The sequence below is a fragment of the Microbacterium foliorum genome, assembly GCF_003367705.1.
GTDB classification, from domain to species: Bacteria; Actinomycetota; Actinomycetes; order Actinomycetales; family Microbacteriaceae; genus Microbacterium; species Microbacterium foliorum.
This window is the reverse complement of sequence record NZ_CP031425.1, coordinates 1-227365: the sequence shown is the minus strand read 5'-3', so window position 1 is coordinate 227365 and position 227365 is coordinate 1. Positions and strand designations below refer to the sequence as shown.

At 67.4% G+C, this 227365-nt stretch carries 218 protein-coding genes, 3 tRNA genes and 3 pseudogenes (1 of these 224 cut by a window edge); 109 read left to right on the top strand and 115 right to left on the bottom strand.

The annotated features are described in order from the left end of the window. Positions 1-483, bottom strand: the 5' portion of a protein-coding gene (locus DXT68_RS01115) for a DUF2510 domain-containing protein (RefSeq protein WP_052677585.1). Its footprint begins 444 nt before the window's first position; 483 of the gene's 927 nt are visible here — the first part of the coding sequence; it begins with the start codon at positions 481-483; its stop codon lies beyond the left edge, outside the window. Positions 484-619: 136 nt separating this feature from the next. Between DXT68_RS01115 and DXT68_RS17125 the strand changes: the two genes are divergently transcribed. Further along, complete coding sequence (locus DXT68_RS17125; protein WP_208856502.1) at positions 620-973, top strand: HNH endonuclease; 354 nt, start codon at positions 620-622, stop codon at positions 971-973. A gap of 327 nt (positions 974-1300) precedes the next feature. Here the strand turns inward: DXT68_RS17125 and DXT68_RS01105 are convergent, their stop codons facing one another. Next, positions 1301-2143 (bottom strand): NADP-dependent oxidoreductase, encoded by an 843-nt coding sequence (locus tag DXT68_RS01105; protein WP_341853346.1) that lies wholly within the window; start codon positions 2141-2143, stop codon positions 1301-1303. A gap of 177 nt (positions 2144-2320) precedes the next feature. On the opposite strand from DXT68_RS01105, the gene DXT68_RS01100 reads away from it, so the two are divergent. Next, positions 2321-2821, top strand: coding sequence for a MarR family winged helix-turn-helix transcriptional regulator (locus DXT68_RS01100; protein ID WP_045252777.1), 501 nt, complete (start codon positions 2321-2323; stop codon positions 2819-2821). A gap of 105 nt (positions 2822-2926) precedes the next feature. Here the strand turns inward: DXT68_RS01100 and DXT68_RS01095 are convergent, their stop codons facing one another. The 3 genes from DXT68_RS01095 to DXT68_RS01085 are packed head-to-tail and all read right to left on the bottom strand — an operon-like array spanning position 2927 to position 8865. Continuing rightward, on the bottom strand, positions 2927-4693 hold the full coding sequence (locus tag DXT68_RS01095) for an ATP-dependent nuclease (protein WP_342353186.1): 1767 nt from the start codon (positions 4691-4693) through the stop codon (positions 2927-2929). Positions 4694-4698: 5 nt separating this feature from the next. After that, positions 4699-5778: a DNA cytosine methyltransferase gene (locus DXT68_RS01090; protein ID WP_045252779.1), complete on the bottom strand. Its 1080-nt coding sequence runs from the start codon at positions 5776-5778 to the stop codon at positions 4699-4701. Between the two features lie 24 nt (positions 5779-5802). Next, positions 5803-8865, bottom strand: a complete 3063-nt coding sequence (locus tag DXT68_RS01085; RefSeq protein WP_052677586.1) for a sigma-70 family RNA polymerase sigma factor — start codon at positions 8863-8865, stop codon at positions 5803-5805. A gap of 148 nt (positions 8866-9013) precedes the next feature. Between DXT68_RS01085 and DXT68_RS01080 the strand changes: the two genes are divergently transcribed. The 8 genes from DXT68_RS01080 to DXT68_RS01050 all read left to right on the top strand — a co-directional run bounded on the left by DXT68_RS01080 (position 9014) and on the right by DXT68_RS01050 (position 17599). Further along, positions 9014-9259 (top strand): hypothetical protein, encoded by a 246-nt coding sequence (locus tag DXT68_RS01080; RefSeq protein ID WP_156149233.1) that lies wholly within the window; start codon positions 9014-9016, stop codon positions 9257-9259. Next, a complete protein-coding gene (locus DXT68_RS16870) occupies positions 9259-9411 on the top strand; it encodes a hypothetical protein (protein WP_156149234.1) in 153 nt (50 codons plus the stop codon). The genes DXT68_RS01080 and DXT68_RS16870 overlap by 1 nt, the downstream gene beginning before the upstream one ends. Beyond that, entirely contained in the window at positions 9395-10375 is a 981-nt protein-coding gene (locus DXT68_RS01075; protein ID WP_045252781.1) for a PD-(D/E)XK motif protein, read from the top strand. The genes DXT68_RS16870 and DXT68_RS01075 overlap by 17 nt, the downstream gene beginning before the upstream one ends. After that, positions 10372-13428, top strand: coding sequence for a Z1 domain-containing protein (locus tag DXT68_RS01070; RefSeq protein WP_052677587.1), 3057 nt, complete (start codon positions 10372-10374; stop codon positions 13426-13428). Before DXT68_RS01075 ends, DXT68_RS01070 begins: the two co-directional genes overlap by 4 nt. Positions 13429-13439: 11 nt before the next feature. Beyond that, complete coding sequence (locus tag DXT68_RS01065) at positions 13440-13940, top strand: very short patch repair endonuclease (protein WP_342353185.1); 501 nt, start codon at positions 13440-13442, stop codon at positions 13938-13940. A gap of 520 nt (positions 13941-14460) precedes the next feature. Then, positions 14461-14778 (top strand): nucleotide pyrophosphohydrolase, encoded by a 318-nt coding sequence (locus tag DXT68_RS17165; protein WP_045252797.1) that lies wholly within the window; start codon positions 14461-14463, stop codon positions 14776-14778. Continuing rightward, positions 14775-16499: a DUF2075 domain-containing protein gene (locus DXT68_RS01055; protein WP_045252782.1), complete on the top strand. Its 1725-nt coding sequence runs from the start codon at positions 14775-14777 to the stop codon at positions 16497-16499. The genes DXT68_RS17165 and DXT68_RS01055 overlap by 4 nt, the downstream gene beginning before the upstream one ends. Positions 16500-16597: 98 nt before the next feature. After that, a complete protein-coding gene (locus tag DXT68_RS01050) occupies positions 16598-17599 on the top strand; it encodes an SDR family NAD(P)-dependent oxidoreductase (protein WP_045252783.1) in 1002 nt (333 codons plus the stop codon). A 111-nt stretch (positions 17600-17710) separates the two neighbouring features. Here the strand turns inward: DXT68_RS01050 and DXT68_RS16865 are convergent, their stop codons facing one another. Both DXT68_RS16865 and DXT68_RS01045 read right to left on the bottom strand, forming a co-directional pair. Then, entirely contained in the window at positions 17711-17878 is a 168-nt protein-coding gene (locus DXT68_RS16865) for a hypothetical protein (RefSeq protein ID WP_156149235.1), read from the bottom strand. 81 nt (positions 17879-17959) lie between these two features. Continuing rightward, positions 17960-18289: pseudogene (locus tag DXT68_RS01045) on the bottom strand (transposase); the annotation flags it as partial. A 382-nt stretch (positions 18290-18671) separates the two neighbouring features. On the opposite strand from DXT68_RS01045, the gene DXT68_RS01040 reads away from it, so the two are divergent. From DXT68_RS01040 to DXT68_RS01025, 4 genes are all read left to right on the top strand, one after another. Continuing rightward, positions 18672-20648 carry an ATP-binding protein gene (locus tag DXT68_RS01040; protein WP_045252784.1) on the top strand — a complete coding sequence of 659 codons (1977 nt, stop codon included), beginning with the start codon at positions 18672-18674 and terminating at the stop codon, positions 20646-20648. After that, positions 20645-21571, top strand: a complete 927-nt coding sequence (locus DXT68_RS01035) for a hypothetical protein (RefSeq protein WP_156149236.1) — start codon at positions 20645-20647, stop codon at positions 21569-21571. The genes DXT68_RS01040 and DXT68_RS01035 overlap by 4 nt, the downstream gene beginning before the upstream one ends. 298 nt (positions 21572-21869) lie before the next feature. Beyond that, positions 21870-22181 (top strand): hypothetical protein, encoded by a 312-nt coding sequence (locus DXT68_RS01030; RefSeq protein ID WP_045252786.1) that lies wholly within the window; start codon positions 21870-21872, stop codon positions 22179-22181. A 32-nt stretch (positions 22182-22213) separates the two neighbouring features. Then, positions 22214-22594, top strand: coding sequence for a hypothetical protein (locus DXT68_RS01025; RefSeq protein WP_045252787.1), 381 nt, complete (start codon positions 22214-22216; stop codon positions 22592-22594). 10 nt (positions 22595-22604) lie between these two features. On the opposite strand, the gene DXT68_RS01020 is transcribed toward DXT68_RS01025, so the two are convergent. The 9 genes from DXT68_RS01020 to DXT68_RS00980 all read right to left on the bottom strand — a co-directional run bounded on the left by DXT68_RS01020 (position 22605) and on the right by DXT68_RS00980 (position 29294). Further along, positions 22605-23174: a TetR/AcrR family transcriptional regulator gene (locus tag DXT68_RS01020; protein WP_244268082.1), complete on the bottom strand. Its 570-nt coding sequence runs from the start codon at positions 23172-23174 to the stop codon at positions 22605-22607. Positions 23175-23183: 9 nt separating this feature from the next. Further along, positions 23184-24296, bottom strand: coding sequence for a sporulation-delaying protein SdpB family protein (locus DXT68_RS01015; RefSeq protein ID WP_052677589.1), 1113 nt, complete (start codon positions 24294-24296; stop codon positions 23184-23186). Continuing rightward, positions 24293-24844 (bottom strand): SdpA family antimicrobial peptide system protein, encoded by a 552-nt coding sequence (locus DXT68_RS01010; protein ID WP_082068788.1) that lies wholly within the window; start codon positions 24842-24844, stop codon positions 24293-24295. The genes DXT68_RS01015 and DXT68_RS01010 overlap by 4 nt, the downstream gene beginning before the upstream one ends. A gap of 65 nt (positions 24845-24909) precedes the next feature. Continuing rightward, positions 24910-25575, bottom strand: a complete 666-nt coding sequence (locus DXT68_RS01005; protein WP_149421798.1) for a sporulation delaying protein family toxin — start codon at positions 25573-25575, stop codon at positions 24910-24912. A 139-nt stretch (positions 25576-25714) separates the two neighbouring features. Beyond that, positions 25715-26683 carry a hypothetical protein gene (locus DXT68_RS01000; RefSeq protein ID WP_045252789.1) on the bottom strand — a complete coding sequence of 323 codons (969 nt, stop codon included), beginning with the start codon at positions 26681-26683 and terminating at the stop codon, positions 25715-25717. Continuing rightward, positions 26680-27660 carry a CPBP family intramembrane glutamic endopeptidase gene (locus tag DXT68_RS00995; RefSeq protein ID WP_052677591.1) on the bottom strand — a complete coding sequence of 327 codons (981 nt, stop codon included), beginning with the start codon at positions 27658-27660 and terminating at the stop codon, positions 26680-26682. Before DXT68_RS00995 ends, DXT68_RS01000 begins: the two co-directional genes overlap by 4 nt. Next, positions 27660-28295: a DUF3887 domain-containing protein gene (locus tag DXT68_RS00990; RefSeq protein WP_052677592.1), complete on the bottom strand. Its 636-nt coding sequence runs from the start codon at positions 28293-28295 to the stop codon at positions 27660-27662. The genes DXT68_RS00995 and DXT68_RS00990 overlap by 1 nt, the downstream gene beginning before the upstream one ends. Before the next feature lie 138 nt (positions 28296-28433). Then, positions 28434-28991: a dihydrofolate reductase family protein gene (locus tag DXT68_RS00985; protein ID WP_045252804.1), complete on the bottom strand. Its 558-nt coding sequence runs from the start codon at positions 28989-28991 to the stop codon at positions 28434-28436. Positions 28992-29087: 96 nt separating this feature from the next. Further along, entirely contained in the window at positions 29088-29294 is a 207-nt protein-coding gene (locus DXT68_RS00980; protein WP_045252790.1) for a hypothetical protein, read from the bottom strand. 175 nt (positions 29295-29469) lie between these two features. Between DXT68_RS00980 and DXT68_RS00975 the strand changes: the two genes are divergently transcribed. Then, complete coding sequence (locus DXT68_RS00975) at positions 29470-30420, top strand: G5 domain-containing protein (RefSeq protein ID WP_082068789.1); 951 nt, start codon at positions 29470-29472, stop codon at positions 30418-30420. Positions 30421-30583: 163 nt separating this feature from the next. Here DXT68_RS00975 and DXT68_RS00970 read toward each other — a convergent pair whose 3' ends face one another. The 4 genes from DXT68_RS00970 to gnd all read right to left on the bottom strand — a co-directional run bounded on the left by DXT68_RS00970 (position 30584) and on the right by gnd (position 34140). Further along, complete coding sequence (locus DXT68_RS00970; protein ID WP_045252791.1) at positions 30584-31942, bottom strand: MFS transporter; 1359 nt, start codon at positions 31940-31942, stop codon at positions 30584-30586. Next, positions 31939-32502 carry a TetR/AcrR family transcriptional regulator gene (locus tag DXT68_RS00965; RefSeq protein ID WP_045252792.1) on the bottom strand — a complete coding sequence of 188 codons (564 nt, stop codon included), beginning with the start codon at positions 32500-32502 and terminating at the stop codon, positions 31939-31941. The genes DXT68_RS00970 and DXT68_RS00965 overlap by 4 nt, the downstream gene beginning before the upstream one ends. 90 nt (positions 32503-32592) lie before the next feature. Continuing rightward, positions 32593-32925 carry a hypothetical protein gene (locus DXT68_RS00960; protein ID WP_045252793.1) on the bottom strand — a complete coding sequence of 111 codons (333 nt, stop codon included), beginning with the start codon at positions 32923-32925 and terminating at the stop codon, positions 32593-32595. 159 nt (positions 32926-33084) lie between these two features. Further along, positions 33085-34140, bottom strand: a complete 1056-nt coding sequence (gnd, locus tag DXT68_RS00955; protein ID WP_045252471.1) for a phosphogluconate dehydrogenase (NAD(+)-dependent, decarboxylating) — start codon at positions 34138-34140, stop codon at positions 33085-33087. 156 nt (positions 34141-34296) lie between these two features. Between gnd and DXT68_RS00950 the strand changes: the two genes are divergently transcribed. Then, a complete protein-coding gene (locus tag DXT68_RS00950; RefSeq protein WP_045252472.1) occupies positions 34297-35475 on the top strand; it encodes a MalY/PatB family protein in 1179 nt (392 codons plus the stop codon). Positions 35476-36145: 670 nt separating this feature from the next. Here the strand turns inward: DXT68_RS00950 and DXT68_RS00945 are convergent. Together DXT68_RS00945 and DXT68_RS00940 are read right to left on the bottom strand one after the other, a co-directional pair. Continuing rightward, positions 36146-37342 (bottom strand): MalY/PatB family protein, encoded by a 1197-nt coding sequence (locus tag DXT68_RS00945; protein WP_052677564.1) that lies wholly within the window; start codon positions 37340-37342, stop codon positions 36146-36148. A 215-nt stretch (positions 37343-37557) separates the two neighbouring features. Next, positions 37558-37785, bottom strand: coding sequence for a DUF2188 domain-containing protein (locus DXT68_RS00940; protein WP_045252544.1), 228 nt, complete (start codon positions 37783-37785; stop codon positions 37558-37560). Between the two features lie 204 nt (positions 37786-37989). Here DXT68_RS00940 and DXT68_RS00935 point away from each other — a divergent pair, with 204 nt between their 5' ends. From DXT68_RS00935 to DXT68_RS00920, 4 genes are all read left to right on the top strand, one after another. Further along, entirely contained in the window at positions 37990-39549 is a 1560-nt protein-coding gene (locus DXT68_RS00935; protein WP_052677565.1) for a serine/threonine-protein kinase, read from the top strand. Between the two features lie 232 nt (positions 39550-39781). Then, positions 39782-42115 (top strand): phosphoribosylformylglycinamidine synthase subunit PurL, encoded by a 2334-nt coding sequence (purL, locus tag DXT68_RS00930; protein WP_045252545.1) that lies wholly within the window; start codon positions 39782-39784, stop codon positions 42113-42115. Beyond that, a complete protein-coding gene (locus tag DXT68_RS00925; RefSeq protein ID WP_045252546.1) occupies positions 42112-42318 on the top strand; it encodes a hypothetical protein in 207 nt (68 codons plus the stop codon). Before purL ends, DXT68_RS00925 begins: the two co-directional genes overlap by 4 nt. A gap of 125 nt (positions 42319-42443) precedes the next feature. Beyond that, positions 42444-45533 carry an HD domain-containing protein gene (locus tag DXT68_RS00920; protein ID WP_045252547.1) on the top strand — a complete coding sequence of 1030 codons (3090 nt, stop codon included), beginning with the start codon at positions 42444-42446 and terminating at the stop codon, positions 45531-45533. A gap of 214 nt (positions 45534-45747) precedes the next feature. Here the strand turns inward: DXT68_RS00920 and DXT68_RS00915 are convergent, their stop codons facing one another. Then, positions 45748-46293, bottom strand: a complete 546-nt coding sequence (locus DXT68_RS00915) for a TetR/AcrR family transcriptional regulator (protein WP_244918552.1) — start codon at positions 46291-46293, stop codon at positions 45748-45750. A gap of 97 nt (positions 46294-46390) precedes the next feature. Between DXT68_RS00915 and DXT68_RS00910 the strand changes: the two genes are divergently transcribed. Continuing rightward, on the top strand, positions 46391-48949 hold the full coding sequence (locus DXT68_RS00910) for an MMPL family transporter (RefSeq protein ID WP_082068754.1): 2559 nt from the start codon (positions 46391-46393) through the stop codon (positions 48947-48949). 462 nt (positions 48950-49411) lie between these two features. Next, the gene (locus DXT68_RS00905; protein ID WP_045252549.1) at positions 49412-49762 is read left to right on the top strand and encodes a TraR/DksA family transcriptional regulator; all 351 of its coding nucleotides are present in this window, start codon (positions 49412-49414) and stop codon (positions 49760-49762) included. A 332-nt stretch (positions 49763-50094) separates the two neighbouring features. Here the strand turns inward: DXT68_RS00905 and DXT68_RS00900 are convergent, their stop codons facing one another. From DXT68_RS00900 to DXT68_RS00885, 4 genes are all read right to left on the bottom strand, one after another. After that, positions 50095-51636 (bottom strand): serine hydrolase domain-containing protein, encoded by a 1542-nt coding sequence (locus DXT68_RS00900; RefSeq protein ID WP_052677561.1) that lies wholly within the window; start codon positions 51634-51636, stop codon positions 50095-50097. Between the two features lie 10 nt (positions 51637-51646). After that, positions 51647-52240 (bottom strand): ArsR/SmtB family transcription factor, encoded by a 594-nt coding sequence (locus DXT68_RS00895; protein ID WP_052677562.1) that lies wholly within the window; start codon positions 52238-52240, stop codon positions 51647-51649. Positions 52241-52351: 111 nt separating this feature from the next. Further along, positions 52352-52945, bottom strand: a complete 594-nt coding sequence (locus DXT68_RS00890) for a TetR/AcrR family transcriptional regulator (RefSeq protein WP_045252521.1) — start codon at positions 52943-52945, stop codon at positions 52352-52354. A 96-nt stretch (positions 52946-53041) separates the two neighbouring features. Next, positions 53042-54376, bottom strand: a complete 1335-nt coding sequence (locus tag DXT68_RS00885; RefSeq protein ID WP_045252522.1) for an MFS transporter — start codon at positions 54374-54376, stop codon at positions 53042-53044. Between the two features lie 233 nt (positions 54377-54609). On the opposite strand from DXT68_RS00885, the gene DXT68_RS00880 reads away from it, so the two are divergent. From DXT68_RS00880 to DXT68_RS00860, 4 genes are all read left to right on the top strand, one after another. Further along, a complete protein-coding gene (locus DXT68_RS00880) occupies positions 54610-56832 on the top strand; it encodes a glycoside hydrolase family 3 C-terminal domain-containing protein (protein ID WP_045252523.1) in 2223 nt (740 codons plus the stop codon). Between the two features lie 368 nt (positions 56833-57200). After that, entirely contained in the window at positions 57201-58778 is a 1578-nt protein-coding gene (locus DXT68_RS17360) for a polyamine aminopropyltransferase (protein ID WP_342353184.1), read from the top strand. Continuing rightward, positions 58775-59614 carry an SDR family NAD(P)-dependent oxidoreductase gene (locus DXT68_RS00865; protein ID WP_045252526.1) on the top strand — a complete coding sequence of 280 codons (840 nt, stop codon included), beginning with the start codon at positions 58775-58777 and terminating at the stop codon, positions 59612-59614. The genes DXT68_RS17360 and DXT68_RS00865 overlap by 4 nt, the downstream gene beginning before the upstream one ends. 277 nt (positions 59615-59891) lie before the next feature. Further along, positions 59892-60893 carry a magnesium and cobalt transport protein CorA gene (locus tag DXT68_RS00860; RefSeq protein ID WP_045252527.1) on the top strand — a complete coding sequence of 334 codons (1002 nt, stop codon included), beginning with the start codon at positions 59892-59894 and terminating at the stop codon, positions 60891-60893. Positions 60894-60904: 11 nt separating this feature from the next. On the opposite strand, the gene DXT68_RS00855 is transcribed toward DXT68_RS00860, so the two are convergent. Further along, positions 60905-61363, bottom strand: a complete 459-nt coding sequence (locus DXT68_RS00855) for a hypothetical protein (RefSeq protein WP_045252531.1) — start codon at positions 61361-61363, stop codon at positions 60905-60907. 41 nt (positions 61364-61404) lie between these two features. Here DXT68_RS00855 and DXT68_RS00850 point away from each other — a divergent pair, with 41 nt between their 5' ends. The 5 genes and pseudogenes from DXT68_RS00850 (at position 61405) to DXT68_RS00830 (ending at position 64965) form a co-directional block, all read left to right on the top strand. Then, the gene (locus DXT68_RS00850; RefSeq protein ID WP_045252528.1) at positions 61405-62127 is read left to right on the top strand and encodes an SGNH/GDSL hydrolase family protein; all 723 of its coding nucleotides are present in this window, start codon (positions 61405-61407) and stop codon (positions 62125-62127) included. Between the two features lie 442 nt (positions 62128-62569). Continuing rightward, positions 62570-62893: pseudogene (locus tag DXT68_RS00845) on the top strand (PadR family transcriptional regulator); the annotation flags it as partial. Between the two features lie 139 nt (positions 62894-63032). After that, entirely contained in the window at positions 63033-63404 is a 372-nt protein-coding gene (locus tag DXT68_RS00840) for a DUF1048 domain-containing protein (RefSeq protein WP_045252509.1), read from the top strand. Beyond that, the gene (locus DXT68_RS00835; RefSeq protein ID WP_045252510.1) at positions 63401-64201 is read left to right on the top strand and encodes an ABC transporter ATP-binding protein; all 801 of its coding nucleotides are present in this window, start codon (positions 63401-63403) and stop codon (positions 64199-64201) included. The genes DXT68_RS00840 and DXT68_RS00835 overlap by 4 nt, the downstream gene beginning before the upstream one ends. After that, entirely contained in the window at positions 64198-64965 is a 768-nt protein-coding gene (locus DXT68_RS00830; RefSeq protein ID WP_045252511.1) for an ABC transporter permease, read from the top strand. The genes DXT68_RS00835 and DXT68_RS00830 overlap by 4 nt, the downstream gene beginning before the upstream one ends. A gap of 46 nt (positions 64966-65011) precedes the next feature. On the opposite strand, the gene DXT68_RS00825 is transcribed toward DXT68_RS00830, so the two are convergent. The 5 genes from DXT68_RS00825 to DXT68_RS00805 all read right to left on the bottom strand — a co-directional run bounded on the left by DXT68_RS00825 (position 65012) and on the right by DXT68_RS00805 (position 71543). Then, entirely contained in the window at positions 65012-66472 is a 1461-nt protein-coding gene (locus DXT68_RS00825) for a lipase maturation factor family protein (protein ID WP_045252518.1), read from the bottom strand. A 166-nt stretch (positions 66473-66638) separates the two neighbouring features. Continuing rightward, positions 66639-67556: a glycine betaine ABC transporter substrate-binding protein gene (locus DXT68_RS00820; protein ID WP_045252512.1), complete on the bottom strand. Its 918-nt coding sequence runs from the start codon at positions 67554-67556 to the stop codon at positions 66639-66641. Between the two features lie 84 nt (positions 67557-67640). Continuing rightward, positions 67641-68663, bottom strand: coding sequence for an ABC transporter permease (locus tag DXT68_RS00815; protein WP_045252519.1), 1023 nt, complete (start codon positions 68661-68663; stop codon positions 67641-67643). Then, a complete protein-coding gene (locus DXT68_RS00810; RefSeq protein WP_045252513.1) occupies positions 68663-69967 on the bottom strand; it encodes a quaternary amine ABC transporter ATP-binding protein in 1305 nt (434 codons plus the stop codon). The genes DXT68_RS00815 and DXT68_RS00810 overlap by 1 nt, the downstream gene beginning before the upstream one ends. 355 nt (positions 69968-70322) lie before the next feature. After that, on the bottom strand, positions 70323-71543 hold the full coding sequence (locus tag DXT68_RS00805; RefSeq protein WP_045252514.1) for a class I SAM-dependent methyltransferase: 1221 nt from the start codon (positions 71541-71543) through the stop codon (positions 70323-70325). A gap of 61 nt (positions 71544-71604) precedes the next feature. On the opposite strand from DXT68_RS00805, the gene DXT68_RS00800 reads away from it, so the two are divergent. The 7 genes from DXT68_RS00800 (at position 71605) to DXT68_RS00770 (ending at position 78207) form a co-directional block, all read left to right on the top strand. Further along, positions 71605-72261 (top strand): TetR/AcrR family transcriptional regulator, encoded by a 657-nt coding sequence (locus DXT68_RS00800; protein WP_045252515.1) that lies wholly within the window; start codon positions 71605-71607, stop codon positions 72259-72261. Beyond that, positions 72258-73385 (top strand): ABC transporter ATP-binding protein, encoded by a 1128-nt coding sequence (locus tag DXT68_RS00795; protein WP_082068753.1) that lies wholly within the window; start codon positions 72258-72260, stop codon positions 73383-73385. The genes DXT68_RS00800 and DXT68_RS00795 overlap by 4 nt, the downstream gene beginning before the upstream one ends. Then, entirely contained in the window at positions 73382-74182 is an 801-nt protein-coding gene (locus DXT68_RS00790) for an ABC transporter permease subunit (RefSeq protein WP_045252516.1), read from the top strand. The genes DXT68_RS00795 and DXT68_RS00790 overlap by 4 nt, the downstream gene beginning before the upstream one ends. A 647-nt stretch (positions 74183-74829) precedes the next feature. Then, positions 74830-75237, top strand: coding sequence for a GntR family transcriptional regulator (locus tag DXT68_RS00785; RefSeq protein ID WP_045252492.1), 408 nt, complete (start codon positions 74830-74832; stop codon positions 75235-75237). Then, positions 75234-76145, top strand: coding sequence for an ABC transporter ATP-binding protein (locus DXT68_RS00780; protein WP_045252491.1), 912 nt, complete (start codon positions 75234-75236; stop codon positions 76143-76145). The genes DXT68_RS00785 and DXT68_RS00780 overlap by 4 nt, the downstream gene beginning before the upstream one ends. Further along, positions 76145-76831 (top strand): hypothetical protein, encoded by a 687-nt coding sequence (locus DXT68_RS00775; protein ID WP_045252490.1) that lies wholly within the window; start codon positions 76145-76147, stop codon positions 76829-76831. The genes DXT68_RS00780 and DXT68_RS00775 overlap by 1 nt, the downstream gene beginning before the upstream one ends. A gap of 158 nt (positions 76832-76989) precedes the next feature. Then, on the top strand, positions 76990-78207 hold the full coding sequence (locus DXT68_RS00770) for an FUSC family protein (protein WP_082068749.1): 1218 nt from the start codon (positions 76990-76992) through the stop codon (positions 78205-78207). A 3-nt stretch (positions 78208-78210) separates the two neighbouring features. On the opposite strand, the gene DXT68_RS00765 is transcribed toward DXT68_RS00770, so the two are convergent. Next, on the bottom strand, positions 78211-78792 hold the full coding sequence (locus DXT68_RS00765) for a helix-turn-helix domain-containing protein (RefSeq protein WP_052677558.1): 582 nt from the start codon (positions 78790-78792) through the stop codon (positions 78211-78213). A 75-nt stretch (positions 78793-78867) separates the two neighbouring features. Here DXT68_RS00765 and DXT68_RS00760 point away from each other — a divergent pair, with 75 nt between their 5' ends. Further along, positions 78868-80277, top strand: a complete 1410-nt coding sequence (locus tag DXT68_RS00760; RefSeq protein ID WP_045252489.1) for an MFS transporter — start codon at positions 78868-78870, stop codon at positions 80275-80277. 125 nt (positions 80278-80402) lie between these two features. After that, positions 80403-80861 carry a GyrI-like domain-containing protein gene (locus tag DXT68_RS00755; RefSeq protein ID WP_045252488.1) on the top strand — a complete coding sequence of 153 codons (459 nt, stop codon included), beginning with the start codon at positions 80403-80405 and terminating at the stop codon, positions 80859-80861. A 67-nt stretch (positions 80862-80928) separates the two neighbouring features. On the opposite strand, the gene DXT68_RS00750 is transcribed toward DXT68_RS00755, so the two are convergent. Then, a complete protein-coding gene (locus tag DXT68_RS00750) occupies positions 80929-81147 on the bottom strand; it encodes an SCO4848 family membrane protein (protein ID WP_045252487.1) in 219 nt (72 codons plus the stop codon). A gap of 446 nt (positions 81148-81593) precedes the next feature. Between DXT68_RS00750 and DXT68_RS00745 the strand changes: the two genes are divergently transcribed. The 5 genes from DXT68_RS00745 to DXT68_RS16860 all read left to right on the top strand — a co-directional run bounded on the left by DXT68_RS00745 (position 81594) and on the right by DXT68_RS16860 (position 87626). After that, positions 81594-82217, top strand: a complete 624-nt coding sequence (locus DXT68_RS00745) for an RNA polymerase sigma factor (RefSeq protein WP_244268073.1) — start codon at positions 81594-81596, stop codon at positions 82215-82217. Continuing rightward, positions 82214-82696 carry a hypothetical protein gene (locus tag DXT68_RS00740; RefSeq protein WP_045252633.1) on the top strand — a complete coding sequence of 161 codons (483 nt, stop codon included), beginning with the start codon at positions 82214-82216 and terminating at the stop codon, positions 82694-82696. Before DXT68_RS00745 ends, DXT68_RS00740 begins: the two co-directional genes overlap by 4 nt. Positions 82697-82886: 190 nt before the next feature. Further along, positions 82887-84455, top strand: coding sequence for a S8 family peptidase (locus tag DXT68_RS00735; protein ID WP_045252634.1), 1569 nt, complete (start codon positions 82887-82889; stop codon positions 84453-84455). Positions 84456-84599: 144 nt separating this feature from the next. Then, positions 84600-87035 carry a CHAT domain-containing protein gene (locus DXT68_RS00730; RefSeq protein WP_045252635.1) on the top strand — a complete coding sequence of 812 codons (2436 nt, stop codon included), beginning with the start codon at positions 84600-84602 and terminating at the stop codon, positions 87033-87035. A gap of 282 nt (positions 87036-87317) precedes the next feature. Next, the gene (locus DXT68_RS16860) at positions 87318-87626 is read left to right on the top strand and encodes an immunity protein CdiI family protein (RefSeq protein WP_156149226.1); all 309 of its coding nucleotides are present in this window, start codon (positions 87318-87320) and stop codon (positions 87624-87626) included. A gap of 13 nt (positions 87627-87639) precedes the next feature. Here the strand turns inward: DXT68_RS16860 and DXT68_RS00725 are convergent, their stop codons facing one another. From DXT68_RS00725 to DXT68_RS00705, 5 genes are read right to left on the bottom strand one after another with little or no spacing between them, the layout of a single operon-like run. Beyond that, positions 87640-88416 carry a DeoR/GlpR family DNA-binding transcription regulator gene (locus tag DXT68_RS00725; RefSeq protein WP_045252636.1) on the bottom strand — a complete coding sequence of 259 codons (777 nt, stop codon included), beginning with the start codon at positions 88414-88416 and terminating at the stop codon, positions 87640-87642. Between the two features lie 27 nt (positions 88417-88443). Beyond that, positions 88444-89298: a class II fructose-bisphosphate aldolase gene (locus DXT68_RS00720; protein WP_045252637.1), complete on the bottom strand. Its 855-nt coding sequence runs from the start codon at positions 89296-89298 to the stop codon at positions 88444-88446. Then, positions 89295-90236: a 1-phosphofructokinase family hexose kinase gene (locus DXT68_RS00715; protein ID WP_045252638.1), complete on the bottom strand. Its 942-nt coding sequence runs from the start codon at positions 90234-90236 to the stop codon at positions 89295-89297. The genes DXT68_RS00720 and DXT68_RS00715 overlap by 4 nt, the downstream gene beginning before the upstream one ends. After that, on the bottom strand, positions 90233-91225 hold the full coding sequence (locus tag DXT68_RS00710; protein ID WP_082068763.1) for an ROK family protein: 993 nt from the start codon (positions 91223-91225) through the stop codon (positions 90233-90235). Before DXT68_RS00710 ends, DXT68_RS00715 begins: the two co-directional genes overlap by 4 nt. Positions 91226-91249: 24 nt before the next feature. Continuing rightward, positions 91250-92146, bottom strand: a complete 897-nt coding sequence (locus DXT68_RS00705) for an SIS domain-containing protein (protein ID WP_045252639.1) — start codon at positions 92144-92146, stop codon at positions 91250-91252. A gap of 283 nt (positions 92147-92429) precedes the next feature. Between DXT68_RS00705 and DXT68_RS00700 the strand changes: the two genes are divergently transcribed. The 4 genes from DXT68_RS00700 to DXT68_RS00685 all read left to right on the top strand — a co-directional run bounded on the left by DXT68_RS00700 (position 92430) and on the right by DXT68_RS00685 (position 96329). Beyond that, positions 92430-93674, top strand: coding sequence for an extracellular solute-binding protein (locus DXT68_RS00700; RefSeq protein WP_045252640.1), 1245 nt, complete (start codon positions 92430-92432; stop codon positions 93672-93674). Between the two features lie 51 nt (positions 93675-93725). Continuing rightward, a complete protein-coding gene (locus tag DXT68_RS00695) occupies positions 93726-94706 on the top strand; it encodes a carbohydrate ABC transporter permease (protein WP_082068764.1) in 981 nt (326 codons plus the stop codon). A gap of 2 nt (positions 94707-94708) precedes the next feature. Beyond that, positions 94709-95629, top strand: coding sequence for a carbohydrate ABC transporter permease (locus DXT68_RS00690; protein ID WP_174233181.1), 921 nt, complete (start codon positions 94709-94711; stop codon positions 95627-95629). Between the two features lie 223 nt (positions 95630-95852). After that, positions 95853-96329 (top strand): hypothetical protein, encoded by a 477-nt coding sequence (locus tag DXT68_RS00685; RefSeq protein WP_045252641.1) that lies wholly within the window; start codon positions 95853-95855, stop codon positions 96327-96329. A 56-nt stretch (positions 96330-96385) separates the two neighbouring features. On the opposite strand, the gene DXT68_RS00680 is transcribed toward DXT68_RS00685, so the two are convergent. Both DXT68_RS00680 and DXT68_RS00675 read right to left on the bottom strand, forming a co-directional pair. Then, complete coding sequence (locus tag DXT68_RS00680) at positions 96386-97585, bottom strand: ROK family protein (protein ID WP_244918551.1); 1200 nt, start codon at positions 97583-97585, stop codon at positions 96386-96388. A 105-nt stretch (positions 97586-97690) separates the two neighbouring features. Continuing rightward, on the bottom strand, positions 97691-97990 hold the full coding sequence (locus tag DXT68_RS00675) for a chorismate mutase (protein WP_045252643.1): 300 nt from the start codon (positions 97988-97990) through the stop codon (positions 97691-97693). Positions 97991-98092: 102 nt separating this feature from the next. Between DXT68_RS00675 and DXT68_RS00670 the strand changes: the two genes are divergently transcribed. Continuing rightward, positions 98093-99394, top strand: coding sequence for an AI-2E family transporter (locus DXT68_RS00670; RefSeq protein WP_244268074.1), 1302 nt, complete (start codon positions 98093-98095; stop codon positions 99392-99394). 79 nt (positions 99395-99473) lie between these two features. Here the strand turns inward: DXT68_RS00670 and DXT68_RS00665 are convergent, their stop codons facing one another. From DXT68_RS00665 to DXT68_RS00625, 9 genes are all read right to left on the bottom strand, one after another. Then, on the bottom strand, positions 99474-100409 hold the full coding sequence (locus DXT68_RS00665) for an ABC transporter substrate-binding protein (protein ID WP_045252644.1): 936 nt from the start codon (positions 100407-100409) through the stop codon (positions 99474-99476). 52 nt (positions 100410-100461) lie between these two features. Then, on the bottom strand, positions 100462-101196 hold the full coding sequence (locus DXT68_RS00660) for an ABC transporter permease (protein WP_045252645.1): 735 nt from the start codon (positions 101194-101196) through the stop codon (positions 100462-100464). After that, positions 101193-101873 carry an ABC transporter permease gene (locus tag DXT68_RS00655; protein WP_045252646.1) on the bottom strand — a complete coding sequence of 227 codons (681 nt, stop codon included), beginning with the start codon at positions 101871-101873 and terminating at the stop codon, positions 101193-101195. Before DXT68_RS00655 ends, DXT68_RS00660 begins: the two co-directional genes overlap by 4 nt. Beyond that, entirely contained in the window at positions 101870-102757 is an 888-nt protein-coding gene (locus DXT68_RS00650; RefSeq protein ID WP_082068765.1) for an ABC transporter ATP-binding protein, read from the bottom strand. The genes DXT68_RS00655 and DXT68_RS00650 overlap by 4 nt, the downstream gene beginning before the upstream one ends. A 64-nt stretch (positions 102758-102821) precedes the next feature. Next, positions 102822-103124 carry a DUF427 domain-containing protein gene (locus tag DXT68_RS00645; protein ID WP_045252647.1) on the bottom strand — a complete coding sequence of 101 codons (303 nt, stop codon included), beginning with the start codon at positions 103122-103124 and terminating at the stop codon, positions 102822-102824. A gap of 208 nt (positions 103125-103332) precedes the next feature. Continuing rightward, positions 103333-104766 carry a dihydrolipoyl dehydrogenase family protein gene (locus tag DXT68_RS00640; protein ID WP_045252648.1) on the bottom strand — a complete coding sequence of 478 codons (1434 nt, stop codon included), beginning with the start codon at positions 104764-104766 and terminating at the stop codon, positions 103333-103335. A gap of 252 nt (positions 104767-105018) precedes the next feature. Further along, complete coding sequence (locus DXT68_RS00635) at positions 105019-106407, bottom strand: MFS transporter (RefSeq protein WP_045252473.1); 1389 nt, start codon at positions 106405-106407, stop codon at positions 105019-105021. Positions 106408-106458: 51 nt separating this feature from the next. After that, positions 106459-107586, bottom strand: coding sequence for a lactonase family protein (locus tag DXT68_RS00630; protein WP_052677557.1), 1128 nt, complete (start codon positions 107584-107586; stop codon positions 106459-106461). A 7-nt stretch (positions 107587-107593) separates the two neighbouring features. After that, entirely contained in the window at positions 107594-108880 is a 1287-nt protein-coding gene (locus DXT68_RS00625; RefSeq protein WP_045252474.1) for an adenylosuccinate synthase, read from the bottom strand. Between the two features lie 349 nt (positions 108881-109229). Between DXT68_RS00625 and DXT68_RS00620 the strand changes: the two genes are divergently transcribed. The 9 genes from DXT68_RS00620 to DXT68_RS00580 all read left to right on the top strand — a co-directional run bounded on the left by DXT68_RS00620 (position 109230) and on the right by DXT68_RS00580 (position 117620). Further along, positions 109230-110162, top strand: coding sequence for a DMT family transporter (locus tag DXT68_RS00620; protein WP_052677556.1), 933 nt, complete (start codon positions 109230-109232; stop codon positions 110160-110162). Between the two features lie 81 nt (positions 110163-110243). Continuing rightward, positions 110244-110948, top strand: a complete 705-nt coding sequence (locus DXT68_RS00615; RefSeq protein WP_045252469.1) for a Pr6Pr family membrane protein — start codon at positions 110244-110246, stop codon at positions 110946-110948. Between the two features lie 151 nt (positions 110949-111099). After that, positions 111100-112245: an AAA family ATPase gene (locus tag DXT68_RS00610; RefSeq protein WP_244918550.1), complete on the top strand. Its 1146-nt coding sequence runs from the start codon at positions 111100-111102 to the stop codon at positions 112243-112245. A gap of 8 nt (positions 112246-112253) precedes the next feature. After that, complete coding sequence (locus DXT68_RS00605) at positions 112254-113141, top strand: DUF58 domain-containing protein (RefSeq protein WP_045252654.1); 888 nt, start codon at positions 112254-112256, stop codon at positions 113139-113141. Beyond that, positions 113128-113619 carry a hypothetical protein gene (locus DXT68_RS00600; RefSeq protein ID WP_045252655.1) on the top strand — a complete coding sequence of 164 codons (492 nt, stop codon included), beginning with the start codon at positions 113128-113130 and terminating at the stop codon, positions 113617-113619. Before DXT68_RS00605 ends, DXT68_RS00600 begins: the two co-directional genes overlap by 14 nt. Continuing rightward, on the top strand, positions 113610-114596 hold the full coding sequence (locus tag DXT68_RS00595) for a vWA domain-containing protein (protein WP_045252656.1): 987 nt from the start codon (positions 113610-113612) through the stop codon (positions 114594-114596). Before DXT68_RS00600 ends, DXT68_RS00595 begins: the two co-directional genes overlap by 10 nt. Then, positions 114593-115696: a vWA domain-containing protein gene (locus DXT68_RS00590; RefSeq protein ID WP_082068766.1), complete on the top strand. Its 1104-nt coding sequence runs from the start codon at positions 114593-114595 to the stop codon at positions 115694-115696. The genes DXT68_RS00595 and DXT68_RS00590 overlap by 4 nt, the downstream gene beginning before the upstream one ends. After that, positions 115693-116472 (top strand): hypothetical protein, encoded by a 780-nt coding sequence (locus DXT68_RS00585; RefSeq protein WP_045252657.1) that lies wholly within the window; start codon positions 115693-115695, stop codon positions 116470-116472. Before DXT68_RS00590 ends, DXT68_RS00585 begins: the two co-directional genes overlap by 4 nt. Beyond that, positions 116472-117620, top strand: coding sequence for a hypothetical protein (locus DXT68_RS00580; RefSeq protein ID WP_244268075.1), 1149 nt, complete (start codon positions 116472-116474; stop codon positions 117618-117620). The genes DXT68_RS00585 and DXT68_RS00580 overlap by 1 nt, the downstream gene beginning before the upstream one ends. Positions 117621-117651: 31 nt before the next feature. Here the strand turns inward: DXT68_RS00580 and DXT68_RS00575 are convergent, their stop codons facing one another. From DXT68_RS00575 to DXT68_RS00560, 4 genes are all read right to left on the bottom strand, one after another. Continuing rightward, positions 117652-118224 carry a hypothetical protein gene (locus DXT68_RS00575; RefSeq protein WP_244268077.1) on the bottom strand — a complete coding sequence of 191 codons (573 nt, stop codon included), beginning with the start codon at positions 118222-118224 and terminating at the stop codon, positions 117652-117654. 269 nt (positions 118225-118493) lie between these two features. Further along, positions 118494-119201: a ZIP family metal transporter gene (locus DXT68_RS00570; RefSeq protein WP_045252659.1), complete on the bottom strand. Its 708-nt coding sequence runs from the start codon at positions 119199-119201 to the stop codon at positions 118494-118496. Between the two features lie 895 nt (positions 119202-120096). Then, positions 120097-120888: an NAD(P)H-dependent oxidoreductase gene (locus DXT68_RS00565; RefSeq protein WP_045252660.1), complete on the bottom strand. Its 792-nt coding sequence runs from the start codon at positions 120886-120888 to the stop codon at positions 120097-120099. Positions 120889-120938: 50 nt separating this feature from the next. Continuing rightward, complete coding sequence (locus tag DXT68_RS00560; RefSeq protein WP_244268078.1) at positions 120939-122327, bottom strand: MFS transporter; 1389 nt, start codon at positions 122325-122327, stop codon at positions 120939-120941. A 99-nt stretch (positions 122328-122426) separates the two neighbouring features. Here DXT68_RS00560 and DXT68_RS00555 point away from each other — a divergent pair, with 99 nt between their 5' ends. From DXT68_RS00555 to DXT68_RS00515, 8 genes are all read left to right on the top strand, one after another. After that, on the top strand, positions 122427-122810 hold the full coding sequence (locus DXT68_RS00555) for a winged helix-turn-helix transcriptional regulator (protein ID WP_045252662.1): 384 nt from the start codon (positions 122427-122429) through the stop codon (positions 122808-122810). Positions 122811-122925: 115 nt separating this feature from the next. After that, positions 122926-124359, top strand: coding sequence for an argininosuccinate synthase (gene argG, locus DXT68_RS00550; protein WP_045252663.1), 1434 nt, complete (start codon positions 122926-122928; stop codon positions 124357-124359). A gap of 298 nt (positions 124360-124657) precedes the next feature. After that, entirely contained in the window at positions 124658-125281 is a 624-nt protein-coding gene (locus tag DXT68_RS00545; protein ID WP_045252664.1) for a TetR/AcrR family transcriptional regulator, read from the top strand. Next, on the top strand, positions 125278-126201 hold the full coding sequence (locus tag DXT68_RS17120) for a hypothetical protein (RefSeq protein ID WP_208856499.1): 924 nt from the start codon (positions 125278-125280) through the stop codon (positions 126199-126201). The genes DXT68_RS00545 and DXT68_RS17120 overlap by 4 nt, the downstream gene beginning before the upstream one ends. After that, positions 126198-128117, top strand: a complete 1920-nt coding sequence (locus DXT68_RS00530; RefSeq protein ID WP_045252665.1) for a YhgE/Pip domain-containing protein — start codon at positions 126198-126200, stop codon at positions 128115-128117. Before DXT68_RS17120 ends, DXT68_RS00530 begins: the two co-directional genes overlap by 4 nt. Positions 128118-128186: 69 nt before the next feature. Then, positions 128187-130898 (top strand): penicillin acylase family protein, encoded by a 2712-nt coding sequence (locus tag DXT68_RS00525; RefSeq protein ID WP_373372451.1) that lies wholly within the window; start codon positions 128187-128189, stop codon positions 130896-130898. A gap of 192 nt (positions 130899-131090) precedes the next feature. Further along, the gene (locus DXT68_RS00520; RefSeq protein WP_115760432.1) at positions 131091-131681 is read left to right on the top strand and encodes a hypothetical protein; all 591 of its coding nucleotides are present in this window, start codon (positions 131091-131093) and stop codon (positions 131679-131681) included. Then, positions 131678-132274, top strand: a complete 597-nt coding sequence (locus DXT68_RS00515) for an RNA polymerase sigma factor (protein WP_052677572.1) — start codon at positions 131678-131680, stop codon at positions 132272-132274. Before DXT68_RS00520 ends, DXT68_RS00515 begins: the two co-directional genes overlap by 4 nt. Positions 132275-132338: 64 nt before the next feature. Here the strand turns inward: DXT68_RS00515 and DXT68_RS00510 are convergent, their stop codons facing one another. Further along, positions 132339-133715, bottom strand: coding sequence for an MFS transporter (locus DXT68_RS00510; protein WP_162829097.1), 1377 nt, complete (start codon positions 133713-133715; stop codon positions 132339-132341). A gap of 121 nt (positions 133716-133836) precedes the next feature. Here DXT68_RS00510 and DXT68_RS00505 point away from each other — a divergent pair, with 121 nt between their 5' ends. After that, a complete protein-coding gene (locus tag DXT68_RS00505; protein WP_045252667.1) occupies positions 133837-134598 on the top strand; it encodes an alpha/beta fold hydrolase in 762 nt (253 codons plus the stop codon). Between the two features lie 224 nt (positions 134599-134822). On the opposite strand, the gene DXT68_RS00495 is transcribed toward DXT68_RS00505, so the two are convergent. From DXT68_RS00495 to DXT68_RS00465, 7 genes and pseudogenes are all read right to left on the bottom strand, one after another. Then, positions 134823-135746: a type IV toxin-antitoxin system AbiEi family antitoxin domain-containing protein gene (locus tag DXT68_RS00495; RefSeq protein WP_156149228.1), complete on the bottom strand. Its 924-nt coding sequence runs from the start codon at positions 135744-135746 to the stop codon at positions 134823-134825. 377 nt (positions 135747-136123) lie between these two features. Continuing rightward, positions 136124-136513, bottom strand: a complete 390-nt coding sequence (gene mnhG, locus DXT68_RS00490) for a monovalent cation/H(+) antiporter subunit G (RefSeq protein WP_045252603.1) — start codon at positions 136511-136513, stop codon at positions 136124-136126. Beyond that, the gene (locus tag DXT68_RS00485) at positions 136510-136779 is read right to left on the bottom strand and encodes an MrpF/PhaF family protein (protein WP_045252602.1); all 270 of its coding nucleotides are present in this window, start codon (positions 136777-136779) and stop codon (positions 136510-136512) included. Before DXT68_RS00485 ends, mnhG begins: the two co-directional genes overlap by 4 nt. After that, complete coding sequence (locus tag DXT68_RS00480) at positions 136776-137375, bottom strand: Na+/H+ antiporter subunit E (protein ID WP_045252601.1); 600 nt, start codon at positions 137373-137375, stop codon at positions 136776-136778. Before DXT68_RS00480 ends, DXT68_RS00485 begins: the two co-directional genes overlap by 4 nt. Then, positions 137372-138925 carry a Na+/H+ antiporter subunit D gene (locus DXT68_RS00475; RefSeq protein WP_045252600.1) on the bottom strand — a complete coding sequence of 518 codons (1554 nt, stop codon included), beginning with the start codon at positions 138923-138925 and terminating at the stop codon, positions 137372-137374. Before DXT68_RS00475 ends, DXT68_RS00480 begins: the two co-directional genes overlap by 4 nt. A 275-nt stretch (positions 138926-139200) precedes the next feature. Next, positions 139201-139710 (bottom strand): annotated as a pseudogene (locus tag DXT68_RS00470) (Na(+)/H(+) antiporter subunit C); the annotation flags it as partial. Further along, positions 139710-142652: a Na+/H+ antiporter subunit A gene (locus DXT68_RS00465; RefSeq protein ID WP_045252599.1), complete on the bottom strand. Its 2943-nt coding sequence runs from the start codon at positions 142650-142652 to the stop codon at positions 139710-139712. The pseudogene DXT68_RS00470 and the gene DXT68_RS00465, both read right to left, overlap by 1 nt. 264 nt (positions 142653-142916) lie before the next feature. On the opposite strand from DXT68_RS00465, the gene DXT68_RS00460 reads away from it, so the two are divergent. After that, positions 142917-143243: an L-rhamnose mutarotase gene (locus tag DXT68_RS00460; RefSeq protein WP_045252598.1), complete on the top strand. Its 327-nt coding sequence runs from the start codon at positions 142917-142919 to the stop codon at positions 143241-143243. 51 nt (positions 143244-143294) lie between these two features. Then, a complete protein-coding gene (locus DXT68_RS00455; RefSeq protein WP_052677568.1) occupies positions 143295-144794 on the top strand; it encodes a hypothetical protein in 1500 nt (499 codons plus the stop codon). A 5-nt stretch (positions 144795-144799) separates the two neighbouring features. Here DXT68_RS00455 and DXT68_RS00450 read toward each other — a convergent pair whose 3' ends face one another. Next, a complete protein-coding gene (locus DXT68_RS00450) occupies positions 144800-145861 on the bottom strand; it encodes a LacI family DNA-binding transcriptional regulator (RefSeq protein WP_045252596.1) in 1062 nt (353 codons plus the stop codon). A gap of 59 nt (positions 145862-145920) precedes the next feature. Between DXT68_RS00450 and DXT68_RS00445 the strand changes: the two genes are divergently transcribed. Continuing rightward, positions 145921-147168 (top strand): MFS transporter, encoded by a 1248-nt coding sequence (locus tag DXT68_RS00445; protein WP_045252595.1) that lies wholly within the window; start codon positions 145921-145923, stop codon positions 147166-147168. 3 nt (positions 147169-147171) lie between these two features. Here DXT68_RS00445 and DXT68_RS00440 read toward each other — a convergent pair whose 3' ends face one another. Then, positions 147172-147531 (bottom strand): hypothetical protein, encoded by a 360-nt coding sequence (locus DXT68_RS00440; protein ID WP_045252594.1) that lies wholly within the window; start codon positions 147529-147531, stop codon positions 147172-147174. A gap of 147 nt (positions 147532-147678) precedes the next feature. Here DXT68_RS00440 and nucS point away from each other — a divergent pair, with 147 nt between their 5' ends. Next, entirely contained in the window at positions 147679-148374 is a 696-nt protein-coding gene (gene nucS / locus DXT68_RS00435) for an endonuclease NucS (protein WP_045252593.1), read from the top strand. 63 nt (positions 148375-148437) lie between these two features. Further along, on the top strand, positions 148438-149103 hold the full coding sequence (locus DXT68_RS00430; protein WP_045252592.1) for an HAD hydrolase-like protein: 666 nt from the start codon (positions 148438-148440) through the stop codon (positions 149101-149103). 218 nt (positions 149104-149321) lie between these two features. On the opposite strand, the gene DXT68_RS00425 is transcribed toward DXT68_RS00430, so the two are convergent. Continuing rightward, positions 149322-149528 carry a cold-shock protein gene (locus DXT68_RS00425; RefSeq protein WP_042540947.1) on the bottom strand — a complete coding sequence of 69 codons (207 nt, stop codon included), beginning with the start codon at positions 149526-149528 and terminating at the stop codon, positions 149322-149324. Between the two features lie 527 nt (positions 149529-150055). Here DXT68_RS00425 and DXT68_RS00420 point away from each other — a divergent pair. Beyond that, positions 150056-150868, top strand: coding sequence for a shikimate 5-dehydrogenase (locus DXT68_RS00420; RefSeq protein WP_082068759.1), 813 nt, complete (start codon positions 150056-150058; stop codon positions 150866-150868). A gap of 76 nt (positions 150869-150944) precedes the next feature. Here the strand turns inward: DXT68_RS00420 and DXT68_RS00415 are convergent, their stop codons facing one another. Next, on the bottom strand, positions 150945-151640 hold the full coding sequence (locus DXT68_RS00415; RefSeq protein WP_045252591.1) for an ABC transporter ATP-binding protein: 696 nt from the start codon (positions 151638-151640) through the stop codon (positions 150945-150947). After that, entirely contained in the window at positions 151637-152707 is a 1071-nt protein-coding gene (locus DXT68_RS00410) for an FtsX-like permease family protein (protein ID WP_045252590.1), read from the bottom strand. Before DXT68_RS00410 ends, DXT68_RS00415 begins: the two co-directional genes overlap by 4 nt. A gap of 164 nt (positions 152708-152871) precedes the next feature. Here DXT68_RS00410 and DXT68_RS00405 point away from each other — a divergent pair, with 164 nt between their 5' ends. Continuing rightward, a complete protein-coding gene (locus tag DXT68_RS00405) occupies positions 152872-154056 on the top strand; it encodes a sensor histidine kinase (RefSeq protein ID WP_045252589.1) in 1185 nt (394 codons plus the stop codon). Next, positions 154053-154679, top strand: a complete 627-nt coding sequence (locus DXT68_RS00400) for a response regulator transcription factor (RefSeq protein WP_045252588.1) — start codon at positions 154053-154055, stop codon at positions 154677-154679. The genes DXT68_RS00405 and DXT68_RS00400 overlap by 4 nt, the downstream gene beginning before the upstream one ends. A 20-nt stretch (positions 154680-154699) precedes the next feature. On the opposite strand, the gene DXT68_RS00395 is transcribed toward DXT68_RS00400, so the two are convergent. Then, complete coding sequence (locus DXT68_RS00395; protein WP_115760431.1) at positions 154700-154828, bottom strand: type II toxin-antitoxin system RelE family toxin; 129 nt, start codon at positions 154826-154828, stop codon at positions 154700-154702. 3 nt (positions 154829-154831) lie between these two features. Continuing rightward, positions 154832-155794, bottom strand: a complete 963-nt coding sequence (locus tag DXT68_RS00390; protein ID WP_045252605.1) for a LacI family DNA-binding transcriptional regulator — start codon at positions 155792-155794, stop codon at positions 154832-154834. A 151-nt stretch (positions 155795-155945) separates the two neighbouring features. On the opposite strand from DXT68_RS00390, the gene DXT68_RS00385 reads away from it, so the two are divergent. The 7 genes from DXT68_RS00385 to DXT68_RS00355 all read left to right on the top strand — a co-directional run bounded on the left by DXT68_RS00385 (position 155946) and on the right by DXT68_RS00355 (position 163572). Further along, a complete protein-coding gene (locus DXT68_RS00385) occupies positions 155946-157478 on the top strand; it encodes a mannitol dehydrogenase family protein (protein WP_115760430.1) in 1533 nt (510 codons plus the stop codon). After that, complete coding sequence (locus tag DXT68_RS00380; protein ID WP_045252587.1) at positions 157475-158479, top strand: L-idonate 5-dehydrogenase; 1005 nt, start codon at positions 157475-157477, stop codon at positions 158477-158479. Before DXT68_RS00385 ends, DXT68_RS00380 begins: the two co-directional genes overlap by 4 nt. Before the next feature lie 60 nt (positions 158480-158539). Beyond that, entirely contained in the window at positions 158540-159931 is a 1392-nt protein-coding gene (locus DXT68_RS00375) for an MFS transporter (RefSeq protein ID WP_045254069.1), read from the top strand. 81 nt (positions 159932-160012) lie between these two features. Beyond that, positions 160013-161239: a D-mannonate dehydratase ManD gene (gene manD, locus DXT68_RS00370; RefSeq protein ID WP_045254068.1), complete on the top strand. Its 1227-nt coding sequence runs from the start codon at positions 160013-160015 to the stop codon at positions 161237-161239. After that, a complete protein-coding gene (locus DXT68_RS00365) occupies positions 161229-161873 on the top strand; it encodes a bifunctional 4-hydroxy-2-oxoglutarate aldolase/2-dehydro-3-deoxy-phosphogluconate aldolase (protein WP_045254067.1) in 645 nt (214 codons plus the stop codon). The genes manD and DXT68_RS00365 overlap by 11 nt, the downstream gene beginning before the upstream one ends. Beyond that, complete coding sequence (locus tag DXT68_RS00360; protein ID WP_045254091.1) at positions 161870-162823, top strand: sugar kinase; 954 nt, start codon at positions 161870-161872, stop codon at positions 162821-162823. Before DXT68_RS00365 ends, DXT68_RS00360 begins: the two co-directional genes overlap by 4 nt. A 137-nt stretch (positions 162824-162960) precedes the next feature. Continuing rightward, positions 162961-163572, top strand: coding sequence for a Pr6Pr family membrane protein (locus DXT68_RS00355; protein ID WP_052677709.1), 612 nt, complete (start codon positions 162961-162963; stop codon positions 163570-163572). Position 163573: 1 nt separating this feature from the next. Here the strand turns inward: DXT68_RS00355 and arr are convergent, their stop codons facing one another. The 4 genes from arr to DXT68_RS00335 all read right to left on the bottom strand — a co-directional run bounded on the left by arr (position 163574) and on the right by DXT68_RS00335 (position 165310). Next, the gene (gene arr / locus DXT68_RS00350) at positions 163574-163984 is read right to left on the bottom strand and encodes an NAD(+)--rifampin ADP-ribosyltransferase (RefSeq protein ID WP_045254065.1); all 411 of its coding nucleotides are present in this window, start codon (positions 163982-163984) and stop codon (positions 163574-163576) included. Between the two features lie 158 nt (positions 163985-164142). Beyond that, the gene (locus tag DXT68_RS00345) at positions 164143-164394 is read right to left on the bottom strand and encodes a hypothetical protein (RefSeq protein ID WP_045254064.1); all 252 of its coding nucleotides are present in this window, start codon (positions 164392-164394) and stop codon (positions 164143-164145) included. Further along, entirely contained in the window at positions 164391-164627 is a 237-nt protein-coding gene (locus DXT68_RS00340) for a hypothetical protein (protein WP_045254063.1), read from the bottom strand. The genes DXT68_RS00345 and DXT68_RS00340 overlap by 4 nt, the downstream gene beginning before the upstream one ends. Before the next feature lie 77 nt (positions 164628-164704). Further along, complete coding sequence (locus tag DXT68_RS00335; protein WP_052677708.1) at positions 164705-165310, bottom strand: TetR/AcrR family transcriptional regulator; 606 nt, start codon at positions 165308-165310, stop codon at positions 164705-164707. 50 nt (positions 165311-165360) lie between these two features. On the opposite strand from DXT68_RS00335, the gene DXT68_RS00330 reads away from it, so the two are divergent. The 3 genes from DXT68_RS00330 to DXT68_RS00320 all read left to right on the top strand — a co-directional run bounded on the left by DXT68_RS00330 (position 165361) and on the right by DXT68_RS00320 (position 167228). Next, positions 165361-165681, top strand: a complete 321-nt coding sequence (locus DXT68_RS00330) for a DUF952 domain-containing protein (protein ID WP_045254062.1) — start codon at positions 165361-165363, stop codon at positions 165679-165681. A gap of 50 nt (positions 165682-165731) precedes the next feature. Beyond that, a complete protein-coding gene (locus DXT68_RS00325) occupies positions 165732-166145 on the top strand; it encodes a hypothetical protein (protein ID WP_156149293.1) in 414 nt (137 codons plus the stop codon). Between the two features lie 93 nt (positions 166146-166238). Next, entirely contained in the window at positions 166239-167228 is a 990-nt protein-coding gene (locus DXT68_RS00320; RefSeq protein WP_045254060.1) for an aldo/keto reductase, read from the top strand. A 26-nt stretch (positions 167229-167254) separates the two neighbouring features. Here the strand turns inward: DXT68_RS00320 and DXT68_RS00315 are convergent, their stop codons facing one another. From DXT68_RS00315 to DXT68_RS00300, 3 genes are all read right to left on the bottom strand, one after another. Next, a complete protein-coding gene (locus tag DXT68_RS00315) occupies positions 167255-167644 on the bottom strand; it encodes a GntR family transcriptional regulator (protein WP_045254059.1) in 390 nt (129 codons plus the stop codon). Next, on the bottom strand, positions 167641-168684 hold the full coding sequence (locus tag DXT68_RS00310; protein WP_156149292.1) for a hypothetical protein: 1044 nt from the start codon (positions 168682-168684) through the stop codon (positions 167641-167643). The genes DXT68_RS00315 and DXT68_RS00310 overlap by 4 nt, the downstream gene beginning before the upstream one ends. A gap of 99 nt (positions 168685-168783) precedes the next feature. Next, positions 168784-169581 (bottom strand): siderophore-interacting protein, encoded by a 798-nt coding sequence (locus DXT68_RS00300; protein ID WP_045254056.1) that lies wholly within the window; start codon positions 169579-169581, stop codon positions 168784-168786. A gap of 103 nt (positions 169582-169684) precedes the next feature. On the opposite strand from DXT68_RS00300, the gene DXT68_RS00295 reads away from it, so the two are divergent. Then, the gene (locus DXT68_RS00295) at positions 169685-170281 is read left to right on the top strand and encodes a cysteine hydrolase family protein (RefSeq protein WP_045254055.1); all 597 of its coding nucleotides are present in this window, start codon (positions 169685-169687) and stop codon (positions 170279-170281) included. A gap of 28 nt (positions 170282-170309) precedes the next feature. Here DXT68_RS00295 and DXT68_RS00290 read toward each other — a convergent pair whose 3' ends face one another. From DXT68_RS00290 to DXT68_RS00275, 4 genes are all read right to left on the bottom strand, one after another. Beyond that, positions 170310-171617 (bottom strand): LCP family protein, encoded by a 1308-nt coding sequence (locus tag DXT68_RS00290; protein WP_244268182.1) that lies wholly within the window; start codon positions 171615-171617, stop codon positions 170310-170312. Positions 171618-171845: 228 nt separating this feature from the next. Continuing rightward, a complete protein-coding gene (locus DXT68_RS00285; protein WP_045254054.1) occupies positions 171846-172832 on the bottom strand; it encodes a hypothetical protein in 987 nt (328 codons plus the stop codon). Further along, positions 172829-173437, bottom strand: a complete 609-nt coding sequence (locus DXT68_RS00280; protein WP_045254053.1) for an RNA polymerase sigma factor — start codon at positions 173435-173437, stop codon at positions 172829-172831. Before DXT68_RS00280 ends, DXT68_RS00285 begins: the two co-directional genes overlap by 4 nt. Before the next feature lie 27 nt (positions 173438-173464). Next, positions 173465-173929 (bottom strand): hypothetical protein, encoded by a 465-nt coding sequence (locus DXT68_RS00275; protein ID WP_045254052.1) that lies wholly within the window; start codon positions 173927-173929, stop codon positions 173465-173467. Positions 173930-174255: 326 nt separating this feature from the next. On the opposite strand from DXT68_RS00275, the gene DXT68_RS00270 reads away from it, so the two are divergent. From DXT68_RS00270 to DXT68_RS00255, 4 genes are all read left to right on the top strand, one after another. Then, positions 174256-174903 (top strand): hypothetical protein, encoded by a 648-nt coding sequence (locus tag DXT68_RS00270; protein ID WP_156149291.1) that lies wholly within the window; start codon positions 174256-174258, stop codon positions 174901-174903. 13 nt (positions 174904-174916) lie between these two features. After that, positions 174917-175213 (top strand): hypothetical protein, encoded by a 297-nt coding sequence (locus tag DXT68_RS00265; protein WP_156149290.1) that lies wholly within the window; start codon positions 174917-174919, stop codon positions 175211-175213. A 204-nt stretch (positions 175214-175417) separates the two neighbouring features. Further along, the gene (locus tag DXT68_RS00260; protein ID WP_045254049.1) at positions 175418-176014 is read left to right on the top strand and encodes an RNA polymerase sigma factor; all 597 of its coding nucleotides are present in this window, start codon (positions 175418-175420) and stop codon (positions 176012-176014) included. Next, complete coding sequence (locus DXT68_RS00255) at positions 176011-176496, top strand: hypothetical protein (RefSeq protein ID WP_156149289.1); 486 nt, start codon at positions 176011-176013, stop codon at positions 176494-176496. The genes DXT68_RS00260 and DXT68_RS00255 overlap by 4 nt, the downstream gene beginning before the upstream one ends. A gap of 132 nt (positions 176497-176628) precedes the next feature. Here DXT68_RS00255 and DXT68_RS00250 read toward each other — a convergent pair whose 3' ends face one another. Next, on the bottom strand, positions 176629-176841 hold the full coding sequence (locus tag DXT68_RS00250; RefSeq protein WP_156149288.1) for a hypothetical protein: 213 nt from the start codon (positions 176839-176841) through the stop codon (positions 176629-176631). Between the two features lie 638 nt (positions 176842-177479). Next, the gene (locus DXT68_RS00245; RefSeq protein WP_045254046.1) at positions 177480-178490 is read right to left on the bottom strand and encodes a DUF4928 family protein; all 1011 of its coding nucleotides are present in this window, start codon (positions 178488-178490) and stop codon (positions 177480-177482) included. A gap of 119 nt (positions 178491-178609) precedes the next feature. Here DXT68_RS00245 and DXT68_RS00240 point away from each other — a divergent pair, with 119 nt between their 5' ends. The 3 genes from DXT68_RS00240 to DXT68_RS00230 all read left to right on the top strand — a co-directional run bounded on the left by DXT68_RS00240 (position 178610) and on the right by DXT68_RS00230 (position 182651). Further along, positions 178610-180583 carry a BbrUII/HgiDII family restriction enzyme gene (locus DXT68_RS00240; RefSeq protein WP_052677707.1) on the top strand — a complete coding sequence of 658 codons (1974 nt, stop codon included), beginning with the start codon at positions 178610-178612 and terminating at the stop codon, positions 180581-180583. A 111-nt stretch (positions 180584-180694) separates the two neighbouring features. After that, positions 180695-181855, top strand: coding sequence for a DNA cytosine methyltransferase (locus DXT68_RS00235; protein ID WP_244268181.1), 1161 nt, complete (start codon positions 180695-180697; stop codon positions 181853-181855). Next, the gene (locus tag DXT68_RS00230; protein ID WP_244268180.1) at positions 181845-182651 is read left to right on the top strand and encodes a GIY-YIG nuclease family protein; all 807 of its coding nucleotides are present in this window, start codon (positions 181845-181847) and stop codon (positions 182649-182651) included. The genes DXT68_RS00235 and DXT68_RS00230 overlap by 11 nt, the downstream gene beginning before the upstream one ends. Positions 182652-182673: 22 nt before the next feature. On the opposite strand, the gene DXT68_RS00225 is transcribed toward DXT68_RS00230, so the two are convergent. From DXT68_RS00225 to DXT68_RS00215, 3 genes are all read right to left on the bottom strand, one after another. Then, entirely contained in the window at positions 182674-183744 is a 1071-nt protein-coding gene (locus DXT68_RS00225) for a hypothetical protein (RefSeq protein ID WP_162829095.1), read from the bottom strand. A 112-nt stretch (positions 183745-183856) separates the two neighbouring features. Next, positions 183857-184597 (bottom strand): hypothetical protein, encoded by a 741-nt coding sequence (locus DXT68_RS00220; RefSeq protein ID WP_156149287.1) that lies wholly within the window; start codon positions 184595-184597, stop codon positions 183857-183859. Positions 184598-184861: 264 nt separating this feature from the next. Next, a complete protein-coding gene (locus DXT68_RS00215) occupies positions 184862-186097 on the bottom strand; it encodes an ATP-binding protein (RefSeq protein ID WP_045254041.1) in 1236 nt (411 codons plus the stop codon). Positions 186098-186401: 304 nt separating this feature from the next. Between DXT68_RS00215 and DXT68_RS00210 the strand changes: the two genes are divergently transcribed. Then, the gene (locus tag DXT68_RS00210; RefSeq protein WP_052677706.1) at positions 186402-186776 is read left to right on the top strand and encodes a hypothetical protein; all 375 of its coding nucleotides are present in this window, start codon (positions 186402-186404) and stop codon (positions 186774-186776) included. Positions 186777-186935: 159 nt separating this feature from the next. Here the strand turns inward: DXT68_RS00210 and DXT68_RS00205 are convergent, their stop codons facing one another. The 3 genes from DXT68_RS00205 to DXT68_RS17390 form a co-directional block, all read right to left on the bottom strand. Then, on the bottom strand, positions 186936-187358 hold the full coding sequence (locus DXT68_RS00205; protein WP_045254039.1) for a hypothetical protein: 423 nt from the start codon (positions 187356-187358) through the stop codon (positions 186936-186938). A gap of 175 nt (positions 187359-187533) precedes the next feature. Beyond that, positions 187534-188637, bottom strand: a complete 1104-nt coding sequence (locus DXT68_RS00200; RefSeq protein ID WP_045254038.1) for an MBL fold metallo-hydrolase — start codon at positions 188635-188637, stop codon at positions 187534-187536. A gap of 205 nt (positions 188638-188842) precedes the next feature. Beyond that, a complete protein-coding gene (locus DXT68_RS17390; RefSeq protein ID WP_115760429.1) occupies positions 188843-189079 on the bottom strand; it encodes an HAD-IA family hydrolase in 237 nt (78 codons plus the stop codon). 542 nt (positions 189080-189621) lie between these two features. Between DXT68_RS17390 and DXT68_RS00190 the strand changes: the two genes are divergently transcribed. Next, positions 189622-190230, top strand: coding sequence for an ImmA/IrrE family metallo-endopeptidase (locus DXT68_RS00190; protein WP_082068913.1), 609 nt, complete (start codon positions 189622-189624; stop codon positions 190228-190230). Here DXT68_RS00190 and DXT68_RS00185 read toward each other — a convergent pair. From DXT68_RS00185 to DXT68_RS00160, 7 genes are all read right to left on the bottom strand, one after another. After that, complete coding sequence (locus DXT68_RS00185) at positions 190227-192695, bottom strand: hypothetical protein (protein ID WP_045254036.1); 2469 nt, start codon at positions 192693-192695, stop codon at positions 190227-190229. The genes DXT68_RS00190 and DXT68_RS00185 overlap by 4 nt on opposite strands. Next, entirely contained in the window at positions 192692-194068 is a 1377-nt protein-coding gene (locus tag DXT68_RS00180; RefSeq protein ID WP_045254035.1) for a hypothetical protein, read from the bottom strand. Before DXT68_RS00180 ends, DXT68_RS00185 begins: the two co-directional genes overlap by 4 nt. A gap of 257 nt (positions 194069-194325) precedes the next feature. Further along, positions 194326-195267 (bottom strand): hypothetical protein, encoded by a 942-nt coding sequence (locus DXT68_RS00175; protein WP_045254034.1) that lies wholly within the window; start codon positions 195265-195267, stop codon positions 194326-194328. 171 nt (positions 195268-195438) lie between these two features. Then, entirely contained in the window at positions 195439-195777 is a 339-nt protein-coding gene (locus DXT68_RS16855) for a hypothetical protein (RefSeq protein ID WP_156149286.1), read from the bottom strand. Between the two features lie 48 nt (positions 195778-195825). Next, entirely contained in the window at positions 195826-196047 is a 222-nt protein-coding gene (locus DXT68_RS17385) for a helix-turn-helix domain-containing protein (protein WP_208856517.1), read from the bottom strand. Between the two features lie 2 nt (positions 196048-196049). Beyond that, a complete protein-coding gene (locus tag DXT68_RS16850) occupies positions 196050-196469 on the bottom strand; it encodes a hypothetical protein (protein WP_162829092.1) in 420 nt (139 codons plus the stop codon). Positions 196470-196628: 159 nt separating this feature from the next. Next, positions 196629-196711 (bottom strand) — tRNA-Leu (locus DXT68_RS00160). Positions 196712-197016: 305 nt separating this feature from the next. Here DXT68_RS00160 and DXT68_RS00155 point away from each other — a divergent pair. The 7 genes from DXT68_RS00155 to pknB all read left to right on the top strand — a co-directional run bounded on the left by DXT68_RS00155 (position 197017) and on the right by pknB (position 206069). Beyond that, positions 197017-197745, top strand: coding sequence for an FHA domain-containing protein (locus tag DXT68_RS00155; RefSeq protein ID WP_045254031.1), 729 nt, complete (start codon positions 197017-197019; stop codon positions 197743-197745). Then, a complete protein-coding gene (locus DXT68_RS00150; RefSeq protein ID WP_045254030.1) occupies positions 197742-198269 on the top strand; it encodes an FHA domain-containing protein FhaB/FipA in 528 nt (175 codons plus the stop codon). Before DXT68_RS00155 ends, DXT68_RS00150 begins: the two co-directional genes overlap by 4 nt. 7 nt (positions 198270-198276) lie before the next feature. Further along, complete coding sequence (locus tag DXT68_RS00145) at positions 198277-199566, top strand: PP2C family protein-serine/threonine phosphatase (protein WP_045254029.1); 1290 nt, start codon at positions 198277-198279, stop codon at positions 199564-199566. Beyond that, positions 199563-200948: an FtsW/RodA/SpoVE family cell cycle protein gene (locus DXT68_RS00140; protein WP_045254028.1), complete on the top strand. Its 1386-nt coding sequence runs from the start codon at positions 199563-199565 to the stop codon at positions 200946-200948. Before DXT68_RS00145 ends, DXT68_RS00140 begins: the two co-directional genes overlap by 4 nt. Positions 200949-201116: 168 nt before the next feature. After that, on the top strand, positions 201117-202571 hold the full coding sequence (locus DXT68_RS00135) for a peptidoglycan D,D-transpeptidase FtsI family protein (RefSeq protein WP_045254027.1): 1455 nt from the start codon (positions 201117-201119) through the stop codon (positions 202569-202571). Next, positions 202568-204313, top strand: coding sequence for a protein kinase domain-containing protein (locus DXT68_RS00130; RefSeq protein WP_082068912.1), 1746 nt, complete (start codon positions 202568-202570; stop codon positions 204311-204313). The genes DXT68_RS00135 and DXT68_RS00130 overlap by 4 nt, the downstream gene beginning before the upstream one ends. A 58-nt stretch (positions 204314-204371) precedes the next feature. Continuing rightward, positions 204372-206069, top strand: a complete 1698-nt coding sequence (gene pknB / locus DXT68_RS00125; protein WP_045254026.1) for a Stk1 family PASTA domain-containing Ser/Thr kinase — start codon at positions 204372-204374, stop codon at positions 206067-206069. Here pknB and DXT68_RS00120 read toward each other — a convergent pair. Genes DXT68_RS00120 through DXT68_RS00115 form a run of 3 tightly spaced genes read right to left on the bottom strand, consistent with a single transcriptional unit; the run spans position 206045 to position 207684 of the window. Continuing rightward, positions 206045-206716: an anthranilate synthase component II gene (locus DXT68_RS00120; protein ID WP_045254025.1), complete on the bottom strand. Its 672-nt coding sequence runs from the start codon at positions 206714-206716 to the stop codon at positions 206045-206047. The genes pknB and DXT68_RS00120 overlap by 25 nt on opposite strands. Beyond that, positions 206713-206868, bottom strand: a complete 156-nt coding sequence (locus DXT68_RS17035) for a hypothetical protein (RefSeq protein WP_045254024.1) — start codon at positions 206866-206868, stop codon at positions 206713-206715. Before DXT68_RS17035 ends, DXT68_RS00120 begins: the two co-directional genes overlap by 4 nt. A 21-nt stretch (positions 206869-206889) precedes the next feature. Further along, entirely contained in the window at positions 206890-207684 is a 795-nt protein-coding gene (locus DXT68_RS00115) for a class E sortase (RefSeq protein ID WP_045254023.1), read from the bottom strand. 84 nt (positions 207685-207768) lie between these two features. On the opposite strand from DXT68_RS00115, the gene DXT68_RS00110 reads away from it, so the two are divergent. After that, complete coding sequence (locus tag DXT68_RS00110) at positions 207769-208008, top strand: cell division protein CrgA (protein ID WP_045254022.1); 240 nt, start codon at positions 207769-207771, stop codon at positions 208006-208008. 168 nt (positions 208009-208176) lie between these two features. Here the strand turns inward: DXT68_RS00110 and DXT68_RS00105 are convergent, their stop codons facing one another. Both DXT68_RS00105 and DXT68_RS00100 read right to left on the bottom strand, forming a co-directional pair. Beyond that, on the bottom strand, positions 208177-209076 hold the full coding sequence (locus DXT68_RS00105) for a rhomboid family intramembrane serine protease (RefSeq protein WP_045254021.1): 900 nt from the start codon (positions 209074-209076) through the stop codon (positions 208177-208179). 18 nt (positions 209077-209094) lie between these two features. Continuing rightward, a complete protein-coding gene (locus DXT68_RS00100; protein ID WP_045254020.1) occupies positions 209095-209652 on the bottom strand; it encodes a peptidylprolyl isomerase in 558 nt (185 codons plus the stop codon). Positions 209653-209797: 145 nt separating this feature from the next. On the opposite strand from DXT68_RS00100, the gene DXT68_RS00095 reads away from it, so the two are divergent. After that, the gene (locus DXT68_RS00095; protein ID WP_045254086.1) at positions 209798-210298 is read left to right on the top strand and encodes a hypothetical protein; all 501 of its coding nucleotides are present in this window, start codon (positions 209798-209800) and stop codon (positions 210296-210298) included. 50 nt (positions 210299-210348) lie between these two features. Beyond that, entirely contained in the window at positions 210349-210810 is a 462-nt protein-coding gene (locus DXT68_RS00090) for an aminoacyl-tRNA deacylase (RefSeq protein WP_174233226.1), read from the top strand. A 1-nt stretch (position 210811) separates the two neighbouring features. Here the strand turns inward: DXT68_RS00090 and DXT68_RS00085 are convergent, their stop codons facing one another. Continuing rightward, positions 210812-211234 (bottom strand): NUDIX hydrolase, encoded by a 423-nt coding sequence (locus tag DXT68_RS00085; RefSeq protein WP_045254019.1) that lies wholly within the window; start codon positions 211232-211234, stop codon positions 210812-210814. Positions 211235-211384: 150 nt separating this feature from the next. On the opposite strand from DXT68_RS00085, the gene DXT68_RS00080 reads away from it, so the two are divergent. From DXT68_RS00080 to DXT68_RS00070, 3 genes are all read left to right on the top strand, one after another. Continuing rightward, positions 211385-211834 (top strand): DUF1801 domain-containing protein, encoded by a 450-nt coding sequence (locus DXT68_RS00080; RefSeq protein WP_045254018.1) that lies wholly within the window; start codon positions 211385-211387, stop codon positions 211832-211834. 38 nt (positions 211835-211872) lie between these two features. Then, a complete protein-coding gene (locus DXT68_RS00075) occupies positions 211873-212994 on the top strand; it encodes a M24 family metallopeptidase (protein ID WP_174233179.1) in 1122 nt (373 codons plus the stop codon). Between the two features lie 80 nt (positions 212995-213074). Then, entirely contained in the window at positions 213075-213605 is a 531-nt protein-coding gene (locus tag DXT68_RS00070; protein WP_045254017.1) for a DUF3253 domain-containing protein, read from the top strand. A gap of 14 nt (positions 213606-213619) precedes the next feature. On the opposite strand, the gene DXT68_RS00065 is transcribed toward DXT68_RS00070, so the two are convergent. The 13 genes from DXT68_RS00065 to dnaA form a co-directional block, all read right to left on the bottom strand. Beyond that, positions 213620-213883 (bottom strand): hypothetical protein, encoded by a 264-nt coding sequence (locus DXT68_RS00065; protein WP_244268179.1) that lies wholly within the window; start codon positions 213881-213883, stop codon positions 213620-213622. A gap of 218 nt (positions 213884-214101) precedes the next feature. Then, positions 214102-214174: transfer RNA gene (locus DXT68_RS00060), tRNA-Ala, on the bottom strand. 25 nt (positions 214175-214199) lie between these two features. Next, positions 214200-214273: transfer RNA gene (locus DXT68_RS00055), tRNA-Ile, on the bottom strand. Between the two features lie 83 nt (positions 214274-214356). Beyond that, positions 214357-215295, bottom strand: a complete 939-nt coding sequence (locus DXT68_RS00050; RefSeq protein WP_244268178.1) for a DUF4097 family beta strand repeat-containing protein — start codon at positions 215293-215295, stop codon at positions 214357-214359. Continuing rightward, on the bottom strand, positions 215292-215978 hold the full coding sequence (locus tag DXT68_RS00045; RefSeq protein ID WP_045254015.1) for a LuxR C-terminal-related transcriptional regulator: 687 nt from the start codon (positions 215976-215978) through the stop codon (positions 215292-215294). Before DXT68_RS00045 ends, DXT68_RS00050 begins: the two co-directional genes overlap by 4 nt. After that, complete coding sequence (locus DXT68_RS00040; protein ID WP_045254014.1) at positions 215966-217234, bottom strand: sensor histidine kinase; 1269 nt, start codon at positions 217232-217234, stop codon at positions 215966-215968. The genes DXT68_RS00045 and DXT68_RS00040 overlap by 13 nt, the downstream gene beginning before the upstream one ends. 140 nt (positions 217235-217374) lie before the next feature. Beyond that, a complete protein-coding gene (locus tag DXT68_RS00035) occupies positions 217375-217779 on the bottom strand; it encodes a DUF3566 domain-containing protein (RefSeq protein WP_045254013.1) in 405 nt (134 codons plus the stop codon). Next, on the bottom strand, positions 217776-220337 hold the full coding sequence (gyrA, locus tag DXT68_RS00030; protein ID WP_045254012.1) for a DNA gyrase subunit A: 2562 nt from the start codon (positions 220335-220337) through the stop codon (positions 217776-217778). The genes DXT68_RS00035 and gyrA overlap by 4 nt, the downstream gene beginning before the upstream one ends. A 53-nt stretch (positions 220338-220390) precedes the next feature. Further along, positions 220391-222463, bottom strand: a complete 2073-nt coding sequence (gene gyrB, locus DXT68_RS00025) for a DNA topoisomerase (ATP-hydrolyzing) subunit B (RefSeq protein WP_045254011.1) — start codon at positions 222461-222463, stop codon at positions 220391-220393. A 118-nt stretch (positions 222464-222581) separates the two neighbouring features. Continuing rightward, positions 222582-223094, bottom strand: coding sequence for a DciA family protein (locus DXT68_RS00020; RefSeq protein ID WP_045254010.1), 513 nt, complete (start codon positions 223092-223094; stop codon positions 222582-222584). After that, positions 223087-224256, bottom strand: a complete 1170-nt coding sequence (gene recF / locus DXT68_RS00015; RefSeq protein ID WP_045254009.1) for a DNA replication/repair protein RecF — start codon at positions 224254-224256, stop codon at positions 223087-223089. Before recF ends, DXT68_RS00020 begins: the two co-directional genes overlap by 8 nt. Before the next feature lie 78 nt (positions 224257-224334). Beyond that, positions 224335-225477, bottom strand: a complete 1143-nt coding sequence (gene dnaN, locus DXT68_RS00010; RefSeq protein WP_045254008.1) for a DNA polymerase III subunit beta — start codon at positions 225475-225477, stop codon at positions 224335-224337. 496 nt (positions 225478-225973) lie between these two features. Next, the gene (dnaA, locus tag DXT68_RS00005; protein ID WP_045254007.1) at positions 225974-227365 is read right to left on the bottom strand and encodes a chromosomal replication initiator protein DnaA; all 1392 of its coding nucleotides are present in this window, start codon (positions 227363-227365) and stop codon (positions 225974-225976) included.

Here is a 227365-nt window from a genome sequence, read left to right as displayed (position 1 = left end):
TTGCTCGGCAGCCTCTTCCTCGGGTTGTTCTGACTCGACGGGCTGGCTGACGGTGGTGTCACCACCGCCGAATGCGTCATTCGCCGCGTTCGCGATGACGCCGAGGAAAACGACGATACCCACGATCGTTCCGATTATCGAAACGATGAGTCCGACGATGCCGAGCCACTTCTTGTCCCCCTTGAGGAACAAAGAGACGATGCTCAGGACGAAAGCGATAGGCAACAGAATCCAACCGACGATCAGCGCACCGGGGATGCAGGCAAAGATGAAGCCGATGGCCGCGACGATTGCGGACACGAGGGCGAGCACGTTGAGCTTCTTTTTCGTCCGAGGCTCAGTGGAGGCGGGGTCGAGGGTGGCGACGGGAGTCCGATTCTCGGCCTCACCGGCGAAGTTCCCCCATTGCTGACCGTCCCACCAGCGCTGACGGCCGGAGCCGTCGTCGTACCATCCAGCGGGAGTTTCAGTCGGTGTTGTCATTCGCTCATCCTGGCAGAACGCTGTGAACGATTTGGGACGCGTTGCAGCTTCGTTACGTGGGATTCGACGCGCCACCTGAACAGTGATTCAGGCTCAGCGCGAGGGATGGGTCGCTCGAACCCGCCAAGATCGAATCATGACCGACCTCCCTCATCTCAGCCTGTTCGCTATGCCGAAGCCTGTCCGCATCACCGGGCGCAGTTCGAGCATCACGAACTCGTTTGTGAACGGCGTCATTCCCGTTGTTGTTCCTACCGAGTCCGAGCTGCAGGAAGCGCTGGAGATCCTTGGCATGCGCGAACACGTCACCTGCTCTTACTGCGGCGACACGAGCACGGAGTGGGATCACTTTCGCCCCCTGGTCGAGAAGCAGCGGCCCACCGGGTATATCTCGGAGATTCACAACCTCGTACCGGCGTGCGGTAAGTGCAACCAGAGCAAGGGCAACAAGCATTGGCTCACTTGGATGCGCAGCACCGCTCGGCTATAGCCGACAGCTCGGGGCATCGCAGACATCGAGGAGAGGATCGCGCGACTGCAGGAGTACGAGGACCGCGGGGTTCCGACAAAGATCGACTTGAAAGCAGCTGCTGGTACCGAGCTCTGGGAGAAGCACTGGGCTCATCACAGAGAACTCCTGGAACTCATGCGTGTCGCCGACGAGCAAGCGCAAGAAATCCGAGTGCGCGTCCGAGCAGCGTATGCCGAGCAGCGCGATGCACTCGACTGACGTAATTACCTCAATCGTTCGCCGCATTGGCCCCAGTCGCGCGAGCAATGCGCGTCCGGGGCCAATGCGGGTGTGAAGTACTGACCCTCACGGAACCACGATCATCTTGCCCGCAACCCGACCTTCTGCAGCCTCCGCGTGCAGCGCCGGAAGCTCGGTCAGCGGGATCCGCCGCGTGACCTCGAGCGCAAGCACGCCCTCGTCGACCAAGGACGCCAGCTCGGCCAGCTTCTCCGCATCACTCCGCACGAACACGACCACAGACCGCACACCACAATCCGCATCGTCGGGTGCCGGCATCCACGCGGTGGCGCTCACGACGATCCCCCCGTCGCGCACGAGTCGCACCAGGGCGGTGAACTCGTCGGGCTCGATGGGAGCCAGGTTGAGCAGGAGGTCGACCTGATCGGTGACAGCATCGAGGACGTCGGCCTTGGTGTGGTCGATGATCTCGTCGGCACCCGCTGCGCGCACTGCCTCGGCGCTGCGCGGGCTGGCCGTCGCGATGACGTACGCACCCGCACGCTTCGCCAGGGCGATCGCGTACTTGCCGACGACTCCGCCGGCGCCGACGATGAGCACGCGCTGCCCCGCCTCGAGGCCGCCGTCATCGAAGAGCGCCTGACGAGCGGTCAGCGCGACTGACGGGAGCGCTGCGGCATCCGCGAGCGGCACGCTGGTCGGCGCGGCGACAAGTGCATCCGCCGGAGCGATGACGTACTCCGCCGCTCCGCCGTCGGTCGCCATCGACAAGAAGGCGATCACCGCGTCACCGACCGCGAAGCCGTCGACGTCGTCGCCCACGGCGTCGATCGTTCCTGAGACGTCGTAGCCGGGAACGTGCGGGAACACGACCGGGATGGCCAGGAATCCAGCGCGCATGCCGTTGTCGGCGGCGTTGAACGCGGATGCTGCGACGCGCAGCCGCACCTGGCCGGCGCCCGGGATGGGCTGGTCGATCTCCTCTTACTGCAGAACCTCGGGGCCGCCCACTTCGTGGAACCGTACTGCCTTCATGATCTTTCCTTTCTTCAGGTGCTTCGAATTCGAAGCAATGGGATGAACGTAGCACTGCTTCGAATTCGAAGCAACATCTATACTGGGTTCATGAGCACACCACCCCCTCGCCTCTCCCCGACGGAGCTCGCGGCCTACTTCGCCTTCACAGAGGTGAGCAGCCTGCTGCGGCATGCGGTCGAGAAGCAGCTGCGCGATGTCGGCAAGCTCAGCTACGTGCAGTTCCAGCTGCTCGCCCGGCTCGGCGATGCTCCGGATGGGTCACAGAGGATGACGGATCTTGCCGATGGGGTCGTGTACAGCAGGAGCGGACTGACGTACCAGGCGCAGTCCTTGGAGGAGCGCGGGCTCGTCACGAGAGGGCCGTCACCAGAGGATGAGCGCAGCACCATCGTCGCGATCACGGACGAAGGGCGGGATGTGTTGGCGAAGGTGTTCCCGGGGCACATTGAGGCGGTGAAGACCCATCTGTTCGAGTCGCTCAGCGCGGGGGACGTGGAGATGCTCGCTCGAGTGATGGGGCAGGTCAGTGGGCATCTGCGGGCGGAACCGCCGCGGAGTGCTGGGGGGCGGAGGCGGAAGAGCAATTAGCCGAGCGAATCGCCCCGCGGCGGCATTCCGGGAGCGAGCCTCGCTAGTCGTCTCAACAGCGACCACGCCGGGCACATTTCTCTTTACGGCCGCGTCGCGGGTCAATTAGTCCTGATTCAGGAGATCCTCCAGCGTCGACAGCACCTCGAGCAACCGAGGCGAGGAATCTGGCACAGTGGCCAACGCGCGAACCTGCTCAGATAGGATCTGCTCCCCCGTTACTTTCTCCCCCTCCAGGATCTTGAGAGACTGTCGAGTCCGACTTGCCCAGCGCGCCTTCGCGTCCTTATTACCGGAGTGGGGTTCACCAATCATCTCCAGGATGAGCGCCTCGGGGTTGTACGTCGTTGGCAAGTAGGCGACGTGCGTCTGTACCCACTCGAGGGCCTGGCGTCTGATTTGAGCGAGGTGAGCGGCTTGCTGACCGTTTCCACCATTCCGGAGAAGCACGTCTGCCTTGAGGCCCACCTTGTTCAGTTCGTCCTGAAGCTGAGCATCGGGCACCTCCGCTGAGGCGAGAACCGCTTCCGCCGGTCGACAGTCGCCGTCGAAGAGCACGACACAGTCGGAGTCAAGCGCTATTTGCACCGCCACGACGCGTGACACCAGCGTTTCTGCTCCACCAGGCACGGGCAGGACCGAGAAAGATCGAACGAAGTCGATTCCGCGAAGACGTGCTGCGCGAAGCACGACTTCCTTCGCCAGCGAGTCTTCAACAACGATTGTCCGCTCGGCGATCCTGCCGCCGACGCGCGAGAAGGCTTGGGCGGGAGTGGCAGCTTGGGCAACAACACGCACTCGCCCACTGACGGAATCGAGATCGAGCAACTTCCGTCCGTTGTCCGGAAGATCTTCGACCATAGCCGGGGCGTGCGTTGCGAGCACGACCTGGTGCTTGTTCTTTACGCATTGCTTAGCCAGAAATCGCATCAGCTCACGTTGCGCGCCGGGATGCAGAGAAGTCTCGGGCTCATCAAGCAGTATCAAGCTGCCAGGCGTTGCGCGAGATATCGACCGCACGAGCATGATCGCCGCAAACTCACCGCTTCCGGCGTACGCCTCAGAGTACGTCCTGCCGTCGACAGCAAGCGACGCCGTGTACCCCTCCACATTGAAGAAGTCATGTTTAACAATTCGCACGGAAGAGTATTCGCGCTGCAGTATCGAACTCACGTCGCGGAGTTCATCCGCGGTCAACTCGTCAGCGGGTTCGAGAATACGATTGGCGCCGTACAACTCATGCTTGGCCTGTAGCCCTTTCATGGCAGCATCCACATGAGGAGCGCGACTACGAATCCGCTTCTTCTTTTCGTCCGGCTGATTCGCTTGCTTTCGCCAGTTGAAATGCATCAGGATGTCGTAGGCCGGTATCTCCTGGCGGAAGTCGAGGTACACAACCTCTTTTTCAATCGGCCGCCAGCGCGTCTTGTTTCGATACGCCTCATCCGAGGAATCCCCGGGATCCGGCATCTTCTTCATTCCGTCACGTAGCCTAGGCGCGCTGGTTTCGAAGTAGTCGGCACCCCGAGAAGACTTTCCAACCCGCGCCTTAATCACTTCAGCGTGAGCTCCGCTCGGTAGACGGTAAGAATGGATAAATCGGTGAGGATCTCCCTTGGTCTGGTCCAGTGGATCGAGGGGGGTGTCGAACCAGTAGTCTCCAATATCGTACTGGTTGGGAGAGCCTTGAAGGGCTCGGAGTATCGTGCTTTTATTAGTACCGTTCGGCCCTATCAACGCAGTCAGTGGATACGAAAACTCGATGACGCTTCCGCCGTGTAGATTCTTAAATCGGGGAAACCGTATAGACCGGATGAAGGGCTCCGAGATTCCAGCATCGACAAAGCCCTGCAATGTGACAAAATCACCCATTACCATCAGAAGCTTTCCAGGAGCTTCCGAGCGATCGCTTCGCCGAGAGGGATCGGCACCGCGTTGCCGATCTGCTTAGCGATAGCGGTCTTCGACCCGACGAACTTGTGTTCGGGCGGGAACCCCTGGAGCACCGCAGCCTCGAAGTGGGTGATCGCACGGTCCGCCTCGGGGTGCAGATAGCGTCCCTTCTCCGGCTTGAAGAACTCGGTGCGTATCGTCACCGCCGGGTCTTTCCATCGCAACCGTCCCATCACATCTGCAGAACCCGAAGTGTGCTTCACCCAGCACCTCGGGAGCAGATCCGGCCGCTTCTTCGCTATATCGAAGCGATTGCCACCGGGCCCGATCGTGGCGAACCGGTCAAGTGAGAGTTGCGTGTATCTCCGACCAAGGTGCAGCTCGTCACGTACGAACGGCCCCGCGAACTCCTTGCCCTCGAACTCGGTCGTTCGGTCGTCCACGAAGTCGATGCCCGCGACGTCCGTCGGGATCTGCGCCTCGGTAAAGGCGGCTTCGACGCTCTTGTGCGCTCCTTGGTGCGTCAGATCCGGCCATCCGGGGAACTCCAGAGTGCGGAGGTGCCCGATGATCACTGTCCGCTTACGCGCCTGTGGTGCGCCATAGTCGGCGGCGTTCAGAACCCTGTGCTGGAAGGTGTAGTCCTCGAGCTCTCCACCGGGCTGGGTTTCCGCCAGGAACAATCTGTACTGCGGCGACTTCGCGAATGCGGCGACGTTCTCGACGACGAAGTATTTTGGCTTCGCCTTCAAGATCGTCGCCATGTACTCACGCCAGAGCGAGTTGCGCTCGTCCTCCGCGTCCCGCTTTCCGAGCGTAGAGAATCCCTGGCACGGCGGTCCGCCCACGATCAGATCCGCAGACGGCACGTCCTCTTTCTCCAACCAGTCCTGGATGCTCCCCGGGAAGACGATCCCCTCGCCGAATGTCGCAGCATAGGAGGCGGCGGCTGCCTGATCCCACTCGACTGCACGCACGGTCGTAAAGCGCGCCGACGCCTGCTTGAAACCTGCGGTGAGCCCGCCGGCTCCTGCGAAGAGGTCTATGACGCGGATAGTACTCACGGTTTCGAATTCTATCCGTGCGGGTCAGCTGAGCTCGGAGGCGCGAGCAAGGTGTGCCGCATCCTCCTGCGGCCGCATCGCACTCAGCATGCGGCGCGTCAGTCGGGGTCGCTCGTCGCTGTCGAGGATCGACCATGCCATAAGCAGAAGAGGGCTGTCGGTCAGATCGCCCGCTGCACTCAGCGTCAGCCCCTGCGTGAGCAGTTGATGAATGCGGTCTCGTTCAGGCACGCCGAGCGCCGTGCGCGCGTGTTCACTCGCCAGCGGCCGCACGTCGCCCTCGTCGAGATCAAACACGCACCGTGCAAGCGCCGCTGCGATGTCGTCGGCCGCGGTGTCGACGGCATCGGCAATTCTCGCAATCGACCATCCGTCGCTATAGAGACCGAACACTCTGACCATCGTCGGCCAAGGGACCGCGGTGTGCTCCGCCGCCGGAGCGGCCTCCGCTGCGGGATCGAAACGAACTGGCGCTTCCTCTCCCGCTTCTCCCTTGACTGCCCTCGGCGCGGCAGCGCGCCCAGGAGCGGCCCCCTTGTCTCTGGACTGTCGTGCGCCCCTCGCCTCGCTCTCCTGTGGAAGGATCCCCGCAGAACGACGCATCGACTCGATCGCCTTCTTCTCGATTTGTCGGATCCGTTCCCGGGTGACGCCGAATGCATCACCGATCTGATCCAGTGTCTGCGGGACCCCGTCTTCCATTCCGAATCGCTTCCGCATCACTGCTTGTTCGCGGTCACTCAATGCGCTCAGCAGGTCATTGACTCGGCGTACCTTGTCAAAACGCTCCGCCCACTCTTCGGGACCGAACGCGTCGCTCTCCGTGAGTACGTCGACGACGGGAATGGGCATCCACGAACCGCTGTCCACCTTGACCGCGATAGTCGAGTCAAGCGACAACGGCTCGTAGAGGTTGTTGACGATCCCCCGAATCGCACCGACCGACTCAGCGCGCTGCTCCGCGACCGCGTGCAGACGCTCGGTTGCACTGCCCTCTGATTCGTTCCACTGCTGCTTGATCTCGGGCAGCTTCTCAACGACATGAACCGGAAACCGGATCATCCGTCCTCTATCCGCAAGCGCCCTGGTGATCGCTTGACGGATCCACCATGTGCCGTATGTGGAGAATTTCGTTCCCTGCGCATAGTCGAACTTCTTCACGGCATGGATCAGCCCGAGGATCCCCTCCTGGATCAGATCGCCGAGCTCGAGCCCGTTGTACTGATACTTCCGCGCGATCGATATGACGAGACGGACGTTCGACAGCACCATCCGGTCCTGCGCCCGCTTTCCTGCTCGTTCGACGAACGCTAGGTCGAGGGTCTCCTGGTCGAACACTCGACCACCATGCTGCTGCAGCAGCCGCTCACGCGCGAAGAGTCCTGCTTCGATCGCGGCACCAAGTGCGACCTCTTCCTCAGCCTCGAGTAGTGCGCTCTTGCGAACACCTCTCATGAAGTCGTCCAAGCCTTCGCCTGACACGTGCACGTGAGCTACCCGCGGGTCTGCCAACGGTTCGTCCGGATCGGCGCGCTCGACCACCGCTCGCGGTAGTTTCGGATCGCCGCCGATTATCGGCAGATCCACGCGCGCAACCTCCTGAGCTTCGCGCTGCGGGATCACGTTCGCAGCCATTCCGGCCTGCATCGCATCGAGCCGCTCCGCAGTAGTCGCCGCAAGCCGTTCCTTGCCGGCATGCGGTTCCAGCAGGAAGAACAGACTCGTCTTGATCAGTGAGAGATTCCCCTCGTCCTGTTCCAGGCGAGTTCGATGCCGCTCGTTCAACCAGATGATCCCAGTGGGCGGGTCGAAGACGAACAGCTGCTCATGGTCCAGCAGCTTCCAATCGAACGACACGGCAGCGTCGTCGCCCTCGCGCACTCCTACGGTCTGCTCGACGATCCCGCTAAGCGCCGAAGGGACACCCTCTCCCAGCTGGGCGAAGGGTCTGGCCCTGATCTCTCGGCGCTTCGACTGCGTCCATGCATCACGGCACGCATCCCAGAACGCCCGCAAGGTCACCCCGTCGGTGACCGCTCGCTCCAGCCCCTGCACGATGCTCGGACGGAGGATGACACCACGCTTCTCCGGGTTTATGACGAACGCGTCGAGCGCATCCTCGGCCAGGTCGATCGCGATCCTCGCCAACTGCAAATCCGGAGGGAGGTCTGAGCGGAAGCCACCCCAACCGCCCGACTGCAACAAGCGCCCGTTGCGGTAGATGTACAGGCCTTGGGCTTCGCGGCGTGATCTGCCGATAAGACCGCTCTCGACTCCTGGGGCCAGGACGAAAAGATCCGCGTGGATCACGACTCCGCCCTGCAACTGCACGCTCAGCCGACGCGGGTACCCGTTGATGCCCCAGCGGTCGAAGCCAAATGGATCTATCGGCCTGACTCGGCGAGGGGCACCAGTTTCGCCGCTGTCTTCGTCCATCTCCACGAGTTCGATCCGTACCCGGCCGTCCGCCAACAGGCGATGGAAGGTCAGTCCGAGTTCATCGCGAACCTGCAGGATAGTCCTTTCGATCCAACGCCTCCGCTCCTGGAGGGTCGTCGCCACCGATACAGATTCGAGGTGCGTCCATTCGACAAGCGTGCCCGACGCACCGACACCACGGAGTCGGAGGATCGCGGCCACGGCATCAGCATCGATGACGTCCGCGATGATGCCGTTCCCGCTCTGCCCCTTCGCCAATCGCATCCCCGCGGGTTGCGCGTGACCCGACGTCGAGTAAACGGATAGGACCCTCGCCTGGCTGAGCGATGCACCCTTCAGGCCGACACCGAAATGACCGAGCGATGAAGACCCATATTGCCTGCGACGTCCGATCGTCATAGCGTCGGCGAGCTGATGCGCGGTCATACCGCACCCGTCGTCGGCGATACGAATGGACCGGATCATCGAGTCCTTCACGACGAACATGATGGAGACCGAGCCGGCACCCGCGTCGATGCTGTTGTCGATCAGATCCGCGAGCGCGGATGTAAGAGTGTGTCCACGGCCCAACGCATCGAGCACGGACGCGTCCGGTTGCAGCACGACTCGTTCCGGTTCTGATCCGTCCGCCGTGGTGAAGTCGTCCATGCCGCTGATCGTACTGAACGGGCACGACATTCGGTTCAGGCTGCGACCGTTAGTCAAGGGCTCAGCCATAGGCTAGAAAAGGAAACACCAACAGGGGGATGTGCGCGAACGCACGCGCGCCGCGACCTCCGCACTGCAGGGAGCCGTCGTGTCGAAGAAGATGCTCATCGAGGTCGCTCTGCCCCTCGAAGCCGAAGATCGCAGCTCCCTCGCAGAGTTCCTCACGATCGCAGACAGTCGTCGTCGAGGGAGTAGTCCATTTGTCAAGCAACCCATCGCCGTCGTCCCACCTGGCAAAGAGGTGAGCCCGAGCATGCGTGAAGCCTTCTCCGAGTCGGTCGAGCTCGCGGAAAGTGAGCCCAGCGAGGACGCCTCACTGGTGAAGACTTGCTGATGCTGCTCTTCGCCAAGTACTTCGAGGGCTCGTATCTCGGTTCGCGGGAGACGGCCGAGCTCGAGGCATGGGATCAGCTACTGACCGCAGCCGTGCGGGATGAGTCCGAAAAGCAGGCGAAGGAGTGGAGAGATCATGACGACGAGCGATGAGCACCCTACCCACCTCGATCCGAGAACCGTCGAGGACTACTTCCGCCTCGGCGTCAAGACGGCCTTCCCCCTGTTGCAGTCGCCGTTCGTTCGAATGCAGATCGATCCGAGCCGCAACGAGATCGAACTGATGACTCCAGCGGAGGGCCCGGATCCCGAAGTGACGGCGTTCGAGCGGCTGTCTTTCGCGCGAGTCTCGCAGGGAGAGCAGGAGTGGTTCCGCCTTACCGTCGATGCTCGCGACATGCATTACGAGGGATACGTCCTGATCGAATCCGTCGTCGATCAGTTGCGCGCCGGCGCCTCGTTCCGGCACTCAGTATCAGAGGCGGTCTTCGCACTCAAGGACCTCGTAGCCAGTCGTCGACGTCTCACGGAGGAGAAGGAACTCGGGCTGATCGGAGAGCTCCTCGTTCTGCGTCACGCCGTCGAGGCGACGGACGAGACGGCCGCCATCGGATCCTGGATGGGTCCGCTTGCGGAGGAGCACGACTTCGCCTTCATCGATTTCGATGCTGAAGTGAAGACGACGAAATCTGAGTCCCGCACCCACCTCATCGGGTCTGACACGCAACTCGAGCCGTCGCCGGGCAGGCCATTGCACCTCGTCTCCATCCAGGTGACCCGCGCTGGCAACGCCGACACAGGATTCACCCTTCCGGACCTCATCGGCGAGGTGCGATCACTGCTCAATCAAACGCTTCGAACCTTCGACGCTGCGCTGGAAGGGCTGGGATGGCATCCGGAAGATGCCGACCTGTACAAAGTCGCCTATTCGCTGCGCTCCACGCCACGGGCGTACTTCGTGGACGACGAGTTCCCGGCGATCACCTCCGCACGCCTCGACAAAGTCGTGCCGAGGCGACCCCATGTCAGTAGCGTCACCTACCGTGTGAACGTGACCGATCTTGACCACTCCTCCGTCGACTTCCCGCTCGCCGACTTCTGTGAGGCACCCGCATGAACGACAGCGCCGACGCTCGCATCGCTGCATCTACCAAGAAAGTTCTCGATCAGATCCGGGACACGGGGCCGGATGAGTTGGTGTTCCTGGTCAGTACAGATCTCCGCAAGACGGACATCGCCCCGTCGGAGGAGCAAGTTCTTGCTGCGGTGACCGTCGATGCGCTGAACGATCCCACACGAAGGGCCATGCATATGGCCCTTGCTGTGTGGGACGCGGTCACCTCTCCGGAGTGGGCGCAGGGCACGGCGGCTGCCACCCCCGATCGTCGAGAGCGAATATACGAACTCCTCGAGCTCTCGAACGATGCGCGCGAACGACTGGACGACGAGTTCCCCAGCGCATCCCAGCTCGACACGATGATCGTCGACCCGAATCACTGGACGCCCTGGTACGACGAGGGACGCAAGAGCTCGCACGACTTTTACTGGCGCGCCTATCGCGGTGTGCTCGAGAAGAAGGGCTGGGACGTCGACGCGCTCGCGACGCTCGACCGCTCCACGAGCGAGATCGTTCAGCGACTCGCCGATCCCAGTGCACCCGAGGGCTATCAGACCAAGGGCCTCGTGGTCGGCCATGTGCAGAGCGGAAAGACCGCCAACTTCACGGGTATCGTCGCCAAAGCCATCGATTCGGGCTACCGACTCGTCATCGTGCTCACGGGCACCATCGAACTGCTCCGCGGACAGACGCAGCGTCGACTGGATATGGAGCTAATCGGTGAGGAGAACATCCTCGACGGCGTGGACCCCACGGATGCGGAAGCGATCCGAGACATCGATTACATCAGCACCAACGATTCCGACTGGGAAGATGGCAAGTTTCTGCAGCACGGCAAGGACGTGCACTCTCTTCCGGAGGTTCCGTCGATCAAGCGACTCACCACCGTCGGGAAGGACTATCGCAAGCTCCGCCTCGGGAAAGACGTGCTCGACTTCCGGCGCACGGGAGAGCTTGTCGACAAGGGCAAGCCCGTCTACGCGCCGGAGAACATCTTCTCAGTCGATGCACGAATCGCTGTGATGAAAAAAAATACGTCGTCGCTGCGGAATCTACTCCACGATCTCAAGAACATCCGCGCAGACGGCCGCGAGATCCCCGCACTCATCATCGACGACGAAGCCGATCAGGCCTCGGTGAACACGATCAACCCGCGCTCCAAGGCAGAGATCGCTGCAGAGGTGAAAAGGCGTTCGACCATCAACAAGCTGATCGCCGAGCTCCTCCGGGAGCTTCCTCGAGCGCAGTATGTCGGATACACGGCGACGCCCTTCGCGAACGTCTTCATCTCGCCGGAGGACTCCGAAGACCTCTTCCCGAAAGACTTCCTCGTCAGCCTTGAACCGTCCTCTCAGTACATGGGCGGAACGTACTTTCATGACCTCGGTGGGCTGCCCGATGAGGACAAGGGGGATCCTGGCCGTTCGAACGAGGCAGCCTTCGTACGCGACCTCAAGGCCGACGGAGACCACGACCCTTCTGCCGAGGAGTCCGAGATCCTCGAGGCCATCGACGCCTTCGTCCTCAGCGGCGCCATCAAGAAGTGGCGCGAGTCGGTGAGCGACTCCTTCTCGTACCGGCATCACACCATGCTTGTCCACGAGTCGGTGAAGACTTCGGATCAGGCGGATCTCGCCGAGAAGTTCCGCGACGTGTGGTCGACAGCTGGTTACAGCAGCCCGGCGGGCCTCTCGCGGGTCCGGAAATTGTTCGACGAGGACTTTCTCAGGGTTAACGAGTCCCGCTCCCAATGGATCGACCTTCCCTTGCCCGAGCGGTTCGACGACCTCAAGGTGTTCATCGGCGAAGCAGTCGACGCGATCACCGCGGACAGCGACCCTGTGGTGGTCGTGAATGGCACCAAAGAGAGCGACTACGACGCAATGGACTTCCAGCGTCGTCCGTACTGGCGGATCATGGTGGGCGGCGCAAAGCTGAGCCGTGGATTCACCGTCGAAGGCCTCACGATCTCCTACTACCGCCGTAAGGCGGTCGCGGCAGACACACTGATGCAGATGGGGCGCTGGTTCGGCTACCGCCCCGGCTACGGCGATCTCGTCCGTCTCTACATCGCGCGCAACATCGTCGACGGGCGCGGGAAGTCCTACGACCTCTACGATGCCTTCACCTCGATCATCGAGGATGAGGAAGCATTCCGCGCCCAGCTGCGGAAGTTCGCTGAGATTCAGGAGGACGGTCGGCCCGCGGTGCGGCCGATCCACGTGCCACCACTCGTCTTCCAGCAGTTCCCGTGGCTCAAGCCGACCAGCAGCAACAAGATGTACAACGCAGAACTCGCGTATGAGGGCGAAGGCGGCACGGTCAAGGATTTCAACTCCCATGATGATCGCGGCGATGGAGTGACGAACGCAAAGAACTTGGCCGCTGTGCGACCACTGCTCGCATCTTCGTCCGCCGCGCAGAAGTTCTACGGCGTCAACGGAACGGAGTTCGACGGGCGCTACGCCATCGTGTCGAACGACGCAGTCATCGCAGCGCTTCGAGAGATCAGGCTTTACGTCCCCGATCAGTTGAGTCCGACGATCAGGATGATCGAGACGGCCGCTGCCGAGGGGACACTCGATGATTGGGCTATCATCGCGCCGGAGTTGGGCGATACATATCGACGAGCTGTCGACGGGGTTGAACTGTCGATCAGCGAGCGCCAGCGACGCACAGATCGACCGGGGTATGCGGGTAGCGAGCGCCGCCATCGTGCTGCCTTGCAAGAGATCGCACGGCTCGAGGGTCGGCTCACTCCCGCGGGCCCGACTGCCGAGATGCTGTCGACGCCCACGCGAGGCGCCTTGCTCCTCACCTTCGCCTACGATCCGGAGCTCACCGACGAAGAAAAGAGCGGGGGAAGCGCCTATGGCCGTGCAGATGCCGACCGTGTCAAGCGAGCGAACTGGCCGACGAGTATCCCGCCCGAGAGCGTCGCCACTTTGATCTCTCTCGCCATGCCGTACGCCTCCGCGCCACGGGGCCGCATCGGCTTCCGCGTGCGACGAGACGGGGACGACGCCGACAAGCCCATCGTCGACACGCCCTGAGCGCCGCGGTTATGGACTCGGTGTCCGATTCCGGCTCATGGGCGTCAACTCCGGGGGTCGCACGATCCATGCGGTCCAACCGGAGACGCGACACGCGGCCGGAACTTGCCGTACGTCGGATACTTCATGCCGCCGGTTATCGCTATCGAGTCGATTTCACCGTTGACCCCTCGAACCGTCGACGAAAAGTCGACATGGCGTTCACGCGTGCGAAGTTGGCGGTCTTCATCGACGGCTGCTTCTGGCACGGGTGCCCCTTGCATGCGACGATCCCCGTCCGGAATCGCGAGTACTGGGAACCGAAGTTGCAACGGAATATCGAGAGGGATCGCGCGACGACTGAATCGCTCGAACATCTCGGGTGGACCGTGATTCGGGTATGGGAGCACACCCCTCCAGCTGAAGCGGCCATGACGATCAGTTCGGAGCTTGACCACCTGCGAGATGTGCGACCGTCATCGCGTCTTGATCATCAGGATCGACAGACGGAAGAATCGGGTAGCGACGGCTGAACGGCTTGGTCTTCTCGAAGAGCTGGTCACTCCATCTGATTCACTCCTCTCACTTGAAAGGCTCTCCATGGTCTCTTATGAGGACCGCGAAGAGCGTGTCACGCGCTACTTCCACTACCTCGCGCACGAGCTCCGAGAAGCCGGGCTCGCCGATGACTCGGACCGAATGATGAGCGCTGCGCTCAGGGAGAACTGGCTTGAGGAACCCGCACTGCGGAGCATCCTGGCGAACGGCATGCGCGCAGGCGTAGAAATGGCGTTCACCGTTGCGTACGAGAAGCGGGTGTTCGAGTTCTCACTCGGAGACAAGGAATCTCCCCTAGGGGAAACCGAGCGAGCGAACCTTGATGAGCTGTACTCGTCCTACGCCTCTCTCGTGCGATCTGAGTCCGTCCGCGATTTTGACGACGAAGACGTCACAGCTCGATTCGATGCGCTTTTCGCCGAATTGGAAGGCGTACTCGGAGCGCGCACACTCATAGAACTGCTGGGAGCTACCGAGCTGCGGAGCGTCTCACTAATCCCTCGAGCCACGGTTTCAAGCCTTCGCGCCTTCGTCGCGGAGCGCGAATGGGATCAGTTCCACACTCCGGAGAACCTTGCGAAGAGCATTTCGATCGAGGCTGGCGAGCTTCTCGAGAGCTATCAGTGGGGCGCGGAGCCCGATCAGGGTCATGTGGAGGAGGAACTGGCCGACGTCGTCACCTACTGCATCCACCTCGCGAACAAACTCGGTGTGGACCTCGAGGAGATCGTGATGGCGAAGCTACAGAAGACGGCCGCGAAGTATCCGGTCGAGCTCGCAAAGGGCCGCATGACCAAGTACACGGAACTATGACCGATATCCGTCACCTCGCATTCACACGGGAAGCAGTCGCGACCTGGGCGCAGGCGGACGCGCGACACACGAACTGGCCGGTCGTCTATTTGCTCGTTGGCTCTCGCAAGCTCTACGTCGGCGAGACCACGAGCGCACAGAAGCGCATGCGTCAGCACCTCGATGGGCCGAAGCGTGAGGCCGGCTTGAACAGCATCCGAGTCGTGATCGATGAGAAGTTCAACAAGTCGGTCTGTCTTGACCTGGAATCGCACCTCATTCGCTGGTTCTCCGGCGACGGCCAGTTCAGTATCCTTAACGGCAATGACGGCCTCAGCGATGCGCAGTACTACGACCGGGAGCTTTATCGCGAGTCGTTTCGTGAGGTCTTCGAAGCTTTGCGGGCCGAAGGCTTGTTCACGCGGAGCATCCCGCAGATCGAGAACTCCGACCTGTTCAAGCTGTCGCCGTTCAAGGCGCTCACCGACGATCAGGCGATCGCGGTCAGCGACATCGTCGACGGCCTACTCGAGGACCTCGCACACCCCCACGAACGGTCGACTCTCGTCGTGCAAGGAGATCCTGGCACCGGCAAGACGATCATCGCTATCTTCCTCATGAAGCTCCTTGCGGACATCCGCGACTACGCCGCCATCGACATCGAGCCGGATTCGATGTTCTCCGAGTTCTTCGTCCCAGAAAATCGCGAGATGCTGAAGAGCCTGCGCATGGCACTAGTCATCCCGCAACAGTCGCTCCGCGAATCAGTGCAGCGGGTGTTCCGCAAGACCCCCAAGCTCGATCCCGAAATGGTTCTCACTGCGTTCCAGGTAGGAGACGCTGACGCTGACTTCGATCTCGTTCTCGTCGACGAGACGCATCGACTGAATCAGCGCTCGAATCAGCCTTCTGGTCCACTGAACAAAAAGTTCAGCGATATCAACGTGCGGCTGTTCGGCGAAGATTCTCTAGACCGCACTCAGCTCGACTGGATCAAGGCACGGTCGAAACACCAGCTACTGCTAATCGATGCCGCGCAGAGCGTGCGGCCTCACGACCTGTCGCCTTTGACCCTCAGCGAGGTCGTGCGCAACGCGAAGGACGAGCATAGGCACTTCCGGTTGACGACCCAGATGCGCGTGCACGCCGGCGCAGACTACGTCGAGTTCGTGCGAAGAATGTTGCGCGGCGAGGCCCCTCCACTGCCTGATCTGGGCGAGTACGACCTGCGCTTCTTCGACGACCTCGGAAAAATGCGTGCGGCTATACGCCAGAAGGATGCTGAGGTCGGCCTGTCGCGGCTCGTCGCTGGGTACGCATGGGACTGGGTGTCGAACCCTAAGCGAAGCGAACCTGCCGAGTTCGATATCGAGCTCGATGGCGAGCGATTGCGGTGGAACAGCATAGATAAGGATTGGATCAACTCGCCCGGATCACTCGAAGAGGTCGGCTCTATTCATACTGTGCAGGGCTACGACCTGAACTACGCCGGCGTGATTATCGGACCGGATTTGCGCCTGGATGCTTCCGGTCGATTAGTTGCCAGCCCTGAGGACTATCGAGACAAGATGGGCAAGCTCCGCACGGGGAGCTTCCGACATGGCTTCACCGATGACGATCTGCTTGTCTTCATCCAGAACGTGTATGGCGTGCTGCTCACTCGCGGGATGCTCGGGACGTACGTGTACGTGTGCGACTCGGCGCTGCGAACACGAATCCGGGAGCACTTGACCGGGTCATAGGCCGAGAGGCGCGGCCGCCATCGGTCGGTCGACTGTGCGAGTAGCATGATCAGTAACAAGACGCACCGTTGCGAAACCCGAGCCTCAAGGAGCACCCCATGGCCCTCACCGCACACTCCACCATCGGCGACTGGCTGAACGACCCGACCGGCGGGCCACTCATCCGCGCACTCTTCGAGCAGACGGGCGCCGACCCCGAGCTCCTCACCCCCGTGCTCGGCCTGCCGCTGCAGCAGCTCGTCGCGATGAGCCAGGGCGCGATGCCGCAGTCCGTCGTCGACGACCTCGTGCGCGCAGCCAACAACGGCGAGATCCCTGAAGCCACAGAAGAGAGCGGCTGGACCGAGAAGCCCACCACCGGACGCTTCGCCGGCAAGACCGTGATCGTCACAGGCGCAGCATCCGGAATCGGCAAGGCCACCGCGTCCCGCATTGCCCGCGAAGGCGGACGCGTCATCGCCTCCGACATCGCCGCCGACAAGCTCGACGCCCTGAAGGCCGAGCTGCCGGATGCCGACATCACCACCGTCGCCGGCGACCTCACCACGCAGGACGCGATCGGCGCCGTCATCGCCGCCGCGGGCGACCGCATCGACGCCCTCGCGAACGTCGCCGGCATCAATGACGACTTCTCTCCCGCAGGCGAGACGACGGATGCCGTCTGGGACCGCGTCATCGCCATCAACCTCACCGCCCCGTTCAAGCTCATGCGCGCGGTGCTGCCGATCATGGAGAAAGCCGGCCGCGGCTCGATCCTCAACGTCGCCAGCGAAGCGGGCCTGCGCGGCAATGCGTCGGGCAACGCCTACACGGCCAGCAAGCACGGCATCATCGGCGTCACGAAGTCGGCGGCGTTCATGTACGGGCCGAAGGGCATCCGCGTGAACTCGGTCGCCCCGGGCGGCGTCGCCACCGGCATCCCGATGCCCCCGAACATGTCGGAGTACGGCTCCGGTCGCCTGGCCCCGTTCCAGCAGGCGATCCCGACTGTCGCCACCGCCGAGCACCTCGCCGCATCGATCACGTTCCTGCTGTCGGACGACGCCGTGAACATCAGCGGTGCCGTGCTGGCATCCGATGGTGGATGGTCGGTGCAGTAGACGACCTACGGAGATGCGGTGGGCTGGAGAGGCCCGCCCTGGTGTCGTCAACTATCAGTTAGACGGCGATGCAATGCGAAGCCTGGATGACTCCCTCAACCCGTCGCTTGATCACCAAAGCTGGTTGAAATCAAACCGGCCCGCTGCGCGGTGCACACCAGGATTGAAGTCATCGAACAGTGCGTCAACACTGTCGATGCCAGCGTCAAGAAACACCGCCATGCCGTTCAGGTCATTGCCGCTCGCCTGGAGCAGGTAGTGAGTCTTCGCTCGTCTCAACACGCCAGCATTGGGAGTGGGTGCGAACCCCGGAAGGGCGCTGCGATTGCCCGGTCTGGCGCCGGCCGTTCAGGATGCTCGTCAGGATCTACCGCCGGCGAACCTGAGGATATCTGTCCCGGCGCTGTCGAGGTGATCGCGCGCGGCGTGCAGATTGCCATGGACGTAGTCCAGAAGTAGTTCGTTCGCCACCGGCAACATGCTTCTCGGGCAGGCGCTCATCAGGTTCGCTGCGTAATGCGTGCGGCAGCGTTGCCCGACCTCGTCAGGCGGGTTCGCAGCGCTCGCTTCGACCAGCCCGGTGTGTACCTCGCTGGTGACGAGGCGGACCCCGCCGAGCCTGCGGGCGGCGAGGTCCACGAAGAAGCTGTTCCATGCCGCCGGGGTGTCGCTGGTCGCGATCCAAATGCTCGTCGCAGACCTCGTCGTGCCAGTGGATGTCGAAGAAGCCCGGGGTGACCCTCTTCGTTGATGCTCGCGACCGCCACAAAGGACTACCGGTCAATCAGCGGGCAACACAGTTTCGGCGGAGCCGGGATTCTTAGTCTCGGAGGCTTCCTGCGCTGCGAGGCAATGTGCTGATCGTCAGGGGTATCGGGAGCAGGCTTTCGATCACGCACGTGCCGGCGAGTGTGATTGCAGACCTGATTGGCGCGTAGCCGCACCACCTGACGGGAGCCCGTCCTGGCGTCGACAACTACGAGTTCTTTGCCAGGGTGCGGCTCTCTTTTCATGACTGAAACGTGGTCGCCACTGATCCGGGACCGTCGGCAGCCACCACTACCCTGAGTTCATGGAAGATCTTGTTCTGACTGCCAGCGACGATCACGTTGCGCGCATTGCACACGAAAGCGATCCCGTGCGGGCGATTGTCGAGCTGGTGTGGAACGCGATCGATGCCGAAGCGACTTCGGTGACGGTGACTCTGGAACGTAGCGCGATGGATGCAATAGACAACGTTCACGTTCAAGATGATGGGCACGGTGTCACCTCTGAGGAGGTCGCATCAACCTTCGGTCGCATCGGCGGCTCCTGGAAAGCTCTCAGCGAGAAGTCCAAGACTGGCAAGCGATACCTTCACGGCAAGCTCGGCGAAGGGCGACTTCGGGTCTTTGCGCTCGGCTCTCGCGTGAGCTGGACCAGCGTGAGCGACAACGCGATCGGCATGCGTGAACAGGTCACCATCACTGGAAGCCGGAGCAACCGAGATCGGTTCCGCTGGGACGCTAGTCCTTCCACATCAGCATCGACGGGCACGACCGTGACCGCGCACAACGACGAACAGCGCTCGCTCAGCGCACTCGACGCCGACGAAGTCGTGCCAACTCTTCGCTCCCACTTCGCCCCACTGCTGCTGAATGACACGTCGCTCACGATCTCCTACGACGGTTCGACGCTGGATCCGTCCCAGGAGATCGCGCAAGATACGACGATTCCTTTCCTGTTCGGTGCTGATGGCTCCCTGACCGCGTCTGTGCGAGTTATCGAGTGGAGAACTGGTAAGCACCGGGCGGTCTATTTCGGACCCGACGCCGATCACTTCCCTGTGGAGACTTCCGGAACCGGCTTCGACACTCAATTCACGTACTCCGCGTACGTCACATGGGATGGACTCGGCCTCGATGAGCTCGCGTTGCTCGGACTTGGGGATTTGGCTCCTGACGGCACCGGGGAACTGTGGACTGCGGCGAGGACGGCGATTCGCGATCACTTCAACTCGCGACGACGGGAGCGCCGCCGCGAGCAGGTCGAACGCTGGAAAAAAACTGGCATCTACCCCTACAAGAGTGAACCGTCCAACGAGACGGAGCGTGCTGAACGGGCAGTGTTCGATGTTGTCTCCGGGACGCTGGTTCCTCACATTTCGAAGACCAGGAAGGAAGCGCAGCTCACCCTGGAGCTCCTCCGCGATGCGATCCGTCACGACCCCGACAAACTGACGACAATTCTGCACGAGGTTGTGGCCCTCAATGATGTCGATCGCGACACGCTCACGAAGCTTCTGAGCGAGACCTCTTTGTCAGCAATTATCCGATCAGCCAACATGATCGCGAACCGGCACAAATTCCTTGCCGGGCTCGAACACCTACTCTTCAACCCCGACGACTCTGAAGAAGTCGGGGAACGAGACCATTTGCACAAGATTCTTGAGCACGAGCTCTGGATCTTCGGCGAGAGCTACCACCTCATGAGCAGCGAACGTGGGCTCACGCAGCTCGTACGCACCCACCTCAAGCTGGAGGAGCTTCCCACGAAAGGTGTGACGCCCGTCAAACGCTGGGATGGCACGAGCGGCCGCGTTGATCTCCACCTTGCGGCGCAGTACAAAGAACACGACCACGTCAGGCACTTAGTGATCGAGCTGAAGGCGCCGAGCGTGACGCTCACGCAGACCGAGCTCAACCAGGTGGAGGGTTACGCCAATGCTGTGCGCACCACGCCGGCGTTCGCGACGGATCGCGCGTCTTGGGACTTCATGCTCATTGGATCCGACTACGACGATCTGGTCGATGACCGGATTCATGCTGACTATCGCGATACAGGGCAGTTCTTAGCACCTGCGCCCAAAGCGGGACGCCCTCAAGTGCGCGCCTTCGTGCGTCGCTGGCGGGATCTTATTGACGAGAACCGGCGACGGCTGGACTTCGTTACGTCAGCTTTGGAACACGATCCCTCCATCGTCGAAGGACTCGCGTACGTGCGCGAGGAGTACAGCGACCTCCTGCCAGCCAACCTGGTGGCTGAACCCAATGACGGGAGAACCGAATGACGCACACGATGCAGCCAGCTCCGAGCAATCACAACCCGGCATGCCAACGTGCCGCCCAGGTGGGATGCGACTGCGACTGCTCGGGGATGATGCATCAAAGCAACATCTTGGTAGCCGCCTTCGAATCAGCGAAGACGCCTCCTGAGTTCGATCGAGAACTCACGAAGCTGTTCGGCTCGGCGTTCCGTACAATCTCAATCGATCCGACCAGCAGCGAAGCGACGCGCAGACTGTGGGAACCGATCGCGTCTGCAACCGCGCAAAAACAACGTTCACAGAGCGAGCAACGGATTGTCGACGTGGCCGTTCGAGACGTCCTGCGCATCGTTCACTCGATACCCCTCTCAGGTAAGGTTGGCTGGCTTCCGCTCCTGGAAGCAGTAACCTGCCACACGAGCTGGAGGAGCGTCGCGAATCAGGTTCAGCGCCTCTCCGGACAACACGACGAAGCGAGCGGGTTCTTCTGGAGCAGCGCGCTCGCCGCGGCTCTCGGCGCCGGCGCGAAAGCCCGGCCCGCACCAGCACCCACCGCCATGGATATTGCCAACTTCCCGGGCACGCAGTCGACTGTCTTCGATGAAGCACGCCACCCTCGCGCGAGATCCGGCAACACGGTCAAAACCATCAAGGAAGTGGCGCTCCCTGCTGCTTTCAACGTCGCAGCGGACACCTTGGCTACGGCGCTGGCCAGCTCGCCACTCCCTGTGCAGGAGAAGCTCACGGTGGTCGCGATTGCAGGGTTGGTCACGTCCGCCGATCTCTGGAGGCATCCGGCGGCCGTCCGCTATCTGCTTCTTCCTGCGATTCGCTTCCTGCGGAGTAACTTCGGCGGGAAGTTCTCACTCGACAACCAAGCCAAGCTGACCGAACAGATCATCGAAGATGAACTGAAACAGAAATGGAAAGACGGCGGGGTCTGGTGACGCGTCCCTGGTCTCAACGCCCTACAGCCCATTGGTCATCGACGGTGTAGCCTCCGGCCGCCGTTGGCGCGCGTTTCCTATAGTGCCCCTGGTTTGCATTCTGGCGATGATAGGTCATGTGTAGCGACGTAATGCCGACCGAACGGGAATCACTAAGTTGATTCTCCTTCGGCTGGTAGTTCAACCCGATCCTGGTTGTTGACGAACAGTGACGCCTCTCGCGCTTGTAGTCGTGTCATCGCCGTCGACGAGCATGGGGCTCCGGAGCGCACGACTCACTCAATGAAAGACTGACCCCATGTCCACCCGTCCCGAGATCGTCTGCATCTGCGGCTCCATGCAGTTCGCCGAGGACATGCGAATCGTCAGCCAGTCGCTGACCCTCGCGGGCATCATCGTGCTCATGCCCACCGAGATCGATAGACCGATCACCGACGAGCAGAAGGCCGCACTCGGCGAGCTGCACCTGCGGCGGATCGACCTGGCCGATCGGGTCATGGTGGTCAACCGAGGCGAGGACTACGGCGAATCGACGCTCCGAGAGAGCGCCTACGCAGAAGCCGCCGGCAAGCCCGTGACTTTCGTCGGCCCCGCCTGGGGCTGGCAGTAGTCCTCACATCTCCCCCGCCTACAGTGGCACGCATGAAGAAGCTCCCCGCGCTCACGACACTGGCCGTCGGCATCCTGCTGCTCTCCGGATGCTCTCAGGCGTCGACCATCGCGGCGTGCGGTCAGGTCGCGGCCCAGGCCGTGCAGGTGAGCGGTGTGATCGAGAGCTTCAGTTCGCCGACGCCCGAGGCCGCGCAGGCGGCTCTCGCCGAGGTGAAGACGGTCGCTGAGAAGATCCGAGGCATCGACGGTCCCGCGGAGTTCGTCACCCTCCGCGACTCGTGGGCGACGAGCATCGACGCGTTCGCCACCGAGGGCGAGAAGGCGATCACCGGTGACGTCAGTGGCGTGGATGCCGCATCCACCCAGCTGCGCACCGCGACCGACGCGATCGTCGCCTACTGCACGCCGTAAGCACCCGTCGCTAGGCCGCGATCCCCCGCAGCAAGCGCGTCACCGTCTCGTCGACGCGCTTCGCGCTCAACGGCTGACCGATCAGCGCGGCATACGACGCCATGGCGATGAGCTGGTCGGCGATGGCGTCGGCATCCACATCGGCACGGATCTCGCCCGCCGACTGTCCACGCGCGATGCGCTCCGCGACCCATGAGCGGATCGGCGCCGCAAGCCGCTCGTTCAACGCGAGTCCGAGCTCGTGGTCAGTCGCGGTGACCGCGATCAGCGCCCGGGCGAGCGCCACCCCCTCGGGCCGCTCCATGCCGGCGGACATCGCCGAGAACCACGCATGCAGGTCGACGCGGATGTCGTCGCTCATCGCGACCACGGGGTCGGCGCCGGGCAGGTCTCCCTCGAGCAGCGCCTCGCCGAGGATCGCCGCCTTCGACGGCCACCAGCGGTAGATCGTCTGCTTCGCGACTCCGGCGGTCTCGGCCAGCCCCTCGATCGTCACGACCTCGTAGGTGCCGGCCACGACGGCAGCGCGCATCGCCTCGAGCACGGACCGGCGTGCGGCTTCACTACGAGGACGGGGCATGAGAACAGGCTATCGAGGGGGCGGGCCGCTGACCGCCTCGGCGGCGCCTGCGCTTCGGTGTATCGAGTCGCCGGATGGGGGAATCGCCAGCGAGTCCGTCGCTGACGCGGAAGGCGCACTCGCGGCCGACTGGCGCCCGGTGTCACTGGGGGACGGGGCATGGGTCACGGGCGCCGAGCGCGATGATTCGCCATGCGGCTGCGTGTGAGACCGCATCCGTTTCGCTCGCGCAGGAAGAAGCGATCCGAATGTCGCTCCTTCGCTGTACGGCCGCGCGACCAGCGGGACTGCCAACAGGATGAGTGCCCCGAACATCGTGATCTGGAAGCTCCAGAGTCCGATGAAGACGATGATTCCCAGATGCAGGGCCGCACCCAGCAGCGCGACGGCGACCCGGAGTCGTCCTCGAAGCAGCGGAAGGGCCGCGAGCGCGATCTCCAGCGCCATCGTTCCCCACGTCAGCACGAAAAGGGCGAGTGGGATGGAGGTGAAGAAGACGATGAGTTGCAGGAACAGTCCGCTCGACCCGAAGAACCCCTGGCCGATGTAATAGAGCGCTGTTCCTTCCGCCCATTCGGTCTGGAACAGCTTGCCCGCTCCGGAGTAGAAGTACAGGACGGCGACCTGCACCTTCGCCGCGACCAGGAAGACGACAGCAGCTCCGGTACGTACTCCGATCAGTCGCGTTCCGCGGCGACCGGGCATCCAGTGGTTCACCCGGGGATCGCCGAGGCAGATCGGTACCAGCAGGAGTGCGAGGATAGCGGCGATCTGGTCGCCACCCTCAGGAATCGAGATGCTGGAGGCGATACTGAACGCCACCCACGCGTGCAGCACGCTTGTCACCTGCGGCAGGAAGCCGCTGATGACGAGGATCAGCACGGCGATGCAGATGATGCGTCCGAACGCGAGGTCGTCGCGCACGAGGCAGAACAGTCCCGCTTGGTCGACGTGCGTGCAGAGCGGGTAGGTGCCGACGCCGCTCACCGGGCGGAAGAGGAAGTCCTCGCGAGTGAAGGCGACGGTGATCAGACCACCGAGTGCGACGAGCGAGCGCACGAGTCCGAGCAGCGGCGTCCATATGACCGGTTGCGGAAGGCGGATGCGGTCGATCGCGCTCAACAGGAGACCTCCGCATGCAATCCGCTCTGCGCGATCGATGTCTGCTCCGTGTGGTTGCGATACGCCCACGACACGGGGATGGACTGGACGATGACGACCTCGCCGCAGATCGTCGGGGAGGGGACGGCGTTGTCGAGCTTCACCGGTTCCGCCGCGATCAGCTCGTCCGAGCAGACGGCGAGATCCGGCGAGGAGCATTCGACCCAGGCGTCGGCGTTCTCGTCGCCGATGAGGAGGGCCGTCTCCACTCCTTGTGAGCGCCCCTCACGGCTCAGCCCGAAGGCGTTCTCCACTCTCGTGTTCGGGAAACCGGCGATGGATGTCAGCCCCGCGTCCGACACCTGATACGGCTCGACCTGCGGGTCGCGCGGGGACTTGGTGAAGAAAGACCAGCCCTGCGGGGCGACCGCCATGATGTTGGCCCGGTTCGCCTCCAGGCCGGGAAGGGAGAGGACAGTCTCGCCGATGGAGGCCAGACCGGAGTATGCGGCTGCGACCGCGACGACAGCGGTGGGAACGACCAGGTGTCGCACCTTCATGTGATTCATCGGAACTCTTTCGCGCCGGCTTGTGGGGCAGCCTGACGACTGCCCCACAAGCGATCTGCTGTGTATCAGTACGCGTCGAGCGTCTCGGTGAGTCCGACGATGCCCTTCTCGGTCTCGAGTCCGGTCGAGCCGGCCGCCGACCACGCGACGTTCTCCGTCCAGGCCAGGTTCATCTGCACCGCGAGGGTGAGAGCGTGCACGGCTCCGGCCGCTTCCGCGACGGCGACCCAGACGACGAAGACCGGAACGACCGCCATGGGCGTGACGTCACCGGGCGCGACGCGGGCGCCCTCTGACTCGTCCGCAAAGTTCAGCTCGTCTGAAACGGTGCTCAGTGCCTCGGCCGCGTCGACGAACTCCGCCTCGACTCGGAGGACATCACCTGACGTCATCTCGGTGTGGAAGTCCGCGAAGACGTCTGCATCCTTCGCCTCGAGGGCATCGAGCACCCCCTCGACCTTTGCGAGATCCGGCCCGAGCTCGCCGACGCTCTCGCGGAAAGCCGAGTACGCCGGGTCGCCGAGATCTGCGTCGAACTGCGCAGCCATGTCGCCGACACCGAAGTACATGGCGCTGAACAGGTCGCGTCCGCTGTCGGTCGCAGTGACGCCCTCCGACGCCGGTGCGATCTCAGCGGCGATGGCGGGCGGGGTCACAACTGCCGCGCCCAGGGCGACGGCCGCAGCCACTCCGATCGCGGCGGTCGTGCGCTTCTTCAATGTGATTGCCAAGAGCATCCTCCGATTTGTGTTTTTTGGCGCACTCGACTGTCCCGTGCGGGGTCGAGTGGTCGAGAGCCGCACGAGCGGCGTAAGTCATCCCGCGCGGCGGGAGGAGGCTGCTGAGACTTCGGTCATCGAAGCCTCAGCGCTATAGAGACTCGTTGAGTATCGCGGCGGCGCGGTCGGCGTCGGGCATCGCGATCTCGAAGGAACGACCGACGTCGTCCGAGACGTGCAGAGAGCTGGCGGCACCGAGAGCGAGCGCGACTCGGCCGGGCGCGTCGAGACGCACTCCCCACCCGAGCGGTCCAAGAGGGCTACGCGCGGTCTCGGCGTGGGCTCGCGTGACGCGATCGATGCGGATACGGCCCGGTCCCATCACCGGTGTGGACACGACGGCATCTCCGACGATCGTCACCCGCCATCGCGTCGCGCAGAGTCCCACGAGACCGATCACTCCGCCGGCGATCCCTGCGCCCCACCACAGCAGGCCGGTCGCGGCGAGCACGACGAGCACGATGCCGGATGCGAGCAGCGCCAAAGCCGCAGGAGAGACGAATCTCCGTTCCCAGCGCGTGGGCGCATCCTCCTCCTGTCGCGTCGGCCGGGAGGCGGCCTCAGAAGGGGTCACGTCACCGCGGACGGCGATCCCCGAGCTGATGCCCACCGCCAGGCCGACACCCGCAGCGACGAGGAAGGGCAGGATGCCGGGGTCTGCCGCCAGCCACGGATCGACCACGGTCAACGACGGTGCCACAATGATCGGCAGCGCGAGCGACACGGTGACGGTGATGGCGCTGATCGCGCCGGTCGTGGTTCGACGCGTCCACGCGGACCTCGTCTCGCCGAAGACCAGGTAGCCAGCGAGGACCGTCCACCCCACTGCCGCGGGACCCGCGACGATCGCGATCGTCGCAATCAGGCTGCGCACAGTGGTCACCTGTCCGGCGGCCCACTGGTTCGCGATCTCGGCCGGCAGGCGCGGAGCCCAGAGCGCGGTGATCGCGACGGCACCGATCAGCGCACCGGCGATCGGCAGAAGAACCATCCACCAGACGCGCATGTCGACGCCCGAGCGTGTGCGTGCGTCGATGCGATCCTGCGTGTTCGTCGTCATGTATGGCCCCCCGTGCGTGATGCGTCGTCGCGAACCTCTGACAGGTCCTGGCGCTCTTCGAGCCTGTCATGCGGGTTTTGCGCTGTCAAGTTTTCCTTTCGCAGTCGCTTTGTCAGAACGAGGACTCCGATGACGGCGATCATGATCAGACAGGTCACCCATCCCAGCGGAGAGATGGCCAGAAGGTCGACCTGCTGACCGGCCGCTGCGACGAGAGTCGCGAATGACGCAGTCGCGTTGAACGCGGAGTGGGCGATGACCGCGGGCCAGATCGATGTCGATCGGAGACGGAGCCACCCGAGGATGATCCCGAAGAGCACACACGCCAGCACCATCATGCCGAGGCCGAGAAGATCGGGGCGGCCGAAGTTGTACCCGAGGAGTATGAGCGGAGCGTGCCAGAGACCCCAGATCGCGCCGCTGAGCACGAGCGCGGGCCACACCCCCAGGGGGAGGAGGCGGGGGAGGAGCCACCCTCGCCATCCGACCTCTTCGGCGAACGCGAACGGTGCGCTGACCACCGCGTTGACCGGGATTGCGGCGAGCTGCATGAGCACCACCACGGCACCGGGGATCGCGAGGTCGGAGACGCCCAGCGCACGGACCGACTCCACGTATCCGCTGAACTCGACGAGGTCGAGTTCGATCAGTCCGAGGGCAGCTGCCAGGAAGACTCCCGCGATGACGATCGCCGACCCGAGGAACAGTCCGAGCACACTGAACCAGATCGGACGCGACACCGGACGCGGCGATGTCACGCCCAGCGCACGCCACCGCTCCCCCGGGCGAGGTTTCTGCGCACCCCATGCCGCGAGCACTCCGAGAGCGGGAGCGAACATCACTCCCACGATCAGGAATGGCGCCAGCGGACTCGCGAGACCGCCGGTGAAGTACAACGGCAGCGCGATGACCCACGCGCCGACGAACGACACCAGGAGGAAGAGGATCAGACTCCTCCCGCCGACCTGCGAGCGCATCAGGCGCTCCCTCCTGCCGACGATTCCGGCGCGTTCAGGATGAAGAGACCCGCGATCCGGCCGTCATCGCGGATGCTGACCTTGCCGATCATCTCCCCGGCCTCGAAGGTCAGCGGGACGTCGATCACGACCAGTCCGCTCACCCGGTGCGAGGCGGGCTCGCCGGTCTTCTCGAGAGACCCGACCGCCGCCAGGACGCTCGCCCATGTGTCGCCGAGCGCCTCCGAGGTCATCGCCGACGTCATCTGGTCGTCGAAGTCGGCGACCACCGCCGCCGGATCGCCGGCCGACAACTGCGCGAAGACCGCGATGGCGCGATCGATCGCTGCAGCTGGCACGTCCTTCGCCACAGCCTTGCCGGTGCGCGGATCGAGCGCCTGCCCGAATCGCTGGTACGCGGCCTGTCGAGAAATCTTCAATGTGTCTCCCACTTCCTGCCATGTCGCGCCCGCACGACGCGCGTCCTCGACACTCGTCGCCAGGAGCCGATCCGCTTCTGCCTTCAACCCGGCAGCCGCACCGACCAGGCGCATCGCCGTCGCTCTGCTCTCCCGCGAGTGCAGGAGCCCAGCCACCGCCTGCGCACGAGCGAGCGCGGCAGCGGCGATGGAGAACGAAGCCCGTGAATCAGTCATACGTCAAGGATGCCTTCACGTGGCATTACCTGTCAATATCTGGTTTACAGCACGGAAGAATGCATACTACGACGGCCTGTGGAACTCCCCGCGCGACGAGTCGGGCCGCCTCGCGGACCTCTCCCGACGACCGGGGACTCACGCGGGACGATAGATCTGCGCCACCGCACCCGACGCGAACTCCCGCCGATCGACCAGGCGCAGGGCCAGCCGCTCACTCAAGCCGTCGAGCAGCCGCGGCCCGTGACCGGCGACGAGCGGATGCACGACGAAGGTGTACTCGTCGATCAGGCCGAGCTCGGCGAGAGCCAACGGCAGCGTCACGCCACCGACGGACAGGCCCTGCCCCGGCTGCTCCTTCAACCGCCGGACGGCCCCGCCCAGATCGCCGGTGACGAGCTCGGCGTTCCAGTCGACGGAGGGCAGCGTGCTCGAGACGACGTGCTTCGGCATCCGATCGAGGGCGTCGGCGAACGGCACCTCCCACTCGTCCATCCAGTCGGGCCACACCCCGGATGCCGGGCGGCGCCAGGCCGACTGCATCATCTCGTACGTGGTTCGGCCGTAGACGACGGCATCCGCTCGCTGCATGTCAGCGACCCAGAAGCCCATCAACTCCTCATCGGGGGCGACCCCCGCCTCATGATGGACGCACCCGTCGAGCGTGACGTTGATGGAATAGCGCAGTGGTCTCATCTCGCCGATGTCCTTCGATGCGGGCGTGCGCGGGTGGTGCGGGATGAGGATCAGAGTACTGCTGTGGCTGAGCGGGCGCGCCACCAGCCCCGGGGCCTAGGTCGAAGGGCTGCGCTTCCAATCCGGGCGGACCTTCAAGGCCACGAAGGCGCTTGCCGCGAAGACCGCGCCCAGCACCGACGGGATCCACGGTTGCAGCATCGAATCCGGATCGGTGAGGCTCGGCACCAACAGGATCAGCGCGGCCCCAGACACGACCATGGGGATGAAGGATCCGAGGAACCAACCGACAGAACGCTTCACTTCCGACCTCCGATGCGGCGATGCAGGAGGCACCGATGGTAGCAGCGGGGGCTGATTCGCGATTCATCACGTTTCAGATTCGACTGTTGTCCGGCCCGCCGCTGTACCGATATACAGGCAATGGCGCTCTGGGGAACGCCGGCGATTCATCGCCTCATCGTCGAGGGGAACACTCATGTCACAGCCTCCTGCCGCCTGGCGTCCGGATCCGGAGAATCCGAATCAGCTGCGCTGGTGGGACGGCCAGAAGTGGACCGGTGCGACGGCGCCGTCGCCCGCTGCCGCCGCGACGACACAGTTCGCAGCTCCTGCAGCTCCCGCACCGAGCATGCGTCGCACCGGATGGCGCACGGCGGGGATCATCGTCGGCGCACTCGTCGTCGGCGGGCTCCTCGCCAGGCTGTCGCCGATCGCGATCCTCCTCGTCGCGACCGCCGTGATCGCGGTGGGTCTGGTCGTCCTGTTCTCACGCCCTCTGCCCGCCCTCGGACTTCGATCGCGGCCTTCCGGCCTGCTGGCCCTCGGCCTGGCCGCACTTCTCTTCACCGGCGGCGGCCTCGCGAACGCGAGCCCGAACGGCGGCGGCACGGTCACTGCGGGCGGCAGCTCCCCGTCATCCACGCCGCAGAGCGTCGCCGCGGTGCCGAGCTCGACACCCACGCCCACCCCGATTCCGACCACGTTCGAGACGGTGAGCGAAGAGGTCCCCGTGCCGTTCGAGGCCACGACCGTCGACGACCCGCAGCGCGACCAGGGCACGACTACTCTGGTCACCGCCGGCGCGAACGGCGTGAAGATCATCACGTATCGAGTGACTCTGGTCGACGGCGTGGAGGTCTCGCGCGAGGCCATCGGCGAAGCGACCTCCGTGGCGCCCGTCGCGGAGGTCACGGCGATCGGGAGCAAGGCGCCCGCGCCCGTTGCACCCGCAGCTCCGGTGCCACTCGTGCAGCAGGGCGGCGGATGCGACCCGAACTATGCCGGAGCCTGCGTGCCGATCGACAGCGACGTCGACTGCGCAGGCGGCAGCGGGAACGGACCGTCATACGTCCAGGGTCCGGTGCAGGTCGTCGGCAACGACATCTACGACCTCGACCGCGATGGCGACGGGATCGCCTGCGACTAGCGTTTCGGCGGCGGATGCGGGCGCGTTTCGTCTCGCTTCGCTCGCTCAACGGGCGGGGGCTGGGCGGGGGCGCGTTTCGTCTCGCTTCGCTCGCTCAACGGGCGGGGGCTGGGCGCGCTCGCTCAACGGGCTGGTGGGGCGCGCTCGCTCAGCGGAGCAGTCATCAGACCGTGATCGTCCGCGTCCGCAGCTGGGTGGCGGCGATCGCGACAGCACAGCAGGTGATCAGGATGATCGCGGCGCTGAAGCCGGTTCGGGCATCGGCGAGGGCAGCGAGGGCGCCGAGGATCGCGATCCCGACGGCCTGGCCCACCTGCCGGGAGGTGTTGTAGATGCCCGAGGCAAGGCCCGCCGAACCCGCGCCGAGCGAGGTGCTGGCGGTCTTGTTCAATGCGGTCGAGTAGATCGCGGTCCCGGCCCCGATGATGAACTCCGCGATGACGAGAACCCACCACCGTTCGGCAGTCGCGCCAAGGAGCAGGAGTGTTCCCGCAGCGGCGCTTGTAGAACCGATGAGGATCATCTGACGGGTTCCGCGCGGGAGTAGATGCGGGTTTGCGAACACGCTGGCGAGGATGGTGCCGACCGCGAAAGAGGCCAGCAGTAGACCCCCGGTCAGGGCGGAGACGCCCCACGCGGCTTGGAGGTACAGAGCAAGGAAGAACTGGAGGCCGTAGGCGCCGAGCTGGAACGCGAAGCCTCCTGCGACCGCGCCGGTGAACTCCGGGCTGCGAAAGACGCCGAGCGGCATCATCGGTGCCCGCGAGTGATGCTCGATCAACACGAACGTTGCGAGCAGCACCACCCCGGTCAGCATGAGCGCCCAGATGAGCGCCGGGCTCGCGTCTCGGCCTGCTTCGATGAGCCCTGCGACCAGTACGACAAGCCCCGCGGTTCCGGTGAGCTGTCCGGCCAGGTCGAAGCGAGGGTGACCCTGCTCGGCGCGCGGGTGGTCTGCGGCACCCACCAGGAACGCGGCGGTGATGGCGATCGGCGCGGTAAGCCAGAACACAGCTCGCCAGCCGGTCGTGTCGGTCAACAGCCCACCGAGGAACGGGCCTACGGCCATCCCCACCCCACCGAAGACCGTCATCAGGTTCACCGCGTTCGAGCGATGTGCGGGGTCGCCGAAGCTCTTGCCGACCAGTGCGAGAAGCATCGGCAGAAGCATTGCGGCGAACACACCCTGTGCAGCACGCCAGACGATCAGAGACATGATCGACGGGCTGAGCGCACATCCGACCGAGGCCGCCGCGAAACCGATCGCGCCGACGCGGAACAACCTCTCTGCACCGAGCCGGTCTCCGAGACTCCCACCGAGCAGCAGCAGCGCGGCCAGTGGCAGCGTGTACGCGTCGACCACCCAGGAGATCCCTGCTGCCTGCGCGTGCAAGTCCTCCGCAATCCGCGGCAGTGCGAGGTTCAGCGCGCTGCCATCGAGGGTGATCACGATCCACCCCAGATAGATCGCCCACCCGCGCGCCGACCACGCCGTGCGCACTGGTGCCACCAGGGTGGTCACGAGCGCGCTGCGTCAAGCAGCGCCAGTACGCCCTCCACCGCATCATCGAAGACCGAGGCGTCCTGCGCGGCACGGGCCAGTACATATGCTCCCTGCAAGGTCGCCGCGACCGCCGCCGCCGTCCGAATCGGGTCGAGGCTGGAGGAGAACTCTCCCCTGTCGAGCCCGGCTGTGATGGCTGCGGCGAGCTGCCCGCGAATCCAGGCGAACATCTCCTGGACCTCGCCTCGCAGTGCAGGAGCGTCGATCACATCTGCATCCTGCACCAAGCGGCCGAACTGGCAGCCGTTGAGAACCTCGCGCTCTCGCGTGAGGTATGCCCGAACCTGCGCGACCGCGCTCTGCTCCGAAGCCAGGTCGCCCGCGATCTGGGCCCGCATCTCCTCGGCGTTGCGCTCGATCGCCGCCTGCGCCAGGGCCTCCTTACCGCGGAAGTGGTGGTACATGCTGCCCTTGCCCGCGCCAGCGGCGTCCAGAATCTCCCGCGGAGTCATCGCCCCATAGCCGCGCTCCCGCAGCAGACCTCGGGTCGCCTCGATCAACTCATCGCGTGTGCTCATGAAAGAAGTGTACCTACCTGCAGGTACACTTCTTAGCCGGTGTCGACAACCTCATGGCCGGCAACAACCAGCGGCGCGTCAGACCACTCGTCAGCGCGAGGGTTCCGTGGTCACCAACGCCGTGGCGATGGCGGCGGCTGTGAGCCCCAGCACTCCCGAAGCGAGGAACGCGACACCCGCGGGCCAGACTGCGAACAGCGTGACCTCGTAGCTGCCCTCGCCCATCGGCTCCAGCTGCTCGATCGACCCCGTGACCGTCAGCGCGATGCCGACGATCAGGGCGATCAGAGGGATGCTCCAGGCGAGCGTCCACGACAGCCGGCGAACCGTCCTGCGCCTCAGCGGGGGCGGGGCGGGTGCGTCCTGCGTCTCGGTGCGAGCCTGCGCGGTGCGCTCGCGCGCAGCATCCGGTGTGCCGTCCATGCCTGCACCATAGCGCTCGCAGGGCGGGTGCGGACATGCGTCAGGGATGCGGATGCGGGCGCGTTTCGTCTCGCTCCGCTCGCTCAACGGGCGGGGGTGCGGGCCTCGCTCAACGGGCGGGTGGTGGGCGCCTCGCTCAACGGGCGGGGGCGGGACGCCTCAGTCGGACTCCGCCTTGCGCGCACCGGCCTCGAGCACGTCGCCGGCGGGCAGCTCCTGGTGTCCGCCGAACTGCAGACGCATCGCCGACAGCACCTGGTTCGCGAAGTGGTCTTCGCCGCGCGACGCGAAGCGCTCGAACAGCGAAGCGGCGAGCACCGGCACGGGAACTCCCACGTCGACGGCGGCCTTGACGGTCCAGCGCCCCTCGCCCGAGTCCGACACCCGGCCGGCGAGTCCGTCGAGCTGCGGGTTCTCGGCGAGCGCAGCCGCGGTCAGGTCGAGCAGCCACGACGAGATCACGGATCCGCGGCGCCACAGCTCGGCGACCTTCGACGTGTCGATGGGGAACTGGTAGAACTCGGGCTCCTCGAGCGGGGCGATCTCGGCGGAGTGCTCGGCCTCGCGCACCCCGGCATCCGCGTTGTGCAGCAGGTTGAGGCCCTCGGCGATCGACGCCATGATGCCGTACTCAATGCCGTTGTGCACCATCTTCACGAAGTGCCCCGCACCCGACGGACCGCAGTGCAGATAGCCCTGCTCCTCGGGGGTGAGGTCGCCGGTGCGACCGGGCGTGCGCTCGATCTCGCCGACACCCGGGGCGATCGTACGCAGCACCGGCTCGATGCGCTGCACGGCTTCGTCGGGCCCGCCGACCATGAGGCAGTATCCGCGGTCGAGGCCGAAGACCCCGCCGCTGGTGCCGACGTCGACGTAGTGGATGCCGCGCTCGCGGAACGTCTTCGCACGCCGCACGTCGTCGCGGTAGTTCGAGTTGCCGCCGTCGATGAGGATGTCGCCCTCATCGAGCACGGCCGCGACCTCGTCGGCGACCTTGCCGGTGAGCGAGGCGGGCACCATCATCCAGATGGCCCTGGGGGCTTCAAGCTTCGACGCCAGGTCGGCCATGCTGTCGGCGCCCGTCGCTCCCTCTGCGACGAGGGCCTGCACGGCATCCGCATTCACGTCGTAGACCACGCAGTCGTGGCCGTCGCGCATGAGTCGGCGCACGATGTTGGCGCCCATCCGGCCGAGTCCGATCATCGCGAGCTGCATGAGGTTCCCTTCGTCGCCGCCGACTCGCGGTACCGCGAGCCGGGTCGGGGCAATCCTGGCACGCGAGGCTATGACGCTCAACGGCGACCCGCGGGCAGATGCCGCGCCTGTCGCCGACCCGGGCCCGGTGTCGCCGCCGGGTGAAAGGATTGGACCATGACCTCCCCCGCGTTCGACCGGATCACTCGCGACGACCTGCGCAGCGCGGGCAGCCTGAAGTGGACGACCTTTCCCGACATGATCGGCGCGTTCGTCGCCGAGATGGACTTCGGACTCGCCCCCGCCATCACCACCGCGGTGAAGGATGCTCTCGACCTGGGCGTCACCGGCTACCTCCCCGCGACGCTCGCGCAGGATCTCTCCGCCGCGACCGCACGCTGGTACGCCGACTCGTACGGGTGGGAGATCCCCGCCGACCGGGTGCACCACGTGCCCGACGTGATCGCCGCGTTCGAGCTGGCGATCGAGAACTTCACCTCTCCGGGGTCGGCCGTCATCGTGCCGACGCCCGCCTACATGCCGTTCCTCTTCGTGCCGCCCATGCACGATCGCCGGGTGATCGAGGTGCCGAGCATCGAGGTCGACGGACGCTGGGTCATGGACCTGGATGCCGTCGCCCAGGCGTTCCGCGACGGCGGCGAGATGCTGGTGCTCTGCAACCCGCACAACCCCCTCGGCACTGTCGCGACCCGCGACGAGCTGCTCGCCATCGCCGAGACGGTGTCGGCGGCCGGCGGACGCGTGTTCGCCGACGAGATCCACGCCCCCATCGTCTACGCCCCGGCGCAGCACATCCCCTACGCCTCGGTGTCGGATGCCGCGGCCGCCCACACCTTCACCGCGACATCTGCCTCGAAGGCGTGGAACCTCGCCGGCCTCAAGTGCGCCCAGGTGATCATCTCGAACGACGCCGACGCCGAGCTCTGGGAGCGCCTCGGATTCTGGCCCGGGCACGGCACCTCGACGCTCGGCGTGGTGGCGAACATCGCGGCGTATACAGCAGGCGCCCCGTGGCTCGACGAGGTCGTGGATTACCTCGACGGCAACCGGCGGATGCTGGCGCAGCTCGTCGACGAGAAGCTCCCCGGCGTGCGGATGATCGTGCCCGAGGGCAGCTACATCGCCCTGCTGGACTTCCGCGAGACCGGGCTGACCGGCGACCTCGCCGAATGGTTCCGGGAGCATGCGGGCGTCGCGATGACCGACGGAGCCGCCTGCGGCGAGGCGGCCATCGGCTACACGCGGTTCGTGTTCGCGCTGCCCCGGCCCCTGCTGGTCGAGGCCGTCGAGCGCATCGCCGCGGCGCTGGCCGGGCGGGCCTCGGTCTCCGCCTAGCCGCCGCGCCGCGCCAGCGCCGCGCCAGATTCGGGCGGGGCCAGTTCCGCACCCGAAACAGGCGTCCCGGCTGCGAAATCGACCCCGCACCGCGCCCGCTCGCCTGCCCGCCGCACCGCGCCCGCGCACCGATTCGGGCGGGGTCAGTTCTGCACCGGAATCAGGCCTCCCCGATGCGAAATCGACCCCGCACCGCGCCACGCCCGCCGCGACCCCGCACCGCGTCGCGCCCGCCCGCCGCACCGCGCGCGCCCATCGATTCGGGCGGGGTCAGTTCCGCACCGGAACCGACCTTCTGGGATGCGAAATCGACCCCGCACCGCGCCTGCCCGCCCTTTCCGCCCGCGCGCCGATTTGAGCGGGGTCAGTTCTGCACCGGAATCAGCGCTCCCCGATGCGAAATCGACCCCGCACCGCACCCGCCCGGCCGCTGGCTTCGAGCGGGGCCAGTTCCGCACCCGAAACAGGCCTCCCGGATGCGAAATCGACCCTGCACCGCGCCCCGCCCACCCCACCGCCGCACCGCGCCCGCCCACCGATTCGGACGGGGTCAGTTCCGCACCCGAAACAGCGCTCCCGGATGCGAAATCGACCCCGCACCGCGCCCGCCCGCCCGACCACCGCGCCGCGCCCGCCCGCGGCGCCCGCCCGCCCCGCCGCACCAGCCGGTTCAGCGGTCGCGCACCGCATCCCCCATCGCGGCGATGGCCTCGCGAAGGATCGGCCGAGGGGTGGCGAACACCACGCGGACGTGGTCCTCGTATCCCCGACCGAGCAGGCGGCCGTCGGTCAGCACGACGCCCGCCTGGTCGCGGAAGAACGCGGCGGGCGAGCCGTCGATCTCGAGCGCGCGTGTGTCGATCCAGCCGATGTAGGTCGCCTCCGGTTCGCGGTACACCGCCCCGGGCAGCTGCTCGGCGACGAGCGACCCGAGCTCACGACGCGACTGCGAGAGATACTCGAGCACCCCGTCGAGCCACAGCCTGCCCTCGCGGTAGGCAGCAGTCGAGGCCACCACTCCGAGCGTCGCGGCGCCGTGCTGCACCGAGAACCCGAACCTCGTGTACAGCTGCTGGTCGGCGTCGTTCGAGGTGATCAGCTGCGCGGTCTTGAGCCCGGGGAGGTTCCAGGCCTTCGATGCGCTCGTTCCGGTGATCGTGTGCGCCGCCGTCGAGTCCGACAGCGAGGCATAGGGGATGAAGGGGCGTCCGTCGAAGCGCAGCGGCGCATGGATCTCGTCGGCGAACACGCGGCCACCGTGCCGCTCGACGATCTCGGCGAGCGACTCGAGCTCGGTGCGCTCGACCACGGTCCCGGTGGGATTGTGCGGATTGCAGAGCACGAGCGTGCGGGCGCCGGCCGCGAAAGCCTCGTCGATGCGCTGCAGATCATGGTGCCAGCGCACCCGTCCCTGCGCGTCGACCGTCTGGATCCCGGGCACTTCGATCACCGGATGCCCGATCGACGGCAGATATGTCAGAAACGGCATATATGCCGGAGTCGGCACGATCACCGCGGATCCGGCAGGCGCATACTCCTCGACGGCGACGCGCAGTGCCGCCATGACGTCGGAGACCGGATGCACGCGGTCGGGGTCGATGTTCCAGCCGTACTCGTCGTGCATCCATCCCGCCGTCGCCTCGCCGAGCCTGGCGGCCAGCGGCGGCGAGAGATACCCGAGGTTCTCCTCGTCGATCGCCCGGTGCAGCGACTCCGCGATCGCGGGCGCGACGCCGAAATCCATCTCCGCGACCCACGCGCCGATGTGGCCGGGATGCAGACTCCACTTACGGCTCTCAGGTCGATCGAGATCGAACCTCGTGCGGCCGTCGAACGGATGCGGGTCGGTGGTCACGGAGTCGCTCATGGTGCTCGGCGTTCAGCCCTCGACTCGACATCGCGGCGCACACGCGCGCTGCGGTCGACGAGTCTTCATGACGGTGCGGCGACTCTCGGACACGGAACTCCTTCACGGCGGAGTCTCCAGGGTACGGATGCCTGCGGGCTCGCGGCCAGTCCGATGTCGGCCCATGACACGGTTCCGCGCGTGCTGCGCGGCCCTCGCCGCCCCGTCGCTCCCGCTCAGTTCATGAGATCGCGCGGATGCCAGTCGTACAGGGTGCGGGTGTTCGAGGGCCCCTCCTCCGAACGCACGGCATGCCGCACCTGACGCGCGGCGGCGGCGCCCCGACCGACCCGGACGGCCTCCTCCTCGGTCTCGAAGCTGGAACCCAACGTGCGGGATTCGCCCTCGATCCGGTTGAACCAGATCCCGTCACGCTGGAAAGTCTCGATGTCGCCTGCGGCCATGCCCCTACCTTTCGATCTCCGTCTTTTCTACGTCAGAGTGCGACCGGGGCCGAGGCCCTTGACACGTTCGGGCACGCTCTCCGTCTGCCGCTCCGGCGACGGCATTCATCGATCGGCGTCCGCGTCAACCCCTGTGACGTCCGCCGGTCGTCGTGGATACCGTGTCACGGTGCATGACCCGGATGCACCTGCAAGGAGCACGTGATGACGCTGGAAGTGATGTCGCCGACGGCGGCACTGCTCGATGGACGCTACATTCTGCACGACCGTGTGGGACAGGGCGGGATGGCGACCGTCTACCGCGCCGAGGACACCCACCTCGGCCGCACCGTGGCGATCAAGATGATCCACGAAGGCGAGGGTCCGGTCGCCTCGATCGAGCGCGCGCACACCGAGAAGACGCTGCTCGCCTCGCTGAGCCACCCCTCGCTCGTCACGCTGTACGACGCGCAGCTCACCCCGAATCGGCCGCAGTACCTGGTCATGGAGTTCGTGAAGGGGCCGACGCTCGCCGACCGCATGGCCGAAGGTCCGATGCCGCCCGCCGACGTCGCACGGATCACCCGCGACCTCGCCACGGGGCTGACCGCCGTGCACGCGGCAGGGATCGTCCACCGCGACGTCAAGCCGTCGAACGTGCTGCTCGCCCCCGACCGTGAGGGTCGGCCGGTGGTCGCGAAGCTCGCCGACTTCGGCATCGCATGCGCCATCGACGACACCCGGCTCACCACGCCCGGAATCGTGCTCGGCACGCTCACCTACATGGCCCCGGAGCAGCTCCGCGATCAGGAGCCCGGCACCCCGGTCGACGTGTTCTCGCTCGGCCTGGTCGCACTCGAAGCCCTCACCGGCGAGGCCGGATACCCCTCGCTCGCATCGGGGCGCGCCGCGGCCATCGCCCGTCTCGCGCACCCGCCGATCATCCCGGCGACGGTTCCGGACGGCTGGCGCGACCTGATCACGCGGATGACGGGGCTCGATCCGCAGGAGCGCCCGGACGCTGCCGAGGTCGCTCGCGTGACGCGGGCACTGGTGCGGGGATCCGCCGGCGACACAAGCGAGACCGCCGTCGCCGCAGGTTCCGCGTCGATCGTCGCGGCCGCCGGGCCGGTCCCCGCGCGGGGTGAGGTCAGTGCGACAGACGCAGTCGGCGGAGCCGGCGAGATCGGCGCAGTCGGCAAGATCGGGGCAGCCGCTGTCGGCGCAGCAGACGCAGTCGGCGCAGCCGGCGAGCGAGTTGCGGCAGATACGGCCCATGAGCCGGATGCGGTGGGCTCGGCGCGGGAGACGGGAGCGATCGGCGCGACTCGGACCGGTGCCACGGCCGTGTTCCCCGCGACGGACAGCGCGGACGCTCCCGTTCGCACCCACACGCGGCGCGGCACCCGCACCGGCACCGGCATCCGCACCCGCACCCGCGTGATCGCCGGCGCTGCCGGTGTCGCCGCGGCCGGGGCGCTCGTCGTCGGGCTCGCGGCGTTCACCGCGCCGACATCCGACATCGGGCGCGTGGCGTCGACGGCCGTCATCCGCACGGCATCGACACCCGCCGAGGCCGAGCCGCAGAGCACACCGGTCGAGACGGTCACCGACGCGGGAACGCCCGCCGACTCGGGAAACCCCGGGAACGAAGGCAACCCCGGAAACTCCGGCAACTCCGGCAAGAACGACAAGACCGACAAGGGCGACAAGGGCGTCAAGGGCGATAAGGGCGGCAAACCGGACAAGGCCGACAAGTCGAACGGCGACTCCGGCAAGAACTGACCCGGGTCACGCGTTCACAATTCAGCAAGGATGTGCTCGATCCCCCTCGACACCCCAGTCTCGAGCCGTTCCGCCGCATTACATGCTGAATCGTGAACGGCATCCGGCTCAGCCCGCGGACGCCGCCCGCACGCTCACGGCCCGCTTCGCCGCCGCATCCCCGCCGACCGTCGGTGTCGGCATCCCCCGGTAGACTGGCCATGCCCCGCCGGCCCCTCATCTAGGAGTGCGCGTGACCACCGCCCCTGCACCTGCCCACAAGCACGTCCCCGACTCCGTCGAGAACGCGACCGCTACTCCCGAGAAGGAGCAGCCCTACGCAGCGCTGGGCCTCAAAGACGACGAGTACGCGAGGATCCGCGAGATCCTCGGCCGTCGTCCCACCTCCGGCGAGCTGGCCATGTACTCGGTCATGTGGTCGGAGCACTGCTCCTACAAGTCGTCGAAGAACTACCTGCGCCGCTTCGGCCAGAAGGTCTCCGACGAGATGAAGGAACGCCTCATGGTGGGCATGGGACAGAACGCGGGCGTCATCGACGTCGGCGAGGGCTGGGCCGTCACCTTCAAGGCCGAGTCGCACAACCACCCCTCCTTCATCGAGCCGTTCCAGGGCGCGGCGACCGGCGTCGGCGGCATCGTCCGCGACATCATCTCGATGGGTGCCCGTCCGGTCGCGGTCATGGACGCCCTGCGCTTCGGCGCGATCGACCACCCCGACACCGCCCGCGTCGTGCACGGCGTCACCAGCGGCATCAGCTTCTACGGCAACTGCCTGGGTCTGCCGAACATCGGCGGCGAGACGGTCTTCGACTCCGTCTACCAGGCCAACCCGCTCGTCAACGCGCTCGCGGTCGGCGTGCTCCGCCACGAAGACCTCAAGCTCGCGAACGCCACCGGCGTCGGCAACAAGGTCGTGCTGTTCGGCGCCCGTACGGGTGGCGACGGCATCGGCGGCGCCAGCATCCTGGCCTCCGACACTTTCGCCGACGGCGGCCCCACCAAGCGTCCGGCCGTGCAGGTCGGCGACCCGTTCGCCGAGAAGGTGCTCATCGAGTGCTGCCTCGAGCTGTACCGCGACGAGCTCGTCGAGGCCATCCAAGACCTCGGTGCCGCCGGCATCTCGTGCGCCACCAGCGAGCTTGCGGCCAACGGCAACAGCGGCATGAAGGTCTCGCTCGACAACGTGCTGCTGCGCGATCCGTCGCTGACGGCCGAAGAGATCCTGATGTCGGAGTCGCAGGAGCGCATGATGGCGATCGTCTCGCCTGAGAAGCTCGACGCGTTCCTCGCCGTGGTGAACAAGTGGGAGGTCGAGACCTCCGTGCTCGGCGAGGTCACCGGCGACGGCCGCCTCATCATCGACTGGCAGGGCGAGCGGATCGTCGATGTCGACCCGTCGACCGTCGCGGTCGACGGCCCCGTCTACGACCGCCCGGTCGCGTACCCGACGTGGATCGACGCCCTGCAGGCGGATGCCGCCGAGAACCTCCCCCGTTCGAACGACCCCGAGGTGCTGCGCGAGCAGTTCCTGAACCTCGTCGCCTCGCCGAACCTCGCCGACACCCGCTGGATCACCAACCAGTACGACTACTACGTGCTCGGCAACACGGCCCTCGCGTTCCCCGACGACGCCGGCATGATCCGCGTCGACGAGGAGTCGGGCCTGGGCTTCGCGATCTCGACCGACGCGAACGGCCGCTACTCGCAGCTCGACCCGTACGCGGGCGCGCAGCTAGCCCTCGCCGAGGCATACCGCAACGTCGCCGTGACCGGCGCCGTGCCCACCGCGATCACCGACTGCCTGAACTTCGGATCCCCCGAGAACCCCGAGGTCATGTGGCAGTTCGGGCAGACGGTCGACGGCCTGGCCGACGGATGCTACGAGCTCGGCACGCCGGTCACCGGCGGCAACGTCTCGTTCTACAACCAGACCGGCGACGTGCCGATCCACCCCACCCCGCTGGTCGGCGTGCTCGGCATCATCGACGACGTCTCGCGCCGCATCCCCTCGGGATGGCAGGACGAAGGCCAGAACATCTACCTGCTCGGCACCACGTCGACCGAGCTGTCGGGGTCGGCGTGGGCCGAGACCGTGCACCAGCACCTCGGCGGACTGCCGCCCAAGGTCGACCTCGCGGGCGAGAAGCGCCTCGCCGGCCTGCTCGCGGCAGCTCGCGACGAGTGGCTGATCTCGTCGGCGCACGACCTGTCGGAGGGCGGCCTCGCGCAGGCACTGGCCGAGGGCGTCTCTCGCTTCGGTGTCGGAGCCCGCGTGTGGCTGAACGAGATCCTCGAGAGCTGTGGTGTGGATGCCGCATCCGCTCTGTTCTCGGAGTCGACCGGCCGCGTCATCGTGACCGTGCCGCGTGAAGACGACGTCAAGTTCCGCGGACTGTGCGAGGGCCGGGGATACCCGGTCATGCGCATCGGCGTGACCGACACCGAGGGCGCGAAGCTCGAGGTGCAGGGTGTCTTCACCGTTCCCGTCGCCGAGATCCGCGAGCGCTCGCAGGCCACCCTTCCCGCCGCCTTCGGCCCGACGGTCGCCGAGCCGGTCGGCGCATGAGCGAGCTCAGCCGGCGGCCCGACCCGTCAGGTCGCCCCGACCGGGCGCGGCCCGATGCGAGCGGCCCTGCCGAGCTGAGCGAGGACTACGGCGATCTGGGCGAGCGTCGGAATCGCCGCATCCGCGTCGTCGCATGGACGGTGATCGTCGCGCTCATCCTCGGCGGTGGCGGCGCGACCGTGCTGAGCCTGCTGATCGTCTGAGTTCGGGTGTGTTTCGTACCTGACGCCCAAGAAGGCGGCACCTGCGGTTGAGACTGCGAATCGCCAGCAAATGACACTTTCCGGTAGGATTCACTCACGTGAATTGACTAATCCTTGGAGAATGTGTGAGCAACCTGGTTCTCGGTGCGAGCCGAATTGAAGCGCTGGCCTCGGAGGCAAGCAAAAGGGCCGCGCTCGGCGGGTTCAACCTAGCCGCAGCCCGCAAGACACTCACGACCCTACTTGCCAATATTGGGCGTACGGCAGAGTTCTCTACATACACCCAGCACGACATTTCTCACATCGACGCCCTGCTGGAGTCGATCGACTGGATCATCCCGACTGAGACGTGGGCCGAGCTCACGGTAGCCGATGCGCTTGTGATCACCCTAGCTGTCTACGTTCACGATTTAGGCATGCTGGTAACGAAGGACGAGTATCGCAGAAGATCGGAAAGCACCTTCCCGATCTTCAGAGACGGAATCCTCGGTGATGAGAGTTCGCGAGGAGTGGACTTTCGTCACCGCCTTAACGCGCTCGACGAGACGGACCAAGAGCATTTTATTTATGAAGAGTTCGTAAGAGTTCACCACGCCGAACGAATTGAATCCTGGATCACCGGGAAGAATCATGAGCGATTTGGGATTGCAACGGAGGCGGTTGCACTGGTCAACGATGTCTTCTCGACCCTCGACGGAGTCGTCAAGAACGATATTGCGCTCGTAGCGCGCAGCCACCATCTTGACGACCTGGACGACATCAAGAAATATAAAATCAGCCGAGCATATGGCAACGAGCGATCCGATGAAGCCAATCTGCAGTACGCAGCGATAATTCTTCGGACCGCGGATCTTGTACATGTCACTCGAGACCGGACGCCTACGGTTCAGTTCAGACTTGCGAGTCCCACGGATCCTCTGGGACAGCGAGAATGGCGCAAGCAAGCGGCCGTTAGGGCAGTGAGACCGCGTTACGCAGACACCGCAGGACCCGCAAGGATTGAGATTCATGCCAGCTTCGATGAGCCCGACGGGTACTTCTCTCTCATGGAGTATCTGGACTACTGCGATGAACAGCTGAAGCTTTCCGGCCGCTGGGTTTCTGCCGCTCACGCTCACGATCCCCGGTCAAGTCACTACATGTTTCCCTGGCAGCTTATAGAGCGAGAACAGATCGAGACAATCGGCTTCAATAGGAATCAGTTCAAGTTCACCTTCGATCAGCAGAAGGTCCTCGATCTCCTGACTGGTCACACCTTATATAACGACGCGAGCGTCGCGATTCGTGAGCTCGTGCAGAATTCTATCGACGCTGTCCGACTGCAACGTAGCGTGGACGGCACGAGTGACCAAAGCGTTCCCGATGTCATGATCGAGTATGAACCGGACACTCGCATTCTGAGAGTCAGAGATCGTGGCACTGGAATGACCGAGCAGGTCCTTAAGGAGCATTTTCTGAAGGTGGGCTCGTCGAGCTATCAATCGGAGGCTTTCAAGGAACTCCATCCGCAGTTCGCATCTATCTCCAGGTTCGGCATCGGCGTGCTCTCCGCGTTCATGATTGCTGATGAAGTCAAGGTCGCAACCCTCTCCGGTGACGAAGTTGCGGGACGCGAACTGGTACTCAAGTCGGTTCACGGTCGCTACCTGATGCGTGACCTTGACGACCGAAGCGATGTCGCGAAGCGCATCGGCGACCGCGGCACCGAGATCGAACTCAGCCTCCGGCCGAGCTCTCTCTTCGACGGCTCAATTATCGATCTACTTCGAAGGTGGATAATTCTGCCGAGGTGCGCGGTCGAGTGCTCTGTCGCAGGGGAGGTTCCGGTCGCGATCGGTTGGGATAGCCCTAAGCAAGCCCTTGAAGGCCTACTGGAGTTGACTGTCGGCACCTCGCAGGACTGGAGAGTCACCGAGAAGACTGTCGGTGGTGCGGTTGCGGCCGTCGCTGAGACCTGGAGCAACGTGTACAAGGAATGGGAGTTGTTGCGCATCGGTGATGCAGACATGCGGTTGAGCCGCACTGCCTCGACATCCGGCGACGGAACGGAAGCTTCGATACCACTTGCTGGGGTTTGCGTTCAAGGTATCCGCGTAACCAGCGACCTCCCCGGGTGGTCCAACTCGCCCGCGATACTAGTCGACGTTAGTGGATTGTCAGCACCAACCACGAACGTTGCTCGCACGGATCTCGAAGCCGGTCAGGGCCTAGACACACTTATTGAGAGCATCTACTCCGTCGTGTTGCTTTCCATCGAAGACCAGATTCCAGAAATCACTCGACGAGCGTCGATGCGCTTGGCGTTGAAAGAGGCCCAATTTCTTTTCGCTTACTCCGTCGCTAGCGATCGAGGATCGGCGCTCACGAAGCCTCTCATTATGAATCGCGTGTTGGCCAAGTTTGCAGTGCACCCCGTCGAAGTAGATTCTGTGCTCGAACGACGCACATCAAGCGCTCTTGGGGAAACAGGTTTCAGCGTTCTTATAGGTCCCGCCGCCGATGACGCCGCTCGTTTCATGGATTGGCTTCCGCGACCGAAGGGAATGATGGCGATCCTGCAAGAAGGAGGCCTTCTTACAGAGACCGATGCCGCGCAACTTCCGCTTCTTGGCGGACGCGAATCGCTCTTCGCCTACAAGGAACTACTTTGGAACGAGTTCGAGGTCCGTTCTGTAAAATCACTCGAGCATGGACGAAGCCTTTTAGTGTCTTTTGGGACTGCAAAAGACCGCTGGATCCGCGAAAACTACGACCATGCATTTGTATCCGCCGCAAACGCTTTGCTCCATGTCGTAGATCGGTCACGATTGGGACGCAGAGAGAGTTTCGAGAACGTCTATTGCGTGGACGAGACTGTTACCTTCGAAGAGATCCCCGACGACGCCGAGGCTCTTTTCATCGGGAGATACCGCATGTTCGGTCCGACTTCCCGGTTCTCGAAGGCTCGGCTCAAGCTTCAAGAGGAGCTACCGCTCCCTCGCGCCAAGGGTGAAGCTGCCCTCTACATGATCGCTCAAGGCGTGCAACCATCTCGTAGCGATTTTAGCTCCCTGGACGACCAGGACTACTTCGAGCGGCTGATCAGCTGGCTCTCCGACGAAGACCAACGGTCGATTGAGTGCAGAGACGAGCTTGTCGAGCTCGCGGCCGATGCCCAATCGGTGAGTGTCTGGTCGACAAATACCGCCTGGCAGCGCCGAGGTGACGAGTCATAGCAATCGACCTTCAGGCATCGCAGGACTCAACCGGGCTGGTTTCGCTTCCCAATTGCGGGGGGGGTAATGCGATTACTTGGTTTCCGAGTTTCGAACGGCGTGGGTATTGAACGACTTTCGCTTGACCGTCTCCGGCCGCATTCCCCGCATCGGGGTTCACCTATAGTGAGCAACCATCAATCCGTGACATGTTGGCACAGTGTTTGGCGACGGCCTAGCGGGAGAAAAGGAACCGGGTCAGCTGCACGATCGACTCCGGGTCGTGGCGTTCGCGCCCCAGCGATTCGACGATGATCGCGCCGAGGATGGCTCGTCCGAGCTGCTCGACGGGGGCGTCGGCGGCGAGCTGGCCATCGCGGATGCCGCCGCGGATGCGCTCGCTCAGGTACTTCTCGACGCCGAGGCTCTCTCCGAGGTGCGCTCCGACACCGGCGTCCTCGGTCGCCGCGGCGACGAGCGATCGCAGCAGCACCCCGCCCTCCGGCGCCTCGAGGATCGACAGCACGCTGCGCAGCCAGGTCTCGACGTCGGCGACGAGGTCTCCCGTGTCGGGGACGTCGAAGTCGACGGGGATCAGCCGACCCTCGGCGAGGCACTCGCCGATCAGCGCGCCGCGCGACGGCCACCACCGGTAGATGGTCTGCTTGCCGACGCCGGCCTCCTTCGCGATCCCCTCGATCGTGAGTCGGTCGTAGCCCTGATTGTGGAACAGCCGGGCCGTGGCGTCGAGGATGGCCTCGCGTGCCGCTGTGCTGCGCACGGGCCCGCTCCGATGATCGTTCACCACAAGTTCAGGATAACCACAGAACACTAGACGAGACGCACCGTATGATCATGGATGTCTGAAGGAGATCGTCTTGGCATCACTGCTCTACCGTCTGGGTTCCCTCGCTGCGCGCAAGGCATGGACGGTGATCGTCACGTGGGTCCTCATCCTCGGCCTCGGGGTCGGCGCGTTCCTGACCCTCGGCGGCACGCTTAGCAACAGCTTCGACATCCCCGGCACGGCCTCGGGCGCGGTGACCGATCAGCTGGCGAAGAAGCTGCCCGACACGGCAGGCGGCACGGGAACCGTGGTCTACCGGACCACCGACGGTTCGGCCTTCACCGAGGAGCAGAAGCAGGAGATCTCGGCGCTGGCGTCGAGCGCTGAGGATCTCGACGGTGTGGCCTCGGTCGTCGACCCGTTCGAGACTCAGCAGCAGCGGGCCGAGCAGGCCCAGCAGCTCGCCGACGGCACCGATCAGATCGAAGGCGGACGCGCGCAGCTGGATGCCGGACAGACGCAGCTCGACGAGGGGCGCGCGCAGCTCGAGTCAGGGCTGGAGCAGCTGACTGCGGGCCGGGCGCAGGCTGAGGCCGGCGGTGCCCCCGCCGCACAGCTCGCAGCGCTCGATACGCAGATCGCCGCACTGAACGGGCAGCTCACCGAGCTGGAGGCTCAGCAGAAGACCATCGACGACTCCCGCGCCGACCTCGATGAGAACGCCGAGAAGGTCGACCTCGGCACGACGCTGCTCGGCCTCTCCGACGGCATCGGCGTCGTGTCGGACGACGACTCGACCGCGATCGTCAACGTGTCGTTCGAGGATCCGCGACTCGAGCTCTCGGAGGAGATCAAGCAGGGCACGATCGATCACTTCGAGTCCGCGCCGATCGACGGCGTCGAGGTCGACTTCGGCACCGACATCGCGCAGGGCGTGCCCGAGATCTTCGGGGTCGGCGAGGCCGTCGGACTCGCCTTCGCCGCGGTCGTGCTGATCGTGATGCTGGGAACGCTGATCGGCGCCGCGCTGCCCATCGTCACGGCCATCGTCGGCGTGGGGGTCGGCGTGACCGCCTCCCTCGCCTTCTCGGGCGTCGTCGACATGGCATCCGTGACGCCCGTGCTGGGCGTGATGCTGGGCCTCGCCGTCGGCATCGACTACTCGCTCTTCATCGTGAACCGACACCGCAAGCAGCTGCTCAACGGCGTGCCGGTGCGGGAGTCGATCGGCCTCGCCACCGGCACCTCGGGCACCGCCGTCGTGTTCGCCGGTACCACGGTCATCGTCGCCCTGCTCGCCCTCAACGTGACGGGCGTGCCGTTCCTCGGGCTCATGGGCACGGTCGGCGCGGTCTGCGTCGCGGTGGCCGTGCTCGTGGCGATCACCCTCGCACCCGCGATCCTCGGACTCGTCGGCACCCGCCTGCTGAGCGGGAAGGCCCGCGCCACGATCGGCCAGCCGCACGCCGCCGGCAGGCCGGTGAAGCGGATGTCGACGCTGCGCGCCATCGTCACCGTCCTCGTCAGCGTGGTCGCGCTGCTCATCATCGCGATCCCCTCGATGTCGATGCGTCTCGGCCTCCCCGACGGGGCCAGCGAGCCGTCGGACTCCACCAGCTATCGCGCCTTCCACGCCGTCGAGGAGCAGTTCGCCGAGGGAGCCAACGGACCGCTGCTCGTCACGGCGACCCTCGACGATGCGGTGAGCGACGACGACCTGCTCGCCACGCAGGTCGAAGTCGCCCAGAAGATCGCCGATCAGGATGACGTCGTCGCCGTCGCGCCGATCGCGACCTCCGACGACAACACGCTGCTCGCGTTCCAGGTGCTGCCCGCGGAAGGCCCGAACAGCTCGTCGACCGAGAAGCTCGTGCAGGACATCCGCGCCCTGCCGCAGCTCGACGGCGGCATCACCCTGGGCGTCGCAGGTCAGGCGGCGACCAACATCGACATCTCCGAGTCGCTCGCCGGCGTCCTGCCGCTGTACCTCGTGGTGGTGGTCGGGCTCTCGCTGCTCATCATGATCGTCGTGTTCCGCTCGCTCCTGGTGCCGATCATCGCGACCGGAGGCTTCGTGCTCTCGCTCTTCGCGACGTACGGGCTGATCGTCTCGGTGTTCCAGTTCGGCTGGGGTGCCGACATCATCGGACTGCACAGCACGGGGCCGATCCTGAGCTTCCTGCCGGTGATCCTCGTCGGCATCCTCTTCGGGCTGGCGATGGACTATCAGCTGTTCCTCGCGTCCGGCATGCGCGAGGCGTACGTGCACGGCGCCTCGGCACGCGATGCCGTGGCGCAGGGCTTCCGCGCCGGCCGTTCGGTCGTCATCGCGGCGGCGCTGATCATGGTGTCGGTGTTCGGCGGCTTCATCTTCTCGGAGTCGACCATCATCCGCTCGATCGGCTTCGGCCTCGCCTTCGGCGTGCTGCTCGACGCCTTCGTCGTGCGGATGCTGCTCATGCCGGCGCTCATGCATCTGCTCGGACGCTCGGCCTGGTGGCTGCCGCGGTGGCTCGACCGCATCCTCCCGAACGTCGACATGGAGGGCGCCGCCCTCGAGCGCGACCACCCCGGCGTGCGGACCGACACGGTTCAGGTGGTCTCGCCGTCGGGCGGAGAACTCCCCGACCGGCGGACCTCTGACAACTAGGACACCGCCCCACGCAGAGGACTCCGCCCGACACGGAGGTGCGACCACCCCGGCGTGCGGACCGACACGGTTCAGGTCGTCTCGCCGTCGGGCGGAGAACTCCCCGACCGGCGGACCTCTGACAGCTAGGCCACCGCCCCACGCAGAGAACTCCGCCCGACACGGAGGTGCCTCCTGACGCGGAGGACGCCACCTGACACGGGGGACTCCGCCCAACACGCAGCGCGACCACCCCGGCGTGCGGACCGACACGGTTCAGGTGGTCTCGCCGACGGGCGGAGAACTCCCCGACCGGCGGACCTCTGACAGCTAGGACACCGCCCGACAGGGAGGACTCCGCCCGACACGGAGCTGCCTCCTGACGCGGAGGACGCCACCTGGTCGCGCGTTCAGCAGCGGCGGGCGCCAGAGGGTATCGGCACGCGGAGAGCGGATGTCAGAGGGGCGGCTTAGAGTGTGCGGATGACGTCGGATGCCCGCTCTCGCCTCACTGCGCTGCGCGCCGAGTCCGCGGCTCGGGTCGCAGCGACGGCGGCGACTCTCGCCGAGCTGATGCACGACCGCGAGGGCTCGAACGACGACGACGAGCACGACCCCGAGGGCGTCACGCTCTCGTCGGAGTGGTCACGACTGACCGGGCTGGCCGAGGCCGCGGCATCCGAACTCCGCCAAGTCGACGACGCGATCGCCCGCCTGGACGCCGGCACTTACGGCGCCTGCGCGCACTGCGGCCGACCGATTCCGGCAGGTCGCCTCGAGGTGCGCCCGTTCGCCACCCACTGCGTCGCCTGTGCCGAGAAGCTCGGCCTCTGACCGACCGGCCCGCCTGACCGACGGCCCGCCTGACCTCACGAGCCCGAGATACCGAGCACAACTTCGGAGACCGATGCCGACACACCGGGGGTCTTCCTCCGCGACACGGCGAGTCGGATGCCGGATCCGAAGCCGTGCCCGGCGCCGCAGCAGCCCAACCCCGACCCGGCCCCGCCCCGGCCCCAAGCCCCGACCCCGACCCGGCCCCGAGCCCCGACCCCGAGCTCCGACCCCGAGCTCCGACCCGAGCCCCGAGCCCCGACCCCGCCCCGGCCCCAAGCCCCGAGCCCCGAGCCCCGAGCCCCGAGCCCCGAGCCTCACCTCACCTCACCTCACCAGAGGAACGTGACGCCGACCGCGAGCGCCGCACCGATCACGGCGACCGGCCACCAGAGCCAGGCGCGGCGACGAGGCAGGAACGGCAGCGGCGTCCGCGACGCGCGAAGAACGAGCACGCCGATCGCGGCGAGCGCGGGAGCGAGGGCGAGTCCCCACAGCCATCCGCCGACCGCGAACCAGGGCCCGCTGTGCCAGAGCAGCAGCAGTCCGAACGTCGCCCAGATCAGATCGCTGACCGACGGGAGCAGCGCCTTCACCCGGAACGAACGCAGCAGGACGATCAGGCCGAGCAGCAGCGCGAGTCCGAAGACACCCCACGCGACGGTCGCCGTCGGAGCGTCGACCGCGGGGATCGGGGCGCCCGAGGCGTATGACATCGCGATGTAGTCGGCCGGGGCCGCGGTGTTCGACAGGGCGAGGAACGCCGTTCCGGCCTCCCGATCGAGGGTGAGCATCGTGCGGAAGCCCGCGGTGCCGCCGTTGTGCCACGTCTGCAGGCCTTCGCCCGAGAAGGACGGCGAGGTGATCCAGCCCCAGCCGATCTCGGTGCCTTCGCCCATCGGCGCGGTGGGTTCGAGCGCCGCGGCCCCCGGTGCTGTGCCGTCGAGGTTGGCCTGCGCCCAGAGCGCGAGGTCTGCGGCGGTCGTGAAGGTCGACGAGCCGGCCGGCAGGTACCCCTCACCCGACCAGCGGGGCGCACGGACGCCGTTGATGAGGAATCCGGGCACGGCATCGGCCGGAACCTCGTCGGCCGTCGCCGCGACGACCGTGTCGTCCATCCCGAGCGGGCCGGTGATGCGCTCCTCGAGCAGGGTCGCGTAGTCTCCGGCATCCGCTGCCTCGACGAGCGCGGTGCCGAGCAGCGAGACGGCGAAGTTCGAGTAGAGGGATCCCTGATCCGGGTCGACGGGTGCCACCGCGGCATCCGCGATCAGCTGCTCGGTCGTCGTGGTGGCGTAGGGGTTCTCGTTGAGGAGCACACCGGTGACCGCCGCGTCGGCGGCCGTGGCCCCGAGGCCGGGCAGGCCCGACGTGTGCTGCGAGAGCGAGGCGAGCGTCACGTCGCCGGCGGGCGTGCCCTCGAGTTCGGGCAGGTGCTCGGCGAGGGCGTCGTCGGCGCTCACCTCGCCGCGTTCGATCGCCTCGGCGAACAGCGCTCCGGTGAAGGTCTTGGTGATGGATCCGAGCTCGAAGACCGTGTCGGCGGTCGGCGCGCCCGGAGCGCCGGGGTCGGCGTCGCCGAGCCCCGCGAACACCGCTCCGTCGGGACCGATCTCGGCCACCGAGAGAGAGCGGAAGCTGTCGAGGCTGCCCGGAAGAGAGCGGATGCGGTCGGCGAGACCCGCATCGCCCGCCGTCGAGGCGCTCACGGTCTGGTGCTGCGGACCGATCGCTGCGCCGAGCGCGATGCCCACGACAGCGGCGGCGCCGATGACGGCGAGGATCGTGCGCGTCGGGCGGCGACGCGGCGCCTCGGATCCGTTCGGGCGGACTTCGGGGTCGAGGGATGTCGGGGATGTCGAGGGGGTGGTCACGGGGGGCTCCTCAGCTCGAAGCGATCATGGTCAGGACGAGAAGGGGGACGACGCGCGCGACAGGAACCTCGTAGTACCCGCGGCGAGGCGAGACGAGCCACCCCGCCGTGACGAGCTGGCGCAGGTGGTGGTAGAGCTGGCCGGACGAGGCGAGATGCTCGAGCTGCAGCAGCTCGGCCGTCGTGTGCGCTCCGCGCAGCACCTGGCGGACGAGCTCGATGCGAGCGGGATGGCCGAGCGCCTCGAGAGGGCGCGCGAGGTCGCTCCAGTCCTGCGAGAGCAGGCCGTCGGCCATGAGGCCGTACTGCCAGCGGACCGGCCCGGACACGGTGTCGAGCGCGCCGGCCATCATGACCGCGCCCGGCACGCGTCGGCTGAGCTCGTTCACGAACCACAGCGGGTCATCCGTGCCGGCGGGCGCATCAGCGGCATCCGGCGCCGCATCGGCGTCCGGGGCATCGGGAGCAGCCGCCGGCTCTGAGGAGCCCGGAACATCCGAAGACACGATGTCGATACGCCCCTCTGCGAGGGCGGAGAGCCGTGCGACCTCGTGCTCGAGGTCGGCCAGGCGGCGTTCGATCGCGCGCTCGTTCTCGGATTCCATGACTCGAACATATCAATAGTTCGTAATTACGGAAAATGCGATCTAGGAGATCGAGAAGGCACGCCGAACGTGGCCGCGGGGTGCACGGCATCGACCGACAGAGGCTGCGGATCAGGTGGCGACGGCCGGCCACGACGTCTCGCGGACGCCCTGCCAGAGGCGCGCGAGCCGGTCGGCCATGTCGATCGAGGGATCCAGCAGCCACTGCACCTGCAGCCCGTCGGCAGCCGCGATGACCAGGTCCACGACATAGGGGATGTCGACGTCCGGCCCCATCAGCTCGACGGCCTGATCGTGCCGCACGGCCTCGGTCATCAGCGCGCGCACCCACACGAAGCGCTCCTCGAAGAACGCCCGGGCGGGATGCCCCTCGAGAGTCGCCTCAGCCGAGTACTCCACGTACAGACGGACGAGTCCGGGCACGCTGGCGTTGTGCGCGATGACATCCAGGAAGCTCTGGAACCCCCGCTGGGGCGAATGAAACCGCTCGTGGTCGCGCTCGTCGCGCGCACGGAGGACCTCGAGGAAGAGCTCTTCGCGGGTGCTGAAGTAGTGCATGAGTCCCGGCTGGGTGAGTCCGACGCGAGCGGCGATCTCCCGATTCGACGCCTTGCGGGTGCCCAGTTCGGCGACCACATCGAGCGCGACGGCGAGGATCTCGGCGCGCTTCGCCGCCCCCTTCGCGTACTGCCCCCGTCGTGCCATGTCGTCAGTCTAGGAGAATCCGATGAACGCTCGAGCGGAGACCCGTGACGACCGGATGCGCCCCCCGAGGCATCCGGCCGCCACTCCCCGTCCCCGCTATTTCACGCTCTTGATCGGGAAGATCACCGCGGCGCCTATCAGCGCCGCGACCGCGCAGATCGTGAACCAGACCGTGTAGTCGGCACCGCTGGTACCGCCGGTCGACGCCAGCACGAGGCCGCCGATGAGAGGGGCCACCGTCTGCGGCAGCGCGTTGGCGATGTTGAAGACGCCCAGGTCCTTGCCCGAGTCATCCGGGTTGGGCAGCACGTCGACGACGAGCGCGAGGTCGACGCCGACGTAGATTCCGTATGCCGCCCCCAGCAGGATCTCCAGGATGTAGTACGACGGGACGTCCTGGATGAAGATCAACGCGAACGTGCCGGCGGCGAAGAGCACCGTCGAGGTCCAGACGAAGACCTTGCGTCGACCGATCCTGTCGGAGATCTTGCCCGCGATCCACGCCGTGACCACCAGGGCCGCGGTGTACACGAGCGTCGTGTTCGCGATCAGCAGGCCGATGTCCTCTTCGGGGACCCCCAGGTGGAAGCCCATGTAGGCGAAGCGGAAGGTGGTGAACCCGAAGCTCGCGAACGTGATGAGGAACCGCGACCACCACGCGAGCGCGAAGTCGGGGTGTGCGACCGGGCTGACCCAGATCGTCTGCATGACCTCGCGGAAGCTGATGCGCGGCGGCCGGGCCGGGAGCACCCGGTCGGGCAGCACGATCGCGAACACGACCATGGCGATGATCGCGAGGATCGCGGGAACCACGAAGACGATGAAGAGGTTGAACGAGAACCAGCCCGCGACATAGGTGCCGCCGACGATGCCGAGGTTCTGTGCGATGCCGAGACCCGCGGCCACCGATCCGCGCTGAAACTTGGGCACCTGGTCGGCGATCGTCGCCACGAACGGTGCGAGGGTCATGTTCGCGCCGAGCTGGGCGATCGCCCAGCCGATCGTGGCGACGAGCAGGCTGGGGCCGAGCGCCATGAACACGAAGCCGATCGTCATGATGACGGTTCCGAGCACGATCCAGATCCGTCGGCGCCCCCACCGGCTCGTCGTGCGGTCGGAGACGCGTCCGAACACCACGTTCGCGACGGTCGCGAAGAACGCGCCGACTCCACCGAGGATCGCGGATGCCGTGTTGAAGCCCGCGGCGCCGTCAGCGATCGCCCCGGCGTTCTGCAGATCGGTGATCTTCAGACCGATGCCGACGATGGCCGGCCCCAGCAGGGCGATGAAGAAGATGAACTGCGCGATGATCAGCCAGGCGACGTACCCCTTCTTCGCCGGCTCCGTCGGTTCTGCGAACCAGTGATGCTCTCGTGCGACCGCCGTCGCCGTCGTCATCCCCGACGGCGTACCCGCTGCGGAACCGCTCATGCCTGCCTCCTTCGGCCGGTGGGAGTCCGAAGGCGTCGCAACGCTGCGACATGCCGGAGATTCGCTCCCGTGGATGAAAACCTAGACCGTTCAGGTTTTCACTGCAAGACATTCTTCCGAAGATGTCGGCGTTCCTTGTGGCAGAAAACCATAACGATTAAAGTTTTGAGAAATCGAGCGGATGCTGCACCTTCGACGCGGCCCGATCCGACTCAACGGCGAGAGGGAATCCCATGACCGAGCCCACCGGCGCGCGCGCCCACGACCTCACCCTCGAAGAGAAGGCGGCTCTCACCAGCGGCGCGGACTTCTGGACGACCAAGAGCATCGACCGCCTCGGCATCCCCTCGCTCATGCTCACCGACGGGCCCCACGGCCTGCGCAAGCAGGGTGGCGACACCGACCATCTGGGTCTCGCCGGCAGCATTCCCGCCACCTGCTTCCCGCCCGCTGTCGGACTCTCAGCGACCTTCGACCCCGCCCTCGCCGAGCGCGTCGGCGTCGCCCTCGGCGTCGAGTCCGCGATCGAGGACGTCGCGGTGATCCTCGGCCCGGGCATCAACATCAAGCGCTCGCCCTTGTGCGGCCGCAACTTCGAGTACATGTCGGAAGACCCGATCGTCTCGGGCGCGATGGGGGCCGGGCTCGTGCGCGGCATCCAGTCGCAGGGCGTCGGCTCCTCGCTCAAGCACTTCGCCGCGAACAACCAGGAGACCGACCGCCTTCGGGTCTCGAGCGACGTCGACCCGCGCACGCTGCGCGAGATCTACCTGCGCGGATTCCAGCGGGTCGTCGAAGACGCCCAGCCCTGGACGATCATGTGCTCGTACAACCGGATCAACGGCGTCTACGCGTCCGAAGACCCGTGGCTGCTCACGACGGTCCTGCGTGACGAGTGGGGCTTCGAGGGCATCGTCGTCTCGGACTGGGGCGCGGTCAACAGCCGCGTCGCCGGCGTCATCGCCGGCATGGACCTCGAGATGCCGGGTAGCAGCGGACGCACGGATGCCGAGATCGTCGCCGCCGTGCAGGACGGCAGCCTCGAGGAGGCCGCCGTCGACACGGTCGTCGACCGCCTGCTCGACCTGACCCGCAAGGCCCAGTCGCGGCCCGCGGCATCGGGACCGCTCGACGTCGACGGGCACCACGCGCTCGCCCGCGAGGTCGCCGGCCGCTCGATCGTGCTGCTGCGCAACGAGGGCGGCATCCTGCCCCTGCAGCCGTCGGCGGCACTCGCCGTGATCGGCGAGTTCGCGCGCACCCCGCGGTTCCAGGGCGCCGGTTCGTCGCAGATCAACCCGACCCGCATCGACACCGCGCTCGATGAGATCCGTGCGCTCAGCGACGGCGAGGTCACGTTCGCCGCCGGGTTCGCGATCGGCGAGGACGCGGATGCCGACTCCGCCGCGCTCCGTGCGGAGGCCGTCGCCGCCGCATCCGCCGCCGACGTCGCCGTCGTGTTCCTCGGCGTGCCCGCGCACGAGGAGTCCGAGGGCTTCGACCGCGAGCACATCGACCTGCCTGCCGACCAGCTCGCTCTGCTGGATGCCGTGCTCGGAGTCACCTCGAACGTCGTCGTCGTGCTCTCGAACGGCGGGGTCGTGGCCCTGCCGTTCGCCGACCGGGTGCCCGCCATCGTCGAGGCATGGCTGCTCGGACAGGCGGGAGGCGGCGGCACCGCCGACGTGCTGTTCGGCGTCGTGAACCCGTCGGGCCGGCTCGCCGAGACGATCCCGCTGCGCCTCGAGGACACCCCCGCCTTCGGCAGCTTCCCCGGAGAGCACGGCCACTCGTACTACGGCGAGGGCCTGCTGGTCGGGTACCGCTGGTACGACGCACGGCAGCTGCCTGTCGCCTTCCCGTTCGGGCACGGCCTGTCGTACACGACGTTCTCGTACGGCGACGCGACGGCATCGGTCGACAGCTCGGGCGACGTCCTCGTCACGGTGCCGGTCACGAACACCGGGGAGGTCGCCGGACGCGAGGTCGTGCAGGCGTACACGAGCCTGCCCGGATCGTCGGTGCAGCGCCCGCCGCGCGAGCTCAAGGCCTTCGCTTCCGTAGCGCTCGAGCCGGGCGAGACCGGCGAGGTCGAGCTGCGACTTCGCCGCGCGGAGCTGGCGTACTGGGACGTTCGCGTCGACCGCTGGATCGTCGAGGCCGGCGAGTACGTGATCGACCTCGGCTCGTCGAGTCGTGACCTGCGTGCGCACACGGCCGTCGCGGTCGCCGGTGACGAGGTCGTGCTGCCGGTCAGCCTCGGCTCGTCGTTCGACGAGCTGCTGGTCGACCCGGTCGTGGGGGCGGAGTTCGCCGGGATCATCGCCGAGAAGTTCGGCTCCGAGGGCGACGAGATGCTCAAGATGCTCGGCAACTTCCCGGTCGGTCGCCTCGACGGATTCCCGCTGCCGCGCGCCGAGCTCATCGCCCTCGTCGAGCGCGCGCAGCGCGGCTGACGTTCGGACGCGCGTCACTGCGCCTGCCCGACCCGGCCGGTCTCCAGCCGGTCTTCCGGCCGGTCTTCCGGCCCGTCTTCCGGCGACGCCGGTGACCTGGCTCCGGCGAACGCGGTTCACAATTCAGCAAGGAAGTTCTCGCGCCCGGGTCGAGCGCCGACGACCCGCGGATCGTCCGGTGCGCGACACCGTTGGCCGACCAACGGTGCTGAATAGTGAACGGCCCCCGCCGGGAACGGCCCCCGCCGGGAACCGGCACCGGCGGGCGCCCCGGGAACCAGCACCGGCGGGCGCCCCGGGAACCGGCACCGGCGGGCGCCCCGGGAGCCGGCGACGGCGGGAACCCCGAGAAGTAGGCTGAGGGCATCATGGAACCCTTCTTCAGCTGGCTCGGCACCGTGCCCTGGTGGATCATCTTCCCCATCATGGGTGTCGCCGGCGGCGCGGCGAAGGCATGGGAGCGCAATGCGCGGCGCCGTCATGAGCGACGCCTCGAGACGCTGCGCCTGAAGGCGGAGATCAAGACGGCCCAGCTCGAGGCACGCGGCGGCACTGCCCGGCGGGCGAGCCCGGCGGTCGTCGACACGACGGCGTCCGTGGCCCCGAACGCGCTGCTCGAGCGGCTGTTCGCCGAGCACGACGAGATCACCGCGCGCTGGCTCGACTACGAGCTCGACGTCGCGAAGCTGATCGCCTTCCCCGCCATGAGCGACGGGCGTCAGCCCCTGGTCGCCGCGTTCCTGCGGGCCAAGAAGACGGCGGATGCTCTGCGGCCGGCGTCCGCCGAGCAGACCGTCACCGAGAAGCAGGTGTCGGAGTACCTCGACGCGGTGGGCGCCTACGCCGTCGCGTTCGAGATCGCCGAGAAGGATGCCCGGCGCCTGCGCGACTCGACGTTCACCGAACCCGAGCGCAAACGACTCGACCGCGCTCAGCAGCTGCTCAAAGTCGCCGTCGACGAGTCGGCCACCCAGGCCGAGCGCAACGTCGCCTACCGTCGCGTGCGCGACGAGCTCGAAGGGCTGATCCTGCTGAGCGACGAGGCCGTGCAGGTGCTCGAGAAGCAGGTGGCGCGCGAGATCGCCGCGCCGGTCGCGCCCCCGCAGCCGTCTGCACGGAGCGCATCGGAACCCGAGGGTGAGCGGATGCCGCTGCGCCTGCCCCCCGAAGACGACGAACGACGGAGAAGCGGCGCAGTGATCACACGGTTCGAAGAGCTCGACTGGCAGGACACCCCGATCGGCGAGCTGACGCTGCGCCGACGCACCGAGCCGGCGGTCGGCCAGGAGATCTATGAGGTCAGGCTCGGCGACGAGTATCTGATGTCGAGTCTGTTCACGGTGGCGGAGGAGGAGCTCTCGACTCTGGGTCTCGCCGCCGCCACGGGCGATGACCTCTCGGTGCTGGTCGGCGGCCTCGGACTCGGATACACGGCGGTCACGGCACTGCACGACGACCGGGTGACCTCGCTCACCGTGGTCGATCGGCTGGGCGCGGTGATCGGCTGGCATCAGCGACTGCTGCTCCCGGTGTCGGCCGAGCTCGTCGAGGATCCCCGCACGAGCCTGGTCGAAGACGACTTCTTCGCGCTGGTCCGTGCCGCACCCGCCGAGGGCGAGGGCGACTACTCGGCGATCCTCCTCGATGTCGACCACTCCCCGCGCCACCAGCTCGACCCCACACACGCCGACCTCTACACCGTCGACGGTCTGCGTTCACTCGATCGACACCTCGCCACCGGCGGAGTGTTCGCACTGTGGTCGGACGACCCGCCCGACGAAGACTTCCTGGAGACGATGCGCGCCGTGTTCGATGGTGTCGTCGCTCACGTCATCGACTTCGCGAACGCCGTCACCGGCGGCACCTCATCGAACACCGTGTACGTCGCGCGCAGCCGCACCGCCGGGGAACCGGCATCCGATCGCCCATCGAAGGCAGGATCATGACGACCAAGACGATCGTGCTCACGGGCGCGTCCGACGGCATCGGGGCGGCTTCGGCCCGCCAGCTCTCGGAGGACGGCCATCGGCTGATCCTCGTCGGACGCTCGGTCGAGAAGACACGCGCAGTCGCCGCCGACACGGGTGCGGAGTGGTTCACCGCCGACTTCGCGCGGCTCGACGACGTGCGCGAGCTCGCCGCGAAGATCGCGGATGCCGTCGGCGACGGCGGCATCGACGTGCTCGCGAACAACGCGGGCGGCATCTTCGGCGATCAGACCCCGACGGTCGACGGCCACGAGAAGACCCTGCAGGTCAACCACCTCGCGCCCTTCCTGCTCACCAACCTCCTGCTGCCGCAGCTGCGCACCGGCCGCGCGGCGGTCATCAACACCTCCAGCGTCGCTCACCGGCTGTTCGGACGCATCGACGTCGACGACCTCGACAATCGCGCCAAGTACAGCGCGAACAAGGCGTACGGCGATGCCAAGCTCGCGAACGTCCTCTTCACGAAGAGCCTGCACACGAAGTTCCACGGCGAGGGCCTCACCTCGGTCGCCTTCCACCCCGGCACCGTGCAGACCAACTTCGCGTCCGACTCGAGCACGATCATGCGCCTCGTCTATCGCACGCCGCTCAAGCACCTGCTGCTCATCAGCAGCGACAAGGGCGGCCGCACCCTGACCTGGTTCGCCGAGGGGACACCCGACGAGACCTGGATCTCGGGGCGGTACTACGACGAGCGCGTGCTGACCCGACGGGTCAATCCGATGATCGAGGATGCCGCTCTCGCCGAGGCTCTGTGGCGCAGGAGCGCCGAACTCGTCGGCATCGACGCCTGAGGCGTCCGCTCCGCGGAGTCCACGTCCAGCGCGCAGGAGTATGCTGGCACGTCGGGTCATGTGACCCCTTCAGAGCGCGAGAGGCGGTGATGGCGATGTCCGGTGATAGTTGCGACGCCGCCTTCGTTGCGTCGCGTCTGACGGCATCCGTGCGTTGAGCTCCGGCTCCGCACCTGCACGTCCTGCTCCGCAGCCGTCGGCGGCGTCATCCGCCCCCTGACGAAATCTGCGCACGACCCCTCTGTCCGGGCGTGCGCCTGCGAGAACGGAGCCTGCCATGGCCCTCATCGACAACGGCGTGTACGTCCAGGGACGTCGCGTGGAGACCCCCGAGAACCTCGACGAGACCTACCGGTCGCTCGACGCGCACGGCGGCATCGCCTGGATCGGCCTGTATCGTCCGAGCCCCGAGGAGGTCGCCTCGGTCGCGCGCGAATTCGACCTGCATCCGCTGGCCGTCGAGGACGCCCTCTCGGGGCACCAGCGGTCGAAGGTCGAGCGCTACGGCGACACCCTCTTCGCGGTGCTCCGCCCCGCGCGCTACCGCGACGAGCAGGAGTCGATCGAGTTCGGCGAGCTGCACCTGTTCGTCGGCCCCGACTTCGTCGTGACGATCCGGCACGCGGAGTCGCCCGACCTCGCCGCCGTCCGCCGGCGCATGGAGGCGAACCCCGAGCTGCTCGCGATGGGCCCGGAGGCCGTCTTCTACGCGATCCTCGACGAGGTGGTCGACGGCTATGAGCCCATCGTCTCGGGCCTGCTGAACGACATCGACGAGATCGAGGACCAGCTCTTCGGCGACAGCGACGACGACGCGCTCTCGCGCCGCATCTACGAGCTCTCGCGCGAGGTGATCAACTTTCAGCGGGCGGTGCATCCGCTCTCCGGGATGCTGGAGTGGCTGCGCCGGGGATCCGAGAAGTACCGCATCGACGAGGAGCTGCAGCGGTCGCTGCGCGACGTGCTCGACCATGTGATCCGCGTGAACGAGCGGGTCGACTCGTTCCGGGCGATCCTCGAGAACGCGCTCACCGTGCACTCCGCGCTCGTCGCGCGACGGCAGACCGAGGCGGGTCTCGCGCAGAACGACGAGATCAAGAAGATCTCGTCGTGGGCCGCGATCATCTTCGCCCCCACCCTCGTCGGCACGGTGTACGGCATGAACTTCGAGGCGATGCCGGAGCTCGAGTGGGCGTTCGGATATCCGATGGCGATCGGCGCGATGGCCGCGTTCGCCGTCGCCCTCTACGGGGTGTTCAAGTACAAGAAGTGGTTGTGAGTCGGGCGGACTCAGCGATCGCGCACTTCGATGCTCGCGACCTCGAGGTCGTCATCGAGCTGCACGAGGATGCGGGAATCGGGGAACTGCTTCGGCGCATCGAAGGCGACCAGCACGGCATCGGCGAACACCACGGCTGAGGTGGCCTCGAGGTCGTCGCGCAGATCGGTCTGCTCGATCACCGGCTCGTCGTCGACCGCCTCGTCGATGTCGTCGGCGACCTCGTCGATCACCGCGCGCCACCGCGTCTCCGACACCGCCAGAATGCGGCTGACCGCCGCGATCAGCGCGTCGGCGTCGAAGTTCTCCTCGTCGTCCTCGAGCTCGGGATCGACGTTGATCGTGACGACAGCGCCGGCCGCGTCGATCGTGGCGCGGCCGTAGACGAGACCGTTCTCGGCTGTCGGATCATCGAGCAGTCCGCTCTCGACGATGCGGGCGAGGAGGTCGTCGAGCAGTGGGGAAGCCATGAGACCAGTCTTCCACCGACCCCGCGGCTAGTCTTTAGGGCGTGCCGAACGCCGAGTCTCCCGCATCCGCATCCGACCTCCGCCGCCTCGCCGACCTGCTCGCGGGCTCGGAGCCGCTGAACTGGGTCATCACCGGCGACTCGATCACCCACGGACTCGTGCACACGCAGGGTGCGCGCACCTACGCCGAGCACCTGCACGAGCTGGTGCGCGGTGAGCTGGGCCGCACTCGCGATGCCGTCCTCAACACGGCGATCAGCGGGCACCGTCTCACCGACATCCTCGGCGATTGGGACCGTCGCATCGCGGTGTGGCGCCCCGACATCCTGACTCTGATGATCGGCACCAACGACATGGCGACCGGGCCCGGCGTCACGACCGTCGCGCCGGTGGAGTTCGCCGCGTCGCTGCGCGAGTTCGTCACGCGCGCGCGAGCTGCGGGCGCGATCGTCGTGCTGCAGACCCCGCCGTCGATCGACATCCCCAACGCACCCGGTCGCGAGCGGATCGTCGAATTCGCGGATGCCGTGCGCGAGGTCGCCGCGTCGGACGACGTGATCCTCGTCGACCAGCATGCGCGGTTCGCCGACGTGGGCGGCGGTGCTGTGCCCTGGGGTCTGATGAACGACCCGTTCCACCCCAACGCCGCGGGCCACGCCGCGCTCGCGCTCGAGCTCGCCCGCACCCTCGGCATCCGCCCGCAGCCCGAGGTCGACCGCACCCTGCCGCTGCTCGAGGCGCAGGTCGCCGCGGCGCGCCTCTGACCTTCGCACCCCACTCCGTCCTGCCGCCCCACCCCGGCCCCGGCCCGCCCCGCTCTGTGCGGGGTCAGAAACGCACCGCGCACGCCGACTACCGGTGCGAAATCGACCCCGCACAGACGGGAGATGCGAGATCGAGCCGCGTATCGGAGGTGGTGCGCTCGCATTCGGCAGCGAGGCCGTGCGTCGTCTGAGGTGTCGCCCGGCCGACGACGCGCGGACTCCGCAGACGGGAGCGCCGCCTTCAGCGTGCACGATTCAGCATGGATGCTCGGGAACTCCCTGAATCCGCCTCGTCGGAGGCCATCCGCATATTCGATGCTGAGTTGTGAACGCAGCCACCGGAGCACACTCGGTATTCGGTGTTGCTAAGTACCGGTACTTAGTGTTACTTTGTACCGGTACCCAGCAACACTGAGTACCAAATTCGACGGAAGAGGCAGTCATGAGCAAACAGATGACCGAGATGCTCAAAGGCGCTCTGGAGGGCATCGTCCTGGCGATCCTCGCCGAGCAGCCGGCCTATGGCTACGAGATCACCGCGCGTCTGCGAGACCACGGCTTCACCGACATCGCCGAGGGCACGATCTACGCCCTGCTCGTGCGCGTCGAGCAGAAGAAGCTCGTCGATGTCGAGAAGGTCCCGAGCGAGAAGGGGCCGCCCCGCAAGGTCTTCACACTCAATGCCGACGGCCGCCGGGATCTCGAGGACTTCTGGACGACCTGGACCTTTCTGTCCCAGCACATCGAGAGCCTGCGCCCCGGCGGCTCCGACATCTCTGCGGACACCGCACCGGGCGCGGACACCGCACCGAACACGAACACCGCACCCGCCGCGAACACCACCACCACGAACACGAACACCAACACCAACACCAACACGAACACGAACACCGAGGAGAACTGACATGGCCGCGAAATGGATCGAAGCGCTCACCGGATCGCTCGAACAGAAGAAGCAGTACCGCGATGCGAAGAAGCGCATCGAATCGCTCCCCGAGCCGTATCGCACGGTCGCCGTCGCGCAGCATCGCTACTCGATGCGCTACGGCGGCATCACCGACGGCGACATCCTCGTGCAGATGTTCCTCGACCTCGCCGACCTCTGGGAGCGCGCCGCCGTCGACGGCACCCCGGTCGCCGACATCGTCGGAGATGACGCGGTCGAATTCGCCGAGACCTACGCCCAGGCATACGGGGGCACCCGGTGGATCGACAAGGAGCGCTCCCGCCTGATCGCCGCCGTCGACGAGGCCAAGAAGAGCGGCCCCCGATCATGACCGATCCCGCCACGACCGCACCGGCCATCGCCGTCCGCGGCGTCGAGAAGTCCTTCGGCGATCTCCGCGTGCTGCGCGGCGTCGACTTCGAGGTCGAGACGGGGACGATCTTCGCCCTGCTCGGCTCCAACGGCGCCGGCAAGACCACGATGGTCCGCATCCTCTCGACGCTGCTGAGCGCGGATGCCGGCATCGCCACCGTGCAGGGGATCGACGTCGCCGCCGACCCGCTCGCCGTGCGGCAGCGGATCAGCCTGACCGGTCAGTTCGCCGCCGTCGACGAGATCCTCACCGGACGCGAGAACCTCGTGCTCGTCGCGAAGCTGCGGCATCTGCCGGAGCCGGGCGCCGTCGCCGACGACCTGCTCGCCAGGCTCCGACTCACGGGTGCCGCCGGCCGCACGGTCGGCACGTACTCCGGAGGCATGCGCCGCCGCCTCGACATCGCCATGAGCCTCGTCGGACACCCCCAGGTCATCTACCTCGACGAGCCGACCACGGGCCTCGACCCCGAGGCGCGCATCGAGGTGTGGAACGTGGTCGAGGAGCTCGCGGACACCGGCACCACCGTGCTGCTCACCACGCAGTACCTCGACGAGGCCGAGCACCTGGCCGACCGCATCGCGATCCTCCATGAGGGGCGGATCATCGCGAACGACACCCTCGCCGAACTCACACGACTGCTGCCGGCCGCCAAGGTCGAGTACGTCGAGAAGAGACCCAGCCTCGAGGAGATCTTCCTCGCCCTCGTCGGCCCGTCGTCGACCACAGACTCCGGAGAGGAGACCGCAGCATGAGCACGCACATCGTCGCCGACACCGCGACGCTCACCGGCCGCTCGATGCGGCACATCTTCCGCAGCACCGACACCATCATCACCACGGCGGTCACTCCGATCGCGCTGATGCTGCTCTTCGTCTTCGTGTTCGGAGGGGCGCTCAGGCAGAGCATCGGATCCGAGAACTACGTCAACTACCTGCTGCCCGGCATCCTGCTGATCGCCGTGGCCTCGGGCATCGCCTACACGGCATACCGGCTGTTCACCGATCTGCAGAGCGGCATCTTCGAGCGGTTCCACTCCATGCCGATCGCCCGATCGAGCGTCCTGTGGGCGCACGTGCTCACATCGCTCGTCGCGAACGGAGTCACCCTGGCGATCATCTTCGCCGTCGGATTCGTGCTGGGGTTCCGCACCGCAGCCGGCCCCCTCGCCTGGCTCGCCGTGATCGGCATCCTGCTGCTGTTCACCCTGGCTCTCACGTGGCTGGCGATCATCGCGGGCCTGAGCGCGAAGACGATCGACGGGGCGACGGCATTCTCGTATCCGCTGATCTTCCTGCCGTTCATCAGCTCGGCCTTCGTACCGACCGACACCATGCCCGGGCCCGTGCGGTGGTTCGCCGAGAACCAGCCGGTGACCTCCATCGTGAACACCATCCAGGCGCTGTTCGCCGAGCAACCGGTCGGCACCGACATCGGGGTCGCGCTCGCCTGGTGCGTCGGCATCCTGATCGTCGGCTACGTGTTCGCGATCATCGCCTACCGCAAGAAGGTCAGTTGACCGTCTTGCGGTGAGACGGAGCGCTCGGGCGGAGGAGACCGGGCGCTCACCGCAGCCCGAGCGGGCCGAGCACGACGGCCTGGCGGGTGCGCACCCACACTCCGGCACCGTCGCGTCGCTCGGCCCGCGTCGCGAAGCGGTAGCTGTACGACACGGCTCGCACCCACCTGGGCGGTTCGCCGTCGAACGGATCGACGCGCAGCAGCGCGAGCGTCGGCGCGTCGGCCTCGAGCAGCCGCAGCAGGAACACCGTGAACCAGTCGTCGAGCGAGCGGCCGAGCGGCAGGAACCACATCAGCCAGTCGAGGCGCAGGTGGTACGGCGCGAACTGGCGAGGGATGCGACGCACATCGCCCGGCTTGCCCCTGAACTCGTATTCGCGCCACTGCAGACCGTCGTCATCCACCGACCCCTCGACCACGATCTCGACCCGCTCCTTCGTCACCGTGCCGAAGGCACCATACGCGTTGGCGAGCTGCCAGCGGTTGAAGCTCGCGTTCATGGCCTGGCGCCGCGCGAAGAGATTGCGCAGCGCCGGCCAGCTCACCACGAGGTAGAGCAGCCCCACCGCCGCAGTGATCACGAACCAGTACAGCGGGATGCCGGGCCAGGGCGCCGCGGAGGCTGTCGCATTCCCGATCCCGGGCAGCCCGATCGCCGAGAAGGCGATCACGATGGTCACCCAGTTCAGCCAGGCGAAGTTGCCCGTCGCGACGAGCCACACCTGCGTCGCGATCATGATCGCCGCAGCAACGGCCCCGACGACCTGCGGGATCGGCCCGGGGATCCACACCGACAGGACCGGCGCGAAGACGAAGAACGGCACCACGAGCTGCGCGAAATGGTTGCCGACGACCTCGGCTCGGTGGAACCAGCGCGGCAGCAGGTGAGCCTGACGGCTGAACGGCCCCGGCATCGGCTGCGTCTCGTGGTGATAGGTGAGGGCGGTGAGGTCTCGCCACTCCTGCCCGCCGCGGATCTTGATCATGCCGGCACCGAATTCGACGCGGAACAGCAGCCACCAGAACAGCACGATCACGACGGTCGGCGGCGGCTGATCGTGCGAGCCGAGGAACGCCGCGAGGAAGCCCGCCTCGAGCAGCAGCATCTCCCAGCCGAACGAGTAGAACGTCTGACCGATGCTGACGATCGACATGTATCCGAGCCACAGCGCGAGAAAGCACAGCATCGGCGCCCAGGGTGGCCCCCACTGCGGGATGCCTCCGACCAGCGCCGCCGCGACGATGATGCCCGCGACGCACAGCGTCACCAGCCGTCGATCGGTATAGCGGATGCGGAGGAAGAGCGTCGGATGCAGCATCCGCCGTCGTTCCTTCTTCTCGCCGACCCAGTCGAGCAGCACCGGTGCCGGCAGCAGTCCGCGTTCGCCGAGGAGCGGCCGGAACTGGTTGAGGCTCGAGATGAACGCGACGAGGTACAGCGCCGCGATGGCCCGCTGCAGGACCTCGCGGGCGAACCCGAAGTCGACTGCCGCGAACCCGTCCACGGCCACAGGCTACGTCCGCCGTCGTCGACGCAGGAGGGGCTTGCGCGAACCCCAGCCCCGATGTGTCGGGCGGTGAACGCCCCGATGGGCGGAGGAGCTGCGAGAGATCCTCCGCCCATCGGGGAGAAGTCCGCCCACCGGGGCGGAATCAGGTCAGTGACTCAGGTCAGCTGACGACCCAGTCGAACTCGTCGCCGTGCTCCTCGAGCCATGCGTCGACGGCATCCGCTTCCTTGCCCTCGCCGAACTCGTTCACGACCTTGTCTTCGAGCGAGCCGTACTGCTCGTCGTCGAGCTTGATCTTCTCGATCAGCTCGGCGGCCTCGGGGAACTCCTCGGCGAAGCCCTTCGTGCCGAGGAAGTGCAGGGCCTCAGCCTCGCCCATCGCACCCTTGGGGTCTTCGAGGTCCTTCACGGGGAAGGCGTCGTTGGCCCAGAACGGACGCCACAGCGTCACGACGACGTCCTCCTTCTTGTCGGTCGCGGACTTCAGCTCGGTGAGCATCGCCGCGGTCGACGAGGTGACGAGCTCATACTCGCCGTCGAGGCCGTACTCGGGCATCATCTTCTGGGTCTGCGCGGTGAGACCGGCGCCCGGCTCGATGCCGTAGATCTTGCCGTCGAGCTCTGCGCCCTTGCCCGCGAGGTCCTCGATGGAGTTCAGCTCGGAGTACTCCGGAACCGCGAGGGTCAGCTTCGCGTTGTCGTAGTAGGCGCCGAGGTCTTCGATGTCGTCGCCGTACTGGTCCATGTAGGACTTGTGCGTCAGCTCCGGCCATGCCGACGGGTACATGTCGACGTCGCCCTGGGCAAGACCGGTGTACAGCGGGCCCGCCTCGGTCAGCGTCTTCATCTCGACCGTGTAGCCGATCTTCTCGAGCTGGTCCTGCAGCAGGTACGCGGTGCTGAGTCCGTCGGTCCACGAGGGCAGGAAGCCGAGGGTGATCGTGCCCTTGTCGCCCGATCCGGTGTCTCCACCGCCGGTGCCTCCACCGGTGCCGCCCATGCCGTCGCCGCTGCATCCGGCGAGGGTCAGGGTCGCTGCGGCTCCGATGGCCGCGATCGTCAGGAACTTCTTCTTCATGTGTGTCTCTCTCTCGTTCCGTATATATGGGTGCTGTGTTGCTGTGTACTGCGGGTGTTGCTGTTCTCTTGCGGGAGGGATGAGTCAGTGCACGCCGCCGCCGACGGCGGTGCGGCGTGGGGAGGCCTTCTCGCGCTCGGCCGCGTCTGCGGCATCCTTCGAGTCGGCCGCCTCGGCCGACACGGATGCGGATGCGGTCGACGACGCCTCAGCGGATGCCGCCTCGAGGCGCTGCGCCGTCCGACGACGCGCGAGCAGGCCGAGCAGCGACGAGCGGTTGCTGCCGAGGTCTCCCAGGGCCGCGGTGACGCGGTCGAGGAACACGGCGATGAGCACGACGCCCAGACCCGCCTCGACGCCCTTGGCGATGTTGATGGTCGAGATCGCTTCGACGACGATCTTCCCGAGGCCGTCCGCACCCGCCATTCCGGCGATGACCGCCATCGACAGCGCGAGCATGATGACCTGGTTGACGCCGGCGAGGATCGTCGGCATCGCGAGCGGAAGCTGGATGCCGCGCAGGATCTGCCCCGGCTTGGCGCCGAACGCCTGCCCCGCCTCGACGGTCTCGGAGTCGACTCCGCGGATGCCGAGTTCGGTGAGCCGCACTCCCGGGGGCAGCGCGAAGATCACCGTGGCGACGAGTCCGGGGACGACGCCGATGCTGAAGAACACGATCGCCGGAATCAGGTAGACGAAGGCCGGCATGGTCTGCATGAAGTCGAGCACGGGCTTGAGCACCGCGCGCACGGTGGCGTTGCGGGCCGACCAGATGCCGAGCGGCACGGCGATCAGCACGGCGATCACCGCGGCGACGAGCACGAGGGCGAGCGTCTGCATCGCAGGCACCCAGAGGTTCATGGCCACGATCAACCCGAACGAGATGATCGTCCCGATCGCGAGCTGCCATGAGCGCACGAGCCACGCGATGAACGCGGCGATCAGGATGATGACGACGAAGTGCGGGCTGAGCAGCGCGCGGGTGAGGCCGTCGACGAGAAAACTGACGACGAACGAGATGACGTCGAGCAGACCGTCGAGGTTCGTCTTGATCCAGTCGACGCCCGTCGCGATCCAGCTGCCGAGGGGAATGCGGAAACCATCCATCAGCGCACCTCCTCCGTCGTACCTGCGGCCGGCTGCGGGTCGGCCGTCCATCCGTCATCGAGCACCGCATCGATCTCCGCCTGCGGCATCGGCAGAAGCGGCACCGTGATCTCTCCGGTCGCACCGGGGCCGGGGCCCAGCGCTGCGAGCAGGGTGATGCGCGGGATCACGCCGGTCAGGCGCCCTGCGGCATCCACCACGGCCAGCGGCAGCGGCGACTCCACCGACGGCACGAAGAGGTTCATCAGGACCTCGTCCTCGCTCACGCTCTGCGGCACCGGCTTGATGATCGACTCGAGGGTCGACACGCCCCTGCGCACGAGCTTGACGGCATCGCGGTCGGTGACGATGCCCAGCAGCTTGCGGTCGCGACCGGTCACGTACGTGGCCGACATGAACGCGTCGCGCATCTGGCGCAGTGCGGTGCGCGGGCCCGCCGTCTCGGCGACGACCGGGCGCGGACGCTCCATGACGTTCGCGGCGGTGAGCACGCGGGCACGGTCGACGTCCTGCACGAACTGCTCGACGTAGTCGTTCGCCGGGTCCGTGAGGATGTCTTCGGGTGTTCCGATCTGCACGATGCGACCGTCGCGCATCACGGCGATGCGGTCGCCGAGGAACATGGCCTCGTTGAGGTCGTGGGTGATGAAGACGATCGTCTTCTGCAGCTTCTCCTGCAGTTCGAGCAGCTGCTCCTGCATCTCGCGGCGGATCAGCGGGTCGAGCGCGCTGAACGCCTCGTCCATCAGCAGGATGTCGGAGTCCGCAGCGAGCGCGCGGGCGATGCCCACCCGCTGCTGCATGCCACCGGACAGCTCCGAGGGCAGCTTCTCGGCCTGGCCCTCGAGGCCGACGAGGGCGAGGATCTCCTCGGCCTTCTTCAGGCGCTCGTCTTTTGCGACGCCCTTGAGCTCGAGCGGGTAGGCGACGTTCGCGGCGACCGTGCGATGCGGCAGCAGTGCGAAGTGCTGGAACACCATCGAGATGCGGTCGCGGCGGATCTCGCGCAGGCGGCCCGCCGGGATGCCGGTGATCGGGTCGCCGTTCACGACGACGGATCCGTCGGTCGCCTCGTGCAGCCCGTTGAGCATGCGGATGATGGTGGACTTGCCGGAGCCGGAGAGGCCCATGATCACGAAGATCTCGCCGCGGTTGACGGTGAAACTGGCGTCGATGACGGCGGCGGTCCCTGCGTCGCCGACGGCGGATCTGCTCTCACCGGCCTTGAGTCGACGGACGGCACTGCTCGGATTCTTCCCGAACACCTTGTACAGATTGCGCGCTTCTAGAGCGATTTCGGACACGTTTCCCCTGCGGCTCGCCTTCGGGCGGCTGAGCCTGCTTCGGTTACGCCCGGGTGATCCTCCCGGCCGTTTCGACATGGTGCTGTGGCGGCGCGGACGGCGGATTTCGGATCCACCGCGATAGAGCATCGACCGTACGTCCACGCCTCTTCGCAGCACAGCACATTCGAAAGAAGGACGTGGTCGCGGACTGGTCTTCGGGCCGTCAGGCCCATCGTCCAACGTACCGAAACGGCCGGTCAGGGGCAAATCCGCAATTTCTGATGCCGTTCAGTTCCCGCGTCTGACCGGGGGATTGTGCGGGTTTCGGACAGGGCGGTGCGGCACTGCCGCGCGGGCGTTTCGGGGCGTGCGGTCAGCGACGGACACTGCGCGTCACCGTGAACTTCGGAGTGCGCTGGAGCTGCTCGGTGGTGCCGATGAGACGGGTGAGTTCGCCCCGATATCCGAGCGACGAGTTGTAGACCGTGACCAGTTCGCCGCCGGGGCGGAGTATGCGCGCGGCGGCCTCGAACAGGCGCGTCGCGGCGCCGGTGTGCACGCTGGTGCCGAGGTGGAACGGGGGGTTGAGGAGGACGACATCGGCACTCGCGTCGGCGATCTGCGATCCGGCGTCATCGTGCATGACGGTGACGCGGTCGGCGACGCCGTTCGCGGCCGCCGTGGCACGTGCGGAGGCGACGGCCGCCGCCGACCGGTCGGTGGCGATGACCCGCGCATCCGGGTGTGCGAGCGCATACGACGCGGCGAGCGCCCCTGTTCCGCAGCCGAGATCGACGACGATCGGTGTCGGGCTCGACCCGTGGTCGTTCACAACGCAGCACGGATTGCCGGGATCGGCCGCTTCCGGGGCGCCTTCACCCTGCGGGGTGGCGTCGATGCTGAGTTGTGAACCGATGCTGAGTTGTGAACCACCGGGGCCGAGCACCTCGAGCAGGAATCGCGTGCCGATGTCGAGCTTCGCGCCCGCGAACGCGCCACCATGGGCGACCAGGACCAGTCCCTCATGCTGCGCGGTCACCGGGAACGGCGGCTCGGCGGGCACCGGCCGGGGCTCGGATGCCACGACGAGGCGTGACTTGCGCTCGGCGTGCTGGGCCTGCACGTGCGCGAAGCGGCGTCCGAGCACCTCGTTCTGCGCGATCGTCATGTGCTTCACGCGACCGCCGGCGACGAGCACGACGTCCGGGGCGGCCCACCGCGCGACCGCGTCGGCGATCTCGTCGAGCTCGGCGAGGGCCTTCGGCAGCTGCAGCAGCACGAGCCGCGCCCCGCCGAGCAGTGCGACGTCGAGTTCATGGGCGGAGAACCCGGCGAGCCCGAGCTCGTCGGCGTTGCGCGCGAGGGCGCGTCGCCCGGTCGCGAGGTCCTGATGAACACGGATGCCGTCGAGACCGGCGGCGGCCAGCGCGAGCGTGATCGCACCGTAGTCGTCACCGATGACCACGGCCTCCCCTCCGTCGATCCCGAGCGACAGGGCGCGCTCGACGAGCAGCAGATCAGTCGCATCGTGGGCCTGCAGATTGTCGGCCTCGACATCGGGCCAGCGGCGCAGGCGGCTGTAGGGGAAGTCCACGCCTCCAGACTACGAGTGGCTCCCCTTGACGTGGACTGAACAACTGTTTAGTCTGCTGTACATGCGTTCAGCAGCTAACGACCTCACCGCTCGTGCCCGCATCCGCGACGCCGCGATCGCCGCCTTCGCCCGCGACGGATTCGACGCCACGAGCCTGCGAGCGATCGCCGCGGAGGCCGGGGTCAGCGCCGCGCTGATCGTGCACCACTTCGGCGACAAGAACACCCTCCGCGCCGAGTGCGACGAGTACGTGGTCAGCGTATTCATCGATGACGAGCACGACCTCATCGAGGCGCCGACCGGCGACCGCATCCGCGCCGCCCTGCACGATCTCGACCGCTACGGCAGGTACGTCGACTACCTCTCACGGATGCTCGTCGACGGCTCGCCCGCCGCCGATCGACTGTTCGACAGCTTTCTGGCGAGCACCCGCAGCGTGCTCGCCGAGCAGCGCGACGCGGGGATGCTCGAGCCCATGAGCGACCCCGAGCTCACGACCCTGCTCGTGACTCTGATGGGCCTCGGCCCCGTCGTGATGCGCAGTCAGATCGCGCGCGCACTGGGCACGGATCAGCTGAGTCCCGCGGGGCTCCTCCGCCTGACGCTGCCCACACTCGAGCTGCTCACGCACGGCATCTACTCGACGACCGCGCTGCTCGACAGTGCCCGCAACGCCCTCTCGTCAGAGGGGACCGCCTCGGAAGGAGACGCATCATGACCGACACCGTCGAGATCGACCGCCTGCACAAGCGGTACGGCAGCCGCATCGCGCTGCACGAGCTCGGTCTGCACGTGCGCCCCGGCACCGTCTTCGGGCTCATCGGCCCGAACGGCGCCGGCAAGACCACCACTCTGCGCACCCTGGTCGATGTCATCCGCCCCTCGTCCGGCACGGTGCGTGTGCTCGGTGAGGACCCGCGTCACGGCGGGGCGGCACTGCGGCGACGCATCGGCTACGTGCCAGGAGAACTGCACCTCGAGGGGCGATCGAGCGGCCATCGGATGCTGTCGTTCTACGCGCAGGTGTCGGGAATGCGCGACGCCGCGACCACGCTGCGCACGGGACGAGATCTCGCTGACCGCCTCGGCGTCGACCTCTCACGTCCCGTCCGCACGCTGTCGAAGGGCAACAAGCAGAAGGTGGGGCTCATCCAGGCCTTCATGCATCGGCCGGAGCTGCTGATCCTCGACGAACCCACCAGCGGCCTCGACCCGCTGGTGCAGCGCGAGTTCCTGCAGATGGTGCGCGAAGCGAGGGACGCGGGGCAGACCGTGCTGCTCAGCTCGCACGTGCTCAGCGAGATCCAGCAGACCGCCGACGAGGTCGCCGTGCTCGCGAACGGCCGAGTGGTCGCCGACGGCGACGTCGCCTCGCTGCGGCTCGGCTCCATCCGCCGGGTGCGCGTCGAGATCTCGACGACGGATGCCGCCGCAACGCGCGCCGGCTTCGACCGGGTTCCGGGGCTGAGCGGGATCGACGCGACGGATGCCGACGGCATCCTGCAGCTGTCGGGCACGATCGAGGGCGCCATCGACCCGTTCATCAAGGCGCTGGCCCCGTTCGAGGTGCGAGACCTGACGGTCGAGGAACCCGACCTCGAGGAGTCCGTGCTGCGGCTCTACGGCGACTCGGCGGCAAGCGCAGCGTCGGTTCGATCACGCGGCGAGCGCCGCACGGGTGCTGCCGAGCCCGACGCCGGGTCCGCTGTCGAGACCCGTGCCGATCCCGCTGTTGAGACCCGTGTCGATCCCGCTGTCGAGACCCGTGCCGAGGCGCGTGTCGAGACCCGTGCCGAGCGCCGGACGAGACGCTCGATGCGCGACGGGGAGGGACGGCGATGAACGGCATCCTGCCGGTGTTCCGGCGCAGCCTGCGCGACTCGTGGCGGAGCCTGCTCGGGTGGACGGTCGGCCTCGCCGCCGTGCTCCTCCTCTACCTTCCGCTGTACCCGAGCCTCGGCGGCAACGGGCAGCTGCAGGACATCATCTCGGCGCTGCCGAAACAGCTCGTCGAGACCATCGGATACGACCAGATCTCCAGCGGCGCCGGGTACACGCAGAGCACCTTCTACGGACTGATGGGCTTTCTGCTGCTCACGATCGCCGCGGTGCTCTGGGGTTCCGCCGCGATCGCCGGGGCGGAGGAGAGCGGACGAGCCGAGCTCGACCTCGCGCACGGGATCGGACGCGGTCAGTACGCGCTCGAGTCGGCGGTCGCCGTGCTCGTCCGCCTGCTCTGGCTCGGTGCGTTCTCGGGCTTCGTCGTCTGGTCTCTGAACGACTCCGCCGAGCTCGGCCTCGCGGGCTCGCGGATCGTCGGCGCGAGTGCGGCGCTCAGCGGGCTCGCGTTCCTCACGGCATCCGCGGCCCTGCTCGCGGGGGCTGCGACCGGGCGCCGGGTCTGGGCGACCGGTGTCGGCGCAGGGATCGCGGTGGTCGGGTACATCCTGCAGGCGCTCGCCAAGCAGTCGACGGATCTCGACTGGCTGAACGCCCTCTCGCCATATGCATGGGTCTACCGGCAGTCGCCGCTGGCCGACGGCGTCGACCCCGGCGGCCTCGCGCTGACGTGGGGCCTGGCGCTCGCCTTCGTCGTCGCCTCGATCGTCGCGCTGCGCACCCGCGACCTGCGCGGCTGACGGCCGGGGGCGGATGCCCCGGCATCCGCCCCCGCCGCTCGCCCGCCCGCCGCGCGCCCGCCCCCGCCCGCCGCTCGCCCCCGCCCGCCGCTCGCCCGCCGCTCGCCCGCCCCCACCCAGCGGGGCCGCTTCCGCACCGCCCCACCCAGCGGGGTCATTTCCGCACCGCTATCGAGCTCTTCCGATGCAGAAGTGACCCCGCCCAAGCCTGGGCGCCCGCGAGGATGCCAAAGTGACCCCGCCCAGTGTGGACGCGCCAGCGAGGATGCGAAGCGACGCCGCCCCACCCAGCGGGGCCACTTCCGCACCGCCCCACCCAGCGGGGCCGCTTCCGCACCGCCCCACCCAGCGGGGTCATTTCCGCACCGCTATCGAGCTTTTCCGATGCAGAAGTGACCCCGCCCAAGCCTGGGCGCCCGCGAGGATGCCAAAGTGACCCCGCCCAAGCCTGGGCGCCCGCGAGGATGCCAAAGTGACCCCGCGCGAGTAGGGGGCGCCAGCGAGGGTGCGAAAGTGACCCCGCCCGACCCGACTCCGCAGCGACGACGCGGATGCAGGCGGGGGCCGGCACGCAGAAGGGTTGACACGACCCAGGTTCAGTGGTTACCTAGTCTAGCAACTAACCCACTAACCACCGCGGAGGACTCGTGATCGACGAAGGCAAGCCGCTCTTCCTCCAGATCGCCGAGCAGATCGAGGACTCGATCCTCGACGGCTCATTGTCCGAGGAGGCGCAGGCCCCGTCGACCAACGAGCTCGCCGGCTTCTACCGGATCAACCCCGCGACCGCAGCGAAGGGAGTCGCCATGCTCACCGACAAGGGAGTGCTGTACAAGCGCCGCGGCATCGGCATGTTCGTCGCATCCGGGGCTCGGGATCTCGTGCTCGGCGAGCGCCGGGCGGCCTTCGCCGACCGCTTCATCGACCCCCTCCTCTCCGAGGCCCGCACGCTCGGGCTCGGAGCCGAGGACCTCGCCGCCCTCCTTCGCGAGCGTGCGGCACAGACCATCGCAGATCCCGCCACACCCCGAGCAGAAGGGAAGACCGGAGCATGACCGCCGTCATCGAGGTGCAGAACCTCACGAAGCGCTACAAAGACACCCGCGCGCTCGACAACATCTCGCTCAGCCTCGAAGGGGGCGCCATCTACGGTCTCCTCGGCCGCAACGGCGCGGGCAAGACGACACTCATGTCGATCCTCACCGCCCAGAACTTCGAGTCCTCCGGAACCGTGCGCGTCTTCGGGGAGCACCCCTACGAGAACTCGCGGGTGCTGAACCGCGTGTGCTTCGTGCGCGAGGGCCAGAAGTACCCGGATGACGCCTACCCGCGTCATGCCTTCGCCGCGGCGCGCCTGTTCTTCGAGAACTGGGATCAGGATCTCGCCGACGAGCTGATCGCGGAGTTCCAGCTGCCGATGAAGCAGACGATCAAGAAGCTCTCGCGGGGCCAGCTGTCGGCGGTCGGAGTCATCATCGGACTCGCCTCCCGCGCCGATCTCACGTTCTTCGACGAGCCGTACCTCGGTCTCGACGCGGTGGCTCGGCAGATCTTCTACGACCGGCTGCTCGCGGACTACGCCGAGCATCCGCGCACCATCGTGCTGTCCTCGCACCTGATCGACGAGGTCTCGAACCTCATCGAGAAGGTCATCGTGATCGACAGCGGTCGCATCATCCTCAACGAGGACACGGATGCCGTGCGCGACCGCGCCGTCACCGTGGTCGGCGATGCGGAGGCGGTCGACGCCTGGGCCTCCGGCCGCGAGATCCTGCACCGCGAGGCCCTCGGACGCGTGGCCTCGGTCACCGTGCTCGGGGCGCTCTCCGCCGCGGAGCGGGCCGAGGTCACGGCGTCCGGCCTCGATCTGACGCCCGTCTCGCTGCAGCAGCTGGTGGTCCGTCTCACCCAGAAGGCCGAGGCAGCCGACAGAGCCTCGACCGCGAAGGAAGGAGTCCTCTGATGCGACGCACACTCAACGTCATCCGCCTGCAGCTGATCAACCGTCAGACGTTCGTCTGGGTGCCGCTGATCATCCTCGGCTCGGCGACCGTGCTCTCGGTGCTCATCTACGCGATGATCCCCGGCGACGGACCCAAGTACGGCGGGGGCGGACAGGCCCCGCTCTGGTACTTCTTCGCCATCGGGATCTCGGCGATGACCCTCACCTTCCCGTTCTCGCAGGCCATGAGCATCACCCGCCGCGACTTCTTCGTCGGCACGATGCTCACCGCGATCCTGGGCAGCGCCTTTCTCGCGGCTCTGTTCCTGCTCGGCGGGGGCATCGAGGTCGCGACGAACGGCTACGGCGTCAACGGCTACATGTTCTACCTGCCATGGCTGTGGGAGGCGGGTCCGCTCGGGGCGTTCGTCGTCTACTTCACCCTCGCGCTCTTCCTTTTCGTCCTCGGCTTCACCGGGGCCACGATCTACAAGAGCTGGGGGCCCACGGTGGTGACGATCGTCGGCGTGGGACTCTCCCTCGTGCTGGTGGGTCTCGTGTTCCTCGTCACCCGCCTCGAGCTGTGGGTCCAGGTCGGGCTCGCGATGGGCGATCTCGGCGCACTCGGGCTCGCACTGTGGGGCCTCGCGATCGTGGTGCTGCTCGGCGCGGTGTCGTTCTTCGCCTTCCGCCGGGCGACCCCCTGACACCTCGGCCTCCGAGACCGGTGACGGCGGCGTCGACCCCTCGGGGTCGGCGCCGCCGCGCGTGCGCTTAGCCGTCCGTCGCCGACGGCGCAACCCGTTGGAGCGATGCGCGCGCTCCCGACTAGCGTCACCCTCCGGGAGGCGGACGGGAGGATGCAGTGACCGACATCAGAACGCGATGGCGCGCACGCCGTGTGGGCGCGGGCCGGTCGATCCGCGAGGCGGTGCACCCCGCACGCCTGCTCCTGGTCGCCAAGACGACGCTCGCCGTCGGACTCGCCTGGATGATCGCGCCGCACATGCCCGGCGTCACGGAGCAGTACCCCTACTACGCGCCGCTCGGCGCCCTCGTGAGCATGTACCCCACGCTGATGGGATCGGTGCGCTCGGGACTGCAGACGCTGATCGGCCTCGCCACCGGCATCGGGCTGGCATTCCTGGTGGTCATGACCGTCGGTCCGAACTGGTGGACGATCCCCGTGGTCGTCGGGATCGGCGTGCTGGTCTCGGGTACCGGCTGGTTCGGCGCGGGCCGGGAGTATGTGCCGATCGCCGCGCTTTTCGTGCTGATCGTCGGCGGGCAGAACGCCGACGACTACTCGCTCGGATATCTCGTGCAGATGGCCGTCGGCGTCGTCATCGGCCTGATCGTGAATGTGGTGATCGCCCCTGCTCCCCTCACCCTCGCGGCCTCGGCGCAGGTCGACGAGTTCCGTTCGCAGCTGAGCGCGCACCTCGAGGACATCGGTGCCGCCGTGTCGGAATCCTGGCCTCCCGAGCACCAGCAGTGGGCGAATGATGCCGCATCCCTCGCCGACACCACGGCCGCCCTGCGCTCGGCGCTGGCCGAGGCCGACGACAGCCGACGCGGCAATCCCCGGGCATGGGGCCGCCGCGGCGAGACCCGGCACATCCACGAAGAGCTGGCCCGTCTCGACCGGATCGCCCATCTCATCCGCGACATCTCGGACGAGATCGCCGACACCATCTGGGACCGTCCGGGGGCTCTCGATCTCGACCCCGCGCTTCCCGAGCCGCTGTCGGCCGCGTGCCGGGCCGTCGCCGACGTGATCGCGCAGCAGGATCCGGTCGACTCCGCAGACCATCGGGCGCGTGGCGAGGCGGCGCGTGCGATCCGGCTGCTGCTCGAGACGGTCGACGACCGCACGATCCGGCAGCATCGCTCCATGGGGCCTGGCGTGCTCGCCGCGATGCACCTTCGTCGCATCCTGATCGTCAGCGGCCACCGGGAGCCGGAGGAGGAGACGCCGGAGCCGAGGGAGACACCGGAGCCGACGGAGACGCCGGAGCCGCAAGCCGAGACGTCCGAGACGGAGGCCTCGGAGCCCGAGGGCGACCGGGCCACCCGCGACTGACGGTCAGATGGTGTCGTCGGCGGCGAGGATGTCGATCTGCCAGGGACGCCCGTCGGGATCGTTCGGATCGTGCGCGTCGACCGCTTCGGTGATGACCTCCTGCACACGCTCCATCACCGCGTCGAACTCGGACTCGGTCAGCCGCACCATGCGCTGCGAGAACGCGGCGTGGATCTCGGTCGCGCGTCCGGAGAGGTACTCGGGGGTCCAGGCGATCACCCGCGCCATCATCTCCTGATGGTCTTCGGCGAGCGAGCGCACCATCGCGGTCCCCAGCGCCTCGTCCGGCACCGGATGCTCGGGGCCGCCGAGGTTGATCGACCCCTTGCGCGACTTCCAGACCCGGTCGCGGCGATCTCTCGCGTGCTCCGGCGCCTCTTCGATCAGCCCGGCATCGGCGAGGACCCGCAGGTGAAAGCTCGCGCTGTTCGGGGCGACGCCGAGGTCTTCCGCCACGTCGGCTGCACGGAGGTGCTCGCGGCGCGCGAAGAGCCGGATCATCTGACGCCGCAGCGGGTGCGCATAGGCCTTGAGCATGGCCGTGGTCATCCAGACCTGGTCTTCTCCGCTCTGCGACTCCGTCATCCTCGCAGTCTATCCGCACGCGAAATTGCGCAATAAGTATTGCGCAATTGTTCTTGCGGAACTATCGTGAGGAGCATGACGACCGTGACCGCACCGCACCGCCTGTGGCGCAACACCCGATACCTGACCTGGCTCGTGAGCGACACGAGCAAGGGACTCGCGGCCGCGCTGTTCGCCTTCGCCATTCCTCTGCTCGCCCTGATCGTCACGAACGACCCCGCCCAGGCCGGCATCATCGGCGGTGCCGGCATGGTCGCGCGGCTCCTGCTGACCCTCGTCGGCGGCATCCTCGCCGACCGGCATCCTCGTATCGTCCTGATGTTGATCGGCTCCCTCGTCGGCATCCTGTTCGCGGGCGCCTTCACGCTGCTCGCCCTCGCCGATGCGCTCACCTTCGGCACCCTTCTCGCCGCCAACGTGCTGCTCGCCGCGCGCAGCGGACTGTTCGACGTCGCCGGCGAGAGCGCCATCAAGGAGATCGTCCCCGACGACGCGATGGGCCGGGCCCAGGCAGCGAACCAGGGGCGGGATGCCGCGCTGCAGCTCGCCGGCGGACCGCTGGGCGGTCTGTTGCTGGGCGTCGGCGGATGGCTGGTCGGCGTCGTGATGACGCTCTGCCATGCGGTCGCCGCGGTGACGGCATGGGTGCTGAAGAGGGAGGCCCGCCGCTCCGGGATCGTCGATGCGGGAGCGGAGGCCGATCGCGTGGGAGCGGATGCCGCGACGTCGACCGCCGCCGCGCCGTCGACCACTGCCGCGCCCGCCCTCAATGCGCGCGATGGCCTCGGTTCTTCGACAGAGCTGAGCGCCGAGGTCGCCGTGGTCGCCGCCCCCGCCACACCCGACGCGTGGTCCGAGCTTCGGGAGGGGTTCCGGTGGCTGCTCTCTCGCGCCGACCTCGGCGGCGTGCTGCTGATCATCACGATCATCAACCTCGGCTTCAACGCCGCAATCACGACCACGATCTACGCCCTGCAGCAGGACGGCTACTCGGAGCTGCTCATCGGCTCGCTGAGCGCGGCCGTCGGCGCCGTGATGCTCGTCGGTGCGGTCATCGCGCCGATGCTCGTGCCGCGCTTCCGGGCAGGGATCATCGCGATCAGCGGGCTGTCGGTCGTCGCCGTCGGCGCCATCGTGCTGTCGACGGTCACCGAGCCGTGGGCCATCGTCGTCGTGCTGGGCGCATCGGTGCTGCTGCTTCCGGCCTTGAACGCGGGGATGATGGGCTACTTCATGGTCGCGACCCCCACCCAGCTGCTCGGGCGCGCGAACAGCGCGGCCGCCGTTCTGGGGATGGGCGCGATGCCGCTCGCGCCCATGATCGCCGGCTTCGGACTCACCTGGATCGGCCGCGAGGCGACGATCCTCGTGTGCGCCGCGCTCTGCGTCATCGCCGTCGCGCTCGCCCTCGGCAACCGCGCGCTGCGCGGGTTGCCCGTGGAATCGCAGTGGGCCGAGCACGCGAAGCAGTACGAGAACACCTGAGTCTCGCTCGGGAGACCGGACGGAAGCCGCCGACGCGCGCGCACGCCTGACGAATGCCCGTATCGGATGTCGGTGTCGGTGCGTAGGATCGGCGGCACCGACCACCCCTACCCGAGGAGACGACGATGTCAGCCCTGGAGATCACCGAGAAGCCCCTTCATTTTGTCCGACTCGCGACCCTGACGCAGTCGGTCGACACGCAGCCCGAGGTCGCCGCGGTCGTCGGACCGCTGTTCGACCGCGTGGCCGACGCGCTTCTGGCATCCGGAGCGACGCCGGGGATGCCGATCGCCGAGTACGACATGGACCGTCACGGCGTGCGCATCACCGTCGGCTTCACGTACGACGGTCCCGCGATCGACGGCCTCGTGATCGTGGAGCTGCCCGCCGTGGCTACGGCCTTCACCGCCACCCATCACGGGTCCATGGCGACGATCGACGAGAGCTGGGGCGCCGTCAACGCCGCGATCACCGAGCGTGGCGCAGAGGCGGTAGGACCATGCCGAGAGGTCTACCTGCAGTCCGAATCCGAAGACCAGGCTGACTGGATCACCGAGTTGCAGCAGCCGGTCTCGGCGGGCTGAGCATCACCCGGGCATGATCGTCAGAGTGCGCCGGACGGTGGCCCTGCCGCTCGGTCGGGCGTGATCTTCAGAGTGCGCCGGTGAGTGCGGCGACGCCGACGAGCACCGAGACCAGAGCCAGCACCAGGGCGATCGCGATCAGCACGGCGTGCACCTTGAGGAAGGTCGTGGCCTTGCCGTCGGCATCCCGTGCCCGCGGGTCGGTCGCGACGCGCTTGTAGAAGCGGGGCCACACCACCACGTTGAAGGCGGCATTGAGGAACAGGACGACAGCGAGAGCGATCACCCCTCCACGGTATCGTCCCCGGCACCCGACATCGTCCCTCCGGCGCTGTCCCGGCCCGTATCTCTCGTCCCCTGTGCCAGACCCCTTTCCTCGTCCCCCCTTCGTCGTCCCCCCTCTCCTCGTCCCCCCTCTTCCTCCGTCCGAATGCAGGACCCCGGCACGTCTGCAGGATGAGAACCCGACTCCCGTCCTGCATCCGTGCCCCCCTCCTGCATCCGGCCCGTCACCCGTTTTCGGCCGTCCCCTTCCTCCGTCCGAATGCAGGACCCCGGCACGTCTGCAGGATGAGAACCCGACTCCCGTCCTGCATCCGTGCCTCCCTCCTGCATCCGGCCCGTCTTGGAGCCGGGACCCCGAACCCAAAACCCACATTCCGGAAAACAACCGAGTCCATGTATCACTGGCCCCTTGCCGTGCTCCTTACCTGTGTGATCACAATGGGACTCATGATCGACGGCGCACCCGATGGCGCCGGCCTCGATCCTGCACCGGACGACGGAGCGGCGCGCTGGACGCGTGCCGCCGGCCACTTCGACGCATGGCGGGACGGCGACAGCCGCGCGATGGAAGACCTCGTGCGGCTGATGACCCCTGTCCTCTGGCATGTCGTGCGCGCCTACGGGCTCGAGCGCACGCTCGCCGAAGACGTCATCCAGACGACGTGGCTGCAGCTGGTCCGCGGCCACCGCTCGATCTCCGACCCGAAGGCCGTCTCCGCCTGGCTCACCACCACCGCCCGCCGAGAAGCCTGGCGCGCGGGCAAGGCACTCAACCGTCTCGACACGACGGAGGCGGATGCTCTCGACGCGCTCCTTCCCGAGCAGCAGTCGGCCGAAGACCATGCCGCGATCGGCGACGAGAGCCGGCGGCTGTGGGCGGCGGTGCAGAACCTCGCCGAACGCTGCCAGCGGCTGCTGCGAGTGATCGCCTTCGAAGAGCGCCCCGACTACGCCCGCCTCGCGGCCGATCTGGCGATGCCGGTGGGCAGCATCGGGCCGACCCGCCAGCGCTGCCTGGCGAAGCTGCGCGACCTGCTCGACACGACCCCACGGATGGAGGGACGCTCATGAGTGAGAACGATGGCAGCAACGGCGGCGACAACCACGAGGATGCTGAACTGTTCGCCCACCTGCGCTCGCTCTGGCGCAGCGTGGACCCGATGCCGGCGAGCCTCATCGATCGCATGATCGCGGCGGTGGCCGCCGACGGGCTCTCGGCCGAGTACGCGCTGCTCACCCTCGTCGACGAGCCGCTCGGCGCGGTGCGGGGAGATGCAGATGCTCTGACCCTGCAGTTCAGCGACGGCACCACGAACATCCTGCTCCACGTCACCGGCACCGCGACCGGCGCGCACCGCGTCGACGGCTGGGTCGACGCGGCCGCCGGGTCGATCGAGCTCGCGCAGGGCGAGAACGTCCGCACCACCACAGCGAGCGCGACCGGACGGTTCGTGTTCGACGAGGTGCCCGACGGCCTGACACTCGTGCGCCTTTCCACCACCATCGGCGATGAGACGCGCACGCTGTCGACCCCGCAGTTCGAGCTGTGATCGACCGCCGTGGGGCGCGAGGCGGATCGGCCCGCACGCGAGGCGGATCGGCCCGCACGCACCGCGCGTGAGAATCCACGCAGACCACGCAGACCGCGCGTGACACACCACACACACCGCGGGTTCGCCCGCACACACCGCGGGTGGACCCGCGCAGGATGCGGGTGCGCCCGCGAGGAGAGGACCGACGATGGAACAGCCCGCGGGATGGACCTGGCAGGACAGAGCGGAAGGATCGATCAGGCGCGGCACGGCGCTCGATCCCTCGATCGAACCGGTGGGCGGGGTCAGAGCGTTCCCGACCGCCTATCTGCAGGATCGACTGCTGATCACGCAGGATCAGGACGACGATCAGGAGGGCTACGACCGGGAGATCAAGGAGCTGCAGGAGGCCGCGGGAACGTTCGGGTGGACCCTCGAGCTCGAACCCGACGACGATGCCGTCGTCCGAGGCCCGCTGGCGCCGGGAGTCCCCGGATTCCTGCGCGCACAGCTGACCACCCCCGACGAACCCACCCGCGGCGAGTCACCGGTCCCTCCCGACGCATGGCGCGTCCTGCAGCGCGCACGGCGCAGCTCCCGCACATCGATGCCGCGAACCAGCCTCGAGCACGTGCTGTCGATCGACCCGGTGGGGCTCAATCCGTTCAGTCGCACGAATCCCTTCAGCCGCACCAACCCGTTCAGCCGCACCAACCCGGTGCGCGGTGCGGGTGCCGGCGGCAGCGATGACTACCTCGAGCCCGGGCGCGGTGCGCGGCAGCCGGTGGCCTGGGTGGGAGCGGCGCCGCAGCGCGCGGCGGCCCCGAAGCGCGGACGCCGCCCCGTCGTGGCCGTGCTCGACACCGGATGCGGTGTGCACGACTGGCTGCCGGATGACGTGGTGACCCGACACATCGAGCTCGACGGTGTTCCGGTCGGCCTCACCGACGACGCCGACCCCGAGCGGTACCCCGACCTGTACGGGCAGCTCGACGGTGAGATCGACGCCGTCGCCGGGCACGGCACCTTCATCGCCGGCATCATCCGCCAGGCGGCACCGGATGCCGACATCCTGTCGATCCGCATGGCCGGGGCGCTCGGGGTGATCGACGAGAGCACGTTCCTCACCACGGTCGCGCAGGTCGTGGAACTGCTGCGGCGCCACCGTGAGGACCCGAAGACCGGGCATCCGATCGACGTGCTGAATCTGTCGCTCGGGTACTACCACGAGACGCCGGTCGACGGACTGTTCAGCCGGACCCTGCATGCGCTGCTCACCACGGCGCGGCAGCTCGGATGCGTCGTCGTGTGCTCGGCGGGCAACGACGCGATCGACCGCCCCTCGTTCCCCGCCTCGCTGTGGTCGTGGCCGGGGGCCGACAACGGCATCCCCCGTGACCGCGATGCTCCGCATGTGTCGGTGGGCGCCCTCAACCCGTCGGCCCGCTCGGTCGCCCTGTTCTCGAACGTCGGGCCCTGGGTGCAGACGTACGCACCGGGTGCGGCCGTCGTCAGCACGTCTCCGGCGTTCGTCGGCGGCGAGCAGGCGAGCACCCGGGCGGACGTCGAGGGACTGCGCCGCGAGACGATCGATCCCGACGACTATCGGGGCGGCTTCGCGATCTGGAGCGGCACCTCGTTCTCGGCGCCCTACGTCGCGGGACGCGTCGCGGCCGAACTCGGAACGGTTCCGACGCAGGGGGTGACTCCTGCCGCCGCGGCGAAGGCGGTCGCAGCGGTGCTGAAGACGCTGCCGACGCCGGTCGAGCGGGGGTAGGCGCGCTCGGGTGGCTGACGAACGCCCGGACGGCTGACCGAAGGGGACGGAATCGTCAGCCAGTCGGGCATCGTTCAGCCATCCGGCGCTTCGGATGCCGCCGCGGCCCTTCCCTGACGCCCCGCAGACCGGCATTCTGGTGTGATGCCCCTGACCGCGCACGTGCTGCATCGGCGCGGCGTCGACGCGGCCAACTCCCGACGGTTCGCGCAGGCACGCCGCGCCCTCACCGCCGCATCGTCGCGCACCGATGACCAGGATCTGCGCGCCCGCATCGACGGCACCATGGCGTACGTGCTCGCGCAGACCGGCCAGCCCGCCGCGGCCGAGCAGCTCTCCCGCGAGACGCTGTCGCGACCGGGGCTCAGCGCCGAGACCGTCGCACTCTCACACGGCCAGCTCGGCACGCTGCTGATGCACGGCGGACGGCTCGACGAGGCGGAGCTCTCGCTGACCACCGCGATCAACGGCCTCGACGACGACTCGATCGAGGGCGCGAATCTGCGCATGAGCCGGGCCATGGTCGACATGCAACGGCACCGTCTCGACCGCTGCGCCGACGATCTGCAGCGGGCCATCGCGACCTACGAGGCGCATGACGCGCAGGAGCCCCTCGCCGAAGCGCGACACAATCTCGGCTACGCCGCGCTGCTCGGCGGAGACCTCGTCACCGCTCTCGCCCTCATGACGAGGTCACGCCCCATGCTCGCGGCGACCAGCGACCTCGCCGCCGCCATCAGCGATCTCGACCGGGCCGAGGTGCTGCGCGATGCCGGACTCACGACCGAGGCCGAGGAGCTTCTCGGCACGGTCGCCGTGCAGTTCGGAGCGCAGCGGATGCGGCAGGCCCGGGGGGAGGCCGAGTTCCACCTCGCCCGGTCACTGCTGCGGCACGACGCGGTCGCCGCCGAGCGCGCCGCGGCGACCGCATCCCGCCGGTTCGCCACCCTCGGCAGTGAAGGGTGGGCGGCTCGTGCAGAGGCCGTGCGCCTCGAGGCCGGGCTGCGCGCCCACCCGACACGTCCGCCGGCCGCCGCCGATTTCACCCGCACCGCCGCCGCGCTCACCCGCGGCGGGTTCCGCACCGAAGCCGCCGCCCTGTCGCTCACGGCCCGGTTCGCCGACGGGGGACGGATGCCGCGGCTCGCCCCCGACGCCCCGATGCCCCTGCGGCTGCGTGCCCACGAGGTGCGCGCCGCGCGAGCATCCGCGGCGGGGAGGGACGCCGACGCCCGCCGCGCCGCCGCCGCCGGACTCGACCTGCTCACCACCTGGCAGCAGTCCTTCGGCGCGCTCGACCTGCAGGCATCCGTGGCGATGCACGGCACCGAGCTGATGTTCACCGGCCTCGCGGCCGCCGCTCGCTCCCACGACCCTGAGGTGGTGTTCGAGTGGTCGGAGCGCGCCAGACATCTGAGCCAGCAGGTCGCACCGGTGCGGCCTCCGCACGACGCGGAGCTGTCGGCCGATCTCGCGGAGCTGCGGATGCTGCGCGCCGACCTCGCCGGGTCCGACTGGACGACCGACACCCGTGTGCGCGAGTTGCGCGACCGGGTGCGCGACCGGCAGTGGTCGTCGACCGGAGCCGGCGGCAACCGCGAACGCCTCGGACTGCGAGAGACCCGTTCGACCCTCGACGGCGACACCGCGATCCTGGCCTACATCTACACGCGCACCGAGCTGCTGTGCGTGGTGGTGACGGCATCGGACTCATCGATCGTCGAGCTGTCGTGGGCACGCATCCAGGATGCGCTCGACGGACTCCGCGCCGATCTCGACGTCGCGGCGCTGACCCGCGGTGGTGCGATGGCGGCGCTCGTCTCCCGCTCGCTCGACGACCGGCTCCGGGTGCTCGACGACGCCCTCCTCGCCCCGGTGCGCGCGGCCGCGGGGGGAGCGCGGAGGCTGGTGTTGACGATTCCCGGCATTCTGGCGGGCGTCCCCTGGGCGATGCTCCCGGGGATGTCGGGAACGCCGTTCACCCTCGCGACGTCGGTCTCGCGCTGGCTCGGTGACATCGCTCCGGCACCTGCCACGATCGCGCAGGTCGCCGCCGGCTTCGCGACCGGCCCGCGGGTCGCGCGCGCCGACGAGGAGGTGCGTCGAGCGGCGGCGGCGTGGCAGGACGCCACGGTGCTCGGAGGCGACGACGCCCGGGTCTCCGCGGTCACCGCACTCGCCGAAGACGTCGACATCCTGCACATCGCCGCGCACGGGCGTCACGCGGTCGACAACCCGCTGTTCTCCGGCTTCGAGCTCGCCGACGGCACCCTGTTCGGATACGACGTCGATCTCATCGCACGCGCACCCGCCACTGTGGTGCTCTCGGCGTGCGAGCTCGGCCGCTCATCCGTGCGCTGGGGCGAGGAGGCGCTGGGCATGACCAGGGTCTGGCTGCACGCGGGCACGCGCTGCGTCATCGCGGCGCCTGTCGTGGTCGCCGACGACGTGGCGTGCGAGCTGCTCGGAGCAGTGCACGACCAGCTCGCGGCCGGTGTCGCTCCGGCTGTCGCCCTGGCCGCCGCATCCGAATCGACCGGGTTGAAAGCCCCCTTCCAGTGCCACGGGAGCGGGCTCTGAGAAAAGTCTCCACTCGATGTATCAGAACGTCGGATGCTCTCTCCTTATCTCCAGAAGGTGCCACGCGAAGGGCTTCGGAGACGGAGTGCGAGGGAGGCGCAGTCGGTATGGGGTACCTCGTGCACTGGGGAGTGTGAGGCCGACAGACACCATCTGCTCCGGGGATGTCGCGAGAAGGGTCGCGGCATCCCCGCATGGAGTCCGGCAGGGGTGATGCTTGCAGGAGACGTGCGACCGGAAGAACACTTGACGATTCGGCTGTCGAACCGATGGACTCGGTACATGCCGTCGACACCTGATCCCGGCGATGTCCCCGAAGTGCTCACCATCATGCCTGACTGGGGGAGCTCGCAACGGGTGGCCGGAGTATTCTCTCCCTCACTATCGAGCGAGCTTCGAACACGGATCCGCGCGTGGAACGACGAGTGGAAGTTCATACTCAACCCACAGAAGACGATCCACTGGCCTGAGCCAGAGGTAGGGCGTCAGTGGATAGCTGAAGGGAACGCTCTCGTCGAAGCCATCCAGGCAGAGCTCGGGTCGAGGTATCGCGTCGTCGGCGGATTCGCTGACTATGCCCCGGAGTCGTGATCGCGCAGACGTCTCATGAGGTGAGGACCTCGTAGCCGGCGGCGCGCAGATCGGCGAGGGTCGCGGCATCCGCGCCGTCGTCGGTGAGGAGCACGGGGAACAGTTCCGCACCGCCGACGGCGGCGAACGCGACCGTGCCGAGCTTGCTGCTGTCGGTGACCACCACGGCACGACGCGCACGTTCGGCCATCATGCGGTTCACTGCGGCCTCACGTTCGTCCTGCGTGGTGGCGCCGGCTGCGGCATCCATGCCGTTGACGCCGATGAAGGCGATGTCGAGTCGCACCCCGCGCAGCAGCTGTTCGACGAAGGGGCCGACCAGCTCGTAGCTGCGCGAGTGGATCACGCCGCCCGTGACGACGACCTTGATGTCAGGGCGGGTCGCGAGCTGCGCCGCGATGTTCACGGCGTTCGTGACGACCGTGATCCCCGAACCGACCGCGAGGTCGTCGCGCGCGGCGAGGGCGGCGGCGATCGCGGTGGTGGTGGTGCCTCCGGAGAGCCCGACGACCATGCCCGGGGCCACGAGGGCGGCCGCGGCCTGGGCGATGCTCTCTTTCTGCTGCGCGCGCTGGTGGCTCTTGTAGCGGATCGGCAGCTCGTAGGCGACCGAATGCGCGACCGCCCCGCCGTGGGTGCGGGTGAGCAGACGCTGCTCGGCGAGCGAGTCGAGATCGCGGCGGGTGGTCGCGGCGGATGCTCCGAATCGGTCGACGAGCTCGTCGACGTTCACCTCGCCGTCCGCGGCCAGCAGGTCGAGGATCGCGTTCAGTCGGGCGGCGCGCTTCATGTCACCATCCTGCCCGTGTTCACGGGGTCATCCCGCAACTCCGGCGCCCTCGAGCGCGAACAGTCGCAGCATCCGGGCAGCCTCGCCGGCGAGCGCCTCGCGCGCAGGGGTCAGGTACTTCCGCGAGTCGACCAGGCGCGGGTCGGCGTCGAGCGTCGCGCGGACCGCCCGAGTGAAGAAGCCGTTCAGGTGCGTCGAGACGTTGATCTTGGTCATCCCCGCGCGCACGGCGTCGGCGATCACGGCATCCGCGACGCCCGACGAGCCGTGCAGCACCAGGGGCACATCCAGCGCATCGCGAAGGCGGCCGATCAGCTCGAGATCGAGCGATGCGGTGCGATCGGTCATCGCATGCGACGACCCCACCGCCACGGCCAGCGCATCGACGCCGGTCGCGGCCACGAACGCCCGCGCCTCGTCGGGATCTGTGCGCACTCCGGGCGCGTGCGCCCCGTCTTTGCCGCCGACCTCGCCCAGTTCGCCCTCGATGTAGACGCCGGCGGCGTGCGCCCGCGCGGCGACGGCGGCGGTGATCGCGACGTTCTCGTCGTAGGGCAGTGCTCCCCCGTCGAACATGACCGAGCCGAATCCGAGGGCGATGGCCTCGTCGACGAGCTCCGGTCGCTCCGCGTGGTCGAGGTGCACCGCGACGGGCGTCTGCGCACGGCGGGCGATCGCGAGGGTCGCCAGCGCGATCGGCTCGAGGCCACCGTGATAGTCGGCGCAGTTCTGCGAGATCTGCAGGATCACCGGCAGGTGCGCTGCCTCGGAGGCCCGCACCAGCCCTTCGGCGGTCTCGAGGTGGATCACGTTGAACGCGCCGATGCCGGTGCCGCGGGCTGCGGCATCCGTCACGAGCTCGCGGGCGGAGACCAGGGTCACAGGGAGTCCTCTCGAAAGACGGGGGTGAAGGGTGCGACGAGGAGGCGCTGCTCGAGCGCCTCCCAGTCGTCGGAGATCTCTCCGGCGAGCGGCATCAGCACCGCCGCGGCCGACCAGGCGGTCGCCCGGCGCAGGATCGTCTCGGGGTCGCGCACGCCGTCGGCATAGAGCACGGCGCAGGCCGCGACGGCGGCATCGCCTGCACCGGTCGGATTGCCGGTGAGCGGGGTCTCGAGCCGTGCGTGCCGCACGTCGGATGCCGTCACCGCGAGCATCCCGTCGGCTCCGAGCGACAGCAGCACGAGATCGACGCCGCGCGCGATCAGCGAGCGGGCGCCGTCGACGGGGTCGGCGATGCCGGTCGCCTCGACGAGCTCGGCGGCATTGGGCTTGAGCACGGATGCTCCGGCATCCGCGGCGAGCAGCAGGGCGGGGCCGGAGGTGTCGGCGATCACCGGCACACCGGCGTCCCGGGCCGTGCCGATCAGCAGGGGCAGCAGCGTCTCGGGCGCTCCGGGAGGCAGGCTGCCGGAGATCACCAGCACCTGTGCTCCGGGAAGAGCGTCGACGACCTCGCCGACGAGCGTGACCCACTCGGCATCGGTCGGATTCACGCCGCGCTCGTTCACGATCGTGGTGTCACCGAGCTCCTGGTCGACCAGCGCGATGCTCCGCCGCGTGGCGGCCGCCACCGGCACGAGTCGGTGCGGCACGCCGCTGGCCGCGAGTTCGGCCGCGAGCTCGATTCCGGTGCGACCGCCTGCCGTCGACACCGCCAGCACGGAGGCGCCCTGCGCGTGGGCGACCCTGGCGACGTTGAGGCCCTTGCCTCCGGCTTGCGCCGCTCCCGCATCCGCGCGATGCGTCTCGCCGGGCGTGAGCCGATCGAGATGCCAGGTGAGATCGAGGGCGGGATTGGGGGTGACCGTGAGGATCATGCGAGCTCCCTCGCGCGCAGCGCCGCTCCGAGGATGCCGGCGTTGCCCGACAGCTCGGCCGGCACGAGGGCGGGGATGCGGTGAAAGCTCAGCCGGGCGGTCAGCCGCGCCCGGAGCTCGTCGAACAGCGCTCCGCCGGCGCGCGAGAGTCCGCCGCCGATCACGATGGCCTCGGGGGCGACGACCGCGGTGAGCTGGGCGAGCGAGAGGGTGAGGGCGTCGAGCGCGGAATCCCAGATCTCGGAGGCGACCGGGTCGCCGGCCGCAGCACGAGCGATCACGTCTTTCGCACCGTCGGGGGCGATTCCGGTCGCGTCACGGTACCGACGGGCGATCGCCCCCGCCGAGGCGACCATCTCGAGGCATCCGCGGGCCCCGCACGGGCACACGGGTCCGTCGGCGATCGGCGAGTGGCCGATCTCGCCGGCGTAGCCCCCGGCCGTGTACGGCTCACCGCCGACGAGCAGCGCGCCCGCGATGCCGGTGCCGATCACGAGAACGACGGAGTTCGCATAGGCGCGAGCGCCGCCGAGGCGATGCTCCGCCCAGCTCGCCGCGCGCACGTCATGGTCGAACGCGACGGGCAGGCCCAGCCGCGCGGCGGCGAGGTCGCGCAGCGGGGAGTTCTTCCAGCCGAGATTGCTGGCGAAGACGCCGAGTCCGGCATCCGCGTCGACGATCCCCGGCACCACGAGCCCCGCGGCGCGAGGGATGACGTCGGGGTGGTCGGCCTGCAGCTCCGCGGCGAGCACACCGAGGCGGTCGATGAGCACCGCGGTGCGATCGCCGTCGGCCGCGGGAGTCGGCGTGCGCCGCAGGCCCAGCGCCGTGCCGTCGGCGTCGAACAGTGCCGACTTGATGTCGGTGCCCCCGACGTCGAAGGCCAGCACGGGGACTCCGGGGCCGACCGTGCGCGCCGCGACGAGCGTCTCGCCGGACGGGTCGCGCACGACATCGGCGATGTGCGCGGCATCCTCAGCGCTGGTCATGGACTGCTCCGGACTCGGTTCGGGTCATGCGTCCAGGATGACGGATCGCGTGAGGTTGCGCGGCAGGTCGGGGTCGAGGCCGCGGGCCACGGCGCGGTCGAGCGCGACGCGGTGCAGCCGGACGAGGTCGGCCAGAGGGTCGACCGGATGCTGCACGAAGCGCGCACCGGTGGCGCGAACCTGCGCGGCCAGCCCCTCGGGCGCCTCGCCGAACTGCCAGGTGACGCGACCGGGCGCCGCGATCGCGATCGGACCGTGGCGGTACTCCATTGAGGGATACGACTCGGTCCACGACTGCGAGGACTCGCGCATCTTGAGCGCCGCCTCGTGCGCGAGACCGACGGTCCAGCCGCGTCCGAGGAAGGAGTACTGCTCGGCGTCCCGCAGCTCGCCGTCGTAGTCGTCGGCGAGGACGGCCGCCGCGTCCTCGATCGCGCCGGTGAGGTCTTCGCCGAGCGATGCCCGGAAGAGCGCGAGCGCTGTGGTGGCGAAACGCGTCTGCACGACCGACTTCTCGTCGGCGAAGGGCAGCAGAACCGCGTCGTCGACGAGCGACACGAGCGGTGAGGTCTCGTCGCCGATCACTCCGATCGTGGGCACGCGGCCCCTGATCCGGTCGACGAGCTCGAGCACCTCGGTGGTGGTGCCAGACCGCGTCAGTGCGACGACGGCGTCGTAGCCGCGGTCGACGAACGCCTCCGACGCGGCGAAGGCATCGGTCTCGCCATGCCCCGCGGTCTCGCGGAGGAACGCGTAGGACTGCGCCATGAACCACGATGTCCCGCATCCGACGACCGCGATGCGGGCCCCGGATGCCGGCAGCAGAGCCTGCGCGTCACGCAGATCGGCCGCACGCGACCAGGTCTCGGGCTGCGAGTGGAGCTCTTCGCGCATGTGTGCGCCGGGCTGAAGTTCAGGCATGTCAGATCCTCCGGACCAGATGTTGCAGGTTTGTGATCGTTTTATTGCTTATTCGATCATAGTATTTCGTCATCAGGAATCGATGCAAGGTTCCTCTTGATTTGTTTATTCTCCTGACAAATAATCGAACAAGTTCCACCGCCCCTCCACCGCCCGGTCTCGGAGGACCCCGAGCCGACCCGGCTTGACCGATCGCCCCGCCATCAGAACGGGCGATCACACGCACCGTCGCGTGCTGTGCGTGCGTCTGTGCACCACCTACACAGTGAGGAATGCAATACACATGAAGAAGTCACTGCGATTCGGCGCCGTCGCCCTGGCGGCGACCGCCACTCTCACGCTCGCTTCGTGCGGGTTCGGCGGCTCGACCGGAGGCGGGGGAGACGCCGACGGCGAGACCACGCTCGACCTCCTCGTGCCGAGCTACTCCGACGCCACGAAGGGCCTGTGGGAAGACGTGATCGACGGGTTCGAGAAGGAGAACCCCGACATCAAGGTCGAGCTCGAGGTGCAGTCCTGGGACAACCTCGAGAAGGTCGTCTCCACCAAGATTCAGGCCGGTGAGGCGCCGGACATCTACAACGGCGGCCCGTTCGCCGGGTTCGTCGGCGACGAGCTCCTCTACCCGGTGAAGGACGTCGTCTCGGACGACACCTACTCCGACTTCCAGGACGCATTCCTCGCGAACGCCGAGGTCGACGGCACCGCATACGCCCTGCCGCTGATCGCCTCAGCCCGCGCGCTGTTCGTCAACAACGCGCTGCTCGAGCAGGCCGGCGTCGAGGCGCCGAAGAACTGGGACGAGCTGCTCGACGCCGCGACCAAGGTGTCGGCGCTCGGCGGCGGCGTGGCCGGCTACGGCATGCCCCTCGGCTCCGAAGAGGCTCAGGCCGAGGCGGCCGTGTGGCTCTGGGGAGGCGGCGGCTCGTTCGGCGACGCCTCCGAGATCACGATCGACACTCCGGCGAACCTCGCCGGTGCCGAGCAGATCAAGAAGATGATCGACGCCGGCGCGACGCAGGCCGACCCCGGCTCCACCCAGCGCTCCCCCCTGATGGACATCTTCATCCAGGGCAAGATCGGCATGCAGGTGGGCCTGCCCCCGACAGTCGGCCAGATCGAAGAGGGCAACCCCGAGCTCGACTACTCGATCGTCCCCATCCCGACCGAAGACGGCTCGCCGTTCACCCTCGGCGTCATGGATCAGCTGATGGCGTTCCAGAATGACGGGGACAAGCAGGAGGCCATCACCACCTTCTTCGACTACTACTACTCGGCCGACGTGTACGTGCCGTGGGTGCAGGCCGAGGGCTTCCTGCCCGTCACCAAGTCGGGTGCCGAGCAGCTCTCCGGCGAGGAGGCTCTCAAGCCGTTCCTCGACGTGCTGCCCGACGCGCAGTTCTACCCGTCGACGAATGCGAAGTGGTCGGCCGCCGACGGTGCCTTCAAGTCGCTCTTCGGTCAGCTGCAGACGAAGTCCGCACAGGATGTCCTGACCGAGATCCAGGCGCAGGTCGACGCGGGCTGAGTCCCGCAGACCCTGCCCCACACCAAGCGACGGAGAGGTTCGGGTATTCCCATGAGCCAGACGACAGAATCCTCGAACCTCGCGGGGGCGGCCACCGGTCGCCCCCGCACCCCCGGGCGTCGCCCCGGCGCGCGGGCCGGCACCCGCGGCACCCGCGGCAAAGACCTCCTGCAGGCACTGCCGTGGATCGCGCCGGCGCTGCTGCTCATCATCGGCGTCGTGCTCTTCCCCGCCGGCGTGATGTTCTTCAACTCGACCCGCGACATCTCGCTCTCGGGCCTCGACAAGGGGTCGGTCGGCTTCGACAACTTCGCGACGGTGTTCGCGTTCGCCGAGTTCTGGCCGATCATCTTCCGCACCGTCGTCTGGGTGGTCGTGGTGGTCGGCTTCACCGTGATGATCTCGCTCGGGCTCGCCCAGATCCTCAACAAGGCGTTCCCCGGACGACAGATCGTGCGCATGGCCGTGATCGTCCCGTGGGCCGCATCCGTCGTGATGACGACGATGGTCTTCTACTACAGCCTCGAGCCGTACTTCGGTGTCTTCAACAAGTTCCTCTACGACATCGGACTCTCCGACGACGCGGTGGGCTACGGGTGGACGAAGAACCCGGCGACCGCATTCGCCTGGTCGATCGTGATCGCGATCTTCGTATCCCTCCCCTTCACCACGTACACGATCCTCGCCGGCCTGCAGACGGTTCCGGCCGACACCCTCGAGGCCGCGAAGATGGACGGCGCCGGCGCCACCCGCACCTACTGGACCATCGTGCTGCCGCAGCTGCGCAGCGCACTCGCGGTCGCCGTGCTGATCAACATCATCAACGTGTTCAACTCGCTGCCGATCCTCAAGGTGATGACCGGATCCATCCCGGGCTACGGCGCCGACACGATCATGACGATGATCTTCAAATACATCGAGCTGCAGAAGAAGGTCGATGTCGCGAGCGCGCTGTCGGTCGTGGCCTTCCTCATCGTGATCGTGATCGTCGCGATCTACGTCAAGGCCGTCAAGCCCATGAAGGAGGTCTGATCGTGACCCTGACCGAGACCGCCCTCGTCACCACCGCCGGAGACGACGCCGCACCCCGCATCCCCGGACGCAAGCGCCGGTACACCGAAGACCAGGTGACGCTGCCCCGCGTCATCCTGCGCATGGCCGCCGGCCTGCTCGTGCTCGCGATCTTCGTGCTGCCGTACCTGATCATGTTCTTCGGCAGTGTGAAGACCAAGCCGCAGATCCGGTCGGTCGACCCGACCTACCTGCCGATCGAGTGGCACTGGGAGAACTACATCTCGATGTGGTCGACCCCCGAGACGCCGCTGCCCTACAACCTGATCTCGACGATCATCATCGCCGTGTTCGCGACCCTGCTCGTGCTCCTGGTCTCGCTGCCCGCCGCGTACTACACCGCCCGCTTCACGTTCCCCGGACGCATGGTCTTCCTGTTCCTGGTGATCGTGACGCAGATGCTGCAGCCCGCGGTGTTGACCTCCGGCCTGTTCCGCCAGTTCACGGTGCTGGGGCTCAGCGACACGTGGGCGGCGATGATCTTCATCAACGCGGCGTTCAACCTGTCGTTCGCGGTCTGGATCATGCACTCGTTCTTCGCCGGCATCCCCAAGGAGATCGACGAGGCCGCCCAGATCGACGGAGCAGGGCGCTTCACCGTGCTCTTCAAGATCAACCTGCCGCTCGTGTGGCCGGGAATCGTCACCGCGATCGTCTTCACGTTCGTCGCCTGCTGGAACGAGTTCGCCGCATCGCTGGTGATCCTCTCCACCGACAAGAACCAGCCGCTGTCGGTCGCGCTGACCAAGTTCGTCGGTCAGTACGAGACCAGCTGGCAGTACGTGTTCGGCGTCTCGATCGTCGCGATCCTGCCGGTCGTCATCCTGTTCATGCTCATCGAGAAGCGTCTGGTCGGCGGGCTCACCGCCGGTAGCGTCAAGTAGGTCGTCGGGGTCCCTGGGCGGTCTCATCTCGTCCCGTCTGCAGGACTTCGGCACGGATGCAGGGCCATCCGGCCGATTCGATCGTGCAGCCGTGCCCCGGTCCTGCAGACGGTCCACCGGATTCGCCCAGCGAGAGTCCGGGCGATCGCCGTCTGCACATGGGCCCGGTTACGCTGGCACGGTCGACTCCGCCGTCCGGTGCGGTGAGGCAGGGGGGAATCAGATGACGTGGCAGGATGCGGGGCGCGTCGACAGACGTCAGACGACCGGTGCGTACCCCGGATGGGGCTGGGGCGTGGTGCTCGTGCCCGTGGCGGTCGGACTCGCGGCTCTCGGGATGTTCTTCCTCCGAGAGCTCGATCCCGGGGCGGGCACCCTGATCGGCGTCGCGCTCATCGCCTGGGCGGTGTCTCTCGCGATGCCCTTCTTCGTGATCGCCTGGTACGCGGCGCAGGCGGCGTGGAAGTCGTCACGCGAAGAGCGCGGGCAGACGTTTCGCGCGCCGTCGCACGCACTGCGGCGCATCGGGTTCAGCATGCGCTGGAGCTTCCACGCGCGCGGCGTGCTCTTCAACCCCGCGTCGTACGACGGACCGGACCTGCCGATGCTCGTCGCCGGCAAGATCGTGCACGTCCTCGCGATCGTCGTCCTGGTGATCGCCGGACTCGTCGCCGCGCTCGTCGGGATCGCCACGCGCTGAGAGTGATCCGGCGCCGTGGAGGCGTCGATTCGGGTGCGTCGGCGTTTGCTCCTCGGTCAGGGTGCTGCGACGGATGCCGGGCGCAGCTGCGCCGGGCTCCAGCGCACGCCCAGTGCGCGGGACAGCGCCACCTGGGCGACGCCTGTCGAGATAGAGGCGTCGGCGGCCGAGTACCGCACGGACACACCGACGGTGCCCATCGCCGGATAGTCGATCTCGCTCTGCACGAGTCGGAGGAACCGGTCACCGAGCGCCCGCGCCGGTCCGCCGATCACGACCTCCCGCGCATCGAGAACCGCCGCGATGAGACGGATGCTGCCCGCGAGAGCCCGCGCCCCGACGACCAGACGTCGCTCGTCGGCGGAGGCCGCGAGCACGGCGATCGCCGCCTCGTCCATCGCGTCGTCGACGTCGTCGCCGAGCATGGCCGTCATCGAGGCCACGGCTTCGAGGCATCCCCGCCGCCCACAGCGGCACGCTCGGGCGTCGTCGCCGAACTGCACTTGCACGTGCCCGATCTCGCCGGCCCGGTCGCGCGGGCCCGGGGCCAGTTCGCCGTCGAGAGTCACCGCCGCGCCGATGCCCGTGCCGAGGTGGACGAAGAGGCGGTAGCCGGCGGCCTCGTCTTCGCGGGCGGCTTCGGCGATGGCCTCGGCATCCACGTCGTTGACGAGCAGCACCGGCACGCCGATCGCCCGTTCGAGACGGTCGGCGAGCGCGACGTCGGTCCAGTCGAGCTGCACACTCTCGAGCACACGACGTCCGTCCGTGGTGCCGGGCAGCTGCACGCCCACCACGAGAAGGCGACCCGCGTACTCCGCGGCGATGCGGGCGACGGCCTCATCGAGGACCGCGTCCCTCGAGCTCGGTGCGTACGAGATCCGGCGGGACTCGACCACGGTTCCGTCGAGGGCCACCAGAGCGAGCGCAGCCTCGGAGGGCCTGATCACGACGACGACGATGAGGTGACGGCTCGCGTCGATCGTCAGGGTCGTCGCACGCTTGCCTCCGGTGCTGGCCGCCTGCTCGCCGTCGACGATGAGGTCGAGATCGATGAGCTCGGCGACGAGCGACGACGCGGTCGCCGCGGTGAGGCCGGTGGCCCGGGCGATTCCCGCGCGGGTCTGCACACCGGGTTCGCTGAAGACGAGCTGCAGAGCACGGCGCAGGTTCGCCCGACGGAGGGCCGCCTGGGTGTCGAGGGTGTCATCGCTGTTCAGCATGGATCCGATCCCGTCGACGCCCTCTGTTGACACGCTCCGATGCCCTGCGTACGCTCGGTCATAGTTTATTCAATAAACTTAGTTCGGTCTCCGGGCGGGTGAGTGCTGCACACACTGTCATCCGCTCGGACGACCGGATCATCGTCCTTCTGCGGCTTCGGTGTGATGGCGGATGACCTCGGCCACCACGAAGTTGAACCACTTCTCGGCGAACTCGGGGTCGAGATGCGCCTCCTCCGCGAGCGACTTGAGCCTCGCGACCTGTTGCTCCTCGCGGCCGGGGTCGGACGCCGGCATCTCGTGCATGGCCTTGAGCTGGCCGACCTGCTGCGTCGCCCGGAACCGCTCGGCGAGCATGAAGATGAGGGCGGCATCGATGTTGTCGATGCTGGCGCGAAGGCGGAGGAGCTCAGCCCGAGGATCTTCGACGGCGGTCATGCCCCTACTCTACGGAAACACGGGGCCACACGACCCTCCGTGTGCGCGGGCGCGGGCTCCACATCCTGCAGGCGGCACCCGCGTCGGCAGTATCGTGAGCACATGAGCCGTGAAGATCAGGACCCCTCCTCGACAGCGCCCGATGCGGCATCCGGGGCTCCCGCGGCGGCCTCGCTGCCGGCTCTCACCGTCGACACGGCAGCAGCGACCGAGCATCCCGTTCCGGCGGACCCGCACGACGCCGAACCGCACGCGACCGACCCGCACACCACCGGCCCGGCCGACACCGCTGTCGCACATGCGCTCGCCTCCCCCCGTCCGGTGATCATCGAGCCGATGACCCCCAGCCGTTCGTTCTGGACCCGGATCGACCGCCCCTTCGTGTTCGGCTTCCTGGTGACGCTCGGCGGTCTGGCGGCCCTCGTCCTCGGCCTGGCGGTCGCCAACCTCTCCACTGTCCTCATCTACATCGCTCTCGCGCTGTTCGCCGCCCTCGGCCTCGACCCGACCGTGCGGTTCCTCGAGCGACGCGGGCTCTCGCGGGCGCTCTCCGTCGTCGCCTCGATCGCCGGGCTGGTCGTGGTGATCGCGCTGGTCCTCTGGATGGTGCTCCCGGTCGTCATCGACCAGATCGCGGGCTTCGTCAAGGCCGTCCCCGGCATGATCCAGGAGTTCACGCGCAGCGACATCTACGCCACACTCGACGCGCAGTTCGGCGATCAGTTCCAGACGCTCGTCTCCGACGTGCAGAAGTTCCTCACCGATCCGGGCAACATCGCCGCGATCGGGGGCGGGGCGCTGCAGGTCGGCGCCTCGATCGCGAACGCCATCTCGGGAATCATCGTCGTACTGGTGCTGACTCTCTACTTCGTCGCCACGCTGCCCGCGATGAAGGTGGGGATGCTGCGCCTCGCTCCCGCCCGCGACCGCGCTCGTGCGAGCGACATCACCGATCAGATCACCGATTCGGTCGGCGCCTACGTGATGGGCATGGTGGTGCTCGCGTTCTGCAACGCGATCCTCGCGTTCCTGCTGTACTTCTTCCTCGGGCTGCCCTTCCCTCCGCTGATGGCGACGGTCGCGTTCTGCATCACGCTCATCCCGCTCGTCGGTTCGGTGATCTTCTGGATCATCGGCACCGGACTCGCGCTGTTCAGCGATCCGATCGCTGCCCTCGTCTTCGCGATCGTCTACCTCGTCTACATGCAGATCGAGGCGTACGTGATCACCCCGCGCGTGATGAACCGTGCGGTCGCCGTGCCCGGAGCCCTCGTCGTGATCGGCGCCCTCGCCGGCGGCACGCTGCTCGGCCTGCTCGGTGCGCTGGTCGCTGTTCCGGTTGCGGCATCCATCCTCATCATCATCAAGCAGGTGCTGATCCCCCGGCAGGACTCCCGGGTCTAGCGCTCGCTACCCGCCGGCGGATGCAGAAGTGCCCGGCCCCCGTGCGGGACCGGGCACTTCTGCGACGGGACGACAGTGGTCAGCTGAGGTCGTTGTCAGCCAGCCACTTCTTGGCGATCTCGGCGGAGGACTGCTGGTCGACCGTGCTCAGCACGTTGAGGGCGACGAGCTCCTCACCGGTCAGCTTGGCGCTGATCGCGTTGAGCACGTCGGACACGTCGTCGGCGATGTCACTCGAGACGATCGGCACGACGTTCGACGAGATGATGAGGTTCTCGGGGTCTTCCAGGGCGACGATGTCTTCGGTCTCGAAGGCCGGGTCGGCGGTGTAGATGTCTGCGACCTGGATCTGGCCGGCGAGCAGCGACTCGAGCGTGGTCGGGCCGGTGGCCGAGAACGTCAGGTCGACGCCGTAGACCTCTTTGGCCCGGGCCGGGCTGTACGGACGCTGCTCGAACTCGGGCGACGCGCCGATGGTGACCTGCGAGGTGACCTTGCTGAGGTCGCCGATCGTCTTCAGGTCGTTCTCCTCGGCGAAGCTCTTCAGCACCGTGTAGGAGTCCTGGTCGGTCGCTTCGGCGAAGTCGAGGGCCGTGAGGCTGTCGGGCAGCGCATCCTGCAACGCGGCGTAGACGTCATCGGGGCTGGTCACGGTCACGTCGTCATCGGAGATGTACTCGAGCAGGCTGCCCGTGTACTCGGGGAAGACGTTGATCGCGCCGGACTCGACGTCGGGCATGTACGCGTCGCGCTGGCCGATGTTGAGCTTCTTCTCGACGTCGAAGCCGGCGCCCTCGAGCGCCTGCGCGTAGATCTCGGCGATGATCTCGTTCGAGTAGTACGCCTGAGAACCGACGACGATCGTGTCTCCGCTGCCCGAGCCGGAGCTCGACTCGTCGGACGGCTCGTCGAGCGGGTTGCTCGAGCTGCAGGCGGACAGGGCGAGCGCCGCCGCGGCGACGAGGCCTACGGCGAAGACGGAGCGCTTGCCTCGTGCTGTGAACGCTGTGAACATGGACTTCCTCTTCTCTGGGACTGCTGTGGGGTGGTGCACGGTGAGGGGCGGTTCAGGCGGCCGCGGGCGTCACGGCTGCGGGTCGCGCCGAGGCTCGGCCCCGGGGCTTGGTCTGCCGGCCGGTGCGCAGGCCCGCGGGGACTGCAGCATGCTGGGCGGCCGCGAGCAGCAGGTCGACGATGAGAGCGAGCACGGCGACGATGATCGCGCCGGCGAGCACCTGATCGAACCGACGCAGCGGGATGCCCTGGATGATCGGGTATCCGAGGCCGCCGAGGTTGACGTATGCGGCGATCGTGACCGTGGCGATGACCTGCAGCAGAGCCGAGCGGATGCCGCCGACCAGCAACGGCAGACCGAGCGGCACCTCGACCTTCCAGAAGACCTGCCAGCCGGTCATGCCCATGGCCTTCGCGGCGTCGATGACCCGACGGTCGATGGCCTCGAGCCCCGTGTAGGCGCCCGCGAGCAGCGACGGGATCGCCAGCAGCACGAACGTGACGACAGCGGCCTGCGGCACGCGGAGGACGCCGAGCAGAAGGACGAGCAGGACCATCAGTCCGAAGGCGGGGATCGCGCGAGCCGCTCCCGACACGGCGACCGCGATCTCGCGACCGCGTCCCGTGTGACCGATGAGCCAGCCGATCGGGAGGGCGATGACCGCCGCGACCAGTACCGAGACCGCCGTGAGCACGAGGTGCTGACCGAGCAGCACGGGCAGCGCGTAGCTGCCCGTCCACTGCGCGGGGGCGAGCATCCAGGCGATGGCTTCCGCGAAGAGGTTCATGCGGGAGCCCCCACGGCGAGCGCGCGGGCGGCGGTCGGCTTGGACGCGGCGCGTGTCCACGGCATCAGCGCGCGACCGACCAGCAACAGGATGAGGTCGATCACGAGGGCGATGACGACGACTGCGATCACGCCGGCGAAGACCTCGGCGATGATACGGCGCTCGAGGCCGTTGGTGAAGAGATAACCGAGGTTCGTGACGCCGATCAGGATGCCGACCGTGGCGAGCGAGATCGTGCTCACCGCGGTGACTCGGAGCCCGGCGAGGATGACCGGTCCGGCGAGGGGGAACTCCACCGCCCAGAAGCGGCGGAAGGCGGCGAATCCGGTGGCGGTCGCCGCCTGTCGCACTCCGTCGTCGACCGAGTCGAGGCCGTCGGACACCGCCCGCACGAGAATCGCGATCGCATAGATCGTCAGGGCGATCACGAGGTTCGACTCACTGATGGCCGAGTAGCCGAGGGCGGCCGGCAGCAGGATCAGCAGCGCGAGCGAGGGGATCGTGTACAGCAGACCGGTCAGGACGATGATGGGTCCGCGCACGAGTCGGAACCGCCAGGCGACCCACCCGAGAGGCAGCGACAGCACGAAGCCGAGCACGATGGGGATGATGCTCTGCCGGAGATGCACCAGAGTCAGCTCGAAGATGAGACCGAGGTTGTCGGTGACCCAGTTCACGCCAGATCGCCCCGAACGGCACCGAGCGCTTCCGCATCCGGTCCTGCGAGAGGACCGTCGGACCTCTCGACGTCGGCCACGATGGCTCCCTGCGTGCGACCTTCGGAGTCGACGACGACGGTGCCGTGCGGCGTCTCCCGCAGATGCAGAGCGCGGCGTCCGCGGTCGGCACCGATGAAGGACGACACGAAGTCGTCGGCCGGGTTCTCGATGATCTCGCTCGGGCTGCCCACCTGCACGATGCGCGCGCCCTTGTCGAGGATCACGACCTGGTCGCCGAGCAGGAACGCCTCGTCGATGTCGTGCGTGACGAAGACGACCGTCTTGTCGAGCTCGCGCTGCAGCCGCAGCGTCTCGGTCTGCAGATCGGCGCGCACGATCGGGTCGACCGCGCCGAACGGCTCGTCCATGAGCAGGATGTTGGGGTCGGCCGCGAGCCCGCGGGCCACGCCCACGCGCTGCTGCTGCCCGCCCGAGAGCTGGCTCGGGTACCGATCGGCCAGCGACTGGTCGAGGCCGACGGTCGTGAGCAGCTCGCGCGCCCGGTCGTGGGCCGGCCCCTTCTTGACCCCGGTCAGGCGCAGCACGGTGGCGACGTTGTCGATCACGGTGAAGTGCGGCATGAGCCCGGAGTTCTGCATGACGTACCCGATGCTCCGCCGCAGCTGCACGGGATCGCCGCCGAGGACGTTCTCGCCGTCGATCTCGATGTCACCGGAGGTCGGTTCGACCATGCGGTTGATCATGCGCAGGAGGGTGGTCTTGCCACACCCCGAGGACCCGACGAAGACCGTCGTCTTGCGGGACGGCAGCACCAGGCTGAAGTCCTTCACGGCGGTGGTGCCGTCGGGGAACTGCTTGGTGACGTTGCGGAATTCGATCATGGCTGGTCTCCAGACGGAGGATCGACGAGACGCGCGTCAGCGCCCCGACTGCGGCATACGGAGGTCATTCGGAGACCTCGACCCGTGGATCGAACGCGACGAAGCCCGAGAAGTCCTTGCCGACGCGATCGAACGCGCTCGGGAACGGCGTCGGGTACGACCACGCGTAGTCGGTGTGCAGCTCGCCTCCGGCCTGCACGGAGAAGTACTGGGCAGCACCCTTCCACGGACAGGTGTACGGGGTCGGGCTCTCGACGAGCGCTCCCTCGGTGATCGATGCGGGCGGGAAGTACCAGTTGCCTTCGATGCGTGCGAGATCGCTCTCGTCTGCCTCGGCGATGACGGTTCCTGCGAGTACAGCCTTCATGGTCCTGCCTCCTCGGATGTGGGTTCGAGCGTAATAGAGGTCTGCGACATCCGTCCCAGGCTTGCGCGCGGGGCTGTCGATGTGAGTAACAATCCCGGTCAGCGCGCGCGGAACGCGCCCTGCCTCCCGTGTCTGTTCGGAGCGGATGCCGGAACGGATCGCCCACCGGCATCCGCCCGCGAGCGCCCCGGGCGGATTCTCTTGCGGATCACGCCGAGTCCCGCCCGTAGGTCTCGAGGAGGCGCAGCCAGATCTCGCTGATCGTCGGATACGCGGGCACGGCGTGCCACAGCCGGGCGATCGGCACCTCGCCGACGATCGCCACCGTCGCCGTCTGCACGAGCTCCGCGACCTCCGGGCCCACGAACGTCGCCCCGACGATCACGTCACGCGCCGTGTCGATCACGATGCGGGCCTGGCCCTCGAAGCCGTCCTCGTACAGGCTCGCGCCCGCGATGCCGCCCAGGTCGTAGTCGATCGCCGCCACGTCGATTCCGGCCTCGCGCGCCTGCGACTCCGTGAGCCCGACAGACGCGACCTCGGGGAACGAGAAGGTCACCTGCGGCGCGGCCGCGTGATCGGCGGTCGCGACGTGCTTTCCCCAGGGCTCGTCATCGACGTCCGCACCCTGAGCGCGTGCCGCGATCACGTCGCCGGCCGCACGCGCCTGGTACTTGCCCTGGTGCGTCAGCAGCACGCGGCCGTTCACGTCGCCGACCGCGTAGAGCCAGTCGGAGCCGGGCACGCGCATCGTGTCGTCGACAGTGATCCAGCGCCCCGGCTCGAGGCCGACGACATCGAGCCCGACATCACCGCTGCGAGGTGAGCGCCCGGTGGCGACGAGGACCTCCGCCGCGGTGACCGTCGCGTCGTCGTCGAGCACGATCGTCACGCCGTCGTCTCCGCGTGTGACGCGCGTGGTGCCGGTGTCGGTGCGCACGTCGACGCCGAGCTCCCGCAACCCCGCAGCGACGCGCTCGCCCGCGAAGGGCTCCATCGTGCCGAGCAGACCGCTGCGGGCGATGATCGTGACGGTCGAGCCGAGAGCCGCGTATGCCGTCGCCATCTCGACCGCGACCACTCCTCCACCGATCACGGCGAGGGACTCGGGCAGCTCCTCGGCGCTGGTCGCCTCGCGGCTCGTCCACGGAGACGCCTCGCGCAGCCCGTCGATCGGCGGGATCACGGCATCCGAGCCCGTGCTGATCGCGACCGCATGGCGCGCGCGGATCACGCGGGTTCCCCCGTCGGCATCCGTCACCGTCACCTCCCGCTCGCCCGACAGACGGCCGTGACCGCGTGCCAGGTCGATGCCGGCGGAGTCGAGCCACTTCACCTGACCGTCATCCGACCAGTGGCTCGTGAACGAGTCGCGGCGGTCGAAGACCGCCCGTACGTCGAGCTTTCCGGTGACCGCCTCGGCCGCTCCCTTGACGTTCTGCGCCGCACGCAGAGCCTGGCCCGAGCGCAGCAGCGCCTTCGACGGCATGCAAGCCCAGTACGAGCACTCACCGCCCACCAGCTCGCTCTCCACGATGATCGCGGTCAGTCCGTCCTGCACGGCGCGGTCGGCGACATTCTCGCCCACCGGACCTCCGCCCAGCACGATCAGGTCGTATTCGTCGGTCTTCTCAGCAGTCATGGGGTGCACCTCTCCGTCGCCCAGTCTCGCTCAAGACCAACGTCGAGTCACGGGGTGGTGTTCCGCCCCGCACTGTGCAACGGCGTCCCGGGCGCGTCGGCGGGGGTGGCTGGGGGTCGGCGCGGTCGGGGTGGCTGAGCGGGTCTCCGTTCACAACTCAGCAGGAAAGTTCCCCATCTGCCCGGACTGGCCCCTCCCCGCCGACTCTCACGGATCCGTGCTGAGTTGTGAACGGTCCGCTCAGCCAGCCGCTCAGCCAGCCACCGGCGCAGCCACCCGGGGAGCGAGCACCGCCGCGACGAGCGCGAGGATGCCCGCGAACACGAACACGATGACGAACGGATCGACGAACGGATCGGCGACCGCGACGACACCCGTGAACAGGACCCCCGTGATCGCGAGGGCGAGGGCGCTGCCGAACGAGTCCGCGACCGACATCGCCGAGCTGTTGAATCCCTGGTTCTCGGGTGCCGACATCTCGAGGGTGAGGGCGCTGGTGCGCGGACTCATCAGTCCCATCCCGGCGCCTGCGACGATCCACGCGACGACGATGGAGGCGACCGGAGCGGCGAGCGCGGCGGCGACGAGGGTGAGAGCGACGCCCGCGGCGACGAGGATCGTGCCGATGCGCACGGCCACGGCGCTGGGCAGGCGGGTGCTCATGCGCCCCTGCACGGTCGCGGCGATCGACCACGCGAGCGCCCCGCCGGTGAGCGAGAGTCCGGCCACCGTGGGCGAGACGGCGTAGCGCTCGGTCAGCAGATACGGGATGTACACCTCCGCACCCAAGAACCCTGCGGCCGCCAGCCCTCGCACGAGCATCACGGAGGGGAGGCCGCGCACGGCGCGGAGCGTTCCCTTCGGCAGCAGCGCCCGCACCGCGACGAGCGCCACCACGACCGCTGCCCCGGCGAGGACCGGGCCCGCCCCCGGCACATCGCCGACCAGGTTGAGGGCGAGCACCGCGGCCGCGGCGAGCACCGCCCACCCGAGTCGCCCGAGCGCCCACGGCGTCGTCGCGTCGCCGGCGCCGGACAGCCCGCGGAGCGCCGGGACCACCATGAGCAGGGCCGGCACGACGAGGAGCACGACGCCGAGGAACACCCAGTGCCAGCTCCACAGCTCGGTGACGGCTCCGGCCACCGTGGGTCCGACGAGCGAGGGGACGACCCAGGCGGCGGCGAATCCGGCGAAGATCGCGGGATGCAGCGTGCGGGGGTACACCCGCGCGACGACCACATAGAGGGCGACCATCAGACCCCCGTTGCCGAGGCCCTGGGCGAAGCGTCCGGCGACGAGCACCTCCATGGTGGGCGCGAACCCCGCCACCAGCAGTCCGATCACGAAGAGCACGACCGAGGTGTACAGCGGCGCCACCGGTCCTCGCCGGTCCGCCCAGTTGCCCGCGATGACCATGCCGATCACTCCCGTGGCCAGCGGGCCGGCGAATGCCAGCGCGTACAGGCGCTCACCGTCGAGGTCGGCGCTGACGACGGGCATCACCGTGGTGACGGCGAGTGATTCGAACGCACCGAGGAACACGAGCGCGCAGGCCCCGATCGTGATCCAGAGGCAAGCGCCGCTCATGATTCCGGGGGAGGCGACCTTCTCGGTCGGCACCCCATCCGTATGTATGGTCATAGGCACGACGGTAGAACCTCAACAAAGGTTGAGGTCAAGCGGGCCTGGCGACTACCGGACGGGCAGGAAGTGCGTCGGCGTCGGCGCCTGAGCCGTGTGACGGATGCCGAGCGGCGCCCCCGTGCGCTCGTCGAGGTCGAGCAGGGCGATGCTGTCGGACCGCTGCCCCGCCACGAGCAGCTTGCCCTCGTGCACGAGATGATGCCGCGGCCAGTCCACACCGGAGTCGGCGAGGGCGATCGATTCGAGGCTCTCGCCGCCGCCCCGCACACGCAGCGCGGCGATCGTGTTGCTGCCGCGCAGCGCGGTGTAGAGGAAGTGTCCGTCGCGCGAGCGCACCAGCTCGGCGGGGAAGTCCGTGCCCACCTCGGCGATCGGACTCGACAGCACGGCGGACACGACCGCCCACGTGCCGTCGCGGCCTGTGGCGAGAGTGAACACCTCGCACGAGTACTCGGTCACCACGTGCAGATGGCCGCTGGGGTGCGCGACCATGTGGCGCGGCCCGGTGCCCATCGGCAGCACGATCTCGTGATCGAGGATCAGCCCGCCCGCCGTGGGGCGCCAGATGCGCACGAGATCGAAGCCGAGGTCGGTCGTGGCGATGCGTCCGTCGGCGAGGAAGACGGCGGAGTGCGCGTGCGAGACGCGCTCCTCGCCCGAGGCCGCGTCCTCGCCGGATGCCGCGAGAGACCCCGCATAGGGGTCGGATGCCGCGGCGGCGACGCCCGCGGGCGGAGCAGCCTCGAGCGGTTCGCCCAGCAATGCGGCGCGGAGCTCAGCGGCCCTGTTGCCGGCATCCTGAACCAGCCGGCCCTGCTCATCGATGCCGATGCGCACGACCCGGCCGTCGCCGTAGCAGCTGGCGACGAGGTACCCGCCGGACGGCGCCACCGCGACGTGGCACACGTTCTCTCCGGCCTCGACCGGCTCGCCGAGGGGGCGGAGCGTGGACTCGCCGCTGCGTGAGAACGCCTGCACGGCGGCATCCCCCTCGAGCGCCGCGTAGACGACGTCGAGGGTCGGATGCTGCGCGAGCCATGACGGCGACGGCGTCTGCGTGACCGCGCCGCGGTACTCGAGGGCGGTCTGCCGGTCGGCGTCGCCGGCGAGCAGCCCGATGCCGTCGGCGGAGCCCTCCATCGCGGAGCCGTATCCGCCGAGCCAGAACCGGGTCACGATGCGCTCAGTCCAGCAGGTCGTGACGCACGACCACCTGGTCGCGCTCGGGGCCGACGCCGATGACCGAGATGCGCGTGTTGCTCATGCCCTCGAGTGCGAGCACGTAGTCCTGCGCGTTCTGCGGCAGATCGTCGAACGACCGCGCGGTCGAGATGTCCTCGCTCCAGCCCGGGAAGTACTCGAGGATCGGCGTCGCGTGGTGGAAGTCCGTCTGGTTGACGGGCACCTCGTCGAAGCGCGTGCCGTCGACGTCGTACGCCACGCAGACCGGGATCTGCTCGAGACCGGTGAGGATGTCGAGCTTGGTGAGCACCAGGTCGGTGATGCCGTTCACCCGGGTCGCGTAGCGCGTGATGGGGGCGTCGTACCAGCCGACTCGGCGCGGACGCCCGGTCGTGGTGCCGAACTCGAAACCGCGCGAACGCAGCCACTCGCCCTGCTCGTCGAAGAGCTCGGTCGGGAAGGGACCGGAGCCCACACGGGTCGTGTACGCCTTGACGATGCCGACGATGCGGTCGAGCGCGCCAGGTCCGACTCCCGATCCCGTCGAGGCGCCGCCGGCCGTGGCCGACGACGAGGTGACGAACGGGTAGGTGCCGTGATCGACGTCGAGCATGGTGGCCTGGCCGCCTTCGAACACGACGACCTCGCCACGGCGCAGCGCGTCGTCGAGAAGGTGACCGGTGTCGGCGACCATGGGCCGCAGACGCTCGGCGTACGAGAGCAGGTCCTCGACGACCTCGTCGGCGGTGATCGACCGGCGGTTGAAGATCTTCACCAGCAGGTGGTTCTTCTGATCGAGGGCGCCCTCGACCTTCTGCCGCAGGATGTTCTCGTCGAACAGATCCTGCACGCGGATGCCGACGCGGTTGATCTTGTCGGCGTATGCCGGTCCGATGCCGCGGCCGGTCGTGCCGATCATGCGCTTTCCGAGGAAGCGCTCGGTGACCTTGTCGAGCGTGCGGTGGTACTGGGTGATGAGGTGCGCGTTGGCGCTGACCTTGAGGCGCGAGACGTCGATGCCGCGTCCGCCGAGCGCCTCGAGCTCGCTGAAGAGCACTTCGAGGTCGATGACGACGCCGTTGCCGATGACGGGCGTGACCCCGGGCGAGAGGATGCCGGAGGGCAGCAGGTGCAGCGCGTACTTCTCGTTGCCGACCACGACCGTGTGACCGGCGTTGTTGCCGCCGTTGAACTTCACGACCCAGTCGGTGCGCTCGCCGAGCAGGTCGGTCGCCTTGCCCTTGCCCTCATCGCCCCACTGGACGCCGACGATAACGATTCCTGGCATGGGTATCCCCCTTGCTTCCGCCGGGTTTGCACCGGCTGATGAGCTGGCCCTCTGCGGGCGGTCCCATCCTACCGAAGGGGTGTTTCACCGCCGTGTCGGGTGGTCGGGTGGTCGGGCGGTCGGGTGGGCGGTGGGTCGGGGATTCTGGCGGGCGGTGGGTCGGGGTGCCGCACAGATGCAGGACCGATGCACGGATGCAGGACGAAAGTGGGCGTTCCGTCCTGCATCCGTGCGTGCGTCCTGCAATCGCACACCTCCGCGCGGAGGCGCTGCACGGATGGCGGAAAAGGAACGGATGCTGTCGCTCGGGCGCATCTCCGATGTCGGTGGCCGGTGCCAGGATCGAAGGATGCCGAAGACCGGTCGCGTGCAGCGCGACGACACCCTGATTCCCGCGAAGCCCCGCTCACAGGGTCCGCTCGTGCTCGTCGCCGCCCTCGTCACGGTGGTGCTGTGGGCGTCGGCGTTCATCGGCATCCGCGGTGCGGGCACTCACTTCGACCCGGGCTCCCTGGCGCTGCTGCGCATGGCCGTGGGCAGCGCAGCACTCGCGATCATCGCGGTGCGCCACGGCATCCGTCTGCCCGAACGTCGCCACCGGTGGCTCGTCGCCGTGTGGGGCGTCGGCTGGTTCTGCGTCTACAACCTCGCCCTGAACGCCGCGGAGCGCTCACTCGACGCGGGCACGGCGGCGATGGTCGTGAACCTCGCACCGCTGATGGTGGTGATCTTCAGCGGACTGTTCCTGCGTGAGGGCTTCCCGCGGCCGCTCGTCATCGGCGCTCCGATCGCCTTCCTCGGCGTGGTGATGATCGGGATGAACTCGTCGACGAGCGCGGGGCCCGACATCACCGGGCTGCTGCTCGCGCTGCTCGCCGCGGTCATGTACGCCGGGTGCACGCTGCTGCAGAAGCGGCTGCTCAGCGCCGGGTCCGACGCGACGACGCTGACCTTCCTCGGGGCCGTCGCGGGCACGGTCGCCCTGCTCCCCTGGACGGGCAGTCTCGTCGGTGCCCTGCAGACGGCTCCGCTCGACGCGACGCTGTGGGTCGTCTACCTAGGCATCTTCCCGACCGCGATCGCCTTCACGACCTGGGCCTACGTCCTGCAGCGCAGCACGGCGGGGCAGACCTCCGCCACGACCTACGTCGTTCCGGCGATCGCGATCCTGATGTCGTGGGCGATCCTCGGCGAGGTGCCGACTCCGCTCATGTTCGTGGGCGGCGCACTCTGCCTGCTCGGAGTCCTCGTCACCCGCATGCGGTGGCGCCGCCGCACCTGACCCGTGCGCTCCGCCCGGTATGCCGAGGCCTCCCCTCCCGCTTCACCCTCCTCGCCCGATAGGGTGTGCGCGGAGGCGAAGATGACGACCTGGTGGCCCTACGCACGACTCGCTGCAGCAGTGCTCTCACTCGCCGCGATCATCGCCCAGCTGTCCCGCAGCATCCAGAACGCCCTCGACGCCACGACCGAGTGGGGGCAGCATCTGCCCACGGTCGCCGCGAACTTCCTCAGCTTCTTCACGATCCTGTCGAACCTGCTCGCAGCAATCGTCCTGATCATCGCGGCGGTCTGGGCACTGCGCCACCGCCGTGACGACCGGCCGGAGCCGAACGGGCTCGCCGTCGCCCTCGTCTGCGCGAGCACCTACATGATCGTGACCGGCATCGTCTACAACACCCTGCTCCGCGGCGTCGAACTGCCCCAGGGCGTCACGGTCCCCTGGTCGAACGAGGTGCTGCACGTCGTGTTCCCTCTGTTCCTGCTGCTCGACGTGCTCTTCGCGCCTCGGCGACGCGCCCTCTCCTGGAGCACGATCTTCATCGCCGCGATCTTCCCGATCCTCTGGGCGATCTACACGATGATCCGCGCGAACTTCATCACCTCGCCCGCCACGGGGAACACCTGGTGGTACCCGTATCCGTTCCTCGACCCGCGCCTCGTCGGCGGCTACCTCGGCGTCGCCGGCTACATCATCGGCATCGCGGTCGCGATCATCGGTGTGGCCGCCCTGGTCGTCCTGGTCGGTCGCCGGCGCGGTGCACGGGTGGCGGCCGGAGACGCCTGACCGGCATCCGCTCCGGAACCGGCAGCGGCACAGCCGGGCGTCCGCATGGGCACAAGTCCCCATGCGCGCGCCGGATCGGGGTGTGCGGATGCGGTTACGCTGGTCGCGGGGGATCGTCGATGCGTCCCCGTGGCAACGAGGAGACACATCGATGAACGAGCCCTACGCGCCCGAGCCCTCTGCACGCGCGACGCCGCCTCCCCCCGCGCCGCCCGGCGCGTCGATGCCCCCGGCCCCGCCCGCTCCGGCCACCCGTGCCGCGGCTGCGGCCGCCGCACCACCCGCGTCCCCCTCGGCGAGCAGAAAGTCCGAAGCCCCGACCGATGCCGAGCTGCGTCGAGCGAGCGAGGTGCTGAAGACCGTCTCCGACGCGTACTCGGCAAAGATGGTCGGTCAGGAGCGGCTGCGCATGAGCCTGCTGATCTCGCTGATCGCCGGCGGCCACATCCTGCTCGAGAGCGTTCCGGGGCTCGCGAAGACGACTGCCGCGAGCACGCTCGCCGACACGGTCAAAGCGCAGTTCAAGCGCATCCAGTGCACGCCCGACCTGCTGCCCAGCGACATCACCGGCAACCAGATCTACGACGCGGCGACCGGCTCCTTCCGCACCGTGCTGGGTCCGGTGCACGCCAACTTCGTGCTGCTCGACGAGATCAACCGCTCGAGCGCGAAGACCCAGAGCGCCATGCTCGAGGCCATGCAGGAGCACCAGACCACGATCGGCGGCGAGGTGCATCACCTGCCCAAGCCGTTCCTCGTGATCGCGACGCAGAACCCCATCGAGCAGGAGGGCACGTACGAGCTGCCCGAGGCGCAGATGGACCGCTTCCTGCTCAAGGAGATCGTCGAGTACCCGAGCCCTGCCGAGGAGTTCGAGATCCTCGGTCGCATCGACTCCGGCGTGCTCGATCCCGACCGTCACGTCTCGAGCGCGATCGGCCTCGACGACGTCGACATGCTGCAGGACGTCGCGAGCCGCATCTACGTCGACCCCGCGATCCGCAACTACATCGTCTCGATCACCTATGTCACGCGGAACCCCGCCCCCTACATCGGCGAGGAGCGCGCCCGATACATCAAGTACGGCGCGAGCCCCCGCGCGAGCATCGCCTTCCTGCAGGCCGCCCGCGCACTCGCCCTGCTCAACGGCCGCGCGCACGTGCTGCCCGAGGACATCCGCTCGCTGCGCCACCTGGTGCTGCGCCACCGCGTGCTGCTGACGTTCGAGGCCGACGCCGAGGGCATCCGCAGCGAGGAGATCATCGACCAGATCTTCGCGTCGGTCCCCACACCCTGACACCCGCCATGCCCAGCCTGATCACCCAGGTGAAGAGCAAGCTCTTCATCCACTCGTCGCGCAAGTCGCTGCACGCGCTCGACGGCGCCTACGCGTCGTTGCTGCACGGGCGCAGCCTCGACTTCGAGGATCTGCGCAAGTACGAGTACGGCGATCAGGTGCGCGACATCGACTGGCGCGCGACCGCCCGGTTGGGCACACCCCTGGTCAAGCGGCACCGGGCGATGCGCATGCACACCATCCTCTTCGTGGTCGACACCGGACGCTCGATGGCCGCTCTCGCCCACGACGAGAGGTCGAAGAAGGACCTCGCGATCCTCGCCACCGGTGTGCTCGGGGTGCTGGCGCTGCGGCACGGCGACGACTTCTCGCTCGTGTACGGCGATTCCGACCGCATCCGTCGCCGCGCACCGGGCCGCAGCGAGGGCGCTCTCGAACACGCGCTGCGCACGATCGACGGGGCCATCGACTCCAGCACCGCGTCCAGCGACCGCGACGCCCTGCTCTCGTACGTCACCCGCACCATCTCGCGCCGGATGATCGTCGTGGTGATCACCGACGAGGCTCCCGTGACCGACGAGACCGAGCGGATGCTGCGACGCCTGCGCGTGCAGCACGACGTGCTGTGGCTGACCGTGAGCGACGCGGATCCCGTGCTCGACCACGCGACCGGAACGATCCGCAGCGATGTGGACAGTCTGTGGGAGGTGCCGGACTTCGTGCAGGGTGACCTCGACATCATCCGCGAGCTCACGGCGCAGACCGAGGCGGACGCCGCCCGCCTGGCCGAGGTGCTCACGCGCATGGAGATCAGCCACAGCGTGCTGGCCGGTCAGGACGACGCCGTCTCGCAGCTGCTCCAGCTGCTGAATCGGAGGTCGAATGCCCGGCTCTGACGAGCTCTACCCTCCGGCCCAGTACGGCTGGGGCTGGATCCTGCTCGCGTTCGGCGTCCTCGCGCTCCTGATCGCGGGAGCCTGGCTGGTGGCCGCCCTCACCCGGCCGCGTCGCGATCTCCCCCTCACCGACGAGTCGCAGGGGCCCTTGCTGCTGACCGTCGACGTGCTGTCGCAGCTGCGGGTGGAGTATCTCGACCGCATCCAGCGCATCGAAGACGACTACCGCGCCCGCACGCTCTCGGCCCGCAATGCGAACCTCGAGTTCAGCCGCGTGGTGCGCACGTTCGTCAACGAGTACAGCGGACTCGAAGCCCCGGTGCTCGCCCTCGACGATCTCGTCGCGCGCGGGGTGCATCCGGCGCTGATCGACGCCATGGGGCGTCATTACTACCCCAGCATCTTCCGTCAGGGTCCCGCGATCGATCCGGCCGCGGGTGCCGAGGCCGCGCGAACGGTGGTGCGCACATGGCACTAGCCAACGGATGGCTGATCCTCGTCGCGGTGGGCGTCGTACTCGCCGCGATCGCGATCGGGGTGGTCGTCGGCCTGCGCAGCGGCGCCAGGACCGAGGAGCACGAGCGCGCCCGCGTCGCCCGCGCCGAGCGTCTGCGGGCGCTGCCCACCTTCCGCCAGGCGTTGAACCGTCGCGTGCTCGCCCTCTCGGCCGTCCTGCTGCTCGGAGTGGTCGCCGCACTGTCGGCGGGAGTCATCGCGGCGCGGCCGATGTCGTCGCAGACCATCCAGCCGGTCAACACGAGCCGCGACATCATGCTCTGCCTCGACGTCTCGGGATCGATGAGCGAGGTCGATGTCGAGGTGCTGTCGGTGTTCGAGGATCTGCTCGACGACTTCGAGGGGGAGCGCATCGGACTGACCATCTTCAACAGCTCGCCCGTGCAGATCTTCCCGCTCACGGACGACTACGACTTCATCCGCGGTCATCTGCAGAGCATCCGGGAGAGCTTCGACTACACCGATCAGGTCCCGGAGCACTGGGTCGGCACGCTGAACGGCAACGGCGCCTCGCTGATCGGCGACGGGCTCGCGGCCTGCACGATGGCGTTCGACCACCCCGACGACGAGCGCTCCCGGTCGATCATCTTCGCCACCGACAACGAGATCAACGGAGCCTCGATCGTGACCCTCGACGAGGCGGCCGCGTATGCCGACTCGATCGGCGTGCGCGTGTTCGCGCTCAACCCCGTCGCGGGCAAGGACGACGCCGTGAGCGCCGAGCTGGCGAAGGCGGCCGAAGTCACGGGAGGCGCGGCCTACGGCCTGCGCGACACGACCACCGTCAGCGACATCGTCACCCAGGTGCAGGAGCAGGAGGCGACGGAGCTGAAGGGACAGGCGCAGGTGGTGTGGACCGATACCCCGAACCTGTGGATCGTGGTGCTGCTGATCTCGATGCTCTCGTTCCTCGTGGTGCTGTGGAGGGTGCGACTGTGATCTTCCAGCCCGTGCTGAACGTCTTCCTCCTCGTGCTGCTGTGCGCGCCGGTCGGGGCTCTCGCCGTGATCGCGCTGGCGAAGGCGAAGGGCCGCGACAAGGCGCTGTGGGTCCTGCGGCTCGTGCTGCTGCTGGCCTGCTTCGTCATGTTCCTGCGCCCCGGCATCCCCGGCGGCGCCACCCAGACCCTCGCGACCGACACCGACGTCGTGCTGGTCGTCGACACCACCGCGAGCATCGTCGCCGAGGACTGGAACGGCGACGAGCCGCGCCTCGACGGAGTGCGCGCCGACGTGCAGAGCATCGTCGACGAGTACCCGGGAGCACGGTTCGCCCTGATCACCTTCGACGCCTCGGCCGACCTGCGGATGCCGCTCACCACCGACACCACCTCCCTCATCTCGTCTCTCGACGTGCTGCGCCCCGAGGTGACGAGTCAGTCGCGGGGCAGCTCGATCGGCATCGCGAGTCCGCTGCTCACAGAGACCCTCTCGAACGCGGCGGAGTCCTCACCCGACCGCTCGCGCATGGTGTTCTACTTCGGCGACGGCGAGCAGACGGTCACCTCGGCACCCGAGCCGTTCGACGGCAGCGCGGAGTTCACCGACGCCGGTGCCGTGTTCGGCTACGGCACCGCGGAGGGCGGGCCGATGCGGCTGACCACCGGCGGTCTCGGCGACTCGGGATCCGGCGAGTACATCGAGTACCAGGGGTCGAACGCGCTGTCGGTGATCGACGAGACGAACCTCGAGGCGATCGCCGGTGAGCTCGGCGTCGAGTACCAGCACCGCACGGCGGATGCCGAGATCGTGCTGCCCGACGCCCCCTCGACGACGACGAACTACGCCGAATCCGGATCCGTCGGCAACGTCACCGAGCTCTACTGGATCGCCGCGCTCGTCGTCGTCGCCCTGCTCGGCGTCGAACTGGCGCGGGCCGGCATGCTCGTCGCCCGGCTGCGGCTGCTGCGCACCCCGCGTGCCCGCGCGACCCGCGACCGGGACCGATCGACGCGCGACGCGACCCGGTCGGCGCGCGACGCATCCCGGTCGACGCGCGAAGCGACGACGTCCAGGCCCGACGACGGAGGTGCCGCGTGACCGAGACGACCGCACCCGAGGCGACGGCGCCCGAGGACCTCCGCGCGAGGGCGGCATCCGCTCTTCTGGCATCGAACCGTCGGCGGCGCCGCATCCGCCGCTGGATCGCGATCGGCACGCTGCCCCTCACTCTCGCCGCGCTGCTCTTCGTCGGCAAGGTGCTGAGCATGTACGCGTTCGCGCACCAGTCGATCACGGCCTACGTCGCCGACGACTTCGCGGGATCGGAGTCCGCCGCCCACGGCCAGGAGTTCCTCAACTGGTTCGAGCCCTATAAGGCTCCCTTCAACGCGGGCACCGCCCTCGCCGGCGCCGAGGAGCTGTCGGCATCGCGCGCGAAGCTCGAGGAATCGCTCGACCTGGCCACCGGCCTCGAGGTCTGCAGCGTGCGCATCAACCTCGGGCTCGTGATCGAGCGCATGGGAGATGCGGCCAGGGCCGACGGCGACGGCACGGGAGCCGCGGCGCTCTACGGCGAGGCGCTCACCGTCACGTCCGAGATGCCGCCGGAGTGCGACAGCGACGAGGCGGAGGAGCAGTCCTCCGACCCCGACCGTGACATGCAGCAGAGCAAGGAGGATCTCGAGGGCCGGCTGAAGCAGAAGCAGCAGCAGCAGACGCCGCCCGAGGAGGAGCAGCCTCAGGAGGAGTCGGAGCCGCAACCGTCGGAGGACAAGCTCGACGAGCTCAAGGACAAGCTCGAGCAGGGCACGCAGGAGCGCGACCAGCAGCAGGGCGAAGACGGCGGCGGCTCGGGGACGGACAAGCCATGGTGATGGATCACGAGAAGCAGCGCGCGCGCTACGTCGCCGGCACCGAAGGGGCGCCGCCGGTGCCGCCTCCCGGCGGATACCGCAACGCGCGCCGCGCATCCGGCCCCTTCGTGCAGCAGCCCGGCATCCCGGGAACCACGGCCACCGCGACCGGCTCTGCGACCGGCTCGGCATCCGGCACCGCCCCCGGCACCGCGGACGCGCCGAAGAGACCGGCGAACGCCCTGGGCTGGATCTCGCTGGTGGCCGGCATCCTGTTCGCCGCGATCCTGCTGATCACGCTGGCCGTGGGAGCGACCGACGTGCTCTACGGCGTCACGATGCTGACACTGCAGCTCGTCGTGGCGGCCGTGATCGTCGGCGCTCTGTTCACCGCCCGCGGACGCACCCTGGCCGCCGTGGCGCTCGCGGTCACGCTGATCTTCAACGTCGCCACCGTCGGCGGCATCGGTGCACTGCAGACCTCGGCATCCGGAAGCTACGACGGCATGAAGACCGAGGAGCAGAAGCACGAGGAGGCCTACCCGGGCATCAAGGGCACCGACCCTCAGGCAGCCCTCCGTCAGCAGTCGCTCGAGGAGGTGCGGGCGGAGGCCGACAGCGTCTTCGCCGACATCCGCGCCCGCATCACCGCCGAGTACGGGTACGAATGGGTGCAGGTCGGCGACGAGGACCTGCGTCCCGAGCGCAACGGGTACGGCGGAGAATCGATGCTGATCGAGTACACGTCGGTGGGGTGGGCGACCACCCAGCCGATCCAGGACTACAACACCAAGCTCGACGTCATGGCCACCATCGACGCGGTCGTCGCCGAGCACGGGATGCCGCCGCTCTACTCGTTCAACGGCGAGTACTCGGGCATCGATCCGACGATGATCGCGAAGCTCTACGGCAGCGAAGACCCGCGCGAGCAGCACACGTGGGAGTACTACACCGACAACTACCCCGATCCGACGCGGCTCTACGCCAACATCTACGACCTGTCGAACGACCCGACGGGCGACTTCCGCACCACGCGCGAGGCGCAGAGCGCACGCACCGGGGAACCGCTCGAAGGGCTGCAGATGGTCGTGCTCGCGAGCGCCGTGCTCAGCGAGAACGATCGGGCGGAATACGAGGAGAAGCTGAAGGACTACCCCGGGTTCCAGTGATCGGGCGCCGCGGCCACTCGAGGGGCCTGGTTCAGAGATCGAGATGCCCCTCCCAGACCGGACATTCTTCGATCAGCGTGTGCACCCGGCTGTTCTCCATCAGCCAGCCTGCGAGGCCCTTGTCGACGTAGCCAGCGAGTTCGATGAGGGTGTCGTGCGCCTCGGTTAGCGACAGTCGCACGGGGGTTCCACTCGAATCCTGCTCGCCTGCGATGGGAACGCCCCAGATGATGTGCTCGTGATGGGCGATGCGGTTGCGTAGCGACCGCACACGACGCGCAGCGGACTCCACGCGAGACCGATCGAAGTCTCCGACCTCGGGGAATGCCCTACGCAGCGCCGGCTTCCAGAGCAGGGTGTCGTAGATGCGACGAGATCGATCTTCGTCCGTGCCCTGATATCCACCCTTGCCCAAGATCTTCACCCAGAAGCCGAACATCAGGGTCGCCACCAGTTTTCCGTGAATCACGATCGAATCGGCGTCCAACTTCGACAGATGACCCGTCTGCCAGGCTTCAGAGATGAGTTCGAGAGTGTCCTCGTCAAGAATCTCCACGCGCTCGTACCAGTTGACTCCATAGGTCGCAGCGAGCTCCCTCGCCATCGCCGATCGCATCGCGACCTCGAGGTGTCCGAGGTCGTCGAACACCGCAAGCGCCACCGAGCTGGCCCATCGATAAAGATCCATCCCATCGACGTCAGTGTCCGCGCAGACCTTGTCGTATCGCGCGATCCTGGCCGCAGGGATCGCTGCGCGAAGACGGTGCACGTTTCCTCCATTGCTTGCGGATTTCTCAAGGGGTACGATAGAACCAGTCCCCGACGCAGCGCACGCGAGTGTGACGGTCGGGGTTTCCTTTTGCCTCGCGGTCGTCAGGAGGCGAGGGCGAGACCTGCGGCGAGCGCGAAGCCCAGCACGGTCGCGAGCCCCGTCGATTCCTTCGCCTTGGACTGCGCCTCCGGGATCATGGAGTCGACCAGCATCACGAGCAGGGCTCCGGCGGCGAATCCGCTCGCACCGGCGCGGAAGGCATCTCCGGTCACACTCGTGAGGGCGAATCCCGCGACGGTCGCCGCCGCGCAGACGACCGCGACTCCGGCCCACAGCAGCAGCACCCGCGACTTCGCCATCCCACCCTGCAGCAGGTCCGCCGCGGAGCCGATCGATTCCGGCAGGTTCGATACGAGGATCGCGACGACGAGCGCCACGCTCACCGGCTCGCCGGACGCCAGCCCGATGCCGAGCACCAGCTGCTCAGGGATGCCGTCGAGCAGCGCCCCCACCGCGAGCTGCCCGCCGCCGGCCTGCCCCTTCTTCTTCGCGGCTCTGGCGTCGAGGATGCGGGCGGCGATGTAGTAGCTGATCGCTCCCAGCGCGACGCCGAGCACGAGCGGGATGGGGCCGGCGAGCGCGAGCCCCTCCTCCCACAGCTCGAATGCGATCGACGCCATGAGCGCCCCCGCACCGAATCCGAGCACGATGCCGAGCCAGCGCGGCGGCCAGGCGCGCAGCAGTGCGAGCACTGCGCCGACGAAGAGGGGCGCCGCCGCCACCACGCCCCAGAGGATCGCTCCGCCCATGTCCTGCCTCCTTCAGGGCCACTCTGCCACTGCGCGGCACAGATCACTGTCAGCGATTTCTCCTCGTCGGGGCCAACTCGACGTTCGACGCAATCACCGGGCAGGCGAACCGTCTGAGCGCGCCGCGGGCGGATGCGCTGCTAGTGCACCATGAAGCACCTTCTACTGTTTGATCTTCCCAGCTGCGTACCAGACGAAGTACAGAAGACCCCAGAAGATGAGGTCGATAACGGCCACCGATATCAAATCGGTTGACCACTCCCAGACTCCTGTCAGCAACAGAGCCAGTTGTACAAGAATTATCCCGCCCGCGACGATCGTCGCGAAGACTGCGGGATGTAGTCGCTTCTTAGTATTCACTGGCAGCTAAACCCCGACGGCCCCGCGAGTGGATAGATGCGCATCTCACGCCCGTTCGCACACACCCCATTTGCAACGATGAACGCAACAATGGACCCGATGAGCACTCCGCCAACTCCACAGGCGACCCCCGCAGATGGGGGACCTGCAAGAGCACAGATCGCTGCGACAAGCGTCGCCGAGGCGCCAGTCACCATAGCCTGCTGTTCGGCACTGCGAGTGCTGCCCCTGATATTTGGGATGCCTGTCTCATGAGTTGGGGCCTCCGATGATTGGACTGCGAACAAGAATCACCGTAACAAGCTGACCGTAGAGTGCGCGTCCCCCAAACGGCCGACAAAAGCGGTCTCGTCATCGAGAGGAGCGCATTGCTCAGGCTTTCGCGGGTAACTCGTGGTCCGCGCCAGTCTCCATGACCGAAGTATGGGCGGTTTCGTGACAGGTCAGTGCTCCCGTCGGCGCACTGAAACACCCTCGGCAAAGCACGCATCCTGGTTAGCAGCGACTTCACCGCCCCTCGCCCCCCCTCCGCCGTTCAGTCGCGTACGCGGCGATGGATGCCGAGGTCGGTGCGCCCGGGCAGCAGATCCGCCCGCAGCGCTCGGGTGCCGTGGTACTCGCCGTCGCGCAGCCGGCGGTACGGACTGGTCGGCGTCTCGTCGTCGATCCCCGCGAGTCGTGTGCGCAGGCGGGCGGATTCCCGCTCGACGTCAGCGGCGCCGAAGCCGTCGACATCGTGCACGACGTGCAGGTCGAGCGGCTCGATGCCGGTGTACCAGAGCGTGCCGTGGGTGAGCGGGAACATCAGCGCGTCGATGTCGCCGCTGATGCCGCGGGTGCCGATCGATCGGTCGTCCTCCCCCGCGGTCACGATCACGAGCGCGCGCCTGCCGGCGAGCAGTCCCTCCCCGTACCGCAGCGGCAGCCCGGTCTCGGGATCGGTGGGTCCGTAGGCGAATCCGTTCGTGAGCACGCGATCGAACCACCCTTTGAGGATCGCCGGCGGGCCGTACCACCACAGGGGGAACTGGAGCACGACCAGATCGGCCGCCTCGAGCTTGCGCTGCTCCTCGCGCACTTCAGACGGCACCGTGCCTTCGGCGTGCGCGGCACCCATGAGGTCGACGACGTTCCCCTCCCGTCCGCCGGGGGCACCGAGGTCGGCAGCGCCGAGCACCGGATCGAACCCCTGCCGATACAGATCGGAGACGTGCACGTCATGATCGCGCGACAGGAACTCCACGCCCTCTCGGAACAGACGGGCGTTGACGGAGCTCTCCTGGGGGTGGGCGAGGATCCAATGGACGGTCTTACGGGGCGCGGACAAGCGAGTCTCTCTTCCGTGGGGATGGTGATGGCGGGATGCGGCGGCGAGTGTCAGCGGATGCCGGCGGGGTCGCGCGGGGAGCGTTCGGCACCCTGTGGGGCGCGTCGCACCAACGGCACGAGCGCGGCGGCGGCCACCGCGACGGCGGCGACCACGAGAGCCACCGCGAATCCGCTCGCTCCGACGACCTGCGAGATCGTGCCGAGCACGGCGATGCCGAGCCCGCCGCCGAGGGCGAAGGCGACTTCCTGGATCGCGCCGACCTGCCCAGCGTCGTCCTCCGTCGTGACGTCGAACAGGGTCGTGGCCGCCAGGGTCGCTGCGACGCCGAATCCGGCGCCGACGAGCACGAGCGGCAGCGCCACGATCTCAGGATCCAGCGCCAGCCACACGAGTCCGACGCCCTGGATCACGAGGGCGAGCACCGTGAGCGAGGGCGAGGTCAGCCACCGCAGGAACAGGGGTGCGGCGACACCACCGAGGGCGATCGCCACCGCCTGCGGCAGGATCGCGATCCCCGCCTCCGCCGCGGAGTACCCGCGCAGATCCTGCAGGTGCAGGCTGGCGAGGAGCACGCAGGCCGACGACACCCCGCTGCTCGCCACGATGCGAACCACCGCAGGACTGAAGCCGGACACGCGGAACAGGCGCAGGTCGATCAGGGGGTCACGCAGCGAGCGCTGCCGTCGGATGAAGAACACGAGGGTCGCCACCGCGACCACACCCGCCACGGCCGCGGGCACGGGAGCGGCCAGAATCTCGTGCAGCGCGAACACCAGGGCACCCAGCGCCACGATCGACGACACGATGCTGAGGATGTCCCACGACACCGGCCGGGAGCTGCGCGAGTCCGGCACGAGCCAGAGGGCGAGCACCGCGGCGACCACCGCCAGCGGCACGCTCCCCAGCAGCAGCCAGCGCCATCCGGGCCCCTCGGTCACCAGACCGCCGAGAACCGGACCGAGGGCGCTGCCCGTGCCGAACGTCGCGGTCCACAGCCCGTAGGCGAGCACGCGCTGACGAGCCTGATAGTGCGCGCCGATCGTGGCGACGACACCCGCGACGACGAAGGCCTCGGCCACACCGAGGAGAGCGCGCACGACGATCAGCACGAGGCCGTCCTGCGCGAGGCCGCCGATGAGGTTGAGTACCGCGAATCCGGCGAGGCCGAGGAGCACGATCCGCTTGCGCCCGACAGCGTCTCCGATGCGTGCGGCGAGGATCAGCGTCGCCGCCAGAGAGAGGGAGTAGACGTCGACGAGCCATAGCGCGCCCGTGTCGCTGAGCGTCAGATCGCCGCGGATCGCGGGCAGCGCGGTCGACACGCTGCTGATCGCGAGGGCGCCGATCAGGATGCCGAGGAGGAGGGGGATCATGGCGAGCCACGGATGCCGCGGCGAGCGCGAACGGGTGGGTGCCACGGGCACGGAAGCAGTCACGTGTCCAGTGTCGCGGACCGGTACGAGACGAGCAAGTACGGTCATTGTTGTTACATACTGACGTTCTGGATACCATGGGAGCGACGAAGGGCGGATCCGGTGAGAGAGAAGACGGCGCGCATCGTGCAGGAGTGGACAGACGCCTGCGATGCGGAGATCTCGATCGCGGTGCTCGGCGGCGCATGGAAGCCCAGCATCCTCAGCCTGCTGCGCGAGCACGAGGTGCTGCGGTTCGGCGAACTGAGCCGCCTGCTCGACGAGCCGACGGCTCGCGTTCTGACCCGCCAGCTGCGCGAGCTCGAAGACGACGGCCTCGTCATCCGCACGGTGTACCGACAGGTGCCGCCCAAGGTCGAGTACCGGTTGAGCGAGCTCGGCCGTGGATCCCTGCCGCTCGTCGACGCGCTGACGTCGTGGGGCGGGAGCTATGCCGAGCACCAGCGCAGCCTGCTGCCGGAAGCGAGTGCGCCGGTCGCTCGCTGACCCCGCGTACCGCCGCTGCACGCCCCCGGTCGTCGCGCGCGCCCCCGGTCGTCGCGCGCGTCGGGTAGTCGGGTGCGTCCGAAACAGCCGACACGCCGCCGATAGACTGGGGGCCATGTCCAAGGTCCTCCAGTCACTTCCCGTCGGCGAGCGCGTCGGCATCGCCTTCTCCGGAGGACTCGACACCTCCGTCGCCGTCGCGTGGATGCGCGACAAGGGCGCCGTCCCCTACACGTACACCGGTGATCTCGGCCAGTACGACGAAGACGACATCGCGTCGATCCCCGGCCGCGCGCTGGAGTACGGCGCCGAGGCGTCCCGCCTGGTCGACTGCAAGACCGCGCTGGTCGAAGAGGGCCTCGTCGCCCTGTCGTGCGGCGCATTCCACATCCGCTCCGGCGGCAAGACCTACTTCAACACCACGCCGCTCGGTCGCGCCGTGACCGGCACGATGCTGGTGCGCGCCATGAAGGAGGACGGCGTCGACATCTGGGGCGACGGCTCCACCTACAAAGGCAACGACATCGAGCGGTTCTACCGCTACGGCCTGCTGGCCAACCCCCGCCTGCGCGTCTACAAGCCGTGGCTCGACGCCGACTTCGTGACCGAGCTCGGCGGCCGCAAGGAGATGAGCGAGTGGCTCGTCGCCCACGACTTCCCCTACCGCGACTCGGTGGAGAAGGCGTACTCGACCGACGCCAACATCTGGGGGGCGACGCACGAGGCGAAGACGCTCGAGCACCTGAACGTCTCGCTCGAGACGGTCGACCCGATCATGGGCGTCAAGTTCTGGGATCCGTCGGTCGCGATCGAGACCGAAGACGTGTCGGTCACCTTCGACGCCGGACGCCCCGTCGCCCTCAACGGCGTCGAGTACACCGATCCGGTGGCCCTCGTCATGGAGGCGAACACCATCGGCGGACGCCACGGCCTCGGCATGAGCGACCAGATCGAGAACCGCATCATCGAGGCGAAGTCGCGCGGCATCTACGAGGCACCGGCCATGGCGCTGCTGTTCATCGCCTACGAGCGCCTCGTGAACGGCATCCTGAACGAAGACACCCTGGCCACGTATCACGAGTCGGGTCGTCGCCTGGGTCGCCTGATGTACGAAGGGCGCTGGCTCGAGCCGCAGTCCCTCATGCTGCGCGAGTCGATCCAGCGGTGGGTCGGTCTCACGATCTCGGGAACCGTCACCGTGCGTCTGCGTCGTGGTGACGACTGGACGATCGTCGACACCACCTCGCCGAACCTGTCGTACGGCCCCGAGAAGCTGTCGATGGAGCGCGTCGGCGACGCGGCCTTCGGCCCGGTCGACCGCATCGGCCAGCTGACCATGCGCAACCTCGACATCGCCGACTCGCGGTCCCGCCTCGAGCAGTACGCCGGCCTCGGCCTGATCGGCGGCGCCACCGGCGAACTCGTCGGCCGCGTCACGGCCGGCGAGTCCGGAGAGATCACCGGCGCGGTCGAAGACGTCGACCAGGCGCTCGCGGGCGCGGTGGACACCGCCTCGGAGGGCGCGGCCTTCGACTCCGGAACCGACTGACCGAACGGTTCACGAGAGGGGGCGGGTGCGATCAGCATCCGCCCCCTTCTGCTGCCCTGCCCGTCGCCTCCACCCCCCTGCTTTCCCCCTGCGTTCCGCCGGCTACCGCGCCTGCCGTTCGGGGTCACGACGAGTCCCCGTGCGCAATTCAGCACAGACGCCACAGGTCGGCTCGAAACCCACCCGTGCCATTCTGGAACGATCGTTCTCTGCTGAATCCTGAACGGGCAACCCCCGGCACCTGTGAGTTCGCCACACTATCTTGCACACGTCTGTGCACATTAGCTACCATGGAGCCATGACCACCCGTGCCCCCCGTCGCGATTCCGTCGAGAACCGTGCCGGAATCCTCGATGCGGCTCGAGAGACCCTCGCCGCCGACCCCCGCGCCTCGATCGACGTCATCGCCCGCAGCGCCGGCCTCTCGCGCCGCACCCTGTACGGGCACTTCGACGACCGCGAGGCGCTGATCCGCGAGCTCATCTCGGTGGGCACGCAGCGGTTCAACGCGATCGCCGAGTCCGTGACCGACACTGACGCGCGCATCGCGCTCGCCCGGCTCGCCGCCAGACTCTGGCAAGAGGCGTCCCACGTGCAGGTCGCTGCGGCCCTCGCCCTCGACGAGGCGCATGTGCAGCACACCGCCGACGCCCTCGCGCCGCTTCGCCGCACCGTCGCGGCCCTCGCCCGACGGGGCCAGGAGGACGGCAGCTTCCGCACCGACATCGCCGCGCCGACGCTCGCACGCCTCATCGAAGAGGTCGCCCGCACCGTCGTATCCCGCACCGATGCCGCGAGCATCGGCGCCGAGAACCTCGCCGTGCGCACGCTCCTCAGCATCGCGGGGCTGTCCTGGCGCGAGGCCGACGACCTGCTGACCGTGCATCCCGAGATCATCGGATCCGAGCGGGTCGACGCATGAAGATCACACTCCACGAGGTGAGCAAGGGGCGCGGCGGCCAGGCCCTGCCCCCCACCAGCCTCGAATTCCACACCGGTGCGGTGCGCTTCGCGATCGCCGAGACCGAGCAGCGACCGAGTGTCCTCGGCCTGATCGCGAGCGGGCGGATGCGCCCGGACACCGGTCGCGTCACCATCGACGGCAGCGCCGACAACCGACGGCTGCGCCGAACGATCGCGCTCGTCGACGCCCCCGACGTCAGCGACCCGCACGCCGACATCACCCTCGCGGGCGTCGTCGGCGAAGAGCTCATGTTCGCCGGTGTCGGAGCGACACCCCTGCACTCGCGCCGCTGGCTCACGCAGCTCGGCTTCGGAGAGCTGGCGGGCGTACCGATCGGCAACGTCGACCCGGCCGCCCGCGTGCGCATCCTGTGCGAACTCGCGGTGCTGCGCAAGGGCACCGAGGGCGTGGTGCTCGTCTCACCAGACCGCCACGGCGGCAGCCCCGACGGGTGGTGGCGCATCGCGTCGGAGTTCGCCGACCGCGGCTACGCCATGCTCGTCATCGTCGGCGGATCCGCCGCGGTCGCGCTCGAACGCATGCATGAGCTCGAGGCCATCAACGCCTCGGGTCCGATCCAGCCGCTCATCCTCGAGGCACCCACCGACGACGAATCGACGGCGGACGAAGACACCGCCACCGCCACCGCCACCGCCACCGCCACCGCCACCGACACCGACACCGACACCGACACCGACACGATCGCGGACGAAGACACCGACGCGGCGGCGGCGGTGGACGAAGACGCCACGGCCCTGGACGCGGACACAGATCCGGACGCGGACACAGCCACGGATCCCGCCGTCGACACAGACACAGACACGGACCCGGCTGCAGACACAGCCGCGGACACAGACCAGAACGGAGCAGGGCGATGAAGGTCCCCTCCATGATCGCCGCCGAGCTGCGGCGACTCACCGCGAGCAAGATGGGCATCATCGCGCTGATCGCGCTCGTGTGCGTGCCGATCCTCTACGGCGGGCTCTACCTCTGGGCCAACCAGGACCCGTACGCCAAGTTCCCCGACGTCCCCGTCGCCCTCGTCGTCGACGACGAGGGCGCCGCGACCCCCACCACAGGCACGGATGCTCCGACCGGCGAGACCGTCAACTACGGCGAGGATGTCGCCGACAACCTCATCGAGGGCAACGCCTTCGACTGGCAGCGGATGTCGGATGACGAGGCCGCGAACGCCCTGCGCGAGGGCACGGTCGACTTCGCGGTGACGATCCCCGCGGACTTCTCCGCCGCACTGACCTCGGCATCCGGCGACGACCCGCATCAGGCGCGCATCGAGCTCGAGACGAACGACGCCAACAACTACCTCGCCTCGTCGATGGGCACCCAGGCGGTCGAGAAGATCCGCAGCTCGGTCGCCGAGATGGTCGGGAGCGAGGCCGCGGAGCGGCTGCTCACCGGATTGAGCGAGGTGCGCGACAAGCTGGTCACCGCTGTCGACGGCGCGAGCCAGTTGACGGACGGCGCGAACACCGCAGCATCCGGCAGCGCCACGCTCGCCGACGGCACGGCGCAGCTCGCAGACGGCACGGCGCAGCTCGCGAACGGCGCGCAGACACTCGCCGGCGGCGCGCAGACGCTCGCGAACGGCGCGCAGACACTCGCCGGCGGCGCGCAGCAGGTCAGCGACGGCAACCGGCAGCTCGCCGACGTCGCCGATCGGGCCGGCGACGTGGTCCAGCAGGCCGCGAACGCACTGCCCCAGGTGCGCACCGACATCGCTACCGCGCTGACCGAGCAGGGGCTCACCCCCGAGGAGGTCGACCAGTTGCTCGCGAAGCTCGACCCGCTCGGCACCCGATTGCAGGAGGGCAACGCCCAGGTGCAGGGCGCCGTCGACAAGGTCGATCAGCTCGCTGCCGGCGCGGCATCCGTCGCCTCGGGTGCCTCCGAGCTCGCGTCGGGCGCCGGTACCCTCGCCTCGGGTGCAGGCACGCTCGCCTCCGGCGCAGGCACCGTCGCGACCGGCGCGGCGTCCGCGAACGACGGCGCCGCACAGCTGCGCGACGGACTCGCCACGCTCGCCTCCGGCACGGCAGAGCTGCGCGACGGACTCTCCGACGGCGTCGCGCAGATCCCCGTCTCCACACCCGAGCTGCGCACCCAGCAGGCCGACACCATCGCCGACCCGGTGAAGGTGTCCAGCGACAAGGTCGCCTCCGCCGAAGACTACGGCGCAGGCCTCGCGCCGTTCTTCGCCGCGCTCTCGGCATGGATCGGCATCTACGCGCTGTTCCTCATCGTCAAGCCGATCTCCCGTCGCGCCGTCACCGCCCTGCACTCGCCGCTGCGCGTCACCCTGGCAGGCTGGCTGACGCCGGCGATGCTCGGCGCCCTGCAGATGGTGGGGCTCATGGGCATCCTGGCGATCACCCTCGGATTCACGTTCAACAACCCGATAGGCACGCTCGGGGTGATGGTCTTCGCCTCCGCGACCTTCGCCGCCATCATCCTGATGCTGAACGTGTGGCTCGGCTCGGTGGGGCAGTTCCTGGGTCTGGTGCTCATGGTGCTGCAGCTCGTCACCGCGGGCGGCACCTTCCCGTGGCAGACGCTGCCCGCCCCCCTGGCAGCCCTGCACCACGTGCTTCCGCTCGGCTACGTGGTCGATGCGATGCGGCAGCTGATGTACGGCGGCAATCTGGGTCGGGCCGGATGGGATCTCGTGGTCCTCGGCATCTGGCTCGTCGGCGCGCTCCTGCTCGCGGCGATCGGCGTGACGCGGATGACGCATCGGAGAACGCTGCGCGATCTGCAGCCGAGCCTGATCGGCTGACCCCCGCTCGATGCGACCGAGAGCCCCGCGACGTCGGCGGGTGTGAGTAGGATTCCCAGAGTGCGTCCGATGAGACGCACTCTGGGGCTCGTGGGTACCGAGTACCACCCACGCCGTTCGAAAGAGTTCTCGATGATGACGACCCATTCGCCCGATCCCGCCCCGGTCGCGCGCACCTCTCTGCGCGGCCGCATCGGCCGCATCGCCTTCCTCGTCGTGGCCGGGCTCGTCGTGATCGCCGTCGCGGCGGCGTTCGTCGTCACCTGGACCATCCAGAGATCCTTCCCGCAGACCGAGGGAACCCTCCCGCTCGACGGACTGCAGGCGCAGGTCACGGTGCAGCGCGACGACCGCGGCATCCCGACGATCACCGCCGAGTCGACGGACGACCTCTTCTACGCCCAGGGATTCGTGCACGCCCAGGATCGATTCTTCGAGATGGACTTCCGCCGCCATGTCACGTCGGGCCGCGTCGCCGAGATGTTCGGGGAGTCGCAGGTGGCGACCGACGCCTTTCTGCGCACCCTGGGCTGGCGTGTGGTGGCCGAGGCCGAGGTCGAGACGATGGATGAGGTGACGCTCGGCTACTACGAGGCGTACGCCGACGGCGTGAACGCCTACCTCGCATCCCGGTCGGGATCCGAGTTGTCGCTCGAATATGCCGTTCTGGGAATACAGAACCCCGACTACGCCCCCGAGCCCTGGGAACCCGCGGACTCGGTCGCCTGGCTCAAGGCGATGGCCTGGGATCTCCGCGGCAACGTCGACGACGAGGCGGCACGCTCGCTGCTCGCCTCCGAACTCGCCACCGGCGACGATCCGGCGACGACGCAGGCCACTCTCGAGCAGCTCTATCCGCCGTATCCGTTCGACGAGCATCCCGTGATCGTCCCCCAGATCTCGGCCGTCGAGACGGGCACCGAGCCGGTCGCATTCACCGACGACGCGCACGACGACGAGATGCAGCAGGCCGCCACCACGATCGAATGGCAGGAGGCCTCGGATGTGATCGAGGCGGCGAGCCTGCTCGTCGGGGATGTCGGGGAGGGCATCGGCTCGAACTCGTGGGTCGTCTCGGGCGACCTGACCGAGAGCGGCCTGCCGCTGCTCGCAAACGACCCGCACCTCGGTGCGTCCCTTCCCTCGGTCTGGTATCAGGTGCAGCTGCGGTGCAGCGAGGTCACGGACGCCTGCCCGTTCGATGTCGGCGGCTTCTCGTTCTCGGGCCTCCCCGGCATCGTGATCGGACACAATCAGCAGGTCGCCTGGGGTTTCACAAACCTGACCACCGATGTCACCGACCTGTACGTGGAACGTCTGGAGGGCGATCAGTACTGGCGCGACGGTGCGCTCGTGCCGCTCGACCAGCGCACCGAGACGATCAAGGTCGCCGGAGGCGACGACATCGAGCTCACGATCCGCTCGACCGTGCACGGTCCTCTCATCTCGGGCCTCACCGACGACTTCACCGCGATCGCCGCCGACCCCGAACCCGGACTCGCGGCGGGCGGGTCGACCGCCACCGCCCCCACAGGCGAGAACGCCGACGACGCCGAGTACGCCGTGAGTCTGCGGTGGACGGCTCTGGACCCCGGAACCGCGGCGACCGCGATCTTCGCCCTCTCGACCGCGCAGAACTTCGACGACTTCCGCGTCGCCGCCTCGCTCTTCGACGTGCCGGCGCAGAACCTCGTCTACGCCGACGTCGAGGGCAACATCGGCTACCAGGCGCCGGGGCGCCTGCCGATCCGCGGCGCGGGAGACGGTTGGATGCCGCAACCCGGCTGGGACAGCCGCTACGACTGGACCGGGTTCATCCCGTTCGAGGAGCTCCCCGTGTCGTACAACCCGCCATCCGGGTACATCGTCACGGCCAACAACGCGATCGTCGCCGACGAGTACCCGTACTTCCTCTCCCGGGACTGGGACTACGGCTACCGCGCCGATCGCATCGAGCACCTGATCGAGCGCCGTGCCGCCGCCGGCCCCCTGACCGCGCAGGACATGCGCGAGATCCAGATGGACAGCGAGATGTGGATCGGCAAGCGGCTGGCGTCGGCGATGGACGATGTCCCGGTGACGGGCGCGGGCACCCGCGATGCGGTCGATCTGCTGCGGACCTGGGACGCCCAGAACTCCGCATCCTCTCCGGCCGCCGCCTACGCGAACGTGCTCTGGTCGAACCTCGTGCGCAACATCTTCGCCGAGCGCGCGGACCCGCTGCCGATCGAGGGTCAGGGCCGCCTGTTCACCGTGGTCGGAGATCTCCTCGACTCCCCCGCGGACCCGCTCTGGAGCAACCCCACGCTGGGTGTCACGAGCATGAACGAGATGCTCGCGCTGTCAGCCGAAGAGGCATACGACGAGCTCGTCGGCCTGCAGGGCGATGCCGTCAATGCGTGGCGGTGGGGCGACCTGCACGCGATCACCCTGACCAGCGACACCCTCGGCTCATCGGGCATCGCCCCGATCGAGATGCTCTTCAATCGCGGACCCTACGCCGTCGGCGGCGGCGCGTCGGTGGTCAACGCCACGGGATGGGACATCGGCACCTCGTACGCGACCACGACCGTCCCGTCGATGCGCATGGTCGTCGACCTCGCGGACCTCGACGCCTCGACGTGGATCCACCTCACCGGCGCCTCCGGGCACGCGTTCGACGAGCACTACATCGACCAGACCGCCGACTGGGCGTCGGGTGTGCAGAAGCCGTGGGCGTTCTCGCCGGCGGCGGTCGATGCCGCCACCCGGCACACCCTCGTTCTCGTCCCGGCGGGCTGACCGCAGCGACTGCGATCGCTGTCGAGTCGGTCGGCGGATGCTCTGCCCTCGATGCCCGGGGGTCCTGTCTGGTGACCCCACGGTTGCCCGGTGACGGGTGACCGCCGACCATGACTTCTGAGGCTGTGTGGACAATTCGCCGGTATGCGGCCATGTACAGAGTGAGCATGAACCGTGAGGAAGGCGAGAACCATGAATGACATCGATCTGGACACACAGCTTCGCGAGGCGGCACCCCGGGTGACAAGTCCTTCGGGGTTGGGGGAGCATCGCACGAGAATCATCGCGGAAGCGCGCTCGCGGGGTCGACGGCGGCTGAAGGCCTGGGGCGCGGGCGCGCTCGCCTCGGTGTTCCTGGTCGGAGGCGGCTCTGTCGCGATGGCGGGTTCGGGGAACGAGACGCCGTGGGGCTGGGTGGCCGACAACGTGTTCAGCGCACCGCGCACCGATGGGTCGGCGTGTTTCCAAGGCATCCTGGTGAAGTGGGAAGGCCTCGCCGGCGACGATCCGCTCGTTGTCGATGCGAAGGAGATCGTCGCAGGGATGGATCTGGACGCCCTCGACACGACCGCAATGGAGGCGAAGCTGCGCGCCGAGTACGCGGAAGCGAAAGACAGTTCCGGGCAGGCGCTGCCCGTCGTCGTGAGCTCGGCGCAGCTGAAGCAGGACGCGGTGGGCCAGATCGTGGCGGAGAAGCTGTTCAGGACTCTCGATCAGCGTGGATACGAGATGTCCCCCGGTCACGAGGTGAGCCTCTCCAGCCAGACGACGGACTGCCGATGAGGTCTCGTCGGCAGGACCCCCGCGTCGGTGTCGAGGATCGTCTGCGCGAGAACGAGGCAGACCTCTTGCGATATCTCCAACGCCGCCTGACCAACGGGGCGGACGCGGCCGAAGCGTTCGGCGAACTGATGCTGACGGCCTGGAGGCTGCGGAGGAAGGTCCCGGCGGAACCGACCGAAGCGCGCATGTGGTTGTTCGGCATCGCGCGGAACGTCGTCCGCGACGCCCGCCGGTCGCTCGCTCGACGCTCGGCGGCGGTGCACCGACTGGTCGAGGGGATGCAGTCACAGGACGCGGTGTGGGATGACTCGTCGGCGGACCTTCGCGACGCCATCAGCAGGCTTCCCGACGACGACGCTGAGTTGATTCGACTGGTGTACTGGGAGGGATTCGTGTCGCACGAGGCTGCTGCCGTCCTCGGTATCAACCCGTCCACCGCGCGTTCTCGACTCTCTCGAGCCCGCGAGACCTTGCGAGAGGGTCTCGAGCCCGCGTCCCGATCGACGCTGACACGCAGGCCCGGTGAGGATGATCAGGCGGGCACGCTCGATCATCGCGTCTGGAAGAAACAGGACTCCCCTGCGCACCTCTGAGCCACGACCATCCCGAATCCGGGGGGATCTCGCGTCAGTGGCCGGGCCCGACCCGTCGGCGCAATCAGGCGGGGCCGGGTGCGGCCCCCGGGTTCACGGATGCCGCGGCGGCGCGGCGCGCGATGATCCAGATGCCGACGGCCGCCGCGAAGAAGATCGCGCCCAGCATCGCCCAGCCGGGGAGTCCGAACGTGATCGCGGTCGCATTCACCACGATGGGGGCGGCCAGCGCGCCGACAGAGAACCCCATGCCGAACACGCCCTGATAGGCGCCGGCTCGCACCTGATCGGCCAGCTCGAAACTGAGTCCCCACGCCCCCGCCTGCGACAGGATCTCGGCGAAGGTGTGGGCGATCATGCCGACGATGAGAATCACGATGGCGGCCCAGGCCGGCATGCCTGCGGCGAACGCGTAGACCAGGCATGCGGCGACCATGAGCCAGCCGGCGATCATCGTCACGCGCCCGGCGACGTGCAGGTCGTGCGTGCCGCGCGACGCCCGCACCTGGAAGAGCACCACGAGAGTCGTGTTGACGATGAGCAGCACGGCCACCATGACCTCGGGGGCGTTCGTGTTCTGCGTGATCCACAGCGGAACGCCGAACTCGGCCACCCCGAACTGCATGCCGAAGATCGCCGAGAGTCCGCTCAGCGCGAGATACCTCGGGTCGCGCCACGGCGAGCGCCGGTTCCAGTCGCTGCGCTCGGCGGATGCGGCGGCCGCGGCCTCCGTATCGATCGACCCGGTCTCGGTGCGGAGCGTCTTGATCCGCACCCGTGCCGGAGCGTCGACCGCGGGCGTGAGCCGCAGCAGGGGCAGCGAACCCAGCGCGCAGATCGCCCCCGCGCAGGCGATCACGGTGCGATACGCCTCGGGAGTGCCCAGCGCCAGCGCGATCGCGCCGAGTCCGGACCCTGCCGCGATCGCGATGTTGGTGACGGTGCGCAGCACGGCCCGCGCGTGCACACGTCGCTCGGAGGCGAATCCCCGCGCGATGATCGCCGACCGCGCCGAGTGGCCGAGGGTGTCGAAGAAGCCGGCAAGGCTGGCGAGCAGAAGGGCGGATGCGAAGTCACCCACGAAGGCGTACCCCGCCAGCAGCGCGCCGCCGGTGAGCTCGAATCCGAACGCGAGGCGTCGCGCGCTCCAGCGATCGGCGAGCCAGCCGCCGAGGAACGACGCCACGACACCGCATCCGCTCGACACGGCCAGCACCACCGCGGCCTGCGCCGGAGACAGACCGATGATCTGGGTGAAGAAGAGCACGGTGACGGCGAAGAAGACGCCGCGCCCGATGCGCGAGACCGCGGTCGCCGCGACCAGGGCGCGCAGCACCGGATCGTCGAATCCCGCCGCCAGTCGCGCGAGAGGACCGCGGGTGCGGCCGGTCGATTCCTCCACCGCCGGGACCTGGTCGGGATCGGGTTGCGGGGAAGACACCACTTCATCCTCGCACGAGGGACGGACACGGCCCATCGGCCGAGCTGCGGTGCCCGCGGTCTCTCCCTCGTGCAGAGGTCTGCGGTTCGCCGCATCCGTCCAGCTCGGTTAGCGTTGACGGGTGGTCTCCAGCTATCTCGCCCCGAAAGGCACGCCCGTCACCCTGCTCGAGTACGAGCACGGCGGTTCCACGCTGGTCGCCGAGACCTTCGGCGAAGGTCCCCGCACCTTTCTGCTGCTGCACGGCATCGGCATGGGTCGCAGCGTCTACCTCGACGTGGTGCAGAGGTTGCACGGGCGGGTCATCGCCCTCGATCTGCCCGGTTTCGGCGAAGCACCGGAGCCCACCCGCACGCTGACCATGGAGCGGCACGCCGACCTCGTCGCCGCCTACCTGCGGCATGCCGAGGAGGGACCGGTCGTGGTGATCGGCCATTCGATGGGCAGTCAGATCGCGGCGGAGCTCGCGGCCCGGCATCCGTCGCTCGTCGCGGGCGTCGTGCTCGCCGGCCCCACCGTGAACAAGGCCGCCCGCAACGTCGCGGCGCAGGCGAGCTACCTGCTGCGCGACCTCATCGGCGAACGCCCTCTGGTGATCTGGCGCGGCGCGAGGGAATACCTCCGCGGAGGCCCCCACCTCATCCGCAAGATCCGCGCGACCATCGTGCATCAGCCCGAGAAGGCGTTCGCGCGGATCGAGCAGCCGGTGCTCGTGCTGCGCGGCGAGGACGATCCCCTCGCGCCGATGAGCTGGTGTCAGGAGATCATCGACGAGATCCCCGGCGCCGACCTCCGGGTGATCCCCGACCACGGTCACGGCACGTTGATCACCGACTCCGAGCCCGCCGCCGAGCTGATCCAGAGCTTCGCCGACGACCTCTGACCCTGGCGACGGCGCGGCCTCCGGGCCGGGCGGCGTGCCCTCGGGCCGGGCGGCGGCGCAGGCCCGGTCCCAGTCCCGGTCCCAGTCCCGGTCCCAGTCCCAGCCCCAGCCCCAGCCCCGGCCTCGGCCTCGGCGGGGCCCCGTCGACGGGGCAGCCCCGGGCTCCGCCCCGCCACGTTCGCAATTCAGCACGAAAAGCGCTGCGACGCGCAAAGGTGGCTGATTCACACCGTTCGTCGATCGTTCATGCTGAATCGCGAACGGGGCCCGTCGGTGAATCGCGCGCCCATCACCTCGATGATCTGCTCCAACGCCTCACGCACGGCGGTGTGATCACCGAGCAGCTCCTTCGCCAGGGGCCTGACAGTGACGTAGCCCAGTCGGGCTGCAGCGATGTCTCGCGCCCGATCCTGCACCTGTTTCTCCCACCCCTCGTGGAACTCCTTGCTGTCGCACTCGATGATCAACCACCCATCCACGACGAAGTCGACGTACCCGACGCCTTCCAGGTAGACCTGGGTCTCGTACGAGACGCCCATCGCCTTCAGGATCAATCGCATGTACGTCTCCGGCCCCGAGGCCGCCGACGCATCGACCAGGGCCAGCAGCGCCCGGAACCTCGCGGGCAGCGACGCGAACAGGTCAGCGAGTTCCTCGTAGGTCATGACGGCGTGGTGGAGGACGCTGTCGAGTGTCGCGAGAGCGTCACGCGGGGTCTGGCAGTACACCGAATGGGCGACGGCCTCGGCGATCGGAGCCGCGTGAAGACAGCGGTCGACGCTCGACCTCACCCGCCAGTGCAGAACGGACTCGGTCTCTTTCGACAGACGCAGGCGCGACGACCCTGGCGTGACGAGCACATGCAACCGGCGGCAGTGGTGGACGAAGACCCCCACTGATACGAGCAGCGTCAGACACGACACGCGGCCCCCGATCCGCACAGCGGAGATGACGTCTTGCGGGGTCGAAGGCAGCGCATACCTGTCGCGCCGGATGCGCACGAGGTCGCCCCTCGCCACCGCGGAGGAGATCCGGCGTCCGCTCAGACCCGAGCGAATCAGCTGCGCTCGGGAGAACACCGTCGGCATGTAGAGGTCGCGAGCTCGCTGCGCCACCGTCCGCTTCTCACCATCATTCCGTTCACTCATGAGGGAAGCGTGCGGATCGGCGGGGGCACGCGTGAGTCGCTTCTCCACGATCGCAGACGAATCGCCGGTCGCGAGGATCTGTGCAGAAGATGAACTCGCTCAGAGGCGCCGATCACGTCTCAGCACCGATGCTCGATATACCGCTGGTCGGGCGCTCGAAGACGTGCTCGGAGAAATTTGATGCTGAATTGCGCACCGGGACCGGGACGGGCGGGACCGGGACGGGACCGGGACGCGGCGGGACCGGGACGCGGCGGCACCGGGACGGGCGGGGCCGGGACGGGCGGGACCGGGCCCGGACGGCACCGGGACGCGGCGGGACCGGGATGCGGCGGGACCGGACCGAAAAGACGGCAGACCCCCGCGGCCGAGGCCGTTCAGCCCGCGGCGGGAGGCGTCTGCTTCGAGTCGGCGAGCTCGTCGACGACCAGGTTGCGCTCGTCGGTCGTCCCGTTGCGATACGCCTGCCGGCCGACGATGTGGGCTGACAGCGGGGCGGTGGCGAACTGCATGAGCACGATCGGGGTCACGAGGGCCAGTCCGACGAGGATGCTGCCGAGGGTGCGCTGCGACAGCGCGATGGCGAGGCAGATGAGCACGAGCCCCAGGACCTGCGGCTTCGTCGCGGCGTGCAGTCGCGACGGCACGTCGCGGAACCGCAGCAGGCCGACCGCGGCGGACAGGCAGAGTATGGCGCCGAACAGGATCAGCACGAGGACGGTGACGTCGATGACGCCGTCGGGGATGGCGAGGCCGAACACGTTCATGGCGTCGTGTTGTCCCTTCTCGCGACGAATCGGGCGACCGAGATCGAGCCGAACACACCCACCGCGGCGATGATCAGCAGCACGGGGATGTTGCGGGTGTGCCCGTTGATCGCCATCTCGGCACCGAGCACGCACATGACCTCGGTGAGGAGCACGTCCGACGCCACCGCACGGTCGAGGATCGAGGGACCGCGCACGATCCGAACGATCGTGAGGATCGCGGCGATGCCGAAGACGACCATGATCGCCAGCAGCAGAACGTTCATCGCACACCGCCCTTCATCGATCCGCCCGAGCGCGCCGCCCGTTCGTCGGCCTTGAGAGCACGGTACTGGTCGGGGGCACCGAGAGCGCGGACGACCCGACGCTCCCAGCGCAGCACGCCCTCGCGCTGCTTCTCGACGTCGGCCATGCTGCGCACTCCGATCACGTGCAGGTAGAGCACCTGGCGGTCGCGGTCGGCCTCGACGACCAGCGAGCCGGGAACGAGCGAGGACACGACCGACACGTGCGTCATCATCAGGTCGTCGGCGTAGCGCAGAGGCACGGCGACGATGGCCGCCCCCGGCTGGCGACGGAAGTCGAACACCTGCGCGGTCACGGCGAGCGCTCCGCGCAGCATCGCGAACAGGAACTGCACGAGCAGCAGCAGGGCGTACCAGACGTTGATGCGGCCGGACAGCTCCACCGTCGGCAACCGGAACACCCGCGTCACGAACACCGCGACCACGAGACCCGAGAGGAACGAGAGCACCGTGAACTGGCTCCACAGCAGCATCCACAGCACGACGAGCCATGCGAGGAACGGCAGCTGCACGCGCGTGTCCCGCCAGAAGTGACGGCCGGTCTCGGAGGGACTCATCCGTCGACCTCGCCTTCGAGCTGCACCAGGCTCACGGGCTCGAGGAGCGTCGCACCGATCCGGTCGCACAGGGCGTAGAGGGGTCCGGCGAACACGGTGAGAGCCAGCGTGACCCCGACCATCCCGGCCGTCGCGATCGTCATGATCCGCGGGATGCGGCGGCGCTCCTGCTGCTCGTCGGCGGCGGGGGCGTTGCCGAGGTACGAGATGCGCCCCTCGGTCTCGGTGGAGTCCTCCTCCTCGCGCCAGAACGCGAGGTTCCAGGCGCGCATCAGCGCGTACAGGGTGAGCAGCGACGTGACGATGCCGCCGCCGATCAGCACGATCATCAGAGGCGTTCCGACCGACGCCGCCGCCTCGAAGAGAGCGAACTTGCCGATGAAACCGGAGAACGGGGGCAGCCCGCCGAGGTTGATCGCGGGGATGAAGTAGAGGACGGCGATCACCGGGGCGACCTTCAGCAGCCCCTTCACCCGAAGGATCGACGTGCTGCCGGCGCGGCGCTCGATGAGTCCGACGGCGAGGAACAGGGTCGTCTGCACGACGATGTGGTGGACGATGTAGTAGACCGTCGCGCCGATGGCGGCCGGGGTCGCGATCGCCAGACCGAAGATCATGTACCCGACGTGGCTGACCAGGGTGAACGACAGGATCCTCTTCAGCTCGGCCTGCGCGACGGCGCCGAGCACACCGACGATCATGGTCGCGAGAGCGATGATCAGCAGCACGGTGTCGATGCTGTTCTCGGCGAAGAGCTGCGTCTCGGTGCGGATCAGCGCATACACGCCGACCTTCGTGAGCAGTCCGGCGAAGACGGCGGTGACGGGTGCGGGTGCCGTGGGATACGAGTCGGGCAGCCAGAACGAGACCGGGAAGATCGCGGCTTTGATGCCGAAGGCCACGACCAGCATGAGATGCAGCACGAGCTGCGTCTCTTGCGGGAGCTCGTGCATCCGCTCGGCGATCTGCGCCATGTTCACGGTGCCGAGCGCCCCGTAGATCATCGCGATCGAGGCGAGGAACAGGATCGACGACACCAGCGAGACCACGATGTAGACGGCGCCGGTGCGGATGCGGGACTCGGTGCTCCCGAGCGTGATGAGCACGTACGACGCGACGAGCAGGATCTCGAATCCGACGTAGAGGTTGAAGAGGTCGCCCGCGATGAACGCGTTGAAGATGCCGGCGGCGAGGATCAGGTACGACGGGTTGAAGATCGAGATCGGCGTCTCGTCGGTGCCGTCGGCGGCACCCTGACCGATGGAGAAGAGGAGCACCGCGAGCAGCACGATGCTCGAGATGAGCACCAGGAGGGCGGCCAGACGGTCGACGTAGAGCACGATGCCGAAGGGCACCGGCCAGCCTCCCACCGAGACGGCGATCGGGCTTCCGCCGTCGACGGCGACCAGCAGCACCGCCGCGATGACCGACACCGCGGCGAGTGTCGCGACCGTGACGAAGACCTGCAGTCGGGGCCTGCGTCCGAAGATCAGGGTGACGGCGGCGCCGAGCAGCGGCAGCCCCACCAGCAGGGGGACGAGTGCGCTCATGGGCGGTCCTCCCTGTCGGTGTCGTCGGTGTGCTCGGTGTCGTCGGTGTCGTCGGTGTGCTCGGGGGCCGAGTCGTCGGATGCCGTGTCGGCCGCCGTGTCGCGGGCGGCATCCGCCGCATCCGTCTCGTCGGCGTCGGATGCGTGCGTATCGGCATCCGCGCGGAAACCGGAACGCTCCCCGGACTCGCGCGAGGACTCGCGCTCGGCGTCGTGGCCGCCCTCGGAGGGGGCCCCGTCATCGCCCTCGACCGAGGCTCCCTCGTCGCGGGGAGCCTGCGATGCGTAGGCCCGATCGACGGGGGCGTCATCGTGGATCGCCGGGTGGTCGCGCATGTGCAGCACCGTGATGGGGGCGGTCTGCACGCCGACGAAGTCGGTGGTCGCGGAGTCGTCGTCGGCGTCGGCCTCGTCGTCCATGAGGTCTTCGTCGGCATCGGTGCGCTCGCGGAGCGCGATGTCGGCCTCGTCGTCCTCGACCGTGTCGGCCTGACCGAGCTGCCAGGAGCGGTAGATCAGGGCGAGCAGGAACGCCGAGACCGCGAAGGTGATCACGATGGCGGTGAGCGTCAGCGCCTGCGGCAGGGGGTCGCTCAGCTCGCCCTCGGTGCCGAAGAAGGGAGCATTGCCCGGCACGCCCATCACGATGAGCAGCAGCAGGTTCGTGGCGTTGCCGAGCAGCAGGAATCCGATCAGCACGCGGGTGAGGCTGCGCTCGAGCATCGCGTAGACGCCGCAGGCGAACAGCACGGCCATGATCACGATCAGGGTCAGCGAGACATCCATCAGATGCTCACCCCCCGCTCACGGAACTCCTGGGCCTGGCGGTCGACCTCGGCACCGAGGCTGCGCAGCACGTCGAGCACCAGCCCGATGACGACCAGGTACACACCGACGTCGAAGATGGTCGAGGTCACGAACTCCATGTGCCCGATACCGGGGATCTCCCACTCCCAGAAGTTGCTGGTGAGGGGCGCGAGACCGAAGAACAACGGCACGACCGCGGTTCCGACGGCGAGGATCAGGCCGGTGCCGAGCAGACGTCCCGCGTCCGTCGGCGCTGCGGCCCCGAGCTCCCAGCGACCGCCCGCGACGTAGCGCATGACGAGCGCCATGCCGGCGACGAGACCGCCCGCGAAACCGCCTCCCGGCAGATTGTGACCGGAGAACAGCAGGAAGATCGACACGACGATGATCGTGTGGAAGAGGACGCGGACGATGACCTCGAGCAGGATCGACCTGTTCTCGGGCCGCATCTTCTGACCGCCGACGAGCCACGCCCGCGGGCTGCTCTCGTTCTCGGACGTCTGGAAGCGCACACCCTCGGTCGTCTCGACGAGCGGGCGGCTGAGGGTGCGGCGGCGGCGCGCCTTCGGGAGGGTCTTGGTCGCCGCGAGCATGTCGGCGCGGTGCGTGACGAACACGAGCGACGCCACTCCGGTCGCGGCGAGCACGAGCACCGACAGCTCGCCCATCGTGTCCCAGCCGCGCAGGTCGACGAGGGCCACGTTGACGACGTTCTTGCCGTGCCCGATGTCGTACGCGAGCTGCGGGAACATCTCGGAGATCGGGTCGGCGACCCGCGACTGCGTCGCCACGATCGCCACCAGCGCCATCGTCAGACCCACCCCGACGCCGAGCAGGGCGCGGGGGATGCGGCCGACGGAGGCGTTGTGCTCGCCCATCCGCGCCGGCAGACGACGCAGCACGAGGGCGAAGGTGACCATCGTCACGGTCTCGACGAGGATCTGCGTGAGAGCGAGGTCGGGAGCACCGCTGGTCGCGAACAGCACGACCATGCCGAGACCGGTGATCGAGACGAGCACGACACCCGTGTACCGCTTCTGCGCGCGCACGGCCATCACTCCGGCGGCCGCCATCATCGGCGCGACGACGAGCTGCACCGGGGTGTGCCAGGCCGAGAGCTGCAGGCGGTCGATGTCGGTGGCCACGAGGGCGGTGATCTCGGCCGCGACGAACACCACGAAGATCGTTCCGACGTAGACCGGCAGCGATCCGCGCTGGGTGAGGGTGGTGCTCAGCACCGAGAGCCGGTCGACGCCGCGCATCACCAGGTAGTAGACGTCGGCCGCGGTGAAGGGGATCAGGCGCGGCTTGCGGTCCCACTTGGTGCGGATGCTGAGCAGGAAGAGGCCGGCGCCGAGCAGGATCGACAGGATGGAGATGCCCAGGGCGGGCTCGAAGCCGTGCCAGAGCGCGAGGTGTCCTGGCCCTTCGACCGCATCGCCCGCGGCGTCGAGTCCCGGCGTCGCGGTGACCGCGTATCCCTGCAGCGCCACATCGAGCGCGGGAGCGCCGATTCCTGCCGCGAGCGTGACGCCCGCGAGGATGATCGGCGCCGAGAGGAAGCCGACGGGAGGGTCGGGCCAGGCGGTGTCCTGCCGGCGGGCGCCGGCGTCGTCGCGCTTGGTCCAGAACGCTCCCCACAGGAAGCGGATGCCGTATGCCGCGGTGAGCATGGAGCCGATGCTCACGCCGATGATGGCCACGAGTCCCCATGGAGATCCGTGCAGCGCGTCGTCGAGCAGCGCGGTGAGCGTCGACTCCTTCGCGACGAATCCGATCGTGGGGGCGATTCCCGCCATCGAGGCGATCGAGATGAACGCCGCCGTGGCCATGACCGGGGCCTGTCGCCCCACTCCGCTGAGCTCGTCGATGTCACGCGTGGACAGCTGCCGGTCGATGACCCCGACGATCAGGAACAGCGCCGACTTGAACAGCGCGTGACCCATGACCAGGGCGAGTCCGGCGAGCGCGCTCGCCTGGGTCCCGTAACCGACGACGACGGCGAAGAACCCGAGCTGACTCACGGTGCCGAACGCGAGGATGCGCTTGAGGTCGGTCTCGCGCAGCGCCTGGATGCCGCCGAGCAGCATGGTGACCACACCCAGCGAGATGATGATCGGCCGCCACGGTCCGGTGAAGGCGAAGATCGGCGCGAAGCGCGCGATCAGATAGATGCCTGCCTTCACCATCGCCGCGGCGTGCAGGTAGGCGCTGACCGGAGTCGGTGCGGCCATCGCACCCGGCAGCCAGAAGTGGAACGGGAACAGCGCGGACTTGCTGATCGCACCGATGAGGAGCATCACGACGGCGGCGTCGACGACCGGCCCGGTGGGGGCGAGCTCGAGGATCTCGTGGATGCTGGAGGTGCCGGCGTCGACCACGAGCAGCACGACGCCGACGAACATCACCAGCCCGCCGAGCGTGGTGACCAGGAGTGCCTGCAGTGCCGCTCGACGGCTGGCCGCACGACGCCGGTAGTGGCCGATCAGGAGGTAGGAGAGGATGCTGGTCACCTCCCAGAACATGACCAGCATGACCAGGTCGTCGGTGAGGACGAGTCCGTACATCGCTCCGGCGAATCCGAGCAGGACGCCGGCGAACTGGCCGATTCCCGCGGAGTCGTCGTGGAAGTACCAGCGGCAGTAGAGCAGCACGAGCGCGCCGACGCCCGTCACGATCAGGGTGAGGACCCATCCGAGCACGTCCATGTGCATCGACAGATCGAGTCCGAGCTGCGGGATCCAGGCGATCGATGCGAAGGGTGCGGCGCCGTCGAGCACCTGAGGGGTGACGACGAGGGCGTGCACGAAGGCCGCGGCGGGGATGACGGCTGCGACGGCGAATGCCTGCGATCCCAGCCAGCGCACCAGAACGGGCATCAGGATCGACCCGAGGAGGAACACGGCGAGGAACGTCAGCATATACGCGGCTCCTCGAAGCTCGTCGGCCGGATACGGCACAGGCGGGCGGGTGTCTATACCGAGTTTACCTGGTGTTTTGGCCCTTTCGGTCCGCATATTCCGCGTCCAGGTCGCACAAATGGCCGCTTCACGCCGTTATCCCGGGCAATCTGCCCTGTTCGAGATCCGTCTGCGGATGCGATCCTGGTCGAGGTGGCCGACGCCGTGACCCTGGGTCCGGCACCGACCGTTCCGACCCGACACCCGCATCGATGAGAGGCCCTCATGCGCATCGCCCTGCACTCCGAGATCCGCGACGGCGCGATCGACGACTACCGCTCCGCTCACGTCCGCATTCCGGATGCCCTCGCCGCGACGTTCGCTCGCATCGGCATCCGCGACTGGACGATCTGGCGCTCCGGCCACCGTCTCTTCCACCTCGTCGACTGCGAGGACTGGGATGCCGCGGTCGCCGCGCTGCAGGACGACCCTGCAGATCACGCGTGGCAGGCCGACATCGGCCGGTTCGTCGAGGTGTTCCGCGATGCCGACGGGAACGAGGGCACGGCGCCGCTCGAGGAGGTCTGGGATCTGCGCACGCAGGTCTCCTGAGATCCCGGCGGCGGGCAGGTGAGCTGCCGGAGCGCGTGACAGAGTAGCCCCGTGACACGGGTGTGGATGCGGGAGCTGTCGGGGTGGATCCTCGCTGCGGCCATCGCGCTGATCGGCGTCGGCGCGGTCGCGGGCTCCCCTCGCGCCGAGCTGCTGTTCCGCGACGGCGACTCCCTGGTCGTCGCGATGCTCGCGCGTTCCGTGCTCTCCGGACAGCCGCTCGACTGGGCGATGTCGAGCGTGCTGTTCGTGCCGGAGTCCGCCGCGTTCACCGCGCTGGACGTCGTGCTGCCTCTCGACACGAACGGAGTCCTCGCGGCGAGTGCGGTGGTGAATCTCCTCGCGCTGTACGGCGCGATCCGCCTGGTCGCCGGACGCTCCCGCCCGGGGCACGCCCCGGTCGCATGGTCACTGATCGCCCTGGGAGCTTTCGGCGCCTCGGCGATGACCGAGGTCTCATCGTCGCGGGAGGCTCTCGAGCTCGCCTCGCTGCAGGCGACCACCACGTACTACGCGGCGACCGTCGTCGCGGTCGTGCTCGCGGTCGGGCTCGTGCGTCGCATCCTCGACCGCGAATCGCGCAGCCCGGCCATGGTCGTCGCCCTCGCCGTCGTCGTGCTGGTGTCGACGTTCTCGAATCCTCTCTTCCTCGCGTGGGGTGTCGTGCCTGTGGTGCTCGTACTCGGTGTCCTCGGCGTCCGCGCACCGCTGCGCACCCGCATCCTGATGCTCTCGGCAGTGCTCCTCGGAGCGGCGGCAGCGGGAATGCTCGCCCGTATTCCGTTCGCGGCATGGATCGCCAACACGGGCGCGGGGTATGCGCAGCCGAGCCATTGGCGCGACTCCGCGGAGTACTACGCAGGTCTGCTCGGCGACCGGATCGCCTCTCCCTCGGGGCTCGTGGGCCTGCTGATCACCGGCGCGCTGCTGGCCCTCGCGGTCGTGCGCACCATGCGGTCATCCGATCTCGGTGAACGTCTCGTCGCGATCTCGGCCTGGGCGATGCCTCTGCTGGTCGTCGTCGGAGCCGTCGCGCTCGGCACTCATGCGACGCGCTATCTCCAGCCCCTCGCGTTCGCCCCGGTGCTCGCGCTCGTGGCGTCGCCGAAGACTCTCCGGGTGCCTGCGGATCTGCGCCGTCGCACCGCCGCCGTCGCCGGCGTCGTGCTGCTGGTGGGGGGCGCGGTCAGTCTGCCGCGGATCGTCGCCGCAGCCTCCGCACCCGATGCCGACCTCGCGTGCGTCACCGACTGGGTCGATGCGTCCGGTCGCACCGGAGCCGGGCAGTTCTGGACCGTCCGCCTGCCGAAGCTGCATCTCGAGGATCCGTCGCAGCTGGTGCAGGTGGATCACCGGCTGAACGCCTACGCGTGGCTCGTCAACCGCCACGACGCCGATGTCGGCGAGGTGTCGTTCCTCGTCGAGGACTCCCAGACGGTGCCATGGGAGCTCCCGCAGTCGGTCGTGCCGACCGACATCATCGACTGCGGGCGCTACTCGATCCGCGACTTCGGGACGTCCCTCCTGCCGATCGGTCCCGCGCACAGCTGACCGGGTCAGCGCGACGGGGGCGCCGTGGTCGTGCCTTCGCGGAAGCGGCACGTCAGGTGAAGGGTGAGTCCGGGCTCGCCCTGCAGCATCCGGGCGACCTGCTCGCCGGCCGCACGCCCCTTCTCGACAGCCGGCTGCACGCTCGTCGTGAGCACGAGATCGCCGAGGCCGTCGGCGGCGATCCCGTCGAACCCGGCCACCGAGAGATCCTCGGGCACGCGCAGTCCGAGCTCTTCCGCCGCTCGGATGACACCGACCGCGATCAAGTCGCTCTGCGCGAGGATCGCCGTCGGTCGCGTGGCCGGGTCCGCGAGCAGAGTCCGACCGGCGAGCAGCCCCTCGTCGATCAGGCTGCTGCCCGTCGAGATCGCGGGAGCCGTCGGGAACACCTCCCGCATGCCGGCGAGTCGATCGACCGTGACCTCGACCGTCGCGGTGTCGATGCGCTCCTGCGTCACCGGCGCTCGCTCGCCCCGGGTGTCGAGCGGCAGGGTGACCAGGGCGACCTCGCGGTGTCCGAGGTCGTACAGGTGTCGAGCGACATCTGCGGCGGCGGCGGTGTTGTCGAGGGTGATCCTCGGGATCCCCTCACCCGCGTCACCCTCGATCACCACGACGGGCAGGCCACGGCTGCGCACGATGTCGAGCGATGCCTTCGTGCGCCCCGAGCAGCCGATCAGCACGACCGCATCGACCGGCGCGTTCGAGAGGGGGGAGCCGTCGTCGCCCGGGTCGTCGCGCATGAGCAGGATGCCGGCACTCAGATCCGCGAGTCCGTCGGTCAGGCCGTCCATCATGGCGGTGGTCACCGGATCGAGGAACGCGGCGCGCAGGTGCCCCTCGAGCACGACCGCGACGATGCCGCTGCGTCCCCGACGCAGCGAGGCCGCACGAGGGTCGGGACCCGCATAGCCCAGGTCGGCCGCCGCGGCGAGCACGCGCTCGCGGGTGGCGGCGGCCACGCTCGCCTTGCCGCTGAAGACGACGGATGCCGTCGACGTGGCCACCCCTGCCGCGCGGGCGACATCAGCGATCGTCGCGCGGCGCGGGGTGTCGTGACTGGTCATACTCCGAGGATAGCTCCCCCGGGTTCCGCGGGATCGAATCGATTCGATATGCTGACCGGATGAACACGGCTCTCTCCCGGTCGCAGTACGTGCGCTGGCGCACGGCGATCTTCGCGATCTTCCTCGCCAGCGGTCTGTCGATCGCCACCTGGGCATCGCGCGTCCCCGACATCAAGCTCGCGCTCGATGTCGACAAGGCGCAGGTCGGCATGCTGCTGCTCGGCGCGGGGATCGCCTCGATCATCGGAATCTCGACGAGCCCCGCGATCGTGGCGCGCACCGGTGCACGCCTCGGCATGATGGTGTCGATCTTCACCTTCGCGTCGGGTGTCGCGCTGATCGGCATCGGCACGAATGTGGTCGGCTCCTATTCGGTGGTGCTGATCGGGCTGGTGCTCTTCGGCCTCGGCAACGGATGCGTCGACGTGATGATGAACGTCGAGGCCACCGCCATCGAGCAGCACTCGGGAAAGACGATCCTTCCGCTGTTCCACGCCTTCTTCAGCTTCGGAACCGTGATCGGTGCGGGGCTCGGAGCTCTCGCCGCGCAGCTGCGCGTCGACGTCTTCACGCACACCCTGGTCATCGCGGTGCTGATCGCCTCGATCGGTGTCGTCAGCATCGTCCACGTCCCGCGGCGGCAGGAGACGCTCGACCCGATCGACGACGACGGCGAGAAGGGCCGCTGGCGCGAGCGGATGCATGTCGCGATGTCGGCCTGGCGCGAACCGCGCACCTACGCGATCGGCGTGGTCATGCTCGGGATGTCGTTCGCCGAGGGCGGGGCCAACGACTGGCTCGCACTCGGCGTCGCCGAGGACCACGGCGGGGGCACGGCCCTCGGCGCAGCCGCCCTCGCCACCTTCTCGGTCGCCATGACCGTGGTGCGCGTCTTCGGCGGACCCCTCGTCGACCGTTTCGGCCGCGTGGCGGTGCTGCGCATCCTCGCGGTGGCCGCGGCATCCGGCATCCTGCTGTTCATCCTCGCGCCGAGTCTGCCGCTGGTGTTCGTGGGAGCGGCGCTGTGGGGCGTCGGCGCCTCGCTCGGGTTCCCGCTGGGAATGTCCGCCGCCGCCGACGACCCGGCGAAGGCGGCCGCGCGGGTGAGCGCCGCGGCGACGATCGGCTACATCGCCTTCCTCGGGGGCCCGCCGGTCCTCGGTTTCATCAGCGAGCACATCGGCCTGCTGAACACCCTCTTCATCGTCGTCGCCCTCGTCGTCATGTCCGGTCTGTTCTCGGGCGCCGCACGTCCGCTGCGCAAAGACGAGATGTCGCAGGCGTCGGTGGCCGCGACGAAGGACTGAGCGTCAGCGCGAGAGGAGAAGGTGCGGCGTCGGGCCTTCGAGCCGCGCGACCGCGGTCTTCACCTCGCCCATATCCGTCTCCAACCGGTCGAACCGCGAATCCGCACGCTGCTCGGACCTCTCGAACCGCGCATCCATCCGCTGCTCCGCCCTCTCGAACCGCGCATCCATCCGCTGCTCCGCCCTCTCGAACCGCGCATCCATCCGCTGCTCCGCCCTCTCGAACCGCGCATCCATACGCTGCTCGAAACTCTCGAACCGCGCATCCATCCGCGTGATCATCCACCCGAAGCCGGCGGCCAGCCCCAGCAGCGTGGACGCGACGGTCACGATCATCGTCACCAGCTCGATCGACACGGTCATCTCCTCATCGTCGTTCTGCTCGCCCAGAATGTCAGGATCCAGTCCGGCACGATCGCGGGGGAGAGCGACGGCACGGGGAATGGGGAAACACCGGCGACCGAACCCGTCGCCGCAGGAGGAGTGCGTCCGACGAAGTAGGCTCGAACGGTGCGTCTCGTCATCGCCCGCTGCTCCGTGGATTACACCGGGCGGCTCAATGCCCACCTCCCCCTCGCCACGCGTCTTCTCGTGCACAAGGGTGACGGGAGTCTGCTCGTGCACTCGGACGGCGGCAGCTACAAGCCGCTGAACTGGATGAGCCCGCCGTGCTCCCTCTCTTCCGAAGAGCCCGGTGAAGAGGAGTCCATCGCCGGGGTCACCGAGGTCTGGCGTGTCACGCACAAGAAGACCGGCGATGCCCTGCGTGTACAGATCTACGAGATCCTGCACGACACCCAGCACGACCTCGGGATCGACCCCGGTCTGCAGAAGGACGGTGTCGAAGCCGACCTGCAGCGCCTTCTGGCCGAGCAGGTCGACCGCATCTCCGACGGCGCGACACTCGTCCGTCGCGAGTATCCGACGGCGATCGGCCCTGTCGACCTTCTCGTGCGGGATGCCGACGGCGCCGCGATCGCCGTCGAGATCAAGCGTCGTGGCGACATCGACGGCGTCGAGCAGTTGACCAGATACCTCGAGCTGCTCGGCCGCGATCCACACCTGGCACCCGTGCAGGGGGTCTTCGCCGCGCAGGAGATCAAGCCGCAGGCTCGCGTGCTCGCCGAGGACCGCGGCATCCGCTGCCTCGTGCTCGACTACGACGACATGAAGGGCATCGAGTCCGGCATCCCGCGCCTCTTCTGAGGTGAGCTGCACAGATGTTCACCGCGGTCGGTCACATCGCCCGCTGCCCATAGGCTGGAAGGCATGGCTTCTTCCCCCTATTCGTGCGTGCTCTGGGATGTCGACGGCACGATCGCCGACGCGTCGGTCGGAATCCTCCGCCGTCTGAACGTCGCTCTCACGCACTTCGGACACCCCGCGCCGACGAGGGAAGAGCTGGTGCACTGGATCGGCCCGCCGATGTTCCAGTCCTTCCAGGCGCAGGCCGGCATGACCCCCGAGCAGTCCGCCGAGGCCGTGACCTTCTACCGCACCCTGGGCAAGGCCGACGGATACACGACAGACGTCGCGACGTACCCGGGCGTGACCGAGATCATCCGCGATCTGCACGCCGCCGGTGTTCCTCAGGCGACGGCGAGCTCGAAGCCCGAGATCCAGGTCGACGCGATCGTCGACTTCTTCGAACTCCGCCCGTACTTCGTCACCACCGTCGGCGCCACCCCCGACGAATCGACCCTCGCCTCGAAGACCGACATCGTGGCCGAGGCGCTGCGTCGTCTCGCCGAGCGTGGCGCAGACGCGTCACGCCCGGTGCTGATCGGCGATCGTCACCACGACGTCGAGGGCGGCAACGCGAACGGCGTCCCGGTGATCTTCGTCGAATGGGGTTTCAGCGACACCCACGAAGGCGATGACGCGGCCTTCCGCGCAGCATCCGCCGCCGAACTGCGCGCGCTGCTCCTGAACTGACCGCGGAGCTCGACACCTGGGGAGGAGAACTCTCCCCAGGGAGGAGCCCCGACCTGCACGCAACCTCCCGACAGGCAGATCTCCTCCTGAGAGGGCGGAATCTCCAGGCCCTCGGGCGGGAGAGGAAACCTGAATCCCGGCCACAAAGCACAGAACTCCCCGCCGAGCGGTCGCGACGGATCGCAACCCCCGGTCGGGGAGTTCTATGACGTCCGCTCTCAGAGCGGACGGATGTTCTCAGCCTGCAGGCCCTTGGGGCCCTGCGCCACGTCGAACTCGACTCGCTGGTTCTCTTCGAGAGAGCGGTAGCCGGATGATTCGATGGCGGAGTAGTGCGCGAAAACGTCAGCGCCGCCGTCGTCGGGGGAGATGAAGCCGAAGCCCTTCTCCGAGTTGAACCACTTAACCGTGCCCTGGGTGCTCATGTACTGCCTGTTCTGCTGGAAAGAAGCCGACGCAGGATGCCCCGACGTGCTCCACGCTAGTGGAGCACGCGCTGAGCGGAAGTCCCGAGATCAGCCCGTAACCCAAATGTTGCAGAGAGGCCAGGGGCCGTCATCCGCCGGGCGCGCGGAGCCGCCCGAAAAATGGTGTGGCCCTCACCGCGGGGGGAGCGATGAGGGCCGAAGACGACCGGAGGGTGCGTCAGATTCCAGCCTAACCCCTCCGGCACCCGTTTGTCCCCCATTTGGGGGACAAAAACGAAAATCATCCGAGATCGTCGATAGCGGCCCTCTCGAACGGCCCGTTGGGGACAGAACCGCTCGAGAGGGCCCAATCGCATGCACGAATCGCCTTGCCTCTGGGGAAGGCAGTCCGTCTCTGGGGAAGACGGAGACGATCGATCCCCTGTGCATGCATCTTCACCATAAGGGAGAGGATGCGGCTTCGCCATGGGGTTGCATCCCGGCATTTCGAGCGGAGCGTCGGCGAGTAGCCTGGTGCGGTGACCATGCTGAACAAGGACATGACGCTGTGCATCTCGCTCTCGGCGCGCCCGAGCAACAACGGCACCCGGTTCCACAACCGCCTCTACGAGGAGCTCGGGCTCAACTGGATCTACAAGGCCTTCGCCCCCACCGATCTCGCCCAGGCGATCGCGGGTGTGCGCGGACTCGGCATCCGCGGATGCGCGATCTCCATGCCCTATAAAGAGGACGTCATCGCGCTGGTCGACAGGATGGATCCGTCAGCGACCGCGATCGACTCCGTGAACACGATCGTGAACGACGACGGCGTGCTCACCGCGTACAACACCGACTACAGCGCGATCGCCCAGCTGATCGCGCAGAACGACCTCGACCCGGCGGCATCCGTCCTGCTGCGCGGATCCGGCGGGATGGCGAAGGCGACCGCGGCGGCGTTCCGCGACGCCGGATCCACCCGTGTCACGGTCGCCGCGCGCAACGAGAGCCGCGGTCGCGCCCTGGCCGACCTGTACGGCTTCGACTGGACGGCGGATGCCGAGGCGGTCACCGCGGACGTGATCGTCAACATCACCCCGATCGGCATGGCCGGAGGTGCAGACGAGCACGCCGTGTCGTTCACCGACGCGCAGATCGCCGCCGCATCGGTGGTCTTCGATGTGGTCGCCCTCCCCGCGGAGACCCCGCTGATCACCGCGGCCCGGGCGGCCGGCAAGACGGTCATCACCGGTGCCGAGGTCGCGACGCTGCAGGCGCTCGAGCAGTTCGTGCTCTACACCGGCATCCGTCCCTCTGCCGAGCAGGTGCAGGCTGCCGAGGAGTTCATGCGGGCCCAGTGAGCGGCCCAGTGAGCGGCCCAGTGAGCGGCGGGGTGGGAGTGCGCGTTCACGCAGAACTCAGACGAGCCATGCCGACTCAGCGCGTCGGAACGGCGGCGTCGACGACCTGACCGTCGACGAGGTGCAGCACCCCGTGCATGCGCGGGAGATGCACGAGGTCGTGCGTGACCAGCAGCGTGGATGTGTTCCGTTCGTCGGTGAGTCGCAGGATGAGATCGATGATGCCGGCCCCGCGTTCCTGATCGAGAGCGCTGGTGGGCTCGTCGATCAGGAGCACGCTCGGATCGTTCATCAGCGCTCGAGCGATGTTGACGCGCTGACGCTGTCCGCCGGAGAGCTGGTGCGGCCTCTTGTGCGCGTGCTCGGCGAGGCCGACCGCCGAGAGCAGCTCCTCCGCGCGAGCGGTCGTCTCGGCGCGACCGCGCCGATTGCGCGGAGTACCGAGCTCGTTCATGACGCTCAGCTGCTCGCGGGCGGTCAAGGACGGGATGAGGTTGGGCTGCTGGAAGACGATCCCGATCCGGTCCCGCCGCAGACGCGTCGCCTCGGCCGTGCTGAGCCCCGTGACGTCATGCCCGTCGATGAGGATCTCGCCGGAATCCGGACGCAAGAGGGTGCCGGCGACGGCGAGCAGACTCGACTTGCCCGAGCCGCTGGGCCCCGTGATGCCGGTGACCGTTCCGGGGTGGGCGGTGAGGGAGACACCGTCGACGGCGGTCACGCGGGAGTCGCCGTCGGGAAAGGTCAGGGTGATGTCGTTCAGGCGGATCATCGGTTGCTCCCGAGTGCGGTGAGAGGGTCGGCGGAGGTGACGGATCGCAGGGCGAAAGCGGCGCCCGCGAGGCCGAGGGCGATCATGATCCCGCCCGGAAGGATGGTCGTGACGGGGCTCAGCAGGAACGGAAGAGCGGTGCCGGCGAGCAGGCCCAGCACGGTGACCAGCCCCAGCCCCACTCCGATGCCGGCCAGAAGGACGATCAGCGCTTGACCCAGCGCATCCCGGATCAGGGATCGCGTGCTCGCGCCGAGCGCCTTGAGGACGGCGACATCGCCCTTGCGCTGCATGGTCCAGACCGTGAAGAAGGCACCGATGACGAGACCCGAGATGCCGAAGAGCATGACCACCATCAGCAGGAGCGATCCGATCTCGGAGCGGAAGGCGCTCAGTGCTGTCAACGATCCGAGGGTCGTCTCGGAGATCGTGTCGTTCGCCGCGTCCGCAGCATCCCCATCGGGGGCGCCCGAGACGACGAGGACCGTGGCGTAGGCATCGGGACTGCCGGTGGATGCCGAATACGCCTGCCAGTCGTGCAGGGTCATCTGCACGACCGGGGTGTGGCTGTACCACGCGTCTCCCTCGACCGTCTCGACGTCGTAGGAGACGCCGGCGATCTCGATCTGCTCTCCGGCCTGCGCGGCGAGCGCCTCCGCGGCGGGCACCGACAGGCGCAGCCGACCGTCTGCAGAGGGCGCATCGGCGTCGAAGCCCGGCTCGACACCGAACACCGCGATCGCAGCACGGGTGTCGGCGGTCTCGGCACGGGTCTGGCTGATTCCGAGGGGGCGTGCGTCGGTCACCCCGGCCGTCGCCGCCCAGTCGATCGCCTGCTGCTCGGTGATCGCGGAGTCGGCGAAACTGGCCGCAGCATCTCCGCCCGAGGGCGAGGAGAACACGATCCTGTCTCCGGGCAGCGCGAGCACGGCCGAGACGTTCTGGATGGCGAGGCCGCCCGTCAGCCCGCTGAGGAACCCGACGAGAAGGGTGATGAGGGCGACGACCGAGGCGATGAGGATGAATCGCCCCTTGGCGAAGCGGAGATCGCGTAACGCGACGAACATGGTGTGGCCTTTCCTGTCGCCGATGCGGCGACCATTCCACTTTCGCCGCGGGCGACATCCCGGTCATCCGCCACGGGGACGAGCTTTCGCGCCCAGGATGAGGACGCCTCGATCGTCCTTTCGGACGATGCGGCCGCGCGGTGCCCCGGCGTAGAGTTCGATCCATGGCGCATACCGCTCTGACCCCGGTGTTCGTGGGTCTGCGGACGGGTCTGCACGTTCTCTTCTTCGCCCTCACGGGGCTCGTCATCGCCCGCGCGGTGCTCGACCCGTCGGAGTCGAGCGTCGCCGCGACGGCGCTGGCGCTGATCGTCGGCGTGACCTACGCCTCGGGCATGCTGCTCGCTCGCCTCTCGCGCGGACGACGGCCGGTGTCACTGATCTGGGTGGCGCTTCTTTCCGCAGAGTGGCTCTGCCTGCTCTGGGTGAGCGCCGATGCCGCCTACCTCGTCTTTCCCCTGTTCTTCCTGTTCCTCCATCTGCTGGGGCGTTGGATGGGATCCGCAGCCATCCTCGCGGCGACGGTCGTCGCGGTGTGCGCACTCGGCATCCACGGCGGGTGGAGCGTCGGCGGCGTCGTCGGTCCGTTCGTCGGCGCCGGCGTCGCTCTGCTGATCGGCCTCGGCTACCAGGCTCTGGCGAAGGAGGCCCAGCAGCGCGAAGCGCTGGTCACCGAACTGCTCGCGACCCGTGGACAACTGGCTGCACAGGAGCATGAATCAGGCGTGCTCGCCGAACGCGCGCGGCTCGCTCGCGAGATCCATGACACGCTCGCGCAAGGACTCTCCAGCATCCAGATGCTGCTGCATGCCGCGGAACGCGCCGACGATACGCGCCCGGGGATCGAGCACATTCGCCTCGCCCGCGAGACCGCCGCCGCGAACCTCGTCGAGGCGCGGCGATTCATCAGGGAGCTGACGCCTCCCCAGCTCGACGATCAGACCCTCGGCGGGGCGCTGCGTCGACTGGCGCGCACGCAGTGGGCGACGCAGGGACTCGACGTGCAGGTGCGCGTGTCCGACACGGTCGTGCTGCCGATGCATCTGCAGACGGCACTGCTGCGCATCACGCAGGGGGCGATCGCCAACGTCCTCCAGCACGCCCATGCGACCACGGCGACGGTCACCATCGGCGTCGAGGGCGACGCCCTCCGCTTCACCGTCGAGGACGACGGAACCGGATTCGACGCGGAGCTTCCTGAACCAGGGACCGCCGGGAAGTCCGACTCCTTCGGCCTGCGCGCCACCGCCGAGCGAGTGCAGCAGCTGGGGGGCAGGCTCCATATCGAGACCGCATCGGGTCGAGGAACGACACTCACCGTCGATCTGCCCCTGGCGGAGTTCGCATGATCCGCCTCGTCATCGCCGACGATCACCCCATCGTCCGGGCGGGCCTCGCCGCCCTGTTCAGTCTCGAAGCGGATCTCGAGGTGGTCGCCGAGGCGGGCACTCCCGAAGAGGCCGTGGCGTGCGCCGAGCGCGAGAATCCCGACGTGGTGCTGATGGACCTGCAGTTCGGCGCCCAGTCCCCGGCCACGGGTGTGGACGCGACTCGACGCATCCGTGCGCTCGAGGCCCCGCCCTATGTGCTCGTGCTCACCAACTACGACTCGGATGCCGACATCCTCGGCGCCGTCGAGGCCGGCGCGAGCGGCTATCTGCTGAAGGACGCGCCGCCGCACGAGCTGACCGCCGCCGTGCGGGCAGCGGCCGCCGGAGAGAGCGCACTCGCACCCGTGATCGCCTCCCGTCTGCTGGATCGCATGCGCGCGCCGCGCGTGAGCCTCAGCAGCCGCGAGATCGAGGTGCTCGAACTCGTCGCCGCCGGGCGATCGAACAGCGAGGTGGCAGACCTGCTCTTCGTCAGCGAGCGGACCGTGAAGTCGCATCTCGCGCACATCTTCTCGAAGCTCGATGTCAGCTCGCGCACCGCCGCGGTCTCGGCGGCGCGCCAGAAGGGCATCCTCCGCTGACACCCGGTGTGTCGCGGACCTCAGATGTCGGAGACGGCGCGTCGATGCGCGACACGGACGACCGTCACGAGCACCTGCTCATCGATGACCTCGCAGAGAACCCGAGAGTCGCCGACTCGTATCCTCCGGGCGTTGTCGCGAGGACGCACCCGTCAGGCGGCGGGAGCAGCGGTCGATGCGCGCACGATCAGCTGCGACCCGAGGGTCACGACGTCGTCGATGGCGGTGCCGTTCATCGCCTGGAGGAGCAGGTCAACGGCGAGCGCGCCGCTGCGCTCGATCGGCATCCGGACCGTGGTCAGTGCGGGGGTCACAGCGCCTGCGAGGTCGATGTCGTCGATGCCGACGATGCTGATGTCGGCGGGGCACCGCTTGCCGAGCTCGAGCAGGCCTGCTTCGAGTCCGAGGGCGACGAGGTCGTTATAGGCGATCACAGCCGTGGCGCCGCTCGCCGCGGCGGGCGCGGCGGCCGCCCGGCCGCCCTGGATCGACGCGGCGTGGTGGCTGAGTCCGGTGAGGCGGATGCCGTGGCGCTCGCACGCCCGCGCGACCGTGTCGGCGCGGCGCGCGTCTGCCCACGAACCGCGGGGTCCCGCGGCATAGGCGATATGCGTGTGCCCGAGAGCCGCGAGGTGCTCGATGGCCTGCGACGGCCCGTGCTCGGTGTCCATGAGCACGCACGGCGCACCGTCGATCTGACGGTTGACGATGACGTACGGGGTGTCTCCGACAAGCTCGAGCACGTCGGCGTCGGGCAGACGGGGGCTGCACAGCAGCATCCCGTCGAGCTTGCGCGCCTGCTCGATCTGGTCGCGTTCGCGGCGCAGGTCCTCGTCGGCGTCGAACAGCACGATGCGGTGGCGTCCGTGCCACGCCTGCCCCTGGATCGCTTTGAGCAGCGTGGCGTAAACGGGGTTCGCAACATCGGGAACGACGACCCCGAACGTGCGCGTCGCGGTGGCCGATTGCGACGCCGCGTACCCGAGTTCTCCCGCCGCTTCGAGCACGCGGCCGAGGGTGTTCGGGGCGAGGCGGTCAGGCTCCCCGAAGGCACGCGATGCGGTCGCGATGGACACGCCGGCGCGCCGAGCGACATCCGTCAGCGTCGCTGCCATGTTCACCTCCCAGCCTCGGAGCAATCCTACGATCTCCAACCCCGATGTAAAACGGCTTGACAAGTTTGTACAAACACTGCACACTGATTTTCATGACGATCAACGCCGATCACCCTCAGCGGTGCGCGGCCCCGAGCGAAGGAGCCACCGCGTGAGCACTTCAGCACCGGCCCTGCGCCGCACCACCTCTGCGTCCGCAACCCCCCTGGTCGCCCCCACCGCGGCAGGCATCCTGCACCTCGGGCTCGGCAGCTTCCACCGCGCACACCAGGCCGTCTACACGGCATCCGCCCTGCAGTCCGGCGGCGGCGACTGGGGCATCATCGGCGTCGCCTCGCATTCCCGCTCGATCGTCGACGCCATGCATGCCCAGGACATGCTCTACTCCGTCGCGACGATCGCGCCCGGCAGCACCTCGCTCACCATCCCCGGCGTGCACACCGACGCCTTCGTCGGCGCCGAGCAGCCCGAGCGCGTGGTCGCACAGATCGCCGACGACGGCATCCGCATCGTGACGCTGACGGTGACCGAGAACGGCTACAGCTACTCCCCCGCGTCGCAGGCTCTCGACCTAGACGACGACACCGTGCGCGCCGACCTCCGCGGCGGTGCCCCCCGTTCGACCATCGGACAGCTCGCACGCGGGCTGCAGGCGAGAGCCGCCGCAGGCGGTGCCCCCCTCTCGATCCTCAGCTGCGACAACCTGTCGGCCAACGGCGCGCACACCGAGAAGCTCGTGCGGGAGTTCCTCAGCGAGCTGCCCGGCTCCGAGGGCGCCGATGCGCTCGCGTTCCTCGACCGCGCCGTGATGTTCCCCTCCAGCATGGTCGACCGCATCGTGCCGTCGACCACCGCCGAGCTGCGCAACCGCGTCAGCACCCTGCTCGGCGCCCGCGACGACATCCCCGTGCCCGCCGAGCCGTTCACGATGTGGGCGATCGAAGACCGCTTCGCCGGCGGCCGCCCTGCGTGGGAGGCCGGCGGCGCCGTCTTCACCGACGAGGTCGGACGCTACGAGCAGATGAAGGTGCGGCTGCTCAACGGCACGCACTCCCTCATCGCCTACCTCGGCGCACTGAGCGGAGTGGCCACGATCCCCGAGGCGATCGGACTCGAGGGCATCGAGAGCGCCGCACGCGCCGTGCTGCGCGACGAATACGAGCCCTCGATCGAGGTGCCCTCCGGCGTCGACATCCGCGCCTACGAGAGCGAGCTGTTCGAGCGCTGGGCCAACAGCGCGCTGGGCCACCGCACCAGCCAGGTCGGCACCGACGGATCGGTCAAGCTGCGCCAGCGCATCCCCGAGCCGGCGCTGCTCGCGCTCGGACAGGGCGAGATGCCGCACCTGATCGCTCTGACGGTCGCCGGCTACCTCTCGTGCATCGCTCCGATGCCGGGGTTCGACCCCGGCCTGCACGCCGCCGCGATGACCGACGGCGCCCGCGAGCGCCTCGCCGGATTCGCGGCGAGCGCACGCACCGGTCGCGAGCTGGCACAGCGCGTGATCGGCGACCTGCATCTGTTCGGTGATGGACTCGGATCTCAGGATGCGTTCATCGCCCGCGTCGGCGAGCTCGTCGACATCATCCGGAGACGCGGCGTCGACGTCGCGATCGCGGATGCCGTCTCGGCATCCCGGACCACCGCACCATCACCCATCAGCGCAGAGGAGCTGCAGCCATGAAGTCTCTCGCCATCCACGGCAAGGAAGACATCCGCTGGGAGGACCGCGAGGTCCCGACCCCCGGCGAGGGCGAGGTGCGCCTCCGTGTGAACTACGTCGGCATCTGCGGGTCCGACCTGCACTACTACTTCCACGGCGCCAACGGCGAGTACACGATCCGCGAGCCCCTGACCCCGGGCCACGAGCTCTCCGGCGTCGTCGACCTCGACCCGTCCGGGCGCCTCGCACCCGGCACGCCCGTGACCGTGCACCCCGCCCGCTACGGACCCGAGGTCCCCGGCCTCGAGGACCGTCCGCACCTGCGCTCCGGCGGCGACTACCTCGGCAGCGCCGCGGCCGACCCGCACCGTCAGGGCGGAGCATCCGAGCTGCTGATCGTCGAAGACCACATGATCCGCGTGCTGCCGGCATCCCTTCCGCTCGAGCGCGCAGCCCTCGCCGAGCCGCTGGCCGTGGCGATCCACGCCGTGAGCCTCGCCGGTGACATCACCGGCGCGCGCGTGCTGGTGATCGGAGCCGGTCCCATCGGCCTGCTCGTCGTGGCCGCCGCGGTCGAGGCCGGAGCATCCGTCGTGGGCGCCAGCGATGTGCGCGAAGAGCCGCTCGAGCGTTCGCAGGCGCTCGGCGCGACCGAGGTGTCGCTCGTCGGTCGCGACACGATCGAGAACGAATCGTACGACGTCGTCTTCGAATGCTCCGGCGTCGGAGTCGCGCTCTCCTCGGCCGTCCGCGCGGCCCGCCGCGCCGGCACCATCGTGCAGGTCGGGATGCTCCCCAACGCCGACATCGGAGTGAACCTCGCTCCGATGCTCGCCAAGGAGCTCACCATCCGCGGCGCATTCCGCTTCTCCACCGAGATCGACGACGCGATCGCCCTGCTCGCCGAGTCCGACGCGCTCGACTCCGTCATCTCCCACGTCATCCCGGCATCCGACGCCGTCGAGGCTCTCGAGCTCGCTCGTGACTCGTCCGCCTCGGCGAAGGTCCTGCTGTCCCTCTAGCCCCACCCCCTCCGCGCCCCCGCGCACCCCCCCTGTTCCCGGTCCGAAGGAGTACCTCCCATGTCAGAAGCCCAGACGACGGCCTCGGCCGTCGATCCCGCCGAGAAGAGGTCGGTGCGCGACCTCGTGCGCGCCGCCGTCTCCGGATGGCTCGGCACCGCCCTCGAGTTCATGGACTACCAGCTCTACTCGCTGGCCGCCGCGCTCGTGTTCGCCGATCTGTTCTTCTCCTCCGAGAACCCCGCGGTCGCCGTCGTCGCCGCGATGGCCACCTACGGCGTCGGCTACGTCGCACGACCCGTCGGCGCCTTCTTCTTCGCCCGTCTCGGCGACAAGACCGGTCGCACGAAGGTGCTGTTCTACACGATCCTCCTGATGGGTCTCGCGACCACCCTGATCGGCTTCCTGCCGACGTACGACCAGGTGGGCGTGCTCGCGCCGATCCTCCTCGTGCTGCTGCGCATCGCGCAGGGCTTCGGTGCGGGTGCCGAGATCTCGGGTGCGGGCGTCATGCTCGCCGAGTACGCACCGGCGAAGCGCCGAGGCATCATCGCCTCGCTCGTCGCGCTCGGCACGAACTGCGGCACCCTGCTCGCCTCCGGCATCTGGGCGATCCTGCTCGTCGCCTACAGCGAGCAGGAGGTCATCGCGTGGGCATGGCGCATCCCGTTCATCGGCAGCGCGATCATCATGCTCTTCGCCATCTGGGTGCGCTTCAACCTCAAGGAGACCCCGGTCTTCGAGGAGCGCGACGACGTCGTCGACGGCAAGGCGCTCTCCCGCGAGGAGACGATCCAGCTCGCCACCGAGACCGGCGACGTGCGCACCCTCGAGGCGATGGAGCGCAAGCCCTGGAAGGCGTTCTCGATCGCCCTCCTGCTGCGCTTCGGCCAGGCCGGCAACTCGGGCATGATCCAGACCTACCTGATCAGCTACATCACCGTCGTGCTGCTGCTCGACCGCTCGATCGGCGTCAACGCCGTGATCGTCTCGTCGCTCGTCGCCTTCATCACCGTGCCTCTCTCGGGCTGGCTCGGTGACAGGTTCGGCCGCAAGCGCATGTACATGATCTGGGCGGTCGTCGCGCTCATCGTCATCGTCCCGACGATGCTCATGATCAGCAGCGGTGTCACGCTGCAGGTCTTCATCGGCTACGTCGTGCTGCACAACCTCGCGGTGATGAGCTTCGCGTCGCTCGAGAACCTCACGCTCCCCGAGCTGTTCGGTGCGCGCAACCGCTACACGTTCACGGCCATGGCACGCGAGATCGCCGCCATCGTCGCGACCGGCGCGGGCCCCGTCATCGCCGCCGCGTGGGTGTCGGCCGCCACCGGCTCGTTCATCCCGATCATCATCATGCTGTTCATCTTCACCCTGAGTGCGCTCATCGCCTCGATCTGGATGCCCGAGGTCGCAGGCCGCGACCTGACGGACCCCCGCGACGCGATCTGATCGCCCCGCACATCACGACCAGGGGTGCGGACGCGACGCGCGTCCGCACCCCACCTCGCCCCGCATCATCAGGAGAACGACATGACCATCGAGATCGTCGACGTCACCATCACCAGCCCCGGCCGCAACTTCGTCACGCTCAAGATCACGACCTCCGACGGCATCACCGGCCTCGGTGACGCCACCCTGAACGGACGTGAGCTCGCCGTCGCCGCCTACCTGTCGGAGCACGTCGCGTCGATGCTCGTCGGCCGTGACGAGGACAGGATCGAAGACACCTGGCAGTACCTCTACCGCGGCCCGTACTGGCGTCGGGGACCTGTGACCATGGCGGCGATCGCCGCGGTCGACATGGCGCTGTGGGACATCAAGGCCAAGAAAGCCGGGATGCCGCTCTACCAGCTGCTCGGCGGCGCCAGCCGGGAGGGCGTGCGGGTGTACGCCCACGCCTCGGGCACCGACTACGCGGCGCTCTCCAACGCGATCACCGGTTACAAGGAGCTCGGCTACACCGCGGTGCGCGTGCAGACCGGGGTGCCGGGCCTCGGTCAGATCTACGGCGTCTCGAACGCCGGGCCGGGCGTGCGCTACGACTACGAACCGGCCAAGCGCTCGGGTGCGCGCCCCGCCGAGGAGACCTGGGACACCCGCAACTACCTCAGCCACATGCCCGGGATCTTCGCCCAGATCCGCGAGGAGTTCGGCACCGATCTGCGCATCCTGCACGACGGTCATCACCGGATGTCGCCCATCGAGGCCGCGCGCTTCGCGAAGGACATCGAACCCTACGACCTCTTCTGGCTCGAGGACTGCACCCCCGGCGAGGACCAGACCGCGCTGCGCCTGGTGCGTCAGCACTCCACGACGCCGCTCGCCATCGGCGAGGTCTTCAACTCGGTGTACGACTATCAGACGCTGATCACCGAGCGACTGATCGACTACGTGCGCTCGGCCGTCACGCACACCGGTGGCATCACCGCCATGAAGAAGCTGCTCGACTTCGCCGCGATCTACGGCATCAAGTCGGGCATCCACGGACCCACCGACATCTCCCCGGTGGGCATGGCCGCCGCGCTGCACCTCGACCTGGCGATCCACAATTTCGGCATCCAGGAGTACATGCCCCACAATGAGAAGACCCTCGAGGTCTTCCAGACCTCGTTCACCTTCGACGAGGGATTCCTGCACCCCGGTGACCTTCCGGGTCTGGGTGTCGAGCTCGACGAAGAGGCCGCAGCCGCTCACGAATACACCAAGGCGTATCTGCCGGTGAACCGACTTCTCGACGGGACCGTACATGACTGGTGACACCCCCCGCATCGCGCTCCCGCCCCGCTCGGTCGAGTCCCGCCTGATCGTCGTCGCCCGTGCGAAGCGGGCGGAGGACTACGACGCCGTTCTCGAGGTGCTGGTCGATGCCGGCATCCGCAGCGTCGAGCTGACGCTCACCACGCCAGGCACGTTCGACCACTTCCCCCGCCTGCTGGCGCAGTTCGGCGAGGTCGCAGACCTCGGCATCGGCACCGTCACGTCGTCGGCCGACCTCGGCCGGGCAGTCGACGTCGGCGCCCACTACCTGGTCACTCCGATCACCTCGACCGCGTTCGTGCAGCAGGCCACCGATGCCGGCGTGCCCATCGTCCCGGGCGGGCTCACCCCGACCGAGCTGTTCGCGTCGTGGTCGGCCGGGGCATCGGCCGTCAAGATCTTCCCCGCAGGCCAGGTCGGTCCGGCGTACCTGAAGGACCTTCGCGGCCCGTTCCCCGATCTGGTGGCCATGCCGTCGGGCGGCGTCGACCTCGCCGGAGCCTCCGCGTGGCTCGCGGCCGGTGCCGTCGCGGTGAGCGTCGGCGGCCCCCTGCTCGGCGACGCCTTCTCGGGCGGCGACCTCACCGCGCTGCACGACCGGGCTCAGGCCTTCGTCGAGGTGTGCGCTCGATGACCTCGCCCTCCGTGGTCACCCTGGGTGAGACCATGGCGCTCATGCGCACGACCGAGATCGGTTCGCTGCGGCATGCTCACGCGATGGCGCTCGGCATCGGAGGCGCGGAGAGCAACGTCGCGATCGGTCTCGCCCGTCTGGGTGTCGCCGTGTCGTGGCTCGGACGGGTGGGCGACGACTCCCTCGGCGAGCGCGTCGCGCGGGACATCAGGGCCGAGGGCGTGGACGCGCGGGTCATCGCCGATGCCGGGGCCCCGACCGGGCTGATGGTGAAAGAGCGACCGTCTGCGTCGTCGACGGCCGTGCAGTACTACCGTGCGGGGTCGGCCGGATCCCGACTGCATCCCGACGACCTGCCCGACGGGTGGATCGCCGCCGCCTCGCTGCTGCACCTCACCGGCATCACCGCGCTGCTGTCCGAGACCGCGCGTGCGGCGCTGCACGCGGCCATCGATCGTGCGCGGGATGCGGGGGCCACCGTCACCTTCGACATCAACTACCGTTCTGCGCTGGCGTCGGCAGAGACGGCCGGCCCGGTGCTGCGTGAGCTCGCCGAGCGCGCCGACATCGTCTTCGGGGGCGCCGAGGAGTTCGCGATCCTGTACCCGGGGCTGTCGGCCGACGAGGCCGCGGACCGGCTCCGCTCCGCGGGGTGCGCGACGGTCGTGCTCAAGCGCGGCGCGGCGGGTGCGTCGGTCCTCACCGACGGCTCGGTGGTCGATGCACCCGGCTTCTCCATCGATCCGATCGACACGGTCGGTGCAGGAGATGCCTTCGTCGCGGGCTACCTGAGCGCTCTGCTCGACGGCCTCGACGTCGAGCGCACTCTGCAGCGCGCGAACGCCTGCGGCGCGATGGCCTGCCTCGTGCCCGGCGACTGGGAGGCCGCGCCGTCGCTGCGTGACCTCGAGCGCTTCCTCGACGGCGACGCCGACCCGGTGCGGCGCTGAACGCCGCACGGGCGGCGGCATCCGCACCCCCCGTCGCCGAATCCGCCCGCACCCCGCTGTTCGCTCGAGCCGCACTGAACTCCCGGCCGGCCGCGCTGGTCTATCGGATCATCGCTCTCGCGGTCATCGTCACCGGCGTGGTCCGGCATTCCGACGTGCTGACCGGAGCCCCGAACTGGACGACGCTGCTGTTCTACACGATGGTCAGCAACCTGCTCTGCCTCGTCTGGGTGGCTCTGCTCGTCGTGCGCACGGCCCGCGATCTGCGTGAGGCGGGGGCATCCGGCACCTCGACGCCGAGTCCGCGAGCAAGCGGGGCCGTGATGATGGCGATCACGGTCACGATGCTCATCTATCTGGTCGTCCTGGTGCCGGCGAGGTTCGCCGACGGCGACTCCGACATCTTCTCGCTGACCGACAACCTCATCCACATCATCACGCCGCTGCTGGTGATCGTCGACTGGCTGATCTTCGTCCCCAAGGGCGAGTTCCGGTGGATCGATCCGCTGCTGTGGACGCTCATCCCCTACGCCTACCTCGTGTGGGCCTTCGCCTACGGAGCTCTCGGTGGAGAGTTCACCCCGGGCCAGAAGTACCCCTATCCGTTCATGGACGTCGACGTCCTCGGAGTGGGTGGCGTCACCCAGTGGATCGTGGCGCTGACCCTGGCGCTCATCGTCGTCGGCCTGGTGTTCGTGGCGATCGATCGCACCCTCGCCGCCCTCGCACGTCGCATTCCCCGCCGCTGACTCAGTTGATGATCTCGCCGTGCTCGTCGTCGCGGATGGCGGCGAGCCGCTCCCGCCATGTCGCGAGCGCCTGCGGTGTCAGGCGGGTCCAGCCGTGCACTTCGCGGATCACTCGCAGCGGTGCACTGCTGCGGTACGAACGGGTCGGGTTGCCCGGGAACTTCTTGTCGGTCACGTTCGGGTCGTCCTCGAACTCGCCGGTCACCTCGACCTCGTAGACACGCGGTTCGCGGTCGCCGGGCGCGAGTTCCGCCGCAAGGCCCGCGCCGTCGGCCACGGCGGTGAAGTAGATGTGGTTCATCACGATCTCGGGGCGATAGTTCGAGCGGAATCCCGCCGCGAGCAGGTCGCCCGGTCGCAGCTCTGCCTTGGTGCCGTGGAAGAAGGGCCCGTCGTCCCGTGCGTCACTCACCGCAGAAGCCTACGACTGCTCCTCGCGCTGCGAAAGGGCGCCTCGCGCGGGGGGCACGCGCGCGCGTCGGGAGGAGAACTGCGTGTGGGGAGGAGGGAATCTCGCCTCCGCTCCTCCCGACGCGCGGTTCTCCTCCCGACGCGCGGTGCTCTCCGCTGTCAGTCCTCCGAGCGACGAGTACCGACGCCCGGCTCGTCGTTGTGCACCGACTCGTCGGGCACGGATGACTCCGACGACGGATCGACGCGCACCGCACCGGACCCACCCGAGTCCGCGCCTGCTCCGCCGGCGGGAGTGTCGGTCACCCGGTCGGGGTCGTCGCCGTCGCGCTCTTCGATGAGCGCGGCGATGCCCTCCTCCGACGGTGCCGCTCCCCCTGCGGTGCCCGTGCCGTCACGGTCGTCGCTCACTCCGTGCCGTCCCGCAGGTCGGTCGGGGCGTCCCCGCTGTGCGCGGATCCCTCATCCTCGGGCGCGAGGTCGCCCTGACCGTTCTCTCCGATCTCGGCGTCGAGGGGATCATCATCCTGGGTCTGGGGCTGCCCGGTGTCTGTGGGGAACGTGCCATCGCGGAAGTCATCGACAGGCGGAACTCCCGGCATCTCCGGGGGGAAGCTGTTGGCAAAAGCGTCGATGTTCGACATGGTGGCCCTCCTCTTGTGGTCGGATCTCCATGATCGAGCAGACACCGCGGCGAGCGCAGGGCCGTTGACAGGCGCGCTCAGGACGAGGAGGATTTCCGCCCTGATCGCGCCTGATCCGAAGAGTCCAGGCCGAAGGCGTGAAGCACCTCGTCGACCTGCGCGTCGATCGCGGGGGACGTGAGCGGGTCGGCCAGGCCGAGCAGTCGACGTCGGTGCGGCTCGCCGAGAAGAGCGGTGAAGAGCAGCGCCGGTGAGATCCGTGCATCCGTGGGGAGGTGGGCGGCGAGGAACCCCTGGGCGCGCGCGGGTCCTTGCTCGTAGAACTCACGGGCGAGAAGCGGATGCAGGGCGGCGGCGCCGGTGATCGCGCGGTGGACGCCGATCGCCTCGTCCCCGAGCAGATGGCGGAGGATGCCGCGGGCTGCCGATCGCAGGTCGGACGCCCCGTCTCCGGCATCCTCGAGGTAGGCGTGCTGTCGGCGGACCGCGGCGCGCACCAGCCCGGCCCTGTCGCCGAACACCGTGTACAGCGTGCGCTTGGCGACGTGGGCCTCGGCGGCGACACGGTCGAGGGTCAGCGCCTCGAGCCCCTCTCCGGTGAGCACGGCGACGACGACATCGACGACGCGCTCGTCTCTGGCATCCGCCTCTGCCGCGGAGGGCCGCCCGCGCTTTCCCGTCATGGGCATACTCTAGCATTAATGCTACGCAACCGTTTCATTAAGGAGCTGTCATGTCCGATCTGATCCACCACATCGCCATCCAGGACGACTGGGAGATGAGCCGAGGGTTCGGCGAGTACGTCGTGTCGACGCGGGGTGTGCATCTCGACGACGCGGGGTTCATCCATGCCACCACCGCAGAGCGGTTCGACGCGGTGCTCGCCGCCCGATTCGGCGATCTCACTCTTCCGCTGCTCGACATCGCGATCCGCCCTGAGGGACTGGCCGCCGAAGGGATCGCCGTCGAATGGGTCGACGGACACCCGCGCATCCTCGGCGCCGTGCCCATGACCGATGAGGTCGTGGCCTCGGAGACTCTCATTCCGCGTTGACCTGCCTCGCGTTACCTGCGGGAGTCGCGCCGGTCGTCTATCGTGTGCGCATGAGCCGTTCTCGCCTGCGCCCGTCGATGTGCGGAGTTCTCGCCCTCGGCGCGATCACGCTTCTCTCGGGCTGCATGAACGCCCCGACCGTCGACGTGCTCGCCAGCGGCGAGTCCGCGGCCCTGCCCGCCTCCGTCGGCGCCGACCAGCGCGACAACGTGGTCCCCGATACGGCGCGCCTGCTCGGCGAGGACTCCGAAGGACACTCGTATTACGTGGTCGAGGCGCGGGAGCAGACTGGTCTCGGCAGCATCTGCCTGGTGGTCGACGGCGTCGACCATGGACCGATGATGGGATGCGGGGCGATGCCGATCGAGGTCGGCACCGACGGCGTCCGCGCTCGGCTCAGCGTCGAGGTCACCCCCGAGCAGAGCGGCGAGAAGATCGGCGAGTACCTCCGGGTCTTCCTCTGACACACGCGACCCTCGGGATCCCTCGTTTCGCGCCCGACCGCTGCACACCGTGAGAGCATCGATCCGACATCACGAATTCGAGGGAGATCTCAGATGCTCGACACGGCAGACAGCGTGAGGCTCGGCAGCTCCGGCCTGCGGATCTCGAAGGTGGTGCTCGGATGCATGAGCTTCGGCGCACCCCACCGTGGTGCGCACGGGTGGTCGCTCGATGAGGAGACCAGCAGGCCGCTGATCCGGCAGGCACTGGAGGCCGGGATCACGACGTTCGACACGGCCGACGTGTATTCCGACGGCACCAGCGAGGAGTTCGTCGGACGGGCGCTGCGCGATTTCGCGCGCCGCGAGGAGGTCGTCATCGCCACCAAGGTGCACGGCCGCATGGGACCGGGTGCCAACCAGGCCGGACTCAGCAGGGCTCACATCCTGTCGGGTATCGACGCGAGCCTGAAGCGGCTCGGCACGGACCACGTCGACCTCTACCAGATCCATCGCTGGGATCCCCAGACGCCGATCGAAGAGACGATGGAGGCGCTGAACGACGTCGTCCGCTCGGGCAAGGCCCGGTACATCGGGGCGTCGTCGATGTGGGCGTGGCAGTTCGCGAAGGCGCAGCACGTCGCGGAGCGAAACGGCTGGACACGGTTCGTCTCGATGCAGGACCAGTACAACCTGCTGCAGCGCGAGGAGGAGCGGGAGATGCATCCGTTCTGCCTCGACTCCGGGGTCGGTGTGCTGCCGTGGTCACCCCTGGCGCGAGGCAAGCTCACGCGCGACTGGGACGAGAAGACGGCGCGCACGGCAACGGATGCGTTCGGTGCGACGCTCTACCGCCGTGAAGAGGAGTCGAATCGAGCCATCGTCGAGGCCGTCGCTCACGTCGCCGAGGAGCGAGGGGTCTCCCGTGCGCAGATCGCGCTCGCGTGGGTCGCGCAGCAGTACGCGGTGACCGCACCGATCGTCGGTGCGACGAAGGCGTCGCACATCGACGACGCCGTCGCCTCCGCCGGCATCCGGCTCGAAGACTCCGAACTGGAGCAGTTGCAGGCCGCGTACACGCCACGGGAACCCGAAGGGTTCTGAGGCGCGCAAACGCGAACGCCTACAGGTCAGGCGCCGCTCTGCGAAGATTCGGAGATCTCCGGCCAGACCACGCGCAGGACATTGACCACATCGTCGACACTCGACCCGGTCGAGGAAGCCTCGTCGACGAGATCGCGGATACGCCGCATGACCGCCGCAGGCAGCAGGGCAGCCGACTCGGCGACCCTCGTGCCTGCCGCCGTCCGGCTGACCACGAGGCCCTCCTGCTCGAGGAGCTTGTACGCCTTCGCCACGGTTCCCGGGGCCACCCCCAGATCACTCGCCGCCTGTCGAACGGTCGGCAAGCGCTCGTTCGCGCCCAGCTGGCCCGAGACGATGAGGCCGCGTAGCTGTCGATGGATGTCGGACGCCGGGTTGCTGTCCGTCGTCGTCAGCACCACGGACTCCCTCTTCATCGGGCAGCCTCGTACTGCAGTGCTCGATCGTGGGAGAGCCGACGCCACGCGGCCTCGCGGGAGTATCGGATGACGACGAGAAGAAGCAGCGTCAAGGCCACGACCTCCGCGATCGGTGCACCCCATCCGGCCGCCGTGGCGAACTCTGCGAATCGCCAGACCACCTCGTAGGGTCTGCCGTCGTTCTCGCCGGCGATCTCGAGACTCGACACCGAGCCCGCTCCGGCGATCAGCCTCCACGAGGCGGCGAGCGCCAGGAGGAATGCCGCCGTCGCGATGCGTACGCCTCCCGCACCCACCTGTCGACGGACGATCCGTTCGGCCATGGCGGTCTCGGGACGAATGAAGGATCGGCTGGCGTTCTTCTGCAGCAACGCCGCCACGACGAGGAGCAGGATGCCCGCACTGACGAGAACGGGAATGCCATAGGCCCAGCCGAAGAACGGGAGCCTGATCGGATCGACCATCGCGAGGTTCGGAACGGGCAGCTCGACGCTGTCGGAGACCCCCCACCGATCCGCGGATGCGGCCATCCCGGCGGCAATGGTCGTCGTCAGAAGGACGAGCACGACGAACAAAGCGCCGATGAGATCGCGCGGTTCGCTGAAGCTCGCCCACGTGCGCCGCGGCACGAGAGCCCCCGGTTCCTCCGGCACCTCCGAGCCGCTGACGACGATCTGCACAAGGACGGCACCGAGCCCGAGAGCGGCGCCGATGATCGGGGCCACGAACCTCACCCAGGAGAGCTCTTCCGGGACGGCGACGAGGTACCCGCGGACCACGACCTCCCCCACGAACCAGACGATGATCACGATTCCGACCGCCGGGAGCAATGCCCGGGCGGAACGGTACTTCGCTCGCAACGAGTGGATGCTCTTCGCGGAGAGCGGAGCGACGGCGTCTCTCGCGTGTGCAGTCCTGGAGGCCCACGCCTCGCAGGCCAACGCGAGGAAGAGGGCGATCACGAGCGAGGTGACCGGAAAGGAGAAGAACACCGCCAATGCATCACCGAAGGTCCACCCAGCTTCTCTCGGAATCATCGTCCCCCACCTCGTCTTTGTGTCATATGTCTAACACAACTTGTACCACACTTGGAGTACAAGTTTGACGGAATCACACGCGAGGCGCGGCCAGACCGCCTACTCGATCTGGCCGATGGGCTCGCGCTTCTCGGCCTGGAACTGGTCTTCTGCGCGGCCTCGCGCCCAGTACGCCGAGATCGACAGCCGCTCTCGCGGCACGTCGCGCTGCGTCAGCAGCGCCCTGACCTGCTTGATCGTGCCGCGCTCACCGTGCGCGAAGACACCCGGGTGCCCCTCGGCCCAGGGCAGGTCGGCGAGCACCGTGAGCAGCTCGTCGTCGGTCTCGGTCCACCGCAGAGTCACACCGGACGGGACGTCGGGAAGGATGCGGTCCGCGGCATCCGCCACCGTCAGGACGACGTGCCCGACCGCATCCGCCGGCATCGCCTCGATCGCCGACGAGATCGCCGGAAGTGCCGTGTGGTCGCCGACGAGCAGGTGCCAGGGCGACTCGGGGTCGGGCCGGAAGCCGCCACCGGCGCCACTGACGACGATCGTGTCGCCCGGCTGCGCCTGCCGAGCCCACGGACCCGCGATCCCCTCGTCGCCGTGCACGACGAAGTCGATGACGAGACGTCGCTGCTCGGGGTCGGACGAGCGGATCGTGTACGTGCGGGGCGTGGGCAGCTTCTCCGGACTCTGCGCGCGCAGCTGTGCGAGGTCGTACGGCGGGGTGAGCCCGTGGCGCGGATCGGCGAACAGGATCTTGACGTACTTGTCGGTGTAGACGTTGTCGGTGAAGTCCCCGTACCCGTCGCCGCCGGCCGTGATCCTCACCAGTTCAGGGCTGACCTGCTCGACCTTCTCGACGGCGAGGACCGCCTGGCTGGGGGTACGTCGGGTCTGTTCCGGCATGGCATCTCCTGGATCATGAAACTAAGGCTCCCCTAAGTCTGCCCTCTCCCCGCGGTGGCGGGGCCATGTTGACGGTGTCGGACACCCCGCGCATACTTCGAGGATGACCACCTCTGCCACTCTCCGCGCGCTCAGCGGCGCGGTCGATCAGCCCGCGGCTCTCGCGACCTCGACCGTCGTCCTCGTCGACTTCCAGAACACCTACACCCGCGGCGAGATGGAGCTCGAGGGGTGGGATGCCGCGCTCGACGCCGCGGCCGACCTGCTCTCCCGTGCCCGGGCGGCAGGCGCCACGGTCATTCATGTGCAGCACGACGGCGGCGCGGGATCGGCGTACGACATCCGCGACGACATCGGGGCGATCCATGAGCGCGTCGCCCCCATCGACGGCGAGCCCGTCGTCGTCAAGAAGGCGCCGAACTCCTTCGTCGGCACCGAGCTCGGCGAGCTCGTCGACGCCGCGGGTCACGACGATGTCGTGATCGCCGGATTCATGACCCACATGTGCGTGAATTACACCACCGAGGGCGCGTTCCTGCGCGGCAACCGTCCCACCGTCGTCGCCGCAGCGACCGCCACCCGAAGCCTTCCATCGGTCGCCGGCGACGTGCCCGCCGAGCAGCTGCACCGCGCGGCCCTCGCCGGCATCGCCGATCTCTACGCCACCGTCGTCGCGACGGTCGACGACCTGGGTCGCTGAGAAGGCGACGCGAGTTCGAGGCCCTGCGCTATCCGACGCACAGATCGGTGTCGGCGCTGCGACTCACCGCGTCGACGGGCCGCGACGGAGGCGGCGTCGCCCGGGGCTGGGAGGTCAGCTCGGTGTAGTCGGCTCCGAGCAGGATCTGCACGCCGTCGACGTCGCCCGTCTGCACCGTCACGGCGAGTCCCAGCTCGGAGGCCAGCGCCTGCGCGGTCTGCTGTGCGTCGGGGGTGTCTGCAGCAGTGATCACCGTGAGGTCCGACGGGTCCGCATTCGCGAGCCCCGAGACCGTGTATCCGTAGCCCGTCGCATCCTCCGACACGCGGGATGCGAGGCCCGCGACGCCGGCACCGTTGAGGATCTGCACCGGGGCGGTGCGCACCGTCGTGTCGGGCGCGACCTCGTCGGTGGTGAGCACGAGCGGCGCGTCATCGACGAGCGCGCGGAAGATCACATCGGCATCCGCCGTCGGCACGACGCGGTTGGGATCTTCGGGCGCCGGGACCGTGGGCATCGTCACGAAGGTGACGCTGCTCATCGGCACATTCGCCACCCTGGCCGCGAGACCCGCGAGATCGGTCAACGCCCCGAGCCCTGGGTCGACCGTCATCGAGGAGGTCACCGCGTCGAGGAAGGCGTAGAGGCGGTCGGGGCGCACGAGCACGTCGGACTTGGTCGCCTTCTGCACGATCGCCGAGAGGACCATCTGCTGGTGACCGAGGCGGGCGATGTCGCTCTCCTCGGCGAGCGCGTGCCGCGTGCGGGCCAACGCGAGCGCCTGTTCGCCGTTGACCGACTGGGCGCCGGCGGGCAGGTCGAGGCGTGCGTGACCATCCTGCAGCGGCTCGGGGAGGCACACGTCGATGCCGCCCATCGCGTCGACCATGCCGATGAATCCTTCGAAGTCCATCTGCACGAAGTGATCGATCGTGACGCCGGTGAGCTGCTCGACCGCCGCGACCGAGCATGCCGGTCCGTACTCCAGCGCGGAGTTCAGCATCCCGTATCCACCCTCGTACGAGCCACGTCCGGTGTCGTCGCATGCGGGCAGGTCGACGACGGTGTCGCGGGGCAGCTGCACCGCATCGATCCGGGTGCTGTCGTTCGAGACGTGAGCCAGCACCATGGCGTCGCTGCGTTCGCTGCCGTCGTCTTCACCGAACCCGTCGGACGCGAGCGCCCGGGAGTCGGATCCGAGCAGCAGGATGTTGAGGTCGCCCTCTGCCAGCTGCGGCTCACCCGTCGACGTGTCGGGGTCGGAGCGCAGCGGGGCGGTCGTGATGTTCCCCTGCAGCTGGGCGTAGACGACGGCCCCCACAGCGACCACGGCCACGACGACCAGCGCACTGATGGCGCCGATCAGACGTCCGCGACGCCGACGCGGTCGGCCTGCCGGGACGGACGAGGTGTCCGTCGGGAGATCGCCCTGAGAGGGGTCGTTCAGGGGATCGTTCTGGGGGGAAGCAGGCGGTCGCACTGGATCACACCATCATGACCGGGGCCGGATCTCCAAGCGGCCCGCCGCATTCACAGGTCCTGTGCGGGGTTTTCCGAGGCGGGTTCAGCGGCTCGGCAGACCCCACATCGTGTACCCGACGACCCCGGCCGGGATGAAATCCACCGGCTCGGTGAGTTCGTTCTCCATGCCGACGATACGTCCTGTCCGCTGCGAGATCAGGACGGTGTCCTGATACGGCGAATCGTCATCGGATACCCGAAGTCCGACCACGGGTCGCCCTTCTCTGTCCTTCGTCTCGCCGAGCACCGTCACCCCGCCGGCGTCCACGAGCATGTCGATCAGGACGGCATGCTGCTCGTCCGTCAGAGTCCAGAAGCTGAGCAGCTGCCCGATGCCGACCAGGAGCTGGCCGGAGGATGCGTCCTCGGGGACCCCGAGCGATTCGAGCGCCATCGCCAACTGCGACCTGTCGGCGCCGTCGAGTTCGAGCACCGCGGGGGGTGCGATGAACTGGTCGGGCGGCGTCGCGACATCGCTGATCACCTCGCCCGGCTCGTAGGGACTGTCGGCCACCCCCTCGGGGCGATCGTCGTCGTCCCAGAGGGATTCTCCGGCGACGATCACGGTCGACGCCCCTGCCTCGGGGGACCATGTGAACGTCGCATACTGCGGGACCACCTCGACGCTCTCTTCGGCCATGTCGATGCTCCATCCCCAGGAAAGCGTCTCAACGCGACTCTTCTGCTCGGGACCACCGGGGCGGGCGAGCGCGTCGTGCGCGTCGGAGACGACCTCGGCGAGCGGCCGTGCATTCGAGTACTGGAGCGGAGGCGGCGTGAGCGCGATGGCCTGCTGCGACGGAAGCAGGATGCTGGCGACCACGATCGTCACGACGACGAGAGAGGCGACAGCGGTGGTCGCGCCGGCCCAGGCCCACCTGCGGCGTCGTGCGCGGACGGGCGTGACCGTGCCGCGAATGATGTTCTCGCGCAGCGCGATGTCCTTCGCACGCAACGACGCGAACTCCGCCGGGGGCGCGGGGTTCGCGGCGCGGAACAGCCGGTCGAGATCGTCGTCGGAGACGCTCATGCGTCCGCCTCCTTCGCCTCGAGCTGGCCGCGCAGTTTCTGACGCGCACGGGTGAGGGTCGTCCACACTGCCGCCTGGCTGCAACGGAGAACGTCAGAGACCTCGCCTGCGCTGAGACCGTCCCAGTAGGTGAGGACGACGACCTGACGCTCTCGTGCGTTGAGGCTCTGGAGCGCCTGACGCAGAGCCAGTGCCTCGAGCGGATGCAGCTCCTCACTGGCCTGCATCCCGCGCGTCATCGCCTCGATCGCCCGGGTGCGGGACTGGCTCCGGCGCATGACGTCGCGCAGCTTGTTGTCGGCGACTCGGAGGAACCACCGCAGCCCCATCGGCTTTGCGGGGTTCAGCTTTCTCCAGGCGACGACGAAGACCTCGGCTGCGATCTCGTCGACCTCCTCGGAGTTTTCGATGAAGCAGGCCACGTGCCGTCGCACGCGTGGCCAGTATTCGTCGAAGAGGGTGCGGTAGAGCACCGCTTTGGTGGGCGCGCCGTCGGTGGGCGCGCCTCTCACCGGTGTGGGAAGCTCCAGGTCGGGAAGATCGGATCCGGCATACGCGATGCGCAGGCTCTCCACCCCCCACAGTTGCAGCACCAGACCACCCATCTCTCTCATTGCCAGGCTACCGATCGCCTAGAGAGTGCAGAGCAGGCTGGCGGTGCCGGGCGAGACGTTCGCCGAGCCGTTCGCGACGGCGGTGCCGAGGACGGTGCCGGACGAGTTCTTGGCATGCACCTTGCCCGAGGTGCGTCCGTTGGCGATCGATGCGACTACGCGGAGGGCGGCAGTGCTGACGTTCGTGCAGATGGCGAAAGCGAGCTTCGTGCCGCTGAGTCCGCTGCCCGTGTAGGCGCAGAACGTGCCTGTCGCGCAGGAGCCGACGGATCTCGCCGCCGACGATCCGGCCGTCAGCGTCATTCCGAGGGCCGGCCACACCGCATATCTATCTGAAAGTGCGATGCCGCCGGGCACGACCTCGAGAGCGTACTCGATATCGGAGATTTCGGTGTCGTCGGATGCCGAGGCGGATGCCGATGCCTGCGCGATCAGCAGCAGACTGACGGCCAGTGCGGTAGCGGTGACGATGCGCTTCTTCATTGGTGCCCCCTCCCACTCCGGGTGCGTCGGCGTCTGCCGGGTGTGCCGCTCGGGTGGCGCGGCGCAGACTCCGAAGAATCAGTATCCGGCGAGGACGAGAGCGATACCCTCTCGCGCGCGTTTGCCGCTCAGGCGGATTCCTTACAGAGCTTCTTGCTATCGATCTTTCGACCTGGAGCGCTCAACACGGAGCGAGGGTACGGATTGATCGATGAGCGACCGCCGAGTCCTCCATCGTGGCGCGCCGTGTCCCCCTAAGTGGGGACAGACAAAGACCACGAGACGCCTTAGCGTCGACTCCGTTGTCAAAAATGAAGGAGCTGCAAATGGAATATCAGAAACTCTCTCGAATCACGGTTGCCGTCGCGGTTTCGGCTGCCATGCTGCTCGGAGGATCGAGCGGTGCAATGGCCGCAACCAACACGAGTGTGGACGAGGACTTCTCCGAGTTCGCCGCCTCGCTCGGCGTTACCCCAGAGGTTGAGGGCGAGCTTCAGACCGGGTTCGACAAGTTGTCGCTGACCGATCAGGAATCGTTCCTTTCCCGAACCGAATCGGATCCGAAATCGGTGGTGAGGTTCGAGAGCTCCGTAAGGGTCAGGGAGCTGGAGGCAACTCCTCAGGTGCAGGCCCGTGCCGCTGCGGCGGTCAAGACCTATCAGGCCAAGGACACAGTGACCGCGAGCATCCTCAATGTGAACGTCGGGTCTTTCACAACCGATTTCAAGTACGAAGCCAACACGACGAAGGTGACGCGTGTGCTCACGTGCAAGGGGGCCTGGGCTGGCTTCGGACTCACCGGTTCCTCCTCCGCATCGAACTACATCACTTCCGGCGGATTGGGCGCGTGCGAGGTGATTTTCAACATGAACGTCGTTATCAAGGGATCGCCGATCTCCTTCGCCAAGCAGCACGTCATCAAGACACACAGCGGCAACCCCGGGCGGTACACAGCGACGTTGGGGAACTTCTGAAAGACTGCCTGACATGACGAATCGCGTAGACACGGCCCCCGCCACGACCGCGCACCCCTGGTGGCTTCTCGCCGTCGCTGTAGGACTTGTCATTCTGTCGTTGGCGTTCCCGTGGATGGTGGTCGCGCAGATCGCGCTCCTCGTCGTCGTCATCGTCGGGCTGTTCCGTCGCCCCGGTCGGCCCGCCGTATTCGTGCTGGCCGCGGCTGCTGTCGTACTGTGCGTCTCCCTCGCAACGTATGCAGTCAGCGCAATCGTCGTGTACAACGTGGACTCGACCCGCGACGGAACGTCGGTAGTCGTCGAGTAGTCGATGCGCCTCGCCGTGCCGGTGTATAGAACAAGGCAAGGCGGGGCGCATTCGGTGGGTAGGCCGCTATCGGGGTCGGCGATGCCCGGTGGTCGCCTCCGTCGTCTCCGCAGGATCGCGTGGTTGGTCCTACCGGAGGCCTGACGCCGACCTTTTACACTTGACGGAGGTTTGGACATCGACCGTGACGTGTGAGGTGAGATCGTGTCGGAGGGGCTCACGCTCGACCCGCCCACTGACGGCGAGCTCCTCTACCGGCTGTCCCGCGGCGACGAACCGGCCTACCGCTGGCTGCACGACCGTCACCAGATGCCGGTCTTCCGACTGTCGCTCATAATCATGCCTACCAGCCGGGATGCGGAGGAGGTCGCGGCGACCGCCTTCTTCGAACTGTGGCGCAAGCGCGCCAAGGTTCGGGTCATCAACGGCTCCGTGCTGCCCTGGTTGCTGGCCACCACATCCGTCATCGCCAAGAACGGCTTGAGGGGCCGGCGGCGATATCACCGTCTACTTCGGCGCGTTCTGCACGACGGCGACGTTGCAGATCACGCGGATGAGGTCGCCCGGGCGATGGACTCCATGGGGATCTCAGAGAGTGTCCGTCAAGAGCTTCTTCGCCTGAACCCGCGCGAAGCAAGCGTCCTCGTCCTCTGCGTCATCCATGAGCTCCCGATCGCCGAAGCCGCGGTCGTTCTGGGGATCCCCGAGGGCACCGTCACGTCTCGGCTGTCTCGAGTGAAGAATCGGGTGCGCGGGGAACTCCATGAGTACTCGCCGACGGCAGAGGAGGCGAACGCATGAGTGAGCGGATGCCTCACCACCGGGAAGTGCAGGACCTCCTCGTCGAGCAGATGCGCCGCGATCTGTCGCGCCCGAAGTGGTGGACGACCATCTGGGGCCGTCTGTCCATCGCGGGCGGCGTCCTGTCGGTCGCCGGCGCCGGCGTTGCCGGAGTCGTGCTGCTCGACGAGCGTCCCGTGACTGAGACGACCATCGTTCATTGCCTCGAAGGCCCGTACCGAAACTCCGACGGGACGCTGTCTGGTGCATCGGCGAGTGTTGCCACCCCGGACGGCGTCGTCGCGATCACGGATGCGGAAGCGACGTGCATCCAGATGTGGGAGGGCGGTGCCTTCGAAGACAACGACCCGTTGTCGGCGACCCCAGTACCTGGAGTCGCGCCCGAAGAGTTCACGACGTGCGTCACCGACGAGGGTGAAGCTGCGGTCGTACCCGGGGTCATCGAATGCTCAGTGCTCAGGCTTCATCCGTTCCAGAGCTAGCCGCAGCGGTCGCGTCGTCACCGCGGGACACTGACGCCGAGCGAAGCCTGGCGACATCACCTCTGTCTTCCGCAGCGCTACCGAGGGCAGAGGTCGTGCCCGACTTCGAGCACGACCTCTGTCATTCCTCCGTCAGACGTGGTGTCGACGGGCTCGGCGCCGCGACGTCACCGCGACGATGATGGCCACGACGAAACACAGAGCGCTACCCGCACCGAGCAGGACGTCCTGGGTTCGAAGCGTCCCGATACCGGCGGAGGCGTCGACCTCATATCCGTACGCGATCACACCGAAGACCCATGCGATCACCAGGGCTATGCCGACCGCGAGCAGTCCCCAGATCACGAATCGATTGTTTCTCTTCATGTGAATCGCCAGTTACATAGCTGGGGGTTGATACCCCACCAGTATTGCTGGTCGAGCTCGAAGTGACGCTGACGGCATCGTGCGCCCCGTGGACACCGTCACGGATGTGCCTGAAGCGCTGTCGCCTGACTCGACGTGACACGAGGGTCGGTGGACGGCTTGTTTCCGATGACGAAGCGCTATCCAAGAAGGCGCGGACATGTCGGATGCGACAGGAAGAGCCGGTCAGAAATAACTTCTGACCGGCTCTTCCTGTACGAACAGATGGCCCTGAATCAACGAACAGGACCCGCTGCGGGTGTGTTCGTTTATCCTCGGACCCCTTGAGCCCCAAGCCATCGCGGCAACCAGTTTTGGTGGCGATTCCACGCTAAGCAGCAGAAAGTTCCGAGAACCTCGTGATCCTCCAGATCAGCTCGCGTTTTTCCGACAGGTCCTCGCTGCGTTCCAGACTCTCTTCGTGCCAAACAAAACGTGCGCTCCAACCCCTCGCGGGGCCGGAGCTAAGAGGCATCGGAGCGGACGAATCCTCGTCAGCAGACCGGCAAGTAGCCGAATCCTGCGAACAGGCAGTATCGCCGCGGTCGTGTCACGCTCCTCGACCCGCAGCGAGACGGCTATCCGAGATCGATGAGTAGCGAGGGGTCGGGCTCAATGCGAGCTACTCGTTCGTTGTAGCGCTCGAACAGCCCCCTGAGTCTCTGCCGCGCCTCGGTACCCTCATACCCGCTGGCTTCCTCTAGTGAGGCTGCGATGAAGCTCTCAATCGAGTTCACGACGACACTGCCTACCAGGCCAACGTTCGCGGCAAGTTGGAGGGCGGCGACAACACTCTGCTCGGGGACCAGGACGAGGGGACGCAGCCCCGCCTGAAGGTTCTGGCTGCAGCGGTCAGAGAACACGCGGTCGCCGGGAGACATCGTCACGTGGATGGCGGTATCGCCGACGAGGAAGTCACCCGGCCTTGCCGTCTGCTGGTCAGAGGTCGAGTAGCTCTCCGATCCGATGACCACGTCGGGGAGCCGCTCCTCGAGCGCCGCCCCCACAAGGTGCTGCGCCACCGCACCCGCGGCTGAACCGCTCCGACTCCTCGCCTCCGACAGCAGACTCTGAACGCTGGCACCGACTGTCAGCTGGGTGGAGATATCTGGCGTGAGTCTTTTCTTATCGAAGTAGTCGCGCTGCACCAGGCGAACCAGGTGTTCCTGCATTGCGTCTGCCGCAATCTCCCGGTGAGTGACATGCCAGTCGCTATTCGACAAGGCGGTGACCGCGTCGCTAAGTCGACGAGCAAGTTCAACTCCTCTCGCCTTGCTATTCCTCGACGTACGACCGCCCTCGCTGAGGAACCTACGCTCCTCACCGAATCGCCGCAGAATCGAGTGCACTCGGTCGCCGCTTTGCCCACGAATCTGGGAGCTGACTGACACGTCATGCTCGGTCAGCGGAAGTTGCCCCCGTACGTGATCAGCGATGACGAGACCCGTGGCGAGCACCCCAGGTTGCACCGACCCGTCCTTGGCCCTCTCCTCGTCCACCCATTCATCAACGACCTCGACCATACGAGTGACCTGCTGCCGGCGCATATCGGACAGCTCAGCGGTGAGCTCGTCGACGTAGGAGTACACAGCTACACCTTATGCGCGTCCACGCACTGCCCAGTGTCCTTCTTCCAACCCCTCGAACTCCGGCGGGCTGTTCTCCCGTAGGCTCAACTCACGCCCGACGTCGCGATGGAGGACCGAGTTTGACCCAGTACAAGATGACACTGAGCCTTAACGTCCTCCGCCATCTCGGGGTGAGCCTGTACAGCAGCACCCCCGCCGTCCTATCCGAAGTTGTCGCGAATGCCTGGGACGCCGACGCTACCGAGGTCAACATCACCCTGGACACTGCGGGCAAGCGCATTGTGATCCAGGACAACGGCGATGGCATGACCGCACAGCAACTCAATGAGCGGTATCTCAAGGTCGGATACGAGCGGCGCAACGCCCCCAACGGGGCAGAAACTACCTCCGGCCGACCGGTGATGGGCAGGAAGGGCATCGGAAAGCTCGCCCTGTTCAGTATCGCGAAGACCGTCCTCATCGAAACGGCCTCCGGCGCTGAACGCAACGCACTGCAGATGGACTTCGAGGAGATCGAGAAGTTCATCAAGCAGGAGAACGTCAGCACTGGCAACTCCGGAGCCAGCGCGGACTACGCTCCGGTGCCCCTCGATGGCTCCTCGGTTGACTTCGCGAAGGGCACGCGAATCACACTGACGAACCTGACCAAGGGGATCGACCAGACCGGAGTCAACCTGCGGCGTCGTCTCGCTCGCCGGTTCAGTGTCATAGGCACCGGGAAGTTTAAGGTCAACGTCGACGGGACGGCGGTCGAAGTCACCGACCGAGACCTCCTTCCCAAGACGCAGTACGTGTGGACGTACGGCGACACCGACAACAAGCTCGCGCCCAGAGCAACCACCAGCAAGGAAACCTTCACACGCCCACCGAAGACCGCATACGGCGACGTCACCGGGTGGCTGGGCACAGTGCACTCGTCGGACCAGCTGAAGGAGGCGGACAGCGACGACAGCCTCAACCGTGTCCCCCTCATGGTGCGCGGCAAGCTCGCGCAGGAAGACCTGCTCGCTGCCGTCCGCGACGTCGGCATTTACCGCAGCTACGTGGTCGGAGAGCTCCATGCCGACTGGCTCGACAGCGACGACGGTGAAGATATCGCCACCAGTAGCCGTCAGGCGCTTCGCGAGGACGACCCCCGGTACATGGCGCTCATCGAGTTCCTCAAGGAGGAGCTGCAGCACATCAAGGGGGAATGGGACAGACTCCGCGACAAGGCGGGGACGAAGGCCGCGAAAGACATCCCCGAGGTGAAAGCCTGGTACAGGACGCTGGGCCCCGACTCTCGGAAGAAGGCGCGCTCGCTGTTCGGGAAGATTCATCGACTCGGTCTCGACTCAAACGACGAGAACGTCCTCTTCAGTCAAGGCGTTGTTGCGTTCGAAGTAATGAAGTACCGAGAGAACCTGAATGCTCTCGACAAGCTGTCAGGAACAGACGTTGCGGCCCTCGGGAAGCTACTCAAGCAGGGAAACCAGCTGGAAGAGGTGATGTACCACCGCATCGTCTCGCAGCGCGTTGCCATCATCGAGAAACTCGAGAAGCTCACAAGCGACGACGCCAAGGAAAAATTCCTTCAGGAGCACCTTTTCGACCACCTTTGGCTACTCGACCCAGGATGGGAACGAGCCTCCATGCCCTCCATGGAAAAGTCCATGAAGACGGAGTTCAAGGACATCGCCAAGTCTTTGACCAAGGCCGAGAAAAACTCTCGCCTCGATATTCGATATCAAAAGACCACCGGCCAGCACGTCATCGTCGAGTTGAAGCGGGCAACCGTGTCCACGTCCTCGGCGGTGCTGGCAGGACAGATCGGAAAGTATCGCAACGCGCTCGTCCGCTGGTTGCGCAACAACGGCAAAGAGAATGACACATACTCGCTCGTCTGCGTCCTCGGCAAGCCCCCGACGGACTGGAACCATGAGGACGGCCGAGAAACAAGCCGGAAATTGATGTCGTCCTACGATGCCCGCATCGTGCTTTACAGCGAACTCCTGAACAACGCCCGTCAGGCGTACGACGAGTATTTGAAGAAGGCCGAGGAAGCGAACAGCATCCAGCAGATCGTCGATGCGGTGGCCGCGCGTGCGAAGTGACCTCGCATAGGGGAGAGCACCCACCACGAAAGGCAGACCGAGATGACACTCACGGACCGAGCACCGCATGTCGCGGATCCAGAGATGTTCGAACGTTGTTACGATAGCCCTGTGGCGAACATCACTCCTATCCGACAGCGCCCGCAGGCCCTCGAGTTCTTCGCTGGCATCGGGCTCGCGCGAATCGGACTGGAGGCGGCCGGATTCAAGGTGGCGTGGGCGAACGACTACGAGCCCGACAAACACGCCATGTATGCGGCGCACTTCAACGACGGACCCGACCACACCTACGTCGTCGGAGACGTTGGCAAAGTAGCCGCTGCTGATCTACCGTCCGCCTCGCTGGCATGGGCATCCTCACCCTGCACGGACCTGTCTCTTGCAGGCAGCCGTGCGGGCCTCGCTGGTAAAGAGTCGAACGCCTTCTGGCTATGGGTGAATATCCTCCGAGACATGGAGGAACGGGCACCCGAAGTCGTGGTTCTAGAGAACGTTATCGGCCTCGCGACGTCACATGGGGGCGAGGATCTTCGCAGCGCGATCCGGGCTCTCAACGACATCGGTTACTCCATCGATCTGCTGTCGATGGATGCGCGACGTTTCGTCCCTCAGTCTCGACCGCGGATGTTCCTTGTTGGAACGAAGAACCCTCCCGCAGAGGATGAGCGGTCGCTGGCGTCCGAGTTGCGTCCGGATTGGGCTCAGAACTTCTACGGCGACGAGAGCCTACGCATGCATCGAGCACCTCTCCCCGAGCCCCCGGCCTTCTTGCTCGAAGGTTTCGGCAAGGTCGTCGAGACCATGCCGATGGATGACGAGCGGTGGTGGGATGCAGATCGGACGAACGCTTTCGTTAGGTCACTCTCACCCACACAGCGTGAGCGCGTTATCCAGCTTCGAAAGTCCGCTGGCGTGAAGTATCGGACCGCGTACCGTCGCACCCGAAACGGGGTACCGGTATGGGAAGTGCGCGCGGATGACGTCTCTGGATGCCTGCGTACCGCCCGCGGGGGATCATCCAAGCAGGCCGTTGTTCGGCTGGGAAACGGCCGACTGAAAGTGCGTTGGATGACGCCGCTGGAGTACGCGCGACTCATGGGCGCCGGCGACTTCAACCTCTCCGGGGCACGCAACAACCAAGCACTTTTTGCCTTCGGCGACGCCGTGGCGGTCCCCGCTGTGGAATGGCTCGCATCCAAGTACCTGATGCCCCTTCTCAACGGGACGCTTGGGTCAGCAACGCGTACGGAAGTGCTCGCGAGTGCCCGATAACGACTCACCTCAGTCGGCGCGGCCAACCATGCGACCAACGCGGGCCGACCTTCCCGCCGATGACGTCCGTGCTTTTCGCGCCAAGCTCACCACGTTCCTGGATACCCCTGACGAGCAGGGCCGAAAGTGGTCAGATGCGTCATGGGGCGTCTACGCGTTCTACGACTACGACGGCGAACCCATCTACGTGGGGCAGACGAACGAACGTCTGCGCACGCGAGTACGGCGCCACCTCACCAACCAGCGAACCGACGCTGTAGCCATGCGCATCCTCGACGTCTTCGAGGTAGCTGAAGTGGAGTTGTTCCCCATCTGGGCATTGGAGGGCACCCCGCGCGGCGACCTCGACGCGCGCCGACAACTAGACGCACTCGAATACTCCGTCTATCTGCACGCCATCGCCAACTCCCGCTTCAAGGCGATCCTCAACGAGAAGATCCCACCCGTCTCTACCCCGATACCGCTCCCCTTGTCGCTGCGCGGCGATCTCATTGATCCCGCTACACGGGCAGAGCGCGGCCACCCAGATATCCGTATCGCCCGGCGAGCAGAGACTGTCTCCCGCCTGTCGGCCGTTGCTCGCGAGCGGGGAGAGGTGTCTGACGGCCTCCGTCGCGTCCTCGTCATCCAGGCCGTGCGCCTTGCTTACCTCGCCGCCTCGAGATTGGCCGCAGCCGAGGGTCGTCCGGATCCCGACCCGGACGCCGCTTTCAACGTCGAAGCCCTCGTCGGCTCGGTCCTGCATGAGACGCCCGAGTTGGAGAGCAGCACGTCAGCCGAGCCGCTGTTCGACTAGGCCGCCCACGCGCGCCAAACGGCTACAGGCCCTCGGCCCAAGCCCGGAACCCCTTGAGCCCGCGCACGACGAGAGTGCAGTGCTCCACGTCCACTCTGCTGGCATGTGCAAGGTGCGCCCAATGGGAGTCCGGCACGACCACATCGCAGTACGGGACGGTGAGGGCGAGCTCGTGTACGTCCACGCGGTCGTGTTGACGGAACGCGTACGACTTGTTTCGGTGCGCGGCGTGCAGCAGCTCGACAATCACCCGCTGCACCGGGAGCGCGGTAATGAATTTGACGCCATCGTTGGGCCCTGTGAACCACTCCGCTCGCTCCCGCGGAGTGATTGCATCGTTGCCGAGCTGCCCGAAGACATCTTTCAGACGACCACGGACGAGACCTCTATACAGCAGCGATGGCTCCGATCCCGGCCGTGTCGCAAACGCGCGAAGCTGCTCCTGCACGTCCACCCACTCATCCCCTTCCCGATGGGTGGGCCGGTAGTCGATCCCCTCCACGTCGTAGGCGTTGTCGACACCGGCGAGGTTCAACCATTCGAACCACTCGGGCGATGCCCTGTCGAAGTCAGCAAGCAGTTCGGGCGGTGCTTCGATCTCAGGCCCCTCGGGAGTTGCCGTGTCAGCCAGGCTCTCCACGAAACGGAAGCGCCCTGCGCGGGAGGCGAAGGCATGCCGTGCACCAGTGCCGAGCATCCACACACGCGCGAGCGGAGCCGCCTGCAGGCCCAACCCCTGACGTCTGGTCTGAATGAACTGAATCGCCTCCTCGACCACGACTTCATGCACCGCACGGATTGTGGTGTAACCGGTGAGTTCAGCCATCGCTATCGCCACCCGTTGGCGTGACTGCTGATTCGCCCGGTTCCATAGCTCGAGGTAGCTTCCCGATGTCAGAGCGACCTGGATTTTGCCTGCATTGGTCGCGGCAAGGAGCGACTCCCACGCACCGCGCAACTCGTGGTCCGGGTACCGTCTCGCCGCAGCTAATTGCACCCACACCCAGGAGTCGAAGGTGCAGAGGAGCGCCGCGGGATCCGGGGGCGTGATCGGGGGCAGGCCCACCTGCTCCTCGTCACCTGCAACGGTCAAGTCGACCTTCAATGCGAAGTCCCCTCTTGCGGCCCCGCTTGGATGCCGCCCAGCTTAGGTGCCGTTCGTCGAATGAGAGAGCCGACACCGAATACAGCCCGTAACGGGCAGGTCAGATGAACAGGGCCTCGAGCAGAGGCACCCACTTTCCAGAGTCGCCGAACGGCAAACCGCCCTCCCACAGACAGTCGGGATGGTCAACGCGACCGGACAGGAAGGGGTTGGGCCCCAGCTTGTGCAGGCGATTCGCGAGCTGCGTCGGCTTCACCACCAGCGGGAATGGCGCCATCGCCGCGCCCGCCGCCTTGATGACGCCGGCGTCGAGAGTGAGGAAGGCATCCACCCCCGCGGACCACGCCGACTCGAGCATCAGCGCATCCAACCCTGGCGACACGTCGAGTACGGCGCGCGTCGCCGGCGTCACCGGGCGCGACCACGTAAATCTCTGGTGCTCTGCACCCCAGTCGTCCGCCTGGAATGTCAGCGCATCCTCGATGCGCTGGAATAGGCGCTCCCGTGCGGCGAGGCGCTCCGGAGACGGTGACTTCTTGAAGTCGTGACGCGTGCGCGGCACGACGATGAAACGGATGTCCCGCACCATCCACAGGTCGAGGATCGCTCCGAGGGCTTCGAGCTCCTCACGGTACGCGTCGTCAACGCCTGGAATGTGCTCCTGGTCCAGGATGAGGCTGCCGTAGCGCTCAAGGTCGAAAATGACGTTCGAGTCAAGGGCGATGAGCAGCGGGCCATCCGCAGCGTCGCCCGCACCTCGAAACAGATCCCGGTCGATGTCGAAGCAGAAACCTGGACCACCGTCGCCGAGCGCTCGAAGAGGGTTGCTTGTCGGTTCCATGCACCGATAGTAGGACCCGGCCGCGCGCCCGGTTGCGACCAATTCGAATCGGAACGTCGAAACCGCGTCATCACCACCGTGCTCAGTGGTCTGGGGGTGCCGGGGCGGGAGCCTTGGTCCGACCATCTGGTCGGGACTGGACCCGGTGCAATCAGGCAAGGCGGGCCTCCTTCCGCCCGCCCTGTGTCCGTCCTTGCGAGAGTAAGATTGCGTCAACGGCTCTGTATCACCACCCGGCATCGGACGCGCCATGCGCAGTACGAGTCAGGTTCGGCGCCCCCCTCGGATGAGGTCGGTGACCTCGTCGTAGCTGCGGAAACCCTGGATGAGCTTGCGCACGAGTCGGTTGACGACATCGTCGCCGTGCCCTTCCAACTCCACCAGATGCGTCGTCGTCACGGCCTCGTAGGTGTCAAGCGGGTACACGTACCGCTGACGCAGGAACCTTCCCTTGCGCTCCTCGACAGCCCAACTGACCTGGCCTTTCAGGCCGTCTACGTAGAGCCCAACCCCCCACGGCCCCCGGTAGTCCATCTCCTCAGACACCGCCTGGGCTAGTAGCACCGCACGCCACACCCAGGAGATCAGCCCAACCTCGAAGAACACAGCGCGCTGAGTCCCCTCGCTTGCAACGTAGTCCGACAGCCCACCCATGAGGACGCGGAACGACCCATCATCATGGATCTCTGCGTCTAGGAGGGATCTTTCGTCGAACCACGACTCAGCGAGCTTGCCCTCCTCATCGAGCGTCGTCCACGCAGCACCAGCTTCACGAGCCACCCACCGGTGGCCGTCCTGCAGCGTTGGTTGGAACGGAAGAAGTGACCGGGCAAGCCCAGCCTCTACCTCGACGAACAACGTGACCGCCTGCTGCTGGTCGTGAGCGCGCGCAATATGTTCGAGCGCATCCTCCCGATAGTTCGACAAGGGGACGGCCGCGAGATGCAGGTGCGCGTGCTTCTGCCCACCGTCGAGCGACATGTTCCGGGACACCCAGGCAGTGAGCGCCTCCTCGACGAGCTCCCGTTCCTTGCGGCGGTCCTGGTGCAAGCGCACAACCTCAGCGTCAGTCAGCTGCCGTTTCGTCCGGTCGCCCCGTGCGTAGTACCGCCCATCCGACATGTGAGGTGCATGCGGGGAGGGAGGAATCTCCACGAGCAGGTATCCGGTGCTCGGGTCCGCATCCGACGGGATGTCGGTGACGCGGATGGGAAGCGGGGGGTCGATCCGTGTCGCGGCGATCTGCTCGATCCGCTCCGCCTCCCCCGCTAGTGCGAATGGCACCCGAGTGAAAGTTCGCTCCTTCGTGTCCTCCGCAACGCCGAAGAGAAGTGCCCCGCCGCCGATAGAGAAGCTCGCGAGGTCGCGAGCGGTCTCCCTACGCCCTTTCTCGTTCGCGGTGACATCGGACCACTGCTTGACATCCAAGCTGTAGTTCTCGGCGAGGTTGCCTTCGTCGATGGCCAGCTGAATGTCGTGTTCGGTGCGCGGGGTCCACATGGCTGTCACTCTGCCAGAAGCCCCCGCTTCAGGTATAAAGGCGTTCCGAATGTCCTAGATGAGGCCTACAGTGGCGGCATGACGACGACCGACGGGGATCTCATCGCCTGGCACCGCGACAGTCTTCCTCCCGCCCGCAAGGCGGATTGGCAAGTTCTGCCATGAGCACATAGGTCACGGCGATGAGCGACAACACTGACCAACCGGAGCCTGCACCTCATGGCCGCGAGCGGAAGATTCGCTCGCGAGACCAGATCATCGAAGATGCCCGTCGCCGTCGCACCCGCCGCCCCGAGGAGGAGCCATGACCGGCGACGCCCAGTCGAACCCATGGGCTGAGATCGTTGGCCCTTGCTACACGGTGACAAGCATGGCGCGCACGCTCGGCTGGACCGAGAACGAAGTCGTCGAAGCCGGGGACCAGTTGCGTCTCCTCATGTTGCGCACCGACGACGACGTCCTCCTGTTCCCCGCGTATCAGCTGCACGACGGGAAGATAGTCGAGGGACTACAAGACATCCTCCTCGTGCTCCAGACTGGGACTGCGGGCAGGTGGACGTGGGCGCAGTGGCTGAACGTTCCATTGCCCGACCACGACCCGCCCCGTAACATCCAGCTTCTAATCGATGGGCGCCTCGATGAGGCGATCCGCGAGGCTGAGCACGACGCGTGGTCGTAAAGTTCGTAGCATTTCCCTCCAACCGGGCGAGGACGCTGAAGTAACCGCTGCCTGATGCACTCCAGCCGCCACAGGGAACCCCGCCCAGCCAAACCACGTGTCAGCCGTCTTGGTTGCCTATCGCGGCACCAAGGCCAAAGCGAGTCGTGCTCGCTGCCCTCACCCTGCCACGACGAAGACACCGGCATCCGTTGGGCATGAGGTGGGGACAGAGACGCCGTCTGCAGTCCCGTCATTGTTACCGCCGCCGAGGGCGTCGGCCGGCTCCCCGACTGCGATGTCCTGGTCCGGAACCACGGATGATCCACGCAGGCGCAGAGTATCGCCGTCCCAGTTCGCGATTCCCTCCGGGAACGCCGGGATGACGGCGTCACCTTGGTCGTTCACGAAGATGACGCATCCGTCGCGGACTTCGAGCACACCTGCCAACTGTGCGCCATCTCCTCCGGGCTCACCCGACGGAGTGTAGGTCGCCAGCATCTGATTCTCTGTGCCGACTGAGGCGGATTGACCGCACCCGACGAGCGCGATTCCCGCGAGAAGAACCAGCGTGGAGCCCGCCACACTTCGCATGCCGCTCATCTCGATCCACCGCTCAAAAATCAGTTCATCCCGCTGGTCGGTACGGGATCTTGGTGGCGATGCCAAGACCGCCCTGAAGGCCCTTGATGCTTCCGAGCGCGGCTACAACGTGCCCGACGTTGCACGGATCACCGAGCCTCCATCGTCTCCAGGGATCGGCACGAACCCTGCCGGCCTAGACAGAAAGATACAGATGCCCGTGCTCGTGAATGTCGATACCGGAGCCACTCCCCAACGCCCCACCCACAAGCCTCTTGAATGCCATCGTCTTGGGCGTGCGCAGAGCTGTCGCCAAGTGCCCCGCACCGTTCTGGCTAACCAACACATGGGACGCGCCCGGGAACAGTGATTGCGTCGTTGCACCTGGACGGTGCGTTCCATGATGCGGTGCGAGAACCACTCTGTAGGACTCTGCCAGCCGAGGCGTCACTGTCGCATCTCGTTGCAGCCGTAGCAGCGCATTGAGCCCCGCTCCGCCGCAGTCGCCAAAGTTCACCACCGTTGACGTGGAATGAACAACGCTGAGGAGGTTGGTGTATTTCGACAACCTGTGGCTGAGGCGTAGCACGCTTTCATCATCCAGCCCCAACCCGTCGATAACGTCTGCGGCGGGCTTCAAAGCGCGGTCGCCTTGGAGTTCGAACTCCACCTCCACGTCCTGCTGTCTGTCGACACCAGCTTCCCAGTCCTCGTAAACCGCGTACAGGGCTTCCCGAAAACTTGGGTGCCGTCGGACAAGGTCGTCGATCTCATCTTCCAGGCTTTCCATACCCCGACGCGTGACATCCCTGAAACTACCCACGTCCGCGGGCGGCCAGTGAACATCCCACTCCGCGCCCGCGGCAGTGAACTTCCGACCTCTGCTCACGGTAACCGGGTGAACTACAACGCCCTTAGCGCGCCACTCGTCGATGATCTCCGAGACTGGCGTGATCGATGCGCCTGCGCGCGCGGCCTGAAACAGGAGATGTGCGGCCTGAACCGCCCCGACACGACGTGGCAGTAGGTGGGGGTAGTACAACGTCACTTCCTTGGGAGCTTCTTCCCACACCGATGGGAAAGCCTTGATGCCCGCCCAGTGGTCTGCATCGAAGTGTGTGATCAGCACCGCCTCGATGGCACTCGACGACGTTCCCAGAGCGCTGCTGAGGATCTGCGCCGATTCCTCACCACGACCGCTAGGGGTGGCGCCGCAGTCGACAATGAGATGCTTCTGATCCCAGGGCTTGGTAAAAACCGAGCACGCTCCGTCGCCGACATTCAACACCCGCATATACATGCTCTGGAGCTCCCCCTCGGCCGTTCTTATCCGGGCCGGTTCACTTGGTCTTCATCACCGATACCAAAGAGGCTACGGCCTGGCGGTTGGGAATGTGGTTCTGAGTTGTGGACATTTCGTTGAACGAAGGGCGTTTCCGCAACGCGGGTAACCACCGATCTCGTCCTGCTCTGGTATCGCTGGACTATCCACGTTCGGATCGCCTTCATCCGCTCGGTTCCGCAACAAACCCATTCTCACGCAAGCATCTTTCACCCTGAGGTTGAGAGGTCCAGAGGTGGGCTGTCCCTCCCGCGTGCAACGCTGCATCGACGCTCCGTTGCACGTCATCGAAGTAGAGGATTTCAGCTGGCGCAGCTCCAATGGACTCCGCAACGCTGAGGTAGAGTTCGGCGTCGGGCTTGGTTAGCCCGAGTTCAGCCGAGAAGCACCAGTCCGACACCCAACGCGCCCACGAACTCGCACGAACCGCCTCGCCCTTACGGACTGCGCGAGTCCCGCCATACGCTCCCCTGCTGCATTCGCTGCGGAGGTGTCCACCGAGCGCCGATCCCCGTCAGAACCGATGCCGATTCGGCCGCTTGCGCCGCGCGAGCCGCTGGCCCTTGGACTCCATGTGGAATTGTCATCATGTTGAGCACTGGCCCCGGCGCGAGGATGCCTCCTCCTGCAACGGTCGCGGCACGCTCGGCAGTTCAATGACTTGCTTCGACCGGGGATGCACTCTCCGCGACACTCTCTCGCCCCATACCCTGCGGCACATTCGGACGCCTGACGGCAGTTCTCGGAAGAATCCGCGAATTTGGCTGCCGCCAGGGCCCTGCCAAGGTCATTACCGTCGACTTATCCCTGTTCAGAGGCGATAAAACTACCCTCCAGCCAAGGTGACCAAGTGCAGAACCTATCCCTATAGAGATTTCGAGAGAGAAGTTGCCCTTTCTTCTACTACTTACTTTTTGAACTCTTACATGAACTAACTACTACTTGGCAGCCTTGGCAGGGTCGTTGCCTACTGGCCCGGTACAGTGCCTGCTCCCCACACTCGAGGCACATGGCATTGTGTGCATCTACCGCAACCTAAGTGCTCTCCGCATACCGGCACTCCTGACCACAGCGGAGCATGGCCAGACGCTCCTGTTTTTGGACAGCAGCGCGCCCCAGATCAAGCTTGCAGGTGCCATCGTTCACGAGCTCGGACACTGGGCCTTGGGCGATCAGCGCCCGACAGGTGTCGAAAGTGATGCGGATGCCTTCGCTGCTGCCTTCCTCATGCCCGGGCGAGAGGTGATCAACGACAAGACGCTCGGCCCCGGCCTAGACCTCGCGCAGGCCGCCACGATCTGGGGCGTCCCGACCCGCGCGCTTGCCCGGAGGCTTCGGGAACTCCGACAGATCACGGAGCGTCAGCTCCGTGATCTCATCCGGGACACCAAAGAGTTGGGTGCGAACGAGGGACGCAAGGCGTTGCTCGGCGCACCGTCCACACTAGTTGAGACAGTGCGCAGCGCTGGCGGGTCGCATGCGGCTGCCTCCAAGGCTTTCCTCTCCGTGGAGCAGTTGCGCAACGACTACCTCGCCCGCTCGGGTCGCTAGCCTGCACTCCCCGAGACTCGCTCGACATCCTTCGCTCCCGATTCAGAGCCATCGCCGCTGACGTTGCTGTGACGCAGGTACAGCAGAAGAGCGCGCACGTGCGGCGACGAGCTCTGCAGATCTTCAAAATCGTTGCCGTACCTTCTTGCGACCTGATCGAGGACGTTCCGCAACCACACGTCCGCGATGCGGATGCCCGCGGCGTGACGGTCTCTTCGTCCCTCGCACAGCGCAAGAAGGAACTCGTATGCCGCGCCTCCAGCCTCAGAATCAATGTTGTCCAGCACGAACCACAGCAGGTCGGCGACGGCGTGACTGGCATCCGCATCTGCCGTGTAGTGAAGCTCGCCGGGCTCGGCAGCTCGAATCAGGGCTCCTTGGATCACTGGATCGTTGAACCGGTCGAACAACGCCGGGTTTAAGACGTACCCGTGTCTCCGGGCGGTGAGAACGCGGCCGTCCACTTGCGAGTTTCGACGGCGAGATTCGTAGAGCAAGTGAGCGACGGTTGCATAGATCTCCGCATGCGTCGGATCCTCACCACTGTGATGGTCCGACCAGTCGAATGGCCACAACGCGAAGTTGCCATTCACCACCTCGATGGGCAAGCCTTTCTTGGCTCCGACGAACAGCTTCCAACTGTCCAGACGGCCGAGCTCCTGCATTCGTGGTTCCAGAGCAGAAACGAGACCGCTGTGCGCCGAGTGCCGGGCCAGCCATGCCCCCACCTCTTGGAGGGTGACCAACTCCCGATCCCACGGCGTTTGCGCGTCGGGAAAGCGTGGCTCTCTAGGCAGGCGCCAGATGTAGTTCAGATTGGTGGTCTTGTTGTTGCTTCGTCGCTCGAGTGTTCGAGTGAGGATGGTCCATGCCGTGGACGATTCCGGATGTGCGACGGCCACGAAGTACTCGGGATGGTAGTCGCCCTTCACTTTCCGCAGCTCTCGGCTGATGCTGGTGAGCGCGCGGCCAGAACCCAGTACGGCGGCGACCACCAAGACAGTGCCATCACCAATGTCCGTCAGGCTCGTAGTGCCGGCGGTGCGCCATTCACGTCGCCGGACATCAGTTTCCTTCAGATTGTGTTCGGGCGAGGCACCAAGGAAGTGATCTGCGAGGAACTGTCCTAGCGCAACCGAGTCGTTGTCCAGAAGGGAGATGACCGCACCTACCGGCTGGTCGGCGGCAACAGCTGCCTTCGCCTCAACGAGGATGCGTTTGGCGATGTGGGAAGACGGGGCGGAACTGATCACGTCACCAAATCTCGTCGTGACTCCATGCGGTGACCGATCCGCGCCGGTGCCCCCGTCGAAGGTGATCACGTCAGAGCCGAGCAAGTCAAAGAAATAGGTCGACCCGTCGAACTCAGTGATCTGTGCTTTCCGCGCCTCGCCCGTGAGATTCTGGAAAGGTCGGTCGATGAAACTCGGCATCCGAAGGTCCAGCTCACTAGCTGCGGGAAAGAACGAATCGCCCTCCAGCTCGATGGCGCCGCTGCCGTTTCCGCAGATGACGCACGAGGCTGATTCGTACGCGTCGTACGGTTTGATTCTGGACTCCCGCACTCCCGGGAATAGGTTCCCGGTGCGGTCGCTGATGTCGCAGATAAGCCGGCCCGACTCTGTCGACCATTCCGCCTGAGCTAGGAAGAACAGGGTGGCGACACGCGGCGCCGGAACGTTCTTCGTGGTGATGACGTGACGCGCGAGAGTGCCGGACGTCGAGCCGGAAATCAGAACGAGGTCGTCGACGGCTGGGTGCAGACAGGCGGCGACACCGTCGTACCCGCCGAACGTCTCGACCCGACGGATCGCAACGCCGCCCGTGCGACGCTGGAGGTCCATGAACGCATACCCGCCAGCGGAGACGGAGGCAGTGTCCACCCACAGTGTTGCCTCGTCGCTGCACGGCGGAAGCGCACGAAGCATCGCCAATGCGACAAAGTAGGCATGCTGCACGCGGGACACTGCTTGCGAGGCGCGTATGAAGTGCGTCGAGTGTTTTCCACCTGGATGGGCAAAGTGGAATCCGGCTGCCGCTGCCGCGAGAGAATCGGTGTCGCGAAAAATCTGCCGCAACCCGTCCACGATGATGTCGTCCTCGACATCGTTTGTGATCTTCGGAATCGAAGACGTGCGCGGTCGGAATCGCTCGCGGAGCCGTCCCGATGCGTTGACGGTGAAGAATCGGTACTCCTGCGGAATACCTGTACCCCCGAAGGTGAAACGCTTTGACCTTCGCAATTGTTGATACAGGTCGACCATGTCCGAGGGAAAGACAAACCACACCTCTGAAACCTCAGGACGAAGTGTCAGGTACTTCCGCAGGTCCTGCACGAAGGTGTCGTCGGGAGTGAAACGGACACCGGTCCAGTGGATCGCGACGAACACAGGGTAGCCGTCGCGCGTGATGTCCGTGACGAAGGTGAAGGCGTCCTCGTTGACGGATGTTCGCTGTTCGCTCACGTGACCACCTCGAAGTCCACGGGGTAGGCGATGGTCACGGCGGTTCCCAGGCGGGGGCCGACGATGAAGTCATCCGCGTGGAGGGGAATCCAATCGAGCATGAGCGGGGGTTGGGGAACTTGGACGGTGTCCGGGAGCACCGGGTCGAAGGGGCTATCGACGAAGTTGCGGAGGATCTCAACGTTCCCGGTGCGTACCGACATGTATCCGCGAAGGGTGGTGAGGCTCTGCTGAACCCGCGCGAGACCGATGTTTCCCAGGTCGACGCGGCGCCGCTTCAAGTGCTTCGCGAGCGCGGCTATGAGATAGCCCACCTCCGTGTCCTCGGAGAGGAGGTGCTCCTCGCCGAGGCTGCGAGCGACCGACCGCGCGAGGCCGACGCCGCTGTCGATCACAGTGATACTCCCGAACGTCATCCTCATTATGCTGCCGTTCGTGAGAGCTCCGGCCACTCCTGCAACGTCCTTGACGTATGCGGCAAAGCTCTGGTCAAACCTGCCCATCTGGACCAGCGTCTGCGGAGTGTAGGTGTACTCCCGGAACGTCAGCGAGCGATAGTTCGCGCCCGTTCTGCCGCCCGCCCACCGTGACGCGTGCCATTCGGTGTTCTGAACGAGCTCAAAGAGAATCTCCCCGACCTCGTCATGCATTGGCTTCGCACGGGAGCGGACTTTCTTCACCAGGCTGGACGCGACCCCTCGCACCTGGGGGGCGCGACGCCCGAGGTTGAGGAACGGCTGACCATCGGCAGTTGATTGCATATCCGGAGGAAGCGTGCGCGTGACGTACGTCTCACCGCCAGACTGCATCGCTCGCTCCCCAAACTCCAACCACGGTTTACGTACGGGCGTAGGCGACGGCCACAGGTCGTGGTACAGAGTTCGCGCGGTTTCCTCGATACCCAAATGACCATCTGATAGGGCGTGCAAGTCCGGGCTTGTGCGGTTGGTGAACGTGTGCGCTGCGAGCAACAGTGACTGAGTGGCCACGTCACCGTCCCCGTGATGCGTGGACAGGAACCGGCGTTCCGCAAGCACGTCACGCGCAAGCGGTTGGACGATGTCGGTGACATCGGCACCATCACACACGATGCGCTCGGCGAGAAGGAACGCGACAACCTCGACGTCCGAAAGCGCATGACGATTGCGAACGCGAGACACCGTCAAGGGCGGCAGCACAAGCACCGACCCGAGGGTGTCTTGCCCCCACGTGAGAATGAGTTGCAGCCAAGCGCTGAACTGCCCTGGGCTCGCCGGGTGGAGTGTGTCACCCAACGTCAAGGTCATAGGTGCACCGTCGCCGGCCGCGATGAGCTGATGGGCAGCTACAAGCTCAGGACGAGTGGTCGCGGAGTCCAACCTGATGTGTTCCATGGGCTCCACCTTTCGGTCAACGGCACCGCGGCCAGCCTAGTGATAGCGGAGGGTCTGCAAGGACGTCGCGGTTTGGAGCCGTCCGCAGCGGCGCAACAGCACTACGAGAGCTTGACGCCGTGCAGTTGGAATCGAAGCAGCCCGCGATCTTCCGTGGCGACGGCTGCACTAGGGCCGAGCTCTTCACCACAACGGGCACCCCGCAACATCTTGACCCAGCGACGCCGCAAGCACCGACCCGGATCATCGATGGCGTCTCAGAGCTGCGACGCCCGCACCAACGCCTCACGAAGATTGTCGTCATCATCAGATGTCTCCCACTGCGCGATCACCACACGGAGGCTCCGCTCCTCTTCTGGAGAGAAAGGCGAGGCAAAGCGAGAGACGAGGACAAGAGGTGCTGTCGCGTCGTCTTGACGCAGCTGAGCCGCTGCGAAGGAGCGAGCTCGGACGACTACGGGCGTCCGAGCGAACGACACCTCGAGCGCGACCGGAACACCCTCGACCTCGACGACAGCATCTGCTCTCGAGTTGCTGATCTCCGGCTCACGGAAGACGAGAATCCCCGGGCTAAGGGTCGCCAGAGCGTTCAAGACCCTGCGCTTGTAGATCTCGTACTCGCGAACGGTAGCCTCAGCCGCCGGGGACGCGGCTACTGTTCCGTTATTCGCTTTCACATATGACGTGAGTGCACGAAACGCCGCTTCGTTCGACGCCTCGGCGGACTCGGCAGATGCGACAGTTGGGGTGCCTGACCCGACCCTCGGGGTCAGAGCCTCGATGAGCCCCGAGCAAGCGGCACGCTGCACGTCTGTTGACGCGGTGCGCGCGAGGCTTTGAAGAGTGCTGATTGTCACCTCGCCGGGCAATGGGATGTCCCCTTCTCGCCCGGGCAGGGCGCGGCCCGACGCCCACTCAAACGAGTCCCACCACGACGAACCGGCCGCGGTCTCGCGCTGGTGCTGCAAGCTCTCCCTCGACACGGCGACCTGGCGAAGGATTCCAAACAGCGCGATGAGCGCGGCTACGGCGGCGATGCCTGGACTCTTGGCGAAGTCGCGCAACCACAATCCCCAGTTGTTGAGATCTGCGGTGATGAGAGCCGGTGCCAGGCACACCCCCAGGATGAAGAACAGAGCGCAGAGGGCAGCAACAAGCGAGACCTGTTTCAGCCTGCGCCGGCCAGAGTGTTCTGCCACCTGCTCAGATTATCTGGCAGAAGTTGCGTGTGCGGCCTGTAAGTCAGCCGGCACTGTCGCGTTGTCCTCGAAGCCTGGCCACCGACCCATTCCAAAGCCCACGCGAAGTGTAGCACCGGGCGGCGCGCTCCGAAACGCGCCTCTGACGGCTCCACGCCCCGCGGCAACGATCTATTCGGGCACCGCGATGAGGGCATCGCCCCCGGGGAACGAGCCGAGGCGTGCGCGCTGATAGGAGTTCAGGGTTGCAGTCGCCTGGAACCTGATCCACTCCAGGATCACCGGGGTCGCGCCAGGATCGCCCGATACCGGGAGCCGTCCGAGCATGTGCGCGACCCTTCCGACGTTCTGAGCCACGACGCACCATCGTCGTGGCACCGAGTCCGGAGGGAGACCTTCCGCAAGGTTCACGGAGGCATAGTAGAACTCCAATGATTCGCGTTCGTCTACCGAGAGGTCGGCAGCTTCCCGGTCAATGAGCTCGATGAATGGGGTGGCGTAATCTTCCATACTTCGCCCATGCGCGGTGGCTGGAGAAACCAGCTATGCCGGTAGGTCTCAGAGGCCGGACTCAGTCATCAGTGCGGCGACGGAGATACCGAGAACATCCGCCAGGCCGGCAAGCGTCGCCATCCTTGGGTTAGAGCGACCCGCTCCGTCCTTACGGCCCGTGGATCGACCCGCTTCAATGAGCTGCAGCTGGTTCTTGGTGATGCCAGCTTGGTACGCCAGAGACTCCTGCGAAAGACCGCTTTCGTTGCGCAGACGCCGGAGGGTCACCCCTAACTGCCTCGGACAGTCACTTCGCCGCTGTCGACAAGCAGTTGCCAATCGACATGCATCGCCAATGGTTGCTCTGCGAGCCTGCTTCCTGAGACTCGGAGCGGCTGTTCGCCATCGTCTGAAACGAACTCCCAGTACGCATCCACGATCTGAGTACCCACATCGCCCGTGTTCGTGACCTCTATGTCCAACTCCCAGACCTCTCGCGTGCGGTGCCCATCGGAGCTCTGCTCGCTAGTGTGCATCCAGTTTCCGGACACCGTCAGCAGCGGACGCTCCCAGCGATAGTGCCTGAAGATCTGCCACCCCAGCGAATACCCGCCAACAACGAAAGCGAGAACGCTCACGATGAGAGCCGCGAGCGCGATGCCAAAGTTGGGGCCCTCGAACGAGTCGGGCGGAACCGGAAGCGGCGTCATGCCACAACAGTAGTAATGCATGACGCTCGCAAGGCTGCAGTGAAGTCCCTTATGAGGAGCCGACGCCCACGAAGACGAAAGCGCCGGTCAGAAACCTTCTCTGACCGGCGCTTTCAATTTACGAACAGTTTGCCCTGAATAAACGAACAGAGCCCGCTGTGCGCGAGGGGGGACTTGAACCCCCACGTCCATAAGGACACTGGCACCTGAAGCCAGCGCGTCTACCATTCCGCCACTCGCGCGAGTCTGTCGGGCTCCGAAGAACTCAACTTCCCAAAGATATCACGCGATCCGCCCTGCGATGAAACCAGGACCGCGACCGTCCGCAGGACCCAGGCACGGATGCAGGACGAGACGGCCGTTCCGTTCCTGCAGACGTGCCGAGGTCCGGCATCCGGCACCGATCGGCGACCTCGAGACACCACCACGGGATGCCTCCGCACTCCCCCTCTCCCCCGGATTCTCGGCGTTCTCCCGCTTCGCGAGGGCGTTCACCCAGGCCACCTGGCTACGATGTCCCTACCGGTCGGTATGCCAGAGGAGCCCAGTGGGACTACTTGACAGCTTTGAGAAGGGTCTCGAGCGCGCTGTGAACAGCGCGTTCGCGAAGACCTTCCGCAGCGGCATCCAGCCTGTGGAGATCGCTTCGGCCCTGCGGCGTGAGGCCGACACCAAGGCGGCCGTGGTCAGCCGCGACCGCATCATCGCGCCCAACAGCTTCGTCGTGCGCCTGAGCACCGACGACGCCGAGCGCATGCGGACGCTGGGCGCGGCCCTGACCGACGAGCTGCACGCTCTTCTCTCGAAGCACGCGAAGTCTCAGGGCTACAGCTTCTCGGGGCCGCTCTCGATCGACCTCGAGGCAGACGACAAGGTCGCCACCGGCACCGTCAACGTCAGCTCGGGAACCGTCGAGGGCCGCGTCAACTGGCAGGCGGTGATCGACGTCGACGGTCGGCGCCACCCCCTCACGCGCGCTCGCACGGTCATCGGACGCGGCTCCGATGCCGACATCACCATCGGGGATGCCGGATCCAGCCGCAAGCACATCGAAGTCCTCTGGGACGGCGAGCGCGCCATGATGCGCGACCTCGGCTCGACCAACGGCACCAAGGTGAACGGTCAGAAGGTGCGCGAGGCCGCGCTCCCCACCGACACCACCATGACCATCGGACGCACCGACCTGGTGTTCCGCATCGTTCCCGTCGCCACCCCGTCACGCCCGCCTCGGCCGCGTGACGACGATGCGACCCGTGCGTTCGGAGCCCTCTCGTGAGCACACCCAGTGAACTCGTCCTCCTGCTGCTGCGCATCGGCTTCCTGCTGCTGCTGTGGTTCTTCGTCTTCGGCGTCATCTACTCGCTGCGTGCCGACCTGTTCGGCATGAAGGTGCGCAAGCTCCCGGCCGAGGCCACCGCGGGCGCCCCCGCTCCGGCACCGGCCGCAGCACCCGTCGCATCACGTCCCGCGTCGGCCAAGGCCAGCACCGGTCCTGCGACCATCGCGACCGCCAAGCGGCTCGTGATCACCTCAGGACCCAAGGCCGGTCTGGAGCTGCCGCTGGGCACCGACACCCTGACCATCGGACGCTCGAGCGAATCGGCGCTGGTGATCCGCGACGACTACACCTCCAGCCATCACGCGCGCCTGATGCTGCGCGGCGACAGCTGGGCGATCCAGGACCTCGACTCGACGAACGGCACCTTCGTCGCCGGTCAGCGCGTCACCGGCGGTCCGGTCGGTCTCGCTCTCGGCACCCCGATCAAGGTGGGCGCCACGACCTTCGAGCTGCGAGCCTGACCCGGGCATGGTCTTCGAAGGCTCGAGCGCCGCGATCTCCCATACCGGGAAGGTCCGCTCCAACAACCAGGATTCCGGGTACTCCGGGGCGAACCTCTTCGTCGTGGCCGACGGCATGGGCGGCCACGCGGGCGGCGACGTCGCCTCGAGCATCGCGATCCATCGGCTGGAGCCTCTCGATCAGCCCTACGCGTCGGTCGAAGACGCGCAGGCCTCGCTGCAGGCCGCCGCCACGACGGCTGCCGGCGACCTGATCCGCGCCGCGAAGGATCGCCCCGAGCTCGCAGGTCTCGGCACCACGCTCAGCGCCATCATCATGGTCGACGACTACGCGGTCATCGGCCACATCGGCGACTCGCGCATCTACCTGTACCGCGACGACGCGGTGACCCAGATCACCGCGGACCACACCTTCGTGCAGCGGCTGGTGGACTCGGGACGCATCACCCCCGAGGAAGCCCGCTACCACCCTCGGCGCTCGGTGCTCATGCGCGTGCTGAGCGACATGGACGCGGATCCCGAGCTCGACATGTTCGTCATGCACACGCAACCGGGCGACCGCTGGCTGCTCTGCTCCGACGGTCTCTCGGGCGTCGTCGACGAGGACCATATCCTCAAGGCGATGCGCATGGGCATGGCTCCCGGGCGCACCTCCGACAACCTGCTCAAGCAGGCGCTCGACGGCGGAGCTCCCGACAACGTCACGATCGTGCTCGTCGAGGTCGGCGGGCAGCATGCCATGCACTCGGGCACGCCCACGATCGTCGGCTCCGCGTCGAACCCCTCGAACGTCACGGTCCCGCCGGTGCGCGCCCCCCGCGGCAACTGGCTGCACCCTGTGCGCCAGGCCGCCAACGAACCCAGCCACTTCGAGCCGGCACCCGAGTACCTCGAGGAGCTCATAGAAGAGGACCGCCGTCGCGCCAAGCGCCGCCGCTGGGGCTGGATCGCCGGGATGCTCGTCGTGCTCGCGATGCTCGCGTTCGCCGCCTTCGCCGCCTACAGCTGGACGCAGACGCGCTACTTCGTCGGCGCCGATGACGACAGCGTCGTGATCTATCAGGGCGTGCAGCAGAACATCGGGCCGATCACGCTCTCGACTCCGCTGCGCGACACCGACATCCTGCTCGCGAACCTGCCGCCCTATCAGCGCGACTCCGTGGAGCGCACGATCACCGCCCGGTCGTTCTCCGACGCCGAGGCGATCGTCTCACGTCTGCAGGCCGGCGCCGATCGCGTCACCGGCGAGACGCCGCTGCCCACTCCCCTGCCCACGCCGACGGAGGATGCGGGATGACCACCGACGTCACGGCGGACACGAGCGTCATCACGGCGCTCCGACGCATGCGGATGCCGCAGACGCAGCGCAACCGCGAGTTCTGGCTGCTGCTCTTCGCGGTCGCGATCAGCGGCGCATCGCTCACCCTCGTGCAGCTCGGCGCGCTCGGCCTGATCGACCCGATGATCCTCGCGATCGGCGGCGGCCTTGCCGTGCTCGCCTTCGCGGTGCATTTCGTGCTGCGCGCCGTCGCCTCCGACGCCGACCCGTTCGTGCTGCCGATCGCGACCCTGCTCACCGGCCTCGGCATCGCGATGATCTACCGCATCGACATCGCCAAGTCGCTCACCGGCTGGAACGCGTACTCGACGAAGCAGCTCGCCTGGTCGGCGATCTCGCTCGCCGGCGCGATCGCCTGCGTCATCCTGCTGCGCAACTACCGCGTGCTGTTCCGCTACACCTACATCTTCGGCCTCTCGGGCATCCTGCTGCTGCTGCTGCCGTTCGTGCCCGGCCTGCGCATCCCCGACGCCAACGCCGCCGTGTGGGTGTCGCTCGGCGGCATGTTCGCCTTCCAGCCCGGCGAGCTCGCGAAGATCTGCCTCGCCATCTTCTTCGCCGGCTACCTGGTGCGCACTCGCGAGAGCCTCACCTCGGTGGGAACCAAGTTCCTCGGCATCACCTGGCCGCGCATGCGGGAGCTCGGTCCCGTGCTGGTGGTGTGGGCGATCTCGCTCGGCATCATCGTGATCCAGCGCGACCTCGGCACGGGAACCCTCATCTTCGGGATGTTCGTGGCGATGCTCTACGTCGCCACGGGCAAGACCAGCTGGGTGCTCATCGGCCTCGCCCTGGTCGCTGCGGGCGTCGCCGTGGCGACGCAGATCCTCAGCTACGTCCAGGGGCGCTTCGTCAACTGGCTGTTCCTGTTCGATCCCGAGAAGGTCGACCCCGACGGCGCCGGGTTCCAGCCCATGCAGGGGCTCTTCGGCCTCGCGCACGGCGGGCTGCTCGGCACGGGCTGGGGTCAGGGGCGCCCCGAGGTCACTCCTCTGGCGCACAGCGACTACATCATCACGAGCCTCGGCGAGGAGATCGGCCTCGTCGGGCTGTTCGCGATCCTCTGCCTCTACATGGTGTTCGTCAGCCGCGGCATCCGCATCGGCCTCGCCGGTCAGGACGACTTCGGCAAGCTCCTCGCGACGGGCCTCTCGTTCACGATCGCGCTGCAGGTGTTCATCATGGTCGGCGGCGTGACCCGCGTCATCCCGCTCACCGGTCTCACCACGCCGTTCCTCGCCGCCGGTGGATCCTCCCTCGTCGCCAACTGGCTGATCGTGGCCGTTCTGCTGCGCATCTCCGACGGTGTCCGCAGCCAACCCCGGGCGGTGATCGGCTGACATGACCACAGCTTTCGTAGGTTCGGTCGCTGAGCGCCCTTCGTCTCGCTTCGCTCGCTCAGGAACCGGAGCGCAGCGACGGGTCGACGAGCGCTCAGGAACCGGAGCGCAGCGACGGGTCGACGAGCGCTCAGGAACCGGCGCGCACTCCGGTCGAGGGGGCGTCACATGACCAAAGAACTCCGCCGTCTCAGCATCGTGATGCTGTTCATGTTCATCTCGCTGTTCGCCGCGACCAGCTGGATCCAGGTCGTCGAGGCCGACACCCTCGCCCAGGATCCGAACAACCGCCGCACGCTGCTCGACAGCTACGAGATCCAGCGCGGCTCGATCATCGTCGACGACGTCGCGATCGCCTCGTCGACCCCGTCGGAGGATCGCTACCAGTTCCAGCGCGTCTACACCGACGCCGCGATGTGGGAACCGGTCACCGGGTACTTCAACCCCGCTCTGCAGTCGGCGACCGGCATCGAGCGCGCGATGAACGCCGACCTCTCGGGCACCGGGTCGAGCGCGTTCTTCGCCGAGATCGAGCGCATCCTCTCCGGGCAGCCGCAGACCGGGTTCAGCATCGAGCTGAGCCTCGACACCGCGGCGCAGACCGCCGCGTACCAGGCACTGCAGGGCCTCAACGGCGCCGTCGTCGCGATCGAGCCGAAGTCGGGACGCATCCTCGCGATGGCATCGACCCCCGGGTTCGACACCAACCTGCTCGCGACCCACGATGCGGATGCCGCGAACACGACCTACGATCAGCTCGTCGGCGACCCGACCAAGCCGCTGTCGAACCGTGCCATCGCCGGCGACCTCAACCCCCCGGGCTCGACGTTCAAGCTCATCGTCGCCGCGGCCGCGTACGAGTCGGGAAAGTGGACGCCGGACTCCACACTGCCGAACCCCGCACGCTTCCAGCTGCCGGGGTCGAACAACACCGTGGCCAACGCCTGGGGCAGCACCTGCGGCGACGGCGACACGGTCACGATCTCCGAGGCGATCAGACTCAGCTGCAACATCCCGATGGCAGAGCTCGCGGTGCAGCTCGGCGACGACGCGATCCGTGAGATGGCCGAGAAGTTCGGCTTCAACCGCAGCTTCTCCACGCCCCTCGAGTCCACGCCGTCGAGCTACCCGCAGGGTCTCGACGACGCGCAGACCGCGCTCTCCGGTTTCGGCCAGGGCAAGGTCACGGCGACGCCGCTGCAGATCGCCATGCTCTCGGCAGGGATCGCGAACGACGGAGTGGTCATGAACCCGCGGCTCGTCGACACCGTGATCGGCAACGATCTGTCGGTGGTGCGGGCGTTCGACGACACCGAGTTCGGGCGTGCGCTCGACGCCACGGTCGCCGATCAGGTGACGGCGTCGATGGTCGCCAGTGTCTCGAACGGCGCTGCCCAGGGTGCAAGAATAGACGGGGTCGATGTCGCCGGGAAGACCGGTACGACCGAGAACGGAAACAAGCCTTACACGTTGTGGTTCACCGGTTTCGCACCGGCGAACGACCCCGAGGTGGCAGTAGCGGTCCTCGTCGAAGACGGCGGCGGACAAGGGCAGTCAGGATCCGGCGACACCATCGCCGCTCCGATTGCGAAGAAGGTCATAGAGGCGGTGCTGGGCAGATGAGACCGACGCAGGGTGTGTCGTTCGGTGGTCGCTACGAGCTGCAGTCGCGTATTGCGATCGGCGGCATGGGCGAGGTGTGGGAGGCGACGGATCACGTCATCGGACGCACCGTGGCCATCAAGATCCTCAAGGACGAGTACATGGGGGACCCCGGGTTCCTCGAGCGGTTCCGCGCGGAGGCGCGACACGCTGCGCTCGTCAACCACGAGGGGATCGCGAGCGTCTTCGACTACGGCGAGGAGAACGGCAGCGCCTACCTCGTCATGGAGCTCGTGCCCGGCGAGGCACTGTCGACCCTTCTCGAGCGCGATGGCGCGCTGAGCGCCGACAAGACGCTGGACATCGTCGCTCAGACGGCATCCGCTCTGCAGGCAGCGCACGCCGCCGGACTCGTGCACCGCGACATCAAGCCGGGAAACCTGCTGATCACGCCCGACGGCCGCGTCAAGATCACCGACTTCGGAATCGCCCGCATCGCCGACCAGGTGCCGCTGACCGCCACCGGCCAGGTGATGGGGACCGTGCAGTACCTGTCGCCCGAGCAGGCATCGGGGCACCCGGCATCGCCGGCCACCGACACGTACTCGCTCGGCATCGTCGCCTACGAGTGCCTTGCGGGCAAGCGCCCGTTCACGGGTGAGTCGCAGGTCGCGATCGCGATGGCGCAGATCAACGAGCAGCCGCCGCCGCTGCCGCCCACCGTGCCGATCCCGGTGCAGAACCTGGTCATGGCGATGATCGCCAAGAAGCCGGCCGACCGCCCGTCGTCGTCGGCCACCGTCGCCCGTGCCGCGCAGGCCCTGCGTCGCGGCGATCTGAACTCCGCAGCCATCGCGGTGCCGGCCATCGCCACGGGCGGCGTCGCCTCCGATGACGCGACCCGCCTTCTCACGTCATCCGGCACCGAGGGAGCGACCCGCGTTCTCCCCACCACCGCCCAGCTCCCCACCAGGGTCGCTGCGGACGAGGATGCCGAGACCACGAAGAAGAAGCGCAGCCCGTGGACCTGGCCGCTCATCGCGCTCATCGCCCTGCTGGTCATCGTGCTCGGCGGAACCGTCTTCGCGCTGATGAACCAGGGTGACGCCGACCCCGCGCCCGTCGAGACCACCGCCACCACTCCGCCGCCCGCGCCGTCGAACACACCGACGCCGTCGAACACGCCGACACCGGAGCCCGAGCTCGTCGATGTCGGGGCCCTCGGCCTCGAGGGTATGCAGTGCGAGGCCGCGCGAGCGGCGGCGACGAACGCCGGTCTGCAGGCCGAGTGCGTCGAAGGCAACTCCGTGGCATCGAGCGCCGAGCAGGAGGGCACGGTCGAGTCCGTCCAGCCCAGCGGCAACGTGCCCCCCGGCACCGTCCTCACTCTGACCACGTACAAGGCTCAGGTCCAGGTGGGCAAGCCCACGGGAACCCCGACGCTCGCAGGAACGCCCACGGAGGGCGAGCCCGTCACCATCAACTGGCCGTCGTTCGAGTGCCCGTCCGGCACCCCCGCGCGATCCGCCTTCGAGGTGACGCTCACGAACGCCACGTTCTCGGGCGGGAATCCGGGTGAGTCGATCCGCAGCTTCGGACCGAGCATCCTGTCGACCCAGATCATCCCCGGAACCGCGGGGCAGAGCATCACCGCGACCTTCCGCGTCTTCTGCGGAAGCGACATGCCGTCCGAGCAGTCGGATGCGATGAAGGGCGTCGTGATCATCCCCGCTGTGACAGAGGGTGGCGACGACCAGGGCTGATCGGACGATCGCACCGTAGTCTGAAAGAATTCATCAGCTGGTATCAGGGGGTCAGTACGTGTCGACAGAGCCACGCGTTCTCGCGGGACGCTACCGCGTCGACGAGCTCATCGGGCACGGCGGGATGGCGAAGGTCTACCGCGGCCAGGACCTGACGCTCGGTCGTGCGGTGGCCATCAAGATCCTCGATCCCGAACTCGCGCGGGACACGGCGTTCCGCACGCGGTTCCGCCTCGAGGCGCAGTCGGCCTCGCGTATGTCGCACCCGTCGATCGTCCGCGTCTACGACGCCGGCGACCCGTCGACGGCCGACAGCGGCACCGATGAGCCACCGTACATCGTCATGGAGCTGATCAGCGGCACGCTGTTGAAGGACATCATCGCGAGGGGCCCGGTGCCCGTAGACGACGCCGTGCGATACGTCGACGGCATCCTCGAAGCGCTCGACTACTCGCACCGCGCGGGCGTCGTGCACCGCGACATCAAGCCGGGCAACGTCATGGTCACCGACAAGGGCCAGGTCAAGGTCATGGACTTCGGCATCGCGCGTGCCGTGTCGGACTCCTCGTCGACGGTCGCCGAGACCACCCAGATCATCGGCACCGCCGCCTACTTCTCGCCCGAGCAGGCCAAGGGCGAGCCGGTCGACGCACGTGCCGACCTGTACTCCACAGGTGTGGTGCTGTACGAGCTTCTCACCGGGCGCCAGCCGTTCCGCGGCGAGTCTCCCGTCGCCGTCGCGTATCAGCACGTGAGCGAGACCCCCGTTCCGCCGACCGAGGTCAACGAGGACTCCCCCGGGGCCCTCGATCCGATCGTGCTGCGCGCTCTCGCGAAGGACCCGTACCAGCGGTACCCGGATGCGGCGCACTTCCGCTCCGCGCTGGATTCCGCCGTCTCCGGTCACGCCCCGAGCCGCAAGGAGCTCGGCGCCCTGACCAGCGAGCTCTACGGTCCGAGCCCCCGCGCCGCGCAGGAGACCGCCCGCTCGCTGAGGCAGCTGAGCACCGATACGACGATGGCGCGGACGCAGTCCGGTCCTCCCGTCGCCTGGATCTGGGCGGGTGTCGCACTCCTCGCCGTTCTGCTGGCGTCGGTGCTGTTCTGGGTATGGACGCTCAGCATGCGTCCCGACGAGGTGCCCTCGACGTCACGGCAGGTGCCCGACCTCGTGAACGTGTCGTCCGAACGCGCGCAGGACGACCTGAGCGAACTCGACCTCACGGCGAAGCTCATCCTCGAATCGAGCAGTGACATCACCGAGGGCAATGTCATCCGCACCGACCCCGAGGCCGGCACCGCGGTGCGCGAGGGCGACTCGGTGACCGTGTACGTGTCGTCCGGCAAAGAGACCGTCGTCGTTCCCATGCTCGAGGGCCTGTCGCTCTCGGCGGCGAAAGATGCCCTCGCCGCCGCCGGTCTCGAACTCGGCACGGTGATCCAACGGAACGACAACGGTCTGGCCGCCGACACCGTGATGGAGGCGAGTGAGGATGCCGAAGCCGAGGTCGCACCGAAGACGGTCGTGAACCTCGTGGTCGCCAGCGGCCGCGTGACCCTCACCGACGTCACCGGCTGGACGATGGAGGCGGCTCAGGCGGAACTCGAGCGCATCGGTCTCACACCGAGCCCGGTCGAACTCACCGACTGCCCCGGGGCGACCCCGCCGACGGTCGCCTCGATGTCGGCCGCGCCGGGCGATGTCGAGATCGGGTCGACGGTCGAACTGCGTTACTGCGCGGCCGCAGCGGGCTGAGTCGGACCGGCGCCCGGCCCCACCAGCGGATGCAGTCGTTCCGCGCGAGCGACGGCGGAGTCGTCGCCGCACATCCGCAGCCAGTTCGCGAGGAGTCGGTACCCACCCTCGGTGAGCACGCTCTCGGGGTGGAACTGCACGCCGACGAGGGGCAGCGTCGTGTGCTGCAGTGCCATCACGGTGCCGTCGCCGGTACGCGCGGTGACGACGACGTCATGGGGCAGTGTCGACTCTGCCAACGCCAGTGAGTGGTACCGCCCGGCGGTGAAGGGCGACGGGATGCCGGCGAACAGTGCCGACCCGTCGTGCACGACCTGCGACACCATGCCGTGCATCAGCTCCGCCGCCTCGGTGACCGGGGCGCCGAACGCGGCGCCGATGACCTGGTGTCCGAGGCAGACGCCGAGCAGCGGCGTTCCCGTACGGGCCGCGATGCGCACGGCGTCGAGGGATGAGCCGGCATCGGCCGGCGAGCCCGGACCCGGTGAGACCATCACGCCGTCGACGTCGGCGAGCAGTCGCTCGAGCGCCGCGGCGTCGATGGCATCCGCCTCGACGAGCGTCACCTCGGCGCCGAGTTCTCGCAGGTAACCGACCAGGGTGTGCACGAAGCTGTCGTGGTTGTCCACGACGAGCACTCGCGTCATTCGAGGTCGACCTCGCCGGGGGCGACGATCGGGCTGATCCAGGGGAACACGTACCAGAACAGACCGTAGAGCACGGCTGCGATCAGCACGAGGAGAAGGAAGAGCTTGAGCCACCACGGACCGGGCAGCAGGCGCCAGAGGGCTGCGTACATGTGTCGTCTCGTTCCTTCGGGCTAGATCGACGGGCCGGCCGGCGGCGGGGGCGGGTCGGTCAACGCCGGGGGCGGACCCTCGGCGCGCGGCTGGAAGCTCTCGAACACGCCGTAGGCCACGATGCGCTCCGCGAGCGAGTACAGCGGGGAGCATGCCGTGAGGGTGATGTATCTCTCCCCCGTCTCGACCCCGGGCATCTGCGGGACATCGAGCAGCACCTCCGTCTGCGAGGGCTTGACGTATTCGAGTGTGCGGAAGCGGTACGTGAACCAGCCATCGGGCGTCTCGACGACGATCGCATCGCCGAGCTGCAGCTTGTCGAGCTGGTTGAAGGGCTTGCCCCAGGTGGTGCGGTGTCCCGCCATCGCGAAATTGCCGACCTCGCCGGGCATCTTCGAGTCGGTGTAGACGCCGATGCCCAGGTCGTCGAGCGTGCGCGCACGGCTCGTGCCGCCGTAGATGCCGACGTTGTAAGCGGTGCCGAAGCGCGGCACCTGCATGTTGCCGAGGCGTTCGGTGTCGGCGGGCGGGGCCGGGATCACCGGCTCGTAGACCGTGGTGCCGTCGTCGGTCTCGATGAGCGGCGGCAGCTCGGGTGGAGGTTCTTCCGCCCACTCCTGCGAGACCGCAGCACCCTCGTCGTTCTTCTGGGCGCTGATGATGATGTCGCCGATCCACATCTGCCACGCGACGAACAGCAGCACGAGCACGCCGGCGGTGAGCAGCAGCTCGCCGAGGACGCCGGTGAAGGTCGCGCGCGGACGACGGCGGCGACGGCGAAGGCGTCGCTCCCCCGAGACGACGGATGCAGTCATGGCGCGATCTTATCTCCCCGACCTGAAGTCCCGCCCACACCGCGAGATTCCGTGCGATATACGAGACTTCGGTACACTGGCGGAATGGCACGCGACCGTAACACCGAAGAACCCGAAGTTCCGCGCAGCGAAGGCGAAGCCGCGCCCAACGCCGTGTGGTTCAAGCCGGTGATGGTCGGCTTCATGCTGCTCGGGCTGGCGTGGATCCTGGTGTTCTACATCTCGGGCATGCAGTTCCCGATTCCGGGCCTCGACAACTGGAATCTGGCCATCGGCCTCGGTATCGCGCTGATCGGCTTCCTGATGACCACGCGCTGGCGCTGACCCGCACCCCCTCACTTCGAAGAAGGCCCCTTCCGCGTCGGCGGAAGGGGCCTTCTTCTGTGATCGTTGCCTGTCGGAGATCCGATTTATCCACAGGTTATCCCCACCCTGGGGAGAATTACACCGATGTTATTCACATGGGTCGAAAACCCTGTTAACAACTCCCGATCAGGAATAAACCGACGTGATCAGGAAGGGCACGAGCAGGGCCACGAGCAGCACCAGTGCCACGACGACCGCCGCGAGCAGCAGGATCTGCGCGGTGCGCTGCTCCCGACGCCGGGTACGGGTGAGGATGAACGCGACGAGCGCTCCGACGATCGCACCTCCCAGGTGCGCCTGCCAGGCGATCCCGCCGATCACGAACCCGAGGACGAAGTTGATGCCGAGGATCACGAGGATGCCGGTGACGTTCGCACCGATGTGCCGTCCGATGATGAGGAGCGCCGCCATCAGGCCGAAGATCGCCCCCGACGCACCGACCGTCGCACCGAAGGGATCTAGCAGAGCGACCGCGACCGAGCCGCCGAGTCCGCTGATCAGGTAAAGCGAGAGATAGCGCGCTCGGCCCAGCATCGGCTCGAGGTTCTGCCCCAGCATCCACAGGGCGAGCATGTTCAGCCCGAGGTGGAAGATCCCGCCATGTGCGAAGACCGCGGTGAGCAGTCGCCACGGCTCGAAGGGCAGCAGCGAGAGATCGGGGTACAGGTACCTCGGTGCGAACAGCAGCTGCGCCGTGACGGCGTCTCCGAGGCCGGGGATCAGCTGCACGAGTCCGATGAACGAGGTGATCGCGAGCAGCACGTACGTGACCATCGGCTTGCCGCTGCGCACGGTCGCCGTGGCGGTGTTGCGACCGCCCCAGCGGCGCTCGGCCCGCTTCTGGGCGGGAGTGCGGCTCTTGCGCTGCTCTGCCATGCATTCGGGGCAGATCACGCCGACGGCGGCCTGCGTCTGGCACTCGGGGCAGATCGTGCGCAGGCATCGCTGGCAGAGCACGAAGCTCTGCCGATCCGGATGCCGGTAGCAGAAGTTGTCGCGATTGCCCGCGAACTCAGGCGTCGTCATCCGGATCGGCCCGCGTCGTCAGGCTGCGACGATGTCGATCGACTGCAGCACGACCGGCTCGATCGGGCGGTCGCCCGCAGCGGTCGGAACGGCTGCGATCTTGTCGACGACGGCCTTGGAGGCGTCGTCGGCGACCTCGCCGAAGATCGTGTGCTTGCCCTGGAGCCAGGGGGTCGGGTCGGTGGTGATGAAGAACTGCGAGCCGTTGGTGCCCTCGGCCTTGCCCGTGATGGCGTTGCGACGAAGGCCGGCGTTGGCCATGGCGAGGATGTAGGGCTCGGCGAAGGTGAGCTCCATGTTGATCTCGTCGTCGAAGTTGTAGCCCGGTCCGCCGACGCCCTGTCCGAGCGGGTCGCCGCCCTGGATCATGAAGTTCGGGATGATGCGGTGGAAGACGACGTCCTTGTACAGCGGGCCCTCGCCCGGCTTGCCGGTGGCGGGGTGCGTCCAGTCCTGGGTGCCGTCGGCGAGACCGACGAAGTTCTTGACCGTCTTCGGGGCGTGATCGCCGAAGAGGTTGATGACGATGTCACCGTGGTTGGTGTGCAGGGTTGCGACATGAGAAGCGTTGACCATGCGTTCATTCTCTCAGAGCTTCCGGTGCGCGGGCCGTGCGATAGCGCTGATCGACGCCAGATGCAAGGGTTCGGCGATTCCCTCCCCCCATCCAGGGTCGCGTGGCAAGATGGGGAACCCGTACTCCAATCGACAGGAGAGCATCGTGAGCATCAGCCGCAAGCGGAAGAAGGAGCTGCGTCGTCTTCAGTCCGACGCGAACCAGCTCTGGGAGAACCAGCAGGTCCTGGTCGGCCATGCGGCCGACGTCGCACGTGAGGCCGGACGCCAGCTCGGCCACTTCGGCCGCGAGCAGGTCGGACCCGCCGTGCAGGACACCTACAACCGTCGCCTGGCGCCGGTCGTCGATCGCGGAGTCCGTTTCGGTCATCACGTCGTCGACGACAAGGTCGTTCCGATCGTCGGTGGCGTCGTGGGCACTGCGCTCACCGCATGGGACGTCGCGAACTCCAAGCGCGAAGGTGTCGTGAAGAAGGTCCGCAAGGCGACGAAGCCCGAGCCGAAGGGCCCCAGCGCAGGTTCGATCATCGCGATCATCCTCGGTGCCGCGGCCGCGGCCGGCGTGCTGTACGCCGCCTGGCAGGCGCTTCGCGCGGACGACGAGCTCTGGGTCGCCGACGACCCGCTCTCTGCACCCGACGCGTGACATCACCATCGGATCCGCCGGCTTCCGAGCCGGCGGATCTTCATGCACGGGTGCGGGATGCCGCCGCATCGCGGGGTCTCGACATCGAGATCCTCGAACGACCGGCCGCCGGCAGCCTGTTCGAGGCTGCGGAGCTCCTCGGCATCCCCGCCTCCGGCATCGTGAAGACCCTGGTGGTCAAGCGGTCGGACGACACCTACCTCTTCGCTCTGATCCCGGGCGGACGCTCGATCTCGTGGCCGAAGCTGCGTGCCGTGGTCGGCGTCAACAAGCTTCGCCTGCCCGAACCGGATCTCGCTCTGGCGGCGACGGGATACGAACGAGGCACCATCGTGCCGATCGGCAGCACGACCGCGTGGCCGGTCTTCGCCGACGAGTCCATCGTGGGTCAGCGCATCGCGATGGGTGCCGGTGCCCACGGATACAGCCTCTTCGTCGACGCCGACGATCTGATCGCGGCGTACGACGCCACGGTCGCAGACATCTCGGTCCCCGAAGAACCGCGCGCCTGACTCAGAGGATGCCCGCCATCCGCAGGGCGATGTCGACCAGCTTCACGCGCTGCAGCTCTGCGACCGCGGCGCGGGGGAACCACTCGGCCATGTCGGTGGATCCATCGGTCTCGAACCGCAACCGTCCACCCCGTACCGTCGCCCGGTACACGATGCGCAAGGTGTGCAGAGGCTGATCCGACGGCGTCACGCGCTGACTCGCGGGAATCACGCGCGAGTGGATGCCCAGCAGTTCGCCGACCTTGACGGTGTACCCCGTCTCCTCGCGCAGCTCGCGGCGCACTGCGTCTTCCGGAGCCTCGCCGGGCTCCAGTCCGCCACCCGGCATGGTCCAGGCGACCCGGCGGCCCTCGATCCAGCGCGCCAGAAGTATGCGTCCGTCGTCATCGGTGACGACCGCGTATGCCGCGACCCGCATGTCCATGAGAACACCCTAGTTCGCGCGGCGTGGGAGGCGTCGTATGTGTCGGGCGCGCGCGAAGGGCGCCGCCTATCGATCAGGAATCGAGAAGCACCGCGACGGCCTGATCCGTAGTCTGAAGCCATCACGCGACACCCGAGGAGAGGATCGACCATGGCCGACGACGAGAAGAACTTCAGCGCAGAGGAGCGCGAGGCCATGAAGGAGGCGGCGGCCGACAAGCGCAAGTCCCGCTCGCGCGCCAGGAAGACCCCGGAGGATGTGCGGGCAGAGGGATTGGCCGATCTCGAGGCCGCCATCGCCAAGCTTCCCGACGCCGGTGACCGAGAGCTGTCCGCCGCTTTGCACGATCTCGTCAGCGAGGTCGCGCCCGAGCTGGTGCCGCGCACCTACTACGGCATGCCCGCGTGGGGGAAGGACGGCAAGGTGCTGTGCTTCTTCCAGCCCGCCAGCAAGTTCAAGGCTCGCTACGGAACCTTCGGCTTCGAGCCGATCTCGAACCTGGACGACGGCACCATGTGGCCCACGGCATATGCCCTGCTCGACCTGTCGGCAAGCAACCGCACGCTGCTGAGCGAGCGCATCCGCCTCGCCGCGAGCTGAGCCCTCACAGCTGCTGTGCGCGCAGTAGCGTGGATGCCGTGAGCACGCAGCCGTTCTTCCCCGCATCCGTCTACGCCGCCCGACTCGATCGTGCGTCAGCCCTGGCCGCCGAGGCGGGCCTCGACGGGATCGTCGTGGGCCCGGGCCCCGACCTCGAGTACGTCGTGGGTGTCGAGGGCGACACGATCGAGCGCCTCACCGCGCTGATCCTCGGCCCCGGCACGGCTGCGACCGTCGTCGTCCCTCGGATGGAACTGGCCAAGGTGCGCAGCACCGCCGTGGGTGATCTCGGTCTCGCCGTCGCCGACTGGGTCGATGGCGAGGATCCGTACGAACTGGTCGCCGCCGCCCTCGACACGGTGTCCAGGGTCGGCGTCTCCGACGCGCTTCCGGCGCTGCACGTGGTGCCCCTGGCACGGAGACTCGGCGTGGACATCGAGCTCGCGACGCCGGTGCTGCGCGAGGGCCGCATGATCAAGGACGCCGACGAGGTGGCCGAGCTGCGCAGAGCCGGAGCGGCGATCGACGCCGTGCACCGACGGGTGCACGAGTGGTTGCGTACCGGCCGCACCGAGCGCGAGGTGGCGGCGGACATCGCCGACGCCATCGTCGCCGAAGGACACCGCACAGTGGAGTTCGTGATCGTGGGATCGGGTCCGAACGGCGCCGACCCGCATCATGAGGTGTCCGACCGGGTCATCCAGGACGGAGACGTCGTCGTCGTCGACATCGGGGGAGCCGTGCCCAGCGGCTACAACTCCGACAGCACGCGCACCTACGTCGTCGGAAGCCCGGCCCCAGATGCGGCGGAGCGGATCGGCGTGCTGGTGCGCGCCCAGCAGGCCGCCGTCGACGCCGTGCGCCCCGGGGCGACCGCGCACGACGTGGATGCCGCAGCGCGCAGCGTCCTGGCCGAGGCGGGACTCGCCGACGCGTTCCTGCACCGCACGGGTCATGGAATCGGCGTCTCGGTGCACGAGGAGCCCTACATCGCCCCTGGTAACGACCTCGTGCTCCGCGAGGGCATGGCCTTCAGCATCGAGCCGGGCATCTACTTCGCGGGGCAGTGGGGCGCCCGCATCGAGGACATCGTCGTGGTGACCGCAGACGGCTGCGAGCGCCTCAACGTCGCCCCTCACGGGCTCACCGCGGTCGGCTGAGACGGGCGCCGCCCGACGGCCCCATCCCGGGGCGGTCAAGCCCCTGTCGCGTGTCGCACCACGAGGGCAGACTGCCGTTCATGGCATCGGACAGGGGCGCACGTTCCACGAAGGCGGGCGACACGGACGACGGGGGCCCCGAGCTCACGCCCGACGGACACCACGTGATCATCGGCGGGCGCCGATGGCGGGCGACGGATCCTTCGATCCCGGATTCGTTCCGTCAGGAGCTGGTGGACGAGCTCATGGCAGCGCGGCGTGCGGTCAGAGCCGCGGAATCCGATGCCCGACGACGCGTGCAGGATGCGAAGACCGCTCTGGGCGAGCGCGGAGCGCCGTGGTGGGAGGAGCCGGCCGGGGAGGAGTTCGACGAGAGGATCGCCGCGACCATCCGCGCTCTCACGCGCAAACGCGACGGGTCGTCGATCTGCCCGAGCGATGTGGCCCGCGCGATCGGCGGGGATTCCTGGCGTGCGCTGATGCCCCAGGTGCGCCGCGTCGCGAGCAACCTCGCGGACAGCGACGAGATCGTGGTCACGCAGAAGGGTGAGACCGTCGACATCCGAGAGGTGAGAGGGCCCGTGCGCATGATCCGCGGCCCGCGGATCTGACACGTCGAACCGTGTCAGATGACGTCGTAGTACCCGCCGTACGGATAGTCGAGGTCGCCGGTGTCACGCGAGTCGTAGGCGACGGTGGCGACACTGATCGTGACGTGGCTGCGCGGAGTGATCAGCACGCTCACCTGCCGGTTGCCGACGACGACCACGTCGACGAACGTGCCGGTGCCCCGTGTCGCCTCCTCGATGCGGCGACGAAGCTCACCCACGTCCTGGTCCTGGGACAGCAGGAAGCTCGTCCCGTCGAAAGTGACCTCAGTCTGGACCATCGTGGATTTCTCCTCACCCATGACCGGCAGGTTACGCCCGAGTCGCGGAGCTGAGAAGGGGGGTTGCGATCCTTGCGAAGACATGGAATGTGGTTTCGTCGGTGCGTGAACAGAGGTGCGTGCATGGTTGTTAACAGGGTTGTTAACACCTGTGGAGAGGGGATAAACGAGAAGGCCCCGCACCAGGCGGGGCCTTCTCGAACTGTCTCAACACAGTGTGGAGCCTAGGAGATTCGAACTCCTGACATCCTGCTTGCAAAGCAGGCGCTCTACCAACTGAGCTAAGGCCCCGTGAGGGATTTCTTGAGTTGATGAGTGGGCCCACCAGGACTTGAACCTGGGACCTCTTCATTATCAGTGAAGCGCTCTAACCGCCTGAGCTATGGGCCCGTCAACCTCCGAAACTTTACCGGAGATTCTGAGATTTACCCAATCGAGGGCGGGGAACCGTCGAACCCCGCCCTCGACGAGGATCACCGACCGGGGCGAATCGTGACTCTGCCCGCAGCCAGAGACACATCGATCGCCCGCTGGGCGTCGGCCGACTGCTCGACTTTCGCGTCGAGGGATCCCGCGGTGACATCTTGCGTGATCGCATACGACGTGTTCGGCACGGTGAGATCCACCGACCCGGCGCTCACGTCGATCGTCGTCGTCGTGGGCGCCCGTCCGGTCAGATCGACGCTGAGGTCGCCCGCCGAGACACTGAGGGCCGCAGTCTCCACTCCGTCGAGCAGGGCGTCGGCGCGGCCGGCGCTCATGTCGATGCTCACGCTGTTCGCAGCCCCCTCGACATCGAGCGCCCCCGCATTGACGGTGAGGTCGAGTTCCCCGAAGTCCCCGACCACGTCGAGACTGCCGGCATCGAGGGTCATGTCCGCGTCCACGGCGGAGTCGCGAAGGCTGTCGGGCAGCGTCAGCACCGCCGACTGGTCGTCACCGAACCAGCTGCCGAACCACCACCCGAACTCGGAGTTCGGGGAGTGCACGACCAGCTCGTCACCCTCGCGCTCGAGGGTCCATGCCGGTCCACGGCTGTTGCTGACCGAGAGCCGCGCCTCATCGACGTCGCCGAATTCGACGCGCATGTTGCCCGCGTCGACGTCGAGGTCGATGCCCTGCAGCCCGCTCGCATCCACGGTCTGCACGACGTCACCCGAGCCGGTCGACGAGGAGAGCAGCCCACCGGTGCCGGCGAAGGCCGCTGCGCCGCCCGAGGCGAGCAGGGCGACACCGCCCACCACGGCCGTCACGACCAGGATGGCTGTCGCTCCCGGGGTCCGATGCTGTTCTGTGGGCTGTGCGGGGGACTGCTGCCCCGGCGTTCCGGGGGTCTCGGCCGTCGCTTCGGGAGCCGCCGGCGGCGGCGTCAGTGGCGTGTGGCCACCCCGGTGGTCGTCGTTGATCGTCATCGTGCCATTCCTGTCTGTCCGGTCGGCGTCGTACCGCCGGTGTTCTCGATGTGCGCGAGCGCCGCCAGCACGCGCCGGTTGCCCGACTCGCCCTGCTCGAAGCCCAGTTTCTGGAAGATCGCGGTGATGTGCTTCTCGACGCTCGCCTCGGAGACGTAGAGCAGACCGGCGATCGCCTGATTCGACTTGCCCTCTGCGATCAGCGCCAGCACCGTGCGTTCACGTTCGGTGAGCCTCTGCATCCGGTCGTCGCGGTTGCGCCGGGTGAGCAGCTGCGCCACGACCTCGGGATCGAGCACGGTCGCGCCCTCGGAGATCCGCTGCACGGAGGCGAGGAACTCCGAGACGTCAGCGACGCGATCTTTGAGCAGGTAGCCCAGCGGACCTCCCTGCGCGGCGATGAGGTCAGACGCGTACCGCTCCTCCACATACTGCGACAGCACGAGAAGCGGGAGCGCGGGGTCGGTCGCGCGCAGCGCGAGTGCGGCCCTGATGCCCTCATCGGTGAAGGTGGGGGGCAGACGCACGTCGAGGATGCAGAGCTCGGGGTCGCTCGTCGACACCGCCTCCCGCAGTCCCTCGACATCGGGCAGGGCCGCGACGATGGTGTGGCCGGCGTCTTCGAGCAGTCGCACGAGTCCCTCACGCAGCAGGACCGAGTCCTCGCAGATCAGGATGCGCATGGCACGTTCACCTCCAGGCTGGTCGGCCCGCCGACGGGACTCTCCAGGCGGAAGGTGCCGCCGGCGGCGAGCACGCGGTTCGCGATGCCGTCGAGGCCGCCGCCTGGCTGCACCTGGGCGCCGCCGATGCCGTTGTCCTCGACACGCGCCCAGAGCACGCCGCTGTCGCGCAGTCGCACGGTGACCCTGGCCGCACTGGCCCTGGAGTGCTTCGCGGCGTTGGTCAGCGACTCGGCGATCGAGAAGTACACCGCGGCCTCGGCCTCGCGACTGCACCGGCCGTCCATGCGCACGTCGAGACTCACCGGAATGTGCGAGCGCCCCGCGAGCGCGGACAACGCGGCATCGAGACCGCGGTCGTCGAGCACCGAGGCGTGGATGCCTCGGGCGAGCTGTCGCAGCTCGGTGATGGCCGCCTTGGTCGACGTGTGCGCCTCGGCGATGAGCTCCTTGGCCGCATCGGGGTCGTGATCGATCTTCTGCTGGGCGAGGCCGAGCGTCATCCCCACTGACACGAGTCGAGGCTGGACGCCGTCATGCAGGTCGCGCTCGATGCGTGTGCGCTCGACATCTGCCGCCCGCACCGCCCCCTCGCGCTGGGCGGAGCTGGTGCGCACCCGCTCGGTCAGCTCAGCCTCACGGCTGCGCACCACGATCGATAGCGCGAGCACGCGGTGCAGCAGGGCCAGACCGATGATGCCGGCGAGGGATGCGGCCAACCCGAGGATTCCGACGACGGGCGCCCAGGCGACCGCGATGCCGCCGCCTCCGAACGGGCCGATGACGGTGTCCGCGCCGGTCAGGGGAGCGAAGCAGATGATCACCGACCACACGATGCCCCAGGCCAGACGCAGCACGATCCACCCGAGGACAGCGGTGATCGCGAAGTTCGCGAGCGCCCGCCACATGCGGCCGTCGATCGACTGCCGCCCCAGGGAGCGAAGCCAACCCACGAAACCGGGGCGATCTCGCGGACGCCACCGCAGCGGTGCGATCGGCGTGCGGTACAGGGCTCCCACCCGGGCGACCTCGAACCAGCCGACGCCGAACAGCGCGTAGACGAGACCCACGAGGAGCACCGCCCCGATGCCGGCCGCGAACAGCAGACCGAGACCCGTGCCGAGCAGACCCGAGAGGGTTGCGAAGATGAAGCCGCCGATGACCCCGATGCCCGCGAGATGCAGGATCGAGAGGAAGAGGCGAAGCGGCGGCTTCGTGGCCGTCACCTCGGGTGGCGTGGCAGTCTGTGTCGTCATGGTTCCAAGGTACGGCGGGGCTGACGAGGCCGACACCGAGGCAGCCGGACACCCGATGTCGGGTTTTCCCTACCTTCGCGACCCGGGAACGACTGAGGGGCGGATGCTGTGCGCATCCGCCCCTCAGAGAAACCCGGGGGTCAGTTCGACATGAAGCCGACGAGCAGCCCGCCGGTCACCTTCACGGCGACGTTGTAGATACCGGCCACGACAGCGCCGAGGACGGTGAAGACGATCAGGTTCAGGATCGAGACCACGGCCGCGAACGCCATCACCTGCGGCAGACCGGCGATCTCGGAGATGCGCACGGACTCGTCGGTGACGACGCCGACGAATTCATCCGCCTGAGCGAGGATCCCGGTGGCCTGGAGCACGAGGTAGATCAGGAAGAACGACACCATCGTGACGATCGCGAGCGCGACGGCTCCCAGGAACGAGAGCTTCACAGCCGACCAGAAATCGACGTACACCAGACGCAGGCGGACCTGCTTGCCTCCGGTCTTGCGCGTGGACTTCTTCGCCAGCTTGTCGGCTACTGTGCTCATGCGTCTGCTTCCTCAGGGTTCTCGGTCGTCTCGGGGGCGGCGGCACCGGGGTCCGATTCCGCCTCGTCCGCTTCGGCGTCGTCGGTGAGGCCGCGCTCGCTGTTGCGGGCGATGGCGAGGATCCGGTCCGCTTCCGTCGTACGGGCGAACACCACTCCCATGGTGTCTCGGCCCTTCGCCGGCACCTCGGCCACGGCAGAGCGTACCACCTTGCCGCTGGAGAGAACCACCAAGACCTCGTCGTCCTCCGCCACCATCAGACCACCGGCGAGGGTGCCCCGATCGTCGTTGAGTTTGGCGACCTTGATGCCGAATCCACCGCGTCCCTGGACGCGGTACTCCTCGATCGCGGTGCGCTTCGCGTACCCGCCGTCGGTGACCACGAACACGAAGTGCCCCGGTGCGGCGACGGATGCAGAGAGCAGGCTGTCGCCCTCGCGGAACTTCATGCCCTTCACGCCGGCCGTCGCACGACCCATGGGGCGCAGCGCCTCGTCCGTCGCACTGAACCGCACCGACATCCCTCGACGGCTGATGAGCAGGATGTCGTCCTCGGCGTTGACCATGAGGGCCGAGACGAGCTCGTCCTCGTCGTTCAGGCGGATCGCGATGACGCCGCCCTGGCGGTTGGTGTCATAGCTGTCGAGCCTGGTCTTCTTGACCAGACCGTCACGCGTCGCGAGCACGAGGTAGTCGGCCACGGCGTAGTCGCGGATGTCGAGCACCTGCGCGATGTTCTCGTCGGGCTGCAGGGCGAGGAGGTTCGCGACGTGCGTGCCCTTCGCATCGCGCCCGGCCTCGGGGACCTCGTACGTTTTCGAGCGGTACACGCGGCCCTTGTCGGTGAAGAACAGCAGCCAGTGGTGCGTGGTCGTCACGAAGAAGTGCTCGACGATGTCATCCGCCCGCAGCTGGGCGCCCTTGATGCCCTTGCCGCCACGGTGCTGCGACCGGTAGTTGTCGCTGCGCGTGCGCTTGATGTACCCGGCGCGGGTGATGGTGACCACCATCTCCTCTTCGGCGATGAGGTCTTCCATCGACACGTCGCCGTCGAATCCGTGCAGGATGTGCGTGCGGCGGTCGTCACCGAAGCGGTCGACGATGCCGGTCAGCTCCTCGCGGATGATGTCGCGCTGCAGCGACTCGTCGGCCAGGATCGCCTTGTACTCGGCGATCAGGGACTCGAGCTCCGCCGCCTCGTCGAGGATCTTCTGACGCTCGAGGGCTGCGAGACGACGCAGCTGCATCGACAGGATCGCATCGGCCTGATCGTCGTCGATGTCGAGCAGGGCCTTCAGACCCGTGCGCGCCTCGTCGACCGTGGGGGAGCGGCGGATCAGCGCGATGACCTCGTCGAGCGCATCGAGCGCCTTCAGGTAGGCGCGCAGGATGTGCATGCGCGCCTCCGCCTTCGCCAGGCGGAAGCGGGTGCGACGGACGATGACCTCGAGCTGGTGGGTGATCCAGTGGGTGACGAAGCCGTCGATCGCCAGTGTCCGGGGGACACCGTCGACGATCGCCAGCATGTTCGCGCCGAAGTTCTCCTGCAGCTGCGTGTGCTTGTACAGGTTGTTGAGCACGACCTTGGCGACCGCGTCGCGCTTGAGGACGACGACGAGGCGCTGACCCGTGCGGTCGGAGGACTCGTCGCGGATGTCGGCGATGCCGGTGATCTTGCCGTCACGGGCGAGGTCGCCGATCTTCACCGCCACGTTGTCGGGGTTGACCTGGTACGGCAGCTCGGTGATCACGAGGCACGTGCGGCCCTGGATCTCCTCGACATTGACGACGGCGCGCATCGTGATCGATCCGCGACCGGTGCGGTACGCCTCCTGCACGCCCTTGGTCCCGAGGATCTGCGCCCCGGTGGGGAAGTCCGGACCGGGAATGCGCTGGATCAGTCCCTCGAGCAGCTCCTCGCGGGGCAGACCGGGGTTGTCGAGTGCCCAGAGCGCCGCCGCCGACACCTCGCGCAGGTTGTGCGGGGGGATGTTGGTCGCCATACCGACCGCGATACCGACCGATCCGTTGACGAGCAGGTTGGGGAAGCGCGCCGGGAGGACCGTCGGCTCCTGCGTCTGACCGTCGTAGTTGTCGGTGAAGTCGACGGTGTCTTCTTCGATGTCCCGCACCATCTCGAGCGCGAGCGGGGCCATCTTGGTCTCGGTGTATCGCGGAGCCGCGGCGCCCATGTTGCCGGGCGAGCCGAAGTTGCCCTGGCCCATCGCCAGGGGATAGCGCAACGACCACGGCTGCACGAGACGGACGAGGGCGTCGTAGATCGCCGAGTCGCCATGCGGGTGGTACTGACCCATGACCTCGCCCACGACACGGGCGCACTTCGAGAAGGACTTGTCGGGGCGGAAGCCCCCGTCGTACATGCCGTAGATCACCCGTCGGTGCACGGGCTTGAGTCCGTCGCGCACGTCGGGCAGCGCACGACCGACGATGACGGCCATCGCGTAGTCGAGGTAGCTGCGCTGCATCTCGGACTGCAGGTCGACCTGGTCGATCTTGCCGTGATCGTGTGCCAGCTCGGGGCGTTCTTCGTCAGTCATGTGTGTTGTCGATTCCGGTCGGTGTCGAACGAATGCGGGCGCGCGTCAGCGCGTCAGATGTCGAGGAAGCGGACGTCCTTGGCGTTGCGCTGGATGAATCCGCGGCGGGACTCGACGTCCTCGCCCATCAGCACGCTGAAGATCTCGTCGGCTGCCGCGGCATCCTCGATCGTGATCTGCTGCAGGGTGCGGGTCGCGTGGTCCATCGTCGTCTCCCACAGCTCCTTCGGGTTCATCTCACCGAGACCCTTGTAGCGCTGGATGCCGGCATCCTTCGGGATCCGCTTGCCGTTGTCGAGGCCGTGCTTGAGCAGGGCGTCACGCTCGGCGTCGCTGAAGACGTACTCGTGCGGCTGGTTCGTCCACTTGAGGCGGTACAGGGGCGGCATCGCGAGATACACGAACCCGGCCTCGATGAGACCGCGCATGTAGCGGAACAGCAGGGTGAGCAGCAGCGTGGTGATGTGCTGACCGTCGACGTCGGCATCGGCCATCAGCACGATCTTGTGATACCGCGCCTTCTCGATGTCGAACTCCTCGCCGATGCCCGTGCCGAAGGCCTGGATCATCGCCTGGACCTCTTTGTTGGCCAGAGCCTTGTCGAGGCGCGCACGCTCGACGTTGAGGATCTTGCCGCGCAGAGCCAGGATCGCCTGCGTGTGCGGGTCGCGGCCCTGCACGGCCGAGCCGCCGGCCGAGTCGCCCTCGACGAGGAAGATCTCGCTGATCGACGGGTCCTTGCTCGTGCAGTCCTTGAGCTTGTCGGGCATCGCGGCCGATTCGAAGACGCTCTTGCGGCGCGCGGTCTCGCGGGCCTTGCGGGCGGCCAGACGTGCGGTCGCGGCATCGATCGCCTTGCGGATCACGTTCTTGGCCTGGATCGGGTTGCGGCCGAACCAGTCTCCGAGCTGATCGCCGACGACCTTCTGCACGAACGCCTTGGCCTCGGTGTTGCCGAGCTTGGTCTTGGTCTGCCCCTCGAACTGCGGCTCACCCAGCTTGATCGAGATGACCGCGGTCAGTCCCTCTCGCACGTCGTCGCCCGAGAGGTTGTCGTCCTTCTCCTTGAGGAGGTTGTTCGCTCGCGCGTACTTGTTCACGAGCGTGGTCAGCGCCGCTCGGAAGCCCTCTTCGTGCGTGCCGCCCTCGTGGGTGTTGATCGTGTTCGCGTAGGTGAAGACGTTCTCGGTGTACGAGGTGGTCCACTGCATCGCGACCTCGAGCGAGATCTTGCGCTGCGTGTCCTCGGACTCGAACGCGATGATCTCGTCGTTGACGACCTCCGCGTGACGCGCCTTGTTCAGGTACTCCACGTAGTCGACGAGGCCGCGCTCGTACAGGAACACATCGTTGGGCTGCGTGAGAGTGGCCTGACCGTCGACCTCGACCTCGTATGCCGACTTCGGTCGCTCGTCGGACAGCTCGATGCGGAGCCCCTTGTTCAGGAACGCCATCTGCTGGAATCGCGTGCGCAGCGTGTCGTACTCGAAGTCCGTGGTCTCGGTGAAGATCTCGGCGTCGGGCCAGAACGTGATGCTGGTTCCGGTCTCGTCGGACGCCTCGCCCTTCTCGAGCTTCTGCTGCGGGACGCCGCCGTCGGCGAAGCTGTGGCGCCAGACGAAGCCCTTCTGCTTCACCTCGACGTCGAACCGGGTCGAGAGCGCGTTCACGACCGACGAGCCGACACCGTGCAGACCACCGGAGACCGCGTATGCGCCGCCGCCGAACTTTCCGCCGGCGTGCAGGATCGTCAGGACGACCTCGACGGTCGATTTCGTCGGGTCGGAGGAGTGCGGATCGACGGGGATGCCGCGGCCGTTGTCGACCACTCGCACGCCGCCGTCTTCGAGCAGCGTCACGAAGATCGTGTCGGCATAGCCCGCCAGGGCCTCGTCGACGGAGTTGTCGACGATCTCGTAGACGAGGTGATGCAGACCGCGCGGTCCCGTGGAACCGATGTACATGCCCGGGCGCTTGCGTACGGCTTCGAGACCCTCGAGGATCTGGATGGAGTCGGCACCGTACTCACCGGGCTGCTTCACCTTGGGTGAGATCTTGTTGTTCTCGGTGGCAGGGTTCTCCCCGCCGGTGGATTCCGTCTCGTCAGCGGGGGATTCAGGCGTCATCAGAGGGCATTCTCCACATCGATATCACGAACTCCCAGTCTAGCGGTCTTTCGTGCCGATATGCGGCTCAGCGGCCTCGTGTGGCCCTCTGAGCCGTCGGGACCCCCTTTATGGTGTCCTACCCGTAGGTATCGCGTGGGCCCCGTCCTGGAACGACTCTGGGACCCCATTTCCATGACGGTACGTCGGGTCCGATGAAACGGAGGTTCTCGACACCCGCGTCGGGATACCGCCGCCCGATCTCGGTGAGGATCGTCCCGCGCATGAACTGGAGGTTCTTCGCCCAGGCCGTCGAATCGCACTTCACCGTGAGAACACCGCGCTCGAGCGAGACCGGCTCGGAGTGCTTCGCCGTGTCCGCACCGGCCAGATCGGCCCATTGGCGCACCAGGTCCTCCCGCGCCAGGGTCTTCTGCCACCCCGAGTCGTGTGCGAGCTTGTCGAGCACCGCTCCCAGGGGGCCCGGATCGCGACCGGGCGTGAACGGAGCGTTGTCGTCGTCGGTGACCACCCGCCGCTTGCGCTTCCAGTTCTTCGAACTGGGCTTCAGCCCGCGCAGCCGGAGGTAGGTGGCGACCGTCTCAGGAGCCTCGGGCGCCTCGGATGCCGGAACAGCGGCGGGATCAGTCATCCGCAGCCAGCCTCTCATCGCTGATGGTCCCCGCGGAGATCCTCACGACGTGCGCATGCAGGACATCGGGGATGTCCTCCTCCACGGCGGCGGTCACCACGACCTGTTCGTACCCGGCGGTGAGGGCGGCGAGACGCTGACGACGATCGGCATCGAGCTCGGCGAAGACGTCGTCGAGGATGAGCACCGGATCGCCGGCCGGCGACTCGGCGCGCAGCAGTTCGGCGGAGGCGAGACGCAGCGCGAGTGCCACCGACCAGGATTCGCCGTGCGAGGCGTAGCCCTTCACCGGCAGACCGCGCACGCTGAGCACCAGGTCGTCACGGTGGGGACCGGTGAGGGTGAGGCCGCGTTCGAGCTCGTTCGAGCGTTTCGCGAGCAGCGCCGCGTGGAACATCTCGGCGATGTCGCCGGAGGTCTCGGCGGTGACCGGCGCTCCGGCCTCCGGTTCCTCGGGATCCGCACCGCGGACCGAGAGCGCCCACTCGAGCCGCGGGCGGTGGTCCTCTCCGGCGATCGCCGCATACGCCTCGGCGACCGGCTGCTGAAGATCGATCGCCAGGCGCTGTCGCGCCGAGATGATCTCGGCGCCGAGCGAGACGAGCTTGTCATCCCAGACGTCGAGAGTGCTGAGCCCCTCGCCCTTGATGCCGCGAGCTCTCGCGGATTTCAACAGGGCGTTGCGCTGCTTGAGCACGCGGTCGTAGTCGGCGAGCACCGAAGACAGGCGCGGAGTGCGCTGGATCAGCAGCTGATCCACGAATCGGCGTCGCGCGGACGGATCTCCTCGCACGATCTGCAGGTCCTCCGGCGCGAAGAGCACGACGTGGGCATAGCGCGGGAGTTCGTTCGTCTTCGAGGGGGATCCGTTGATGCGGGCCTTGTTGGACCCCTGCTTGTTGAGCTGCACTTCGACGAGGACCTTGCGCTCGCCGTGCGACAGACGAGCGCGGATGACCGCGAAGTCCTGTCCCTCCCGCACCATCGGCGCATCCGAGGAGACCCGATGGGATCCGAGTGTGGCCAGGAACACCACCGCCTCGGCCAGGTTCGTCTTGCCCTGGCCGTTTCTGCCCACGAGGACGTTCGGACCGCGATGGAGGGCGAGGTCAGCGGTCGCGTAATTGCGGAAATCGACCAGACTCAGGTGCTCCACAATCACGTCGTCAGCCTACCTTCGGGGTCTGACACTGCCCGGGTCGGGCGGAACGATGCGTTACCGGACGTGCTCGTCGCTGGATCAGCGCAGCAGCAGGTTGGGCTGGAGCAGGTACTTGAACGAGTCGAGCCCGGCCTGGTCGACCGAGGTCTGGCTCGTGATGAGCACCGGGCTGAGCTTGTTGGCGTTGTCGCTCGAGGTGAACGTGACCCGCACGAACTCACTCTTGACGGCGCCGAGGGCCTCGATCAGATACTGCGGGTTGAGTCCGAGGGTGACTTCGTCGCCGCCCGAGAGGATCGCGTCCACGGACTCCGAGGCGCGGGCGTGCTCGCTGCCGGACGCATCCATGGTCACGCCGTCGGCCGCGAAGGTGAAGCGCAGCGGAGCGGCGCGGTCCAGCACGAGCGACACACGGCGGACCGCCTCGACGAGGTCGGCGGTGTTGATGACCGCGTAGTGCTCGGTCTGCTCGGGGAAGAGGCGACGGACCGGGGGGAAGTTGCCCTTGATGAGCAGCGACGTCACGGTCTTGTTCCCGGCGGTGAACGCGATGATCTCGCGGTCCCCCGCACCCGAGAAGGCGACCTGGATCGTGCCGGCGTGGCCGAAGGTCTTGCCGACCTCGAGCAGGGTGCGCGCGGGGACGAGCGCAGTCGCCTCGACCGCCTCTCCGTCCCACGGGACGTCGCGGAGCGAGACGCGGTAGCGGTCGGTGGCGACGAGGCTGAGGGTGTGACCCGACACCTCGAGCTGCACGCCGGTGAGCACGGGTGTCACGTCGTCGCGGGATGCCGCGAAGCCGACCTGTGCGATCGCAGTGCCGAACTCGTCGGCGGGAACGACTCCCGACGAGCCCGAGACCTCGGGGATGGAGGGATATTCCTCGACCGGCATGGCTGCGAGGGTGAATCGTGCCGACCCGCAGGTCACCGTGATCCCGCCGTCGTCCTCGACGGCGATCTCGATGGGTGCGTTCGGAAGACGGCTGGCGATGTCGGACAGGAGTCGTCCGTGGACCAGGATCGTGCCGGGGGTCTCGACCGTCGCCTCGATGGTGGTACGAGCGGACGCCTCGTAGTCGAAGGCCGAGAGGGTGAGGCCGGAACCGTCGGCCTCGATCAGAACTCCGGCGAGGATCGGCTGCGGGTTGCGCTGCGGAAGAAGCTTGACGACGAACGACACAGCCTCGCTGAACACATCGCGATTGACCTGAAACCTCACGGGTGCTCCCTTGTCGTCGTTCTGAGACGTGTCGTCATCGGTCCTGCCGGTGCAGGGCTTCCCATGCTAGCCCCACAGTCGGGCGTACTCCTACGACGGACGCGAAGCTCGGTCGGTCCCGACTCTCCCCACCGTCTGGTGATCGGATCGCCCCTGAATTGAAGTAACTCCTTAACGGTGTTAACCCTTGTGGATTCTGTGGATAACTCGGTGGATAGCAGGCGCGAGTAGGGAACTACACGGATGTCACTTGTGGAATCCCTGAGGAATCCGCGGGTGGATCGAGTAAACCGACCCGAAGCCCTACCTGGAGTTATCCACAGTCCAGTCGGTTTCCCACACATCCGTCCCGATCCTCACGGGATTCATCCACAAGTTATCCACATGTGCAAACTGGCATCGATCCGTCGCCTCATATGCCGTGTCGGGAGACGAGAAGGGGGTCATGACGGCCTGTCGGCGGTCATGACCCCCTTCGGAAGCCGTCGGACGACGTTCAGCGACGTCCGAGTTGCGTGGTGATCTCGGTCACCTGGTTGTAGATCGAGCGGCGCTCCTTCATGAGCTCGCTGATCTTCTTGTAGGCGTACATGACGGTGGTGTGATCCCGATTGCCGAACAGCTGCCCGATCTTCGGCAGCGACAGGCTGGTGCGCTCTCTGCAGAGATACATGGCGATCTGTCGGGAGGTCGCGATCTGCTGCGACCGGCTCGATCCGTACAGGTCGTCGACGGTGAGTTTGAAGTACTGCGCGGTGGCCGTGATGATGTCGGTCGGCGAGATGATGTTGTCCTCCGCCGTGTCGATGATGTCGCGCAGGACGGTCTGGGCCAGCGAGATGTCGAGGGCGGAGCGGTTCAGGCTCGCGAACGCGGAGACGCGGATGAGAGCGCCCTCGAGCTCACGGATGTTCGACGACACGACCGTCGCGATGTACTCGAGCACCTCATCGGGGATGTGCAGTGCCTCGCTCTGGGCCTTCTTACGGAGGATCGCGATGCGGGTCTCGAGGTCGGGCGCCTGGACATCGGTGATGAGGCCCCACTCGAAGCGGCTGCGCATCCTGTCCTCGAAGCCGGTCAGATGCTTGGGAGCCACATCGCTGGTGATCACGACCTGCTTGTTGTGATCGTGCAGCGTGTTGAAGGTGTGGAAGAACGCCTCCTGAGTCTCAGCACGACCCTGCAGGAACTGGATGTCGTCGATGAGCAGGATGTCGACCTCGCGGTAGCGCGCCTGGAAGGCGGCACCGCGGTTGTTCGCGATCGAGTTGATGAAGTCGTTGGTGAACTCCTCGCTCGAGACGTACCTGACCTTCACCCCTGCATAGAGGGACTGGGCGTAATCGCCGATCGCGTGCAGGAGATGTGTCTTGCCCAGGCCGGAATCGCCGTAGATGAAGAGCGGGTTGTAGGCCTTGGCGGGAGCCTCGGCGACGGCGACCGCCGCTGCGTGGGCGAACCGGTTGGACTGTCCGATGACGAAGTTGTCGAAGGTGTACTTCGGATTGAGCCGCGATTCGTGCCGCAGCTGGGTGGGCTGCTCCATCGGCGACTCGATGCGCGACTGCTCCTGACGGCCGTAGTCCGCCACGGCGATCGGTGCGGTGGGCTGTTCGGCGAGCTCGTGGTTGACGACGACGCGGTACGAGGTGACCTCTTCGCCGATGTGCGACAGCGCTTCCATGATCGGAAGGCGGAGACGCTTGTTGATCTGAGCAGCCGTGAGGTCGTTGGGCACTTCGAGGTACAGCGTCGCGGCCATGACGCCGGCCGGCACGGCGAGACTGAGGAATCCCTGCAGCTGAGGCGTGACGCGGTCGTCGGCTTCGAGCAGCTCCTGCACCGTGGTCCAGATCGGGACGTCGGGCTGGGCAGGTGATGACAT

Excerpts from the sequence above, each read along its gene's own strand:
- DXT68_RS17125 (WP_208856502.1), top strand. The coding sequence starts at position 620 with ATGACCGACCTCCCTCATCTCAGCCTGTTCGCTATGCCGAAGCCTGTC.
- DXT68_RS01100 (WP_045252777.1), top strand. The coding sequence starts at position 2,321 with ATGAGCACACCACCCCCTCGCCTCTCCCCGACGGAGCTCGCGGCCTAC.
- DXT68_RS01095 (WP_342353186.1), bottom strand. The coding sequence starts at position 4,693 with ATGGGTGATTTTGTCACATTGCAGGGCTTTGTCGATGCTGGAATCTCG.
- DXT68_RS01085 (WP_052677586.1), bottom strand. The coding sequence starts at position 8,865 with ATGGACGACTTCACCACGGCGGACGGATCAGAACCGGAACGAGTCGTG.
- DXT68_RS16870 (WP_156149234.1), top strand. The coding sequence starts at position 9,259 with ATGCTGCTCTTCGCCAAGTACTTCGAGGGCTCGTATCTCGGTTCGCGG.
- DXT68_RS01075 (WP_045252781.1), top strand. The coding sequence starts at position 9,395 with ATGACGACGAGCGATGAGCACCCTACCCACCTCGATCCGAGAACCGTC.
- DXT68_RS01070 (WP_052677587.1), top strand. The coding sequence starts at position 10,372 with ATGAACGACAGCGCCGACGCTCGCATCGCTGCATCTACCAAGAAAGTT.
- DXT68_RS01065 (WP_342353185.1), top strand. The coding sequence starts at position 13,440 with ATGGACTCGGTGTCCGATTCCGGCTCATGGGCGTCAACTCCGGGGGTC.
- DXT68_RS01055 (WP_045252782.1), top strand. The coding sequence starts at position 14,775 with ATGACCGATATCCGTCACCTCGCATTCACACGGGAAGCAGTCGCGACC.
- DXT68_RS01050 (WP_045252783.1), top strand. The coding sequence starts at position 16,598 with ATGGCCCTCACCGCACACTCCACCATCGGCGACTGGCTGAACGACCCG.
- DXT68_RS01040 (WP_045252784.1), top strand. The coding sequence starts at position 18,672 with ATGGAAGATCTTGTTCTGACTGCCAGCGACGATCACGTTGCGCGCATT.
- DXT68_RS01035 (WP_156149236.1), top strand. The coding sequence starts at position 20,645 with ATGACGCACACGATGCAGCCAGCTCCGAGCAATCACAACCCGGCATGC.
- DXT68_RS01030 (WP_045252786.1), top strand. The coding sequence starts at position 21,870 with ATGTCCACCCGTCCCGAGATCGTCTGCATCTGCGGCTCCATGCAGTTC.
- DXT68_RS01025 (WP_045252787.1), top strand. The coding sequence starts at position 22,214 with ATGAAGAAGCTCCCCGCGCTCACGACACTGGCCGTCGGCATCCTGCTG.
- DXT68_RS01020 (WP_244268082.1), bottom strand. The coding sequence starts at position 23,174 with ATGCCCCGTCCTCGTAGTGAAGCCGCACGCCGGTCCGTGCTCGAGGCG.
- DXT68_RS01010 (WP_082068788.1), bottom strand. The coding sequence starts at position 24,844 with ATGAATCACATGAAGGTGCGACACCTGGTCGTTCCCACCGCTGTCGTC.
- DXT68_RS01000 (WP_045252789.1), bottom strand. The coding sequence starts at position 26,683 with ATGACGACGAACACGCAGGATCGCATCGACGCACGCACACGCTCGGGC.
- DXT68_RS00995 (WP_052677591.1), bottom strand. The coding sequence starts at position 27,660 with ATGCGCTCGCAGGTCGGCGGGAGGAGTCTGATCCTCTTCCTCCTGGTG.
- DXT68_RS00990 (WP_052677592.1), bottom strand. The coding sequence starts at position 28,295 with ATGACTGATTCACGGGCTTCGTTCTCCATCGCCGCTGCCGCGCTCGCT.
- DXT68_RS00985 (WP_045252804.1), bottom strand. The coding sequence starts at position 28,991 with ATGAGACCACTGCGCTATTCCATCAACGTCACGCTCGACGGGTGCGTC.
- DXT68_RS00975 (WP_082068789.1), top strand. The coding sequence starts at position 29,470 with ATGTCACAGCCTCCTGCCGCCTGGCGTCCGGATCCGGAGAATCCGAAT.
- DXT68_RS00965 (WP_045252792.1), bottom strand. The coding sequence starts at position 32,502 with ATGAGCACACGCGATGAGTTGATCGAGGCGACCCGAGGTCTGCTGCGG.
- DXT68_RS00960 (WP_045252793.1), bottom strand. The coding sequence starts at position 32,925 with ATGGACGGCACACCGGATGCTGCGCGCGAGCGCACCGCGCAGGCTCGC.
- gnd (WP_045252471.1), bottom strand. The coding sequence starts at position 34,140 with ATGCAGCTCGCGATGATCGGACTCGGCCGGATGGGCGCCAACATCGTG.
- DXT68_RS00950 (WP_045252472.1), top strand. The coding sequence starts at position 34,297 with ATGACCTCCCCCGCGTTCGACCGGATCACTCGCGACGACCTGCGCAGC.
- DXT68_RS00945 (WP_052677564.1), bottom strand. The coding sequence starts at position 37,342 with ATGAGCGACTCCGTGACCACCGACCCGCATCCGTTCGACGGCCGCACG.
- DXT68_RS00940 (WP_045252544.1), bottom strand. The coding sequence starts at position 37,785 with ATGGCCGCAGGCGACATCGAGACTTTCCAGCGTGACGGGATCTGGTTC.
- DXT68_RS00935 (WP_052677565.1), top strand. The coding sequence starts at position 37,990 with ATGACGCTGGAAGTGATGTCGCCGACGGCGGCACTGCTCGATGGACGC.
- DXT68_RS00925 (WP_045252546.1), top strand. The coding sequence starts at position 42,112 with ATGAGCGAGCTCAGCCGGCGGCCCGACCCGTCAGGTCGCCCCGACCGG.
- DXT68_RS00905 (WP_045252549.1), top strand. The coding sequence starts at position 49,412 with ATGACGTCGGATGCCCGCTCTCGCCTCACTGCGCTGCGCGCCGAGTCC.
- DXT68_RS00895 (WP_052677562.1), bottom strand. The coding sequence starts at position 52,240 with ATGGAATCCGAGAACGAGCGCGCGATCGAACGCCGCCTGGCCGACCTC.
- DXT68_RS00890 (WP_045252521.1), bottom strand. The coding sequence starts at position 52,945 with ATGGCACGACGGGGGCAGTACGCGAAGGGGGCGGCGAAGCGCGCCGAG.
- DXT68_RS00885 (WP_045252522.1), bottom strand. The coding sequence starts at position 54,376 with ATGAGCGGTTCCGCAGCGGGTACGCCGTCGGGGATGACGACGGCGACG.
- DXT68_RS00880 (WP_045252523.1), top strand. The coding sequence starts at position 54,610 with ATGACCGAGCCCACCGGCGCGCGCGCCCACGACCTCACCCTCGAAGAG.
- DXT68_RS17360 (WP_342353184.1), top strand. The coding sequence starts at position 57,201 with ATGGAACCCTTCTTCAGCTGGCTCGGCACCGTGCCCTGGTGGATCATC.
- DXT68_RS00865 (WP_045252526.1), top strand. The coding sequence starts at position 58,775 with ATGACGACCAAGACGATCGTGCTCACGGGCGCGTCCGACGGCATCGGG.
- DXT68_RS00860 (WP_045252527.1), top strand. The coding sequence starts at position 59,892 with ATGGCCCTCATCGACAACGGCGTGTACGTCCAGGGACGTCGCGTGGAG.
- DXT68_RS00855 (WP_045252531.1), bottom strand. The coding sequence starts at position 61,363 with ATGGCTTCCCCACTGCTCGACGACCTCCTCGCCCGCATCGTCGAGAGC.
- DXT68_RS00840 (WP_045252509.1), top strand. The coding sequence starts at position 63,033 with ATGGCCGCGAAATGGATCGAAGCGCTCACCGGATCGCTCGAACAGAAG.
- DXT68_RS00835 (WP_045252510.1), top strand. The coding sequence starts at position 63,401 with ATGACCGATCCCGCCACGACCGCACCGGCCATCGCCGTCCGCGGCGTC.
- DXT68_RS00830 (WP_045252511.1), top strand. The coding sequence starts at position 64,198 with ATGAGCACGCACATCGTCGCCGACACCGCGACGCTCACCGGCCGCTCG.
- DXT68_RS00820 (WP_045252512.1), bottom strand. The coding sequence starts at position 67,556 with ATGAAGAAGAAGTTCCTGACGATCGCGGCCATCGGAGCCGCAGCGACC.
- DXT68_RS00815 (WP_045252519.1), bottom strand. The coding sequence starts at position 68,663 with ATGGATGGTTTCCGCATTCCCCTCGGCAGCTGGATCGCGACGGGCGTC.
- DXT68_RS00800 (WP_045252515.1), top strand. The coding sequence starts at position 71,605 with ATGCGTTCAGCAGCTAACGACCTCACCGCTCGTGCCCGCATCCGCGAC.
- DXT68_RS00795 (WP_082068753.1), top strand. The coding sequence starts at position 72,258 with ATGACCGACACCGTCGAGATCGACCGCCTGCACAAGCGGTACGGCAGC.
- DXT68_RS00790 (WP_045252516.1), top strand. The coding sequence starts at position 73,382 with ATGAACGGCATCCTGCCGGTGTTCCGGCGCAGCCTGCGCGACTCGTGG.
- DXT68_RS00780 (WP_045252491.1), top strand. The coding sequence starts at position 75,234 with ATGACCGCCGTCATCGAGGTGCAGAACCTCACGAAGCGCTACAAAGAC.
- DXT68_RS00775 (WP_045252490.1), top strand. The coding sequence starts at position 76,145 with ATGCGACGCACACTCAACGTCATCCGCCTGCAGCTGATCAACCGTCAG.
- DXT68_RS00765 (WP_052677558.1), bottom strand. The coding sequence starts at position 78,792 with ATGACGGAGTCGCAGAGCGGAGAAGACCAGGTCTGGATGACCACGGCC.
- DXT68_RS00760 (WP_045252489.1), top strand. The coding sequence starts at position 78,868 with ATGACGACCGTGACCGCACCGCACCGCCTGTGGCGCAACACCCGATAC.
- DXT68_RS00755 (WP_045252488.1), top strand. The coding sequence starts at position 80,403 with ATGTCAGCCCTGGAGATCACCGAGAAGCCCCTTCATTTTGTCCGACTC.
- DXT68_RS00745 (WP_244268073.1), top strand. The coding sequence starts at position 81,594 with ATGATCGACGGCGCACCCGATGGCGCCGGCCTCGATCCTGCACCGGAC.
- DXT68_RS00740 (WP_045252633.1), top strand. The coding sequence starts at position 82,214 with ATGAGTGAGAACGATGGCAGCAACGGCGGCGACAACCACGAGGATGCT.
- DXT68_RS00735 (WP_045252634.1), top strand. The coding sequence starts at position 82,887 with ATGGAACAGCCCGCGGGATGGACCTGGCAGGACAGAGCGGAAGGATCG.
- DXT68_RS00730 (WP_045252635.1), top strand. The coding sequence starts at position 84,600 with ATGCCCCTGACCGCGCACGTGCTGCATCGGCGCGGCGTCGACGCGGCC.
- DXT68_RS16860 (WP_156149226.1), top strand. The coding sequence starts at position 87,318 with ATGCCGTCGACACCTGATCCCGGCGATGTCCCCGAAGTGCTCACCATC.
- DXT68_RS00725 (WP_045252636.1), bottom strand. The coding sequence starts at position 88,416 with ATGAAGCGCGCCGCCCGACTGAACGCGATCCTCGACCTGCTGGCCGCG.
- DXT68_RS00715 (WP_045252638.1), bottom strand. The coding sequence starts at position 90,236 with ATGATCCTCACGGTCACCCCCAATCCCGCCCTCGATCTCACCTGGCAT.
- DXT68_RS00710 (WP_082068763.1), bottom strand. The coding sequence starts at position 91,225 with ATGACCAGCGCTGAGGATGCCGCGCACATCGCCGATGTCGTGCGCGAC.
- DXT68_RS00705 (WP_045252639.1), bottom strand. The coding sequence starts at position 92,146 with ATGCCTGAACTTCAGCCCGGCGCACACATGCGCGAAGAGCTCCACTCG.
- DXT68_RS00700 (WP_045252640.1), top strand. The coding sequence starts at position 92,430 with ATGAAGAAGTCACTGCGATTCGGCGCCGTCGCCCTGGCGGCGACCGCC.
- DXT68_RS00695 (WP_082068764.1), top strand. The coding sequence starts at position 93,726 with ATGAGCCAGACGACAGAATCCTCGAACCTCGCGGGGGCGGCCACCGGT.
- DXT68_RS00685 (WP_045252641.1), top strand. The coding sequence starts at position 95,853 with ATGACGTGGCAGGATGCGGGGCGCGTCGACAGACGTCAGACGACCGGT.
- DXT68_RS00675 (WP_045252643.1), bottom strand. The coding sequence starts at position 97,990 with ATGACCGCCGTCGAAGATCCTCGGGCTGAGCTCCTCCGCCTTCGCGCC.
- DXT68_RS00670 (WP_244268074.1), top strand. The coding sequence starts at position 98,093 with ATGAGCCGTGAAGATCAGGACCCCTCCTCGACAGCGCCCGATGCGGCA.
- DXT68_RS00665 (WP_045252644.1), bottom strand. The coding sequence starts at position 100,409 with ATGTTCACAGCGTTCACAGCACGAGGCAAGCGCTCCGTCTTCGCCGTA.
- DXT68_RS00660 (WP_045252645.1), bottom strand. The coding sequence starts at position 101,196 with ATGAACCTCTTCGCGGAAGCCATCGCCTGGATGCTCGCCCCCGCGCAG.
- DXT68_RS00650 (WP_082068765.1), bottom strand. The coding sequence starts at position 102,757 with ATGATCGAATTCCGCAACGTCACCAAGCAGTTCCCCGACGGCACCACC.
- DXT68_RS00645 (WP_045252647.1), bottom strand. The coding sequence starts at position 103,124 with ATGAAGGCTGTACTCGCAGGAACCGTCATCGCCGAGGCAGACGAGAGC.
- DXT68_RS00640 (WP_045252648.1), bottom strand. The coding sequence starts at position 104,766 with ATGACTGCTGAGAAGACCGACGAATACGACCTGATCGTGCTGGGCGGA.
- DXT68_RS00635 (WP_045252473.1), bottom strand. The coding sequence starts at position 106,407 with ATGACCATACATACGGATGGGGTGCCGACCGAGAAGGTCGCCTCCCCC.
- DXT68_RS00625 (WP_045252474.1), bottom strand. The coding sequence starts at position 108,880 with ATGCCAGGAATCGTTATCGTCGGCGTCCAGTGGGGCGATGAGGGCAAG.
- DXT68_RS00620 (WP_052677556.1), top strand. The coding sequence starts at position 109,230 with ATGCCGAAGACCGGTCGCGTGCAGCGCGACGACACCCTGATTCCCGCG.
- DXT68_RS00615 (WP_045252469.1), top strand. The coding sequence starts at position 110,244 with ATGACGACCTGGTGGCCCTACGCACGACTCGCTGCAGCAGTGCTCTCA.
- DXT68_RS00610 (WP_244918550.1), top strand. The coding sequence starts at position 111,100 with ATGAACGAGCCCTACGCGCCCGAGCCCTCTGCACGCGCGACGCCGCCT.
- DXT68_RS00605 (WP_045252654.1), top strand. The coding sequence starts at position 112,254 with ATGCCCAGCCTGATCACCCAGGTGAAGAGCAAGCTCTTCATCCACTCG.
- DXT68_RS00600 (WP_045252655.1), top strand. The coding sequence starts at position 113,128 with ATGCCCGGCTCTGACGAGCTCTACCCTCCGGCCCAGTACGGCTGGGGC.
- DXT68_RS00595 (WP_045252656.1), top strand. The coding sequence starts at position 113,610 with ATGGCACTAGCCAACGGATGGCTGATCCTCGTCGCGGTGGGCGTCGTA.
- DXT68_RS00580 (WP_244268075.1), top strand. The coding sequence starts at position 116,472 with ATGGATCACGAGAAGCAGCGCGCGCGCTACGTCGCCGGCACCGAAGGG.
- DXT68_RS00575 (WP_244268077.1), bottom strand. The coding sequence starts at position 118,224 with ATGGCGAGGGAGCTCGCTGCGACCTATGGAGTCAACTGGTACGAGCGC.
- DXT68_RS00570 (WP_045252659.1), bottom strand. The coding sequence starts at position 119,201 with ATGGGCGGAGCGATCCTCTGGGGCGTGGTGGCGGCGGCGCCCCTCTTC.
- argG (WP_045252663.1), top strand. The coding sequence starts at position 122,926 with ATGTCCAAGGTCCTCCAGTCACTTCCCGTCGGCGAGCGCGTCGGCATC.
- DXT68_RS00545 (WP_045252664.1), top strand. The coding sequence starts at position 124,658 with ATGACCACCCGTGCCCCCCGTCGCGATTCCGTCGAGAACCGTGCCGGA.
- DXT68_RS17120 (WP_208856499.1), top strand. The coding sequence starts at position 125,278 with ATGAAGATCACACTCCACGAGGTGAGCAAGGGGCGCGGCGGCCAGGCC.
- DXT68_RS00530 (WP_045252665.1), top strand. The coding sequence starts at position 126,198 with ATGAAGGTCCCCTCCATGATCGCCGCCGAGCTGCGGCGACTCACCGCG.
- DXT68_RS00525 (WP_373372451.1), top strand. The coding sequence starts at position 128,187 with ATGAGACGCACTCTGGGGCTCGTGGGTACCGAGTACCACCCACGCCGT.
- DXT68_RS00520 (WP_115760432.1), top strand. The coding sequence starts at position 131,091 with ATGAATGACATCGATCTGGACACACAGCTTCGCGAGGCGGCACCCCGG.
- DXT68_RS00515 (WP_052677572.1), top strand. The coding sequence starts at position 131,678 with ATGAGGTCTCGTCGGCAGGACCCCCGCGTCGGTGTCGAGGATCGTCTG.
- DXT68_RS00495 (WP_156149228.1), bottom strand. The coding sequence starts at position 135,746 with ATGAGTGAACGGAATGATGGTGAGAAGCGGACGGTGGCGCAGCGAGCT.
- mnhG (WP_045252603.1), bottom strand. The coding sequence starts at position 136,513 with ATGAACGTGTTCGGCCTCGCCATCCCCGACGGCGTCATCGACGTCACC.
- DXT68_RS00485 (WP_045252602.1), bottom strand. The coding sequence starts at position 136,779 with ATGAACGTTCTGCTGCTGGCGATCATGGTCGTCTTCGGCATCGCCGCG.
- DXT68_RS00480 (WP_045252601.1), bottom strand. The coding sequence starts at position 137,375 with ATGAGTCCCTCCGAGACCGGCCGTCACTTCTGGCGGGACACGCGCGTG.
- DXT68_RS00475 (WP_045252600.1), bottom strand. The coding sequence starts at position 138,925 with ATGAGCGCACTCGTCCCCCTGCTGGTGGGGCTGCCGCTGCTCGGCGCC.
- DXT68_RS00465 (WP_045252599.1), bottom strand. The coding sequence starts at position 142,652 with ATGCTGACGTTCCTCGCCGTGTTCCTCCTCGGGTCGATCCTGATGCCC.
- DXT68_RS00460 (WP_045252598.1), top strand. The coding sequence starts at position 142,917 with ATGCGCATCGCCCTGCACTCCGAGATCCGCGACGGCGCGATCGACGAC.
- DXT68_RS00450 (WP_045252596.1), bottom strand. The coding sequence starts at position 145,861 with ATGACCAGTCACGACACCCCGCGCCGCGCGACGATCGCTGATGTCGCC.
- DXT68_RS00445 (WP_045252595.1), top strand. The coding sequence starts at position 145,921 with ATGAACACGGCTCTCTCCCGGTCGCAGTACGTGCGCTGGCGCACGGCG.
- DXT68_RS00440 (WP_045252594.1), bottom strand. The coding sequence starts at position 147,531 with ATGACCGTGTCGATCGAGCTGGTGACGATGATCGTGACCGTCGCGTCC.
- DXT68_RS00430 (WP_045252592.1), top strand. The coding sequence starts at position 148,438 with ATGGCTTCTTCCCCCTATTCGTGCGTGCTCTGGGATGTCGACGGCACG.
- DXT68_RS00425 (WP_042540947.1), bottom strand. The coding sequence starts at position 149,528 with ATGAGCACCCAGGGCACGGTTAAGTGGTTCAACTCGGAGAAGGGCTTC.
- DXT68_RS00420 (WP_082068759.1), top strand. The coding sequence starts at position 150,056 with ATGCTGAACAAGGACATGACGCTGTGCATCTCGCTCTCGGCGCGCCCG.
- DXT68_RS00415 (WP_045252591.1), bottom strand. The coding sequence starts at position 151,640 with ATGATCCGCCTGAACGACATCACCCTGACCTTTCCCGACGGCGACTCC.
- DXT68_RS00410 (WP_045252590.1), bottom strand. The coding sequence starts at position 152,707 with ATGTTCGTCGCGTTACGCGATCTCCGCTTCGCCAAGGGGCGATTCATC.
- DXT68_RS00405 (WP_045252589.1), top strand. The coding sequence starts at position 152,872 with ATGGCGCATACCGCTCTGACCCCGGTGTTCGTGGGTCTGCGGACGGGT.
- DXT68_RS00400 (WP_045252588.1), top strand. The coding sequence starts at position 154,053 with ATGATCCGCCTCGTCATCGCCGACGATCACCCCATCGTCCGGGCGGGC.
- DXT68_RS00390 (WP_045252605.1), bottom strand. The coding sequence starts at position 155,794 with ATGGCAGCGACGCTGACGGATGTCGCTCGGCGCGCCGGCGTGTCCATC.
- DXT68_RS00380 (WP_045252587.1), top strand. The coding sequence starts at position 157,475 with ATGAAGTCTCTCGCCATCCACGGCAAGGAAGACATCCGCTGGGAGGAC.
- DXT68_RS00375 (WP_045254069.1), top strand. The coding sequence starts at position 158,540 with ATGTCAGAAGCCCAGACGACGGCCTCGGCCGTCGATCCCGCCGAGAAG.
- manD (WP_045254068.1), top strand. The coding sequence starts at position 160,013 with ATGACCATCGAGATCGTCGACGTCACCATCACCAGCCCCGGCCGCAAC.
- DXT68_RS00365 (WP_045254067.1), top strand. The coding sequence starts at position 161,229 with ATGACTGGTGACACCCCCCGCATCGCGCTCCCGCCCCGCTCGGTCGAG.
- DXT68_RS00360 (WP_045254091.1), top strand. The coding sequence starts at position 161,870 with ATGACCTCGCCCTCCGTGGTCACCCTGGGTGAGACCATGGCGCTCATG.
- DXT68_RS00340 (WP_045254063.1), bottom strand. The coding sequence starts at position 164,627 with ATGTCGAACATCGACGCTTTTGCCAACAGCTTCCCCCCGGAGATGCCG.
- DXT68_RS00335 (WP_052677708.1), bottom strand. The coding sequence starts at position 165,310 with ATGACGGGAAAGCGCGGGCGGCCCTCCGCGGCAGAGGCGGATGCCAGA.
- DXT68_RS00330 (WP_045254062.1), top strand. The coding sequence starts at position 165,361 with ATGTCCGATCTGATCCACCACATCGCCATCCAGGACGACTGGGAGATG.
- DXT68_RS00325 (WP_156149293.1), top strand. The coding sequence starts at position 165,732 with ATGAGCCGTTCTCGCCTGCGCCCGTCGATGTGCGGAGTTCTCGCCCTC.
- DXT68_RS00320 (WP_045254060.1), top strand. The coding sequence starts at position 166,239 with ATGCTCGACACGGCAGACAGCGTGAGGCTCGGCAGCTCCGGCCTGCGG.
- DXT68_RS00315 (WP_045254059.1), bottom strand. The coding sequence starts at position 167,644 with ATGAAGAGGGAGTCCGTGGTGCTGACGACGACGGACAGCAACCCGGCG.
- DXT68_RS00310 (WP_156149292.1), bottom strand. The coding sequence starts at position 168,684 with ATGATTCCGAGAGAAGCTGGGTGGACCTTCGGTGATGCATTGGCGGTG.
- DXT68_RS00300 (WP_045254056.1), bottom strand. The coding sequence starts at position 169,581 with ATGCCGGAACAGACCCGACGTACCCCCAGCCAGGCGGTCCTCGCCGTC.
- DXT68_RS00295 (WP_045254055.1), top strand. The coding sequence starts at position 169,685 with ATGACCACCTCTGCCACTCTCCGCGCGCTCAGCGGCGCGGTCGATCAG.
- DXT68_RS00285 (WP_045254054.1), bottom strand. The coding sequence starts at position 172,832 with ATGAGCGTCTCCGACGACGATCTCGACCGGCTGTTCCGCGCCGCGAAC.
- DXT68_RS00280 (WP_045254053.1), bottom strand. The coding sequence starts at position 173,437 with ATGGGTGGTCTGGTGCTGCAACTGTGGGGGGTGGAGAGCCTGCGCATC.
- DXT68_RS00275 (WP_045254052.1), bottom strand. The coding sequence starts at position 173,929 with ATGAAGAAGCGCATCGTCACCGCTACCGCACTGGCCGTCAGTCTGCTG.
- DXT68_RS00270 (WP_156149291.1), top strand. The coding sequence starts at position 174,256 with ATGGAATATCAGAAACTCTCTCGAATCACGGTTGCCGTCGCGGTTTCG.
- DXT68_RS00265 (WP_156149290.1), top strand. The coding sequence starts at position 174,917 with ATGACGAATCGCGTAGACACGGCCCCCGCCACGACCGCGCACCCCTGG.
- DXT68_RS00255 (WP_156149289.1), top strand. The coding sequence starts at position 176,011 with ATGAGTGAGCGGATGCCTCACCACCGGGAAGTGCAGGACCTCCTCGTC.
- DXT68_RS00220 (WP_156149287.1), bottom strand. The coding sequence starts at position 184,597 with ATGGAACCGACAAGCAACCCTCTTCGAGCGCTCGGCGACGGTGGTCCA.
- DXT68_RS00215 (WP_045254041.1), bottom strand. The coding sequence starts at position 186,097 with ATGTGGACCCCGCGCACCGAACACGACATTCAGCTGGCCATCGACGAA.
- DXT68_RS00210 (WP_052677706.1), top strand. The coding sequence starts at position 186,402 with ATGACCGGCGACGCCCAGTCGAACCCATGGGCTGAGATCGTTGGCCCT.
- DXT68_RS00205 (WP_045254039.1), bottom strand. The coding sequence starts at position 187,358 with ATGAGCGGCATGCGAAGTGTGGCGGGCTCCACGCTGGTTCTTCTCGCG.
- DXT68_RS00200 (WP_045254038.1), bottom strand. The coding sequence starts at position 188,637 with ATGTATATGCGGGTGTTGAATGTCGGCGACGGAGCGTGCTCGGTTTTT.
- DXT68_RS00180 (WP_045254035.1), bottom strand. The coding sequence starts at position 194,068 with ATGGAACACATCAGGTTGGACTCCGCGACCACTCGTCCTGAGCTTGTA.
- DXT68_RS16855 (WP_156149286.1), bottom strand. The coding sequence starts at position 195,777 with ATGGAAGATTACGCCACCCCATTCATCGAGCTCATTGACCGGGAAGCT.
- DXT68_RS16850 (WP_162829092.1), bottom strand. The coding sequence starts at position 196,469 with ATGACGCCGCTTCCGGTTCCGCCCGACTCGTTCGAGGGCCCCAACTTT.
- DXT68_RS00145 (WP_045254029.1), top strand. The coding sequence starts at position 198,277 with ATGGTCTTCGAAGGCTCGAGCGCCGCGATCTCCCATACCGGGAAGGTC.
- DXT68_RS00140 (WP_045254028.1), top strand. The coding sequence starts at position 199,563 with ATGACCACCGACGTCACGGCGGACACGAGCGTCATCACGGCGCTCCGA.
- DXT68_RS00135 (WP_045254027.1), top strand. The coding sequence starts at position 201,117 with ATGACCAAAGAACTCCGCCGTCTCAGCATCGTGATGCTGTTCATGTTC.
- DXT68_RS00130 (WP_082068912.1), top strand. The coding sequence starts at position 202,568 with ATGAGACCGACGCAGGGTGTGTCGTTCGGTGGTCGCTACGAGCTGCAG.
- DXT68_RS00120 (WP_045254025.1), bottom strand. The coding sequence starts at position 206,716 with ATGACGCGAGTGCTCGTCGTGGACAACCACGACAGCTTCGTGCACACC.
- DXT68_RS17035 (WP_045254024.1), bottom strand. The coding sequence starts at position 206,868 with ATGTACGCAGCCCTCTGGCGCCTGCTGCCCGGTCCGTGGTGGCTCAAG.
- DXT68_RS00115 (WP_045254023.1), bottom strand. The coding sequence starts at position 207,684 with ATGACTGCATCCGTCGTCTCGGGGGAGCGACGCCTTCGCCGTCGCCGC.
- DXT68_RS00110 (WP_045254022.1), top strand. The coding sequence starts at position 207,769 with ATGGCACGCGACCGTAACACCGAAGAACCCGAAGTTCCGCGCAGCGAA.
- DXT68_RS00105 (WP_045254021.1), bottom strand. The coding sequence starts at position 209,076 with ATGACGACGCCTGAGTTCGCGGGCAATCGCGACAACTTCTGCTACCGG.
- DXT68_RS00100 (WP_045254020.1), bottom strand. The coding sequence starts at position 209,652 with ATGGTCAACGCTTCTCATGTCGCAACCCTGCACACCAACCACGGTGAC.
- DXT68_RS00085 (WP_045254019.1), bottom strand. The coding sequence starts at position 211,234 with ATGGACATGCGGGTCGCGGCATACGCGGTCGTCACCGATGACGACGGA.
- DXT68_RS00080 (WP_045254018.1), top strand. The coding sequence starts at position 211,385 with ATGGCCGACGACGAGAAGAACTTCAGCGCAGAGGAGCGCGAGGCCATG.
- DXT68_RS00070 (WP_045254017.1), top strand. The coding sequence starts at position 213,075 with ATGGCATCGGACAGGGGCGCACGTTCCACGAAGGCGGGCGACACGGAC.
- DXT68_RS00065 (WP_244268179.1), bottom strand. The coding sequence starts at position 213,883 with ATGGTCCAGACTGAGGTCACTTTCGACGGGACGAGCTTCCTGCTGTCC.
- DXT68_RS00050 (WP_244268178.1), bottom strand. The coding sequence starts at position 215,295 with ATGACGATCAACGACGACCACCGGGGTGGCCACACGCCACTGACGCCG.
- DXT68_RS00045 (WP_045254015.1), bottom strand. The coding sequence starts at position 215,978 with ATGCGCATCCTGATCTGCGAGGACTCGGTCCTGCTGCGTGAGGGACTC.
- DXT68_RS00040 (WP_045254014.1), bottom strand. The coding sequence starts at position 217,234 with ATGACGACACAGACTGCCACGCCACCCGAGGTGACGGCCACGAAGCCG.
- DXT68_RS00035 (WP_045254013.1), bottom strand. The coding sequence starts at position 217,779 with ATGAGCACAGTAGCCGACAAGCTGGCGAAGAAGTCCACGCGCAAGACC.
- gyrA (WP_045254012.1), bottom strand. The coding sequence starts at position 220,337 with ATGACTGACGAAGAACGCCCCGAGCTGGCACACGATCACGGCAAGATC.
- gyrB (WP_045254011.1), bottom strand. The coding sequence starts at position 222,463 with ATGACGCCTGAATCCCCCGCTGACGAGACGGAATCCACCGGCGGGGAG.
- DXT68_RS00020 (WP_045254010.1), bottom strand. The coding sequence starts at position 223,094 with ATGACTGATCCCGCCGCTGTTCCGGCATCCGAGGCGCCCGAGGCTCCT.
- dnaA (WP_045254007.1), bottom strand. The coding sequence starts at position 227,365 with ATGTCATCACCTGCCCAGCCCGACGTCCCGATCTGGACCACGGTGCAG.